The following is a 171,656-nucleotide window of genomic DNA, read 5'->3' on the forward strand; positions in this document are numbered from 1 at the left end:
GACCGACAAACCCAGACACCCGGCGGCCCTCCGCGACCACCGGGCACCCAGCCCTGCCCACACCCACCCTGACCAGGCCATATTTACGCGTCAGAAGGGGTTGACTCCTCTGGGAGTCAGCCCCTTCGTCGATACCGTGCTGGTTCGGTGCTGGATATGGGCCTCGGAAGCGACGTTTCCGCAGGCGGGAGCGCTGCATGGGACGTTCCGCTTCCCTGTGTAGGGCATGCAATAGCGTGAACGTGAATTCGGCGATTTAGCAAAACGGCAGGTCAGATGGGGTCGGTCCGGTTTCGGGTCGGCCCTGCTGGGGTGCCCGTGGCCGCACGGCGGCCGGCTGGCCTGACGTCACCTGTTGTCGTCTGTCGCTCTCTGCGGGCTGCACATCGACTGGATGTGGCGTGGCGGTTGCGGGGATTTTCCGTGTCCAAGCGCATTCCTTCCTCCTCGCTCCTTGGCGCCGCAGCCCTCGCCGGAGTGGCCGCAGGCGGGCTCGCCCGTCCCAGCGCAATGCCGTTCGCCGTTCGTCGGGATCGGAGTACTCCCGTGTCCCTGGGCACCTTCACCGAAGGGCTTTCAGGGCGCTCTCGGTGGCTGCGACGACCGTGTTCAGTTGGTGGGTCAGCTGGTGGTGCACGGGGATCCAGCGCACCTGGAGGGCCTTCTCGAAGTCCGTGCACCAGGTGGTGAGGAGCTCGTCCAGTTCGTCGTGGAGCCACGGGGCGGTGGGGGCGTCCGCCGTTTTCAGCAGCCGTAGCAGCAGACCCGCCGCGCGCAGCGGTTGTCGGCGGGCCACCACGTCCAGGGCGGACACCTGGGCTGTCGTCAGTCGTCGCGGATCGTCGTCGGGGGTCGTGGCCGCCTGCCGGGCGAGGGGTTCCCAGGAGTCGGCGACCACTTCGTAGAGGCCGTCGGCCATCCACTCCACCACCCGCCTGAGCGGGTCGTCCTGGGCCGGCGGCAGGAAGTCGCGGGCCCTGTCGAGGACGGCGGTCACCTGCCGTCCGCCGTCCCGCACCAGCCCGGCCAGGTCGCGCAGCGCGTGTGCGGCCGCCGGGTGCGGGGACAGGTCCGCGGCCATGTCCGTCGCCCACATGGGGACTTCGACGATCGCCGTGACGCCGCCGTACCGCGCCGGGGCGCACCAGGTGGACCGCCCTATGTTCTCCGACCCGGCGGCCAGCCGGTCGGTGCTGTCCGGCGGAGGCAGGACGTAGACCGCGGGGCTGGGATTCTCCCAGTACAGAGCGTCGTACGTGCCGTGCTGGAGGGGTATGCCGAGCAGGTCGGCGGACCGGTGGAACGGCGCGGCCAGCCCCGGGAGCGCGCGGGTCAACTGGACCCAGCTGCCGCCCACATCGGTGCTGTGCAGGGAGCACTGGAGAAAGGGCCGCAGTTCGTCGATCACCCGGAACAGCGCGCGGCTCTCCGGGGGCGGCGCTGAGACGATCGGCGCCCACTCCGGCTGTTCCGCCGCGATCGGGCGGTAGGCGGTGCGGTAGTAGTGCCTCAGGGTGTGGCCGGCCGCGGCGGTCGTCGCCCCCGCGGTGCCGACGTCGCTCAGTGCGGCGCCGTCCGGGTCGAGGCACAGGATGATGTCCCAGGTGACGACGGCGGGGTCGATCGCCGGGGACAGCCGGTCGCCGCGTGCCACCTGCTCGGCCAGCGCGAGCGCGGTCGCGCCGCCGACCGGTTCGTCGGGGTGGGGTCCGGCGACCACCAGGACGTGGCGCGGACCGTGCCCCACGGACAGCATCAGGATCGGCCGTCCCGCACGGGACGTCCCGATCCGGCGCAGCCTCCCGGCTCCGGGGAACCGGGAGACCAGCCGCTGTGCCGCCTCGGTGACGTCCGCGACCGTGGGGTAGCGGTCCATCGTTCGAATCGGTCAGGAGCCGCCGTTGCCACCGCTGTCGCCGGTGGTCTCCTTCTTGTCCAGCGGACGGATCTCGATCTTGTTCGCCATGCCCTGTCCTTCCGGTGGTGGCTGTGGCGTGCGCAGATTTGATGTGCTCTTGCCAGGCTTGGTGCAGGGCGTGACTGTTGTCAACGACCGTTGCCGCCGGAGGCACCGGTACTGACGAGATTGGCGCGAAGATGACGGTGCAAGCGATGCGACGGCCCCGGATCAAGCCCGAACACCGGGCCTACCGGACGGTGGACGGTCACATACGGATCGGCAGCGTCGTCTACGGCATCGGTTCCGAGGTCAAGGATCCCGACGGCTGGGTCTGGACGCTCGTCGAGGCCATGGACGGCACCCGGGACGCCGCGGAGATCGTCGTCGAGGTCTCCCGCCGCCACCGGAACCTGCGGTTACCAGCCCCGGACATCGTGCAGGCCATGACGGACCTGACCTCGGCCGGGTTCGTGGAGGACGCCGGCGCCGCGCCGCCCGCGGAACTGTCCGAGCACGAACGGGAGCGCTACAGCCGGGGCATGACGCTGATGCGCTGGATGGATCTCCAGCCACGGGAGAGTCCCTGGGAGCCGCAACTGCGGCTGCGTCGCGCCCGGGTGCTGCTGGTCGGCGTCGGCGGCACCGGCTCGGCCGCCGCACGGGACCTGGTGGCCTCCGGCGTGGGCCGGTTGCACTGCGTCGACCCGGATGTCGTCGAACTGTCCAACCTCAACCGGCAGACGCTCTTTCGCGAACAGGACCTCGGTACGCCCAAGGTCGACGCGGCGCTGTCGGCGTTGCGCGCGCTGAACTCGCAGGCGACCGTCACCGGTGAGCGCCGGGAGGTACGCGGACCGGCGGACCTCGCGGACCTGCTGACGGACGTCCCCGGCGGCTTCGGCGACGAACCGGGCTACGACGTGCTGCTGCTGGCCGCCGACCGCCCCGCCGTGATCCGCAGCTGGGCCAACCAGGTCTGCCTGGCCACCGGTACGTCATGGGCCGAGGCCGGCTACCGCGGCCCCCTGGTGAGTGTCGGGGTCTTCACACCCGGCCGGGGCGCGTGCTGGGAATGCCTGCGCGTCGCCGAGGCCGAGCGGCGCGATCTGCGACTCGGACCCGGTCAGGAGGAGGACGCCGCCTCGCCCCGGATGCCGTGGAATCCGGTCAACGCCATGACCGCGGGCCTGTCCGGCGGCCTGCTGGCCCAGGCGGCCCTCACGCTGCTGTGCGGCATCCCGCGGATCGACCCCGGATACCGGTTCGGCCTCAACCTCATGGTGCCCGGCGACGCGATCATGCAGCGCTCGGAGCGCCGCCCCGACTGCTCCGCCTGCCGGACGGATCCGGAATCGGATCCGGAACCGGAATCGGATCCGGAACTGGAATCGGATCCGGAACTGGAATCGGATCCGGAACTGGAACCGGCGGTGCGGCCGGGGCCCGGGGAACTCCCGGGACCGGGGAGCCCTTCGTGACCGAGGGGTCCTCCGGGACCGGGGAGCCCTTCGTGACCGAGGGGTCCTCCGGGGTTGGGGGACCTTCCGTGACCGGCGGACCTTCCATGACCCGGGGGCCGTCGGGGGCTGGGGGACTGTCGGGGGCTGGAGGACCTTCCATTGCCGAGGAGCCTCCCGCCACCGGTGCTCCGGCGTCGGATCCTCCCGCGACCGGCGCTCCGGCGTCGACCTCTCCCGTCTCTGACGCTCCGGCGCCGGACCCTCCCCGCGTCGAGCCATCGATCCGCGTCGAGCCGTCGATCCGCGTCGAGCAGTCGACCCACGTCGTGCTGCACGACCTGGCGGTGCGGCGGGACCGGGACGAGTGGATCGTGGGCCGCATGGCCACCCGGACCTTCGTCGCCCTGCCGCGGGCCGGGGCGCGGGCGGTGGAACTCCTGGGGGAGGGGCGGGACGTGGCCCGCACGGCGGCGATCCTGCGGGACGAGACCGGGGAGGAGTTCGAGGTCACGGACTTCGTCAGGGATCTGGCCGCCCTGGGGTTCGTGGCGCGGATCGGGGACCGCCCGGTCGCCGGGGGCGGGCCGGCTCGCGCGTCACTGCCGTGGCTCCGTCCCCGCCAGGCCCGGTTCGCCCTGCATCCCGCGCTCCCCGTGCTCGTCGCAGCACTGCTGACCGCTGCCGTCGTCGTACTGATCCGCCGTCCCGACCTGCTGCCGGAGTACCGGGATCTGCTCTGGAGCCCGCACGGCAGCCTGGTCCTGGTCACCGGGGCGGCGGCCGGCTGGACGCTGCTGCTGGCCCATGAACTCGGGCACCTGGTCACCGCCCGCGCCGCGGGCGTGCCGGGCCGGATGCGGCTGGGCACCCGGTTGCAGTTCCTCGTCATGCAGACCGACATCAGCGGTATCGAACTCGCACCCCGCCGCCACCGGCTGACCGCCTACCTGGCCGGCATCGCCCTCAACCTGTCCGTCGCCTCCGCCCTGCTCCTCGTCCTCGCCCTGACCGACACCGGGACCACCACCCACCGGCTGCTGTCCGCGGCCGTGCTGCTGGCCCTGCTGCCACTGCCGTTCCAGCTCATGGTGTTCACGCGTACGGACCTGTACTTCGTGCTCCAGGACCTCACCGGCTGCCGGAACCTGTACGGCGACGGCCTCGCCTACGCCCGGTACGTGGTCCGGCGGACGCTGCGCGGCCCGCGCCCCGGCGGGGCCACCGGGGACGGTGATCCGAGCACCCGGTTGCCTCCGCACGAACGGCGGGCCGTCCGGCTGTACAGCGTCGTCCTCGTGGTCGGTACGGTGGCCTGCCTGACGTTCATGGCCGCCGTCACCCTGCCCGTCGACGTCACCCTGCTGGTCCGCGCGGCGCGGGGACTGGGGCCGGAGCACGGTCTCGCGAAGAACGCCGACTCGGCCGCGGTGCTGGTCACCCTGGGCGGGGTCAACGTCCTGTGGGTGGTCACCCGGTGGCGTGGCCGCCGGTCCCGCAGGTCTGCGGGATCCGACTGAGAGCGGCACCACAGGGACGCTCACCGGCGGCTACCGGCGATCAGCAGCGGACTACCGGCGACTACTGGCGATCACCAGCGGCTACCGGCGGGCCATCGGCGTCACTGGCGCTCACTGGCACCGCTCACCGGGGTCACCCGCGCCCACCGGTGGTCGCGTCACCGAAGGCTTCCGCGGCGAAACGATCCGAGCTGCCCCGCCGGTCGACGCGTCCTCCCGTTGCGGGTCGGTACACGGCACCCGTTCGAGCGGTGAGCGGGCGTCCGGCGCCCGCCGGTGCGCGACTTCCATCCGATGTGGGCCCCGGCGGTCGCGAAGTTACTTGTGTGACACCGGAGTTGCCGTTCGTCAGCCGGGGTCAAACGTGCGGAGCCGTCCCTCGCCGGGGGACACCACGTCACCCACAGCGGTGCACCGCATCCGGGCGGCGCATACGCCACGACCGCCGGGAAATCCCTGACCCGGGCGGCGCTCCCGGCCGGTTGCGCGGGCCCGGTGCCGTCCGGTGCCGTCCCCTTCCTTCCAGAGTTCCGAGGTCCCGGCCCACCTGGCCCACCCGGGGCGCCCCGGGCCGTAGCGGGCTCGGCCCTGCCCGGCCTCAGCACCAACGACGTGTCCATGCGGGGGCCGACCCTGCCGCGAAGAGAGTCTCCATGCGAAAAATGATCACCGTTCTGGCCTTGCTGCTGACCTCGGTCCTGGCCTTCGGGAACCCGGCGACCGCCCGTCCACGCGGCGGCGGAGCGGCGACCCGTCTGCTGCAACTGACCAATGAGGCCCGGACGAACGCGGGCTGCCGTCCGCTCCGGCTCAGCCCGGCGGTCGGCCGTGCGGCCCGCCGCCACGCCCGCGACCTGGTCGGGCACGCCCGCTATTCGCACGTCGGCTCCGACGGCTCAAGTCCGGGCGACCGCATCCGCGCAGCCGGCTACCGCTGGCACCTGGCGGGCGAGAACATCTTCCTCGGCCCGCACGACGCCGACGAGGCCGTCCGGGGATGGCTGCGCAGCCCAGGACACCGGGCCAACATCCTCAACTGCGCCTTCCGGCACACCGGTATCGCCGTGCGCGGCCCGTCCTACCGCCGCATGTGGGTGCAGGACTTCGCCGCTCACTGACCGACCGTGGCCTCGGCGGTGTACCCGGCCACGATCACCACGACGTCCTCGTGGTGGTCCTCCATCAGCTTCAGCAGCGTGTCCACCGCCTCCCGGCCGAAGTCCGAGGGCGACCCGGGCGGGGTGAGGCGAACACCTCTTGGGTGAGCTGGGCGGTGTGTCCCACGAAGCGTCCGACGAGGTCGGCACGGGACCCTCGACCAACTGTCCGCGCGGCAGCACGTGGCCCTCGCGCCCTCCGCCACGGGTGCGCGCACGGTGCCGGCCGACGCGGGTTGCGGCGCCTCGGCGACAGGGAGGCGGGCACCGGGCGCGTCGCATGCGCCGGAGCGGCCCACGGGGGCCGGGTCGTCCGAGCGGCCGGAGAGACCCCGACTTCCCTTTGGGCAGGCCCCTTTTCACCGTTAAACGTGTTCACAGTGATACCAGAACGTGACGGGAAGATGAACGAATGCGGCGTGCGCATTAATGCTTGTGTGTCAAGGGGCGGCAACTGTTGCACAGTCAAATTGGTGTTCTTTACGCTTGGATCAGTAAGCAATGTGGTCGGGAATTGCGTCATGCGCTCCTCCGGATCTCCGTGTCGGTACCTGAACCAGCAAGCGCCACACCGCACGTCCGGCGAGCGCCGGTTCGACCGGCCGGGGAGTCGCCAGTGACGCCGTCGCGGAGCAGAGAGCTGGAACTGGATGACCTCCGTGGACGCCGGGCTCAGCGAACGGGTCGAGGCTGGCCTGCGTTCGGGTATCTCCACGGTCATGGGCCGGCTGGGGAACCCGAACACCAAGTTCTGCTCGCCGAACGGCTCAAGGGGGACGAACTCCCGGAACTGGGGCGGGGGCGGCGCGGCTCCGGCGGAAGGTCCGGACGCGTGAACACCTCCAGTGGTGACGGGAACGGGGCGAAGAACCGCGGCGCCGTCGGCGGTCCCGGGGGGAGGAGCGGCAGTTTCTCGTCCTCCGCGTCCACTCTGACGAGCGGTTCGACGATGCCCGGCCCCGGCCCCGGCGCCGGCTCCGGGGGCGGCGTCGGCCACAACAACGGCACCGCCAACGGCCGCCGGCCCACGGTCGGTGGCGAAATGCCCCGCATTAACGTTCCGACAACCTCCACCGGATCGCCCCAGGATCCACAGACCGACCAGGGGCCGGGCCAGGACGAGAGCCGGGGCAGGGGCCGGGCCAGCACATGAACCAGCACCAGAACCAGCACCAGAACCAGCACCAGCACCAGATTCGGGACCTGAGGCAGACTCCGAGCCCGGACGCGAACGTGTCCCCTTCGCCGGCCCCGGCCCCGGCCCCGGCCCCGGCCCCGGCCCCAACCCCGGCCCCGGCCCCGACACCGGCCCCTTCCCCGGCCCCGACTCTGACTCCGGCACCGGCCCCTTCCCCGGCCACCACGTCCTCCGGCCCCACCCGCGCGCCGGACGGGCCCGGCCGGCGTCCCCCGAACTCGCCCGTCAGCACGCCGGACGGCCAGAACAAGGGCAAGTCCCCCGTGCCGGAGGCCGACGAGCCCGTACCGGAGGCCGACGAGGCCGACGAGGCCGACCGCCTCCGGCACGACCTCGGTCTGCGTCCCCGCCTGCGTGGTGGCGCGCGCGGCTCTGACAGGATCATGCCCACTTCATCGTCGTCCGTTCCGGAGACGGAGACGGAGGCGGTGGAGCTGGTCGACCTTCCCGCGCCGATCCCCACCACCTCCACCTCCACCTCTGCCTCTACCTCCGCCTCCACGGACGCCACCCCGATTCCTGCACCGATTCCTACACCGGCTGCACCGGCTGCACCGATTCCTGCACCAGCTCCTGCACTGGCTCCTGCGCCGCCGGTCACCCGGTCCTCCGAGCCGCAGGTGCCGACGGTGGAGCAGAACGAGCCGCCGGTACAGGTACAGGTACAGGTACAGGTGCCGGTGCCGCCGGTACAGGAGTCCGTGGAGCCGGTACCGGCGCTCGTACCGCAGCCCGGCGGCTTGTCGGACGAGGCGCTGGCGGGGCTCTCGGACTTCAACGATCTCGTGCGGGAGCAGTTGGAGTACGCCGAGCTGAGCGACCCGGTTCGGGTTTACGGCACGCGGCTGGACGGTGAGACGGATCAGGCGTTCACCGACCCGGTGCCGCAGCGGACGGTGGAGTGGCTGCGGCAGCAGGTGTTCCGGGTGGTGGAGGGGGACAACGAGCCGGATGCGCAGTTCCACGCCGATGTGGAGAAGGTGCTCACGCAGCGTCTGCTGACGGACAAGCGTTCGCAGTTGGCCAGCCGGTCGGGTCTGCAGTTGAAGGTGGCGTACAAGGGGTCGTGGTATCCGGTTTCGCTGCGGCGGCGCCTGGCCGTGGTGGGCAAGGCGGATCCGGGGATGGATCTGATGCCGGACGGCGGTCCGCCGGTGACGGTGCAGCGCTGGGCTTTCGGGATCGCGGAGACGGACGACACCGCGGCGGAGAGCGGGCTGCGGTCGGGCTCGGTGGCCTATACCCACACCTTCAACACCCGGAAGGGCAAGCTGCGTCAGGTCGCCGCGGGTCCGCAGGCGAACATCGTCTACAACCAGGTGAGCACCCAGACGACAATGGGGCAGGTCGTCCAGCCCATGGTCATCGTGCGCAGCCGGGAGCGGACGTTCCCGTACGCGTACGAGATGGACTGGGAGCTGCGGCGGGGCGATGCCACCGCGGAACTGCTGGCGGGCCGGGTTCCGGAGGACGGCTGGGAGCCGGCGGAGGGGTCCGCGCCGGACCGGCTGGTGGTGTGGTTCCCGAAGCATGCGGCGGAGGCGACCGGTCTGCCGGTGCCGGACCCGGCGGACCCGGAGACCGTACCCGCGCCGATGGGACGGCTGCGGAACGAGGTCCCGCTGTGCGGGCCGATCGGCATTTCCGACGCCGATCAGCTGTTCGCGGACGTGATGGCCTCGTTCAAGGGCAGCCTGGGGGATCTGTCGGACAAGTCGAAGGAGGCGCTGCTGGAGTACTTCACCGAGGGCAACGACCGGGCGCAGCTGCCGATGGCGTGGACGGGTTCCGTGCCCGCGCCGGTGCTGAAGGATGCCTCGGGCTCGGTGATCGGCTATCTGAAGCTGAGCATGGACTTCGACGACGACGCCGAGGTGACGGGGCCGACGACGCAGAACGCGGTGGTGGAGTCGTATGTCCTGCGGTCGGTGAAGGTGCAGGGCAGTTCGTCGGTGACCAACTCGGCAGGGGTCAACTTGCCGATCCCGGGGCTGTCGTTCGTCTTCGGCGGTGATGCGGACCCGGAGACGGGGGTGGCGGGCCTGGGTGGCTCCTTGACCGCCCAGGCGGGCGTCCAGCACCAGTTCGTGCACACCCTGACGGGAGGCGGCAGCGCGCGGATCGTGCACTCGCTGCGCGCGGCCAAGCCGTTCTTCCAGGTGAGAGCGCGGGCGAAGCTGAGGGTCAGCCTGGTCCGTCCGGCGGGGGAGGAACTGGGTCCGGCGCGGGGTACGCCGCTGGCCGATCCCGACCGTCGGTACCCGGTGACGATGAAGGTGCCGTCGCTGGCGACGCTGGGGCACGAACCCACGGAGGCCGAACTCCGGTATCTGCCGTCGCACCTGTCGGAGCTGCGGTCGCTGGCGGTGTCGACGACGCCGTTGGAGGTCTCCGGTGCCGAGCCGCTGCTCGCCGATGCCGAGAAGTGGCTGCGGGACAACGGTTTCCTGCCCCCGCACTCGGCGGTGGCGGAGTGGCTGGATCCGTTGGTGGCGGACGAGGTACGGACGGCGCGACTGCTGAACCAGCAGAAGCTGGACCGGATCCGGGAGCAACTGGGGTCGCGTTCGGAGCTGGAGGAGGCGATCGAGGGCGGCGCGGACACCACGTTCGACCTGCCCACGACGGACGGCGGGCGGCGGATCACGCTCACCCATGTCGTCGAGCGCCGGTATCCCGGGCCGGACCCCCACGACGGTGTGGTGCACGAGCGGGTGCTGCCGGATGTGCAGACGCTGAACTACACGGGTGCGTCGGTCGCGGGGGAGGAGCAGTTCAGCTCGACTCCGGCGGCCATGAGCGCCGAGGTCGCCGGGGCGGTCAGCAACCCGCTCGACACGGCGCGTGCGAACCAGCCGTTGAACCAGGTGGGCGGCGGGTTCGCGTATCACCGGGCGAAGGCGAAGATCCACGGGGCGGCTTCCGGTACCGGGCACGAGAGTTATGCGCTGAGCCCCACCGAGGACGGCACCCAAGTTTTCCGGATTCCGGTGACGCACCGGTTGAAGATCGCCGACGTTGCTGGTGGGAGGCTGGCGGAGTCGGAGGCGGACGGTGCGGTGCGGATGGCGGTGCCGACGTACCGCACGCTGAAGGAGCGGCCCGCACCTGGTCAGGTTCCGCATCGGGTGACCGTGCGGGATCTGACGGAGGAGGACACCGCCGGGCTGGCGGGTCCTGAGGACGGGCACACGTATCAGAACGGTGTGCTGCGGCCGCCGGAGACGTGGTGGGCGGACCGGGTCGAGGGCAGCAAGGCGGTGAAGGCCGTCGTCCATGACAGCCTGGCCGGGCTGGACGAGGAAGTGGCCGAGCTGGAGCGCAGGGCTCGGGCGCAGGCGATGCCGCAGGTGCCCGGTGCCTTCCCCGAGGACGAGCCGGACACCGCGCAGGATGCGCCGGACACGCCGGACGCGTCGGACACCGCGCAGGATGCGCCGGACACCACGCCGCACGTGCTGGACCTTGAGCGGGACGCGCCGGGCGCCGATTCCGACCGGCCCGGCGCACCAGTCGATCCGAACGCCTGGTCGTGGAAGGGGAAGCTGGCCGATCTCGGCGGGCAGGTCGCCTGGGCCGGGGGGCGGTGGGTGGCCGAGTGGTCCGGGGCGGCGCCGACGTGGCGGTTCGTCAAGCGCCTCGCGGTGGGGGAGCCGGTCACGGACGCGGCGGCGCCGTCGGAGCAGGTGCACCGGTTGGCACTGTCCCCGCAGCACATGACGGCGAACTCGCTGCGCATCTTCCGGGACTCGTACGAGGTCGAGGGCGGCGGCACGCCCGGTGGTGCGGCCGGAACCGATGTGACCGTCACGGTGGAGGGCTATCTCACCGACCTCAAGCTGATGCCGCAGCCGCCGAAGATGGACTCCGAACGGTGGCTGCAGTCCACTGACAACTTCAGGACCACCGAGTCGGTCACCTCCGGGCACACGTTCACGAGCAGGGTGGGCGGCCGGTTCGGGAACACGCGCCGGTCGGCCAACCCGGTGGGCCGTCACCAGTACGACACGTCGACCACGGAAAGCGTGACGGTCAACGACAACACGGGCGCGTTCCGGGTCACCACCGAGGACACCACGCTGGTGCACCGGTTCACCGCGAAGGCGGTCTACGTCGTCACCGTCCGCCGTGGTCTGAACAACGTCTATGTCGGCACCCTGCGTCCCGGGCCGTACCTGGAGCGCAAGCGGGTGGTCGAGGTGCCCGACGCGGTGGAGTTCCTGCTCGTCGACAACGACCTGCGCAACCACCCCGATCTGCGGAACATCCCGGGCGTCCCGGCGGCGCCCGAGGAGGAGCGGCCGCTGGAGCGGAAACTGCCGTCCTGGTACATCGACGGCCGTGGCGCGATGGGCGGCGGCGCGGTCACCGAGATGCATGCGCGGGGCGGCCGGAAGGCGTTCCACAACGCCGTGCTCGCCGCGGTGGAGAAGGGGTCCCCCGGGATCACCGTGCCGGGCCACTCCGGCTACCTGCCCTACGTGCTGAGCAGGATCAGCGAGCACACCAGCACGCTGGGCATGCGTACCCTGCCGAACGCCGGGCCGGGACCCGAGGACGGTATCGCCTTCCACTTCGTGCACCGCTCCTGGGCGGGGCCGCGGCTGGTGGAGGTCGTGCTGCGGGCCAGGCCCGCGGACGGCACCGACCTGGACGCCCAGCTCGGCCGGATGGTCGACCCCAACTCGGGCGTGGACAACGTCTTCGGGCGTTCCAGCGGTGACGGCGCCGCGTTGAAGAAGCCCGGCGCGACCAGTGTGAGTACCGGCACCAGCCGCAGTCACACGCTGGCCTTCCAGCCGGCCGGGCAGGTCCGCGGCAACCAGGTCCTGCCCCAGCTGAGCCTGACCAGCGGCCGTTCCACCCTCGACACCCAGTCCTCCGCCCGCGAGCTGCGCACCTGGAAACGCACCGGCAACAGCGCCGAGTTCAACGGCGTCCCCTACGTCCTTGAATACGAGGTCACTTCCCGGCCGCTGGAAGAGGCGATGCTGGTCAAGCTGGTGGACAGGGCGGCGAGCGGGGTCGGGCAGGGTCTGCTGTGGATGGGGCGGGCCACCCGCATCCTGGATCTGCTCCCGGAGCTCGGGCAGCTCCCGAGTCCGGTCAGCCGGGACCGCGGCTCGGTCCTGGCGTCGGCGAGCCTGCGCTTCGACGCGAACGAGACCCCGGTCGACGGCGGCAAGCGGGCCCATTCCGTCCAGCCTGTCCTGTACGACTTCGACCCGACCCTGCGTCCGGGCCCGACACCGGACGGGAACGGACTCGCCCTCCAGATCGACGAGGACCAAGTCCCGTCCGATGTACGGGAGTTGATGGCGGGTCCGCAGTGGGTGCCGGCCCAGCCGTTCCACATCTTCGACTTCGGTGGGCCGAAGGGGCTTGCCATGGTGGCCAGGGCGCTCGGCGAGGTGGACCAGTCCCTGAAGGGGCCACGGGGTTTCGGTACGTCCCGGTCGGCGGAGGGCCGGCTGCTGCGGCTGACGGAGCTGGTCGCCTCGAACCGGCTGACCGTGCTCTCGTCCGCGCATGCCGGGCCGTTCCTCGGACGTCCGGGCGGCAACGGCACCCTGCTCAAGGTCAGCCTGTTCTCCCCGCGTCCGGAGACCACCGGCAAGGACGTGGCGATCGACCGGGTCGAGCTGTCCGTGGACGGTTTCGTCAGCCAGGCCGAGGGGAGTCTGGGCGCCTCGGTGACCTTCACGGGCTCGCCGGTGAACGCCGCCGGGACCGACCGGGGCACCGTGAACGTTCCGCTGCTGGGGAACAACCGGCGCCTGGGCGGGATTTCCAGCGTGTCCAGCCAGCGGCGTGAACTCAAGCGCATCGGCACGCCCAAGGAGGGCGCCGACGGCTCGGGGCTGACCGGCCACCGGGCCCGCGCCCTCGCCGTGATGGAGTTCCAGGGGCCGGACGGCCGTCGGCGCTGGCTCGTCGGCGACCTCCTCTTCCGCACCACCGAAGCCCTCCCGCCCGCCCCGGAGGTGACCCGCACCACCCGGCAGACCGACCTGCCGCCCCCGCCTCCGCCCGCGGTCACCGCACCGGTGCGGCCGGCGCCGAAGGTGCCGGTGCCGGTGCTTCCACAGACCGGACAGGCCACCGTGCCCGCACCGAAGGCGGGGCCCGCGCCGAAGAAGGACCCCGAGCCCGTGCCGGCGCTCAGCGGGACGGTGGCGAGTGAGGCCGTGCCGCCGGGCCCTCGGCGGGTACGGAGGGACGCCCTCGGCGCCCAGGACGAGACCGACGGCATCGGGCCCGCCGGCCCCGAGTCCAAGCCCGAGCCGGAGCCCAAGCCCAAGCCCGTTCGTGCGAAGGAGCCGCAGGAGACACGCCAGGGCCTCCGCTGGGACCCGGCCGTGCTGGCCCGGGTGAACACCCTGCTGCCCAGGATGCGGCCGGACCGCGACCCGGCGACCGCGGAAGAGGTCGCCGCGTACCACGACCGACTGTCCCCCTGGCAGCAGAGCCGGATCGCCCACGACCGGGGCGAGGCCATCGCGCACCTGATCGCCGGGTTGCAGCCGCCCCAGGGACGTGGCGGCGCCCCCGGCAACCCGGCTCCGCGGAGACCGGCCGCCGAGTTCGCCGAGTTCGCCGAGTTCGCCGAGTTCTCGGTCACGGCCGCCGTACCGATCCCGGCTCCGCCCCGGCCGTACATCGGCTTCGCCGACAAGAGCAAGGAACTCGACGACGACGCGCTGGGGCAGATCGACCTCCTCGCCAAGGGGTTCGTGGCCGACGGGCTGCGCGACCTGAACGCCCGGCTGCCCGTCGGCCGGCTCACCGTCACCGGCTACGGCAACGGCCCCCGGTTCGCGATCGGTTCCGGAGCCGTCCGGCAGGCGGAACGTACCGGTGAGCAGCGGGCGCAGGCCGTGGCCGACGCGCTGCGCGCCGCGATCGGCCGTGAACTGCGCGTCTCGGGTGCGGCGTTGGACTCGGCGCGGGCACGCCGGGCCGGTGACATCGATGTCGACGACTTCCCGATCGCCGTACGCAGCGGCGGCCGTGACCTTCCGGTGAGCGGCACGGCCACCGGGAGTGCCGCGCGGGTCGCGCGGCGCCGGGTGGTCGTCGACATCGAGCGGTCGCCCCTGTCGCCCGTGCTCGACAAGCTGGAGCAGTTGTTCCCGCGGCTCGACATCGCCGCCTCGACGCCCCGCTCCCAGAACCTCGACGACGTCGCGGACCTGCTGCTGCCCCGCCCGACGGCAGGCCCCGGCTCCGTGCGGAACCCCGCGCAGGCCGGCGCCCCCCGCCCGGGAACCTCTCCCGACGCGGACGCGGTGCCGGACCGGCTGCGCCCGCTGTACGAGCTGGTCGCGGACGCGATGGCCGCCGGGAAGGCCACCAGTCCGGCAGCCCTGACCGCTTTCCATCTGAGCAGGCAGGGCCTGTTCTCGGACGACACGCTGTACGTCGCGCCGGACGGGACGCCCCGGGGCCGCAACTGGAAGGGAGACCGGGTCAGGACCGTCGACACCAGCCGTTTTCACGTGGTGTCGCTCGACAGCCCGAACAGCCAGGACCACAAAGCCCCGTGGGCGGAGGACACCTATCTGGTCGGCACCTCGGGCGGTGACCATACGCGGGCGGAGCTGACCCTGCCCGACGGCAGGCAGTGGCAGCTCTCGGCCGAGGTGTTCGCCGAACTGCTCGCCATGGATCCCGTGCTGGCGGCTGCTGATCCCGCCGTCGACGTGGCGCTGATCTCGCCGATGGCGGCCGACATGGACCGTCAGCTGCCCGATCTGGCCGCGTTCCGTACGCGACGGGAGGTGTGGGCGCACACCGGCATGGCCGTGCTGGGCTCGGATCCGCTGACGCGCCGTCCCCGCATCAACGTGGTGGACAGCCGTGACGTGAAGCTGCCGCTGGGCACCTGGGTGAGGAACGACGGGGCCGGTCTCGACCAGCCGGGCGAGCTGGAGGAACAGCTCCTGGCAACCGACGGGACCAGGATCAACGCCTCCCACATCACGAGTGTCACCTTGGTCGGCGACGACTGGCGTCCGTCCGTACTGTTGGTGGACAACCTCACCCGTCAGTGGCGGAACGAGGGCGTAGACGCGCGCTTGCCGTCATTGACCGAGTGGTACGCCCTTGATCCGGCCACCGGGAGACCGGCCGGGGCTCCGCGTCCGGTGCCGTGGCGGGGGAGCAAGGGCTTCTTCGTACTGGTGCACGGATCACCTGGCCGCACCGGCGTGGACGTTGCCGACCTTGATCCCAAGACCCTGCGGGCCGAGGAGTTCGCGCGTTATCTCCAGCCTCGGCTGCGCGGGCTTCCGCCGGGCGTTCCGCTCGTGTTCCTGTCGTGCTGGGCGGACACTCCCGACGGTGGCGTGCCGGTCGCCGATGACAGCCCCCCTCCCTTCGTAGCCGATTCCCTCGACGCCCCGTCCGCTGTCCAGACGCTCGTCAACGAACTCAGGCTCACCCGCAAAGTTTTCGCTCCTGACCGGATATATGAGCAGGGCTGGAGCGGGTCACAGCACCGCCAAGGGATATACACGTCCGCCCTGGGGACTCTGGCCGACTTCCGGGAGGTGCGGCAGGAGCCGGATGCCGAGGGTCTGGACGCGGTCGCGCGGATGGCGAACCTGGACGACCCCTCGATCGGCACGCAGGCGCGGCGGGACGCCTCGCTGCGGCTGGTGCGTATGGCGCGTCAGGTCTTCGGGGTGTCGGTGGAGGACGACCGGGACGCCTACCGGGAGCTGATGAGCGGACTGGGTGCCGTCGAGGTACTGCGGCGGCAGGACCTGGACTACGCCGGCGGGGGCGTGTTCACGCCCCAGCTGCTGGAGCGGGTGGTGTGGGCGCACACCGGGCAGCGGCCCGAGGCCGGCAGCCCGCTGCCCCGGTCTCTGGACCCGGATGCCGTGCGGGCCACGGCTCGGGCGGCGCGCGCCGCGCTGGACGCCGACGGCGAGGCCGGACTGTCCGGGTTCGTTTCACTGCCCTCGGTGGACCGGGCACGGGACGTGCTGCTGGCGTCGGGTGACGTGGACGGGCGGGCGCGTGACGCGCTGGGCATCCCGGCGGATCAGAGCGTGACGCCGGCCGACCGCCGGGCGCTGCTGTGGGCCGTGGTGAAAGCCGTCGAGGCGGTGGACGGCCACCCCGACACGGACGCGTTGACGCGGCAGGTGCTGCATCTGCCCGCGGACGCGGACCCGAGCGATCCGGCACACCGGGAGGCACTGCTGTGGACGGCGGCCGGCGCGGCGGCGATCGGCCGGGACGTGCACAACCCGACCGCGCTCGCCGCCTTCGACCTGCAACGGCACGGCGCGTTCGCCGACAGCACCGTGGTCCCGTCGGCGAACGGCGGTGCCGTGGTGCGGAACTGGTCGCTGAACACGTACGGCGGTCCGCTCGACACCGAGCAGTTCGCGCTGGTGCCTCCGGCCGGTGACGGCGAGCCGTCGTACCGTCCGACGCCGTGGGCCGAGGAGTACGAGCCGGGCAAGCCGTATGTGCTGGTCCTGACTCCGGGCGCCGAACCGGGCAAGGTCGCGATGGCGGGTTCCGACGGGAGGGTCCGGTCCGCTGCGCATGCGGAGATCTCCGAACTGGTCCGCCACGATCCGCTGATGCGGAAGATGTGGCCGGTCAAGGCGGTGCGTGTCATCCCCGTGGGGCTCGGGCGGGATGCCCGGGGACTGCGTGACGCCCTGACGGACCGCAACGGCGCCGGCCGCGTGGTGACCTCGGCGCTCTATCCGCTGGGTCTCGGTCAGGACCCGGCGACGGGGAAGACCCGCCTTGAGATGACCGCCCTGCCGGACCGGGACCGCTACTGGGCCAACTCCAGCCCCAAGCGGTTCGCCCTGTCGGTCGACGAGCCCTTCTCCGGGGCCTACCGGTCCGCCCACTCCGGAACGCGGTCCGCGGCATCCCCGGCGAGTACCCGCACGTCCGCCCCACCGAGGAGGCCCGGCACCACGGCCGCGGCCCGTACGTCCCCCGGCCCCGCTCCCCGCGGACGCCGCCCCCGGCTCGTCTTGCCGCCTCCTACACACCTGGGCGGCACCCCGCTGACCACCGTGCCCGAGGACGCCCCGGCGCCCCCCGTCCCTCCCACGCCGCTGCCCGTGCCGGGCCGGGCGACCGTACGGCCCGGTGGCAGCCGGCCGCCCGCCTGGGTCGGCCACGACCTGGACCGGCGCAGGCCGCCGCGCATCGACCGGGACCTGCCGGCCGCACCCCTGGACGGCGGCGGACCGGTGCGGTTCACCGACGGGACCCGGCTGCCCGCCTACATGGGCGGCGTCGCCTCCCTGCTTCCCGGGCTGTCCCCCGACGTCCTGCGCCGCTCCTACACCCTCGGCCAGAGCGACCCCGAGCTGCGCGGCGGCGGCCAGGTCGCGGCGGAGATCGTCGGCCGGCTCGGGGGGAAGGTGGCGCCCGCCGCGCCCAAGAAACGGCGGGGTACCACCCCGCGGAGTCTCCAGGAGGACATAGAGCTGCGGGTGGCGCGCAATCCGCGTGGTTTCTTCGGCGACGGACAGCGGTTCACCTACCGCACCACGGGTGGCCGTACCCGGGTGGTCACGGTGCGGGCCCGGCCGTACGGGAACTGGAGCCGGTTCACGTTCGGTTACGCGAATCCGGTCAAGGTGGACACCATGCAGCGGTTCGCCAGCACCACCGGCCGGGCCGCCGTCAACAGCACCTCCACCTCGCTGCTGCCCTCCGTGCCGCTGGGGCCCGCCAAGGAGAAGTTCCATGTGTGGGGGCGGGTCCACTTCCGCAAGGCATGGGGCAAGCGGGCGCAGTACCACATGCAGAACCAGGTGGTGAACCAGATCGAGACCCGCACCACCGGCGGGTCCCACCCCCACCTGGGGGACGTCTGGTACGAGGCCACGGTCACCGACCGGCTGGGCCGACCGGTGGACGACACCGGCACGTACGTCCCGGCGGGCAGCAGCCGCGCGGTCGTCCTCGGCTTCGCCGTCCGGGACGGTGTGGGGGCCCGGCTCGCCGACAGCCTCACCCATGACACCGCGCTGCCCGAACCGCTCCCGGAGCGGATGAACCTCGGCGGCCGTCCCTCCTACCGCCTGGTCGGTACCGAGGCATACGGCCCGATGGCGCACATCCACGACTGGGCGTTGCAGCAGGCCGGGGTCAAGTCGGACAGTTTCGCCGGTTCGCAGCTGGGCGACTTCTTCTCCACGGACGGCTTCCACCGGATGAGCCGCACGCTGAACGCGGGCCGGACCACCACACCGCCCCTCTTCCGCGACTCGGCGGGCCAGTCGCCGCTCGGTGTCTTCTCGGTGGAGGTCCGCTCCGGCGAGGCGGTCCGGATCAGCGAGACCAAGGCCGCCGAACTGCGCGACATCATGCAGTCCACGGTCCGCAACGAGCGGGTGATCGGCCGCTCGAAGAACACCGACATCGGCGGCGCGCTCGGGCCCGCCTTCCACCTCTTCGGCCTGAGCCAGGGCAAGTTCGACCTGCGGGTGCTGCTCGGGATCAACACCCGGTACGGCAGTTCCCGCAGCCGTACCTCGACGACCGGCGGCACCGGCGCCCTCAAGTCCGCGGGACAGGCCAAGGGCGACCCCACCGGCGTGTACCTCGTCCAGAAGGTGATCACCGTCACCGCGCCGCCCGACACCAAGGCGCCGCTGCCCGAGCAGCGGGGCGACGGGCGGGGGCGGCGCGGCAAGCTGCGCAAGAACCCGCCGTCGACGTGGAGCCGACTGCCCGGCAGCCGGACCTTCGAGACCTGGGCCGTGGAACGGATGACCGCCACGGAGGCCCGGCGGCTGGCCGGCCTCGGCGACGGCCTGCTCCGTACCGCCGAGCCCGCCGCGCCGCCGTATCTCGCCGAGAACGACCCGACGACCCTGGGCATGGCCCGTGTGGAGGAGTTCACCTTCGCCGACGGCTCCGTCACCCGTACCGCCGGCGGCCGGGAGTTCACCTTCGCCGAACACGTCGCGGAGCGGACGCTGGACGAGGTCGCCCGGATCCACCCGGACCTGGTCGCGCCACTGGCCGAACTCAACCCGGACAACCCGCGCTGGCGCGACGCCGACCACTTCCAGATCGTGCTCTCCAACTCCCTTGAGGTACTCAACACGCTGACGCACCACGGCATGGCCGGCACCCTCGAAGCGATGGGGACCACCGGGCTGCGGATCGCGTTGGTCGACTCCGGCCGGGTCAGCCGGGGGCTGCGGTACGTGTGGATCGACGCCCGCCTGACCGGGCGGCGCTACGAGGGGTTCCAGAAGGACCTGCGGCTGCGGTTCAGCGCGCCGGGCAGCGAGAACCTGGGCGGGCAGCAGAGCGGCGGGCGCGGTGCGCACGTCGGCGTGGAGGGCCTGGTGTCGGTGCGCGACACCTCCACCGACAACATCGGCATGCCGATGCACGCGGGCACGGTGTCGATGGGCGGACGCTACGGCGTCCGGCGGGACTCCGACAACTCCTACGGCCCCAGTGTCACGCACGAGGCCATGTCCATCGGCACCAAGGGCTCGCACCTCTACCACTACGACCTCACCATAACGGCCCGGCAGGGCGGCTTCTGGCGGTTCCGCAGCCTGCTGCGCGGCACCCTCTTCCTGAACCTGCTGGGCACCCAGCCGTTCGTCTTCGCCGACCGGGAACGCCCGCTGATCGGGCCGGGCTCGGGCCGGGCGCCGGTGACCGGACGGGTGCTGGTGAGCATCCCGGCGGAGCACACCCCGAGCAGGCCCGTCCCCGCCCGTCCCCGGCCCGACCACTACGGCCGGCCGCTGAGCATGCCGTACCGGGTCGCCCACGATCTGGCGCTGGCGACCCCCGAACTGTTCCAGCAGGCGGCGCGGCGTCGTGTCCCGGCGTACCAGAAGCACCCGTACCTCACCCTGGCCGTCACCGCCGACCCGGGTCTGATCCAGGCCGCTCAGGAGACGCTGGAGGAGGCGTCCGGGAACTCGTGGCTGCTGTCGCAGGAGGGCGCTCCCTCGCACGACGCGGTGCTGCGGGCGTTCCAGAGCCAGTATCTGACGGCCAATTTCGACCAGACGTCGAGTCCGCTGGCGTGGCGGGTGGCGGGGCTGTGGGACAAGGCGCCGTATCTGAACCGGTCCTCGGTGGTCGCGCACCGCACGTGGGTCTTGCCCGGGAGTATCACCGCGTTGACCGGTGGGGTCCCGGTGGACACGGAGACCACGATCGGTGGTGTCACTCCGGTCGCCGGCCGTAACTCGCGTACCAGTTCCCTGTTCTTCGGCGGCCAGCTCGGTTATCTGCACTCCCATGACGCCGGGCCCGGCGTGTCCGGTACCTACGGTGTGGCCGTCAGTCCGTACCGGCTGGACCGTTCCCGGGTGTCCGTCGTCCTGCGCAACGCCATCGCGGAGATCAACCGGAAGGACTTCAACCGTCAGGTGCTGGTGACGGGCGATGTCCAGCACGAGATCGCGGCGGCCTCCTCGACGGTGGGTCAGCGGGCGCTCGGCTGGCGCCGCATGTGGCGGCGGCTGGCGGGGACCGCGGGGCGCCGGGTGCTGATCGACAACGGCTGGACGGCGCACATTCCGGAGAAGAGCGCCTACCGGCTGGGTCTGCTGACGGACCGCTGGAGCACGGGCCCCGACGGCCGGTTGCTTCCGGACGGCGGGGTGCCCCTGTACGACGGCCGCTCCGGCCGTCCGGGTCGCTCCTGGTCGCCGCAGCCCTGGCTGGCGGCCAATCCGTTCGGCAGTTTCCCGGTGAACTCGCTGAACACGGCGTCGGTGCTGGCTGACTTCGACCGTAAGCTGCGTCCGCTGGGGCTGTCGAAGGCGGACCGGGACACGGTCATGCGGCTGGTCTCGGACCGGGTGGTGCGGGGCATCGGCAAGGAGATGGTGGGTGCCGGTTCGTCGGTGGCGGCGGGGGTGGGCCGGTGGGGTTCGGGGACGGTGCAGTTCTGGATCGGTTCGCGGCGGGCCAGGGCGCGCGCGGAACTGATTCCCGTCCAGGTGCCCCGCGCCGAGGCCGAGGCGGAGGCGGGTGGTCCGGGGTTCGGGGGCCTGGGTCACAGTGTGGAGCTGGAGGAGCACCGGCACGCGGTGGAGACGGTCCAGGAGGGCCGTGACCGGGCCTCGGGCGCGAGTATCGGTACGGTCATCACGGAGGGCGCGCACACCGGTAACGAGACGGTGCTGGCGGCGGGCCCGACCTACTCGGAGATCGGTTCCACCCAGCAGAACGTGTCGCAGAACCGGGCCGAGGGCGGTGTGCGGATCGCCACGGCGACGACCACCCAGGCCCACGGCGAGTACGTCACCCGCTACCGGCTCCGGCTGAGCCTGGAGATCACGGACACGGGCGTCCCGGGCGACACGAGGAACACCGGCACCACGGCGACGACCGGCACCGCTTCGGCGGCCGGCACCACTTCAGCGACCGGTAACACGGCGACGACCGCCGGCGATACGGCTGCCACTGCCGGCAGCACGGCTTCCACCGGGGACCGTATCCGCGAGCGGGCCGCACGGTGGGTGCGGAAGGCCACCGGTCGGCGCCGGCTGTCCATCGTCTCCGAGGGCGAGGTGGGCGACCTGATCGAGCACTACCCGCTCAGCCTGATGCGCCCCGATCCGCCGGTCCGGGCCGACGGCGAAGCCCAGGAAGCCGACCCGCTGGCCCCGCCGGTCCTGGCCCCGCCCGGTACCCCCCGCAAGGTGGACGTGCCGCGCGCCATGGGTGCGGGCGGCTGGCACGACGTACGGCATCCGCGTGACGGCGGTACGAAGCCGTTCGCCCTGCCCGAGGACGGGTTCAAGGTCCGCCGGATCGTCGGCCTGGACCAGCTGCACAACGCCAACACCCTCGCGCTGGCGGGCGCGTACGACGCGTCGATCGAGCTGCCGCGCACCGGCCGTCCGAGTGACCGGCTGATGGCCAGGGCGCTGGACACTCCGCTGACCCGGGCGGGTACCGGTTCCGCGCAGAACCTGGAGGACGCCACCGGCAACGGGGCGCTGACCGCGTTCTACGACCAGACGCTGAACCCCGGTGGCTACCAGGTGCCGGGCCTGACCGACCGGGGCTTCTTCGGCGGCGCGGACGGCGACCTGACCCTGTACTCCAGGCCCGACTTCGGCGGGGCCCAGCTGCTCACCGTCACGGACGGCATGAAGCACGAGGCACCCAAGCGGCACACGCAGGCCGGCGGCATGTCCGCCGCCCGGGTCGGCACCACGGAGTCCGCGCTGGGCGGCGGTCCGCTCACGTCGACGCAGGAGACCGGCTCCAACCAGATGGGGACCTCCGGTCCCGGTGACTCCTCGACCGACTCCGACGCGTTCACCGCGGGCGGTGACCGGCTGGCCTCGGTGAACGTCAAGCCGAACGCGACGCGTTCGTTCCTCTTCGCCATCCCCACCACCTGGCTGAGCGTGGCCTCCGTCCACCACCATGTGAAGGACAGCGGTGCGGTGCGGGTGCTGCGCAGCCCGTTCGGCGACACCCGGCGGGTGCCGCAGGCGGTGGAGACGCGGACGGCCGTGCTGGCCTGGGTGCGTGAGGACGTCGCCCGCGACCTCGGTCTGATCGACGACACGGGTTTCCCGCCGAAGGTGGCCAAGGCGTGGGATGCGGTCACCAAGGCGGACAAGGCGTGGACGGCCGCCGACAGGGCTTACTGGGATCTGCGCCGCGGTGAGGGGGCGCGGCTGGAGACGGCGCTGGCGCAGGCCGAGCGGAACCTGGCCGCGCTCACCGTCCGCGACGCCGAGAACCTGCCGGGGATCGTCAACGCGCGCGCGGTGGTACGGCACCTCCAGGACGAGGTACGGTCCTCCGATCCCGCCCACGACGGCTGGGCCGAACTCCAGAGCAAGCAGCTGGAACAGGCCGAGAGCCGGCTGGCGGACCTGCGGCGGGCGGCAGCCGCCGAGGTGACCGCCGCCCAGGACGCACGGAACACCGTACGAACCGAGCTGAACGCGCTCACCACCCGGCTGGACACCGCGCGCACCACCGCCGAGACCCTGGCGAACGAGTACGCCGGGGTGCGCGAGGGCGCCGACCGGCTGACCCGCTGGCACCAGCTCAACGCCACCCCGGAGGGCCGCAGGCAGCTCGGCACCACCCCCGAACCGGCCGAGGTCACCTTCACCCCGCCGCCCGCGAACAGCGCCGACAGGACACCGGCCGCCAAGAAGGACGAGAAGAAGAAGGACGAGAGGAAGAAGGACAAGAAGAAGAACGGGAAGAACAGCGTCGACATCGGTCAGGGGGCTCGCCCGGCCTACACCCGCCCGCCCTGGCAGCCGGACCCGAAGGAACCCGGCGTACGCTTCGACGCCGCCACCGACCACCGCACCCTGACCGCCACCGCACCCGACGGCCGGACCCAGGTCTACGACCTGCACCGACCGGATGTGAACGGCAACGGCTTCTACGCCGCGGTCGCCCACGCCCTGCCCGGCCGCCCCGTGCACCACGTGCGGCTGGCCGAACGGGTCGCCCACAGCCCGGATCTGCCCGCCGACGCGGCCCTCGACCCGGACGCGGCGTTCCACACACGGGAGTTGGAAACCCGAATCCCGTTCCGCACCCTGCGCGACCCCGGTCTGCGCGCGGCCATCGAGGCCGACGGGGGACGCCTGACCGGCGCCGTACGCGATCAGCTCAGCCCCTTCCAGCGGCTGAGCCTGGTCCGGCTGCATGTGCAGCGGGCCCGCCGCTGGGACGACGCCACGTCGGAGCTGGCCGCCTCGGTCACCGCGCGTACGCTCGGCGTGAACCTGACGGTGGTCGAGGAGGACGGCACCGCACGGCGGTTCTCCGGCGCCGGGCCGAACGCCACCGAACCGCTCGGCGAGGCGACCGTGTACCGCCGGGGCGACTCCTACCTGTCCGCCCTGCCCCACCCGCTCACCCCCACGGGGGCGCCCCCCGCGCCCCTTGCGCCCCTCGCACCTCCCGCTCCGACGAATCCGCCTCCGCCACCGCCCCCGCTGATGGTGCCGTCTTCGGATCCGCCGACTGCTACGACCGCTACGACGGCGACGACTGCTACGACGGCTACGACGGCGGCGACGGCGGCGACGGCGACCGCTACGACGACGACCACCGCGACGACCGAGACGACGACCAGGACCGCGACTGCGGCTGCGGCTACGACGGCCGCGACGTCGATTGCAAGGTCGAACCATCCGTTCGTCGAGGGCCGCCGTACCGACGGCGGCGGGCGATCCTTCGACACCCCGGAGAACGACGCGCGGGACGGCCGGTACCCGGGACCGGACTCGCCGGCACGTTCCGTACCGGTCGTGGCCCTGGACGAGGCCCAACGCCGATGGATCGCCCAGCAGGTGACGGACCGCGACCTCCCCGCCGACCGTTCGGGACTGGGTATCCCCGGCCCCGAGGGCATCTACGACGCCGACGAGCCCGTCGACCAGCTCCGAAAGCTGATGCTGGAAACCGGCAGCTGGCCCCAGGAGGTGCACGCCGTCGCCGCCCGCGCGACCATCCGGATCTGGAACCAGGCGTACGCGGACTTCACGAACAGCGTGCTCGCGGCCGATCCGGACACCCCCCAGCGGGACATGGAGCGGCACTGGCACCGGGCCCTGCGGCTGATCCTGCCGGTGGACCCCGAGCCCGCCGTCGCGGACCCCCGGTACGCCGACGACCGGTTCCAGGCCGCCGTACGGCAGGTCGCCGACCTGCTGGCGGCGGAGGACGGGTCACGGCAGGCGGCCAGGGAACTCGCCCAGCGGCTCCGCGGCGGTCTAGGCGTACGGCGCCAGGGGCAGGGCGACACCCGTGGCACCGCCGCTGCCGCACAGGTCCCTCCGCCTTCGCGTCCTCCGATGCCCGTCCCCCCGGCGCGCGGGACCACCGGACCCCGGACGCCGACCGACCCTTCCGTCCCACCGGCCGAACCCGGACCGACCCCCGCCGCCGGGAACGCGGCGAACGCCTTCGCCGTGCTCGCCCCGGGCGCGGAGAACCACGCCACCGGCCCCGCACCACGCACCCCCGAGCCGGAGTCCCCCACACCCGTACACCTCACCCCTGTACACCCCACCCCCGTAAATCCCACCCCCGTAAATCCCACCCCGGTACACCCCACACCCGTACACCCCACACCCATACACCCAGCCCCCGGTGCCCTGTACCACCAGACAGTCGTCCGGACCTTCGGCAGCGGCCTCCCCGTGAACGGACTCTACCCGCAACTGCACGATGCGATGAGGCAGTTGGACGGAGTGCGGCAGTCGTCGGACGACCCCGCGCTGCGCACGGGCTCGCGGGTCCCCGGGCTGACAGTGCAGCAGATACCGGACAGTGGTGACTGGTTGCCCAGGGCGCTGGCGGACGCGCTGAAGGTCTACGCGCTCGGCCGCTTGCAGCGTCCGGGCCTGGGCGCCCTGCTCTCGCGGCCGGACGCCGTCGACGCGTTCCACCGGTGGGTCGAGTCCCGGCTCGCCGAACCCGACGCGGGGCAGTACGCCCCGCACCTCGCCTCCGACGGCTGGGCAGGTCCGGGCCGCGCACTGACCCTCGCCGAACTGAACGCCCTGGACGTGCGGGTGACGGACGAGCAGCGCGGCTACGCCGGGCTCGCCGGAGGGCTGTCCCCCGGGGAGGTCTCCCTCTCCCTAGCCCAGCGCTACCGGCTGCTGCGGCAGTGGGACGACAGCCGTGTCACCGTCACGGAGACCGCCGCCGCCCTGGCGGCGGCCGACCTCGGTATCCGGATCGCCATCAGCGGACCAGGCGGCGTCGTACGGCACTTCGACCCTGCCCCGCCGGTGGACCAGCGGCGGCCCGACAGCGACCCTCTGGCCACCCTCACACCATCAGGACGACCCCATGCAGTCTCCTCAGCCCGTGCCCTCACCACAGGACCCCGGCAACCCCGGTACCGCCGATGACTCCGCTCTCGGCAACCCCGGCGCGACCTTCCCGGGCGGCCTGCCCGAGCCGCCCGAGGAGGTGGTCAGGGCCGCCCGGCTCGCCCCGAACCACTGGATCAGCATGGTCGATCCCGGCTGGCGGGGCGAGGGCCTGCCGCCCGACCACGCGGTGGTCGGCCGGTGGCGTTCCGGGCTCGGCGGGGAGATCGAGGAGTGGCAGGACAACGACGCCTACCGGCCCTCCCCGCAGGCCCTGGACTGGCCGGAGCCCGCGGACGCCGTCGACGCCGCGCTCCAACTCGCCGTCACCGGTTACGGACCGCCCGAGGCCGTGGCCGACGCCCTGGCAGCCGCGGAACTCGCCGTGCTCACACTGCCCGACGGAGCACCGGTGACCGCCACGGCCGCGGACGGCACCCCCGTCGTCCCCGTTTTCAGCTCCCCCGTCTTCCTCGACGCCGTGGGAGGCTTCGCCTTCGCCCGGCGGACCACGGCCGAGCTGCTGTCCCGACTGCCGCCCGGACACCGGCTGTACGTCAATCCGCCCAGCCCGGCGGGGGCGGTTCTGGACCCCGGTCCGCTGGCGGAGACGATCGCGCGCGGCACCGGGGGCGGGACGGTTGCCGCGGGAGCACTGGACAACGACGGGGACAGGGACGGGGACAGGGACGGGGACAGGGACGGGGACAGGGATGGGGAGGGGGACGGGGACACGGACGAGCGAAAGTGATCCAATATCGACCGTCGTCCACCGGGTCCGAGTTCTTGAAGCAATAAATGTTGTCGCAAAGTAAGTTGAGAAACCTGCGGGCTTTGTGAGTACGTGGAACGGGTCTGTGACCAGTGGGGCCGGAACGAAGGTCATGTGCGTGGGGAGAGGGCGTACGGGTGGGTGAAGCGAGTACGCCGGGGGAGGCAGCCGGATGAGCCGCGGGAACGGTCGTCCGGCCCGGCGCCGTGCCGCCGCGGCGGCGACCCGCGCCGAGCGGGAGCGGTCCGCATCCGCAGGACCGGGACAGGCGCCGGGGCAGGGGCTGGCGCCCGGAGCGGGACCCCGGGTGCTGGTCGAGGACCACGACGGCCTGCTCCTGCTCCGCCGGCCCACGGACGAGACCCTGCTCCCGGCCGACATCGCCGACCTCGCCCGCGCGCTGCATGCGGCGGACGCCGGCACCGTCACGATCGTCGCCATGGCCGAGGGCGAGGCGGCCACGGCGCTCTGGCCCCGGCTGAGCGAGTCGCTCGACTCCCTGCGGGAGACGGGCACCCGGTCGGTACGGCTGGTGATGCCCGGCGCCGGACACGACCGTCCGGGCCGGCCCGCACTGGCCCGCCGGATCGCCGACTCCTGGGACCTGACGGTCGAGGCCCCCGACGGGCCGGTCCTCGTGGTGCCCGGCGGCTCGGTGTTCGTACCGCCCGGGAACGGCGGCTGGTGGCGGTTCGCCACGGGACGGGAACCCGAACTCCTCGGGCCGCGCGCCCCCGCCCCCGACTGGCAGGGCGCGGTACGCCGCGCGCCGGTCCGGACGGCGGACGGCTGTGTGGTGGACCAGATCCCGGCCGGCCTGCTGATCCGTCCGATCGAGGCCGCCGCGCCCCGGCCCGGCGACCTCTTCCACGCCGTACCCGTGGATCCCCGGCGACCCGCCGTGGTGGTCGGCGTGCCGTGGGGCGAGGACGTCGTCGCGAGCGACGTCGCCGAACTCCTCGGCGCGCTGCCGGCCGCGGTACGCCCCGGCGTACGGCTCGCTCCCGGCGGCCGGCGGGACCTGCTGCCGCTCGGGCAGTCGGTGGCCGCCCTGCTGGACGCCGAGGTCGAAGTCACCACGGGACTCCCGCTCTTCGCCGCCGACGGCCCGCTGGGGACGTACGGGGTACGGTCCGTGCTGGTCGGTCCGGACGGGGAGCCGCGCTGGCTGCCCTTCGTGGACGCGGTGATGTGCCTGCCCCCGCGGGAAACGGCACCGGAGCCCGCGTACGGTCCGGACGGCGGCCCGGTCACCGGCCCGCCCCCCGCCGCCCCCGCTCCCCGGCTGCTGCGCTGGTCCTCGCCGGTGCCGGACGCCGCGGGCCCGGAGGACGGTGCGGTGCTCCTGTCCGACGAGTGGCGGGCCGTGGTCACCAGGGCCGGGCTGTGGGTGGGCCGCCACGACGGCACCCCGCCGCCGAGGAGCGCCCGGCCGGTGAGCATCGACGGTCCGGTCATCGAGGTCGGACGCGTCGGCGAACGGCTCGACGCCTCCTGCTGGCCCGTCCTGTCCCGCTTCCTCGATCGGCTCGCCCCCGATCTGCGCGCCCGTACCACTCTCGACGTGCACGCCCTCGCGCCCGACGGCGGTCGCGCCCTGCGCGTCCTGGCCGCCGAACACGGCCTGCGCGTCATCCGCTTCGCACCGGCGGCGCAGACCGCGCGTCCGGTGCCGCGTGGCGGGCCGGTGGCGCTGCCGGGCGGGGCGCCGGGCGACCCCGTCCAAGGGGTCGGCCCACGTCCGGCACTGCCACCGGCGCCGGTGACCGAAACCGGCGCGGCCTCCGAGGCGGCCGGCGCCCCGGTCTCAGTTCCGGCGGCTGCGGCTGCGGCTGCGGAGGCGGCAGTCGGCACGGTGCCCGAGTCTGTCTCCGGCTCGGTGTCCGGGCCCGGCACCGGGCCGATGTCCGGTCCCGTCGCCGGTCCCGTCGCCGGTCCCGTCGCCGGTCCGGTCTCCGGGCCGGTCGTGGCCGTGCGACCGGACGCGGAGCCGGACGCGGAGCCGGACGCGGCACCGGTAGGGGAGTCGGTTCCGGCAGGTGAGCCCGTTTCGGTACGGGCGATGGCACCGGTTCCCGAGGCGGTCCCCGCTTCCGCCCAGGTCCCCGCTCCGGCAGGCGCGCCCGTCTCTCCCACTCGTACTCCCGCTCCCACCCCGGCCCCCACGGCCCCGCGCCGGACCAGGCCCGTCCTGGGGCGGCCGTTGCCCGCCCTACCGGTGCCGCCGCGGCACCGCAGCACCGACCCGGAGCGGGAGTCCTTCCGGAAGCTGGCCGAGGCCGTGTGGGAACGGCACAGCGCGGCGGTGACCCGGGCGCTGGCCGGTCTGCCCGCGCTGCGCGGTGAGGAACAGGAAGCGGCCCGGATCGACCTGATCGCGCTGCGCACGTATCTCCAGAACGGCGAAGTACCCCTGAACCACGCTGAGTTGACGCGCTCGCTGCGGGCCGGTGAGTGGCACCTCCTGTCGTACGCCGGCTGCCTGGCGTCCGGGCTCGGACGGCTGCCGTCGTACCGCGGGACCGTACTGCGCGGCCTCGGCGGCGCGGTCGGCCACGATCAGCTGCGGCCGGGCGACGTGCTGTGGGATCCCGCGCCGGTGAGCGGGCTGCCGCTCGACCCGGCCGGGAAGGACCGGATCGCGGGCGTGGGCTTCGCGATCTGGTCGATCACCGGCCGCCGGGTACGGCAACTGCTGGACGGCGGCGACGAGGTGGTGTTCGCGCCGGGCACCGCCTTCAAGGTGCTCGACGTACGCACCGGCGCGGCGGCGGCCCCCCTGGTGCTGCTGCGTCAACTCCCCGAGACCCACACCGTGTCCACCGTCCTGGAGGACGCGGACGAGACCGCGCTCGCGCGACTGGACCATGCCTTGACGGACCGTACGGCCCCTGGCGCGGACGACTGGCCGGATCGCTGTGCCGGACCCGTCGGGGCCGGTGGCACCGGCTACCACTGACGACATCGCATCGCCCACCCCCCATCGACAAGGAGCAGTGTTCATGCCACGTCAGCACGAACCACCGGGCGACGAGACGCCGCCCTCCGTCTCCGTGCGCCGTGCGGTAGCCGTGCCGCCGCCGGGCGCGGAACCCGACGCGGACCTCGGACCACGCACCCCCGACCGGGAGCATGCCGCCTCGGAGCCGATGCCTACCTTCGTCGAGCCCGTCGTCCGGATGCCTACCTTCGTCGAGCCCGTCGCCGGGATGCCTTCCTTCTCCGAGCCCGTCGTCCCGATACCTTCCTCCGCCGAGCCCGTCGTCCCGGCACCGCCGTCCGCCGAGTCCGCCCCCAGGCGGTTCACCGGATGGCGCGCCCGGTCCGGCGCCGCGGAACCGGTGTCCGTCGAGCCGGGGCAGCCATCGCAACAACTGCCGGGCGAGCAGCGGCAGTCGCAGGCGGCGGCGTCCGACGGGCCGGGGTCCGACGCCGCGGTCGGTGTGCACTTCGCCGGGAACGGCGACGGCCCGGACGACCCGGACGCGGCCACGGACGCGTCGGGCCGGCCGCGCGGCCCCATGCTGGCCGCGGCCGCCATCGCGGGCGCGGTGCTGATCTCCGTACCGTTCCTGGTGATCGGTCTGGTCCGGGACGACGCGGAACGCACCGTCAACACGGCATCCATCGGTGGTACGACGCTCGAACCGGGCACGTCCGACCGTGGCCCGGCCGCCGACTACCAGGCCGATTCCCCGTCGCCCTCGACGTCGCCGAGCCCCACCAGGTCCGCCTCCCCGTCGCCGACCAAGTCCGTTTCGTCGGGGTCGGGCGCGGCGGCCACCGAGGTGAGGGCCGCGCCCCAGGCGTACTCCCAGCCGAAGTCCACCCCGAAGGCGACCAAGAAGGCCGAGACGGCGGTGAAGAAGGCCGCCGCGCCGACCGGCCGGCAACTCGCCAACGCCCTCTCCCACCGGGCCAACGTGCTGATGGAGAACAAGGCGACCGGCAAGTGCGCCGACATCCCCGACTTCGGCAAGGGCACGAAGGACGGCCCGGTCAACCAGTACATCTGCCGGCCCACCACCGCGGACAACCAGCTCTGGGACATGAAGGTGACGGACTCGGACGGCGGGCCCGGCGGGGCGAGCCTGTTCGTCATCCAGAACCGTCAGGACGGGTTCTGCTTCGACCTGCCCTACTACGGCAGCGTCTCGCCCGGGACGAAGGTCACCGAGTACTACTGCGACGGCACGAACCGGGACAACCAGCAGTGGTGGCTGGACCCGCGGCCGGACGGCTACTGGATCCGCAACGTCGCCAGCAACCTGTGCCTGGACGTGACCGGTGGCAGCTCCGCCGGGGACGACGCCCACCTCCAGGTGAGCGTCTGCGGCGACACGCAGGGGAGCGCGCAGCGCTGGATGCCCAGCCAGGTCGTCACGTAGCGGGCGAAGTCCTCTGAACACCAGCAGCCGGCCGCTGTTCCCAGCGGCCGGCTGCGGCTTTCCCACTCTCTCGGTGATCGAGAAGCCGCCCGTCACCGCGTGGGTCGAGGTGGCACCGCCGCCCGGCGACACCGGTTGGACCGCTTGGGCCAAGGGCGCCTGGCAGGGACACCGAGGAACGCACTCGCGACGCGGTCCGCGACGAACCGCGCGGCTGACACTGCACGGCGCGACCCGGCCGTGTGGAACGTGTGAAATCGAGTGCATGTGTTCTTTCACGTTTTCGTCGAACGTTTTTCCGGTTGAATGGGGATCTGGCCTCCTTTTATGGGCCGCTTATTTGTCACAGCTGCGGTGACAATCCTGTGACACGTTTCGGCAGGGGAAAATGCCAGGTCAGAGCCTGTGTGTCGGATGATTTCGACGGTCATGGGATATGCACAGATTCCTGATCGGGGATCCATAGGATGCCCCGCCTATGGTTAATTCGCCCCCCACAGACGACGGGTTCGGACAATCCCTGTTCGGGTCGGATCCGCGACTGTAAGGAATTCGTGAGTTCAACATGTCAGGGATGAGTGAAATTGACACCCAAACTGGCGGCAGGAAGCTATGAAGATCTCGAACGTGACCGGAGTATGCCGCTGCTTACCCGTGAGCGGGCGGTCTACCGCTCCGCCCTCCCGGCGGCGCCGCGCACCCTGCTCGACGTCCTCGAACGGTCCGTCTCCGAAACGCCGGACGCCCTCGCCCTGGACGACGGCACCGTCACACTGACCTACCGCGGGCTCGCCGAGGACGTCGACCGCGTCCGGCGCGTGCTGCGAGCCGCGGGCGTCGGACAGGGCGACCGGGTCGGCGTCCGCATGACCTCCGGCAGCGCCCACCTGTACCTGGCGATCCTCGGCGTCCTCGCCGCGGGCGCGGCCTATGTCCCGGTCGACGCCGACGACCCCGACGAACGCGCCGAACTGGTCTGGAGCGAGTCGGGTGTCTGCGCCGTACTGGGCGATGGGTACGTGCTCCGCACCCGCCCGGGAGTCGTCCCGCTCGGCCGGGACGGCCGGCCCGGACCCGACGACGACGCGTGGATCATCTTCACCTCCGGCTCGACCGGCAAACCCAAAGGCGTGGCGATCAGCCACCGTTCGGCCGCCGCCTTCGTGGACGCGGAGGCCCGGCTGTTCCTGCGTCAGGCGCCGATCGGCCCCGGCGACCGGGTACTGGCCGGGCTGTCCGTCGCGTTCGACGCCTCCTGCGAGGAGATGTGGCTGGCCTGGGGACACGGCGCCTGCCTGGTGCCCGCACCCCGCGCCCTGGTCCGCACCGGCGCGGACCTCGGCCCGTGGCTCAAGGAGCGCCGGATCAGCGTCGTCTCCACCGTCCCGACCCTGGCCGCGCTGTGGTCACGGGACATGCTCGCCGCCGTGCGGCTGCTGATCGTCGGCGGCGAGGCGTGCCCGCCCGAGGTGGTCAGGCGCTTCGCCTGCCACGGCCGCGAGGTGTGGAACACCTACGGCCCGACCGAGGCGACCGTCGTCTCCTGCGCCACTCAACTCGTCGACGGCGAACCCGTACGCATCGGCCTGCCGCTGGACGGCTGGGAACTCGCCGTCGTCGACTCCGACGGCGCACCCGTCGCCTGGGGCGAGAGCGGCGAACTCGTCATCGCGGGCGTCGGCCTCGGCCGCTACCTCGATCCCGTCAAGGACGCGGAACGCTACACCGCCCTGCCGTCCCTGGACTGGGACCGCGCCTACCGCAGCGGCGACCTCGTCCGCGCCGACCCCCGCGGCCTGGAGTTCGTCGGCCGCGCCGACGACCAGGTCAAGATCGGCGGACGGCGCGTCGAACTCGGCGAGGTGGAGGCCGCGTTGCTCGACCTGCCCGCCGTGGCCGCTGCCGCCGCGATGGTCCGGCGCACGGCCGGCGGCCTCGACGTACTGGTCGGCTACCTCGTACCGTCCGACGGCGACCCGGCCGCGTTCGACCGGTCGGGCGCGATCCGGCGGCTGCGCGAACGGCTGCCCGCGGCCCTCGTGCCCAGGCTCGCCGTGCTCGCCGAGTTCCCGACCCGCGCCTCCGGCAAGGCCGACCGGGACGCGCTGCCCTGGCCGCTGCCGGCGGAGCCCGCGCCGCGACGGGCCGCGACCGGCCCGCAGGACGGCCCACCGGCCGACGGCCCGGCGGCGGACGCCGCCCGCGCGCGGACCCCCGCCCGCGGTACGGACCCGGCCGACCCCGAGACCAGGTGGCTGCTCGGCGTCTGGAGCGAGATGCTCGGCGCCGACGTGACGGCCGACGACGACTTCTTCGACCTCGGCGGCACCAGCCTCGCCGCGGCCCGGCTGGTCTCCGCGCTGCGCGAGCGCTTCCCCGAGGTGTCCGTCGCCGACCTGTACCGGAACCCCACCCCGGCCGCGCTGCGCACCCGCCTTGGGGCCGCACCCGGTGAGCCCGCTCCCGGCACACCGCCGCGCGTCCGCCCGGACCACGACGACCCGGACATCCGACGGGACGACAGGCCCGTACCGGGTACGCCCCGGTGGACCGGCTGGGTCCAGACCGCGCTGCAACCGCTGCTGCTCGGCGTCACCGGACTGCGCTGGGTGCTGTCCCTCGGACTCACCGGCAACGTGCTCGCCGCGGCCGGCTTCACGTCCTGGCTGCCGACCGTGTCCTGGTGGCTGCTCGGCCCCGCCTGGCTGGTGATGTTCACCTCGCCCACCCGGGCCCTGCTGGCGGCGGGCGGCGCACGCCTGCTGCGCGGCCGGATCAGGCCGGGCGGGTACCGGCGCGGCGGCCTGACCCATCTGCGGCTGTGGACGGCGGAGCGCTGGGTGGCCGCCGTCGGTCTCGCCGCAGTGCCCGGCACCCCGCTGGCGGCCTGGTACGCGCGGCTGCTGGGCTGCACCGTCGGCAAGGACGTCGACCTGCACGCCCTGCCGCCGGTCACCGGACTCGCGACACTCGGTGACGGCGCGTCCGTCGAACCCGAGGCGGACCTCGCCGGCTGGTGGATCGACGGCGACCGGCTGCGCGTCGGCACGGTGGAGATCGGCGCCGGGGCGAGCGTCGGCGCACGCGTCCGGCTACAGCCGGGCGCACGGATCGGCGCCGGTGCGGAGGTCCTCACCGGCAGCACCGTCACCGAGGGCACGAGCGTTCCGTCCGGTGCGTGCTGGGGCGGCTCGCCCGCCGAGCCGCAGCCGGCCGAGGCCGCCTGGCCCCGTACCCGCGCGCCCCGCTCCCGGGCCTGGGCGCTCGCGTACACCCTGACGCCCGCCGTGCGCGGCCTGCTGACGGCCGTCGCCACCGCCCCCGCGCTGCTGACGCTCGTCGCGGTGTCCGGCGCGGACGGCCTGTCCTGGTCCGACCGGCTGCTGTGGCTGGTGCCGCTGGTCCTCCTCGGCACCGTCTGCGAGGCCCTGCTCATCCTCGCCGGGGTCCGGTTCGCGGGCCGCGGTCTGAAACCCGGCACGCACCCGCTGCACAGCAGGGCCGGCTGGTCCGCGTGGCTGACCCACGACCTGATGGCCATGGCCCGCACCACCCTCTTCCCCCTGTACGCCGGTCTGTTCACGCCGGTCTGGCTGCGCCTGCTCGGTGCCCGCGTCGGCAGGAACGTCGAGGCGTCGACCGTCCTGGCCCTGCCGCGGCTGCTGCACATCGACGACCGGGCGTTCCTCGCGGACGACGTACTGGCCGCGCCGTACGAGGCACGCGGCGGCTGGGTGCGGCTCGGCCACTCCCGGATCGGTGACGGCGCCTTCGTCGGCAACTCCGCCGTCGTCGGACCCGACCGGTCCGTCGGCGACGGCGCGCTGATCGGCGTCCTGTCCGACACGCCCGCCGCCGTCCCGGACGGCTCGTCCTGGCTGGGCCGCCCGCCGATGCGGCTGCGCCGGGTGGTGGAACAGCACGACCAGGCCCGTACGTTCGCCCCGCCGCGTTCCCTGCGAACCGCCCGTACCGCGGTGGAACTGTGCCGCGTGGTGCCGCTGCTGCTCGGCGCACTGCTCCAACTCACCCTGACCTACGCCCTGCTGTACCTGTGGGACGTCTACGGCGCCTGGGGCGCGGTGGCCGCGGCCGGCCTGCTGATGTGCGCCGCCGGGGTGGTCGCCGGGCTGGTCACCACGGCCGCGAAGTGGGCGCTGATGGGGCGCTTCACCGCCGAACGGCACCCGCTGTGGAGCGCGTTCGTGTGGCGCAACGAGCTGTGGGACGTCTTCGTGGAGATGCTGGCCGTTCCGTGGCTGGTCACCCCCGCGACCGGCACCCCGGTGCTGAACTGGTGGCTGCGCAGCCTGGGCGCGAGGATCGGCCGGGGGGTGTGGTGCGAGACGCACTGGTTCCCGGAGCCGGACCTGATCAGCGTCGGGGGCGGCGCGGTCGTGAACCGCGGGTGCGTCCTGCAGACCCACCTGTTCCACGACCGGGTCATGCGGCTGGAACCGGTCGGCCTGGGCAGCCGGTCGGTGCTCGGCCCGCACAGCATCGTCCTGCCGGGCAGCGCGCTGGGCGACGCGGCACGGGTGGGCGCGGGCTCGCTGGTCATGGCGGCGGAACGGGTGCCCGCGGCCGGCCACTGGCAGGGCATCCCGATCATCCCGATCACCCGGGCCGACTGACCGCCCCTGGCCCCGGCCCGCGGCGCCGGCCGTCCCGCACCGTCGGGGCGGCCGGCGTCCGCCGTGCCCGCCGGAGACCGCCCGCGCGGGCTTACCGGTACTGGGCGATCTGGATCAGATTGCCGCAGGTGTCGTCCAGCACCGCAGTGATGACCGGCCCCATCTCCACCGGCTCCTGGGTGAAGCGCACCCCGAGTCCGCGCAGCCGCTCGAACTCGGCGTGCACGTCGTCCACGGCGAAGGAGGTGTGCGGAATGCCGTCCGCGACCAGGGCCGTCTGGTACGGCTTCACCGCGGGGTGCGCGTCGGGCTCCAGCACCAGCTCGGTGCCGTCGGGGTCCTCCGGCGAGACCACGGTCAGCCACCGGTGCTCGCCGAGCGGGACCTCGGTCTTCTTCACGAAGCCGAGGACGTCGGTGTAGAAACGCAGGGCTTTGTCCTGGTCGTCGACGAAAACGCTGGACAGGTGGATCTTCATGGAGTGCTCTCCGGCACATCGGGCCTGAGCCATCGGGTCGCGATGCGCTCAAGCGGTTCGGTGTTCAGGTCGTGGAATTTGTAGCGGCCCTCACGGCGCGTCCGGACCAGGTCCGCGGCTTCCAGCACGGCGAGGTGCTGGCTGATCGCCTGCCGGGACAGTCCCAGACCGTGCTTGGTCGCCAGCCGTCCGCAGATCTCGAACAGCGACTGGCCGTCGCGTTCCGCCAGCTCATCGAGGATGCGCCGACGGGTGGGATCGACCAGAGCCTTGAAGACGTCTTCCGCCACGACCCCACCATAGGCAAGTGGTGACTTGCCTGACAAGGGGGACCCGGGCCGGGCCGGCTTGCCGGTGCGAGCGGTCAGCGGGTCGCCCACGCCTCCACCGCGGTCGTCACCGGTGCCCCCGTACGCGCCGACTCCTCGGCCGCCAGCGCCAGCAGGTGGTCCTGGCAGCCCTCGGCCAGCGGATACGGCTCCGGTCCGGCGCCCCGCACCCACGCTCCCGTACGGCACAGCAGGTCCACCACGGCCAGGTCGTCCTCGGTGAGGCTCGCCCCCAGGTAGTCGTTGCGCCACACCACCCGCCCGTCGAACGAGATGTGGTGCACCTCGGCGCCCTCCAGGTTGAGGTCCGTACCCGTGCGGCGCCGCACCAGCGGGGACTCGACCGGCGTACGCGGATCCAGCATCCGCACCACGGTGTCGTCCACGATCTCGCCGAGGGAGCCGCGCACGACGATGCGGCGGGCGCGCAGCGGATTCCACCACTGGTTGTCCGTGAAGTCGTACAGAGCGGTGCGGGCGCCGCCGAAGTCCAGGAAGGCCAGCGTGGTGACGGCGTCCTTGGGCGTGAGGTCGTCCGACCAGCCGGCGGGGGAGAGGGGATCGGCGAGCGGGGCGGTGGAGGCGTGCGCCGTGACCGTCGCGGCGCCGTGGCCGACGCCCAGGGCGTGCCGGATCAGCGACATCGCGTGATACAGGTGCGTCGAGGACACCTGCACGGACGTGACCTCGCCGATCACCCCCTCGCGCAGCAGCGCGAGCCGGGCGGCGTGGCCGGGCATCAGCGTGTACTGCTCCGCGACCTGCACGAGCCCGCTGCCGTCGGCCCGCCGCGCGCCGCCCACCGCGGCCCACAACTCCCGCAGTCCCGGCGCGTCGGGTGCCGGTGGCGTCTCCGCCAGGACCGGCATCTCGTGCTCGACGAGTTCCCGCACGACCCGGGGCGACGCCTCCCACGGCACCGAAGCGATCACGAACTCCGGTCTGTCGGCGGACAGTTCACCGACGGACCGATGGGCGGGCACCCCCCACTCGGCCTCCACCTGCCGGGCACGTTCGGCGGAGCGCGTCACGACTCCGGCCACCGCGAGCCGTTCGGGCAGTGCCTGGGCCAGCCGCGCGTAGAACCGGGCCCGCCAGCCGGTGCCCACGATGGCGAAACGTATAGGTGCTGTACCCACTGTTCCGTTCCTCCTGATCCGTTCCAACTTCACCAGTTTCCCAGATCGCCCGTGAGTGGGGCGAAGCGGCGGTGCGACATCGGCCGGGCGCGGGTGAAGGTGGCAAAACACGGTCCGTTTCACCCTGGAGACGTCCTACAGCACCACGAACGCCCAGCAACAGGTGGCCATCGCCGAAATCGAGTTTCTCGGTCCGTCGCAGGCGGGGACTTTCAGCACGCCCGCGGCAGCACTTCACCGGGCCGAGCCACGAGACGTGAACTCAGTTCATCCGTTCGCCGAGGGCGGCGCGGAGCCAGTCCAGGGAGCCCGTCTCCAGTACTGCGTCGGCGAGTGCCTGCCCGCTTTTGGTGGTGATCCGTCCCCGGCTGTTGTCGATCCACCGCTGAGCGTTGCCATAGCCCTGATCGCGGTACTCGATTCCCTGGATCATGCACTCCAGTTTGTCCGCGTCCCGTGCGCACTGTGCTTCCGCGGTCTCCTTGGCCTCGTACTCGGCCACCAGTTCCCTGACCGCGTCGGCGACAATCGCGGGCATGCCGGAGACCTGGTCGGCGGTGACCGCCTCGGGTGCGGCCTGTTCGGCGTCGTACTTCTTGCCGAGGTGATTGACGTCGCCGGTGCGGGTTTCCTGGCTGTCGTGCCAGACGGCGAGGAACGTGGCACGTGCCGGATCGGCTCCTTCGAGTTTCGCGATGACCGTGGCGATCACGGCGGTACGCCACGAGTGGTCGGCGACCGACTCCGGGTCCTTGATGCCGGCCATCCACCACCCACTGCGCTTGGTCTGCTTCAAGGTTCCCGCCTCGTAGAGAAAGCGGGCCACCGCGGTCAGGTCGGTCAGGTCCTCGGACACCGTCGGGCTCCTCTCACGCCTCAGCGAGGCGGATCGCGTACCGGATACTCGCCAACTCCCGTCGCCTTCGCTTCGAGAGTTCCCCGCTATCCAACATGATCGGCAGTCGGTCGCGCAGGGCGCGAGTGGCTGCTCCCGATCGCAACAGGTCAGGTCGGACTTGGAGCAGTGACCACACGCTGTGGATGTTGAGTTCCACATAGCCGTGGACAGGCGTGAAGCCCTCGACGAGGTGTGCGAGAAGGCTGTCCCCGTGCCAGGACCCGAGAGAACCGTCGGCGATAAAGTCGTCCGAGAACTGCGGCACGTTCGTTTCGCCGATCCAGTATGCCCAGTAAGCCAGATTCGCGGCCTCGCCGGCATCGTCGTCCTGGAGTGCAGTGTCGATGAACCATGCCATGCGTTCGCGGTCCCCTTGCCGGGCCGCGACAGCAGCGATACTGCGGTTGTTGAGCCACGCCGTTAGCCAGCCGTCCGGCTGCTCGGCGCGATGCTGTTCCGTGAACCAGTCGGCTGCCTCGGCGTCACGGTCGTAGCCGGACAGATACAGGGCCTGGCGACGAAGGAGGAATTGCGCCGGGCCGCGTGCCTGCTCGGCTGTACGGCGCATCTGATTGAAGAAGGTCCGGCGCTCGGCTGCGGTCAGCTCCGGCCCCGATGGTGCCGGGCCGCGACGAGACAGAGGGGGCGTCGGCAGAGCGCGTACCGCGCCTGGCGGCACGCCGTTGAGCGGCCACACCAGGATCTCGGCAAGCTCACGCTGCATCACCATCGCGCCGAGCGGGGCATCGTTGATCGACGCCTTCTCGTCGAGAGTGGTCGCAAGGAGCACGTCCGCCTCCAATGCGCGCGCCCACGTCCGGAGCAGGTCGGGGGCGGCACCCATTTTGATCAGCCGGTGACCTAAAGTGAATATTTTTGCGACTGGTACGGCCGGTAGGGGGCGCCGTCCGGATTCCCACCCCGCGATCGTGTCCGGGGACACCTTGAGTAGTTCGGCGGCCCCCTCCTGTGTGCAGCCCTGTTGCTCGCGAATCACGCGCAGGACGTAACCGCTGAGCAGCCCTGTATGGGGCCGCGCAGCCTTACCCGTACTAGGGGTCGGGGTTCGTTGCGTATTTGGCCGCATGAGTCGTCCATTTCCGGTGGTTTCCAAGAAACCACCCGTACTCGCGGTCACTTCAAGGTCGAGTGCCAGCTTTCTACGGTGATTGATGTCCCTGAATCGACCCTATTGGGAGGTCGCGACACATGAGACGCATTCCGCATACTGACCACTCGACGGCGTGCCCTCCGACAGTGTCGGCACTCACCCGGAGGTCGCACGGGTGAATGTGACAGGTCCGGAAAACGTGGTCGACGCCGAACGGCGACCGGCCATCGAGCGCCGAGGCGTTGGAGATGAACCGGTCTTCGCGTCGGGCGATGTGTTTTTGGGCGACGGCCGAGCGGTGTCTCCTCCCGTCTCGCACCATCGCTGTCACACAGCGACCAGCGTCCCAAAGTCGGAGCCCCCGGCCTGTGAATCGGTGGGTACCAGCCTGGAGCGCCCGCGCCAGGCGTGGGACGAGGTCTTGCTCCTGACGCGTGACCTGCCGGAGAAGGTGCCGCCGCGCCGGCAACTGGTCCCGTGGGTCGCGGAGCTGCGCGGGTACGTCACGGATCTGGTCCAGGACGTCACGCGTGCCATCGCGGAGGAACCGGACTCCTACGACCGGCAGACGGCGCAGTGGCTCCTCGACCGCGTCCGGAAGGTGCTTGCGGCCGAACCGGCGCCCACCGATCGGGAAGCCGCTGAACGCGCCGAAGATCTGGCACTGTCCTGCCGGGCACTCGCCGGGATCCACGAGCGGCAGCGCCGCCACGGTGCGGGAGGAGCCCATGCCTGACACGTTCCCGTTGCGCGACGGTGAGCCGAGCCGCCGCGTCCTGGTGACCGAAGACGGGTCGCCGGTGGTGTCCGTCTGCCTGCCTCGTGAAGCCGCGTCGGTACCGCAGGCCCGCCGACTGGTCCGCCGGACCCTGACGGGCTGGGACTTGCCGGACCTGGTGGACCCGGCGGAGCTGATCGTCTCCGAGCTGGCCTCGAACGCCGTCCGGCACGCGCGGCACGGCACGTTCAGGCTGACGATCCGGCGTCGGGGGGCCGGGAGCGTACGGCTGGAGGTGATCGACAAGTGCCAGAGCCCGCCGGTACGGAAGACCGCAGGTGCCGACGACGACAACGGCCGGGGACTGGCACTCGTCGAAGCGCTGTCACGGCGCTGGGGAACGGAGCCACTGCCCTGGGGCAAACGGGTCTGGGCCGACGTGGACCCGGACGACGATGCCCCCTCCGATGCTGCTTTGGCCACCGCGCATCCGTTCGCCACCACGACGGTGCAGATCATCTACGTGCTCACCGTGCTGGCGCTCGGCGCCTGGCTCGGCGTGCTGATCGCACGTGGACCGTGGTGAGCCGCGTCTGAATGTCGGGCCGGGGCGGCGCAAAGCTGAGCAATCGGCCCGTGCGGGAAGGGGGAAGAGGCTCAGCGACACACCGCGTGGCGACCGTCGGGCCCGGTGCGGTCGGCACGTGAGGCGGACGTGAGTGGCCCCGCCGGGCCGGAGCCCGGCGGGGCCGAGCGGGGTATCCCCGCTGTCCCTGGCGGAGCCGAAGGTCAACGCCCGTCGCCGGCGCCCTTCACCCCCTGGTTGATCACGAACTGTGAGCCGGGTTCGACCAGGATGTCGCCCTGGGCCGAGTTCGTGACGGTGACGTCGGACAGGGTGGCGCTGCCGCGGGCGCCGCCCATGGCGAGGATGCCGGAGCCGTTGTTGGACTTGTCGATGGTGACGTTGCTGATCTGCGCGGTCACCGTGCCGCCGCCGGACTTGAACTGGATCCCGTCGTACGTCGAGTCATGGATCTCGGTGTCCCGGATCACGACCCCCGGAATGCCCTGGCCCTGGGCGAACAGGGTGATGGCCCCGAACTCCTGGGCCTCGCCCCAGAACGCGCCGCCGGTGCGGTACAGGGCGTTGTTGGCGATGAGGGTCTGCCCGGAGAACGGCAGCGGATCGTGGTCGGTCGCCAGCATGATGCCCGGGTAGTTCATGGTGTCGTAGACCAGGTTGTTCTCGATGGTGTTGCCGTAGCCGCCGTAGACCGCGATGCCGTTGGCCCGCCAGGGCAGCTGGATCGTGTTGTTGCGGAAGTGGTTGTCGTGGCCGATGTCGACCGACTGGTCCTTGACGTACTTGTTGGCCCACACGGCGAGGGCGTCGTCCCCGGTGTTGCGGAAGGACGAGTTCTCCACCGACGAGTTGCGGGTGCCGTTGGTGAAGTTGATGCCGTCCGCGTAGGTGTCGCGGATGCGCATCCCGGTGAACTGGAGGCCGTCGGCGGGTCCCCACAGCTCGGGGATGTTGTCGTAGTCGCGGCCCACCCAGACGCCCACGTTGGCGTGTTCGATCCACACGTTGCTGATCTTGGTGTTCTTGCCGAACCTGCCGTTGAGCCCGACTCCGCCCTCGGCGCCGCCGTCGCCGCCCCGGATGGTGCCCGAGCCGAAGATGGCGATGTCGGAGATGGTGGTGTTGCCGTCGATGTCGAAGCCGAAGTTGCCCTCGTGCGGGTGGTTGATGCCGCCCGCCTGCTGCGGCGGGGTGAGGGTGTAGAGCTGGGAGTGCCACATCCCGGCGCCCCGGATGGTGACGTTGCTGATGCCGACCTGGTTGTACTGGCCGCGGTTGAGCGGGTCGTCGGTGAGGATCTTCTGCTCCTGGCGCCACTGGCCGGCCGGGATCCACACGCAGTCGATCTGCCCGTTCTGGTCCGCGGTCACCGCGCGCTGGATGGCGTCGGTGTCGTCGAGCCCGTCGTTCGGGACGGCACCGTACTCGGTGATGGAGACACAGCCCGCGGGCTGCGCGGCGGGCGGGGCGACCTGTTCGAGATCGACCAGGTCGATGACGTAGTACGCGGCGGTGTCACCGGCGTCGCGCTGCAACCGGAAGACGGTGCCCGCCGGGTAGGTCTGGGTGAGCAGCGCGTTCGACTCGTCGAAGAGGCGGCGCGCGTCGGTCCCCGGGGTGTTGGTCAGGCCCTCGGGCGAGTCGGTGTTGCCGTACAGCCAGCTGTACTTGGAGGTCAGATTGATCTTGCGGACGAAGGTGCCGTTCGCGTAGAGGCTGATGGTGGCCTCCTGGCCGCCGCCGCCCGGGGCGTCCGGGATGGAGTTGCGGACCACCAGGGAGTTGGCCGGGCTGGTGGAGGTGAACTGCACGTACTGGCCGGTGGAGGCGAGCCGCACCGACTGCCGGCCGGAGGATTCGGTGGCGAAGTTGGTGTGGCCGAACGTGCGCTTCTGGTCGGTGGTCAGCAGGGTGCCGGTGTAGGTGCCCTGCTCGGCCTCGTACTCGACGTACGGCACGGCGGCGCCGCGGCCGACCACGATCGAACGGGAGAAGACGTTGTTGTTCTCGTTGGTCTCGGCGACGGTGTTGGTGGCGTCCGCGGTCGCCGCGAGCACGACGGCCCCGCTGGTCGCGGTCCAGGTGCCGCTGATCGCGACCTGCTGGGTGGCGCCCGCGGCGATCGCCCCGGCGGTGCCGTTCAGGGTCTGGCCGCCCGCCACCAGCCGGGTGACCGTACCGGCCGCGACGGCCGTGGTGCCCCGGTTGTGCACGGCGACCGTGAAGGAGACGGCGGTGCCGGCGGCCGGGCTGGACGGGTTGGTGGTGATGCCGGTGACCTCCAGGTCCGGGCCGGGGGCCTGGGCGACGGTCAGTTTGTTCGTGGCGGTGCGGCTGTTGTTGGTGTTGTCGAGTTCGGGCACGGTGTCCGTGGGGTCGACCACGGCGGAGACGGTGTAGCTGCCCGTGGCGCGTTTGCCGATGCCCACCGGGACGGTCGCGGTGGCACCGGCGGCGAGGGCGCCGACCGGGGCGCTGCCGGCGATGGTGCCGTCCACGCTGACGTTGACCGTGGAGGCCGGGGACGCGGCGGTGCCCGCGTTGCGCACGGTCGCCTGGACGGTGACGGTGTCCGTCTCGACGGGCGACGCCGGCGTCCACGTCAGGTCGTTCACCACCAGGTCGGGGTTGGGGGCGGCGGTCCCGATCACCTCGAACTCGGCGACCTGCGCGCCGTATCCGCTGGAGTTGGCGGTGAACTTGAGCTGTACGTCGGCAAAGCGCCCGGTCACCGGGATGGTGACGGTGTTGGTGTTCGCGCTCGGGCTGAAGCTGTAGACGGCGGCGGCCTTCACCGAGGTGAAGCCGGTCGCGGCCTGCTCACGGGCGAGGACCTCGACGGTCTGGGTCCTGGCCGCCCAGGCCGGATCGGGGTTCAGCTTGACCGTGACCCCGGTGACGTCGGCGTTCGCGCCGAGCCGGACGGTGAGGGTGGCGGGGTGGCCGCTGGACTCCCAGTAGCTGGTGACCTGGCCGTCGTTGGCGTTCGCCGCGTTGAAGTTCTGGGTGGTCGAGGACGCCTCGATCGGCTTGCCCCGGGCCAGGTTGGCGCCGTCCAGGGGCGGGGTCGTGGGGTCGCCGCCCCCGGTGCCGTAGACCTCCAGCTCGGAGAGCTGGGCGGCGTTCCAGCCGGTGTTGGCGCTCACCTGGACCCGGACGTAGCGCACGGTGCGGGCGGTGAGGTCGACGCTGACCGAGCCCGCGGCGGCCGGGTCGAAGCGGGTGGCGGCCGAGGCGGACAGCGTGCTGAAGGCCGAGCCGTCGGAGCTGCCCTCGACGGCGAGGGTCTGGCTCCGCGCCTCCCAGGAGGCGGGCAGCTTCAGTACGACCTGGTCCACCTCGACGGCGGAGCCCAGGTCGACCCGGACCCACTGCGGGAAGGACCCGGCGGGGCCCTCCCAGTAGCTCTGCTGGCTGCCGTCGGTGACGTTGGCGGCGGGATGGCTGCCGTTGGATCCGCCGGCCGTGGCGCTCTTGCCGAGCGCGAGGTTGGGCCCCGCGGGGGCTTCCGCGGCGGCCTCCGCGGCGGTCGCGACAGCGGGCTGGAGGCCCACGGTGATCAGGCCGGCCAGGAGCAGGCCGGTGATCGTCCGCAGGCCGAATCGTTTCCGTCTCATGGCGTCCTCGTTCCATGGCAGGGACGACTGGGGGTGGGAGCACACGGTGCTACGACGGTGATACGGAGGGGCTGCGCGTGGTGGTGCCGGTGGTGCGGGGCGACGCTGGTGGTGCGAAGGGGCGCGTGGGTGTGCCGGGCCGTGAGGTGACGCGGTCGTGCGGGACCGGGACGCGGGGCGACCCGGGCAGGCGGAACTGCCCGGCGGGTCGGCACCACTCAACAAAGTTGTGATTTTGCGTCAACTCATTGATATTTTGCGGCTCTTGGGTGACAGATTTCAGGTTTACCCGCTCTTTGTCAATGGCATGGACACGGCTTACATGGCCGGAGTGCGGCAGTCGGTCCGCGGGCGCCCGTCACCCCGTGGGCATGCCGATCCGGTCGCGTTCCAGCGCGGAGCGCAGCAGTGCGAAGGTCCGCGCGGCGGCTGCCGTCGCGGCTTCGTCCAGAGCGCCCCCGATCAGCTCGGCCAGTCGCTCCGTGAAGGTGCGGTCGGCCGCGTCGACCAGCCGCAGGCCCTCGTCGGTCAGCGCCAGCAGTGACGAGCGGCGGTCCGCCGGATTCCGCTGCCGGGCGACCCAGCCGTGCCGCTCCAGCCGGTCGACGCTCTTGCTGGTCGCCCCGATGCCGATCGCGAACTCCGCGGCGAGGTCCGCGACCCGCGCCCCGGGGTGGTCCCGGAGGCGGCGCAGCAACTCGAACTGCGAGGTGACAATGCCGTGCCGCTCGCGAAGGCGGTCGTTCAGCGCGTTGTACAGACGCGTCTCGCACCGTACGAGGTCGGAGAAGAAGGCCGGGAGGCCGGAGGTGTCGTCGCCAGATGTATATGCCACGGCATATAGTGTAGCGGCAGCTATGTGCGGCGGTGGGCCACTGACGCCTCCGGCCACCCATACGGCACCGGCTGCTCGCGGCACCGGCCGGGCTCACGTCAGCGGCCGGGCTCGCGGCACCGGACGCCCACGACGAGAGCGAGGAGCGGAACATGAGCAGGGAACAGCGCGCGATGATCGACGCGATGGTGCGGCAGCCCCGGCCGGCGGGCCCCGTACCGGTGGAGGAACTACGGGCCGGATTCCGGGAGATGATGGCCGAGACGAGGGTCCCGGACGGGATCCGCACCACGGCCACGACGCTCGGCCCGCGCCCCGCCCTGCTGGTCGAACCGGCCGGGACCCCGCGACCTGGGACCCTCCTGTACTTCCACGGCGGCGCCTTCGTGTTCGGGTCGCCCGAGACCGCGCTGTCGCTGACGGGCAACCTCGTCGCCCGGACCGGGATCAAGGCGCTCTCACTGGACTACCGGCTCGCCCCCGAGCACCCCTTCCCCGCCGCCGTCGAGGACACCCTGAGCGCCTACCGCGCCCTCCTCGACAGCGGCGAGGACCCGTCCGCCATCGTGTTCGCCGGGGACTCCGCCGGGGGCGGCCTCACCGTCACCACCTGCCTGGCCGCCCGCGACGCGGGCCTGCCCCTCCCCGCGGCGATCGTGGCGTTCTCCGCCGGACTCGACGCGGGCCGGACGGGCGAGAGCATGGTCACCAAGGAGGGCGTCGACCCGTTCTTCACCCGCGAGTCCCTGCGCCACACCGAGGTCATGTACCTCGCGGGGCAGGACCCGAACCAGCCCCTGCTCAGCCCGGCCGCCCTCGCCGACCTCACCGGCTTCCCGCCGATGCTCCTCCAGGTGGGCACCAACGAGGTGCTCCTGGACGACTCCACGCGGCTGGCCGCCCGCGCGACGGCCGCCGGGGTGGACGTCATCCTCGACGTCACCGCCGACGTACCTCATGTGTTCCAGTCGTTCGCCGGCGTCCTCGACGAGGCCGACGAGGCGCTGGACCGCGCGGCCTTCTTCCTGGGCCAGCACCTGCGCATTCCGGGCGCGGCGGACAGCCGGGCCCGGTGAGCCGGACGGTGTGTCCGTACTCCCCGCACGCGGTGAGCCGGACGGTGTGTCCGTACTCCCCGCACGCGGTGAGCCGGACGGTGTGTCCGCACTCCCCGCACGCGGTGCGCGGCGGGCCCCGGCCGGGCCCCGCCCGGCGGCCGGGCTCGTCCCGACCGCCGTTCACCCGCTGTGACGGGTTCGGCTCCGTTAGCACATCTTTGCAGGTCTATGCCCGTCTGCCGCAAACCCTTCATTCCGACATCACCCGCCGTCCACCGGGCCGGATCAGTGTCTGAGGGCTTCCGGTGTGTTCAACGAGCACCGATCACCGATCTTGCAGAGGGCAATATGTGTCTTGACGGACATTGCGAAAACAATGTCAACCCGCTCCCGGCCGATGCCGTGGGCGCCGGCGGCTCGGACGCCGGCCTCGGCCGGCGGCGGCTGCTGACCGTGGGGATGGCCGGCGCCGCCGCCCTCACCCTGGCCCCGGTGTCGTTCGCGCAGGCGGCCGACGGCTCCTCCGCCGGTGCCGCGCCCACCAGCGGTGACGTGACCCGCACCATCAGCGGGTTCCTGGAGACCGGGGTCGCGGACTTCGTCTACCTCCCGGTCGAGGTCCCCAAGGGCGTGCAGAAGATCGCGGTCTCGTACTCCTACGACAAGCCGTCCGTGCCCTCCGGCACCCCGGGCAACTCCTGCGACATCGGTGTGTTCGACGAGCGGGGCATCGCCCTCGGCGGCCGTGGCTTCCGCGGCTGGTCCGGTGGTTTCCGCACCTCGTTCGAGATCAGCAACAGCGACGCCACGCCGGGATACCTGCCCGGCCCGGTCAACGCCGGCACCTGGCACATCGTCCTCGGCCCCTACCAGGTGGCGCCGCAGGGCCTGAACTACCAGGTCCAGGTGACCCTGACATACGGCGAGCCCGGCCCCGCGTACGTGAAGAACTACCCGCCGCAGCGAGCCAAGGGCCGCGGCCGTGACTGGTACCGCGGCGACTGCCACCTGCACACCGTCTACTCCGACGGCAAGCGTCTGCCGAGCGAGGTCGCCGCCGGTGCGCGCGCCGCCGGCCTCGACTTCATGGTCTCCACCGACCACAACACCTCCTCCTCGCACGCGGTGTGGGGCGAGTACGCCGGCTCGGACCTGCTGATCATGACCGGTGAGGAGGTCACCACCCGCAACGGTCACTGGCTGGCCCTCGGCCTCCCGCCCGGTGAGTGGATCGACTGGCGCTACCGCTCGCGCGACGACGACTTCGGCCGCTTCGCGCGCCAGGTGCACCGCGGCGGCGGTCTCGTGGTCCCCGCGCACATGTACTGCGCCTACATAGCCAGCCAGTGGAAGTTCGGCTTCGACGACGCCGATGCCACCGAGGTGTGGACCGGCCCGTGGACCTACGACGACGAGCACGCGGTCAGCACCTGGGACCAGAAGCTCGGTGAGGCCGTCCGCACCGGCAAGCGCTGGCTCCCGGCCATGGGCAACAGCGACGCGCACAGCGTGCCGAACGTCATCGGCCTGCCGCACAACGTCGTCCAGGCGGACGACCTGGCCACCGACGCCGTCATGGCCGGTATCCGCGCGGGCCGGAGCTGGATCGCGGAGTCGTCCTCCGTCAAGCTGACCTTCACCGCCACCGGCAACGGCAAGCAGGCCGGCATCGGCGAGAAGCTGACCGTCCCCGCCGACGCGCCGGTGGACGTCCGCCTCGACGTCGAGGGCGTCCCGGGCGGCACCGTCCGCTTCATCACCGACGAGGGCCAGATGCACCAGGAGTCGGTGGGCGCCTCCGGTTCCGGCACCGTGGTGTGGCGGACGACCGCCTCGCTCGTGTCGTACGTACGCGCCGAGGTGCGCCACCCGATGGCGGACGGCAGCCCCGGCCAGGGCAACACCATGGGCGACGCCCTGATGTTCGGCCCGATGGCCGCCCTGACCAACCCGGTCTTCCTGGTGACGAAGGGCTAGGCGAACCGACGGACGTCGTGCCTCCTGGGCGCGGCGAGGCACACCGCCTCATCGCGCCCGTGCCGGTGGCGGAGCGGAGCCCACGCGGCGGCGGCCTCCCTCACGACTGACCCGTCCCGCCGGGTGGATCCCCTCACCCGGCAGGGGGCGCGCTCGCGTCGCGCCGCGGCACCGGACCGAGGTGCCGGCGCAGATGGTCCGCGTACTCCACGGCGTGCGGCCCGCACAGTACGACGGCCGGCCCGGCGGGGCTGCCGGGGCGTACCCGCACCGGTGCATCGTCCGACGGGTGTTCAGGCGTCGCGGACGCGGACAGGGGAGGCCCGCCCGGTACGTGGATCTCGATCCCGAGCCGTCCCGCGCCGCCGTGGGCGCCGGCCAGCGCCGCCCAGACGGCGAGGCGTTGCGGGTCCGGGCCGGCGGGCAGGACCACCCGGTGGCGTGCCGCCTCGTGCGGGCAGGCGGGGCACTCCGGCAGCGGGTGGTGCCGGCGCAGGTACGGGAGGAGACAGGCGGCGAGCCGGTCGAGGTCGGGTACGTGCCTCGGGGGGCCGGTCCGCGGGGTGACGAGGTAACCGGCGGCGCCCCACGGGGCGACCCCGACCCGGCCGCCCGCAGCCTCGGCGGCGGCCGCCGCCCGTCGCCGCCGGTCCGCGGGACGGTCGCCCGCCAGGACGACCTCCCAGGGCGGACGGACCGTACCGGTACCGCACGCGCCGCACATGGTTCCCCTTCCCCGGGGTGTTCAGGGCATCACGTCGCCGCTGTTGGGCCCGAGGACCTGCCCGACGTACAGGTTGCCCGAGGGGTCACCGGCGAGCAGTACGGCGGTCGGGGCCACCTCCGTCGGCACGCCGAAGCGGCCCAGGGGGAGTTCGGCGCGTTTCGCCTTCTTCCAGTCCTCGCTGATCCCGGCCACCATCGGGGTCTCGACGGGGCCGGGGGCGATGGCGTTCACCAGGACGCCGTGCGGGGCGAGTTCGCGGGCCAGGGCCTTGGTGAGGCCGATGACCCCGGCCTTGGCCGCGGAGTAGTGGACCAGGCTCTCGCCGCCCTTCAGCGCGAGCTGCGAGGAGACGTTGATGATGCGGCCCGTGCCCTGGCGGACCATGAGGGGCGCCGTCCAGCGGCAGCACAGGAACACGCTGCGCAGGTCCACGTCGATCATCTCGTCCCAGATGTGCACCGGCATGTCGACGAAGGGCACCTCGGTGAGCAGCCCGGCGCAGTTGACGAGGATGTCGATGCGCCCGAACTCCCGGTGCGCCGTGTCGATCATCGCGCGGGTGGCGTCCGCGTCGGTGAGGTCGACCCGGTGGGTGGTCGCCGTGGTGCCTGCCGCCCGGGTCCGGGCCGCGGTCGCCTCGGCGCCGTCGAGGTCGCGGTCGGCGAGGAAGAGGCGGGCGCCCTCGGCCGCGAAGGCGTCGGCGACGGCCGCGCCGATCCCGCTCGCGGCGCCGGTGACGACGGCGACGCGCTGTTTCAGTGACTGACTCATGGCGGTGTCGGTTTCCTTCAGCTCGGCCAGCGGACGGTGAGACCGCCGTCGACGATGAGGTGCTGCCCGGTCACGTAGGCGGCGTCGGCACCGGTGAGGAAGCGGATGGTGCGCGCCGCCTCGTCCGTGGAGCCCACCCGTCCCCAGGGGATGATCCGGCCGGCCTCGGCCAGACCCTCGGGGCCCAGCGAGTTGACCGGGTCGAGCGACTGCGGGCTCTCGATCAGGCCGGGGATGACGCAGTTGACGCGGATGCCCCGCGGGGCGAGTTCCACGGCCAGCGAGCGGCACAGCCCCAGCACGCCGGACTTCGCGGCGGCGTAGTGGGCGTGGTCGTCCCAGCCGTAGACCCCGCCGGCGATGGAGGAGACGGCGACCATGGCGCCCGGACCGGTCATCACGCCGGCCGCGGAGCGGAACAGGCGCAGGACGCCCGTGAGATCGACGGAGAGCATGTCGTCCCAGGCCCGGTCGCTGAGGTCGGCGAGCGGGGCGCGGCGCAGGATCCCGGCCGCGGCCACGGCGATGTCGAGCCGGCCGTAGTGGTCCACGGCCGCCTGTGCCAGGGCGTCGGACTGTTCGGGGTCGCGGATGTCGACGTCGACGGCCAGGGCCCGGCCGCCGGCGGCCTCGACCTCGCGGACCGTCTGCCGTACGTCGTGCGGGTCCTTCGGGTAGTGGCCGAGCACGCTGACGGCGCCGGCGCGCGCGTAGGCGACCGCCAGTGCCCTGCCGATGCCGCTCGCGCCCCCGGTGATGACGGCGACCTGACCGGTCAGGCCGTCGTCGCGGGCCGGAGCGGACTGCCCGGGGGCGGTCATGAGACGGCTCCTTCGGGGTGCAGGCGCGGCGCCGCGGTCCGTTCGCCCTGGTCCACGCGGTTGGTGCCGAGCATGACCACACCGGAGGCCAGCATGAAGGCGGACCCGGCGATCAGGGCCGCCACGACCATGGAGGTCCCGGCGCTGAGCAGGCCGGTCAGCAGCGCCGAGCCCACGATCGCGCCGACCGGGCCCATGGTGTGCGCCACGTTCGGGCCGAGACCGCGGACCTGGGCGGGGAAGGACTCGCCCATGTAGAACAGCAGGGCCGCGTACGGACCGGTCAGGAAGAACAGCGACAGCGCGTACAGGGGGATGACGAAGGCGCTGGAGTCGGGGCCGAGCAGCATCAGGGCGGTGAGGACGGCGCCGATGGTCCAGCCGACGATGATGGTGGACCGGCGGCCGACGCGGTCCCCGATCCAGCCGTGGAACAGGTAGCCGGCGAAGCCGACCGCGTTGGCGAGGACCAGGACCAGCAGGGCGTTGCTGAAGGAGACGTGCTTGCCCTGGGTGAGGACGGTGGTGCCGAGCACCGAGAACACCTGGATGGCCATCCAGTTGAACAGCCAGGCCAGCGACAGGCAGACGGTGTGGCGGCGCAGCCCCGGCGCGAACACGTCGCGCAGGGTCGCCTTGGCCTCGCCGGACACCGTCATACCCATGCGCCGGGAGAGGTCGTCGGCCGCGGCGGTGTCCCCGTCGGCCTTCAGCCGTCGTATCTCCTTGAGGGCCGCGAAGGCAGGCGACTCGGGCAGCCTGCAGGCGGCGAGGGCGACCAGGACGGAGGGGACCACGGCGACGACGAAGGACCAGCGCCAGCCCAGGGTGGGCAGCAGCGCGGCGGTCAGTCCCGCCGAGAGCAGCGCCCCCACCGGCCAACCGCTCTGCACGAAGCTGTACATGAAGCCGCGGCTGCGCGCCTTGCCGTACATCTCGTTGAGGTAGACGGTGTTGACCAGTTCCTCCGAGTAGCCGAACCCGGAGAAGGCGCGGATCACGACCAGGGAGACGGCGCCGGCGGCCAGGCCGGTGAACCCGGAGCTGAGCGCCGCGCCGAGGATGGCGATGACCAGGGCGCGCTTGCGGCCGACGCGGTCCAGCAGCGGGCCGACGGTGAGCGCGATGACGAAGGTGCCGACGGTCACCCAGGTGGCGACGTTGGTGGCGTGCGCCGTTGACCAGCCGAAACTGTCGGCGATCTTGGGCAGCAGGGTGCCGAAGAGGGTGTAGTCGTAGACCGACACCACCCAGGCGAGGAAACACACGGCGGATATGCGCATCAGCGACCGGGACGTCACGGGACGTTCCCAGACGGGCACGCCCGCGGTCTGCGCGGAGGTGGAGGAGGACATGGCTCAGACCTCCCGGGGACGGCGTCGGGCGAAGTCGTCGGCGATGGTGTCGAAGGTGCTCCAGCGGACACCCTCGTGGGAGCCGATGTGCTCGATCAGCCGTTCGAGGGCGAGGAGTACCTGGGGTCGGCCGGAGACATCGGGGTGGATGGTCATGGTGAACGCCGCGTAGTCGCTCTCGCGGTGGACCCAGTCGAACTGGTCGCGCCACATCGACTCGATGTCGCGGGGGTTGACGAAGCCGTGGCTGTTGGGGCTGGCCTTGATGAACATCATCGGCGGCAGGTCGTCGAGGTACCAGTTGGCCGGGATCTCGATGAGGTCGGTCTCCCGGCCGCGTACGAGGGGCTTCATCCACGACTCGGCCGGCGCGTCGTAATCGATCTTGGTCCAGCTGTCGCCGACGCGGACGTAGTACGGCTCGAAGTCGCGGTGCATGAGGGAGTGGTCGTACTTGATGCCGCGCTCCAGCAGCAGTTCGTTGGTCACCGGGGAGAACTCCCACCAGGGCGCGACGTACCCGGTGGGCCGGCGGCCGGTGCGCGACTGGATGAGGCCGATGCAGTGGTCCAGGACCGTCGACTCCTGCTCGCGGCTCATCGCGATCGGGTTCTCGTGCGAGTAGCCGTGCACACCGATCTCGTGCCCGGCGGCGACACAGGCGTCGAACTGCTCGGGGAAGGTCTCGATCGAGTGCCCCGGCCAGAAGAAGGTCTGGGTGAGGCCGTGCCGGCGGAAGAGTTCGAGGACCCGCGGCACGCCGACCTCGGCGGCGAACATGCCGCGGGAGATGTCGTCGGGGGAGTCCTCTCCGCCGTACGAGCCGAGCCACCCGGCCACCGCGTCGATGTCCACACCGAAGGACACGAAGATCTCTTTGCTCATGATGCTCCTTGGTCTGATGTGCGGGCGCCGTCGGACATCCGCCGGACGTGGGCCCCGGCGGACGCCTCCTGTTGGAGCCACTGTCTGAGAACGGCTCCGGGATCTTCCGGTTTATGGGCAATTGATACGGAAAGTAGCAATCTGGCCTGCCAGGGGCTCAGATCACTCGCGAAAACGGCGCCGGCGCGTTCCAGATCCGCACCGCCGCCCCCGCCGTACATCGGGGCGACCGGGCCGCTGAACGCCCGGCTGCACACGGCCACCGGCACGCCCCGGTCGACCAGCCGGGCCACGGCGGCCGTCATCGCCGGGGACGCGTTGCCCGCGCCCAGCGCCTGCACCACGACGCCGCCGGCCCCGGCGGCGACCGCGGCCTGAAGCAGGGCTCCGTCGGCCCCGGCGTAGGCGGCGACGACGTCGACCCGGGGCAGTTCCCGTACGGCGTCCAGGTCGAAGGCGGACGGGCGGGACCGCGCGCCGAGCGGCAGTACGCGATCGTGCGTCACGCGCAGACAGGGGCCGCGCCCGGGTGCCCCGAAGGCGGCGGCGGCCAGGGTCTCCACCTTGCGCACGCCCCGGGCCTGCCAGGCCAGCCCGTCGAAGACCAGCAGCGGCCCGAGCGCCCGCGCCTGGGGGCTCGCCGCGACGGCGAACGCGGCCGCGAGGTTGGCCGGACCGTCGGGGGCCGGGCTGTCGAAGGGCCGCTGCGCGCCGGTGAGCACGACCGGCCGCGGGTCCGCGTGGAAGAGGTCCAGCAGGAACGCGGACTCCTCCATGGTGTCGGTCCCGTGGGTGACGACCACGCCGTCCACGCCCTGGGCCAGCGCGTCGTGGACGCGGCGCACGAGCGCGAGGAGGTCGTCCAGGGTGAAGGCGTAGCTGCCCTTGGTGGTGAAGTCGTCGACCTCCACCTCCAAAGCGCCCAGTTCGCTCGCCGCCAGGAGCTGCGCGCCGGTGGTCTCGGCCAGCAGGCCCCCTGCCGACCGCCGGCTCGCGATGGTGCCGCCGGTGGCGATCAGACGGAAACGGGTCACGGGTCCCTCCACGGCCGGTGGGCGCACAGGTGAGCAATCCTTTGCACAATCGTCCGCGAGAACGTTTGCGCGAACGATTGCGCGAACGATTGCGAGGACTCTATGCAATCCTTTGCGGGACGACAAGAGGTGATGCGGACCGCGGTTTCCCGGCCGCCGGGCCGATGCGATAGAAACGTCGTGTGACCGCCGCCCCGCCCCCCTCCGACAGCACCGTGACCCTGGCCGTCCTGGCCGCCCGCGCGGGGGTGCACGTCTCGACCGTGTCCCGGGCGCTGACTCCCGGGGCGCCCGGCATCGGCGCCGCCACCGCCGAACGCATCCGCGCGCTCGCCGCCGAGCTGGGCTACCAGCGCGACCCCGCGGCCACCGCCCTGCGCACCGGCCGCAGCCGGGTCTTCGGGGTCCTGGTCCCGCGGCTGACCGACTTCGTCCTGGCGCGCATCTACGAGGGCCTGGACGCGGAGGCCGCCGGGCACGGCTACAACACCTTCGTCGTCAACACCACCGACGACCCGGCCCTGCGGCGCGAGCGCCTCGAAGAACTCCTCGCCCGCCGCGTCGACGGCATCGTGCTGGGTGACGCCCGGCTCGACGGCGACGAACTGGTCCAGACGCTCGCCGACCGGAAAATCCCTTATGTCCTGGTCTCCCGCCGTCTGAAAGGCCATCTGTCCGTCACCACCGACGACCTGCTCGGCGGGCGCCTGGCCGCCGAGCACCTGCTGGAACTCGGCCACCGGCAGGTCGGGGTGGTGGCCGGGGAGCCCTACGCCAGCACCGGTGCGGAGCGCACCGCCGGTTTCGTCCGCCGCTACGAGAAGGCCGGCCTGCCGCTGCCCCCGGAGTACGTGCTCCACTCGCGCTTCGACAACTCCGGAGGGCACGCGGCGGGCGCCGAACTGCTGCGGCTGAATCCCCGCCCCACGGCCATCTTCGCCGTCAACGACACCGCCGCGATCGGCGTCATAGGGGCGCTGCGGGAACACGGGCTGCGGCCGGGCGCGGACGTGGCCGTCGTCGGGTACAACGACATCCCCGTCGTCGCCGAGATCCCGGTGCCGCTCACCACGATCCACTCGCCCATGTTCGACATGGGCCGCCAGGCCATGGGCCTGCTGCTGCGGCGGCTGCGCGAGGAAGACGTCCGCTCCCGGCGGCTGCGCCCGCATCTCGTCGCCCGCGCGTCGACGGTCCCGGAGGCGTAGCCGCAGGGCCGCCTCCCGGCGAACGGCTGCCTTCTGGCGAACGGCTGCCTTCTGGCGAACGGCTGCCTTCTGGCGAACGGCCGCCTTCCGGCGAACGGCCGCCGTCCGCTGACGCCCTGTCAGGGCCCGCAGGACCGGAAGGGCCCGCAGGACCGGCAGGGCCTTCGGGACCCGCAGGGCCTTCGGTACCCGCAGGATCGGCGGGACCCTGCCGGGCGGTCGGCCCGCGGCGTCACTCGCCCGCCGGTACCTACGTGCGGGCGGCGGCGGGCCGCGGAAGTTGACGGCCTCGATTATGCGGCGCGTCCCGTGGGGAAGGGTCCGGCGGTGCCGCGGGCGGCCTGCCGCAGGAGGGCGCCGGGACAGGGAGGCGGACGTGAGGGCCGGCTACGAGGGCGAGGTGGGGGCGATCCGGGTGCGCTACCGCGGGCCGCTGGCGATCGGCACCGGCTGCTACGTGCTCGCCGGTATCTGGGGGATGTTCCTGCTCGCGGACGACATCGGGCCCGTCGGCGAGATGCTCCTGTGGATCGGGCACGGGGTGGTGCTGATCGCGCTCCTCGCCGGGCTGGGCGCCTGGGAGTACAGCTTCTCCGCGGCCCTCTTCATCGTGTTCGCGTCCGCGATGTCCGCGTACATCGCCTCCGTGGTCCGCGACGACCTCACCCTCCAGCGGCGCGGCGAGGAGACCACCGTGACGGTGGTGAAGGAGTGGCGCGACCCGGCGCAGGGGCGGGGGCCCCGCGGCTACAACTACGAGGTGGAGCACCTGGACGGCACCGAGGTCCCCGGTCCCGCGCTGAAGGCCACGTCCGACCGGTTCGACGTCGGGCAGCGCATCCGGGTGATCGAGGACCCCGCTGGTGTACTCCGCCCCCAGACACCGGGCCAGGCGGACGCCACCGGCGACGTGGTCGGCGCGGGGCTGCTCGTCGTCGCCGCGCTCGCCGCCGTCGGCTGGATGGCCTGGCGCGGACCGGACACCACGCTGCGGGACCAGCACGACGCGCCGAAGACCTGCGCCGGGCCGCGGGAGACGTGCCCGGCCGCCGGCCGCGGCACCCCGGACGAGCAGGAGGAGCGGCTGCGCGAGGCACTGCGCACGTATCCCGCCGACCGCAGCGGCTACGTCCGGGTGCACCCGGCGGACTACCCGGACGTGTCGCACCGGCGGGCCGCCCGGATCGGCCGGGACATGGGGCTGCGCGCCGAGGCGTTCGGCAACCGGGGTTCCTGGCGCTTCGGGGAGAACGTCGTCGAGGAAGTCCCGTGTGACTGACGGCCCGTGCCCCTGCCGCGTGGGCGGCGGCGGTGGCGCCGGGCGGGCCGGGGCGTGACCCGGCCGGTCCCGGTACGGCGGACGGCTGCGGTACGGCGCTCGGACACGGCCCTCCGCGTTCCGCGGCCGGCCCGGGGCCGTGAGCGGGCCGGCCGCCGCGCACCGGCGCGGCAGGGCCGTCGCGCGGTGCGGCCGGATTCCGTCCCTGCCCGGACCGCGCTTACGATGCGCGAAGTCGTACGTCAGTTCGCGCCTTTGTCGTTCGAACCAGGAGCACGGTACCGGTGTCCATACCTCCGCCCCCCGGTCCTCAGCAGCCCGAAGGGCAGCACCCGCAGCCCGGTCCGTATCCGCCGGACGCGTATCCGCAGGATCCGTACGCGCACGGCCCGTATGCCCACGGCCCGTATGCCCAAGGCCCGTATGCCCAAGGCCCCTATCCCCAGGGCCCGTACGGGCAGCAGCCGTACCCGCCCGGTCCCCAGGGGCAGCCGCCGCACCCCGGGTGGGGACCGGGCCACGACCCCTACGGCCGGCCGGTGCCCGTGAACGGGCTGGCCATCTCCTCCCTCGTCCTCGGCGTCCTGTGCTGCCTGCCGGGCGTGGGGCTGGTCCTGGGGGTGATCGCCCTCCGGCAGATCAAGCGGCGCGGGGAGCGCGGCAAGGGCCTGGCGGTCGGCGGCTCCGTGCTGTCCGTGATCGGGCTCGTGCTGTGGGCGCTGGTGTTCGGCACCGGCGCGGCGGGCGATTTCTGGGAGGGGGTCAAGGAGGGCGCGCGCGACAGCGCGGTCTTCTCGCTGTCCAAGGGCGAGTGCTTCGACGCGCCGGGCGGTTCCCTCCGGGGCGAGACGTACGACCTCACCAAGGTCGCCTGCGCCGAGGCGCACGACGCCGAGGTGTTCGCCTCCTTCCACCTGCCGGACGGCCCGTACCCGGGCGAGGAGTCGATGGACGAGACCGCCGGCAGCCGCTGCTACGGACTCCAGGACAGCTACGCGATGGACACCTGGGCCGTCCCCGACGACGTGGACGTGTACTACCTGGTGCCCACCCGGCAGAGCTGGGAGGCCGACGACCGACTGGTGACCTGCCTGTTCGGCAACACGACCGAGGGCCAGAAGCTGACCGGCCCGCTGCGCAACGACGAGACCGTCCTCGACACCCACCAGATCGCCTATCTGAAGGCCGCGCACGTCCTGAACGCGGCCCTGGACACGGTGCCCGAGCAGTACGTCGAGGACGACCTGCCGGGACACCGGGCGTGGGCGCGCCGGGTCACCGCGGCGCTGGCCCAGCAGAGCGGGATGCTGCGCGGGCACGACTGGCCGCAGGACGTGAACGGGCCGGTGACGTCCCTCGCGGACGACCTCGACAAGGCCCGGACGGAGTGGTCGAAGGCGGCCGGGGCCGGTGACGCGGACACCTTCTACGCGCACTACGAGAAGGGCTTCCGGCTGCTCGAACCGGACCGGACGGTCACCGCACGCAAGGCTCTGGGGCTGACCACGACCCCGCCGTCGTACGAGGTGGGCGGCAGCGGGGCGGGCGGTGACTCGGGCGGTACCGGATTGGAGGTGTGATCGCGGCGGGAGCGGGGAGAAAATGCCTGGGCACGGCCCTCCCGGCGGGGGGTAATCACATCGAGTGATTCTCTGGCCTTTGCTTGCATGGCTCAACCCACGGTTGCCACTCTGTTGCTGTCTGTACAACCTGATGGGAGCGGCCAGTGACTTTCGGTGAACAGCCGGCGTACCTGCGGGTTGCGGGTGATCTCCGCCAGAAGATCGTCGACGGTTCACTGCCGCCCCACACCCGACTCCCCTCACAGGCCCGGATCCGCCAGGAGTACGGCGTCTCGGACACGGTCGCGCTGGAGGCGCGCAAGGTGCTGATGGCCGAGGGGCTGGTAGAGGGACGCTCCGGCTCGGGGACGTACGTGCGCGAGCGGCCGATGCCCCGGCGGGTGGCCCGTTCCGGGTTCCGGCCGGACGGCGGCGCCACACCGTTCCGGCAGGAGCAGGCCGACATCGCCGCCCGCGGCACCTGGGAGTCCCACACCGAGCAGACCGAGGCGAGCGGGGCCGTCGCCGACCGGCTCGGCATCCGGGCCGGCGACCGTGTGATGTGCACCAAGTACCTCTTCCGGGACGGCGGCGAGCCGATGATGCTCTCCACCTCCTGGGAGCCCCTGGCCGTCACCGGGCGCACGCCCGTGATGCTGCCCGAGGAGGGCCCGCTCGGCGGCATGGGCGTGGTCGAGCGCATGCGCGCCATCGACGTCATCGTGGACAACGTCACCGAGGAGGTCGGCGCCCGCCCCGGCCTCGCCGAGGAACTGCACGTGCTCGGCGGCGTTCCCGGACATGTCGTCCTGGTCCTCCAGCGCACGTACTACGCCTCGGGCCGGCCGGTCGAGACGGCCGACGTGGTCATTCCCGCCGACCGGTACCGGGTTTCGTACCACCTGCCTGTGAAGTAGCGCACGCCCCCGGGGCGTTCATCTCCCGGCCTCCCGGATCCGCCGGCCGGCGCGGGCCGTTGGGATCCGGACGTTCGCGCAGGTGACCCGCCCGGTCCGCGACATGCGGCGACCTCTCGCACCGGAACGCACGCAGGGCGCGTTCAGCAACGCGCGCCCCCGGCGTTCTGGCTGGTTGCGTACCTCTTTGTGAAAAGCCGTATTCGCTCAGTGAAGGTTAGGCGTACGCTCGGGCATATGCGGATTGCGGTTTCCTTAGAGGGCGGGGCGATGGGCAGCGGAGGGGCGCGATGAGCGACGACACGGTCACCCTGCCCTGGCTCGTCATACGGCAGGACGACAACGGCAATCGCTACCGCGTGGGCAGGTACGCGACCCGCGCCGAGGCCCAGAAGATAGCCGACAGTCTCGACGACCGGGGGCACAGACAGCTCTACTGGGTCGAGCGCGTCGGCCAGCACGGCGGCGCCGCCCGCAACTGACCCGCACGGCCCTCCCGTAGGCTCCGCCACATGACGGAACGGATCGTGGTGGTGGCGGCCGCCCTGCTCGACGACGGCCGGCTGCTCGCCGCGCGCCGCAGCGCACCCCCCGACCTCGCCGGACGCTGGGAACTGCCCGGTGGCAAGGTCGAACCCGGTGAGCGGCCCGAGGACGCCCTGGTGCGCGAACTGCGCGAGGAACTCGGCGTCGACGCCGAGGTCGTCGCGCGCGTCCCGGGGGAGTGGCCCCTGAAGGGCCCGTACGTGCTCCAGGTGTGGACCGCCCGGCTGCGGCCCGGCTCCGCCGCCCCCGCGCCCCTCCAGGACCACGACGCGCTGCGCCACCTCGCCCCCGGTGAGGTCTGGGAAGTGGACTGGCTCGACCAGGACGTCCCCGCGGTGCGCGAGGTGGTGGGCCTGCCGGCGCCGGACGCCCGCTGAGCGTCCCGTACGCCGTTTGTGCCACTGTGCACCTTCCCGGGCGGTACTGGGTCCCGGATATCGGGTATGTGCCCAATAGCCCCACGAAACCGGACATGGGTGGGTTCGCTGGCCTGGGATGTGATCGGCGTGATCGACACCGAAGGCGACTGCGCCGAATGGACCTTTCCGGCGCACCCCGGGGCCGTGCGCACCGCCCGCCGCGCGGTCCGCGAGCAACTGCGGGTCTGGGGCCTCGACAGCCTCGCCGATGTCGCGGCGCTCCTGGTGAGCGAGCTGGTGACCAACGCGCTGCGGCATGCGACGGGGCCCATCGGAGTCCGTCTGGTCCGTCGTGCGGCGCTCGGTACGGCCCTCGGTGCGGCGCTGCGGGTGGAGGTGTCCGACCCGCTGCCCGACCCGCCGCGCGAGCGGGTGGCGCGGCCCGACGACGAGAGTGGCCGCGGTCTCCAACTGGTCGCCAACTCGTCGCGTCGCTGGGGGACCAGGCCGGCGGACAAGGGGAAGACGGTGTGGTTCGAGCTGAGCGCTCCGCTTGAGGGGCGGTGACGGGTCCTGCCGGACGGGGGAAGGGGGGCCGGGGGGACGGGGGGCCGGGGGGCCGGTTGGGGGGTGTTGTTTTGGCTGGTCGCGCAGTTCCTCGCGCCCCTTGGTGGGTGGGGGTGGTGGGGTGTTGTTCGGCTTGGGGGGTGTGTCGTGGCTGGTTGCGCAGTTCCGCGCGCCCCTTTGGCTGGATGTGGGGGTTCTGGGGGTCCTCTGGGTGCGGGCCGTCCGGCGCCCTGTCGGCGCCCGGTTGGTGGCCGTCCGCCGTTCGGCGGGGATTCGTGCGGCGGTGCGCGTTGCCGTGCGCGTGTGCGCTGGTGTGCGCCGGTGCGGCGGGGAACCGGTATGTGGAATACGGAAGGTGCTGATGCGTGACGGGAGAGAAGCCGGTGTACATGCCCTGCCGGGCCGTCCACTCGCGGTGGCCGTCCGACGACGGTTACCGGAGGACGTGGTTCGACGGCGTGTTCCCTGGTTAGAAGACTGAAAGTGTTGTCGCGACCCGGTCCGGACACCGTCCGGACCAGGTTGTGATCGTGAACACCGTGCCGTGCGGCCCCGTAGTGCTGGATACTGCGGGCAGCCGCCCCTGGTGACCGGTACCGGGCGCGGTGAGCTGGAGGGGACGGTTCGCGTGAGCGAGATACCAGCGAAGGCCACGGAGTCGGAGGACCCGTCGGACGGCGCGAGGCTTCGGGGCGTGGCGGCTGCCGCGGCGCCCGGCGACGGCCTGTGGCAGAGCAGCCCGCCCGGCTCCCTCTACGACTACATCAACGTGGCGTCCTTCTCGATCGGCCCCGACGGGCTGGTCGACCAGTGGAGCCTGCGGGCCGAGCGGCTTTTCGGGATCCCCGCCGAGCGTGCCGTGGGCATGGACCCCATCGCGGCCTTCGTCGCCCCCGACCAGCGTGAGCGCGGCCTGCGGAAGATGGCCGAGATCCTCGACGGCCGGGAGTGGACCGGTGTGGTCCCCTTCCGGCTGCCCGACGAGCACGGCGGCGGCCCCGACGCGGAGGGCCTCGCCGAGGTGTTCGTCATGCCGACCAGGACCGCCGAGGGCGAACGGGCCGCCGTCTGCATCGTGGTGGACGTCCGCACCCTGCGGGGCATCGAGACCGACCTCGGTGCCTCACGGGCGATTTTCGGCCAAACCCCGTTCGGTTTCTTGTTGATCGACACCGACCTGCGGGTGCGGCGCGTCAACACACGGATCGCCGACCTCTTCGGCGGCAAACCCGCCGACCACCGCGGCCGCGGGGTCCACGACTACCTGTCGCGGGGCGAGGCGGAACGGGTCGCCGCCACCCTGCGCCGGGTCCTGGAGACCGGCGAGCCCATCACGGACATGCACGTCACGGGCTTCACCCGGGGCTCGGAGGAGCGCCGGCACTGGTCCGTCAACCTCTACCGGGTACAAAACGGCACCGGCCGCCCGCTCGGCATCGCCTGGCTCGGCACGGACGTCACGGCCCGCCGCGCCGCCGCCCGCGAGGCCGCCGCCGCCCGGCGGAATCTCGCCCTGCTCAACGAGGCGGGCGCCCGGATAGGGAACTCCCTCGACCTGGAGACCACCGCCCGCGAACTCCTCGACGTCGTGGTCCCCGGTTTCTGCGACCTCGCCAGCGTCGACCTCTACCAGGGGCTGCTGGCCGGTGACGAGACCCCGCCGGGCCTCGCCGACGGCAGCGCCGACCTGCGCCGGGTCGCCTTCGCCAGCGCGGTCTCCGGCGCGCCGTTCGTCGGCGGCGGCTCGCCCGTCGCGGTCGGCGCCGTCCACCACTACCCCTTCAACTCGCCCTGCGCGGACGCCCTGCGCGCCGCCCGACCGCAGTCCGTCCCCGCCGAGGAGGGCGGCCTCGTCCAGTCCACGCTGGCCGTGCCGATGGTGGCCCACGACACGGTCGTCGGCCTCGCGCAGTTCTCCCGTACGAAGGGCAGCGAACCGTTCGGCGACCGCGACCGGGACCTCGCGGTCGAACTGGCCGCACGGGCCGCGGTCTGTATCGACAACGCCCGCCTGTACCGCAGGGAGCACGAGCGGGCGCTGATACTGCAACGGTCCCTGCTGCCGCCCGGCGACCCGGAGGCGTCGGGCCTGGACATCGCCTGCCGCTATCTGCCCGGCAACGCGGCCACGGAGGTCGGCGGCGACTGGTTCGACGTCATCGAACTCCCCGGGCACCGCACGGCCCTGGTCGTCGGTGACGTGATGGGCCGCGGTCTGCGCGCGGCCGTGGCCATGGGCGAACTGCGCACGGCCGTACGCACCTTGGCGCTGCTCGACCTGGAGCCCGCCGAGGTGCTGTCCGCGCTGGACGAGATCGCCCGCGGCCTCGGCACGCCCGGCGGCATCCAGCAGGCCACCCGCACGGCCCGCCAGCCCCGGGACGCGGACCTCTCCGAGGTCTACCTGGCGACGTGCGTGTACGCCGTGTACGACTCGGTGACCAGACGCTGCACGTTCGCCAACGCGGGCCATCTGCCGCCGGTGCTGGTGGAGCCGGGCGAGGCGGCACTGATGCTGGACGTGCCGCCGGGCATGCCGCTCGGTGTGGGCGGCGAACCCTTCGAGGAGGTGGAGGTCGAACTGCCCGAGGGCGCGCTGCTCGCCCTCTACACGGACGGACTCGTCGAATCCCGCGACCATCCGCTGGACGAGGGGTTGCAGGCGTTCGTGGGCGCGCTGACCAACCCGGCCGGACTCGCCCCCGACCCCCGCTCCCCGGCGGCGGCGCCGCGCGCCGACGGCCGTCCCAACCTGGAGGACATCTGCGACCACGTCCTCAGCACCCTCGACACCCACCACGGCGAGGACGACATCGCGCTGCTGATGGCCCGGGTGCAGGGCCTGCCCGCCGAGTCGGTCGGCGACTGGACGCTGCCGCGTGAGCCGCGCAGCGTGGGCCGCGCCCGCGAGTACGCGCGCGGCCAACTGCTCAGCTGGGACCTGGAACCCCTGGTGGACACCACGGAGCTGCTGGTCAGCGAGCTGGTGACGAATGCGCTGCGCTACGGCGAGGGCGAGATCCGACTCCGGTTGCTGCTGGACCGCACCCTGGTCTGCGAGGTCTGGGACTCCGGTCTGGTCCAGCCGCGCCGCCGCCGGGCCCGGGACACCGACGAGGGCGGCCGGGGCCTGCAACTGGTCGGCCTGCTCAGCGCCGCGTGGGGTTCCCGGCGTACCCCGCGCGGCAAGACCGTCTGGTTCGAACTGCCGCTCCCCGACGGGGAGAACGCCCTGACGGACCCGGCGGAGGCGCTGCTCAGCCTGTTCTGAACCGGCCCCGGGTGAGCGGCCCGCCAAAGCTCGCCGGAGGGCCGCCGTCGGGTTCCTCGCCGAGCAGGACACCGCCGAGGACGGCACCGGCCAGTCCGAGATCGTGCCCGGCCGCACCGGCGTACGGGGTCCCGTGGACGCGCACGTCCCGCTCGGCGAGGGTCCGGGCCGCGCGGGCGAGTTCGTCGGCGGCCCGGGTGTCGCCCTGCGCGAGCTGCCGTACCGCCTCCGCCAGCAGCGTGCGGGCCTCGGCGCCCACCGCCGCCCGGTGGGTGGCCACGAAATCCTCGGCGGAAGCGGCGGCGCTGCGCGCGGCACGGAACCCGGCGAGCGCCACGACGCCCCGGCGGCCCGCGCCGACCGGCTCGACGGCCCGCGCGATCCGCCGCAGGGCGTCCAGCGGGTCGTACGGCCCGCCGGTCAGCTCCTGCCGTACGGCGGCCAGCACGGTGTCGGCGTGCGCCAGCCGGGCCCGCAGCTCGCCCACCGGGACGAGCTGCTTCGGCGGCGGGACCGGGGCGGGCGGTCGCCGGTCGGCGGTGGCGCCGTTGCGACGGGCGGTGGTGCTGTTGCGACCGGCCGCGGTGCTGTTGCGACCGGCCGCGGTGCCGTTGCGGCCGACCGCGGTGCCGTGGCGGCCGGGCGGTCGCCTCAGGGCCCGGCTTCGCTCGAACGGGGCGTCGTCCCCGTACCCCCGGGTCCCCGCGCCCCTCCGGGCGTCGGCCAGTGCCGCCTCGGCGCCGGTGAGTGCCGCCGGTACCAGCGCCGCGGCCTCGCGCAGGTCACGGGAGAGCCGCGCCACCCCGGTCACGAGGACGTCCGCCTGGGCTAGGGCGCCCTCGGCCGCGCGCAGCCCGCGGACCGCCCGCATCGTCTCGCCCGCACCGGTCGCCTGACGGGCCCGGTCGAGTTGCGCGGCGGCGAACACCAGCCGGTCCCGGGCCTGTACGGCGTACCCCTGGACGGGTTCGACGGCGGCCGGCCCATGCCGCTCGACCAGCCCGGCCGAGGTGGCCTCCGCGTCGGCCGCCCGCCCGGCCAGCTCCCGCCCCCGCCCCTCCGCGGCCTCCGTCGCCCCGCCCGCGTCGCGTTCCAGGGCCCTCGTCCGGTCGAACCCGGCCGCCTCCGCGTCCAGCCGCCGCCCGGCCTCCGCGCACCGCCCCAGCACCCCCACGAGCGCCTGCCGCCGGGCGCCCGCGTCGCCCGGCAGACCCTCCTCGTAGCGCCGGTGTATCGCGAACGCGGCCGACAGCTCGGTCTCGGCCGTCCGCAGCGCCCGAATGAACGGCTCGACGGCCGCGGCCCCCAACCGCGCGGCGGCCCAGGCCAGTTCCTCCCTGCTGGTGCGCACGGCGTCGTCCGCCGCGACCAGCGCGGCCCGAGCCTGCCGGTCGGACACGACGTGGGTACGCGCGGGCGGCTCCGCGGACGCGGGCGTCGTACGGGTCCGGGCCCGCCGGGTGCGCCGTACATATGCGTATCCCGCCAGGACTCCCGCCGTGCCCACGGCCACCAGCGGTACGACGAGATCGGCCGGGGACGTCCTGTGCTGTTCCGGCGCGGCGGCCTCGGCCACGGACACCGGTCCGGCCCGCACCGCGGGAACCGGATCTTGGGTGCCGATCGTCATCACCGGCAACACCAGCCACGCGACCGAGACGGAACCGCCCAGCACGGTGTGCGCCACCCGCACGGATATGTACGACGCGGCATGCCTGGGCCGGCCCCGGAACACGGATGACGTCACATTTCGGAGCGTATGGGCGGCTGCCCGGCTCCGCGAGCGGGATGGATACGCGCGGGGGACGAGGCGACGGCAGGGGACGACGGGACGGCGGGACGGCACGGGGACGACGAGACAGGGGGCGGCATGACCATGGAACCGGCAGCGGAACCCAGACCGGCACCGGAGCCCGGGTCGGCACCGGAGCCCGGGTCGGCACCGGAGTCGGAGTCGGCACCGGAGCCCGGGTCGGCACCGGAGTCGGAGTCGGCACCGGCATCGGAGTCGGCCACGGTTCGGGGGCCGCGGCGCAGGCGGTGGCTGCGCTGGGCGGCCGGCACCCTGGCCCTCGTCGTCCTGCTCCCTCTCCTTGCCGCGGGCATCGCGCTGCGGGTGAACTACGCGGGGGACCCGGCCGACGGCACCCACACCCGCGACCGGGACGCCCTCTGGCTCGGCCACGCCTGGGTGGACGGGCGCAAGGACGACGCCGACGTCGCGGCCCTCGCCCGGCAACTGGACGGCACCGGCATCCGGGACCTGTACGTGCACGCAGGCCCGCTGGAACACGACGGCACGCTCCCCGAGTCCGCCTACCCGAAGGCCGCCTGGCTGGTCGCCGCCGTGCACCGCGAACTCCCCGGTGTCCGCGTCCAGGCATGGCTGGGCGACGTCCTGGCCACCGAGACCCCCGACGGAATGCGCCTGGAACGCCCGCAGACCCGGACCGCCGTCGTCCGCTCCGCCCGGCAGGTCCTCGCGGCGGGGTTCGAAGGCGCCCACTTCGACCTGGAGCCGCTGCACTCCGGCGACCGCGACTACCTCACCCTCCTCGACGACCTGCGCCGCGTCACCCGCGAGCACGACGCCCTGCTCTCCGTCGCCGCCCACCAGATCGACCCGCTGCCCGCCCTCCACTCCGTCTTCGGCGCGGTCACCGGTCACCCCAAGTGGTGGTCGCAGGAGTTCTTCGGCCAGGTGGCCCGCCGCGTCGACCAGATCGCCGTGATGTCGTACGACACCATGCAGCCGCTGGAGAGCCTGTACGGCGGCTACGTCGCCCAGCAGACCTCACTGGCCCTGGAGGTCACCCCTGAGTCCACCGACCTCCTGATGGGCCTGCCCTTCTTCAGCGAGAACCGCTTCGGACACTGGGCGCACGCCGAGACCGTCCCGGCCGCCGTCCGCGGCGTCCGCCTGGGCCTGTCCCGCACGGCCGCCGACCGCACCCGCTTCGGCGTCGCCCTGTACGTGGACTTCGCGGCGACGGAGGAGAACTGGCGGGAGTATCGGGACGGGTGGGTGGGGTGAGCGTGACGTACGTACGGACGGCGTGAAACGTGCACCATGTCGTCTTTATCCGCTCCCCCGGTGGCGCCCCGGCGGGCAGGGGAGCCCACTACCGTGCGTGTGAGTAGACCCCGTTCGGCGCTCTGCCTGACGGGTTCCGTGCGAGTCGAGGGAGGGCCCGACGATGAAGGGACCGTTCGTGTGGAACGGGGGTGACGGGGACAGCGGTGACGCCGGGGACAACCTCCCCGGCGAGCCGTGGACGCCGCCCCCGCCGCCGCCCCCGGACAGTGGCAGCCCCGAAGGTGACGGGAAGCACCGCAAGTGACGCCCACCCCTGAGCAGGACGGCCGCGCCAGTGACGAGTGACGAGCCGGCGCGGTCCCTCCGTGACATCGGAGCCCTGACGCCCGAATGGGCCGAGACGTTCCGGGCCGTACCGCGCACGCTGTTCCTGCCGGATCTCGTCTGGTCCTACGACATGACCACCGGCCGCAGCGTCCCCGTCCATCGTGGCGACGACCCGGAAGCGTGGGAGCGGGCCGCGTATGCGGACGCCCCGATCGTCACCCAGTGGGACGACGGGCGGCACATCGGCACCGAGCCGGGCACGGTGGCGACCAGTTCCGCCAGCATGCCGTACGTCGTCGCCTCGATGCTCCGCGACCTGGACGTGAGCGACGGCATGCGGGTGCTCGAAGTCGGCACCGGCACCGGCTGGAACGCCGCCCTGCTGTCGCGCAGGTTGGGCAGTTCCCATGTGGCCAGCGTCGAGATCGACGCCGCGGTCGTGGAGCAGGCCCGCACCGCCTTGAAGCGGGCCGGACTCAGCCCCGAGGTGGTCCAGGGAGACGGCCGGGACGGATGGCCGGACGGGGCACCGTATGACCGCGTGATCGTCACGGCGGGCGTGCGGGCCGTCCCACCGGCGTGGTTGGAGCAGACGCGGCCGGGCGGGATCATCCTCGTCCCGTGGGGCACCCACTACAGCGACCAGGACGCGCTGGTCCGGCTGACCGTGCACGAGGACGGCCAGGCGTCCGGGCCGTTCCTGCGCATGGTCGAGTTCATGAAACTACGGGCTCAGCGTCTCGACTGGAACCGCTTCCGCGGTTACGTCCCCGCCTTCCCCGGCGACGCCGAAGTGTCCCGTACAGCGGTCACCCTGGCGGATCTGGGGGGTCGCAATCAGCCCGCCCGGTTCGTAGCGGGGCTCTGTGTGCCGGACTGCGCCCACGTCGTCAACCAGACGGACCAGGGGACCGCGAAGGCGTGGTTCTTCGACCTGACGAGCCGGTCATGGGCCGCCGTCGAGTTCCGCAGCGGCGAGCCGGTCGCCACGGTCCACCAGTCCGGGCCGCGCCGACTGTGGGACGAGGTAGAGCGAGCCCTGACCTGGTGGGCAGAGCGGGGCAGGCCCGACCTCGGCCGGTTCGGTCTCACGGTCGGCCCGGACGGGGCCACCCGCGCCTGGCTCGACCGCCCGGCGGACGTCCTGACGTTCGCGTGACACCCAGCGCGGCGGAGTTCACGCCGGAACGGCTGCTCCGCCGTGCCTTCGGGCACAGGGAGGTGTGGGGCAGGGCTTCTGCCGTCAGTGCAGGGAGGCGGGGAGGGTGGTTCGGGCCCGGTCGTAGAGGGCTCGCGCATGAGCATTGCGTGTATGCGGCTTGATCATCCTGACCATGGTCCGCATACGGTCGTCAGCACGGCCGGACTGCACCATGGGGTAATCGTCGAGTGCCTGGTGCCAGGTGGTGCAGGCGGCTTCGAGGTGGCCGATTTCGAATTGGCGCTCAGCCAGGTAGGTGCGCTGGCGTACCCGAGTCCGGCGGTAGATGTCATAGAGCAGCCGGTCCGACTGCTGAAGGGCTTCAACGGCCCCATGGGCGTCGCCAAGTTCGTAACGGACTTGGCTGATGTGATAGTTAAGCGCCGAAGGATCGTACGAGCCGAACACCTTGCCACGAGACTCGGCGCGGTCCATAGCAGCCTCCGCTTCGCGGATGTACCGCAGTGACCTGCTTCGGTCACCGATCTGTGCGGCGGCATGTGCCTGCTGGCCGGCAAGGAAAGCCTGCATCCGTGGCCCTGCCTTCGGAGACGCGGCGGCAGCGGCCTCCGCCAACTCCATGGCCCTCGCGCTGTGACCCAGGTCGACCGCTTGCACGCTCATACCGCGCAGAGTGGTGCAGTAAGTGAGGTGGTCATCAGCCGCCCCCGCAAGCTCCAGGGCCTTGACGTAATAGCGCTGCGCGAGCCCGTGCAGCCCTTCGTCCACCGCCATATAGCCCGTCAGATAGAGCAGGTCCGAGGCTGCAGAAAGCATCGCCTTGCGGACGTCTTCCGGTGCGTCCGCGCGTAGATAGCCGGCTACCGTGTTGACCATGAACGCGGCGGCCATGGGGCGTGCGTGACGCCCACCGAACTGATCGTCCAGTTCGGACACTTTGGTGGTCATGTCGATGACCGTCCGGACTTCCGGCATCCCTATGCGGGTCACCCGTCCGGTCCCGAACGCCTCCAGGCGCCCCACCACGTCCTGCCAACCGGGGATGGTGAGCGCCACGGAGAACAATCCGGCGCCGAGGACGCCGCGCCGTGACGGGTCCATGTCCTGCCTGCCCAGTTCGATCACCCCTTCCACCGTGTCGTCTGCGGTGGCCGGGTGGTCGCCCTTGGGGAGTGGAAAGCCCGCTTCGATGTAGGTGACGTGCCGGTTCAGTTTTCGCCGCAGGGCTTCAAGGATGCATCGCCGAGCGGCGTCCCGCGGAACCGTCCCGTTCAGCCAGTGGGTCACGGCCGACTCGTCGTAGCGGAACGGGGTGCCTGTCTCGGTGCCGACGGCGTTCGTCTGCCGTGCCAACTGCGCGTGCGTCCAACCGGCTTCGCTGATCAGCCGAGCCAATCCCGCGTTCGGTTCCCGCTTGCTCATCGCCCCGACTCCCCGTGCGAACTTTCAAGGCTTTCAAGTCCTGGTCCGGACTCCAAGCTACCCCGGAGCGTGGTCGTGCGGTTGCTTAGAGGTGAAGAGATCACCCTGTGAAAGCGAGGGGCCAGCCATGAGCAGCCAGACACCTCCCGACCAGGAATGGGCGGGAGCGACTGGACCCACGAACATCCCGGCGGCGCCCGCCGTGGGGACTCTGTTTCACGACGTGGGGCGGGGCATAGTGGGCGAGTTCCGCGGCGAGTGGTGCGGAGTGTGGTCTCTTCGGCCTGTCACCGGCGGTCAGGAATGGGACGCCGACCCCGCCTACGTGCAACCCGCGAGCCCCGAGCAGCGCCTACGCGCAGAGACCGCCCGTGCGAACGCACGAAGCCGGGGTGAGCTGCTGTGAACCCCCTGACCCGACGTCACTTCACGTTCTTCAATTGGACGTTACGGCCCGACCGTGACGACGACGCCCCACCGACCACGTACGTACTCCGATGTCTCATGCTCGACGGCGACGACTCCGCGTGCGCGGCGGAGTCGCCGTCGAGCGAGAACCCGGGCGAGCCGCAGAAATGGGCCTTTGACCACCTGCGTGAGCACCCCGAGCACACCAGTTACGCCGAGGTGATCGAACGTCCGTGGGTGATGTGGCGGGAGGGCCCGGCGTGAGCGGCGGACCGGGACCGGCGGGCTACCGGGCCGAGGTACGCGCGAAGGGACCGGTGTTCGGCACAGACCAGACGGTGGGCCACGTCCTGGGCACCTTCTGGACCATCTCCCCGGTGCTGGCGCTCCGCTGGCTCCAGAGTGAAGCCCTGCGGCTCGCGGACCGGCTCGACCCCGACCCCGCGCGGTCCGCGTGGGTACGGCCGAGCATGCGGAAGGCGGCCGTACCCCTGCCTGACTGCCCGGCCGAGCTACGGGTATGGGCCACCGATCCCGGAGAGTGGCGTGCCGCACGCGACCTCATCAGAGGCGGGCGCCCCCTGTCCGTCGCGATCCCGGACGCGGACTGCACGTACACCCTGTCCCTCCGGCCCGCCCGACTCCCCACCACCGGCAGACCCGACCCCTCGCCGCCCGAACAGCTGACCCTGACCCACCGCACCGGCGGTCTGCCGCACTCGCTGTACGAATCCGCCGAAGACCCGTGGAGGTAGGCCCGTGCGCCGTCCGACCCCAGCCGAGAAGGCAGCCGCGCGCGAAGCGGCCCGAGCGGACAAGGACACCATCATCGAGCGGTACCGGACCGGCGAGCCGGTGCGCAGGATCGCCGATGCGTACGGCGTCACCCCCAACTGGCTGACGCTCCGGCTCGACGACTGGGGCGTCCCGCGCCGCCAGCGCTACGAAGCGCACCTGCACCGCCGCCCGGCTCAACGCGTCTTCCGCGGACGCATGCCGCGACGGACGAGGGCCGAGGTGCGTGCCGCGCAGGCTGATTTCGTCGAGAGCCGTACGGAGGTGATCGTGCGTTACCGGAGCGGTGAGTCCGTCGCGTCCCTCGCACGGTCGTTCACCGTCGGTCACACGTGGGTTTCGGAACGGCTGAACGAGTGGGGCGCGTCCCGCCAGGCCGGTCCGCACCGGTAACCAGGCGGGACGGAAGTGCACAGAGGCGCCGGGAAGGTCCCGGTATCGGCAAAGTTGGAGGAAGAAAAGGGATGAAGGAGTTCGTACCGCCGCCCAGGATTGCCCGCCATTTCGAGAAGTTGTTCATCACCAAGGTGCAGCGGCGAGTGCAGTCACCCGCTGAGACACACGAGTACAAGAAGGTCTCGGGTTCGTCGGACGGCGCCAAGACGTACGACACCACCGCCACCTGAACCACAACGCCCGAGGGGCACAGAACCCCGTGCCCCTCGGGCTCACCCCGAAGGGAGAACAAGAGTGATCAAGTTACGCCTCACTCCGTATGCGAGCACGGTGTGGGCCTGGAACGGCCACAGGTACGCCACTGTCGACAGGACGAGCGAGATCGCTCCGTACGATCACCCCCTGGTGGAACACGTCGCTGTCACGGACGGCACCCGGACACTTCTCGTCGTACGTGAGCGCGTCGCAGGCCGGGAAGCGCACCATCCGGCGCTCCGCAAGGTCACACCCGGTGAGTTCGACGAGGCTCGCATTCTGGCGGAACAGTGGCCTGCGGACTACGTACTCGTAGAAACCGCCCCTGATGACCCGTGCCGTGTCACAGCAGGGCCGGGAGGTATCGCACCGCTCTACGTCGCGTACGACCGTACGAGCCTGCATGGGTCATGGGACATGGCTGACCTTGCCGGACACGCCACCGGTCTCAGCCCCCGTGAAGTCGCACGGCTGCTGATCTACCGTCCTCGGTACAGCACCGAGACGGTGTTCCAGGGCATTCACAGGGTGACCGAGCGTGCGACCGCCATCTACGGCGGTCACCTCTGCCTGCGTTACCCCGAACCGGTGTTGCACGGGGGGCCGCGCGAACTGGCTGCTGATGCTGACATTCTCGGGGCGTTCATGGAAGCGATGGACGATGCCCTCGACCTCCGGCCGATCGACCGTGTGGAGACGGTTGTGCACCTCACGGGCGGGTTCGACTCCGGCACCGTGGGAACCCGATTGGCTGAGCGCTACCCGGGCCGCTACCCGACTGCCGCACTGATGATCGCCGGCCCGGGGCGCGCTCACCAGTTCCGCCGGCGCTCGGAGATCATCAGGGCACTGCCGTTCGCGGATCAGGACCATCTGATCGACGCCTTGGAACACGCGCCGTTGTCGCCGGAGTGCGCCCGGGTCAGGGGCGAGAAGATCAGCCCGTACGAGGAGCCTCTTCACCGCCCGTTCACCAAGCTGACTGAGGACCTGGCCCATCACGGTGCTCGTGTGGTGGTGACCGGGCTGGGCGGAGACGAAATGGTGGCCCTGTCGCAGGCCGAGTATCCGCACAAATCCATGGGGGAGATCAGCGACGGCCTGCCCTGGATCGCAGACCGGGCCCGTGCCGCGCTGGAGTTCGCCGACGACGGTGTTGCCCCGCCCGCTGCCGTCAACTCCATGACCCTGCTGTCGCTGGAGACCACAGCCCCCGTACTCATGCGGGCGGGTATCTGGCCGGTGCACCCATTCGCCGACCCGGGTATGGTCCAACTCGGCGAATGGCTGCCACTTCACTGGCGTGAACTTAAAAAGCTCCAACGGCGCAGGCTTGCCGCCCTCGGGCTGAGCGCGGACGTCACTGAATCCCGAGAGCGGGAGTCGTTCGCGGAAGTCGTTCAGCACACGCTAACGACGATTGCGCGCTCCCTGTTCGCCAAGATGCTCCACGACGGCTCGCCGCTTTTCGATGAAAGGCTGGTGGACCCCGACGGCCTCCGGGTTGCTGTCCGTCGGCTGGCCGCAGGGCCGTATCGAGAGGACGGGGACGCACAACTGCTCGAAGTCTTGGACCTCCACTTCGCTGCCAGCGCCTTCCTGTAGTCCTTCCAATCATCAGGAGAAGACGTGTTCGCCATGCGTTCGGCCACAGCCGATGATATTCCTGCCGTTGAAGACATGATCCTTGCCCGCTCCTGCTGGTTGGAAGAACGCGGGCTTCCGAGTTGGCGGGAGAGTGCGGCCGAACTCGCGCGGCAGGCAAAGAATCCCGATGGCGATGTGTGGGTTCTCGCAGAGGACAAGGGGCGAATCATCGGGTGCACCACCGTTCAGGAACACACACCCCCGTGGGGCTGGACGGAAGACGAACTGCGGGAGTCGGCTCACTACCTGTACTCGACAGTCACCGATCCCGCTTATCGGAACAAGAAGCCGGGAACCGTGATGGGGCTGTGGGCGGTGGACCGGGCAGCACAGGAAGGGCGCGCCTGGGTTCGGCGTGGCTGCCATTTCCCCGAACTGGTGAGGTACAACGAGACTCAAGGCTTCAAAGTGGTGCACGAGGTGCAGCGCACGCACACCAAGGTGTTTCTCATGGGCCGCCGAGCCGAACGCGTCACGGCTATGGAAGAGATGTTCCGGGCGCTATAGAGGCCGCAGGCACAGGCAAGCGGCCGGGCGCCCTATGCAAGAAGGTGGGACCCCAAGACCCCGGCTCGCTGACGCGGCATGCCGGTCTCCCGCCCAGCATTCGGCGGGTGCTGCACGACTCCCTCCGCAAAAGCGGTGTGGGAGTGGGAAGTCGATTGATCCACGGAGGTAATCAAGATGCGCGCATGGTGGCTCACGACGGCTGACGGCGGGAACCCGCAGGACGACAGCGACAGCGGCAACAAGCACGGCGGGGGCGGCTCGGACGAGGGCGGCAACACCAACGACGGCCAGGGCCCGGCGGACGGCCGCTGAACGTGACTGCGCACAGCGAAGAGGAGACGGGTCCCCAGGGGCTCGTCTCCGCGCTCCTGGAAAAGGGCGCGCTCACCACTGAGTGGCTGCCCGCCTGCAACGCCGTACCCCGGCATCTGTTCGTCCCCGAGGTGATCTGGCCCGGTCGCGCCGGTATGAACCGGCAGGACGACCGGGTGATCCGAGACGAGGAGCCCGAGATGTGGTGGGCGGCCGTCCACCGGGACGCGCCGATCACGACCCAGTGGGACGACGGCGCGTACACCGGGCCCGGCAGAGGCGGGATCCCGTCAAGCTCCAACTCCATGCCGAGCATGGTCTTCTCGATGCTCGATGCGCTCGCCGTCGAGGAGGGTCACCGGGTACTGGAGATCGGCACCGGGACAGGATGGAACGCGGCGCTGCTCTCTCACCGGCTCGGCTCCCGGAACGTGTTCACCGTCGAAGTGGACGGGGACACTGCGCGGGAAGCGCACAGGCGACTGAACGACGCCGGATTCGATCCGGTGTCCGTCATCGGCGACGGAGCCGAGGGATACGCCGAGGGCGCCCCGTACGACCGCGTGATCGCCACAGCGTCCATCGGCCGTGTTCCCCGGCAGTGGATCGAGCAGACGAAACCGGGCGGCATCATCGTCGCCCCGTGGGGACCGACGTACGGCGGGGAAGCCGTGGTCCGGCTGACCGTGGCCGGTGACGGGAGCGCGTCCGGCTGTTTCGTCGGATCGTCGGCCTTCATGCGGCTGAGGGCTCAGCGAGTCCGGCGGACCCACGTCCGGGAGTACCTCGGGGGTAGGAAATGGCCGGCGAACGGTACCCGGAGTGTGACGACGCTTTCTCCGGACGCGGTGGGGGACTGGCCGGTCATGTTCGCCGTCGGAGTGCAGGTTCCCGGGGCCTTCCCGTGGATGGAGTCGTACGACGACGGCACATACACGCTGTGGCTGCGGGACACGGCCGTCACTTCGTGGGCGACGGCGGACTACGAGAGGGACCGCGAGGAGTTCGAGGTCTACCAGTTCGGTCCCCGAAGGCTGTGGGACGAGATCGAAACCGCCTACCGCTGGTGGGAGGAGCAGGGGAAACCGGGGTTCGAGCGGTTCGGGCTCGCCGTGGACGCCGACGGCGAGCGGGTGTGGCTCGATCATCCGGGCCACCTTGTGCAGCCGGTCCGGCAGGGGTGATCCGGAAAGCCTGCCGGCGGTCCCGTCCGTGCGCGCCCGGCGCGTTCGGTGTGCGCACTCGTCCCACCGCACCGTTCGCGGCAAGCCGGTCCGCCTGCCAGGTTGCAGAAGCGGTCGTGGCGCGGCGATGGCTCCTCTCTTGAACCACGCGGACAGCTGTGACGTTGTCGTGCACAGGGAGTACGTCTTCTGCCTGTGGAGGAACCATGCCATTGAGTGGCAACCAGCCCACCGGGGCCGAGAAGCTTACTGAGCGTCAACGGGCGCTACTGAAAGACGATCAGCTGCGTGATGTGTGGAATGTGGCCGTGGAGGTCGGCATAACCTATCAAAAGCGTTATGGAACGAATATTGTCAAAGACCACGCTGACCAACGCAAGGAACGTCTGGGTGGAGACTGGAATGAACATCATAAATCAGTGCTCGAAGTTTACGAGGAGGGGGTTACTTTTGGTCGACTTTCACGGATTTCCGGAGATCCTATGCTGAAGGCGCGGCTGGACAACCTTCCTCGAATCGATTCAGCCTCGTCTATTTCAACGTGGCGGGCCGAAATTCCTGAAGGTGCCGACCCCGCGCTACCCCCGGACCCTCGAAGTGATGTGCAGCCGGCTAACCACGAAATATCACGGTACGCAAATGCAGGTCTGCCCCCCACGGATGGACGAAGGTCTGCGCCTTCTCCTCTTGATGCTCATTCTTCCCGGATGGGCATTAAAGTCAAGAATATCCGTAACTGGCTCAGCCGGGGCGGTAGGTAGTGAGTGATTGAGTTCACTCGTGGAGTGCGTTTTATGCTTGTGGAGGAACTATGCCGTTGACAAACTACCTGTCCACCGATGTCACGCAGCTTACTTCGGGGCAGCGGGCGGTACTTGAGGAGACCGATGACTGGAGACTCCTGTCGACCGTCTCGCCGGTGAGCCTGCGAGGAAACGATAGTCACCTGGGTGGGGTGTGGAGAAAGGCCGTGGAGACCGGCATGGGCGGTGGAAACGTTGACTGGGATTATGTCAACGACCATGCTAGGCGGCGCTTGGACAATCTGGGTGGAGACGGGCTGGAACAGTATTACTTGGTGCAGGGAGTGTATAAAGCAGGGTTTGATTTTGGTGAACTCTTGCGGACTCATGAGTCTTACGATGCTGCTCTGCAGGAACGGCTGAACATCGTTCACAGCGACGCCGCCGCGTACACGCAAGAGGATTCATTCGCGGACGGACAAGTGCCGGAATATGCGCAGGTAGACCCGCGACTGGTTTCACAGTACGCAAGGTTGGGAGTCGGGCCCAGCACAGTCGCACGAAGGGACGCGCCTCCTTCGCAGCGGCCTTCTGCTCACTCTTCTCGGGGGACCGATCCAAACTCGCAAGGTCGCAGTGGACGCCGACAGGGTCGCAGTGGACGCTGAGCCGGTGGGTCGTCAGGGTCGAGCCACTCGGTGACAATCCCGTCGGACGGGTAGCGGTCATTTCTCCTCGACCAGCGGGTCCAGCATCTTGTGCAGTTGGCCGTCGTCGGTGCCGCCGAATATTCTGGCCGCTATCTTTCCGTTCCGGTCCAGGGCGATGGTCACCGGAAGGCCCTGAAGACTCACCGTGCCCTTGGGGAATCCGGACAGGATCAGTTTCCCGGTCGGGTCGTAGAGACTCGGGTACGACATGTCGAAGTCGTCCTCGAACGCCCTGGCCGGACGTCTGTCGCCGTCGCGGGTGTTGATTCCGACGAATTCGACACCCTGCGGTTTCATTTCCCTGGCGACCTTGTTGAGGTAGGGGGCCTCGGCCCTGCACGGCGGGCACCAGGAGCCCCAGACATTGATCACGACGACCTTGCCGCGGAAGGCGGCGACGTCGAGGTGCGCGCCTTGTAGGCTCTCGCCCTTGAGGGGGCCGGCCGGGTTCCGCTCTCCTTCGGCGACCGTCGCGATGCCGTCCGCGCCCATGACGTAGTCCGTCCGGCCGTTGCCCCCGGACGTGCCGTTTCCGCAGGCGGACAGCGAGAGCGAGCCGAGAGCGACGAGCGCGGCAAGTGCGACCGTACGGGAGAGGGATCCGGAAAACATGCGCCGAGTTTCCCATGAGCCCTGAAGAGAGAGTCGTCGTCCTCGTTGTCCTCCGAGGACAGGGGGCCGATCGCGAACACCCTCGCCGAACCCGCCCTTTCGGACCCGCCAGGCAAGGGTCACGCCCGTCGCGAGGACCCCGCCCGTCCGGGACCCCGTCCGGCTACGACCGTCGCCTGATCTTCGCCCCCAGCCACACCAGCGGGTCGTACTTCCGGTCGACCGCCCGTTCCTTCATCGGGATCAGTGCGTTGTCCGTGATCTTGATGCCCTCGGGGCACACCTCGGTGCAGCACTTGGTGATGTTGCAGTAGCCGAGGCCGTGTTCGTCCTGGGCCGTGGTGCGGCGGTCCAGGCCGGTCTCGGCGGCCGAGTCCAGCGGATGCATGTCGAGTTCGGCGACGCGCATCAGGAAACGCGGGCCCGCGAACGCCTTCTTGTTCTCCTCGTGGTCCCGTACGACATGACAGGTGTCCTGGCACAGGAAGCACTCGATGCACTTGCGGAACTCCTGCGAGCGGTCCACGTCCTCCTGCATCATGCGGTACTCGCCCGGACCGAGGTCCGCGGGCGGTACGAACGACGGAACCTCCCTGGCCTTCTGGTAGTTGAAGCCGACGTCCGTCACCAGGTCGCGGATCACCGGGAAGGTGCGCAGCGGGGTGATGGTGACCGTCTCGTCGCGGTCGAAGACCGACATGCGGGTCATGCACAGCAGCCGGGGCCGCCCGTTGATCTCGGCGGAGCACGAACCGCACTTGCCCGCCTTGCAGTTCCAGCGCACCGCCAGGTCGGGTGCCTGGGTGGCCTGGAGGCGGTGCACGATGTCCAGGACCACCTCGCCGTCGTTGACCTCGACCCGGAAGTCCTTCAGGCCGCCGCCCTCGGCATCGCCCCGCCACACCTGGAAACGGGCCTCGTAGCTGCTCATTCGTACAGCTCCTCTTCGGCGAGGTACTTGACCAGCTCCTCCTTGTCGAACAGGGCGAGCAGGTCGGGGCGGATGGGCTCGGTGGTCTCGCGGGTGAGGGCGATCCGGTCGCGAGCGGGGTCCCCGGCCAGGAGTACGTCGCCGGGGGCGGCGAGCGCGCACAGCAGATTGATGGTGCGCCACGCGCGTTCCATCGTCGGGTGGTCCTCGCGGGTGTGGCCGCCGCGGGACTCCGTGCGCTCCAGCGCCGCGCGGGCCACGCACTCGCTGACCAGCAGCATGTTCCGCAGGTCGAGGGCGAGGTGCCAGCCCGGGTTGAACTGGCGGTGCCCCTCGACACCGGCCCGGCGGGCGCGTACCCGCAACCCGGCCAGTTTCTCCAGCGCCTGCTCCATCTCGCCCTCGCGGCGGATGATGCCGACCAGGTCGTTCATGGTCTGCTGGAGTTCCTGGTGGAGGGTGTACGGGTTCTCGGGCGGGCCCGCTGCCGCCGTGCCGTCGCCGGCCGCCGCGGTGTCCTCGGCCGCGGAGAACGGGCGCAACGCCTCCGCCGCCGCCTCCTCGACCTGCTCGTCGGTGATCCGGGGACGGTCGTCGCCCGCCGCCGCCGCGTGCTCGGCCGCGTGCAGTCCGGCGCGGCGTCCGAACACCAGCAGGTCGGAGAGCGAGTTGCCGCCGAGCCGGTTGGAGCCGTGCATGCCGCCGGCGACCTCACCGGCCGCGTACAGTCCGGGCACGCCGCGGGCCGCCGCCGTGTCGGAGTCGACCGCGACACCGCCCATCACGTAGTGGCAGGTCGGCCCGACCTCCATGGCCTCCGCGGTGATGTCGACGTCCGCCAGCTCCTTGAACTGGTGGTACATGGACGGCAGCCGGCGCCGGATCACCTCGGCGGGCATCCGGGTCGACACGTCCAGGAACACCCCGCCGTGCGGGGAGCCGCGGCCCGCCTTGACCTCGGCGTTGATGGCGCGGGCCACCTCGTCGCGGGGGAGCAGTTCGGGGGGACGCCGGTTGTGGTCCGGGTCCTCGTACCAGCGGTCGCCCTCCTCCTCGGACTCCGCGTACTTCTCCTTGAAGACGTCGGGGATGTAGTCGAACATGAACCGCTTGCCGTCGGAGTTGCGCAGCACCCCGCCGTCGCCGCGGACCGACTCGGTGACGAGGATGCCCTTCACGGACGGCGGCCAGACCATGCCCGTCGGGTGGAACTGCACGAACTCCATGTTGAGCAGGGGCGCCCCGGCGAGCAGCGCCAGGGCGTGCCCGTCGCCGGTGTACTCCCACGAGTTCGACGTGACCTTGAAGGACTTGCCGATGCCGCCGGTGGCGATCACCACGGAGGGCGCCCTGAGGACGAAGAAGCGGCCCGTCTCGCGTTCGTAGGCGAAGACGCCCGAGACGCGGCGGCCGTCCTTGAGGATCCGGGTGACCGTGCACTCCTGGAAGACCTTCAGCCGGGACTCGTAGTCCCCACTCTCGCGGTGGTCCTCCTGCTGGAGGGCGACGATCTTCTGCTGGAGGGTGCGGATCAGCTCCAGACCGGTGCGGTCGCCGACGTGTGCGAGACGCGGGTACTCGTGGCCGCCGAAGTTGCGCTGCGAGATCTTCCCGTCCTTCGTACGGTCGAACAGCGCACCCCAGGTCTCCAGCTCCCACACCCGGTCCGGGGCCTCCCGCGCGTGCAGCTCGGCCATCCGCCACTGGTTGAGGAACTTGCCGCCGCGCATGGTGTCGCGGAAGTGCACCTGCCAGGTGTCGTGCTCGTTCACGTTGGCCATGGCCGCCGCGATGCCGCCCTCGGCCATCACGGTGTGCGCCTTGCCGAACAGCGACTTGCAGATCACCGCCGTACGGGCGCCCCGTTCCCGCGCCTCGATCGCGGCGCGCAGTCCGGCGCCGCCGGCGCCGACCACGACGACGTCCCACTCCTGTCGGTCGACCACGGACATCAGCAGTTCCTACCCCAATCTGGAAGAAGCGCTAGAAGAAGCGCGGGTCGTCGAAGGCGCCGGAGGCGAGCAGGAACACGTAGAAGTCGGCGAGCGCCACGCTCACCAGCGACGCCCAGGCCAGCTGCATGTGACGGGCGTTGAGCCGGCCGACGAACTGCCATGCCCGGTAGCGCACCGGGTGCCTGGAGAAGTGCTTGAGCTTGCCGCCGACGATGTGCCGGCAGGAGTGACAGGACAGGGTGTACGCCCAGATCAGCACGATGTTGGCGAGGAAGACGAGGGTGCCGAGGCCCATGTGGCCCCAGCGGTAGTGCTGGTCGCGGAAGGACAGCACGGTGTCGTAGGTGAGGACCCCGGCGACCAGCAGCGCGGCGTAGAAGAAGTACCGGTGGACGTTCTGCAGGATCAGCGGGAAGCGGGTCTCGCCGGTGTACTTCTGGTGCGGCTCGGCGACCGCGCAGGCAGGCGGGGAGGCCCAGAAGCTGCGGTAGTACGCCTTGCGGTAGTAGTAGCAGGTCAGGCGGAAGCCGAGCGGGAAGATCAGGATGATGATCGCCGGGGAGATCCCCCACCAGCTGCCGAAGAGGTCGCCGTTCGGACCGCCGCGCATCGTCGCGCAGTTCTGGGCGAGGCAGGGCGAGTAGAAGGGCGAGACGTACGGCGCCGCGTAGTAGTCGGCGCTCGCGAAGGCCCGCCAGGTCGAGTAGACGACGAAGGCGAACAGACCGGCCGCGGTGACGGCGGGCGCCAGCCACCAGCGGTCGGTCCGCAGGTGCGGGGCGGCGATCGCGGCACGTGTGCGGGTGCGTACGCCGCCGGTGCTGGGGGGTTCCGTACCAGTGGCCAAGGGGTGACTCCGGTCGGGTCGGGGTGGCGGGCCTGCGGTGACTGCCTAGGGTGCGTGCCGGTCGCGGGCACCCAGACCTTCGTCGTCCGAGTCCGTCCACAGGCTCTTGTCGTACGGCGTGTCGGGGATGGTGACGAGATCGGGGCGGCGCGGCTCGGCGAGCCGGGGGGCCGCCTCGCGCAGCAGTGCCACGCTCTCGCGCAGGTGCTCGGCGTCGGCGCGGACACGCCGCATCTCCAGGCCACCGCTCCCGATCTGCTGCTCCAGGCGTCCGACGGCCCGGAACAGGTCGTCGGCGCAGCGCTGGACTGACGTCAGGTCGTCGTGCACGGACATGACGTGACCTCACTTTCCCGGACCTCATGGGTCCAAGGCGGCAACGTTCATGCGCCTGCGAGTGTTGCGCGTCACACCTGTAGATGTGAAGCCATGTGCAGCGATTGGCGGATCGTGCGCCACTGCCGCACGCCCGCACGCGCTCTGTCTGCGCCGGGCGCGTGTTGCGCCGCACGGGTGGGCTTGCGAGCCCCCGCCGCCGTGTCGCCCCCGGCCGGCGAACCCTTTCCTCTTCAGTGGGTGCGTAGATCTGATCAGCACCAAAATACCGCCAAACGTGATCAGAACCCACCTTTGTCACCGGGCTCCCCGGAGGTAGCAAGATGTCCCACGACGGCGTCGGACCGCGCGCGATCTCACGCTCGGCCGCTTTCCTCACCGCGGGTGCCCTCGCGGTGTCCGTCCTCGCCGGCTGCAGCTCCGACGACGAGGCGAGCCGTCCGCTGGCCGGACAGGACATCGCCGCCACCGCCCGTGACCAGGTCGCCGACGGAGGCACCCTGCACTGGGCCGTGGACGCGCTGCCGGAGACCCTGAACAGCTTCCAGGCGGACGCGGACACGGGCACCAACCGGATCGCGCAGGCCGTCCTGCCGTCGATGTTCCGCATCGACGCGAACGGCAGCCCGGTGCCCAACGCCGACTACCTGGAGTCCGCCAAGGTCATCGAGACCGAGCCGCGCCAGGTCGTCCTGTACAAACTGAACCAGCAGGCCGTGTGGAGCGACGGCCGGGAGATCGGCGCCGCCGACTTCGCCGCCCAGTGGCGCGCCCTGTCCGGCAAGGACACCGCCTACTGGACCGCCCGCAACGCCGGCTACGACCGCATCGAGAAGATCGAGCGCGGCGCGAACGACCTGGAGGTCCGGGTCACCTTCAACCGTCCGTACGCCGACTGGAAGGCGCTGTTCTCCCCGCTGTACCCGAAGGACATCATGGGCACCCCGGACGCCTTCAACGACGGCGCGCGCCGGGAGCTGCCGGTCACCGCCGGGCCGTTCCGCCTCGACAAGGTCGACACCAAGGCCAAGGACATCGTCCTCAACCGCAACCCGCGCTGGTGGGGGCAGCCCGCGAAACTGTCCGAGCTGGTGCTCCGGGCGGTGCCCCGCGACCAGCGGGCCACCGCGATGGCGAACGGCACCGTCGACCTCGCCGACATCGACCCCGCGGACGTCGAGCGGATCAACCTCGCCGCCCAGGGCAGCGGCGGCTCCCCCGTCCTCGGGGCGGGCCGCACCTCCGCGAAGCAGCTGCGTTCCTGGGCCCTGGCCCACGGCCTGCCGGCCAAGGAGCTGCCCGAGGGGACGACGAAGCTCCGCGAGAAGATCACGACGTATCTGCGCGAGCAGAACGCCCTGCGTGACATCGAGGTCCGCAAGTCCCTGGAACCCGGCTACACCCAGCTCGCCCTCAACGGCTCCGGCGGTCCCCTGGCCGACGAGCGGGTCCGCCGGGCCGTGGCCCGCGCCCTCGACCGCAAGGAGCTGGCCAAGGCGGTGCTCGGCCCGCTCGGCCTGCCCGCGGAGCCGGTCGGCAGCCATCTCGCCCTCTCCGGCCAGCCCGCCTACACCGACGGCAGCGGCTCCCTGGGCACCCAGGACACCACGGAGGCGCAGGCGCTGCTCGGGGACGCCGGGTGGGTGCGCGGCGGTCCCGTCAAGGAGCAGAAGCCGGACAAGGCGGCCGGCTCGCAGGCGGAGTCCGAGGGCGGCCAGGACGGCGCCTACGTCGTCGGCGAGGACGACGACAAGGCGCCGCGCACGGACGACGGCGTGGACGGCGAGGCGGCGGCGCAGGACGACGAGGAGGGTGGCGCGGCCGACCGGCAGGACGACGGGGAGGACGCCAAGTCGCCGGTCAAGGGTGACGGGGAGGACTCCAAGGACCCCGGGGACCTCACGGAGCGGCAGGGCGCGGGGGAGACGGGCGGCGAGGGCACCAGACCCGTCGCGCAGGAGGGCGGCCGGCACACCGACAGACACCCGCCGCAGGGTGGTGCGCCCGGCGCGTACGCCCCGCGGGGCACCGCCGCCCCGGCCGCCGTGTCCGGCCCCTTCGCCAAGGACGGCAAGGCGCTCTCGCTCCGCTTCGTGGTCCCCTCGGGCGCCGGCTCGGAGTCCCTGCGGACCGTCGCGGACCGGATCGCGCAGATGCTGGACAAGGTCGGCATCGGCACGGAGATCAGCAAGGTCCCGGACGAGGGCTACTTCAAGGACCACATCGCCTCGGGTCAGTTCGACCTCGCCCTGTACTCCTGGCCGTCCTCCCCCTTCCCCGCCACCGACGCCCGCCCGATCTACGCCAAGCCGCTCCCGGCCGCCGACGGCTCGGTGAACGTCGAGCAGAACTACACCCGCGTCGGCACCGACCAGGTCGATCAACTGTTCGACCAGGCCGTCGCCACCCTCGACGAGGACGAGTCCCGCTCCCTGATCCGCAAGGCCGACTCCCGCATCTGGGCCGCGGCCGGTTCCCTCCCCCTCTACCAGCGCCCGCAGCTCACCGCCGTACGGAAGAACCTGGTCAACGCGGGATCCTTCGGTTTCCAGACACCCGTCTACGAGGACCTGGGCTTCCTGAAGAAGGGGGCGCAGGCGCCGCCGAGACCGTCCGCGAGCTGAGACGCCGGGCCTGCGGCGGACGCTTGTCGCGGCGCCACGTAACATGGGGTGAGGCCGTGGCGTGTCAAGCCCGGCAGGGCCCGCGTCACACCTACCGACGCGCAGGGCCTTCCTCACACCCCGGGAGTACGCCGCACTATGGCTGTGACCACTACGCGTCACGACATCCGCAACGTCGCCATCGTCGCCCACGTCGACCACGGCAAGACGACCATCGTCGACGCCATGCTCAAGCAGGCCGGTGCCTTCGCCGCCCATCAGCTCGAACAGGTCGACGACCGCGTCATGGACTCGAACGACCTGGAGCGTGAGAAGGGCATCACGATCCTCGCCAAGAACACGGCGGTGAAGTACCACCCCAAGGACGGCGGGGACCCGATCACCATCAACATCATCGACACCCCCGGCCACGCCGACTTCGGCGGCGAGGTCGAGCGCGGGCTGTCGATGGTCGACGGTGTCGTGCTCCTCGTGGACGCCTCCGAGGGCCCGCTGCCGCAGACCCGCTTCGTGCTGCGCAAGGCGCTCCAGGCCCGGCTGCCCGTCATCCTCTGCATCAACAAGACGGACCGTCCCGACGCCCGTATCGACGAGGTCGTCAACGAGACCTACGACCTGTTCCTCGACCTGGACGCCGACGAGGAGCAGATCGAGTTCCCGATCGTGTACGCGTGCGGTCGCGACGGCATCGCCTCGCTGACCAAGCCGGACAACGGCACCGTGCCGACCGACTCCACCAGCCTGGAGCCGTTCTTCTCCACGATCCTGGAGCACATCCCGGCCCCCGTCTACGACGAGGAAGCCCCGCTCCAGGCCCATGTCACCAACCTGGACGCCGACAACTTCCTCGGCCGGATCGCGCTGCTGAGGGTCGAGCAGGGCGAGCTGCGCAAGGGGCAGACGGTCGCCTGGATCAAGCGTGACGGCTCCATCAGCAACGTTCGCATCAGCGAGCTGATGATGACCGAGGCGCTCACCCGCAAGCCCGCCGAGAAGGCCGGGCCCGGTGACATCTGCGCCGTCGCCGGCATCCCGGACATCATGATCGGCGAGACCCTGGCCGACCCCGAGAACCCGATCGCCCTCCCGCTGATCACGGTCGACGAGCCCGCGATCTCCATGGTCATCGGCACCAACACCTCGCCGCTGGTCGGCCGCGGCGGCACCGGCAAGGGCGCCGACAACAAGGCGGCCGTCAAGGACCGCAAGGTCACCGCCCGCCAGGTCAAGGACCGCCTCGACCGCGAGCTGATCGGCAACGTCTCGCTGCGCGTCCTGGACACCGAGCGCCCGGACGCCTGGGAGGTGCAGGGCCGCGGCGAGCTGGCGCTGGCCATCCTGGTCGAGACGATGCGCCGGGAGGGCTACGAGCTGACGGTGGGCAAGCCCCGGGTCGTCACCAAGGACGTCGACGGCAAGGTCCACGAGCCGGTCGAGCGCATGACGGTCGACGTGCCCGAGGAGCACATGGGCGCGGTCACCCAGCTCATGGGCGTCCGCAAGGGCCGCATGGACAACATGTCCAACCACGGCTCGGGCTGGGTCCGCATGGAGTTCGTGGTGCCCTCGCGCGGCCTGATCGGCTTCCGTACGGAGTTCCTCACCCAGACCCGCGGCACCGGCATCGGCCACTCCATCCACGAGGGCCACGAGCCGTGGTTCGGCCCGCTCCAGACCCGCAACAACGGCTCGCTGGTCGCCGACCGGTCCGGTTCCGTCACCGCGTTCGCCATGACGAACCTCCAGGAGCGCGGCGTGCTGTTCGTGGACCCGGGCACCGAGGTGTACGAGGGCATGATCGTCGGCGAGAACTCGCGCTCCGACGACATGGACGTGAACATCACCAAGGAGAAGAAGCTCACCAACATGCGCTCGTCGACGGCCGACGTGACCGAGTCGATCGTGCCGCCGCGCAAGCTGTCGCTGGAGCAGTCGCTGGAGTTCTGCCGCGACGACGAGTGCGTCGAGGTGACCCCGGAGGCGGTTCGCATCCGCAAGGTGAACCTGGACGCCCGCGAGCGTGCCCGCGCCGCGAGCCGCGCCAAGCACGGCTGACCCGAACACGGCTGACCCGGACACGGTTGGCCGAAACCCTCCCAGGGCCCGGCCCGGGCGTTCCCCACTATGGGGACGCCCGGGTTTTTTTCAACTCCTTTTTCGGGCTCCGATGTCCGGCATGCGGAGATCCCTGCCCGATAGCCATGTAACACGTCCGTTTCGTGGCCTTCTTAGGGCAGACAGTTTGTCCAGATTTTGGAAGGTCTAGGTACGAGCCGTGACTGAATTGAGATTTAAGAACAGTGGTCCGTCCTCTTACCCATGGCAGATAGTTAGCCGCGTAGCGCTCGGGTCAATGGGTCTCGCGCTGTGGGGACAGCGCTCGACTCGCGAGCACCAGGGGGTGCCTGACCCTCCGTCAGGGGTGTCGGAGGCCAGTCGGAAACCCCCTCCTGTTGGTGAACACGTGAAGTCATAGGAGGAACACCCATGCGCGGTGTCACGAGCACCAGGTGGGTCACGTTCGCACGGTCTGTCCGTCGCAGCTCCGAGCGCCTGTCCGGCGACCACATCTGAGGCATCCTCCGATCGTTCAGTGCGGCGGTTCGACTACGCGCGTCCGGCTGCGGTTTCGCGCTTGTCGCAGTACCCCGGCTTCACTGGACACCCATATCTGTGAAACGGACGAACAGTGACAAGTCCTATCGACATTGAGGGCAGCGGGACTTCGGTCGTCGACGGCGAACCTGGGCCGAAGACCAAGTCCGGCAACGGCGAGCTCGTGGGCCGCTCTCCCGGCCAGCTGATGTGGCTCCGCTTCAGGCGGGACCGCACGGGTGTCATCACCGCCGTGGTGGTGATCGCCTACTTCGCCATCGCCCTGCTCGCGCCCCTGCTGGTGAAGCTCTCCGGCACCGACCCGTACACGCTGTACGGCCAGGACCCGACGTACGCCGACACACCCGTGCTCGACGACTTCGGACTGCCGCTCGGCTACCTCGGCGGCGTCTCCGGCAGCCACTGGTTCGGCGTCGAACCGCAGTACGGCCGCGACCTGTTCGCGATGCTGGTCTACGGCATGCGCACCTCGCTGTTCATGTCCCTCGGCATCACCGTCCTGGTGATGACCACGGGCGTGATCATCGGCCTGATCGGCGGCTACTTCGGCGGTCGCACCGACTACTGGATCGGCCGGGTCACCGACTTCTTCCTCTCCTTCCCGTCGCAGCTGTTCTTCATCGCCTTCATGCCCGTGGTGACGTCGTTCTTCGTGGACCCGCGCGAGGAGACGCCCACCTACTTCCGCGCGCTGGCCATGCTGATCGTGCTGTGGCTGCTCGGCTGGATGGGCATGGCCCGCCTCGTGCGGTCCACCGTCCTCTCGCTGCGCGAGCGGGAGTTCGTCGAGGCCGCGCGGGTCTCCGGCGCCTCTCCCTGGCGGATCGTGCGCAAGGAGATCCTGCCCAACGTCGTGACGCCCATCCTGGTGCAGTTCACGTACCAGTTGCCCAGCACCATCCTCACCATCGCCTTCCTGTCCTTCGCGGGTGTCGGCTTCGTCGAGCCCACCCCGGACTGGGGACGCCTGTTCGCCGTCGGCGCCCGGTACGCCGAGCAGGACCCGGCGTTCATGTTCTTCCCCGGCCTGGCGTTGGTGATCTTCATTCTCTGCTTCAACCTCCTCGGAGACTCCGTACGGGACGCCTTCGACCCCAAGTCCGGGCGATAGCACGTCCATTGGTGGGGGGTGACTGCCGCCCCCGCTCGGCCCGCCGGCCAGCGCCTGGCAGTACTCATGGATCACAATCGACAGGTAGGTGGATTAGCCACATGATGTCTCACAGCTCACGCACGGCACGCGCCGTCGTGGTCGCCCTGGCGGCGGGCTCCCTCGTTCTCACGGCCTGCTCCAAGAACGAGGGCGGCAAGTCCGGCACGGACTCGAAGAAGGACCAGAAGGAGGCGTCGGTCCAGTCGAAGGCGGTCACCTACGCCGACTCGGCCGCCTCGACCGGTCCCGCCGAGGAGGTGCCCGGCGCCAAGAGCGGCGGCACGATCACCGTCTACCAGGAGGCGGGCCTCTCCCACCTGGACCCGGGCCAGATCTACGTCAGCGACGCCGGCCAGGTCGCCAACCTGCTGTTCCGTCGGCTGACCCAGTTCCAGGAGGACGACAAGGGCAACGTCTCGGTCGTCGGCGACCTCGCCACCGACTCCGGCAAGTCCTCGGACGGCGGCAAGACCTGGACCTTCACCCTCAAGGACGGCGTCAAGGACGAGAAGGGCAACCCGATCACCTCGGCCGACGTCCGGCACACCGTCGAGCGCACCTACGCGAAGTTCATCTTCGACGGCCCGACCTACCTCCAGACCTGGCTGAGCGGCGCGGACTACCGCAAGGCGCTGCCCGACGGCGGCTTCGGCTCCAAGCACCTGCCGGCCTCGGTCCTGGACACCCCGGACGACAAGACGGTCGTCTTCCACTTCGACACCGCGCGCCCCGACCTGCCGCAGACGCTGGCCATGGCCGGTTACGGGATCGTGCCGGAGAAGACCGACACCAAGGAGAAGTACGACAAGGCCCCGGTCTCCACGGGCCCGTACAAGATTGCCGAGAACAAGATCGGCAAGTCCATGACGCTGGTGAAGAACACCAACTGGGACCCGAAGACGGACTCGGTGCGCCACCAGTACGTGAACGGCTTCAACATCCAGTTCGGTGTCACCGAGTCGACCCAGACCAAGCGTCTGATCGCCGACCAGGGCGACAACAAGAACGCCATCCAGCTCACCAACGGCGTCGAGGCCACCCAGATCCAGGACGTCATCGGCGCCCCGGAGGTCAACAAGCGCACGGTCAAGGGCTACCAGCCCTTCGTCATGCAGCTCAGCTTCAACCTGGACCGGGTCAAGGACAAGAAGGTCCGTGAGGCCGTCACCTACGCCGTCAACTCCAAGTCCCTCATCGCGGGCGAGGGCGGTGCCTACGGCGGTGACGTGGCCCCGAACTACTTCGCCCCGACGCTGCCGGGCTACGAGCCGGCCTACGACCCCTACGGCCGGCTGAAGACCCCGCAGGGCAACATCGCCAAGGCCGAGGAGATCCTGAAGGACGTCCCGGACTCGGAGAAGACCCTCGTCTTCGCCTACGCCAACAGCGAGGCCGGGCAGAAGCGCAAGGTGGCGATAGAGGACGCCCTGACCAAGGTCGGCCTGAAGATCGTCTCCAAGGAGGTCGACTCCGCCAGCTACTACGAGCAGATCGGCAAGCTCGACAACCCGTACGACATGTACATCTCCGGCTGGGGCCAGGACTGGCCGTCCCCCGGCACGGTCGTCACGCCGATCTTCGACGGCACCCAGGTCACCGACGGCAGCCCGAACTACTCGCACGTCAAGGACCCGAAGGTCGACGCCCTCATCAAGAAGGCGCTGACCCAGGAGCCCACCGAGGCGGCGGCGACCTGGAAGGAAGCCGAGCACTACCTGCTGGAGAACGTCATCCCGGCGGCTCCGCTGTGGTACACGAAGCAGTTCCAGCTGTCCGGCTCCAACGTCGGCGGTGCGCGGTACGGCTCGGTGTCGAGCCTCCTCGACATCAACCGCGTGTACCTGAAGTCGTAACGCTCCCCGGTCGGTCGCGGGGGCCCGCACCAGGCGGAGCGGGCCCCCGCCCCGGGGTGAAACACCTCTTCCCACTGTCACCGCAGAGAGCAGTCAGCCCGCCATGCTTCAGTTCATCCTCCGGCGCGCGGTCGGTGCCGTCGTCACGCTGTTCCTCATCGGAGCGGCCACGTTCTTCCTGTTCGTCGCCGCGCCCTCCGACTACGCCTCCCTGGCCTGCGGCAAGGACTGCTCGCCCCAGCGACTGGCGGACATCCGGGACGCGCTGGGCCTCAACCTGCCGTTGGCCCAGCAGTTCTGGGACTTCATGTCCGGCATTGTGACGGGTCGCGACTACCCCACCGGCCACTGTTCGGCGCCCTGCCTGGGCGTGTCGTTCTACTCGGGCGACATGGTCTGGAGCACGATCATGGACCGCTTCCCGCTGACCCTGACGCTGACCGTCGGCGGAGCGATCGTCTTCCTCGTCGTCGGTGTCGGCGCGGGCATGCTCGCCGCCTACCGGCGGGCCACTCTCGTGGACAAGATCGCCACGGGCGCCTCCATGGTGCTCAGCTCCTTCCAGATCTACTTCCTCGGCCCGATCGTCCTGACCGTCCTCGTCTACAGCACGGGCTGGATGGAAGACCCCAAGTACGTACCGATCACCCAGGATCCGGTCGGCTGGTTCGTCGGCATGTCCATCCCGGTGTGCGTGATGGCGACCATCTTCACCGCGCAGTACACCCGTATGGCCCGCTCGTCGATGATCGAGCAGCTCGCCGAGGACCACGTCCGCACCGCTCGGGCCAAGGGCATGTCGAACAAGTACGTCTTCTTCCGCTACGCCTGGCGCGGCTCGATGATCCCGATCGTGACCGTCCTCGGCATCGACGTCAGCTCCATGCTCGGCGGCGCCGTGGTCACCGAACTGACCTTCTCGCTCCAGGGCATCGGCCAGCTCGCGGTGGAGGGCGCGACCACCAAGGACCTGCCGCTCACGATGGGCGTCATGCTGTTCGGTGCCTTCTTCATCCTGATGATCAACATCTTCACCGACATCGCCTACGCCTTCATCGACCCGCGCGTCCGGCTCTCCTAGGAAGAACCCACCACCGTGAGCACACTGACCAAGACCGAGGGCGCACCGGTCCCGGCATCGGAGGAGACCTTCCTCTCGGTCCGCGATCTACAGGTGACGTTCTCCACCGAGGACGGTCCCGTGAAGGCGGTCGACGGCCTCTCCTTCGACGTCCAGCGCGGTCGGACCCTGGGCATCGTCGGTGAGTCCGGCTCGGGCAAGTCGGTCACCAACCTGACCGTCCTCGGCCTGCACAACCCGCTGAGCACCACCATCGACGGCGAGATCCTGCTGGACGGCAAGGAGCTGATCACCGCCTCGCAGAAGGAACTGGAGAAGCTCCGCGGCAACCGGATGGCGATGATCTTCCAGGATCCGCTGACCGCGCTGTCGCCGTTCTACACCGTGGGCCGGCAGATCGCCGAACCGTTCATGAAGCACACCGGCGCGTCGAAGAGGGCCGCGTGGGAGCGTGCGGTGGAGATGCTGGCCAAGGTCGGCATCCCCAACCCCAAGGAGCGGGCGAAGGACTACCCGCACCAGTTCTCCGGCGGTATGCGGCAGCGCGCGATGATCGCGATGGCGCTGGTCTGCGACCCCGACCTGCTCATCGCCGACGAGCCGACCACCGCGCTCGACGTGACGGTCCAGGCGCAGATCCTCGACCTGCTCAAGGACCTCCAGCAGGAGTTCGGTTCCGCGATCGTCTTCATCACCCACGACCTCGGTGTCATCGCCGACATGGCCGACGACATCATGGTGATGTACGCGGGCCGGGCGGTGGAGCGCGGCACCGTCGACGACGTGCTCCGCGCGCCGCAGCACCCGTACACCTGGGGCCTGCTGAACTCGATGCCGCGCCTCGACTCGGACATCGACACGCCGCTCACGCCGATCCCCGGCTCGCCCCCGTCGCTGCTGACCCCGCCGTCCGGCTGCCGCTTCCACCCCCGGTGCACCTTCCAGGACCGGGTCGGCGGCACCCGCTGCGTCGACGAGAACCCGCCGCTGGGACCGGACCGCGCCGCCGCCTGCCATCTGACGGCGGAGCAGAAGCGGACCATCTTCATCGAAGAGATCAAGCCCCGTCTGGGCTAGGAGGACATCGTCATGACAGAGGACCTCGTCCTTCCCGCCCCTCGCGAGGGCGCCGCGGCCCCGGCGGGGGAGCCGCTGCTGACCGTGGCGGGACTGAAGAAGTACTTCCCGGTCAAGGGTGGTTTCCCGATCCGCCGGACGGTCGGGCACGTCCAGGCCGTCGACGGCCTCGACTTCCAGGTCGCCGAGGGCGAGAGCCTGGGCCTGGTCGGCGAGTCCGGCTGCGGCAAGTCGACCACCGGCCGCCTCATCACCCGGCTCCTGGAGCCGACCGCCGGCACGATCTCCTACCGCGGCCAGGACATCACCCACGCCGGCCGCAGGCAGCTCGCACCCGTACGCTCCGAGATCCAGATGATCTTCCAGGACCCGTACTCCTCGCTCAACCCGAGGCAGACGGTCGGCACGATCATCTCCGGGCCGATGGAGATCAACGGGATCAACCCGCCCGGTGGCCGGGAGAAGCGCGTCCGGGAACTCCTGGAGATCGTCGGTCTCAACCCGGAGCACTTCAACCGGTTCCCGCACGAGTTCTCCGGCGGCCAGCGCCAGCGCATCGGTGTCGCCCGCGCGCTCGCCCTGGAACCGAAGCTGATCGTCGCCGACGAACCGGTCTCCGCCCTGGACGTCTCCATCCAGGCCCAGGTCGTCAACCTGCTGCGGCAGGTGCAGCAGGAACTCGGCATCGCCTTCCTGTTCATCGCCCACGACCTGGCGGTGGTACGGCACTTCTCGCAGCGCGTGGCGGTCATGTACCTCGGCAAGATCATCGAGGTCGGCGACCGCGACGACATCTACTCCCGCCCCCGCCACCCCTACACCCACGCCCTCCTCTCGGCCGTCCCCGAGGTGAACCTCACGGAGACCGAGACCGCCGGGCGCGAGCGGATCCGGCTGGCCGGCGACGTACCGTCCCCGATCAACCCGCCCTCCGGCTGCCGCTTCCGCACCCGCTGCTGGAAGGCGACGGAGAAGTGCGCCACCGAGGAGCCACCGCTGCTCCAGCTCTCCGGCAACCGGGCCGGCCACCTGACGGCCTGCCACTTCCCGGAGGACCCGACGATCGAGGCCCGGGAGGAGGACATCGTCCTGGACCCGGCACTGGCGGCCCTGGAGGACAAGGACGACCCGAACCCCGCGTAGCGCACCGACACACGGACGGGAACAGGCGCAGCTCCCCGAGCACTTCAAGGGGCGCGGGGAACTGCGCGACCGGCCCCGACGTTCCTGCACGGGAAGTCCGCCCGGTTGGGGCGAGTGCAGCGGAGCGCAGCCGTTCGATCCGGCCCGACTGAAACGCCCCTTTGAAGGGGCGCGGGGAACTGCGCGATCGGCCCCGACGCTCCCGCACGGGAAAACCGACCCGTTACCGCACACCCAGCGGAGCGGAAATCGTGATGATCTCCGGGCCACCGGCCCCCACCGGCCCCCGCCCCCAGTCCCCGTACTGCTCCACCACTTCCAGCCCCGCCTCCGCGAGGAACCCGCCCAGCCGTTCGTTGTCCAGGAACCGCAACGTGCCCCGGCTGACCCGGGTCAGGGCCGGGGCCCGGTCCCGGCCCCCGCTCCCACCCTCGAAGGTCTCCGTGAAGGCGACCCGGTCCCCACCGGGACCGCCCCGCACCTCGCGCACCTCGCGCCACACCCGTACGGCCGTACCGTCGGGCCCGGTGACCTCGCGCACCCGGTCGGGGCCCCAGGTCTCCCACGCACGCGCAGCGGGATCACGTGTCTCGAAGACGAACCGCCCGCCCTCGGCGAGCGCCGCCCGGACGGCCCGCAGACCGGCCCGCAGCTCCTCGTCCCCGACGAGCGTCTGGAAGGTGTACCCGGCCATCACGACCAGCTCGAACTCGCCGTCCCACAGCCGGGTCAGCAGATCGCCGAGCGCCCATTCCCCGTCGGGGGCGGCCCGTCGCGCCTGTACCAGCATCGCCGCGGCGGGGTCGAGCCCCAGCAGCCGACCCCGGTGACCCCGCGCGCGGGCCCGGCGCAGCAACCGCCCGGTCCCGCAGCCGACGTCGAGCACAGAGCCCGCGGCCATCACCAGGTCCAGGTAGAAGTCGTCCCCGGGCCCCCACGGGTTGAGTCCGTCGTACAGCGCGGCGAGCGAGAGATCGGCGAACGAATGATCGACCACCGGCGCAGTGTGCCACACCTGACTGAGCCGCACCCAGGGGACCCGTACGCATTTTGTTCATTGCTGAACCACGAGTGGCGGCGGGGCGGCGCGTGGCCGCCCCCCAACCACCACTACCTGTACCGAGCCCCAAGCCGTACCGAGCCGTTACGGGAAAACGATCCTCCTACGGCAAAGGCCCGCGCCGGGGGAGGCGCGGGCCTTCGTCCCCTGGAAGCGGACGCTCATGGGCTCGGGTCAATGGGCCGGTGAATGTCCGTTCCGCGGGAGACGGCTGACGAAAAGGGGTGTGTCAGGCCGCTTCCCGGGGGTTCTTGGCGTGGCGCGGAGCCGGAACGGTCTCCTGCGCCTCAGGGTAGTGGCACGCGGTCAGGTGACCGGGCCTGTTGCCCTCGACCTGGACCAGCGGCGGGGCTTCGGTGGCGCACTTCTCCGTCGCCTTCCAGCAGCGGGTGCGGAAGCGGCAGCCGGAGGGCGGGTTGATCGGGGACGGTACGTCGCCGACGAGCCGGATGCGCTCACGGGCCGGCCCCTCGTCGTCCACCGTGGCCTCGGGGACCGCGGACAGCAGGGCCCGGGTGTAGGGGTGGCGCGGGTTGTCGTACAGGTCGGCGCGGTCGGCGATCTCCACGATCTTGCCGAGGTACATCACGGCCACGCGCTGCGAGAAGTGCCGCACGATCGCCAGGTCGTGGGCGATGAACAGGAAGGCGATGCCGAGTTCCTGCTGGACCTGCTGGAGCAGGTTGACGACCTGGGCCTGGATGGAGACGTCCAGGGCGGAGACCGGTTCGTCGGCGACGATCAGTTTCGGTTCCAGGGCGAGCGCGCGGGCGACACCGATGCGCTGGCGCTGGCCGCCGGAGAACTCGTGCGGGAACCGGTTGAAGTGCTCCGGGTTGAGACCGACGATCTCCAGGAGTTCCCGGACGCGCTTCTCCCGGCCACCGGGCGGGTTGATCCCGTTGATCTCCATCGGCCCGGAGATGATCTTTCCGACGGTCTGGCGCGGGTTCAGGGACGCGTACGGGTCCTGGAAGATCATCTGGATCTCGGAGCGTACCGGGGCCAGCTGCCTGCGGCCGGCGTGGGTGATGTCCTGGCCGCGGTAGGAGATCGTGCCGGCGGTCGGTTCCAGGAGCCGGGTGATGAGGCGGCCGGTGGTCGACTTGCCGCAGCCGGACTCGCCGACCAGGCCCAGGCTCTCGCCCTCGGCGACCTGGAAGTCGAGGCCGTCGACGGCCTGGACGTGCCCGACCGTCCGGCGGATCGGGAAACCACCCTTGACCGGGAAGTGCTTGGTCAGCCCGGTGACGTTCAGGAGGGGGCTGGTGTTGCTCATGATCGTGAAGTCCCGTCTCGTGTCCGTCAGTGGTGCCGGGATGCGGCGAGGTCGGCGAAGAGGTCGGCGCGCTGCTCCAACGTGAGGTGGCAGGCCGAGCCCCGGCCGTCGACCAGTTCGAGCTGCGGCCGCTCGCTGGAGCACCGTCCGCCGGCGACCTTGTCCGCGAAGGCGCAGCGCGGGTGGAACCGGCAGCCGGTGGGCGGGTTCAGCAGCGAGGGCGGCGAGCCGGGGATCGGCGTGAGCGGAACGTCGACGGCGCCGTCGAGGCTCGGCATGGAGTTCAGCAGACCGAGGGTGTAGGGGTGCTGCGGGGCGCCCAGCACCTCGCGCTTCGAGCCCCGCTCCACGCACCGGCCGCCGTACATCACCAGGACGTCGTCCGCGATGTCGGCGATGACACCGAGGTCGTGGGTGATGAAGATGATCGCGGTGCCGAACTCCTGCTGGAGGTCCTTCAGCAGGTCCATGATCTGTGCCTGCACGGTCACGTCCAGGGCCGTCGTCGGCTCGTCGGCGATCAGCAGCTCGGGGTCGCAGACCAGCGCCATCGCGATCATCGCGCGCTGGCGCATACCGCCGGAGAACTGGTGCGGGTAGTCGTCGACCCGCACGTCCGGCTGCGGGATCCCGACCCGGCGCAGCATCTCGACGGCGCGCGCCCGAGCCTCCTTCTTGGAGGCGCCGGTGTGCTTGCTGTACACCTCGCCGATCTGGGTGCCCACGGTGTGGAACGGCGACAGCGAGGCAAGGGCGTCCTGGAAGATCATGGACATCTTGTTGCCGCGCAGCCGCTCCAGCTCGCGCTCACGGGCGGTCAGCAGTTCCTTGCCGTCGAGCAGGATCTCGCCGCTGATCGTGGTGTGTTCGCGGTTGTGCAGGCCGAGGATGGTCAGGTTGGTGACCGACTTGCCGGAACCCGATTCGCCGACGATGCCGAGAGTCCGGCCCTTGGCGAGGTCGAAGCTGAGCCCGTCGACGGCCTTGACGATGCCGTCCTCGGTGGAGAAGTGGACCTTCAGGTCCTTGACGGAGAGGAACGGCTGCTGATCGGTGCTCGTCACGGGGGACGCTCCTGGGGGGTGATGCGGGGGTCGCCGGGTAGGCGGTGAGAGGGACGGGACCGGGGCGGAGGTCAGGCGAGCCGGATCCGCGGGTCGATGAAGGCGTAGACGGCGTCGACGATGATGTTGAAGAACACGATCGCCCCGGCCGCCAGCACGGTGACGCCGAGCAGCATGGGCAGGTCGCTCTTGTCCACGGAGTCCACCGCGAGCCGGCCGACGCCCTGGAGGCTGAAGGTGTTCTCGGTGATGATCGCGCCGCCGATGAGGGTGGCCATGTCGATGCCGAAGATGGTGACGATCGGACCCATCGCGCCGCGCCAGGCGAACCGGAAGAAGACGCTGCGCCGGGACAGGCCCTTGGCGCGGGCCGTGCGGACGTAGTCCTCGGTGAGCGTCTCGACCAGCTGGGACCGGGTCATACGGGTGTAGTTGGCGGTCCAGATCAGCGCCAGCACCAGCCAGGGGAGCAGCAGGCCCCAGGCCCAGGAGGCCGGGTTCTGGGTGAGCGGGGTGTACGACGGGTTGTCCAGCCAGCCGAGCTTCGCGACCAAGAGGTACATCGCGAGGTAGCCGACGAAGTAGATCTGCAGCGAGGAGGCGACCAGCGACGCCGAGCTGGCGGCCTTGTCCTGCCACTTGCCCTGCTTGACGGCGGCCAGCATGCCCGCGCCGATGCCGAGGACGAGGAAGACGACGGCGGAGCCGAAGGCGAGCGAGAGGGTCAGCGGCAGCCGGTCCATGATCGTGCCGAGGACGGGCTCGCGGTTGGCGAACGAGTAGCCGAGGCAGGGCGCGTCGCAGTGCCCGAAGCCCGTGTACTCACGCCCGACGAAGATGCCCTTGAGCCAGTCCCAGTACTGCACCGGGATCGGGTGGTCGATGCCCAGGTTGTGCCGGATCTGCGCGAGCATGTCGGGCGTGCAGTTCTTGCCGCAGGACATCTGGGCGGGGTCACGTGGCACGGCGTAGAAAAGCCAGAACGTGACGGCGCTGATGATCAACAGGATGACCAGCGCGCCGAACACGCGGCGTACGAGGAAGCGGAACATGGGGCGTGACTTTCCGGACGGGGCGCCGTCGCCGGGGCTAGGGGGGTGGGCCGCAGGGGGCGGCCGGACAGTCGGCCGCCCCCGTGGAAGGTGCTCGCTTACTTAGCCACGTAGAGCTTGCAGAGCGCGATGCAGGTGCTGCCGGCGTCGTAGATGACGTTGCCGATCTTCGATCCGTACATCCAGTTGCGGATGGCGTGGTAGTCGGGAACCGTCGCCGCCAGCTCCATGATCTGCCGGTCGACGGCGCCCCAGGCCTTGTTGGCGGCCGTGGCGTCGCTGATCTTGGCCGCCGCGTCGATCGCCTTGTTCACGCTCGGGTCGTTGAGCTGGGCGTAGTTGCTGCGGCCGTCGCCGACGTTCTTGCCGCTCCAGCAGGGGAAGAAGACCGAGTAGCCGTTCGGCCAGTCCGGGCTCCAGCCGGCCGCCATCAGGTCGAAGCCGTTGTCGATCTTGCCGATCTGGGTGTAGAAGGTCGACTTGTCGATCTGCTGGTTGACGACCTGGAAGCCGGCCGCCTCCAGCGCGTTCTTGATCGCGACGGCCTGCTTCACCGAGTTGTCGGACTGCTGGTAGGCGATGACCAGCTTCTGGCCGACCTTGCCGGCCTCCTTCAGCAGGGCCTTGGCCTTGGCCGGGTCGCCGGCGGGCTTCGTGTCGGCCTCGTAGAGGTCGAAGTTCGAGTAGCCGGGAGTGACCGGGCTGAGGATCGTGCTGGCGATCTCCGACGTGGCCCGGCCGCCGCGGATGGTCTGCAACTGCTGGTGCGGCCAGGCGTAGTTGATGGCCTGGCGGACCTTGACGTCGGTGATCCGGGTCGTGTTGATCGGCCAGTAGTAGGTGACCGGGTCGACCTGGGTGAGGACGCGCTTCTTCAGGGTCGCGTTGGTGAGGACCTGCGCGGTGCGCTCGGGCGCGACCTCGTTGAAGATCGAAATCGCGTACTGGTCATTGCCCTTGTCGGCGACGTACCGGTCGGTGGAGGCGATGTTCTGGAACCCGAACTGGAAGAGGAACTTGTCCGGGTAGGCGTTGCGGATCGGGTCGGTCTTCGGGTCCCAGTGCTCGTTGCGCACGTAGGTCATCGACTTGCCGACGCTGCGGCTCTCGATCCGGTACGGGCCGCAGGAGAACGGCTGCTTGTCGTACTTCTCCTGGGTGTCCTGCTTCTTCGGCACCAGGGAGTAGCCGCGCATCGCCAGCGTGTAGTTGAAGTCGGCGCGGGCCTCGTTGAGGTGGAAGGTGATGGTCTTGCCGGAGACCTCGATCGAGCTGAGGGTCTTGCCGCTGTAGGGGCCCTTGTACTTGTCGCCGCCGACCAGCCACTGCTGCACGTAGCGCGGACCCTCGGTGATGAAGCTGGCGAACAGCCGCTCGAAGGTGTGGCGGACGTCGTCCATGGAGAGGTCGGAACCGTCCTCCCACTTGATGCCGTCCTTGATGGTGAACGACCAGGTCTTGCCGCCGTTCTTCATCGTGCCGGGGTCGGTCGCGGCGTCGCCGACGAGCGTGCAGCCGCCCTTCTCGTCGATCTTGTAGCCGGTGAGACCGCGCATGATCGGGACGGTGATGGCGCCCTCGGTCGAGACGTAGATCTGGGCCGGGTCCAGGTGGTCCATGTCGAACTGGTCGAGCCCGTAGACCGTCCCGCCCTTGACCGCGCCCGTGACCTCCGGCGCCGGGCCGACGGAGTCGGCCTTGGTGCCGACCGGGATGTTCTGGGTCTTGGCCTTGGCGACCGACGGGACGTCGTTCGACGAGCCGCTTCCGGAATCGCTGCTGCCACAGGCGCTCAGCACGGTGGTGGACGCCGTGACCACACCGGTGGCGATCAGGAAGTTTCTGCGGGAAAAGGACATGCTGAGCCTGCCTATACGGATCAGATCTGGATGGACGGCAGCCGGACGTCGTTGGGCCGGGCCGGGGGCGTGGGGGGGGCGCTACCGCCTGGACTTCGGGTCGAGCGCGTCGCGAATCGAGTCACCGAACAGGTTGAAGGCGACGACGAAGATCACCATGGACAGGCCCGGGAAGAGCATGTACGTGAAGTCCTCGTTGTAGAACTGGGCACCACGCTGGATCATCACGCCCCAGTCCGGGGTGGGGTCGATGATGCCGACGCCGAGGAACGCGAGGCCCGCTTCCGTGGTCACGAGGGTCGGGACCAGCAGCGTCGCCTGGATGATGATCGGCGTCCACAGGTTGGGCAGCAGTTCCTTGAACACGATGCGCATCGGCGACGCGCCCGTGATCTTGGCCGCTTCCACGAACTCCCGCTCGCGCATGGCGAGGACCTGTCCGCGCAGCAGACGGGCGATGGTGGCCCAGCCGAAGGCGGAGAGGACCACGATCAGCGCGACCACGCGCAGCCAGGTCGGGATGTTCTCGTCGGGGGCGACGAAGAGGCCGTAGACGACCGGCATGAACGCGATGAAGAACAGGGTCGACGGGAACGACAGGAGGATGTCGATGATCCGTCCGACGAAATAGTCCGTCTTGCCGCCCAGATAGCCCGCGGTGATGCCGACGATGACGCCGACCACCATGGTGAGCAGGGCGGTGGCGATGGCGATGCCCAGTGACGTGCGGATGCCGTAGAGCAGGAAGGTGAAGACGTCCCGGCCGAGCTGGGGCTCGATGCCGAACCAGAACGACGAGCTCATGCCACCGTTGGGCCCTGCGGGGTAGGAGAAGGCATCGAGCAGGTTCGGATCCTGGCTGGCGTAGGTCGTGTACGGGTTCTTCCCGTACAGCTTCGCGATGAGCGGTGCCGCTACCGCGATCACGAAGAAGAAGATCACGACACATGCCGATATAACGCCCGTGCGGTCACGCTTGAAGCGTCTCCAGGCCAGCTGTCCCGGAGATCGGCTCTCGTTGCCCTGAGGGGTGGAGGGCGAGGCCGACCGTTCGGCGGTCTCGTCGGTCACCTCTAGCGGGACAGCCGAAGATGGAGTTGGGGGGGTCATGGTGCTCCTGGCCCAGGGGAGGTTCTGATGACTCCGCAGGGCACGCTCCCCTACGGGCTACGCCGGACTTTTTCAACGCAATTCGCGCAAGGTCAATAAAATCCCGGGCGCCTTGGCTTTCTCTTTACCTTTTTTGCTTGGGCTTGACCTTTCCTTAGCTACGCGGGTAGCACCCCGTAATCAATCCGTGCTTCACATCGGACCAACAGGGCGAAACGGGCAACGAGTTCGATATGCGGACGCCCGTGTGTCGAAATCCGTACACCGGCGGGACGTAATCCAACGGTTCGGTATCGGAGTGTGAAGATCCATTGCGCCCTCCGTTCACGGTCTCCGCGGCGTGCTCCCGGTGTCTCGCGCATCCGGATGACCCCGCCCCCCGAAAGCCCCTCTCCTATACGGAATGCCAGCAATACATGTGATTTGGTCTGGTATTGACCGGTAAGGGAGTGGCGCTCACGGAGGAGGCACGCCATGCGCTCAGCCACGCAGGCGAAATGGGCCACCGGCGCGATGGCGGTGGCGCTCGCCGCGGCGGCCTGCGGCGGCGGTGCCGACGGCGCGTCCCCGCCCGGCGTGCTCGGCGCCTCCTGGGGCGATCCGCAGAACCCGCTGGAGCCCGCGAACACCAACGAGGTCCAGGGCGGCAAGGTCCTCGACATGATCTTCCGCGGGCTGAAGAAGTACGACTCGACGACCGGCCGGGCCACCGACATGCTGGCGCGGCGGATCGACACCTCGGACTCGCGGAACTTCAGGATCACGCTGAGGGACGGCTGGACCTTCTCCAACGGCGAGAAGGTGACCGCGAAGTCCTTCGTCGACGCCTGGAACTACGGCGCGAGCCTGCGCAACAACCAGCGGAACGCCTACTTCTTCCGCTACATCGAGGGCTACGACAAGGTCCACCCGGCCAGTGGCGCCCAGCACGCCGACACCCTCTCCGGGCTCACGGCCGTCGACGACCGCACCTTCACGGTCCGGCTGAACCAGACGTTCTCCAGCTTCCCGGACACCCTCGGCTACGCGGCCTACGCCCCGCTGCCACGGGCGTTCTTCACCGACCACGCGGCCTGGCTGAAAAAGCCCGTCGGCAACGGCCCGTACACCATCGACTCCTACACCCGCGGCTTCCAGATGTCCCTGCGGAAGTGGGACCGCTACCCCGGCGCGGACAAGGCCCGCAACGCCGGCGTGGACCTCAAGGTCTACACCGACAGCAACACCGCCTACACGGATCTGCTGGCCGGCAACCTCGACCTGGTCGACGACATCCCGGCCGCCCAGCTCAGGAACGTCCGCAGCGACCTCGGCGACCGCTACATCAACACCCCGGCCGGCATCATCCAGACCCTCGCCTTCCCCTACTACGACAAGGACTGGAACAAGCCAGGCGCCGAGAAGGTCCGCACCGGACTGTCCATGGCGATCGACCGCAGGCAGATCACCGACACGATCTTCCGCGGCACCCGCACCCCGGCCACCGACTGGACCTCACCGGTCCTCGGCACCGCCGGCGGCTTCCAGGCCGGGCTGTGCGGCAGGGCCTGCGACCACGACCCCGCCGAGGCCAGGAGACTGGTCGAGGAGGGCGGCGGGATCCCCGGCGGACAGGTCAGGATCACCTACAACGCGGACACCGGTTCGCACCGGGACTGGGTGGACGCCGTGTGCAACTCCATCAACAACGCGCTCGGCGACGACCGGGCCTGCGTCGGCAACCCGGTGGGCACCTTCGCCGACTTCCGCAACCAGATCGCCCGGCGCCGGATGACCGGCCCGTTCCGGGCCGGCTGGCAGATGGACTACCCGCTCATCCAGAACTTCCTCCAGCCGCTCTACTACACCGACGCCTCCTCCAACGACGGCAAGTGGTCCGACGCGGACTTCGACCGGCTCGTCGACCGGGCCAACGCCGAGACCGACAGGGGCGCGGCCATCGTCGGCTTCCAGCAGGCCGAGAGGGTCGTCCGGGACCACATGGCCGCCATCCCGCTCTGGTACCAGAACGGCAGCGCTGGGTACTCGCGGCGGCTGTCCGCCGTGACGCTCAATCCGTTCAGCGTCCCGGTCTACGACCAGATCAGGGTCGGCTGAGCCGCCATGGGACGCTACGTCGTCCGGCGGCTGCTCCAGATGGTCCCGGTGTTCGTCGGGGCCACGCTGCTGATCTTCCTGATGGTGAACGTGATGGGCGACCCGATCGCGGGCCTGTGCGGCGAGCGGCAGTGCGATCCGGCGACCGCCGCCCAGCTCAGAAGGGAGTTCGGACTCGACCGACCGGTGTGGCGGCAGTACCTGACGTACATGGGGAACGTCTTCACCGGCGACTTCGGCACGGCGTTCAACGGCCAGCCGGTCACCGAGCTGATGGCCACGGCGTTCCCCGTCACCGTCCGGCTGACGATCGTGGCCGTCCTCTTCGAGATCGTCATCGGCATCGCCCTTGGCGTGGTGACCGGGCTGCGCCGCGGGCGGCCCGTCGACACCGGCGTGCTGCTGGCCACCCTGGTCGTCATCTCCGTACCGACCTTCGTCACCGGTCTGCTGCTGCAACTGCTGCTCGGCGTCGAGTGGGGCTGGATCAGACCGTCCGTCTCGCCGGAGGCCGCCGTCGGCGAACTGATCGTGCCGGGCCTCGTCCTGGCCTCCGTCTCGCTCGCCTACGTCACCCGGCTGACCCGCACCTCCCTCGCGGAGAACCGGCGCGCCGACTACGTCCGCACGGCGATCGCCAAGGGCCTGCCCCGCCGCCGGATCATCACCCGGCACCTGCTGCGCAACTCCCTCATCCCCGTGGTCACCTTCATCGGGGCCGACATCGGCGCCCTGATGGGCGGTGCGATCGTCACCGAGCGGATCTTCAACATCCACGGCGTCGGCTACCAGCTCTACCAGGGCATCCTGCGGCAGAACACGCAGACCGTCGTCGGCTTCGTCACCGTCCTCGTGCTGATCTTCCTGATCGCCAACCTGCTCGTCGACCTGCTGTACGCCGTACTCGATCCGAGGATCCGCTATGCCTGAGCAGTACGACTCCGAGGGCGCCGTCTCCCCGGCGGGCATGGGCGCCGCGATGGACCTCGCGGCGGGCGAGGCGGCCACGCTTCAGCGGACGCCCGGCGGACCCGCGGGCACCGGCCCCCGGGGCAGACCGCGCAGCCTGTGGTCCGACGCCTGGCGCGACCTGTGCCGCAACCCGGTCTTCCTCGCCTCCGGCCTGGTCATCGTCTTCCTCGTGGTGATCGCCCTGTGGCCATCGCTGATCACCTCCGGCAACCCCCTCAAGTGCGACCTCGTCATGGCCCAGGAGGGCTCCCGGCCCGGCCACCCCTTCGGCTTCGACGGCCAGGGCTGCGACGTCTACACGCGGACCGTGTACGGCGCCCGCGCCTCCGTCACGGTCGGCGTCTGCGCCACCCTCGGGGTGGCCGTCCTCGGCTCGGTCCTCGGCGGACTCGCCGGATTCTTCGGCGGCGTGTGGGACTCGGTCCTGTCCCGGGTCACCGACGTGTTCTTCGCGATCCCGGTCGTGCTCGGCGGTCTGGTGCTGCTCTCCGTGGTGCCCGGCACCACGGTCTGGCCGGTCGTCGGGTTCATGGTGCTGCTCGGCTGGCCGCAGATCGCCCGCATCGCGCGCGGCGCGGTCATCACCGCCCGGCAGCACGACTATGTGCAGGCCGCCCGGGTGCTCGGCGCCTCGCCCGCCCGCATCCTGCTGAGACACATCGCGCCCAACGCCGTCGCGCCGGTGATCGTGGTGGCGACCATCGCGCTCGGCACCTACATCGCGCTGGAGGCGACCCTGTCGTACCTCGGCGTCGGTCTCAGACCGCCCAGCGTCTCCTGGGGGATCGACATCTCCGCCGCCTCCCCGTTCATCCGCAACGCCCCGCACGTGCTGCTGTGGCCCGCCGGGGCGCTGGCACTGACCGTGCTCGCGTTCATCATGCTCGGCGACGCGGTGCGCGACGCCCTCGACCCGAAGCTGAGGTGAGCCGGCGTGCTGCTCGACGTGCGTGACCTGCGCGTGGAGTTCCGGATGCGGGACGGCGTCGCCCGTGCCGTGGACGGCGTCTCGTACCGGGTGGACGCCGGCCGGACCCTCGCCGTGCTCGGCGAGTCCGGCTCCGGCAAGTCGGTGACCGCGCAGGCCGTCCTCGGCATCCTGGACGTGCCGCCCGCGCGGATCACCGGCGGCGAGATCCTCTTCCAGGGCCGGGACCTGCTGAAACTGAAGGAGGAGGAGCGGCGGAGGATCCGCGGCGCCGAACTGGCCATGGTCTTCCAGGACGCGCTGTCCGCCCTGAACCCGGTGCTCACCGTGGGTGACCAGCTCGGCGAGATGTTCGTCGTGCACCGCGGCCTGTCGAGGAAGGACGCCCGGGTGCGGGCGGTCGAGCTGATGGACCGGGTGCGCATCCCGGGCGCCGCGCAGCGCGTACGCGACTATCCGCACCAGTTCTCCGGCGGCATGCGCCAACGCATCATGATCGCCATGGCGCTGGCGCTGGAACCGGCCCTGGTGATCGCCGACGAACCCACCACCGCCCTCGACGTGACCGTCCAGGCCCAGGTGATGGACCTGCTCGCCGAGTTGCAGCGGGAGTCCACCACGGGGCTCGTCCTGATCACCCACGACCTGGGTGTGGTCGCGGACGTCGCCGACACCATCGCCGTGATGTACGCGGGCCGGATCGTCGAATCGGCCCCGGTGCACGACCTCTACAAGGCGCCCGCGCACCCCTACACCCGGGGGCTGCTGGACTCCGTCCCGCGCCTCGGCCAGAAGGGCCGGGAGCTGTACGCGATCAAGGGCCAGCCGCCGAACCTGCTGCACGTCCCGTCGGGCTGTGCCTTCCACCCCCGCTGTCCGATGGCGCGGGACGTGTGCCGGACGGACGAGCCCCCGCCGTACACCGCGGGCGAGGACCGCACGAGCGCCTGCCACTTCTGGCGGGAGTGCCTGCATGGCTGAGCCGATCCTGGAGGCCGACGGCCTCGTCAAGCACTACCCGCTCACCCGGGGCGTCCTCTTCAAGAAGCAGATCGGCGCGGTGAAGGCGGTCGACGGCGTCGACTTCGCGCTGGCCAGGGGCGAAACCCTGGGCCTGGTGGGCGAGTCGGGCTGCGGCAAGTCGACGCTCGCCCGGCTGCTGTGCAGCCTGGAACGGCCGACGGCCGGTTCGATCCGGTTCAAGGGCGAGGACATCACCCGGCTGACCGGCCGGGCCCTGAAGGCCGTACGGCGCAACATCCAGATGGTCTTCCAGGACCCGTACACCTCCCTCAACCCGCGGATGACGGTGGGCGACATCGTCGGGGAGCCGTTCGAGATCCACCCGGAGGCCGCCCCCAAGGGCGAGCGGCGCGGCCGGGTGCGGGAACTGCTGGACGTGGTCGGCCTCGACCCGGAGTACGCGGGCCGCTATCCGCACCAGTTCTCCGGGGGCCAGCGGCAGCGCATCGGCATCGCGCGGGCGCTGGCGCTGCGCCCCGAGGTCATCGTCGCCGACGAGCCGGTGTCGGCGCTGGACGTGTCGGTCCAGGCACAGGTGATCAATCTGCTGGCGCGGCTCCAGGCGGAGTTCGGCCTCTCCTACGTCTTCATCGCGCACGACCTGTCGATCGTGCGGCACATCTCGGACCGGGTCGGGGTGATGTACCTCGGGCGGATCGTGGAGACGGGCAGCGACAGCGAGATCTACGACCATCCGACGCACCCCTACACCCAGGCGCTGCTCTCCGCGGTGCCGGTGCCCGACCCGGCGGCCCGGGAGCACCGCGAGCGGATCATCCTGACGGGCGACGTGCCGTCCCCGACGGACATCCCCTCCGGCTGCCGGTTCCGCACCCGCTGCTGGAAGGCACAGGAGCGGTGCGCCCTGGAGGTGCCGGCGCTCGCGGTCCCGGAGGCGTTCCGCCGTACGTCCGCACCGGCGGCCCACGCCTCGGCCTGCCTGTTCGCCGAGGAGAAACAGGTGGTGCCGGTGGAGGAGGGGCACGGCAACGGGCCGGGGTGACGCACGGCGGCCTCGGACGGTGCAGGACGACGGCCCATGACGGCGCAGGACAACGGCCCGGACGGCGCACGGCAACGGGCCGGGGTGACATGGCGCACCCCGGCCCGTTTCACGGCACCCGCACGGCCGTACGCTGTTCAGCTTCCCGGGTCCGTATATCGGTGCCGCTTCCGTGAAGTTGCCTGAGTGTTAAAGCGTTTTGCCGCTGTTCGCCCCGTTATGCCAGGCCCAGGGAGCGCTTGAGGAAGTCCACCTGGAGCAGGAGCAGATTCTCGGCGACCTGTTCCTGCGGCGTCATGTGCGTGACGCCGGACAGCGGCAGCACCTCGTGCGGGCGGCCCGCGGCCAGCAGCGCGGAGGACAGCCGGAGGGAGTGCGCGACCACCACGTTGTCGTCGGCCAGCCCGTGCACGATCATCAGCGGGCGGTGCGGCTCGGCCGGGGCCGACAGGCCGTCGTCGGTGACGAGGGAGCTGTGGGCGTACGCCTCGGGCTCCTCGGCCGGGTCGCCGAGGTAGCGCTCGGTGTAGTGGGTGTCGTACAGCCGGAAGTCGGTGACCGGGGCGCCCGCGACGCCCGCGTGGAAGACGTCCGGGCGGCGCAGCACGGCGAGGGCGGCCAGGTAGCCGCCGTAGGACCAGCCGCGGATCGCCACCCGGTCCAGGTCCAGCGGGTGGTTCCTGGCGAGGTCCTGGAGCGCCTCGATCTGGTCGTCGAGGGTGACGGTGAAGTCGTGGTGGACCGCCTTCTCCCAGGCCGGCGAGCGGCCGGGGGTGCCGCGGCCGTCGGCGACGACCACCGCGAAACCCTGGTCGGCGAACCACTGCGAGGTCAGATGGGCGTTGTGCGCGGCGACCACCCGGGGGCCGTGCGGTCCGCCATAAGGGTCGAGGAGCACGGGCAGGGGAGTGTCGGAGTGGTAGTCCCGTGGCATAAGCACGGCGCACGGAATTCGGCGTGCGCCCCCCTCTGTCAGCGTCACGCGCGGGGACAAACCAGGGTCTTCGGCATATGACAGGACAGTCACCGTCGGTTTTCCGTCACGCAGCACCTGGTACCGCGCGCCCGGCCGGTCGAGCGTCGTCGAGACCAGCACCAGCACGCCCCCGGCGCGCACCGCCGTGTGTACCCCGGGCTCCCGCGACAGGCGCTCCACGCCCAGCTCGTTCACCCGGTACACATGCACCTCGCCGATCTCGGCGGACTGGCGCGCGGGATCCGCCTCCGCCCCGGCGGAGGCCGCCACCAGCACGTCCTCGGCACCCACGTCGAGCACCGCGCGAATGTGCAACTGCGCCCCGGTCAACGGGCGTTCACCCACCGCGAGGACCCGTGCGCCGCCCTCGTCCGCGATCCGCACGAGCTGTCCCGACGGGCTCCAGCACGGCACCCCGGGGAAAAGATCAAGCCAAGTTGGATCTTCATCGGCGTGCACCATCCGGGTCGCCCCCGAGTCCGGGTCGACGGCCAGGTACAGCTGGCTGCGCTGGTTGCGCGCCTGCACCAGGAGCAGCGGCGCACCCGCCTCTGACCAGTGCACACGTGCCAGATACGGATAGCGCGCGCGATCCCAGACGACCTCCGTGCGCGACCCGTCCAGACCGATCACGAACAGCTGCACGTCCGCGTTCGCGGTGCCCGCCGCCGGGTAGGCGACGTGGTGTGGCTCACGCTCCGGACGGGCGGGGTCGGCGATCCACCAGCGCTGCACCGGCGTGTCGTCCGCGCGCGCCACGAGCAGCCGGTCCGACTCCGGCGCCCACCAGAACCCCCGCGCCCGCCCCATCTCCTCGGCCGCGACGAACTCGGCGAGACCGTAGGTCACCCCGTCCGACTCCGGCTCCGCCAGCGCCCGGTCGTGCTCGCCCGCCGCGTCCACCACCCGCAGGGCACCCTGCGCGACATAGGCGACCTGCCGTCCGTCGGGGGCCGGGCGAGGGTCGATCACCGGCCCGGGAACCGGGAGTTCACGCGCCGTGCCGGCCCGCAGCTCCGCCGTGAAAAGCCGCCCCGACAACGCGAAAGCGGCCAACTCCAGGGCCGCGTCGGCGGCGTAGCCGACGATGCCGGCCCCGCCCTCGCGGCTGCGCTCGCGGCGTGCCCGCTCCTCGGGCGAGAGACGCTCGGCAGCGCCGCCGAGCAGGACGTACGGGTCGGCAGCGAGGCGCTCCCGGCCGTCCGCCGGGTCGAGCACCCACAGCGAGTTCGCCCGTTCCGTACCGGAATTCGAGCGCAGGAACGCGACGCGGGATCCGTCGGGTGCCACGGTGAACGCGCGCGGCGCGCCGAGGGTGAACCGCTGGGTCCGTGCGTGTCGGCGGGGGAAGGATTCAGGGTCGGTCGTCATGCCTTGACCATATTGGCCATGCGCCCCCTTGTGCGGCCGTGCGCCGACCGATGCGCGAGTACGGATAGTTATGATCACTACCGCTGAGTGGGTATGAACCTGCTGGCTCCTGTATGGATTTGCTGTTCCGCACGACAACTGATCCACATACCCCATAGTCCGACCCCCCCGTGTCCCTGGGATCTTTGGAGGTGAGCCGCCGTGGCACTCTCGATTTCGGCGGTGGTGCTGCTGGCGATCATCGTCTTCCTGCTGATCAAGAAGTCAGGGCTGAAGGGCGGCCACGCGGCCGTCTGCATGCTGCTCGGCTTCTATCTCGCCTCCTCCACCATCGCGCCCACGATCAGCGAACTGACGACGAACGTCGCCAGCATGATCGGCGGCATCAAGTTCTGATCCGCCGCGTGGGTGGGCTCCGCCGGCGCAGCGCGCCCGGAGCCCAGCCGCACCCGACCCGTGTGCCGACGGCTGGTTGAGCCTTCGGACGCGCAGGCGAGGAAGCCGGCCCTGCCCCCGGTGGGAACCGGAGGCCAGGGCCGGCTTCGGCGTGCCCGGGGTCGCGGGCCGGCCGCCGCCGGGTTCGCCGGCCGTCCCGACGCCGTACATGCCGCGCCGCCCTTGCCCGTACGGCCGCTCCCGGCAGCCGGGGCACCACCGGACGGGCTCCGGCCGCTCACCGCCCGCACCGCCGTCGTCCCTCTTCACCGTCGGGGGGTCCCGCCCTCGTAGGGTGGGACGCATGACGGAACAGTCCTCTTCCGGTCTCCGGCCCGGGGAACCCCCGGCCCGGCGTCTGCTGCTGGTGCACGCCCACCCCGACGACGAGTCGATCAACAACGGCGCCACCATGGCCCGGTACGCGGCCCAGGGCGCCCAGGTGACGCTGGTCACCTGCACCCTGGGCGAGCGGGGCGAGGTCATTCCGCCTCAGCTGCGGCACCTGACCGGGCCGTCCCTCGGCGCGCACCGGCTGACCGAACTGCGGGCCGCCCTGCGCGAGGTGGGCGTCGAGGACGTCCGGCTGCTCGGCGGGGCCGGCCGCTACGGCGACTCCGGAATGATGGGACTGCCCGACAACGACGACCCCGGCTGCTTCTGGCAGGCCGACCCCGACACCGCCGCCGGGCTGCTCGCCGAGGTCGTCCGTGAGGTGCGCCCCCAGGTCCTGGTCACCTACGACGACAACGGCGGATACGGGCACCCGGACCACATCCAGGCCCACCGCGTCGCCATGCGCGCCGTCGAGCTGGCCGCCGACACCGGCTGGAGCGTCCCCAAGGTCTACTGGAACCGCGTCCCGCGCTCCGTCGCCGAGTCCGCCTTCGCCCGGCTGCGGGACGCACTGCCCGCACTGCCCTTCGCCGAGAGCGCCGACGTCGACGACCTGCCCGGCGTGGTGGACGACGACCGGATCACCACCGCGGTCGACGGCACCGAGCACGCCGCCGCCAAGGCCGCCGCGATGCGCGCCCACGCCACCCAGATCGCCGTCGCCGAACCCTGGTTCGCGCTCTCCAACGAACGGGCGCAACCACTGTTCACCACCGAGTACTACGAGTTGGTGCGCGGGCCGCGGCCCACCGCACCGGAGACCGACCTGTTCGCCGGGGTCGGCCCCGAGGAGACGTCATGAGCGGAGCCGGACCCCACCGACCCCAGCAGCCCCAACAGCGCGGACCGATGATGGCCCAGCCGCTGCAGCGCCCCTCCGCCGGGCGGGTCGCGGCCTACGCCGGGCTGTTCGTGTGCGGCGCCGTGGTGGCACTCGCCGGGACGCTGGTGCAGAGCGGCTGGTTCCCGGGCGGCCTGCTGCTCGCGCTGGCCGGTGCCGCCGGGCTGTTCCTCGGCGCGGCCCGCGCCCTCGCCTCGCGCGCCGGGGCGGTCGCGTCCGTGGCCGGCTGGATCGTCGCCGTCATGCTGCTCACCGCCAGCCGACCCGAAGGTGACTTCCTGTTCGGCGCCGGCGGCGGCTCGTACCTCTTCCTGCTCGGCGGGATGGCCGTCGCTGTGATCTGTGCCACCCTCGGCCCGGGGCGGCCACGCGGCGGCGGCTGAGTCCGACTTGCCAAGTGACGTACCACTTCGCCGGGCGGCGCACGTGCGAGTCCGGTGTGGGTTTCCCCAGCGGTCCGGGGATACGGGCCCGACGTGGCCAGTATGGTGGTGCGCGCCGCCGTGCCTCCCCCGAGCGCTCGACCGCGCGCGAGCCGGGGGGACCCCCACAGAGGTCGTCATGGGCGGCGGAGCCAACCGGGAGAACCTGCCTTGAGTCGTGAAACTGACACTCCGTCCTCCGGGCCCAACGGGCACGGCGGCGCCGCATACCCCTCGGGCACACCGCCGTACGGGACCCCCATGGCAGCCGACGGCGGCACGGAAGCGGGCCGTTCGGCCCCGCAGCCGGAGGAACGCAAGACCGAGACCACGCTGACGACCCGGATCCGGATCAACATCCCGGGATCGCGGCCCATCCCGCCGGTCGTCGTGCGCACGCCCGTCGCGGAGACCGAAGGCCCCGGCCCCGACCGCGACCCGCAGCCGGCCTCCGCCCCGCCGCCCCCGAGCCCCGCCGAGGTTCCGGCCGAGCCCGCCGCCGCGGCCCAGGAGAAGACCAGCGACTGGTTCGCCCCCCGCAAGTCCGGTCCGGCCAAGGGCGGTCCGGGCGGCGGCAGCGGCAACGCGGCCCAGGCGCCCGGCGGTTCGGCAGCGGGCGGCGCGCCCGCCACGGGCCCGGCCCCCGGGGCGCCCGGTGCGGCCCGGCCGGGTGGCGGCGGCCGGCCCGGCGGAGTCGTCGGCGCGATGGGCGCGCCCGGCGCCACCCGGCCGAGCGGCGGCGCGGGCAAGGGCGCGGGGCTGCCCGGTGCCACCGGCGGACCCGTCGCCCCCGGACACGGCGGCGGCACCGGCTCCTTCGACGTGACCGAGGCGCTGGCCGCGGGCCCGCTGGGCGGCGGCGCGCGGCCCGGCCAGGACGGACCCGGCGAGCCGCGCCGCGACGACCTGCCGTACTTCGCGGAGAACGGGACCGGCGGCGCCGAGCGCAACGGGTTCGACGGCCCCCACGGGCAGGGCGGGCCCGGCGGCCCCGGAGGTTTCACCGGGCCCCGCGGACCGGCCGGCCCGACCAGCGGACCGGTCACCGGGGACGGACCGCTGGTGCCGCCCGCCGTCGGCGGCCCCAGCGACCAGGGCGACCACGGCCTGGCGCCGGGCGAGCCCTTCGGCGGCCCGGACACCGGCCGGCCCGCAGCCCCCGACGCCCTCGCCGGACCGGGCGGACCCGGGGTGCGTCCCGGCGCCGGAGTCGGCGCGCACCGCGGCCTCGGCCCCGGCGGCGGACTGAGCGACGACACCGCCATCCTCACCCCGCAGAAGCAGGTCCCGGAACCGCCCGCCTCCGGCTACGGCACTCCCCTCGACAACGTCTCCGGACACACCGTCACCAGCGGCATCCCGGTCGTCCCGCCGGGCCCGAACACCCCGTTCGCGCCGGGCGGCTCCGCCGAGGGACCGGTGCCGCACACCGCCCCCAAGCTGCCCGAGCCGGTCGCGCAGAACGTGCCGCAGGCCAAGCCCAAGAAGAAGGGCCGCAGCAAACTGGTGCTGCTCGGCGGTGTCGTGGTCGTCGCCGGCGCCGGTGTCTACGGCGCCGGGCTGCTGATGAACCACTCCGACGTGCCCAAGGGCACCACCGTGCTCGGCGTCGACATCGGCGGCGGCACCCGGGACAACGCCGTCAACAAGCTCGACGACACCTTCGCCGCCCGGGTCGGCAAACCGCTCAAGCTGTCGGTGGGCGGCAGGACCGTCTCACTGGACCCGGACAACGCGGGCCTCCAGTTCGACTACCAGGCCACGGTGAGCGCGGCGGCGCACAGCGACTACAACCCGGTGTCCGTGATCGGCACCCTGTTCGGCCAGAAGCGCGAGATCCAGCCGGTCATGCCGGTCGACGAGGAAAAACTCCAGGCCGCCCTGAAGGACCTCGGCGGCGAGTCCGGCTCGGTCACCGACGGCACGATCAGGTTCGAGTCCGGCAAGGCCGTCGCCGTGTACGGCAAGGCCGGCAAGGGCATCGACGCGGGCCAGTCCGCCCAGTCGGTCGAGCAGGCGTACCGCACGCTGGTGGAGACCGGTACGGCGTCCCCGGTGACCGTGCCCACCACCACCCAGCAGCCGACGGTCTCCAACGCCGAGGTCGACCGGGAGATGAAGGAGTTCGCCGAGCCCGCCATGTCGCAGACCGTCACCGTGCAGACGGACCCGGCGCACTCGGTCTCGCTGAGCCCGCAGAACTCCCTGTGGAAGTTCCTCAGGGTCACGGCCGTCAACGGCAAGCTGGTCGACAAGCCCGACCTGACCGCCCTGCAGAACCTCTACGGCCAGACCTTCGACGGCGTGCTCATCACCCGGGCCAACGGCGCGAAGACCCCCGTCACCCCGCAGGACGTCTACGGCGCCCTGCGCACCGCGCTGACCAGCAAGACCAGCCGGATCTCCGTCATCGACACCGACCCGAAGTGAGCGCCCCGCCGGCCAGGACCCCGACGGCCGGTCCTGGCCCGGCCGCGTAAGGACGCCCGGCGCACGCCGGGCGGCCCCACGCGCGGCCCATGTGCCGCGCATGACATCTGTCATCCGGCAGCCAGGACCCCTGGCACTGCCGCGCGTCCGGCCCCGCCGCCAACATGGACGCCATGACGACGACAGCGCCACCCGCCACCCCCTCGGTGGTCGGGTTCGATCAGGTGAGCAAGGTGTACGGGAACGTACGGGCCGTGGACGGGCTGTCGCTCGCGCTGCGTCCGGGGGAGACCGTCGCCCTGCTCGGACCCAACGGGGCGGGCAAGTCGACCACCCTCGACCTGCTGCTCGGCCTCAAACGCCCGGACAGCGGCACCGTCCGCGTCTTCGGCACCGGGCCGCGCGAGGCGATCGTGGCCGGCCGGGTCGGCGCCATGTTGCAGTCCGGCGGGCTGATGGACGAGGTCACCGTCGCCGAACTGGTCCGGCTCGGCTGCGCGCTGCACCCGCGGCCGTACCCCGTCGCCGACGTGCTCGCCCGCGCCGGGATCTCCCAGATCGCCGGGCGCAAGGTCGACAAACTCTCCGGCGGCCAGGCCCAGCGCGTCCGCTTCGCCCTCGCCACCGTCGGCGACAGCGACCTGATCGTCCTCGACGAACCGACCACCGGGATGGACGTCTCCGCCCGCCAGGCGTTCTGGGCCACCATGCGCGAGCAGGCCGACCGGGGCCGTACGGTGCTGTTCGCCACCCACTACCTCGAAGAGGCCGACGCCATCGCCGACCGGGTGCTCGTCCTGCACCGCGGCAGGCTCCTCGCCGACGGCACCGCCGCCGAGATCAAGGCGAAGGCGGGCGCCCGCAGGATCTCCTTCGACCTGACGGGCGACATCGACCGGGCCGCCCTCGAAACCCTGCCGTTCCTGACGTCCCTCGACGTCAGCGGCCGGACCGTACGCATCCGCTCCACCGACGCCGACGCCACCGTGCACGCCCTGTACGGGCTGGGCGCCTACCCCCGCAACCTCGAAGTCACCGGGCTCGGCCTTGAGCAGGCATTCGTCGCCCTCACCGAGGCCGAGGAGGCCAAGCAGTCGTGAACAGCCTGATCAAGCTGGAACTCACCCGCGCCCTGCGCAACCGCAAGTTCCTGTTCTTCTCGGTGGTCTACCCCTCGGTCCTGTTCCTGCTCATCGCGGGCAGCGCCGGCTCCACCGACAAGATCGACGGCACCGGCCTGACCCTGCCGACGTACATGATGGTCTCCATGGCGTCCTTCGGCGCCCTGACCGCCGTCCTGATGGGCAACAGCGAGCGCATCGCCAAGGAACGGGAGAGCGGCTGGGTACGGCAACTGCGGCTGACCACCCTGCCGGGCCGCGGCTACGTCCTCGCCAAGACCGCGAGCGCGGCCGTCGTCGGCCTGCCGTCGATCGTCGTCGTCTTCGTCGTCGCCGCGGCCGTGAAGGACGTCCGCCTGGCCGCCTGGCAGTGGCTCGCCCTGACCGGCGCGATCTGGGCCGGAAGCCTGGTCTTCGCCGCGCTCGGCGTCGCCATCGGCTACCTGGCGGCCGGGGACGCCGTCCGCCCGATCACGATGATCGTCTACTTCGGCCTGTCCATCCTGGGCGGCCTGTGGATGCCGGCCACGACCTTCCCCCAGTGGCTCCAGGACATCGCCGAGTGGCTGCCCACCCACGCGTACGCTGCTCTGGGACAGGCGATCGAGCAGAGCCAGGCCCCGCACGCCCGGGACATCGCCGTCCTCGTCGCCTTCTTCGCACTGTTCGCCGGCGGCGCCGCCTGGCTGTACCGGAAGGACACGCTGAAGGCGTGAGTACGACGACAGGGGAGCCGGCGGACCCGACGGACCCGGCATCCGGACGGACCGTGCCGCAGACCGTGCCGCAGGAGCCGTGGGCCCGCTTCGGGCAGCCGGTCACCAGCCGCCGTGCGCTGCTGGTGAAGCTGCTGTGGGCCGGAGTGTGGCTGGTCTTCCTCGGCGCCCCGGTCGCCGACCTGCTGCACGGCGGCCACACCACCGGGGCCACGCTGGCCGGGGCGACGGGCCTCGCCGCCTTCGTCGGCGTCTATGTGCCGCTGATCTTCCGGGAAATGAGCCGGCCCTGCTCCGGCCCGGTCGTCGCCCTGCTGGTCACGGTCCTCGGTGCGCTCGCCGCCGTCCTGGCGCTCACCCTCGGCGCCTCCTGGCTGTGCCTGTTCGTCTACGTCTCGGTCGCCTGCGGTACGACGCTGCCGGTGCCCCGCGCGTACGGGGCCGTCCTCGCGTCGGGCGCCGTGATGTACCTCGTCGGGCTGCGGGTCGGCGAGCACACGGCACGCGATCTGATCTTCCTCCAACTGCTCATCGGGTTCGCGATGACCGGCGTCGGGATGTTGGTCCGTACGACGGTCGAGCTGAGCAAGGCGCGGGCCACCGTCGCCCAGCTCGCCGCCAACGAGGAACGGCTGCGGCTCGCCCGTGACCTGCACGACCTGCTCGGCCACTCCCTCTCGCTGATCACGCTCAAGAGCGAACTCGCGGGCCGGATGCTCCCCGACCGCCCCGACCGGGCGGCCCGGCAGGTCGCCGACATCGAGCGGGTCAGCAGACAGGCCCTGGTCGACGTGCGCGAGGCGGTCACCGGTTACCGGCGCCCCCGCCTCACCGCCGAACTCGCCGGCGCCCAGGCCGCCCTGACCGCCGCGGGGGTCACCGCCCAGGTGCCCGCCGAACCGGACCTCGCCGGGGTGCCGGAGCCCGCCGAGTCCGCGCTCGCCTGGGCGCTGCGCGAGGCGGTCACCAATGTCGTACGGCACAGCGGCGCCCAGCGGTGCGCGGTGGAGGTACTGCGCCGCCAGACCCTGGACGGCCCGGTCCTCGAACTCTCCGTCGAGGACAACGGCTCGGGCGGCTCCGGCACCGGCCCGGGAAACGGCCTGACCGGCCTGACCGAACGCCTGGCCAAGGCCGGCGGCACCCTGGAGGCGGGCCGGGCCCGGCACGGCTTCCGCCTCGTGGCCCGGGTGCCCCTGACCACCGGCCCGGCCCTAGGATCCCCGGCATGAGCAGCACGATCAGGGTCCTCCTCGCCGAGGACCAGTCGATGGTCCGCGAGGCGCTGGCCGCCCTGCTCGGCATGGAGGACGACATCGAGGTCGTCGCCCAGGTCGCCCGCGGGGACCAGGTGCTGGCCGCGGTGCGCGAGCAGGCCGTGGACGTCGCCCTGCTCGACATCGAGATGCCCGGCTGCACCGGCATCGAAGCGGCGGCCCAGGTGCACCGCGAGCTGCCCGGGGTGAAGCTCGTCGTCCTCACCACCTTCGGCCGCCCCGGCTATCTGCGCAGCGCGATGGAGGCGGGCGCGGACGCGTTCCTGGTCAAGGACGCCCCCGCCGCCCAGCTTGCCGAGGCGGTGCGCAAGGTGCTGGCCGGCGAACGCGTCATCGACCCGACGCTGGCCGCCGCGGCCCTCGCCGACGGCGCCAACCCGCTCACCGACCGCGAACGCGAGATCCTGCGCACCGCCGCCGACGGCTCCACCAACGCGGAACTGGCCGCGACCCTCCACCTCTCCCCGGGCACGGTCCGCAACTACCTCTCCACAGCCATCCAGAAAATGGCAGCCCGCAACAGAGCAGAAGCAGTACGAATAGCCCGGGAAAAGGGCTGGCTGTAGCCCCCCGGACCGGAGACGGGGAACCCTCGACGCAGACCAGGTGCGCGGGGAACTGCGCACCCAGCCACACCCAACCCGCACCCGAAGGCCGGGAACGCCCCGCTACTCAGGGGCGCGGGGAACTGCGCAAACCCCACGACGCACCTGCACCTGACGGATGGGAACGGCCCGCTACTCAGGGGCACGGGGAACTGCGCAAACCCCACGACGCACCTGCACCTGACGGATGGGAACGGCCCGCTACTCAGGGGCGCGGGGAACTGCGCAAACCCCACGACGCACCTGCACCTGAGGGATGGGAACGGCCCGCGGGTCAGGGGCGCGGGGAACTGCGCAAACCCCACGACGCACCTGCACCCGACGGACGACGACGCCCCGCTACTCAGGGGCGCGGGGAACTGCGCACAACAAACACCCCCCGCTAGTTCAACAACGCCCGCGCCGCATCCGCCTGCCACCGCACCCGCCCCGCCCCCGCCTCATCCGCCGCCTCCAACACCTCCGCATACGCATCCAGCTCCGCCGCCCCGGCACAGAACTCCCCCCGCTGAACAAGCAACTGCGCCCGCTCGTACCGCAGCCGCGCCGGATGCGACGGCAGCAACAGCCCCAGCTCCACCGCCCACAGCGCCACATCCGACCGTTCCGGCCGGGCCGCCGCCCACGCCCGGACGTTGTTCAGGATCCGCACGACGACGTCGAGCGGCGCCGCCGGCCCCAGCATGGACGGTTCCAGCGGCGCCCCCGTCGCACCGGCGACCAGCAGCTCCGTGTCCGTACCGGTGAGCACCCGACCGCCGTCGAAGGGATCGGCCAGCACCTGTTCCCCGGCCGGGCCGAACCCCACGACGAAGTGACCGGGCAACGCCACCCCGTACACATGGGCCCCCGCCCGCCGGGCCACCTCCAGCCAGACCACCGAGAGCAGGATCGGCAGCCCGCGCCGCCGCCTGAGCACCGCATGCAGCAGCGACGACTCCAGCCGCCGGTAGTCCGCGGCGGAGCCGTGGAACCCGTGGCGCTCCCCGAGCAGCCGGCGCAGCGCCTCGGCCCAGGCGGAGGGGCCGCCCGGCCGGTACGGCAGCTGTCCCGCGAGCCGGTCCAGTTCCAGCTGCGCCGCGTCCAGGCCGGCCTCGTCCAGCGCGCCGTCCGCCTCCGCGCCGAGCAGCAGGCACAGCATCGACAGATCGGGCCGTTCGGACCGCGCCTCGGCCGCGAACCGCCGCCGTACCTCGGCCGAGCGCTCCGGGGACGGCGGGTGCGGGGGAGGCATGGCGGGCCGGCGCCCGGTCACGACGGTCCGTTCCGCGATCCGGTGCCCGAGCCGCCCGGCTCCCGGTAGTGGTGGTAGGAGTGGTGCGCGGCGAAGCCGAGACCCTCGTACAGCGCCCGCGCCCCCGCGTTGTCCGCCTCGACCTGGAGCCAGCCCGCCGAGGCGCCCTCGTCGAGAGCCCGCCGGGCCAGCGCCGCCATCACCGTGGTGGCCAGCCCCCGCCTGCGCCGGCCCGGATCCACCTCGACGGCGGCGAACCCGGCCCACCTTCCGTCCACGACGCACCGGCCGATCGCGGCCGGGCCGTCGCCGTCCGCGCCGGGCACGGTCGCGAACCACACCGAGGGCCCACTGCCCAGTACTCGCAGGGCCACGTCGCTCACCCCCTTGCGCTGGTACCTGCTCAGCCAGGTCCCGTCCACCGTCCGGGACAGGACCACTCCGGTGCCCTCGGCCCGGTCCGCGACCGGCCCGAGCGCCCCGGTCCACAGTTCGGCGGTCACCTCGCGCACCCAGCCTCGCCGCTCCAGCTCCGCGCACAGCGGTTCCTGCGTGCCCGCGGCGCCGGTCGCGGTCTGCACGTACGCGGGCAGTCCGCGCTCGCCGTACCAGCGTCGTACGGCCTCCAGTGCCGCGTCGAGCGGAAGCCCCGGGTCGCCGAGCGGCAGGACGCTGTTGGCCCGCCGGGTGAAGCCCGCCCGGCGGGCGGGAGAGGCCGTACCGGGCGCCGGGCGCGGCACCTCCTGGGCCGCCGCCCGCAGCTGCCACTCGCCGAGCCGTTCGCTCTCCACCGGCTGCCAGGCCCGCGCGGTGACGAGCGCGAGTTCCTGGTACGTGGCGGCGGGGCCCCGGCGTCGCGCCGGTACGGCCGGTACGGTCTTGCCCGCGACCAGCGCGGCTTCCTGGACCTGGACGACCTGCCCGTCCTTCCGTGTGATCAGCAGCACACCGTCGTTCCAGGATGTGAGAAAACCCACCGTGTCGGTGAACTTACGGGTGGAGCTCCCCGGTTCGATCAAGCGTCGTATGGAGACCCGTTTACCCACGTCAGCAGGGGTGATATTGACCTTGAGGCGTCCGCCGGCAGAGATTTCCACTGGTAGGTTCACCCCTCCTGTTCGGATCATGCCCAAGAACGGAGATACTAGGGGCTGGGCATCGACGACGCCGCGCTCCCGCGCGCCAGGCGGCGGAGCCTGAGGAGGCCCGCCGGCGCCCAATCGAGGAGGAACGACAGCGTGACCTACGTCATCGCGCAGCCTTGTGTCGACGTCAAGGACAAGGCGTGCATCGAGGAGTGCCCGGTCGACTGCATCTACGAGGGCCAGCGGTCCTTGTACATCCACCCGGACGAATGCGTCGACTGTGGTGCCTGTGAGCCGGTCTGCCCGGTCGAGGCGATCTTCTATGAAGACGACACTCCGGAGGAGTGGAAGGACTACTACAAGGCGAACGTCGAGTTCTTCGACGAGCTGGGTTCCCCCGGCGGCGCCAGCAAGCTGGGGCTGATCGAGCGCGACCACCCCTTCATCGCCGCGCTGCCGCCGCAGGCCGAGTAACCCAGCACCACGACGGCCCGCGGCCCCCGGCTCCGCGCGAACCGGGGGATCCTCACCGCCGCCTCGGTCCCGTACGGCCTGATCGCCGCCGTACGGGGCCGAGGCGTTTGCCGTACCGACGAAAGTGAGCCCGTAACCGTGTCCGCACCGTCCGACCCCGCGCCCGTCGCCCGTGCCCGCTCCTTCGGAGAGGGAACGCTCCGCGACCGGCTTCCCGCATTCCCCTGGGACAGCCTTGAGCCGTACAAGAAGACGGCCGCCGCGCACCCCGACGGCATCGTCGACCTGTCCATCGGCACCCCGGTCGACCCGGTCCCCGAGCTGATCCAGAAGGCGCTGACCGCCGCTGCCGACTCGCCGGGCTATCCGACCGTCTGGGGCACCGCCGAACTGCGTGACGCGATCACCGGCTGGCTGGGGCGCCGTCTCGGCGCCCGGGACGTCACCCACCGCCACGTGCTGCCCGTGGTCGGTTCCAAGGAACTCGTCGCCTGGCTCCCCACCCAGCTGGGCCTCGGCCCCGGCGACAAGGTGGCCCATCCCCGTCTGGCCTACCCGACGTACGAGGTCGGCGCCCGCCTGGCCGGCGCCCGGCACGAGACCTACGACGACCCGACGGAGCTGGACCCCACGGACCTGCGGCTGCTGTGGCTGAACTCCCCGTCCAACCCGACGGGCCGGGTGCTGCCCAAGGAGGAGCTGACCCGGATCGTCGCCTGGGCCCGCGAGCACGGCGTCCTGGTCGTCGCCGACGAGTGCTACCTCGAACTGGGCTGGGAGGCCGATCCGGTCTCGGTGCTCCACCCGGACGTCAACGGCGGTTCGTACGACGGCGTCGTCGCCGTCCACTCCCTCTCCAAGCGGTCGAACCTGGCCGGCTACCGGGCCGCCTTCCTGGCCGGTGACCCGGCCGTGCTGGCCCCGCTGCTGGAGATCCGCAAGCACGGCGGCATGATGACCCCGGCGCCGACCCAGGCGGCGGTGGTCGCGGCCCTGGGCGACGACGCGCACGTGCACGAGCAGCGTGAGCGCTACGCCGCCCGCCGCACGGCGCTGCGCGAGGCGCTGCTCGGCCACGGCTTCCGGATCGAGCACAGCGAGGCGGGTCTCTACCTCTGGGCCACCCGCGGCGAGTCCTGCTGGGACACGGTCGCGTACCTCGCCGACCGGGGCATCCTGGTCGCGCCGGGCGACTTCTACGGCGCGGCGGGCGGGACGTTCGTACGGGTTGCGCTGACGGCTACGGATGAGCGGGTGGCTGCGGCGGTGGGGCGGTTGTCCACCTGATTCGCTGCGCGGGCCGGGGGGATGCGGGGGCCGGGCCGGGGGCGTCTGTCGTTGTCCGGGTACGTGCGACGGCGTCGTGGCTGGTCGCGCAGTTCCCCGCGCCCCTTGGGGGCGTGGTCGGTGTGCCGTGTTGTTCGGCTGCGGCGCCGTCGTGGTTGTTCGCGCAGTTCCCCGCGCCCCTAAGAGTTGCTGCGGCGGCGTCGTGGCTGGTCGCGCGGTTCGCCGCGCCCCTGAGGGGTGCTGTGGCTACGGCGACGGGGTCCAGGACGTGTCCTGGACCCCGTTCACCGTTCGGGCGAGCGGTGTGGCATCAGTTGCCCAGCGGCAGGCCCTGCACCGGCAGCTGGGAGGTCGGCAGCCCGCCCTTGGTGAGGGAGTCCGTCGGCAGTCCGCCCTTGGTGGCCGCCTGGGCCGTCTCGCCGAGGATGGTCCCGGCGGAGCCGGCCGCGTCGCCCGCCGCCTTCTGCGCCACCGGTGCCGTCTTCTTCACGGCCTGGCCGCCGGTCTTGCCCGCGGCCGGAACCGTCTTCTGGACCGCCTTGCCGCCCGTGTCGCCGACGACCCCGGTGATGTGCTGGGTCGCGCCGTCGACGGTGTTGCCGACGCTCGCCCCGTCCAGGGCGGTCAGCCCGCCGAGGTTCGGGGTGGCCGGGAGGCTCGGCGCCGCGCTGGCGGAGCCGGCCGCACCGACCCCGGCTGCCGCTCCCGCTGCGACGAGCAGCGCGGCACGGGCGATCCGACGGGTCAGGGGGAGGGACATGATGCTCCATTCGACGGAAGGATGGTGAAGTATCCGACCGCGCCCGGGAGTTGATCGACCGGTTCGGCCGTCGTCCGGGCTCGGACGCAGTGATTACCGCTCGAAACCCGTGAAGGTTGCGGAGGCGTCGGGTAAAGAATTGATAACGCATCGCATTATCGGTTGTGGATAAAAACGGGCAAAGGGCGTCCCGTCGGAGCGTGTGCAGGATCCTTACAGCACCGCATTTCCAAGGGCTTTCCGGTTCGCGGGGACGGTCGCGCGCAAACCTGCCCGCCCGACTGTCCCGACCCGCACGCCATGACCCCGGAGGGTGAGGCTCCGCACTACTGTCCGGTCACGATCCGGACCGACCCCGTGGTCCGCTCCGCGCCCGGCGCGCTCGCCGGGGCGATCGGCCGCCACTGGCTGTCGGTGCTCCCGGCCGACCACTGCCGCCCCGCGTACGACACCTGCCGGATGTGCAGCGCCGAGGCGTTGGCCACCGCCCACTGCGCCAGCTGCCAGCCCCGCTCCAGCTCGCTGCGTCCGGCCGCGTCGGTCTTCGTGCCGCCCGGCACCGGCAGGGTGATCATCCGGCCCCGCGCCCGCGCGGTCACCGTGGGCGACGGCTTCGGCGACGGCCGGGCCGCCCCGCCGACCTGGGCGCCGGCCTCCTGGAGGTTCTCCGACGGGCCGAAGTCCCGGACCAGCGCGGCCCGCAGCGCGTCGACGGCCGTGCCCGCGTCGATGCCCGTGCCGGTGCCGGTACCCATGGCCGTGGTCCGCGCGTCGGCCGCGGGCAGCCCCTGGCAGGTGAGCGACGCCGCCGTCTGCCCGGTCAGGGCCGCGGCCAGCAGCGCGGCGTCCTGCTCGTGCTTGGCGTACGCCTCCGGGAAACCGCTGCGCTGCACGCGCTGCGCGGCCACCGTGACCGGAAGCCGGGCGTAGTCGGGCACCTTGGCCAGGTGCTCGAAGAAGACACCCGCCGCGTACGCCGGGTCCATGATCTGCTTCTCGGTGCCCCAGCCCTGCGAGGGCCGCTGCTGGAACAGGCCGACCGAGTCCCGGTCGCCGTGCGCCAGATTGCGCAGCCCGGACTCCTGGAGCGCGGTCGCGAGCGCGACCGCCACGGCCCGCTCGGGCATGCCCTGCCCGGTGCCCACGGCGGCGATGGTCGCCGCGTTCACCGCCTGCTCGGGCGTGAACCGGTACGCCGCGGGAGCGTTGCCGACGGCGACCACTTTGCAGGCCCGTGCGGTACCGCCGGTGACGTACTGCACGACGAGATAGCCCGCGAGCGCGCACAGGACCGCGACGGCCGCGGCGAAGCGGACGAGGCGGCGGCGTCGCCTGACGGGGCGAGGGGTCGGCTCTGACACGCGTACAAGGTACTGGAGCACCCTGTGACCAGGTGACTCCACAGGGCGACCGGCGTGGGCCGTCCACCGCGTGGCGGCGCGTTAGGGTCGGTGCCATGGCCGACACCTCGCTCGATCTCACGCTGGACGCCGCCGCGCTCACCGCACAACTCGTCGACTTCCCCTCGGCGAGCGGCACGGAGAAACCGCTCGCCGACGCGATCGAGGCCGCCCTGCGCGCCCTGCCGCACCTGACGGTGGACCGGTACGGCAACAACGTGATCGCGAGGACGGACCTGGGCCGTCCCGAGCGGGTGATCCTGGCCGGCCACATCGACACGGTCCCGATCGCCGACAACGTCCCCTCCCGGCTCGACGCCGACGGCGTCCTGTGGGGGTGCGGCACCTGTGACATGAAGTCGGGCGTCGCCGTGCAGCTGCGCATCGCGGCCACGGTCCCCTCCCCCAACCGCGACCTGACCTTCATCTTCTACGACAACGAAGAGGTCCAGGCCGATCTGAACGGGCTGAAGCACCTGGCCGAGGCGCATCCGGAGTGGCTGCGGGGCGACTTCGCGGTGCTGCTCGAACCCTCGGACGGCGAGGTCGAGGGCGGCTGCCAGGGCACCCTGCGCGTCCTGTTGCGCACGGCGGGCGAGCGGGCGCATTCGGCGCGCGCCTGGATGGGCGCCAACGCCGTCCACGCGGCGGCCCCGATCCTGGCCCGGCTGGCGGCGTACGAGCCGCGGCACCCGGTGATCGACGGCCTGGAGTACCGCGAGGGACTGAACGCGGTGGGCATCAGTGGCGGCGTGGCCGGCAACGTCATCCCGGACGAATGCACGGTCACCGTCAATTTCCGCTACGCGCCCGACCGGACCGAGGAGGAGGCGATCGCCCACGTCCGGGAGGTCTTCGCGGACTGCGGGGTGGCGGAGTTCGTGGTGGACGACCACGGCAGGGCCGCGCGGCCGGGACTGTCCCACCCCGCGGCGGCGGCCTTCGTCAAGGCGGTCGGCGGCGAGGTGCGGCCGAAGTACGGCTGGACGGACGTGTCCCGGTTCTCGGCGCTGGGCATCCCGGCGGTCAACTACGGCCCGGGAAACCCGCACTTGGCGCACAAGCGGGACGAGCGGGTGGAAATCGGAAAGGTCCTGGCGGGTGAGGCCCGCCTGCGGGCGTGGCTGACGGAATGACCGAGGCGGACGGCAGGAGACGCGCGGGCGGCACGGCGCTTCATGGCGGACATGCCGAGGTCCCCCGCGCGTAACCCGCGCCGATCTACGCTGAGGTGAAAAGACGGCAATCGGAGGGAGCGCATATGGCCACTGGGAGCCCGGAGGGCAGGACGAGGCCGCCGGAGGAGCAGCGCCTGGGGCCGGTTCTCCGGCGTCGCGGCCAGGTCACGGAGAGCACCACGGACCAGCGGCTGCTGGACGCGGGTGGCCCCTCGGACTGGGTGCACACGGATCCCTGGCGGGTGCTGCGCATCCAGTCGGAGTTCATCGAGGGCTTCGGCACCCTGGCCGAACTCCCGCCCGCGATCAGCGTGTTCGGCTCGGCGCGGACGGCGGTGGACTCGCCCGAGTACGACGCGGGCGTGCGGCTCGGCCGCGGCCTCGTGGAAGCGGGCTGGGCGGTGATCACGGGCGGCGGCCCCGGTGCCATGGAGGCGGCCAACAAGGGTGCCTGCGAGGCGGGCGGCATCTCGGTGGGCCTCGGCATCGAGCTGCCCTTCGAGCAGGGGCTGAACCCCTACGTCGACATCGGCCTCAACTTCCGCTACTTCTTCGTCCGCAAGATGATGTTCGTCAAGTACGCCCAGGGCTTCGTGGTCCTGCCCGGCGGCCTCGGCACCCTCGACGAACTCTTCGAGGCCCTCACCCTCGTCCAGACGCAGAAGGTCACCCGCTTCCCCATCGTGCTGTTCGGCAGCGAGTACTGGGGCGGCCTGGTCTCCTGGCTGGAGAACACCCTGGTCGCCCAGGGCAAGGCCGCGGAGAAGGACCTGCTCCTGTTCCACGTCACGGACGACGTGGCGGAGGCGGTCGAGCTGGTCTCGAAGGAGGCGGCACGCTAGGGCTGGGGATGGATCTGGGGCCGGCTCAGATTCTGAAGTGTCATCCAGGTGTACAGTAGATCCATGTCCGCTACGTATCCCATTGCCGAGGCGAGGGGCAGGCTCGGTGAACTCGCACGCCGCGCCGCTCAGCACGAGCACATCACTCTGACGGACCGTGGTACTCCGACCGCTGTCCTCATCTCGCCGGCGGAACTCGAAGACCTTGAGGACGCGCTGGCGCTGGCCCGCCTTGAGCGTGACCGTGCACTCGGGCGCACGCAGGCCGCGGTGCCCCACGCCGAGGCGCGGCGGATACTCCTCGAAGCCGCCGGGAGGAGCACGGAGTGATGTGGGAGGTCCAGTGGGAGCCGGTGGCACTCGACGAGGCCACGGGCTTCCTCAAGGACGATCCCCCCGGAGTGGACGCCCTGCTCAGGGCGACCGACCAACTGGCCGAGAACCCCAGGCCCGAAGGATCCCGAGCCTGGGGTGTCGACCGCCGTCGGCTCCGGCACGGCCCCTGGCGGGTCTTGTACCGCATGGACCCGGAGGCTCGGATCCTGCACATCGAGCACATCGGGCGCGCCCTTGAGTGAGCGGCGCGCTGCCGGAGGGGCGCCTGGTTACGCCAGCCCCCTCCGGGCCACCGCCGGCGGACGCCGGCCCGCGATCGTCGCCACCATGTCGAGCACCTGCCGGGTCTCGGCCACCTCGTGGACCCGGTACACCCGCGCCCCCAGCCACGCCGAGACCGCGGTCGTCGCCAACGTGCCCACGACCCGCTCCTTCACCGGCCGGTCCAGCGTCTCCCCGACGAAGTCCTTGTTGGACAGGGACACCAGCACCGGCCATCCGGTGGCCACCATCTCGTCCAGCCGCCGGGTCGCCTCCAGACTGTGCCGGGTGTTCTTCCCGAAGTCGTGACCGGGATCGATCAGCACCGACTCCCGCGGCACCCCGAGCGCCACCGCACGCTCGGCCAGCCCCACGGTCACCCGGAGGATGTCGGCCATCACATCGTCGTACGTCACCCGGTGCGGCCGGGTCCGTGGCTGCGCGCCGCCGGCGTGCGTGCACACCAGGCCCACGCGGTGCCGTGCGGCGACCTCCGCGAGAGCGGGGTCCACCCCGCCCCACGCGTCGTTCAGCAGGTCCGCGCCCGCCGCGCACACAGCCTCGCCGACCTCGGCCCGCCAGGTGTCCACGCTGATGACCACGTCCGGGAACCGGCGCCGCACCTCCGCCACGAACCCGACGGTCCGCCGCACCTCCTCCGCGGGGGTGACCTCGTCCCCTGGCCCGGCCTTGACCCCGCCGACGTCGATGATCGCCGCGCCCTCCGCCACCGCCTGCTCCACGCGCGCCAGCGCCGGCTCGTCGCGGAAGGTGGCCCCCTGGTCGTAGAAGGAGTCCGGGGTCCGGTTCACGATCGCCATGATCACCTGCTCGTGCGGCCCGAATTCCCGCCTGCCCAGCCTGAGCATCCCCTGTGACCTCTCCTCGTACATCCCGGTACCACCCCGCACACATTCCGCACACATTCCGGACGCATCCCGGATACGTCCTGCTGCGGAGCCGCCTGTGACCCTAACTGTCAGACTCGCATGGCACGATCGGACCCTGAAACTTTCGACACCGAGCACATCGGGTGCACCGAGCACACCGAGCCTGGGGAGCCGGCGATGGTTATGTTCTTGTTCCTGGTCATCGCGCTCGCCGTGGTGGTCGCCGCGGTGACGCTGGCCGTGGTGGGCGGCGGCGAGGGCAGCCCGCTGCCGGAGGCGGCACCGCAGCGGCTGCACGACCCGCTGCCCGCCGACCGCCCCGTGGGCCACGCGGACGTGGAGTCGCTGCGCTTCCCGGTCGCCGTCCGCGGCTACCGCATGGCGGACGTGGACGACGCCCTGGGCCGCGTCGCCGCCGAACTCGCGGAGCGGGACGCCCGCATCGCCGACCTGGAGTCCGCCCTGGCCGGTGCCCAGATCTCCGGGCACGTCAGGCTGGACAAGCCCGCGCACCCGGGGGAGCAGTCGTGACCGACGGCACCGCCCTGGCCGGGCCGGACGGCGCGCTGCGCTGCCCCTGGGCGCTGTCCACCGAGGACTACGTGGCCTACCACGACGAGGAGTGGGGCCGCCCGGTCCACGGCGACGACGCCCTGTTCGAGCGGCTCAGCCTGGAGGCGTTCCAGTCGGGCCTGTCCTGGATCACCATCCTGCGCCGCCGGCCGGGTTTCCGGGCCGCGTTCGCCGAGTTCAGGATCCAGAAGGTCGCGGCCTTCACCGAAGAGGACCGCGAACGGCTCCTCGCCGACCCCGGCATCATCCGCAACCGCGCCAAGATCGACGCGACCGTCGGCAACGCGCGCGTGCTCGCCGACTGGTCCCCGGGCGAACTGGACACCCTGATCTGGTCGTACGCGCCGGACCCGGCGACCCGTCCGGCCCCGAAGACCGTCTCCGACGTCCCGCCGGTCACCCCGGAGTCGACCGCCCTGTCGAAGGACCTGAAGAAACGGGGCCTGCGCTTCGTCGGCCCGACCACGGCGTACGCGCTGATGCAGGCATGCGGCCTGGTCGACGATCACCTGGAGGCATGCGTCAGCCGCACCGCCCCGGCCGGCAGCCACCGGCCCACCGGACAGCCGGGCGATCGGGCCTGAAGCCGGCGCGGGACAGCCGGTCGACAGTCGCTCGACGGATACTGAGCGCCCCGTCCCGTCAGTCCGTCAGTCCGTCCGCCCGTCCGTCTGTCCGCCCGTCCGCCCGCCCGGCCGCGGAGCGCTCAGCGGCCCAGGTACTTGGGCTTCTCCTTGTTCACGAACGCCTGCACCGCGATCGCGTGGTCCTCGGAGCGGCCCGCCCTGGTCTGTAGCGCGTCCTCCTTGTCCAGCGTCTCGTCGAGGGAGTGCGTCAGCCCGTACGCCACGGCTTCCTTGATCGCCGCGTACGCCACCGTCGGCCCCTCGGCGAGGGCGCGGGCGACCTTCTCGGCCTCGGGCCGCACCTGGTCCGCGGGCACCACCCGGCTCGCGATGCCCCACTCGTACGCCTCCTGCGCCGTGATGCTGCGCGGGAAGAGCAGCAGGTCGGCGGCGCGGCCGGGGCCGACCACCCGGGGCAGCGTCCAGGAGATGCCGGAGTCGGCGGTCAGCGCGACACCCGCGAACGACGTGTTGAACGAGGCGGTCTCGGCCACCACCCGGTAGTCCGCCGCGAGGGCGAAGCCGAACCCGGCCCCGGCCGCGACCCCGTTCACCGCCGCGACGACCGGCTTGGGCGCGTCGGCCAGCGCCCGCACGATCGGGTTGTAGTGCTCCCGCACGGTGCTCATCGTCTGCCCCGACCCGGTCTCCCGGTCGCTGGTCAGCAGCCCGATGTGCTCCTTGAGGTCCTGGCCCACGCAGAACGCCCGGTCCCCGGCCGCGGTCAGCAGCACGGCCCGTACCGCGGCGTCGTCGGCCGCGGCCCGCGCCGCGTCCCGGAGGGCGACCTTGGTCGCGACGTTCAGCGCGTTCATCGCCTCGGGGCGGTTCAACGTGATCGTCGCGAGCCCGTCGCTCACCTCGTAGAGCACGGTGTCGGCCATGGGACATCCCCTCCGGTGTCGCCGCCCTGACGTACCGCTCAGTACGTCCTGTCTGGGGACAGCATGGCGGAGATCTCCGCGCCGGGGGCGGACCCGACGTGTGACCTGCGTCAAGCAATTTCCGGCGGGATCGCGCCAGGGGCGTCGGTGCGGTGGCGCAGTATCGCAGTCACATCGCCGAATTGAGTGGTTTTGCTCGCGCGCGTTGTCCAAGCGATGCCGACTGATGTTGGTCATCGGGTCCTGGGATGCGGGATAATGGCTTGGAAGCAATGTGTTCGATGCCGGTGCCGCGGGTCTCTTGCTGAGCACGCGTGCCCCTTCCGGGGCCGTCGGCAGACGATGAGCTGGTTTCAGGAAGGGGTACGAGCATGGCGGCCATGAAGCCGCGGACGGGCGATGGCCCGCTCGAGGTGACCAAGGAGGGGCGGGGCATCGTCATGCGCGTTCCGCTCGAAGGCGGCGGTCGGCTCGTCGTCGAGCTGACCCCTGACGAGGCCGAGGCACTGGGCGACGCCCTCAAGAAGGTCGTCGTCTGACGCGGAAGCGACCATACCCTTTCGGTTGCCCCGGCACCTACGTGGTGCCGGGGCAGCCGCGTTCCCGGTCACCGCTTGACGGCGCAGAGCAGCCCGTCGCCCACCGGCAGCAGTGACGGCACCAGCTCCGGCATCTCGCGCAGCGTGCGCAGCAACTCCCGCAGTCGCAGCACCTCGGTGGGCTGCGGCCCCGAATCCACCGTCCGGCCGTTGGCGAAGACGCCCTCGAAGGCCACCAGGCCGCCGGGCCGCAGCAGACGCAACGATTCATCTAGATAGTCGGGGTACTCCAGGCGGTCGCCGTCGCAGAAGACGAGGTCGTACCCCGCGTCGGCCAGCCGGGGCAGCACGTCCAGGGCGCGGCCCGGGATGAAACGGGCCCGGTTGCTGGCGAAGCCGCAGGCGCGGAACGCCTGCCGGGCGAACTGCTGGTGCTCCGGCTCCGGGTCCACGGTGGTCAGCACGCCGTCCGGCCGCATACCGTGCAGCAGATGCATGCCGGAGACCCCGCAGCCGGTGCCGATCTCCGCGACCGCCTTGGCGTCCACGGTGGCGGCGAGCATCCGCAGCGCGGCGCCCGTGCTGGGCGTCACCGAGCGCAGCCCTGCCTCGCGGGCCCGGTCCCGGGCCCAGCGCAGCGCGTCGTCCTCGGCGACAAAGGCGTCGGCGAACGCCCAGCTCGTCTGCCGGTTGCCGGTAATGGCCCTCTCCTGTCCCCGTGATTGCCTGGGCGTGACTGTATCCGTTGGCCCGGGAACCCGCTGATGGGACCGCGCGTTTAACGGGGGAGAGCGAAAGCGGCGGGGAACACCGGGGGGTAGGAGTGGACAGGGACGACGAGGAAGCGCTGACGCAGCCGCATGAGCCGTATCAGCACAGATCAAATTCTCGTAAAACCGCTTATCCGGAGCTAACGGGCGAGGTGGCTATGGTAGGGGCTCCACTGGACACCACCAGAGCCGACAGGGGAGGTGCGGCTGCGCCCGAGGATCGGGGAGGAGTGCTGCGGCGCTTCCTCGGGTCTGCGGGCAAGCCGAAATCCGTGAACGACACCGCTGCTGACCACAGCCACGCCGCCCAATCCGCTGCGGGCGGCACCCAGACCGCGACCTTCGCCACCGAAGCGGACGGGCAGGCGTGGACTCCGCCCACGTGGGAGGAGATCGTCAGCATGCACAGCGGCCGGGTCTACCGCCTCGCGTACCGGCTCACGGGCAACCAGCACGACGCCGAGGACCTCACGCAGGAGGTCTTCGTCCGGGTCTTCCGTTCCCTGTCGACGTACACGCCGGGCACCTTCGAGGGCTGGCTGCACCGCATCACCACGAACCTCTTCCTCGACATGGTCCGGCGCAAGCAGCGCATCCGCTTCGACGCACTCGGCGACGACGCGGCCGAGCGCCTGCCCAGCCGCGAGCCCACGCCCCACCAGGTCTTCAGCGACGCGCACTTCGACGCGGACGTCCAGCAGGCCCTCGACACCCTCGCGCCCGAGTTCCGCGCCGCGGTGGTGCTGTGCGACATCGAGGGACTGTCGTACGAGGAGATCGCCGCGACCCTCGGCGTGAAGCTCGGGACGGTCCGCTCCCGTATCCACCGTGGCCGGTCGCAGCTGCGCAAGGCCCTCGCCCACCGCTCCCCGCAAGCCAGGGCCGCCGAGCGCCGCTCCTTCGTGCCCCGTATTCCGGCGCTGGGAGGAGGGGGCGCGACCGCGTGAGTGGATCACGACCGAAACCTGCGGAGGGACACCTCGCAGAGGAGCATCTGGGAGACCGGCTCTCCGCCCTGGTGGACGGGGAGCTAGGTCATGATTCACGCGAGCGCGTCCTCGCCCACCTGGCCACCTGCGCCCGGTGCAAGGCCGAGGCGGACGCCCAGCGGCGGCTGAAGCACGTCTTCGCGGAGACGGCACCGCCGCCGCCCTCGGAGAGCTTCCTGGCGCGCCTTCAGGGGCTTCCCGCCAGCGGCGGCGGCACGGACGGCGGCTCACCGCTGGACGGCGCGTTCTCCGGCGGCTCCGTGCCGGGAGTCTTCGACGTCGGCCGGGAGGACCGGTTCGAGTTCAGCTACGTCCCGGTGAGCCCGCTCTCCCCGCGCACGGACGAGGACCGCGGCTTCCGCATCCACCCCGTCGGCCGCCCCGGCACCGTGGACCGGTCCGCCTCGCGCGGCAAGCGGTTCGCGTTCGCCGCCGCCGGGGCGGTATCGCTGGCCGCGGTCGCCCTCGGCGGTGTCACCGCCGGTCTTCCCGGTGACACGGCGGCGGACGCCCGCGGGGGCGCCGGCAGCGTGACACCGGCGCGCACGGCGGGTACGGGGGCGTCCGCGGCCTCCGAGACCCAGCGCCGTCGCTCGGCCGTTCCGTTGTTCATGCAGGGTGCCCGGGTGGGGGAGACGGCGCTCGTGCCGACCTCGATGTCCGCGCCGCTGCTGCCCGGCGTGCCCGCCCCGGAGCCGCCCCCGGTGGAAGCCGACGCGGCCCCCATGTCGCCGCTGATACGTCCGTTCGGGACCACGCCGATCTCCCTGGTCGCGTGGTCCACCGCCCCCGGGCTGACCCCGCCCGGCCTGCTCGCCGCACCCGTCCCCGACACGACGTCCGTCCCCTCCCCGTCTTCTTCCACGTCCTCCCCCTCCGCCGCTTCGTCCCCTGCCGCTCCCCCCGCGCGCCCGGCTCGCTGACCGGCGACTGCGCGGCCGCCCGCGAACCTGGTTGAATCCTGTGAGGCCGTGCCCGCGGCGCCGTCCCGGGTACGGAGGTCGACTATGCGCGGCGGGCCGCCGGACCGCCCGGCCGCGGCAGCTGTGGGGAGAGCATGGACGAGCGGAAGCCGGCCCCGCCCGGGGACGCGGCGGCGGAGCACACACCGAGACCGGCCGCCGGACCGGACGGCGACTTCGCACTGGCCCGGCCGACCGCCGGGACCGGCGCGGGGAACGTTGCTGCCCAGAGCGTCGGTGCCGAGAGCACGGGCGCCGAGCGCGTTGGCGCCGAGCCTGCCCGTGCGGTGGAGTCGGAGGCGCCCGTCGGCCGGGACAAGCCCCTGCACGACCCCGATCCCTACGGCACCCCGCCCTACGGCGAACCCGGCCCCTGGGCGCCCGCGCCACCGGTCCCGCACCCCGCGACGACCCCGGCACATGCCACGCCCCTCTTGGCCCCGGCCCCGGGCGCTGACCCAGGCTCGGGCTCAGGTCCTGGTGCGGTGATTCCGGCCCCGGCCCCGGCCCCGGCTTCGGGTCCCGCTCCGGCCCCGGCTTCGGCGACCGAGGAGGCGCCGACCCCTGGCTCGGCCGTTCCCGCCCCGGTCCCGGTACCGGCCCCCGAGGCCACGCCCGCTCACGGCACGCCGATCCCGGTGCCGTCCGGTGGGGCGCACGGCGTGCAGGCGCCGTCCGGCGGGCCGCATGAGCCGTCGGTCTCCTCCGGTGGGACGTACGAGGACCAAGCGCCGTCCGGCGGGCCGCATGACGTGTCGGCTTCCTCCGGTGGGGCGCACGGCGAACCGGCTGCGTCGGCCGTGCCGCAGCAGAGCCCGTACCCGCCGCCGGGCCCGGTTCCGCACCCGGCGCCGCAGGCGAGTCGGTACGCCCTGCCGGATCCGGTTCCGCACCCGAGTCCGTACCTCCCACCGGACCAGGACCAGACCCACAACCAGACCCACAACCAGACCCACAACCAGACCCACAACCAGACCCACAGCCAGAGCCAGGACCCGGCCCCGCAGCCCGGTCCCTGGCACCGCTACGACCCCTGGGCGGTCCCGGCGCCTGCCCCGTTCCAGCAGAGCGGTGCCGTCGTGCTCACCGAGGGGCAGCGTCGCCGCCGGGTGCGGCGGGCGCTGGTCGGTGGTGCCCTGGCGCTGGCCCTGGTCTGCGGCGGCGCGGGCGGCCTCGTAGGGGCTTATCTGGAGCGCAACGGCGGGGTGTCGGAGGTCCATCTGCCACAGGCCGGCGCGGAACCCACCGACCGGCCCGCCGGCAGCGTGGCCGGGATCGCCGCGAGGGCCCTGCCGAGCGTCGTCACGCTCCATGTGACCGGTGGCGGCGAACAGGGCACCGGCACCGGCTTCGTCCTCGACACGAGCGGCCACATCCTGACCAACAACCATGTCGTCGAGCCCGCCGGGTCGAGCGGCGACATAACGGTGACGTTCAGCGGCGGCGAGAGCGCCAAGGCCCGGGTGGTCGGCCGGGACAGCGGCTACGACCTGGCCGTCGTCCAGGTCAAGGGCGTACACGGGCTCGCACCCCTGCCGCTCGGCAACTCCGACAACGTCCAGGTCGGTGACCCCGTGGTCGCCATCGGCGCTCCCTTCGACCTCGCGGGCACCGTCACCTCGGGCATCATCAGCGCCAAGGGGCGGCCCATCACGGCGGGCGGCGAGAGCGGCGCCGGCGGTGAGGTGTCGTACGTCGACGCGTTGCAGACCGACGCGCCCATCAACCCGGGCAATTCCGGCGGCCCGCTCCTTGACGCGCAGGCCAGGGTCATCGGCAGCATCAACTCCGCCATCCGCTCCGCCGACAGCGGTTCCGACACGCTGGGAGGTCAGGCCGGTTCCATCGGGCTGGGCTTCGCCATACCGGTCAACCAGGCCAAACGGGTCGCCGAGGAACTGATCAACGACGGCCGGGCGACCCACCCCGTGATCGGGGTCACGCTCGACATGGCCTACACCGGCGACGGCGCCCGGATCGGCACCCAGGGCAGTGGCGGCCCCGCCGTCACCACGGGCGGCCCCGGGGACCTGGCCGGACTCCGGGCGGGTGACGTCATCACCGAGGTCGACGGGCAGCGCGTCCACTCGGGTCAGGAACTCATCGTCAAGATCCGTGCCCACCGTCCCGGCGACCACCTCGGCCTGATCCTGGAACGCGGCGGAGAGGAGAAACGGGCGTCGCTGGTGCTCGGCTCCTCAGATCACAACTGACAGAAACCTCACCTTGGGACAGTACCGGTCGGACGGGAACGCCGGGTACCGTGGACCCGGCCCGGACCAAACACCCGCACGGACACCCGAGGGCCGAGGACCGAGGACATCGCAAGGAGCTTCAGGTGTTCAATGACATAGGACCGCTAGAGCTGGTGACGATCGTCGTGCTGGCTGTGCTCGTCTTCGGTCCGGACAAGCTCCCCAAGGTCATCCAGGACGTCATGCGGACGATCCGCAAGATCCGGGAGTTCTCCGAGAGCGCCAAGGAAGACATCCGCAACGAACTGGGTCCCGAGTTCAAGGACTTCGAGTTCGAGGATCTCAACCCCAAGACGTTCATCCGCAAGCAGCTGGACAACGACGATCTGGGACTGAAAGAGATCCGCAACGGTTTCGACCTGAAGAAGGAGATGGCCGAGGTCACCGACGCGGTCAACGGCCGCGACGGCGACAGCTCCGCGTCTTCGGGTTCGGCTTCGGGTTCGGGTTCGGGTTCGGCGGGTTCTTCAGGGTCTTCGGGGAACTCCGGAGGCCGGGTCGACATGACCAAGAAGCCCGAGGGTCCGGGCAAGGACGACCGCCCGCCCTTCGACGCGGACGCCACCTGACCGACCGTACGGCCGTACCAGCGGCACATCCGCACGCCCCACGTCCCGATGCGACTGTGCATCGGGACGTGACGTGTTTCATACGGTGCCCGCTGTGCGCGTGACCTGAACCCGCCGTCCGCGCGACCCACGCACCGGGTGATTTCCCAGCTGCCCGGATCGGTGTGGATATGCTGCCGAGTTGTTGTGCGGACCGGACGAGTACGCCCGAAGGGGGGCGGGCCGCCCCGGCCCGACGAGAGCGAGGAGGCGTCCGGCACATGGAGACGACAAGTGGGGCAGTCGCGCAGGCGTCGGCCGCGGAGGGCCGACGACAGCTCTCCGCCACACGGCGCGCGGTCGACAGTTACCTGCTGGCGCCCTTCCCCTGGTACGGCCTCGACGAGGCGTTCACGGGGCCGCGCTGGCTGATGCAGGTCGGTACGGCGGCGGACGGCGCGGTCGAGCACGGGTCGATCGGGCACGGCGACGAACCCTCCGTGAAGAACGAGTACGCGGTCGGCTCAGCGGGCGAGCCCCGGGAGAAGTTCGCGGTCGTGGTGACCGTCGCCGCGAACCCGTCCCGGCGCAGTGCCGACGGCACCGGGCTGCTGGAGGCCACGTCGGTCTCCTCCGCGGCGTGGCTGGCCGGGGTGGGGCTGCTGTCGTTCACCTGGCCGGGCCAGATGGACCACACCCTGCGGGACGAGTGGCTGGAGCAGCAGACGGAGACCGCCTGGGCGCTCGCCGACGACCTGTCCGGTCCGGTGTGGTCGACGCTGTCGCTGCCCGTGGACGGTGCGCCGGTGTCCTTCCACTACCGGGAGTCCGAGTTCGGCTGGGTGCTGGCCGGTTCCACCCGGGAGGGCGTGCATCTGGGGGCGTACGGGCGGGGGATGAGCGCGTACGGGCTCGGGTTCGCGATGATCAAGGACATCCGCAGGTACGCCTGAGCGGCTGGGCTTGGCGGGGTTGGGGGCGCCGTATTCGGGTGGGGTTCGGCGCTCCACCGCCAGCGGGATTTCGCCCGGCGGTGGTGGTTGGTCGTGGTGGTTGGTGGCTGGTGGTTCGTGGGGTGGTGCGGCGGGGCGTGCGGTTTCCGCGCAGTTCCCCGCGCCCCTGGGGGTGGGTGGGGTCGGCTGGTGGGGTGGTGCGGGGCGGGTGTGGCTGAGCGCGCAGTTCCCCCCGCGCCCCTGTCGGGGCCCGGGAGCCTGCGTCCCTTCCCGCGCCCCAGGACCCCGCCTCCGGTTCAGGTGCGGGTCCCGGGGACTCCGGCTCCGCGGGGTCAGAACTTGTTGCGTGGGGTGATGCCCAGGGACAGGCCCGCCAGGCCGCGCTGCCTGCCGCCCAGCTTGCCGGCGATTGCGTGCAGGGACGCGCCGGCCGGGGAGTCCGGGTCGGTCAGGACCACCGGCCTGCCGTCGTCGCCGCCCTCGCGGAGGCGGATGTCGATGGGGATGCTGCCGAGGACCGGGACCGTCGTGCCGGTCGTACGGGACAGGCCGTCGGCGACCAGCTGGCCGCCGCCCGTGCCGAAGACGTCGACCATCTCGCCGCAGTGCGGGCAGGGCAGGCCCGACATGTTCTCGACCACGCCGACGATCTTCTGGTGGGTCTGGACGGCGATGGAACCCGCGCGCTCGGCGACCTCGGCCGCGGCCTGCTGCGGCGTCGTCACGACCAGGATCTCCGCGTTCGGGATCAGCTGGGCGACGGAGATGGCGATGTCGCCCGTGCCCGGCGGCAGGTCGAGCAGGAGGACGTCCAGGTCGCCCCAGTACACGTCCGCCAGGAACTGCTGGAGCGCACGGTGCAGCATCGGGCCGCGCCAGACGACCGGGGTGTTGCCCGGGGTGAACATGCCGATGGAGATGACCTTCACGCCGTTCGCGGACGGCGGCATGATCATGTTCTCGACCTGGGTGGGCCGCCCGTCGGCGCCCAGCATGCGCGGCACGCTGTGGCCGTAGATGTCGGCGTCGACGACACCGACCTTCAGGCCGTCGGCTGCCATCGCCGCCGCCAGGTTCACCGTGACCGAGGACTTGCCGACGCCGCCCTTGCCGGACGCGACCGCGTACACCCGGGTGAGGTTGCCCGGCTTGGCAAAGGGGACCTCGCGCTCGGTCTGGCCGCCGCGCAGGGCCGTCGTCAGCTCCCTGCGCTGCTCGTCGCTCATCACGTCGAGGGTGACGGCGACGCCGGTGACACCGTCGACCCGGGAGACCGCCTCCGTCACGCGCTGAGTGATCGTCTCGCGCATCGGGCAGCCGGAGACCGTCAGGTACACGGTGACCGCGACCGCTCCGTCCGCACCGATCTGTACCGATTTGACCATCCCTAGTTCGGTGATGGGCCGGTTGATCTCGGGGTCGTTCACCGTCGCCAGTGCCTGGCGTACCGCGTCTTCCGTAGCCATAAGGACGATGTTACGGCGCCCGGCCGGGCCCCGGAACGCTCGTCAGCGGTCCTCCGTGTCGCGACCGGACGGCGTCTGCGGCCCTTCCGCGGGGGAGACGACCTGCCCGTCGCTGCGGCGCGGCGATTCCAGGTCCCTCGCGAGGTCCTGTAGTTCGGAGCGGATCCAGTCCCGGGTCGCCACCTCGCCCAGTCCCATCCGCAGCGACGCGATCTCCCGGGTCAGGTACTCGGTGTCCGCGATGGACCGTTCGTTCTGTCTGCGGTCCTGCTCCAGGTTGACCCGGTCGCGGTCGTCCTGCCGGTTCTGCGCCAGCAGGATCAGCGGGGCGGCGTAGGACGCCTGGAGGGACAGCACCAGCGTCAGGAAGATGAACGGGTACGGGTCGAAGCGCAGGAAGAACGGCGCGGTGATGTTCCACACCAGCCACACCACGATGACGACCGTCATCCAGAGGATGAAGCGCCAGGTGCCGAGGAAACGCGCGATCTTCTCCGACAGCCGTCCGAACGTCTCCGGGTCCCACTCGGGGGTGATCCGGCGCCGGCGCGGGCGCGGCTGGTCGAGGCGGTAGAGGCGGGGCGTACGGGACCGGCCGGCGGCCGTGGCGCCCGCGGGGATGCGTTCGCGGGCGCCGTCGCGCTCAGGTGCCATGCGCGGCCGTCCCCTCGTCCAGGTGGAACTCCGTCTCCCGCCAGTCGTCGGGCAGCATGTGGTCCAGGACGTCGTCCACGGTCACCGCGCCGAGCAGCGAACCGGCCTCGTCGACCACCGGCGCCGCGACCATGTCGTACGTCGCGAAGAACCCGGCGATCACCGGCAGCGACGCGTCCGGCGCGAGGACCTGTAGATCGTCGTCGACGAGCGAGCTGCACAGCGTGTACGGCGGATCGCGCAGCAGGCGCTGGAAGTGGACGGTGCCCAGGTACTTGCCGGTCGGGGTCTCGTCCGGCGGCCGGCACACGTAGACCTGGGCGGCCAGGGCCGGGGACAGGTCGGGGTTGCGGACGCGGGCGAGGGCGTCGGCGACGGTGGCGTCCGGTCGCAGCACGATCGGCTCGGTGGTCATGAGCCCGCCGGCCGTGTGCTCCTCGTAGGACATCAGACGCCGCATGTCCGCCGCGTCGGCGGGCTCCATCAGGCTCAGCAGCCGCTCCTTGTCGTCCTCGGGCAGCTCGCCGAGCAGGTCGGCCGCGTCGTCCGGGTCCATGGCCTCCAGGATGTCGGCGGCCCGTTCCTCCTGGAGCTTGCCGAGGATCTCGATCTGGTCGTCCTCCGGAAGTTCCTCCAGGACGTCGGCCAGGCGGTCGTCGTCCAGGGCGGCGGCGACCTCGGCCCGCCGTTTGGCGGACAGGTGGTGCAGCACATTGGCCAGGTCGGCGGGGCGCAGCTGCTCGAAGGTGGCGAGCAGGTTCTCGGCGCCCTGCCCGTTCTCCTCCAGGGAGAACCCGTCGACGGCCGACCACTCCACGGTCAGCGTCTCGCCGCCGCGCCTGCGGAAGGCGCGGCCCTTGCGGCCCTTGCGCACGAAGACGCGGTCGACCTCCCAGTCCCGGCGGGCCGGCAGGTGCTGCACCGCCAGGTCCAGGACGGTGACCTCCTCGCCGCTCTCGGCGAGCGTGACGCGGCGGTCCAGCAGTTCCCCGAAGACGAGCCGTTCCGTGGGCCGCTGTTCGAAGCGCCGGACGTTGAGTACCCCGGTGGTGATGACCTGGCCGGACTCGATGCTGGTCACCCGGGTCATGGGCAGGAAGATGCGGCGCCGCGTGGACAGTTCGACGACCAGGCCGAGCAGGCGCGGGGGACGACGTCCGACGCGCAGCATGACGACGAGGTCCCGCACACGGCCCACCTGGTCGCCGTTCGGGTCGAAGACGGGGACCCCGGCGAGGTGCGAGACGAAGATCCGGGGGGCGCCGGCTGCCATGACTCTGCTTCCTCGGCTTCCTTGGCTTCCTTGGCTTCCTAGGCTTCCTAGGCTTCCTTGGCGTGCGACGACATGACGGCGTGCGATCACCTGCCGACGTGCGACGACATGACCGCGTACGGCGTCGACGGCGTGGTGCCGTGGCGTGCGGGGGCTGTCGGCCGCGTGCGCGATGTTGCTGTTCGCGCCTTTCCTCGTCCCCTTTCCGAATTGCCCGCTCGGTGGGGTTCAGGCTAGCCCGTACCCATCGGATACGCCCTGGTGAGCGGTCCGGACGGACGGGCTCCGGCGCATGGCGACGGCCCCGGGTACGCTGCCGTACGCCGTTCAGGATCCAGCAGAGAGGCAGCCCTGCCTGTGACCGTGATTCCGCCGGGCCGTGTTCGCCGGGCCGTGTTGGTGACCGCGATGTGCGCACTGGCCGTGACCGGGGCGACAGGGGTCACGGGGTGCAGTGAGGATCCGGACGCGGGCACCAACGGGGTGGGCAGACTGTCCGCCGGCCAGATCGAGTCCCGGACCCGGTCGGCGGCCGACTCGGCCGAGGCGGTACGTCTGTCGGGGACCGTGGTGACCAGCGGGAACACCTACCGGCTCGACATGCGGCTGAAGGCCGGCGGGGGCTCCGGTTCGGTCACCTCCAAGGGGGCGACCTTCCAGTTGCTGCGGATCGGCGAGCAGTTGTACCTGAAGGCCGACGCGGACTTCTGGCGTCACGCGGACGGCGCTGACGCGAAGGGCGGGGAGGCGGCGAGCGCGGACAAGCTGGACGGCAAGTACGTGAAGGTGCCGCAGGGCGACCCCGCGTACAAGAAGTTCAGCGGTTTCACCGACAAGGACCTGCTCCTCGACGGGCTGCTGACGCTGCACGGTGACCTGACGACCGACGGCCACCACGAGCAGTCCGGGGTCCGTACCATCCGCATCACCGGCGACAAGGGCGCCGGCGGCACCCTCGACGTCTCCCTGGAGGGCGAGCCGTACCCGCTCAACCTGGCTCGGGCCGGCGACGCGGGGACGCTCAGCTTCTCCGACTGGGACAAGGGCTTCACCCTCGACGAGCCGTCGAAGGGCGACACCGTGGACTACGGCAAACAGCTCCCGGCGTCCTAGCTGGCCGCGCGGCCCCCCGGCGCTCCGGCCCCCCGGTGCTCCGGCCGCGCGGCACTCCGTCCGTGCCCGACCGTGGCCGGGCTGGATCGCCACCGTCCGTGCCCGACCGTGGCCCGGCTGGATCGCCGCCGTCCGCGCCGCGCCCGTTCCCCGGCGGCCGGTTCGGTTGCTTCCCCGGCGGACCGCTACGTGCGCTTCAGCGGTGCCTTACTTGCGCCTGCCGCGCTTGCCGCGCCTGGCCAGCAGCCGTGGCAGGCCCGCGGGGGCCGGTCGGCGGGTCGTCGCCGGGGTCGGCAGCGGGGGCTCGGCCAGCGGCCCCTCCGGGAGCGGGGCCGTCGTCCCGGTCGGCGTCAGGCGGAGCACTCGGCACTCGCGGGCCCAGCGGTCCGTCATGGCCTCGCCGTCGGGCGCGTTGAGCCGCTTGCCCTTCAGTTCGGCCACGGCCGTCTCCCACCGCTCGGATGCCGCGGGGAGTTCGGCCACCGTCGCCGTCCAGGTGACCAGTCGGCCGCCCTTGTCCTTGCTGCGTACGGTCACCTCGGCGGTGCCGCCGGCCACGAGGCCGGGCAGCGGCTGTTCCCCGGGCCCGTCGCCGACCAGGCACACCGCTCCGTCGTGCCACACGTGCCACAGCGCGCGCGCCGCGGGCGCCCCGGCGCCGCGGACCCAGACGAGGCCGGACTTCTTCGTGGCCTCCTCGACGAGGGCCCGGTCGAGCAGCTCGGTTGTCATGCGTCCAGCCTAGCCAGCCGCCCCGCGGCCGGGGTCACGGCCGCCGTCGCCGTCGGTCCGCCGGCCCGCGGCCGGGGTCACGGCCGTCGTCGGGCCGCCCACCCGCGGGTGCTCGTCGCCGTCACAGCCAGCCGTTGCGCTTGAGCGTGCGGTGGATGGTCAGACACAGGGCGACCGTGATGCCCATGATCAGCGGGTAGCCGTACCTCCAGTGGAGCTCGGGCATGTGCTTGAAGTTCATGCCGTACACCCCGCACACCATCGTCGGCACGGCGATGATCGCGGCCCAGGCCGTGATCTTCCGCATGTCCTCGTTCTGCGCGACCGACGCCTGCGCCAGGTTGGCCTGGAGGATGGAGTTGAGCAGTTCGTCGAAGCCCACGACCTGCTCCTGCACCCGGGCGACATGGTCGGCGACGTCCCGGAAATACTTCTGGATCTCGGGGTCGACCAGCCGCATCGGCCGCTCGCTCAGCAGTTGCATGGGCCGCAGCAGGGGCGAGACGGCGCGCTTGAACTCCAGGACCTCCCGCTTGAGCTGGTAGATCCGCGCGGAGTCCACACCGCGCGACACACCGCCCTTGCGGCCGGGCGAGAAGACCTCGGTCTCCACCTCGTCGATGTCGATCTGCACCGCGTCCGCGACGGCGAGGTACCCGTCGACGACGTGGTCGGCGATCGCGTGCAGCACCGCCGAGGGTCCCTTGGCGAGCAACTGCGGGTCGTCCTGCAACCGGTGCCGCAGCGCCCGCAGCGACCCCTGCCCGCCGTGCCGGACGGTGATGAAGAAGTTCCGGCCGGTGAAGCACATGACCTCGCCGGTCTCCACGACCTCGCTGGTGGCGGTGAGCTGGTCGTGCTCGACGTAGTGCACGGTCTTGAAGACGGTGAACAGCGAGTCGTCGTACCGCTCCAGCTTGGGCCGCTGGTGCGCCTGCACCGCGTCCTCCACGGCCAGCGGGTGCAGCCCGAACTCGCCCGCGATACCGGCGAATTCGGCCTCGGTCGGCTCGTGCAGGCCGATCCACACGAAACCGCCGTCGCGCCGCACCTGGCGCATCGCCTCGTGCGGGCTCAGTGGTTTCGCGCTCTCGACGCGGGCGCCGTCACGGTAGACGGCGCAGTCGACGATGGCGGAGGGGGTCGCGGGATCGCGCGTGGTGTCGTAGGCCAGGGCGTCACGGCGCGGCGCGGCCTTGCGCAGCGAGGGACGGGAAGGACGGACCACGGCACGCAGGTCGCGGATCATCGACATGGCGGACTCTCCTTCGCGGTGAGCGGCGAAGCGCGAGAGTGCCGTTGTGACGGCTGGAACTGCCCGGAATATGGACGTCCTCGGTGCGCATGTTTGGCACGTCCACAAAGCGGGGAGCACCGCACCGTCGCGGTGGCGAGCTTCGCTGCTGATTCAGATCAGACAGATCAGGCAGAACAGAACGACGTGCTCTTCCGAGGGCACGGACGACGGCGCGAGCGCGAGAGGTGGTAGCGGACCGGATCAGGAACGGCTACGTCAACGGTCGGAAGAGCGAGTGGTACTGCACGGTCGACTTCGATCCATGACAGCCCCACCTCCTCCAGCCAGTCCCTCGTAAGGGACGGTCCATTCCCCGTCGGGGAGTCTCACAGGTGTCGGGACTCGATGCGACGCTTCTGCGTGCTGCCCGAACCACCGGCCAAGAGTATCAGCCGACCACAGTGTCAAGGCGCCGCTTTGCCCGGGGCTGACGAGTTCTATATTCACCGCATGGCTGATGTTCTTCCTCTGGTCGAGGCCCGGTTGACGACCGCGCTGGGCGAGCCGGACGCGCGCGCGGCCGTCACCTTCGTCGGCACGGACCGCGTCGAGGTGCTCCGCTTCCACGACCGCGGCCCCGAGGGTGACATCGTCCGCTACGCCACGCTCGGCATGTCCGCCCACCCCATGACGGATCCCGCGGCGCTGCTCGCCGATCCCGTCGAAGGCCCGCGTGCCGAACTGGTGCTGTCCGTCCGCGCCGGGCGCGCCGACACCGACAAGGTGCTCCGCCCGCTCGCCGTACTGGCCGCTTCACCGCAGGTCGAAGGTGTGATCGTGGCCCCCGGCGGCTCCCTGGACGTAGGCGGGCCGCTGTGGCCGGGCGCGCCCTTCAGCTCCGTCCTGGTCGCCGAGCCGGGCGGCCTGGTCGAGGATCTGGTGCTGGACGCGCCGAGGGATCCCGTACGGTTCCTGCCGCTGCTGCCGATGACCGCGAACGAGGCCGCCTGGAAGCGGGTGCACGGCGCGCAGGCCCTCCAGGAGCGCTGGCTGGCGAGCGGGACGGATCTGCGGGACCCCGCCCGCGGGACCGTCCCGCTCGGCTGACCGGGCCCGGTCGGGAGCCCGGCCCCCGAGTGACGGATCTCACCGAATCCTGGCTGGAACGGGTCAGTTGGCGAAGACGCCGACTCCGTCCTCGGCGGCGTGCCGGCTCTCCAGCTCCGTGGCTCCGGCGGACAGCGCCTTGCGCCGTACGAGGACCACGACCGCGCCGAGCGGCGCGGTGACCGCCGCCACCACGAACGGGACGTGGTGCGAGGCGCTGAGCACTTTCAGCGAACCGAACCGCTGCTGCGTCCGCGGGGCGACGAGCACCGAGAAGACGCGGATTCCGCCCGGACGGGTGATCGTCCTTGACGTGGGGGAGTGCGGGTAGGACCGTGGGGCCCTATGAGGGGCGAACCCAGTTGCCCGAAGTGCGGGGGCCGGGTCAGGGCTCCCGGACTCTTCGCCGACTCCTGGCAGTGCGATGTGCACGGGACGGTCTATCCGCTGCAGCCCGTGATCCCGCCCAGCGTCGAGGCGCTCGGCGTCGTGGTCCAGCGAACGCAGGTACCGGTCTGGATGCCCTGGCCGCTGCCGGTCGGCTGGCTGTTCACCGGCGTGGCCTGTGCGGGTGACGACCGCAGCGGCGGCCGGGCGACCGCGGTGGCCTGCTCGGGACCCGGCCCACTGGGGGGCATGGGCGAGCTGATCCTGGTCGCCGAGGAACTGGGCGTCGGCCTGGGCGCGCGGTACGCCGGCATCGCCGGTCCGGATCCGGGGCCGTACCTGAGCGTCGAGAAACCGCCCCAGGCCAAGGTTCTCGCGGTCGGCCGGCCGACCCCCCTGTGGCAGGTCACCGGCACCCCCGACGATCGTGCCGTCTTCGCGGGCGAGGCATGCGGGCTGTGGCTGTGGGCGGTGGTGTGGCCCGAGCAGACGGGGCTGATCATGTACGACGAACTGGTGCTGACCGACCTGCGGGACGCGGGCGCCGAGCTGGACCTGGTGCCCTGTGGTGCGCTGTCCCCGAGGCTGCTGGAGCCCTGAGCGCCGCCGTTATGCTTTAGCTGATCCCCTGGTCCCGTCCCCGCCTGGAGCCTGCTTCGTGCGTATCGACCTGCACTGCCACTCCACGGCCTCCGACGGCACGGACACCCCGGCCGAACTGGTGCGCCACGCCGCCGCGGCCGGTCTGGACGTCGTCGCCCTGACCGATCACGACAGCACCCGCGGTCACGCCGAGGCCGTCGCCGCGCTCCCGGCGGGGCTCACCCTCGTCACGGGCGCCGAGCTGTCCTGCCGTGTCGACGGCATCTCCATGCACATGCTGGCCTACCTCTTCGACCCCGAACAGCCCGCCCTGCTCGCCGAGCGCGAACTGGTCAGGGACGACCGGGTGCCGCGGGCCCAGGGCATGATCGCCAAGCTGACCGGGCTGGGCGTCCCGATCACCTGGGAGCAGGTGAAGCGGATCGCCGGCGACGGTTCCGTCGGGCGGCCGCACGTCGCCTCCGCACTCGTCGAGCTGGGTGTCGTACCGACCGTGAGCGACGCGTTCACCGAGGAGTGGCTGGCCGACGGCGGCCGGGCCTTCGTGGAGAAGCACGAGACCGACCCGTTCGAGGCCATCCGGCTGGTCAAGGCCGCCGGCGGCGTCACCGTCTTCGCCCATCCGGCCGCCGCCAAGCGCGGGCGTACGGTGCCGGAGTCCGTCATCGCCCAGATGGCCGCAGCCGGGCTCGACGGCATCGAGGTCGATCACATGGACCACGACGCCGCCGCCCGCGACCGGCTGCGCGGCCTGGCGACGGATCTGGGGCTGCTGGTCACGGGCTCGTCGGACTACCACGGCAGCCGGAAGGCCGTGGCGCTCGGCGAGTACACCACCGACCCCGAGGTGTACGCCGAGATCGTCCGGCGGGCGACCGGGGCCGCTCCCGTGACCGGGACCGTAGCCGGGACCGGGACGGGAACCGGGACCGTGACCGGGACAGTGACCGGGACCGGGACCGGGACCGGCGGAGCCTGACACCCGCCCCGAACGCGCGGAGCCCCCGTCCGGCAGTGCTGCCGTCAGGGGGCTCCGAAGCTCTACGGCCACGGTGGCCGTCGTCGTCGACCGTTACGAGGTCTGGCTCTCGGCGGGCCGGATCCACAGCCGCTGTCCGATGGCGGCGGCCTGCTGGACGATCCGGTTGACGGAGGCGGCATCCACGACGGTGCTGTCCACGGGCGTTCCGTCGACCTCGTCGAGTCGCATGATCTCGAAGCGCATGGCCTCTCCCTTCGTCTCGTTGTTCCGTCTGAGTCAACGGGATGCGTGTTACAAACATTCCCTACGCTAAAGAAAATTTTCGAACAGCTAATTACTGATAGGTAAGAGGTGATTGCGAGACTGACCGGGACCGGTTGTGTTCGCTGCGTGACCGCCGGGACAATGGGGGTGATGAATGACGACCTCACCGGCATCCAGGCCCGTATCGACCGCACGAACGAACTGCTCCAGCGCATGCTCGCCGAAGTGGCGAAGACGCCTTCCACCCACGCGATCTTCGTCGACGCCGGATACCTCTACGCGGCCGCGGGACGCCTGGTGGCCGGGACGGAGGACCGCCGCGCCTTCGACCTCGACGCGGAAGGGATGATCGAGGCGCTCATCGACCGCGCCCGCACGATCTTCGCGGACAGCAGACTGCTCCGGGTCTACTGGTACGACGGCGCCCGGCGCCGCATCCACACCGCCGAGCAGCAGTCCATCGCGGAACTCCCCGACGTCAAGGTCCGCCTCGGCAATCTGAACGCCAACAACCAGCAGAAGGGCGTCGACTCACTCATCCGCACCGACCTGGAGTCCCTGGCCCGGCACCGCGCCATCAGCGACGCGGCGCTCATCGGCGGCGACGAGGACCTGGTCTCGGCGGTGGAGGCGGCCCAGGGCTACGGCGCCCGGGTCCACCTCTGGGGCATCGAGGCGCCCGAGGGCCGCAACCAGGCCGAGCCCCTGCTCTGGGAGGTCGACAGCCAGCGCACCTTCGACCTGGACTTCTTCAAGCCGTACGTCTCCCGGCGCACCGCCCCCGCCTACGAGGGCACCGGGAACCGGCCCGCGCGCGAGGACGTACGCTTCGTCGGCGCCCAGATCGCGGCGAAGTGGCTGTCCGCCCGGGGCCGGGAGAGCCTGCTGGAACTGCTGCCCGGCCACCCCTATCTGCCCGGCTCGGTCGACCAGGATCTGCTGGTCGACGCCGAGGCGCTGCTCCAGTACTCGCTGCGCGGCCAGGCGGACCTGCGGCGCGCGCTGCGGGACGGCTTCTGGGAGCACCTGCGGACGCAGTACTGACCCGGTGACGGCGTACGGACGGTGGACGGACGATGGACGGACGGCGGTCGGCGGCGAGCTGCGGGTCCCCCAGTCCGAGTGAAGCCGAGAACGCCGAGAACGCCGAGATCGCTGAGATCGCCGAGATCGCTGAGAACTTGGGGGAGCCGGCAGCCACGACGGTGCCGCACGTATACGACGGCCCCTCGCGGCACTTCCAGCGGAGCGCTCAGTCCGCCGCGTCCGCCCCGTCCCAGAAGTCCGCGAGGGCGCGGGCCGTGGTCAGCGGCTGGTCGGTGTTGGGGGAGTGCTCAGCGCCCGCGATGACGGTCCTGCGGGCCCCGAGGCGTACGGCCATGTCGTCGAGGAGCGGCACCGGCCAGGTGTCGTCGGACGCGCCGGACAGCACGTGGAACGGCAGTGCCACGGCGGCGAGTTCGCCGACGCGGTCCGGTTCGGTGCACAACTGGCGGCCGGTGGCGAGCAGTTGGGCCGGCTTGTTGCCGAGCCAGCGCCGCCGCAGCTCCGCCCGGTCGGCCGGGCCGCCGTCGACCTCGGTCTCCTCGGGCGGCTCCATGGCCTGCATGGCCTCCCACACCTGGGCCATCGACAGCACGGCGAGGGCGTCCCGCAGCAGTTTCACGCGCTGCTGCTGGGAGACGGAGATCTGCGCCGGACCGGAGGCCATGAGGGTGAGCGAGCGGAACGGAACGGCGTCGAGGAGCACCGCCGCGCGCGCGATCTGCCCACCCAGGGAGTGGCCCAGCAGATGCACCGGGGTGTCCAGCGCCGCCGCCTGTGCCAGCACGTCCTGTGCCAGCTCCGCCTGCGCGTAGGCGGATTCGTCGTCCTGCGGGCCGTCCGACTCGTACTGCCCGCGTCCGTCGACGGCCACCGCCCGGTAGCCGCGCCGCGCGAACTGCACGAGCAGCGGGTTGAAGTCCTCCTTGCTCCCGGTGAACCCGGGCAGCAGCAGCGCCACTCCGCGCGGCTCCACACCGTCGGCCACGGGGGAGTCGACCACGGCGAACTCGCCGCGCGCGGTGCGCAGCGGGTAGGCGCGGGCGCCGGGTGGCGGGACGAAGGAAGGCGGCCTGCTCATGCCCCAGAGGCTAGCGGGCACGGGCGGCCGGGAGGAGGGCGGGCAGGAGCAGTACGGAGGTGAATCCCGCCACGTCAACGGCCCGCCAGTCAACGGACGGCCCGCCATCTCCACGACCCGCCACCTCCACGGCCCGGTCCCACGGGGGTGCGACCCGCCACCTCCACGGCCCGGTCCCACGGGGGTGCGGGCCGCCACGCCGACGGCCCGGTCCGCGGGGAGCGGGCCGGGCCGTCGGGGGGTCGACTCGGCTGTGGTGCCGGGTCAGGTGGTCAGGACTCCGGGGTCTCCGCCGCCGCGGTGGCCTTCCGGGTCCTGCGGACCCTGGGCTTCGCCTCGGCGACGCCGACGGTGTCGGCGGTGGTCGCGGAGGCGACCGGCTCCGCCTCGGCCGTGGCCTTGCGTGTACGGCGCCTCGGCTTGACCTCCGGCTCCTCGGTGGCCTGCGCCGGGATGCCGGCGCTCACCGGTTCGGCGGCGGCCTTTCGGGTCCGGCGGACCTTCGGCGCCGTCTCCTCACCGTCCACGGCAGCGGCGGCCGTCTTGCGCGTGCGCTTCGGCTTGGCCTCCGCGGCAGCGGCGGCAGCGGCGGCGTCCGCGGGGGCCGCGGCCGTCTTCCGGGTGCGCTTCGGCTTCGCCTCCGTGCCCTCGGCGGTGTCCACTGCCGCCTCCGCCGCGGCCGTGGCCGCCGTCTTGCGGGTGCGGCGCGGCTTGGCCTCGGCGGTCGCCTCCGACGCCTCCGACGCGTCCGTGACGGTCGCGGCGGCCTCGGCGGTCGCGGTCTTGCGGGTGCGCTTCGGCTTGGCCGCCACGCCCTCGGCGGTGTCCACGGCGGCCTCGGCCGTGGCCGTGGCCTTGCGGGTGCGCTTCGGCTTCGGCTCGGCTTCGACGGTCTCCGCCGGTGCCTCGGCGGGGGCAGCGGCGGCGGTCGCCTTCCGGGTGCGCTTCGGCTTCGCCTCCGCGGCCTCGGCGGTGTCCACCGCGGTCTCGGCGGCCACTGTCGTCTTGCGGGTACGGCGGCGCGGCTCGGCGGCGTCGGTGGCGGCCGCGGCCTCCACGGACTCGGCCGTACCGTTCCCGGTCCCGTCCGCGGCGGCGACCGGAGCGGCGGCGGTCTTGCGCGTACGCCGGGCCTTGGGCTTCGCCTCCGCGGCCTCGGCGGTGTCCACCGCCGTCTCGGCCGCGGTCGCCGCCGTCCTGCGCGTGCGGCGACGAGGCTTCGCCTCCGCCTCCGCGCCGGCCTCTGCGTCCGGCGTCACCACGGCTGCCGCGGGCACGGGCTCGACGGCCGCTTCGGGCCGGACGATCGCGGTGGGCGCGACGACCTCGACGACGGCCGCAGCGGCGGCGACCGTGTCGGTGCCGCTCGCCTCGGCCGGTGCCGCCGGCCGTTCCGCCGTCTTGCGTGTGCGGCGGCGGCGCGGCTGGCGCTCGGGAGTCTCGACCGCCGCCGGACCCTCCGCCGCCGTCAGCGCGGCCTCGGCGGCCGGTGCCGCCTCCACCGCTGCCTCCACCGCGGCGGCCTGCGGCTGCTCCACGGCGCTGACCGCCGTCGGCTCCGCGGGTGCCCCGCCGCGCATCCGGCGACGGCGGCGCGGCGTACGGGTCGCCGTCGCCTCCTGAGCCGGGCCGGCCTCGGCGCTGTCCGGTGTCACGGAGTCGCCCGGTGCCGTACCGGACCCGGCCGGTGCGGAGTCGAGCGGTGTGCCGCCGCGCGTACGGCGGCGACGGCGCGGGGCGCGGGCCGGCCGTTCGCGCTCGGCGGGCCGGGACTCGCTCCGGTCGCCGCTGCGCCCGCCGCGACCGCGCGCACCACGGCCGCCGGTCTCGCCCAGGTCCTCCAGCTCCTCCGCCTCCAGACCCGCGCGCGTGCGCTCGGAGCGCGGCAGGACACCCTTGGTGCCCTCGGGGATGCCGAGGTCGGCGAAGAGGTGCGGGGAGGTCGAGTACGTCTCCACCGGGTCGTTGAAGTCCAGCTCCAGCGCCTTGTTGATCAGCTGCCAGCGCGGGATGTCGTCCCAGTCGACGAACGTGATCGCCGTACCCTTGGCGCCCGCCCGGCCGGTCCGGCCGACGCGGTGCAGATAGGTCTTCTCGTCCTCGGGGGACTGGTAGTTGATGACGTGGGTCACGCCCTCGACGTCGATGCCGCGCGCGGCGACGTCGGTACAGACGAGGACGTCGACCTTGCCGTTGCGGAAGGCGCGCAGCGCCTGCTCGCGGGCGCCCTGGCCCAGGTCGCCGTGGACCGCGCCGGAGGCGAAACCGCGCCGCTGGAGCTGCTCGGCGATGTCCGCCGCCGTCCGCTTCGTACGGCAGAAGATCATCGCAAGGCCGCGGCCGTCGGCCTGGAGGATGCGCGCGATCATCTCCGGCTTGTCCATGGAGTGGCCGCGGTAGACGAACTGCTTGATGTTGGCGACCGTCGCGCCCTCGTCGTCCGGCGCAGTGGCGCGGATGTGCGTGGGCCGGGACATGTAGCGGCGCGCGAGGCCGATCACAGCGCCCGGCATGGTCGCCGAGAACAGCATGGTCTGCCGCTTGGCCGGGAGCATGTCGATGATCTTCTCGACGTCGGGCAGGAAGCCCAGGTCGAGCATCTCGTCGGCCTCGTCCAGGACCAGGCACTTGACGTGCTTCAGGTTCAGCTTCTTCTGCCCGGCGAGGTCGAGCAGGCGGCCCGGTGTGCCGACGACCACGTCGACGCCCAGCTTGAGGGCTTCCACCTGGGGTTCGTAGGCCCGGCCGCCGTAGATCGCGGTCACTCGCACGTTGCGTACCTTGCCCGCGGTCAGCAGGTCGTTGGTGACCTGCGTGCACAGCTCGCGGGTGGGCACGACGACGAGCGCCTGCGGTGCCTCGGTGAGTGCCTCGGGCGCCGCCCGGCCCGCCTCGACGTCGGCGGGTACGGTCACGCGCTCCAGGAGCGGGAGGCCGAAGCCCAGCGTCTTGCCGGTGCCGGTCTTGGCCTGGCCGATGACGTCCGTCCCGGAGAGGGCGACGGGAAGCGTCATCTCCTGGATCGGGAAGGGCGTGATGATGCCGACGGCTTCCAGGGCCTCGGCGGTCTCGGGGAGGATTCCGAGTTCTCGAAACGTCGTAGTCAGGGTGCTGCCTCTTCTGTGTACGCGGCGCGAGGCGAGCGCGGGGGTCGTGTCGGACCGTGCCAGGGACATCGGCCGCCTCCCGGGCGAACCGCGGGGGCAAGCCGTGTGACACGGGACCTCTGCCGACGCTCTAGCGCTCTCGCCGCTGAGGGTCTCTCCGATCGTCGTACGCAATGTGCCGTACGGCCGTGGAGAACTGTCGGGTCGGAGCCGATCGGGCCACCGACCGGGCATCCTCATGCGTGCGGCCTGACCGGAAACGGCGTCGCGCTACGACGGAGTACCCAGCAGGCGCACTATCACCATACCCCGGAATCGCGCATATGCGATGGCCGATTTGGTCACGTAGTCGTCATCACAGTGATTGAGCAGGTACTTCCGCGATCCGGCGAGCGGGCTATTGTGCGCTTCATGACGAGCTCTGACAAGGCTGACCACGCCCCCGAGGACGCCCCGGCCGAGGCCGCCACCGGGGTCGCGGCCCAGGACTGGGCCACGGCCTCCGCCGAACCGCAGTACCGCGCCGCGGTCGTGGACCTGCTCGGCGCGCTCGCGTACGGCGAGCTGGCGGCGTTCGAGCGCCTCGCGGAGGACGCCAAGCTGGCGCCGACGCTGGCCGACAAGGCGGAGCTGGCGAAGATGGCGTCGGCCGAGTTCCACCACTTCGAGCAGTTGCGGGACCGGCTCCGGGAGATCGGCGAGGAGCCGACCGGCGCGATGGAGCCGTTCGTCGCGGCGCTCGACGGCTTCCACCGCCAGACGGCGCCGTCGGACTGGCTGGAGGGCCTGGTCAAGGCGTACGTCGGCGACTCGATCGCCAGCGACTTCTACCGGGAGGTCGCGGTCCGGCTGGACGCCGAAACCCGGGGGCTCGTCCTGGCCGTCCTCGACGACACCGGGCACGCCAGCTTCGCCGTCGAGAAGGTGCGCGCGGCGATCGACGCGGAGCCGCGGGTCGGCGGCCGGCTCGCGCTGTGGGCGCGGCGGCTGATGGGCGAGGCGCTGTCGCAGTCCCAGCGGGTCGTGGCCGACCGGGACGCGCTGTCCACGATGCTCGTCGGCGGCGTGGCGGACGGGTTCGACCTCGCGGAGGTGGGCCGGATGTTCTCCCGGATCACCGAGGCGCACACCAAGCGCATGGCCGCCCTGGGGCTGGCCGCCTGACCGGTCCGCGCGTTCGCCGTCGGCGGTGACGCCGCCGCGTGCCGTGCGGTCGCGCCGGCGGCCGGGCGGTCAGGCCGGGGCGGAGTGGCGGCTCAGCCCTCCGGCCGGGCGGAGCAGCAGCGACAGTGAGGCCGCGGAGACGACCGCCGCGCCGAGCAGGCTGAGCAGGACCGGGCCGGGGCCCAGCGCCGTGTGCGTGACGAAGTCGCCGAACAGGGCCCCGGCGACACCCGTGCAGAAGACCAGGAGGCGGGCGGGCAGCCGGTGGGACAACCGGTGCACCGCGGCGGCGGCCAGGGCCAGACCGACCAGGGCGGAGCCGAGAGCTTCCAGGATCATGACGGGTCCTTCCACAGGGCCGGCCGGCGCTTCGAGGTCGTAGCCCGTCTTACCCGTGACCTGCGGAACGCAACCCTCCCCTGTGCGGGAGTTGTGCCTTCTGTGTGCGGCGCCTTCGCGGGCCGCACACATGCGAGGGGCCCGGCGGCAAGCTGCCACCGGGCCCCTCGTCCGGGCCTGCGGCGGGCGCGCCCGGGGCCGGGCGGCGTCCCGCGTACGGACTACAGCGCGCTGAAGCCCACCTTGCGGGTGGCAGGCTCGCCCAGCTCGACATAGGCCAGCCGGTCCGCGGGGACCAGAATCTTCCGGCCGCGCTCGTCCTCAAGGCTCAGCAGCTGCGACTTGCCGGACAGCGCCTCGGCCACCACGCGCTCGATCTCCTCCGCGCTCAGACCGCTCTCCAGAACGATCTCGCGGGGCGCGTGCTGCACGCCGATCTTGACCTCCACGGCTATGTCCCTCCGACGGTCAGTGAAGTGCGCGACCCAGCGCGCCGTACCCAGCACACATTAGCCCGGTGAGGGGACGCACACGCAGCACGCGAGAACGCCAGGAGCGAACAGCGGACGGGAACAAGCGCGGGACCGCACGGATCGTGCGGGGCCGGTGGATCGCGTGGAATCACGCGGATCATGCGGAACCGGGCGGATCGCGTGGGGCCGGGCGGATCAGAGGTGCTGGTCGGTGCCGTGCAGCGGGAAACCGGCGATGCCCCGCCAGGCCAGCGAGGCCAGCAACTGCACCGCCTGGTCGCGCGGCACGCTCCGGTCGCTGTGCAGCCACGAGCGCGCGACCACCTGGGCGAGCCCGCCGAGACCCGAGGCCAGCAGCATCGACTCCGCGCGCGAGAGGCCCGTGTCCTCGGCGATGACCTCGCAGATCGCCTCGGCGCAGTCGTTGGTGACCTTGTCGACGCGCTCGCGCACCGCGGGCTCGTTCGTCAGATCGGACTCGAAGACCAGCCGGAAGGCCCCGCCGTCGTCCTCGACGTACGCGAAATAGGCGTCCATGGTCGCCCGGACCCGCTGCTTGTTGTCGGTCGTCGAGCCGAGCGCACCGCGCACCGCCTGGATCAGCGACTCGCAGTGCTGGTCCAGCAGGGCGAGATAGAGGTCGAGCTTGCCCGGGAAGTGCTGGTAGAGCACCGGTTTGCTGACACCGGCCCGCTCGGCGATGTCGTCCATCGCCGCCGCGTGGTAGCCCTGCGCCACGAACACCTCCTGAGCGGCGCCCAGGAGCTGATTGCGTCGGGCACGGCGCGGCAGGCGCGTGCCCCGCGGGCGTGCCGCCTCTGTCTGCTCGATGGCTGTCACGCCGCCTCCCAAGTTCGTCCTCGTGCGGTGTGCGCCGCGCGGCCATCGTACTTTTCGGTAACCGTGGTGTGCGCGGTGCGAGCGCAGAATTTCACGGACGGGACGGCGGTGGAAGCCGATCAAGGCGCCGCAAAAGGGGCAGGTCACTCCCTGTGTCCAGCCCCGCGTCCATCCCTGGCGTCTCTGCGTCTGTCTCTGCGTCTGTCTCCGTGCCTGTCTTCGTGCCTGTGTGTCCCCGGGCCTGTGTCTGTCCCCGGGCCCGCGCGCGGGTCTCAGCGATAGTCATCCTCGTCCAAGGAGACGACACGCGCCTGTTCGATGAGGTCGGCCTCGTTCGCGCGGTCCCGGTCCGCGTCGGTCAGCGGAGTGTCGTGCTCCGGCGTGACGTCCGCGAACTGCTCCGCCGCGTCACCCTCGGGGGCCTCGACGTCGATCTCCGGAACGCCGCGGGCCGCCTCCAGATCCTCGACCACGTCGGGATCGGTGGGGTCGTAGACCATGGTGGGCTCCCTTCCAACGAACGTCCCCGGAAGAAGCGGGGGCCACATTCGGGTGCCCTCGGTACGAGCGTAGGAGACACCCGATATGGACGCTATGCCATGGATCGCCAGGAAGGACAGGGTTCGCTCCCGGCGACACGTCCGAGCCCTACCCGCGCCTGTGACGGCGAACACATGAGCCACAGCGTGATCGTCTCGTAACATTGCCGCATGCCTCCGACCGAGCTGCCGTCCGTGCCGGCCACCAGCGTGCTTCCGAGGGTGGCGCTCGCCAGGGTCGAGGACGGTGAGCGGCTCACGTCGTGCGAGCTGCCGGGGGTGACCCTCGCGATCCGGTCGCGGCCGCCCGCGCGCGAGGACGCACCGCCCGCGTTGTACGTGCACGGCCTCGGCGGCTCTTCGCAGAACTGGTCGGCACTGATGGCCGAACTGGACGGCGCCGTCGACAGCGAGGCGGTGGACCTGCCGGGCTTCGGCGACTCGCCGCCGCCGGACGACGGTGACTACTCCGTCACGGGGCACGCGCGCGCGGTGATCCGGTATCTCGACGCGGCGGGGCGCGGCCCGGTCCACCTCTTCGGGAACTCCCTGGGCGGCGCGGTCGTCACCCGGGTCGCCGCGGTCCGTCCGGATCTCGTGCGGACCCTCACACTGGTCTCTCCCGCCCTTCCGGAGCTGCGGGTGCAGCGCACCGCCGTGCCGACGGCCCTGCTGGGCGTGCCCGGGGTGACCCCGCTGTTCACCCGGATCACCCGCGAGTGGTCGGCCGAACAGCGGGTCCGCGGCGTCATGGGGCTCTGCTACGGCGATCCGGGGCGGGTCACCCCGGAGGCGTTCCGGTACGCCGTGGAGGAACTGGAGCGGCGGCAGCGGCTGCCGTACTTCTGGGACGCGATGGCGCGCTCCGCGCGCGGGCTGGTGAACGCGTACACGCTGGGCGGCCAGCACGGGCTGTGGCGCCAGGCCGAGCGCGTGCTCGCCCCGACGCTGCTGGTCTACGGCGGACGCGACCGGCTCGTCGGCTACCGCATGTCCCAGAAGGCGGCCCGCTCCTTCCACGGCTCCCGGTTGCTCTCGCTGCCGGAGGCCGGGCACGTGGCGATGATGGAATACCCTGAGGCGGTGGCCGAGGCGTTCCGGGAACTCCTGCGGGAACCGCGGGAGTTGGCCGGGGAGGACGGGTACGGCGACAGGGCCGGCGGGAGTCCGGCCCCGGCGCGGCGGCGATCCGTCGGCGCGATCCCCGTCGGCGCGGCCGAGTGGGCCGCCCGCGCCGTCAAGGACGACAGGGACAACAGGGACGACCGAGGGGCCGACACGAACGGCGAAGACGACACGGACGCGGGGAGCTGAGGGGCGAAGGTGGGACGTCACAGCCGCCGCGGATCCGCCTCCAGGGGCGACGCCGACATAACCGCAGGAGACACGGCACCGGGCCCGGAGGCATCGCCAGGAGCCCCGGGCGTGGCCCCGGACACGGACCGCGTACCGGCGCAGGCGCCCCGGCGCGGCCCCGCACAGGGACCGCTTCCCGGCGCCGCGCAGGGACCGCTCCCCGGCCAACGGCGGCCGTCGGCCGACGGCCCGTCCGGGCACGGATTTCCCCGGCCGAACGGCGGAAGTCCCGCGCGGGGGGTTCCGCGCCCGCCCGACGGCCCGCCCGCGCACGGCTTTCCCCGCCTGTCCGACGGCACGCCCGCGCACGGCGTCCCGCGGATGCCCGACGGAACGCCGACGCATGGTTCCCCGCGAGTGCCCGAGGGCACTCCGGCCCGGGGTGTCCCGCGGATGCCCGACGGCACTCCCGCCCACGGTGTCCCGCCCGTTCGTGGTGGGCATCCCGAGCAGCGTGAACCGGGCGGCGGCTGGGGCGAGTTCGCAGGACGGCACGGCGCGGTCCCCGGAGGCACCCCGGAGCAGGCCGCTGCGGGCCCCGGCGCCACCCTGCCGCGGCAGCGGTCCGGGAGGCCGGGCGGGCCCCGGCAGGAGTACCTCGACGCCTTCGACGCCGCCCCCGACGCCGCCCATGACGCCGCCCATGACACCGACGACACCGACGACGAGGTGTTCGGACCTCGTACCAAGCCCGGTGTGCGGCAGGCCGAACCGAACGGCGTCGCCGTCCTCGCGGCGGACGGGATCGGCGCGGGCCACACGGACGACGCGGACGACGAGCCCCCGACCGGTCCGCCCGCACCCGCCAAGGGCGCGATGGGCCGCGCGTTCACCGGGATCGCGGCCGCCGCCGTCACCACCGTGCTCGCGGTGATCGTGGCCGGACAGGTCGCCGACCACCAGGACGACGCCCAGGTCCAGCCGCAGTCCGCCACCGACCAGGCGCGTGACGCCCGCGAGCCGGCCTCGCGCGCCGACGGCCGGACGACCCCGTCCACGTCACCCCGCGTAGCCACGCCGACGTACGCGCAGAAGATGGGCACGAAGTACCCGCTCAGCGCCACGCTCAAGGCGTCGGGCAAGTTCGACGCGGTCCCCGGCTTCGCCAGGGCGCCGGGCACGGGCCGGAAGTACACCTACCGCGTGGACGTCGAGCAGGGGCTCGGCCTCGACGGCGAACTCTTCGCCCAGGCGGTGCAGAAGACGCTCAACGACCGCCGCAGCTGGGCGCACGGCGGCGGGCGCACCTTCGAGCGTGTCTCCTCCGGCGAGCCCGACTTCGTCATCACCCTGGCCAGCCCCGGCACCACCGCCGAATGGTGCGCCAAGTCCGGCCTGGACACCACCGAGGACAACGTTTCCTGCGACTCGGCCGCCACCCAGCGCGTGATGATCAACGCCTATCGATGGGCGCAGGGCAGCAGGACCTACGGGGACGAGATCTACGCCTACCGGCAGATGCTGATCAACCACGAAGTGGGCCACCGGCTCGGCTACAACCACGTCTCCTGCGAGAAGAGCGGGGAGCTGGCCCCGGTCATGCAGCAGCAGACCAAGTTCCTCGACCACGACGGGATCCACTGCCTGGCCAACCCCTGGCCCTACCCCGGGAGTTGACCGGCGCCCCTGTCGTCACATTGACATGTGCAAGAAGTTCGTTCATATTTCTGCGCATGTGGTCCTGTCACGCCGCCGTCACCCGCGCCGCCATCGAGCTGGCGCTGATCGGCGTGACCGCGCTCTGCGTAGCCGACATCCACTGTCGCTGACGCCCGCTCCTGGCGTTCGCGTCGCGACCTGATTCACCGCTCATGCGGCCCGTGCCGAGCGCACGGAGCCTTTCGACGACCCGGCGCCGGGGTGGACGTCTGTTCAGTTGCGTCTCACCCCTTGTCCACATGTCTCGCTATTCGGGCAGTCGTGGCAGTCCCGTCCTCGTGGCGCGGGCAGTCCCGTCCGTCGAGAGAACCTCGACAACAACCGAGAGGTCGTCATTCCGATGCGTCATCCGTCCCTCACCGCGCGCCGTGTGGCAGCGGCAGCCGTCAGCCTGGTCGTGGCAGCGGGCGCCGCCGCCTGCGGGCCGGAGGACAGCGATGCCAAAGGTCCGAACGCGGACTCCGCGCCCCACAAGGGCGGCACGCTCACGGTCCTGAACTCCACCCCCCAGCAGAACTTCGATCCCGCGCGGCTCTACACCTCCGGCGGCGGCAACGTCCCGTCCCTGGTCTTCCGTACGCTCACCACCCGCAACCGTGCGAACGGCGCCGAAGGTTCCCAGGTCGTCCCCGACCTCGCCACCGACACCGGGCGCCCGAACCAGGACGCGACCGTGTGGACGTACACCCTGAAGCAGGGCCTCACGTACGAGGACGGCACCCCGATCACCTCGGCCGACATCAAGTACGGCATCGAGCGGTCCTTCGCCCCCGAACTCTCCGGCGGCGCCCCGTACCTGCGGGACTGGCTGGTGGGAGCGGCCGACTACCAGGGGCCGTACAAGGACGGGAAGGGGCTGTCGTCGATCGGGACGCCGGACGACCGGACGATCGTCTTCCATCTGAACAAGCCCGAGGGCGAGTTCCCCTACCTGGCCACGCAGACGCAGTTCGCGCCCGTCCCCAAGAGCAAGGACACGGGCGCCAAGTACGAGGAGCACCCGGTCTCGTCCGGCCCCTACAAGGTCGTCAAGAACGAGAACGACGGCGAGCACCTGATCCTGGAGCGCAACGCCCACTGGTCGGCCGCCACCGACGCCGAGCGCAAGGCGTACCCGGACACCATCGACGTACAGTCCGGGCTCGACTCCTCGGTGATCAACCAGCGGCTGTCGGCGTCCCAGGGCACGGACGCGGCCGCGGTCACCACGGACACCAACCTCGGACCTGCCGAACTCGCCAAGGTCACCGGTGACAAGGACCTGGCCGCGCGGGTCGGTACCGGCCACTTCGGTTACACGAACTACCTCGCCTTCAATCCGACGGTCAAGCCGTTCGACGACCCCAAGGTGCGGCAGGCGATCTCGTACGCCATCGACCGCTCGTCGGTGATCAACGCGGCGGGCGGATCGGCCCTCGCCGAGCCCGCGACCACCTTCCTGCCGAACCAGAAGTCCTTCGGCTACACGCCCTACGACCTCTTCCCGGCAGGCGCGACCGGCGATGCGGCCAAGGCCAAGGAACTGCTGAAGGAGGCGGGTCACCCGAACGGGCTGACCATCACCCTGACCCATTCGAACAGCAAGGACTTCGAGACCAGCCCGGAGATCGCGACCGCCGTCCAGGACGCCCTCAAGAAGGCCGGCATCACCGTCAAGCTCCAGGGACTGGAGGACAACGACTACTCGGACAAGATCCACGGCGTCACGACGGAGCCGGGCCTCTTCCTCGCCCACTGGGGTGCCGACTGGCCCTCCGGCGGCCCCTTCCTCGCCCCGATCTTCGACGGCCGCCAGATCGTCAAGGACGGCACGAACTTCAACAGCGGCCTGCTCAACGACAAGTCCGTCAATGACGAGATTGACGCGATCAACAAGTTGACCGACCTTGACGCGGCCGCCCAGCGGTGGGGTGCACTGGACCAGAAGATCGCCGAACAGGCCCTGGTCGTACCGCTGTTCCACCCCGTCTACAAGCGGCTGTACGGCAAGGACGTCAAGAACATCGTGATCAGCGACTGGACCGGCGTCCTCGACATCTCCCAGGTCGCGGTCAAGTAGGACGAGCGGGTCGACACAGCCATGAACGAAACACAGTCATGAGCGAGGCCGCACCGGCCGCCGGGACCGCCGGGACGGACATCACCGTCCCGGCGGTCTCCGGGGCCCGCCCGTTCTGGCGGCGGCTGCGGACGCAGCGCGCCGCCCTCGTCGCGGCGGTCGTCGTCGCGCTGCTCGTCCTGGTCGCGCTCGGCGCGCCGCTGCTCACCGCCATCGAGGGCCAGGACCCCACCACCTACCATCCGTCCCTGGTCGACTCCGCGCGCGGCGGCGTGCCCGTCGGCGCGTTCGGCGGGATCAGCGGCGACCACTGGCTGGGCGTCGAACCGCAGACCGGACGCGACCTGTTCGCGCGGCTGGTCTACGGGGCGCGCGTCTCCCTGGGCGTCGCGCTGACCGCGACCCTGCTCCAGATCCTGCTCGGAGTCGCCGTGGGCGTCGCGTCCGCGCTCGGCAACCGATGGGTTGATCAACTGTTGAGCCGGGCCACCGACATCATCGTGGCCATGCCGTTGATGATCATGGCGCTGGCGCTGCTCGCGATCGTGCCGTCGACCTTCCCGCGGCCCGTCCTGGTCACCCTGGTCATCGGCCTGATCGCCTGGGGCAGCATCGCCAAGATCGTGCGCGCCCAGACGCTCACGCTCAAAGGGCTCGACCACGTGGCCGCCGCACGGCTCAGCGGCTGGGGCGCCTGGCACGTCGCCCGCCGCGAACTGCTGCCCGGACTCGCCGCACCTGTCATCACGTACGCCGCACTGCTCGTGCCCACCAACATCACCGTCGAGGCGGCCCTCTCCTTCCTCGGTGTCGGCGTGAAGCCGCCGACGCCGTCCTGGGGACAGATGCTCACCTCGGCCGACGTCTGGTACGAGGCCGCGCCCCAGTACCTGCTGCTCCCGGCCGGCGCCCTGTTCGTGACCGTCCTCGCGCTGACGGTCCTCGGCGACGGCGTGCGCACCGCCCTCGACCCGCGCGCCGCCTCCCGCCTGCGGGTCGGCACGGGCCGCGGACGCGGCTCCCGCAAGAAGGCGAGCGGGCTCGCCGGCGAAGCGAGTGGGTTCGCCGGGGACGCGAGTGGGTCCCGCGGGGACGCGAGCGGGTTCCGCGTGAAGGCGCAGACGGACGCGCAGGCGAAGACGGACGTGAAGGCGGAGAAGGACGCGCAGGCGAAGAAGGAGGAGACCGCATGAGCGGCTTCGGTGGTTTCGTCCTGCGCCGTACGGTCGGCACGGCCGTCACCCTGCTCGCCATCTCGGTGATCGTCTACGTCGTCTTCTACGCCACCCCGGGCAACGTCGCCCAGATCACCTGCGGCCCGCGCTGCTCGCCGGAACAGGTGCACCAGGTCGCCCAGCAACTGCGGCTCGACGACCCGCTGTACCTCCGCTACGGCCACTTCCTACAGGGCCTCTTCACCGGCCAGGACTACTCGACCGGGGTGTCCGTCGAGCACTGCTCGGCCCCCTGTCTGGGACTGTCGTACCAGACGGGCCAGCAGGTCCTGGCCATCATCCTGAACAAGCTGCCCGTCAGCCTGTCGCTGGTGCTCGGCGCGATGGTGCTGTGGCTCCTGCTCGGCGTCGGCACCGGCGTGCTGTCCGCCTGGCGGCGCGGCCGGATCTCCGAGCGCCTGCTGACCGCCGTCACGCTCGCGGGCACGGCGACCCCCGTCTTCGTCATCGGTCTCGTGCTGATGATCGTCGTCTGCGGCGAACTGCACCTGCTGCCCTTCCCGCAGTACGTGAACTTCACCGACGACCCCGAACAGTGGGCGTGGAACCTGCTGCTGCCGTGGCTGTCGCTGGCCCTGATCGAGGCGGCGGCGTTCGCCCGGCTGACCCGGGCGGCGATGCTGGAGACGCTGGCGGAGGACCACATCCGCACCTTCCGTGCCTACGGCGTCGGCGAACGGTCCGTCGTCGGACGGCACGCGCTGCGCGGCGCCCTCGCCCCCGTCATAGCGCTGAACGCCAACAACGTCGGCAGCGCGATCGGCGGTGCCGTGCTCACCGAGACCCTCTTCGGCCTGCCCGGCATCGGCCAGGAACTGGTGCACGCGGTCGACGTCGTCGACCTTCCGGTGATCGTCGGCATGGTCCTGGTCATCGGCTTCTTCGTAGTCATCGCCAACGCCGTGGCGGACGTGCTGTACGCGGTGGCCGACCGACGGGTGGTGCTCGCATGAGCCTGGTGGAAGTCACCGACCTCACGGTCGAGTTCGGGTCCGTACGGGCCGTCGCCGGGCTGTCCTTCCGGCTGGCGCACGGGGGCGCGCTCGCCCTGGTCGGCGAGTCCGGCTCCGGCAAGTCCACGGTCGCGGGCGCCCTGTTGGGCCTGCACCGCGACACCGGGGCCCGGGTCGGCGGCTCCGTCCTGGTCGCCGGGACCGATGTGCAGCGGGCCTCCGACGAGGAACTGCGGCGGCTGCGCGGCGGGACGGCCGCCATGGTCTTCCAGGACCCGCTCTCCTCGCTCGACCCGTACTACGCGATCGGCGACCAGATCGCCGAGGTGCACCGCCTGCACGCGCGCGTGTCGCGGCGGGCCGCACGCGCGCGTGCCGTCGAAGTGCTCGACCGGGTGGGGATTCCCGACGCCCGGCGCAGGGCACGCTCCCGCCCGCACGAGTTCAGCGGCGGCATGCGCCAACGCGCGCTCATCGCCATGGCGCTGGCCTGCGCACCGCAACTGCTGATCGCGGACGAGCCGACCACCGCGCTGGACGTGACCGTCCAGGCGCAGATCCTCGACCTGCTGCACACGCTGCGCGAGGAGACCGGGATGGGCCTGCTGCTCGTCACCCACGACGTGGGTGTCGCCGCCGAGAGCGTCGACGAGGTCCTGGTCATGCGGCACGGCGAGGCCGTCGAACACGGCCCGGTCGGCACGGTCCTCGGGGCGCCCGCACAGGAGTACACCCGCGAACTGCTCGCCGCGGTCCCGCGCGTGGACGCGGCGCGTGGCCAGTCCCCGGGCACGCCGGAGACACGGACACGGGCGACAGCCCTGGGCGCGGGTCCGGGTCCGGGCACGGGTACGGGTCCGGATAGAGGCACTGATCCGGACGTGTCGCCCACAGGCGTGGCTACGGCGACAGGCGTGGCTACGGCGACAGGCGTGGCTACGGCGACCGGTGGGGGGACGAAAGCGCCGGGGTCGGAGGCGCCGGGGTCGGAGGCGGACGCGGAGAGGGATCCGGGTGCGGACTCCTCGGGCGCCGGTACGCGGGGGGTCGTCCCAAGTGCCGCGGGTGAGGACGCCGTACCGCGGGCCTCCGGCATGGAGATCATTTCCCCGGCATCCGTCGCGCGGACCCGGTCCCGGGCCGTCGGTGTGGAGGGCGTGTCCCGGGCCGCCGGTGTGGAGACCGGATCCCGGGCCGTCGGCGAGGAGGACGCGGAGCAGGCGTCCGGCGAGGTGGTCCTGGAGGCGGTCGGACTCCGGCAGGTCTTCGGGCGGGGCAAGCGGGCCGTCAGCGCCGTGGACGGCGTCTCCCTCACGGTCCGCCGGGGCGAGACCCTCGGCATCGTGGGGGAGAGCGGCAGCGGCAAGACCACCCTGGGCCGCATGCTGGTCGGCCTGCTGGAGCCGACGGCGGGCGAGATCCACTACGCGGGCCGACCGCACACCGGGGTGAACCCGGCCGTGCAGATGGTCTTCCAGGACCCCGTCTCCTCCCTCAACCCCCGCCGCAGCGTGGGCGAGTCCATAGCCGACCCGCTGCGCGCGCGTGGCCGAGCGGCCAGGAGGGACGAGGCGCGCATCCGGGGGCGGGTGCGCGACCTGCTGGAGCGCGTGGGACTCGAAGCGGCGCACTACGAGCGCTACCCGCACGAGTTCAGCGGCGGCCAGCGCCAGCGCGTGGGCATCGCGCGAGCGCTCGCCGCCGACCCCCGCGTCATCGTCTGCGACGAGCCGGTCTCCGCGCTGGACGTCACCACTCAGGCCCAGGTGGTCGCCCTGCTCGGCGAGTTGCAGCGGGAACTCGGTATCGCGCTGGTCTTCGTCGCGCACGACCTCGCCGTCGTCCGCCGGGTCAGCCATCGGGTCGCGGTGATGCGCGGGGGCCGCGTGGTCGAGTCCGGGCTTGCTGAGGCGGTGTACGACTCCCCGCAGGACCCGTACACCAAGCAGCTCCTGGCCGCGGTACCCGCCCTCGACCCCGAGGCCGCGGCCCGCCGCCGTGCCGCCCGGCGGGAACCGGTCGCCCTATGACGGTTCGTATCCGCTCGATCCCTTAGCGCGACGGAACGCCACCCGCACGCGAAAGTTACGACCGTTCACCCCTTTTGGTGGCGCGACGGACAACCGTCCGTCGCGCCACCGCCTTGTCCGCATACGTTCGTCCCGCTGCGAGCCGCCGGGCAACGGTGGCTCCCCAAACGGGAGATCGGGGGTGCACACGTGCGCATCGGACTGCTTACGGAGGGTGGCTATCCGTATGTCGGCGGTGACGCGGGACTCTGGTGCGACCGGCTCGTGCGCGGGCTCGGGCAGCACGAGTTCGACGTCTACGCGCTCAGCCGTAGCAGGCAGCAGGAGGACGAGGGCTGGCTCCCGCTCCCACCGCAGGTCAGCCGGGTGCGCACGGCACCGGTGTGGACGGCCGAGCGTGACGGGTCCCGCCACGGACGGCGCGCGCGCCGGCGCTTCGCCGAGTGCTACGAGGATCTGGCGCGGGCCGTCTGCCTGGGCTCGGACGATCAGGCGGACCGTTTCGCCGGCGCCCTCTACGGGCTCGCGGAGCTGGCCCGCGACGAGGGCGGACTCGTCGGCGCACTCCGGTCCGAGACCGCCGTGCGCGCGCTGGAGCGAGCCTGCCGCGCGCCCGGTGCGTCGCACACGGCGCGCGAGGCAGGCGTCCCCGACCTCCTCACCGTCGCGGCCCACCTCGAACGCGCCCTGCGCCCCCTCTCCCTCGACTGGTACGAGGACGACGGCCTCGGCTCGGTCGACCTGTGCCACGCGACCTCCGGCGGCCCCGCCGCCCTGCCCGGACTGCTCGCCCACCACTTCTTCGGCGTGCCGCTCCTGGTGACCGAGTACGGCGTGCGACTGCGCTCGCACTACCTGACCGCGGGCTCCGGCACCGAGGCCCCCGCCGTACGGGCGCTGCTCGCCGCCTTCCAGCGCCGGCTCGCCGCCGAGACCTACGCACGGGCCACCCTCCTCACGCCCGGAAACACGCACGCCCGTCGCTGGCAGGAGCGCTGCGGCGCGGACCGGGCCAAGATCCGTACGGTCTACCCGGGCATGGACGCCGCCCGTTTCGCCGAGGCCGGTGAGTCCCAGGAACGCGCCGACGCGGACACCCTGGTGTGGGTCGGCCGGGTGGAGCCCGCCAAGGACCTGATCTCGCTGCTGCACGCCTTCGCGGACGTGCGCGCGGCGCGGCCCGCGGCCCGGCTGCGGATCGTGGGCCCGGCCGCGGATCCGGAGGACCGGGCCTACCTGGGCCATTGCCGGGCTCTCGCGGCGCAGCTCTTCCCGGACGAGGCGGACGGCGCGCACGCGGTCGGCGACAACCCCGTCTCCTTCGACGACATCGACGACATCGGCGGCTCGGAGACCCCGACCCTCGCCGACGTGTACGCCTCCGGCTCCGTGGTCGTCCTGTCCAGCGTCGTAGAAGGCTTCCCCGTCGGCCTGGTCGAGGCCATGTTCTGCGGGCGGGCGACGGTGTCCACGGACGTCGGCGCGGTGGTCGAGGTCATCGGCGGCACGGGCCTCGTCGTACCCCCGCGCAATCCGCGGGCGTTCGCGGAGGCGTGCGTGGCACTGCTGCGTGACCCGGAGCGCCGTGCACGCCTGGGCGCTGCGGCCCGTGCCCGCGCGCTCGAACTGTTCACCGTCGAGCAGAACATCGCGGCATTTCACGGCATTTACCTGGAGATCGTCTCACGTTGCCCGGTGCGGCGCGTGGTGCTTGACGACGCCGGCGACCCCCTGCCGTTCGCCGACCCGGCCGAGGCGCACATCCCCGGCCGCTGGACCGGCCAGGCGGGCCGGGTCCTCGTCCGTGGCGGACCTGGCTGGGCCGGCAGGGGGACCACAGCGGTACCGGCCGCCCCGGCACCCGCCGTCCCGCTGGCCACCACGGAGGGCACCCGATGACCGGCCTGGGCGAACTGGACCGCCCCGGAACTCCGGCCAGCCCCGGCGCCTGGAACGCCGACTCGCGGGGCTGGCTCCTCGGCGAACGGGACGATCCGGATGTCACGAGCGGCCCGGACGCTCTGCACGAACCGGACGCCATGAGCAGCCGGGATGCCCTGAGCGAACCGGACGCGACGAGCGAACCGCCGGCGCGGGCCGAGCCGGAAGCGGGGGCCGAACCGGACGCGCATACCGAACCGGACGAGCAGGCTGAACCGGACGAGCAGGTCGAACTGGACGCGCCGGACGCCGAGGAAGGGCGCGCGCCCGATGAACCGGACGTCGCGTCCCGGTTGGGCGCGCCGGGCGGGATCGGTGGGACGGATGTGGCATCCGGCCCGGCCTCAGGCTCGGTGTCAGGGCTGGAATCCGGCACGGCACCCGGTTGGAATTCCGGACCGCTGCCCGGAGCCGTGTCCAATGAGGCACCCAATGAGGTGTCCAAAGACGCGCCCGAAGAGGTGTCCGAGGCGTCCGAGATGTTCGAAGGGGCGGCCGGTGTCTTGACCGGTGAACGGTCGCTCGGCGGAGGCGGAGGCGGAGGCGGACGCGGCGGCGACATCGACGCGGGCCGGGCGGGTACGGCCGTGAAACGCCGGTCGGCCGCCCGACGGGGGCCCGCGGACCCCGTGAAGACACTGCTGCACCGCCACCGCGACCTGTGCGAACGCGCCGTCGACCCGCTGGAGATCGCCGCGGGCCTGGAGGCACACGGCGTCACCGACCGCACCGCGGCCCGCTTCCGCCACCGCGACGTCTTCTCGCTCGCCGAGGAGATGTACGTACGCGTCCCCCGCGACAGCGATGCGCCCCCGCCACCCGCCCGGCCCGTCCCGGGCGGCCTGGCCGCCCCGGCCGACCGGGTACGTGCCGACTGGGCCCTGCGCACCCTCCTGCCAGGCGTCCTGTGCGGGCTCGCGCTGGCGGGTCTCCACCTCGCCCACGGCCGCGCGCGCCTCCCGGTGGCCGCCGTCGGCGTCCTCGCCGTGGCGTTCGGTGTCCGGGTGGCACTCCGCCGCGGCCCGCTGAGCACGCCGCCCAGCCCGCACGCCGGGCGCCCCGCCGGCCGCACCCGCATGTCGACCTGGTGGCTGTTCGGTTACTCCCTCCTCGGCGACGGACTGCTCGGCGCCGTCCTCTCCGGCGGCCCCGACGCTCTGCCGAACGGCACCGCGGACGGCCCCTGGCCCCTGACCGCCGCGCCCGTCCTGGCCCTCACCCTGGCCTGCTCCCCGGCGGCCTGGAGCGCCCACCTCTTCGCCACGCACGCGCGCCGCAGACTCGCCGACAGCCGCGGTCTGGAGGAGTTCGCCGCTGCCGTACGGCCGCTGCTGTTCGGCGCGTTCGCCCTGTTCCTGTGCGTGCTCACCGCGCTGGCCGCCCTGTCCGGCGCGGTCCTGCACGAGCCCGCGGCCCACCCCGGGACACTCGCCCTCGGCGCCCTCCTCCTGCTGTCCCGACTCCTCACCGTCCACCACCTCCCGCATCCCGCGGCCCTTGCGCTCGCCGCCGCGGCAGCGACCGAGACACTGGCGCCGGCCCTGGTCCTCATCGGCCGCCTACCGGGCTGCGCCTTCCTGGCCACCCCCGTCGAAGCCCTGGTGGACGCCTGGGGTACGGGCAGTGTCCCGGCCCTCGCCTGCGCGGCAGCCGCCGTGGCGCTGCTGATTCACGCGAGCCGCGCCCTGACCCGGGCCTCGGCCCACGCCCCGACCGGGGAGCAGACGTGAACCCACTCGCAGGCACCCGGCCCCACCGCCGGAGGCGACCGCATCACCTCTTCGGACCACAACACCCCCGTGAAGGAGAAGACCAGATGACCACCTCCCGACCCGGAGCATCCGGAGCCACCGGAGCAGCCGGAGCACACACCCCGGGAGCCGAACGATGAGGGTCCTGCTGATCGGAGCCAACGGCTACCTCGGCCGCTTCGTCGCCGACCGCCTGCTGGCCGACCCGGCCGTCCAGCTCACCGCGCTCGGCCGGGGCGACGACGCCGACGTCCGCTTCGACCTCGCGACCGGCAGCCCGGGGGCCCTCACCCGCTTCCTGGACGCGGTCCACCCCGGTGTCGTCGTCAACTGCGCGGGCGCCACCCGCGGCGGTGCCCGCGAACTGACCCGGCACAACACCGTGGCCGTCGCCACGATCTGTGAGGCACTGCGCCGCAGCGGCTGCGGCGCCCGCCTGGTGCAGATCGGCTGCAGTTCGGAGTACGGCCCCAGCCAGCCCGGCTCCTCCACGGCCGAGGACGCCGTGCCCCGCCCCGGAGGCCCGTACGGGGTGAGCAAGCTCGCCGCCACCGAACTGGTCCTCGGGTCGGGTCTGGACGCCGTCGTGCTCCGGGTGTTCTCGCCCGCCGGACCCGGCACCCCGGCGGGTTCGCCGCTCGGCCGGCTCGCCGAGGCCATGCGCCGCGCCATGCAGGCAGGCGACGGCGAACTGAAGCTCGGCGGGCTGGGCAACCAGCGCGACTTCGTCGACGTGCGCGACGTGGCCCGCGCCGTGCACGCGGCGTCGCTCTCCGCCGCACAGGGCGTCATCAACATCGGCTCCGGCCGTGCCGTCCGGCTCCGGGACGCCGCCGCCGTCCTCGCCCGCGTCGCCGGATACGGCGGTGCCCTGCACGAACTCGACGGACCTCCCGGCCCCCCGCGCGCGGCCATCGGACACCCCCGCACCGATCCCGACCACGCGGCGCCCATGGCGTACCCGTATCCGGACGGCTGCGGCAGTTGGCAGCAGGCCGATGTGCGCACGGCCCGCGACCGGCTGGGCTGGCGGCCCCGCATCAACCTCGAAGAATCCCTCGCCGACATCTGGATGGAGGCCGCATGCCGTATCTGACCCACACCCCTCCGGCCCCCGGGAGGACGCCTCGGGACGGTGGGGTGCTCCCGGATGGTGCGCGCACCGGTGTGCACGTGCCCGGCCACTGGGACGACATCGTCTCGCACACCGGAACGGGTGTCTCGGAATGAAAAAAGCCGTGGCAGTGTTGTTGGCGGAACAACTGTAGTGATTGACCGATCAACGGAGTCCCCGTGTCGCTGCCACCCCTGGTTGAGCCAGCCTCTGAGCTCACCGTAGACGAGGTCCGCAGGTACTCCCGCCACCTGATCATCCCCGACGTCGGGATGGACGGGCAGAAGCGGCTGAAGAACGCGAAGGTGCTCTGTGTGGGCGCCGGCGGCCTGGGCTCGCCGGCTCTGATGTACCTGGCCGCGGCGGGTGTCGGCACGCTCGGCATCGTGGAGTTCGACGAGGTCGACGAGTCGAACCTGCAGCGTCAGATCATCCACAGCCAGGCCGACATCGGCCGCTCCAAGGCCGAGTCCGCGCGCGACAGCGTCAAGGGCATCAACCCGTACGTGAACGTGATCCTTCACGAGGAGCGGCTTGAGGCCGACAACGTGATGGACATCTTCAGCCAGTACGACCTGATCGTCGACGGCACGGACAACTTCGCGACCCGCTACCTGGTCAACGACGCGTGCGTGCTGCTCAACAAGCCGTACGTGTGGGGTTCGATCTACCGCTTCGACGGCCAGGCTTCGGTGTTCTGGTCCGAGCACGGTCCCTGCTACCGCTGCCTCTACCCGGAGCCCCCGCCGCCCGGCATGGTTCCGTCCTGCGCCGAGGGCGGCGTCCTCGGCGTGCTGTGCGCGTCGATCGGCTCCATCCAGGTCACCGAGGCGATCAAGGTTCTCACCGGCACGGGCGAGCCGCTGGTCGGCCGTCTGATGATCTACGACGCGCTGGAGATGCAGTACCGCCAGGTGAAGGTCCGCAAGGACCCGAACTGCGCGGTCTGCGGCGAGAACCCCACCGTCACCGAACTCATCGACTACGAGGCGTTCTGCGGCGTCGTCTCCGAGGAGGCCCAGGCGGCCGCCGCCGACTCGACGATCACTCCCAAGCAGCTCAAGGAGTGGATCGACGACGGTGAGAACATCGAGATCATCGACGTCCGTGAGCCGAACGAGTACGAGATCGTCTCCATCCCGGGCGCCAAGCTGATCCCGAAGAACGAGTTCCTGATGGGCACCGCCCTGGAGAGCCTTCCGCAGGACAAGAAGATCGTCCTGCACTGCAAGACGGGTGTGCGCAGCGCCGAGGTACTCGCGGTGCTGAAGTCCGCCGGTTTCGCCGACGCCGTGCATGTCGGCGGCGGTGTGATCGGCTGGGTCAACCAGATCGAGCCGGACAAGCCGGTCTACTAGGCCAACGCCTACCCCGGTCCCGCAGGGGCTCGGCACCGCGCGTGCCGGGCCCCTTGCCACTACCCGCGGCCCGCCGTGAGCCGACACTCCCGGCGACGCTACGAGCAGACCTTGCCGTCCTTGGGCACCTTCCCGTCCAGCAGGTAGGCGTCGACCGTCGTATCGACGCAGTCGCTCCCGCTGCCGTACGCCACGTGTCCCTCGCCCTTCCAGGTCAGCTCCACGCCGACACCCTTGCCCAGTTCGTCCGCCATCCTGCGGGCGCCCTCGTACGGCGTCGCGGGGTCCCCGGTGTTGCCGACCAGCAGGATCGGGGCCGCACCCGGCGCACTGACCTGCGGGGTGTCGAACTGTCCGGCCACCGGCCAGTCGTAGCACCAGCCGGCCGTGTCCCAACCCAGGAACTCCCCGAAGACCGGCGAGATCCTGTCGAACTCCGGCAGCCGCTTCTTCGCCTCCTCCGGCGTGGGCCGCCGCTTGTCGTCCAAGCACGATATGACCCGTTGTGACTGGGACGACGTGCCGTACCGCCCCGAGGAGTCACGCTCGTCGTACTCGTCGGCCAGGGACAGCAGCGCCGAGCCGTCGCCGCGCGCCGCCGCTTGCAGGGCGTCGGTCAACTCGGGCCAGCGGGACTCGCTGTACAGCGGCAGGACGATGCCGGTGAGCGCGAGCGACTGATTGAGTCCACGCCCGGACGAGGTCGGCAGGGGCTTGGCGTCGAGCCTGTCCAACAGGCTCACGATCTTCTGCGAGCCCTTTCGGGGGTCCTCCTCGATGGACTTCAGATAGTCGTCCAGGGCCCGTTGGAATCCGCGCGCCTGGTTCTCGGACTGCCCCACCGAGTCCGCGGTGGGGTCGACGACTCCGTCCAGGATCATCCGGCCCACGTTCTTGGGGAACAGATGGGCGTAGACACCGCCGAGTTCGGTGCCGTAGGACATGCCGAAGTAGTGCAGCCGGGTGTCGCCGAGGACCAGGCGCATCAGGTCCATGTCGCGCGCGGAGTCGGTCGTCGAGACATGGGCCAGCAGTGTCCCGGCGGCCCGTGCGCAGCTCCTGCCGAAGTCGGCGGCGTCCTTGAAGTACGCCTTCTCCTCGGCCGGGGTGTCCGGGGTGTTGTCCACCGTCTCGGCGGCCTGGACGTCACGGTCACTGCGGCAGCGGACACCCTCGCTGGCTCCGACCCCCCGCGGGTCCCAGCTCACCAGGTCGTACCGCGCGCGCAGCTTGGGGGTGGTGGCGGCGAAGTACGGCATCGACGAGACGCCCGAGGCACCCGGACCGCCGAAGTTGAACAGCAGCGACCCGATGCGGTCGTCGCCGGTGGCCCGCGCCCGGATGAGGGCGATGCCGATTGTCTTCCCGTCCGGTTCTGACCAGTCCAGGGGTGTCTTGAGCGTGGCGCACTGCCAGTCGGCGCTCGGCGCCGCGGAGTCCGCGGTGGCTTTGCAGTGACCCCAGTCCAGCTTCTGCGCGGTGAGCGAAGAAGGCAGGACCGAAGCGGACGCATCGCTCTGGGCCGGCGTCGACGGTCCCGACCGGTCCTTCCCGTCGCTTCCGTCGCCCCCGCCGTCGGACGGTCCGCCACTGCATCCGGCCATCAGCACCGCAGCCGCCACCGCGGCCGTCCACCGTACGAAACGCACCCTGTGCACCCCCTCGCAAGCCCTCCGCACGTCGGTCGCGGAGGGCAGTCAGGCCATAGTATGCGGATCGAGAAAAGCCCGTTTCGGCCTGTGGATAACTGTCTGACGCGTAAATATGGCCTGGTCAGGGTGGGTGTGGGCAGGGCTGGGTGCCCGGTGGTCGCGGAGGGCCGCCGGGTGTCTGGGTTTGTCGGTC

Annotated in this window: 133 protein-coding genes and 2 pseudogenes; 84 read left to right on the top strand and 51 right to left on the bottom strand. The window is 71.6% G+C overall.

From position 1 onward, the window contains the following. Positions 1–562 precede the first annotated feature (562 nt). Positions 563–1,876 (bottom strand): M14 family zinc carboxypeptidase, encoded by a 1,314-nt coding sequence (locus tag ACFC09_RS19150; RefSeq protein WP_376529590.1) that lies wholly within the window; start codon positions 1,874–1,876, stop codon positions 563–565. Positions 1,877–1,888: 12 nt separating this feature from the next. Then, positions 1,889–2,050 carry a hypothetical protein gene (locus ACFC09_RS19155; protein ID WP_376529592.1) on the bottom strand — a complete coding sequence of 54 codons (162 nt, stop codon included), beginning with the start codon at positions 2,048–2,050 and terminating at the stop codon, positions 1,889–1,891. A 47-nt stretch (positions 2,051–2,097) separates the two neighbouring features. Here ACFC09_RS19155 and ACFC09_RS19160 point away from each other — a divergent pair, with 47 nt between their 5' ends. The 3 genes from ACFC09_RS19160 to ACFC09_RS19170 all read left to right on the top strand — a co-directional run bounded on the left by ACFC09_RS19160 (position 2,098) and on the right by ACFC09_RS19170 (position 5,995). Then, positions 2,098–3,378, top strand: a complete 1,281-nt coding sequence (locus ACFC09_RS19160; protein WP_376529594.1) for a ThiF family adenylyltransferase — start codon at positions 2,098–2,100, stop codon at positions 3,376–3,378. Between the two features lie 308 nt (positions 3,379–3,686). Continuing rightward, positions 3,687–4,877, top strand: a complete 1,191-nt coding sequence (locus tag ACFC09_RS19165; RefSeq protein ID WP_376529596.1) for a hypothetical protein — start codon at positions 3,687–3,689, stop codon at positions 4,875–4,877. 662 nt (positions 4,878–5,539) lie between these two features. Further along, the gene (locus tag ACFC09_RS19170; RefSeq protein WP_376529598.1) at positions 5,540–5,995 is read left to right on the top strand and encodes a CAP domain-containing protein; all 456 of its coding nucleotides are present in this window, start codon (positions 5,540–5,542) and stop codon (positions 5,993–5,995) included. 11 nt (positions 5,996–6,006) lie between these two features. Here the strand turns inward: ACFC09_RS19170 and ACFC09_RS19175 are convergent. Further along, a pseudogene (locus ACFC09_RS19175) lies at positions 6,007–6,217 on the bottom strand (hypothetical protein); the annotation flags it as partial. 467 nt (positions 6,218–6,684) lie between these two features. On the opposite strand from ACFC09_RS19175, the gene ACFC09_RS19180 reads away from it, so the two are divergent. From ACFC09_RS19180 to ACFC09_RS19205, 6 genes are all read left to right on the top strand, one after another. Further along, a complete protein-coding gene (locus ACFC09_RS19180; RefSeq protein WP_376529600.1) occupies positions 6,685–6,870 on the top strand; it encodes a hypothetical protein in 186 nt (61 codons plus the stop codon). A gap of 991 nt (positions 6,871–7,861) precedes the next feature. Further along, entirely contained in the window at positions 7,862–26,128 is an 18,267-nt protein-coding gene (locus ACFC09_RS19185; protein WP_376529602.1) for a lonely Cys domain-containing protein, read from the top strand. Beyond that, a complete protein-coding gene (locus ACFC09_RS19190; protein ID WP_376529604.1) occupies positions 26,085–26,840 on the top strand; it encodes a type VII secretion system-associated protein in 756 nt (251 codons plus the stop codon). The genes ACFC09_RS19185 and ACFC09_RS19190 overlap by 44 nt, the downstream gene beginning before the upstream one ends. A gap of 193 nt (positions 26,841–27,033) precedes the next feature. Then, entirely contained in the window at positions 27,034–29,820 is a 2,787-nt protein-coding gene (locus ACFC09_RS19195) for a hypothetical protein (RefSeq protein ID WP_376529606.1), read from the top strand. A gap of 43 nt (positions 29,821–29,863) precedes the next feature. Then, positions 29,864–31,249 (top strand): RICIN domain-containing protein, encoded by a 1,386-nt coding sequence (locus ACFC09_RS19200; RefSeq protein ID WP_376529608.1) that lies wholly within the window; start codon positions 29,864–29,866, stop codon positions 31,247–31,249. A 638-nt stretch (positions 31,250–31,887) separates the two neighbouring features. Continuing rightward, entirely contained in the window at positions 31,888–35,883 is a 3,996-nt protein-coding gene (locus tag ACFC09_RS19205) for a Pls/PosA family non-ribosomal peptide synthetase (protein WP_376529611.1), read from the top strand. Positions 35,884–35,974: 91 nt separating this feature from the next. Here ACFC09_RS19205 and ACFC09_RS19210 read toward each other — a convergent pair whose 3' ends face one another. The 5 genes from ACFC09_RS19210 to ACFC09_RS19230 form a co-directional block, all read right to left on the bottom strand. Next, on the bottom strand, positions 35,975–36,361 hold the full coding sequence (locus ACFC09_RS19210) for a VOC family protein (protein WP_376529613.1): 387 nt from the start codon (positions 36,359–36,361) through the stop codon (positions 35,975–35,977). Beyond that, entirely contained in the window at positions 36,358–36,651 is a 294-nt protein-coding gene (locus tag ACFC09_RS19215; protein ID WP_376529615.1) for an ArsR/SmtB family transcription factor, read from the bottom strand. Before ACFC09_RS19215 ends, ACFC09_RS19210 begins: the two co-directional genes overlap by 4 nt. A 74-nt stretch (positions 36,652–36,725) precedes the next feature. Next, on the bottom strand, positions 36,726–37,829 hold the full coding sequence (locus ACFC09_RS19220) for a Gfo/Idh/MocA family protein (protein ID WP_376529618.1): 1,104 nt from the start codon (positions 37,827–37,829) through the stop codon (positions 36,726–36,728). A gap of 262 nt (positions 37,830–38,091) precedes the next feature. After that, entirely contained in the window at positions 38,092–38,685 is a 594-nt protein-coding gene (locus ACFC09_RS19225) for an HD family hydrolase (RefSeq protein ID WP_376529621.1), read from the bottom strand. A 13-nt stretch (positions 38,686–38,698) separates the two neighbouring features. After that, complete coding sequence (locus tag ACFC09_RS19230; RefSeq protein ID WP_376529856.1) at positions 38,699–39,814, bottom strand: helix-turn-helix domain-containing protein; 1,116 nt, start codon at positions 39,812–39,814, stop codon at positions 38,699–38,701. 400 nt (positions 39,815–40,214) lie between these two features. Between ACFC09_RS19230 and ACFC09_RS19235 the strand changes: the two genes are divergently transcribed. Further along, positions 40,215–40,574, top strand: coding sequence for a DUF6415 family natural product biosynthesis protein (locus ACFC09_RS19235; protein WP_376529624.1), 360 nt, complete (start codon positions 40,215–40,217; stop codon positions 40,572–40,574). Continuing rightward, positions 40,567–41,142: an ATP-binding protein gene (locus ACFC09_RS19240; protein WP_376529627.1), complete on the top strand. Its 576-nt coding sequence runs from the start codon at positions 40,567–40,569 to the stop codon at positions 41,140–41,142. Before ACFC09_RS19235 ends, ACFC09_RS19240 begins: the two co-directional genes overlap by 8 nt. 203 nt (positions 41,143–41,345) lie before the next feature. On the opposite strand, the gene ACFC09_RS19245 is transcribed toward ACFC09_RS19240, so the two are convergent. Then, entirely contained in the window at positions 41,346–44,759 is a 3,414-nt protein-coding gene (locus tag ACFC09_RS19245; RefSeq protein ID WP_376529629.1) for a CARDB domain-containing protein, read from the bottom strand. A 358-nt stretch (positions 44,760–45,117) separates the two neighbouring features. Then, on the bottom strand, positions 45,118–45,594 hold the full coding sequence (locus tag ACFC09_RS19250; RefSeq protein ID WP_376529632.1) for a MarR family winged helix-turn-helix transcriptional regulator: 477 nt from the start codon (positions 45,592–45,594) through the stop codon (positions 45,118–45,120). Between the two features lie 152 nt (positions 45,595–45,746). Here ACFC09_RS19250 and ACFC09_RS19255 point away from each other — a divergent pair, with 152 nt between their 5' ends. Continuing rightward, complete coding sequence (locus ACFC09_RS19255; RefSeq protein ID WP_376529634.1) at positions 45,747–46,670, top strand: alpha/beta hydrolase; 924 nt, start codon at positions 45,747–45,749, stop codon at positions 46,668–46,670. 441 nt (positions 46,671–47,111) lie between these two features. Beyond that, entirely contained in the window at positions 47,112–48,629 is a 1,518-nt protein-coding gene (locus tag ACFC09_RS19260) for a CehA/McbA family metallohydrolase (protein WP_376529858.1), read from the top strand. A 133-nt stretch (positions 48,630–48,762) separates the two neighbouring features. Here ACFC09_RS19260 and ACFC09_RS19265 read toward each other — a convergent pair whose 3' ends face one another. Genes ACFC09_RS19265 through ACFC09_RS19290 form a run of 6 tightly spaced genes read right to left on the bottom strand, consistent with a single transcriptional unit; the run spans position 48,763 to position 54,222 of the window. Next, on the bottom strand, positions 48,763–49,353 hold the full coding sequence (locus ACFC09_RS19265) for a hypothetical protein (RefSeq protein ID WP_376529636.1): 591 nt from the start codon (positions 49,351–49,353) through the stop codon (positions 48,763–48,765). Between the two features lie 21 nt (positions 49,354–49,374). Continuing rightward, positions 49,375–50,127 (bottom strand): SDR family NAD(P)-dependent oxidoreductase, encoded by a 753-nt coding sequence (locus ACFC09_RS19270; RefSeq protein ID WP_376529638.1) that lies wholly within the window; start codon positions 50,125–50,127, stop codon positions 49,375–49,377. A gap of 17 nt (positions 50,128–50,144) precedes the next feature. Further along, a complete protein-coding gene (locus ACFC09_RS19275; protein WP_376529640.1) occupies positions 50,145–50,948 on the bottom strand; it encodes an SDR family NAD(P)-dependent oxidoreductase in 804 nt (267 codons plus the stop codon). After that, complete coding sequence (locus ACFC09_RS19280; RefSeq protein WP_376529642.1) at positions 50,945–52,303, bottom strand: MFS transporter; 1,359 nt, start codon at positions 52,301–52,303, stop codon at positions 50,945–50,947. The genes ACFC09_RS19275 and ACFC09_RS19280 overlap by 4 nt, the downstream gene beginning before the upstream one ends. Before the next feature lie 3 nt (positions 52,304–52,306). Further along, entirely contained in the window at positions 52,307–53,188 is an 882-nt protein-coding gene (locus tag ACFC09_RS19285) for a polysaccharide deacetylase (protein ID WP_376529644.1), read from the bottom strand. Next, positions 53,185–54,222, bottom strand: coding sequence for an asparaginase (locus tag ACFC09_RS19290; protein ID WP_376529646.1), 1,038 nt, complete (start codon positions 54,220–54,222; stop codon positions 53,185–53,187). Before ACFC09_RS19290 ends, ACFC09_RS19285 begins: the two co-directional genes overlap by 4 nt. Before the next feature lie 182 nt (positions 54,223–54,404). On the opposite strand from ACFC09_RS19290, the gene ACFC09_RS19295 reads away from it, so the two are divergent. The 8 genes from ACFC09_RS19295 (at position 54,405) to ACFC09_RS19330 (ending at position 63,931) form a co-directional block, all read left to right on the top strand. Next, the gene (locus ACFC09_RS19295; RefSeq protein WP_376529648.1) at positions 54,405–55,430 is read left to right on the top strand and encodes a LacI family DNA-binding transcriptional regulator; all 1,026 of its coding nucleotides are present in this window, start codon (positions 54,405–54,407) and stop codon (positions 55,428–55,430) included. A gap of 376 nt (positions 55,431–55,806) precedes the next feature. After that, positions 55,807–56,709 (top strand): hypothetical protein, encoded by a 903-nt coding sequence (locus ACFC09_RS19300; protein WP_376529650.1) that lies wholly within the window; start codon positions 55,807–55,809, stop codon positions 56,707–56,709. A 284-nt stretch (positions 56,710–56,993) separates the two neighbouring features. After that, positions 56,994–58,289 carry a DUF4190 domain-containing protein gene (locus tag ACFC09_RS19305; RefSeq protein ID WP_376529652.1) on the top strand — a complete coding sequence of 432 codons (1,296 nt, stop codon included), beginning with the start codon at positions 56,994–56,996 and terminating at the stop codon, positions 58,287–58,289. Positions 58,290–58,435: 146 nt separating this feature from the next. After that, positions 58,436–59,188: a GntR family transcriptional regulator gene (locus tag ACFC09_RS19310; RefSeq protein ID WP_376529654.1), complete on the top strand. Its 753-nt coding sequence runs from the start codon at positions 58,436–58,438 to the stop codon at positions 59,186–59,188. A 290-nt stretch (positions 59,189–59,478) separates the two neighbouring features. Next, the gene (locus ACFC09_RS19315) at positions 59,479–59,670 is read left to right on the top strand and encodes an SPOR domain-containing protein (RefSeq protein ID WP_376529657.1); all 192 of its coding nucleotides are present in this window, start codon (positions 59,479–59,481) and stop codon (positions 59,668–59,670) included. 30 nt (positions 59,671–59,700) lie between these two features. After that, positions 59,701–60,111, top strand: coding sequence for a (deoxy)nucleoside triphosphate pyrophosphohydrolase (locus ACFC09_RS19320; protein WP_376529660.1), 411 nt, complete (start codon positions 59,701–59,703; stop codon positions 60,109–60,111). Positions 60,112–60,210: 99 nt separating this feature from the next. Then, positions 60,211–60,660 carry an ATP-binding protein gene (locus ACFC09_RS19325; RefSeq protein ID WP_376529663.1) on the top strand — a complete coding sequence of 150 codons (450 nt, stop codon included), beginning with the start codon at positions 60,211–60,213 and terminating at the stop codon, positions 60,658–60,660. Positions 60,661–61,288: 628 nt separating this feature from the next. Continuing rightward, a complete protein-coding gene (locus ACFC09_RS19330) occupies positions 61,289–63,931 on the top strand; it encodes a SpoIIE family protein phosphatase (RefSeq protein WP_376529665.1) in 2,643 nt (880 codons plus the stop codon). Here the strand turns inward: ACFC09_RS19330 and ACFC09_RS19335 are convergent. Further along, a complete protein-coding gene (locus ACFC09_RS19335) occupies positions 63,918–65,678 on the bottom strand; it encodes a hypothetical protein (RefSeq protein ID WP_376529667.1) in 1,761 nt (586 codons plus the stop codon). The genes ACFC09_RS19330 and ACFC09_RS19335 overlap by 14 nt on opposite strands. 123 nt (positions 65,679–65,801) lie before the next feature. Here ACFC09_RS19335 and ACFC09_RS19340 point away from each other — a divergent pair, with 123 nt between their 5' ends. The 3 genes from ACFC09_RS19340 to ACFC09_RS19350 all read left to right on the top strand — a co-directional run bounded on the left by ACFC09_RS19340 (position 65,802) and on the right by ACFC09_RS19350 (position 68,454). Then, complete coding sequence (locus tag ACFC09_RS19340) at positions 65,802–66,965, top strand: hypothetical protein (RefSeq protein WP_376529669.1); 1,164 nt, start codon at positions 65,802–65,804, stop codon at positions 66,963–66,965. A 163-nt stretch (positions 66,966–67,128) separates the two neighbouring features. Next, positions 67,129–67,272 carry a hypothetical protein gene (locus ACFC09_RS19345; RefSeq protein WP_376529671.1) on the top strand — a complete coding sequence of 48 codons (144 nt, stop codon included), beginning with the start codon at positions 67,129–67,131 and terminating at the stop codon, positions 67,270–67,272. A 30-nt stretch (positions 67,273–67,302) separates the two neighbouring features. Beyond that, on the top strand, positions 67,303–68,454 hold the full coding sequence (locus ACFC09_RS19350; protein WP_376529673.1) for a methyltransferase domain-containing protein: 1,152 nt from the start codon (positions 67,303–67,305) through the stop codon (positions 68,452–68,454). 84 nt (positions 68,455–68,538) lie between these two features. Here the strand turns inward: ACFC09_RS19350 and ACFC09_RS19355 are convergent, their stop codons facing one another. Next, entirely contained in the window at positions 68,539–69,879 is a 1,341-nt protein-coding gene (locus ACFC09_RS19355; RefSeq protein WP_376529675.1) for a tetratricopeptide repeat protein, read from the bottom strand. 504 nt (positions 69,880–70,383) lie between these two features. On the opposite strand from ACFC09_RS19355, the gene ACFC09_RS19360 reads away from it, so the two are divergent. The 9 genes from ACFC09_RS19360 (at position 70,384) to ACFC09_RS19400 (ending at position 76,147) form a co-directional block, all read left to right on the top strand. Beyond that, positions 70,384–70,551 carry a hypothetical protein gene (locus ACFC09_RS19360; protein WP_376529677.1) on the top strand — a complete coding sequence of 56 codons (168 nt, stop codon included), beginning with the start codon at positions 70,384–70,386 and terminating at the stop codon, positions 70,549–70,551. Beyond that, positions 70,548–71,042: a hypothetical protein gene (locus ACFC09_RS19365; RefSeq protein WP_376529679.1), complete on the top strand. Its 495-nt coding sequence runs from the start codon at positions 70,548–70,550 to the stop codon at positions 71,040–71,042. The genes ACFC09_RS19360 and ACFC09_RS19365 overlap by 4 nt, the downstream gene beginning before the upstream one ends. A gap of 4 nt (positions 71,043–71,046) precedes the next feature. After that, positions 71,047–71,475, top strand: a complete 429-nt coding sequence (locus ACFC09_RS19370) for a hypothetical protein (protein ID WP_376529681.1) — start codon at positions 71,047–71,049, stop codon at positions 71,473–71,475. A gap of 71 nt (positions 71,476–71,546) precedes the next feature. Beyond that, positions 71,547–71,708 carry a hypothetical protein gene (locus ACFC09_RS19375; RefSeq protein WP_376529682.1) on the top strand — a complete coding sequence of 54 codons (162 nt, stop codon included), beginning with the start codon at positions 71,547–71,549 and terminating at the stop codon, positions 71,706–71,708. A gap of 64 nt (positions 71,709–71,772) precedes the next feature. After that, complete coding sequence (locus ACFC09_RS19380; protein ID WP_376529683.1) at positions 71,773–73,338, top strand: asparagine synthase-related protein; 1,566 nt, start codon at positions 71,773–71,775, stop codon at positions 73,336–73,338. 33 nt (positions 73,339–73,371) lie between these two features. After that, on the top strand, positions 73,372–73,887 hold the full coding sequence (locus ACFC09_RS19385) for a GNAT family N-acetyltransferase (protein WP_376529861.1): 516 nt from the start codon (positions 73,372–73,374) through the stop codon (positions 73,885–73,887). A gap of 177 nt (positions 73,888–74,064) precedes the next feature. Continuing rightward, on the top strand, positions 74,065–74,202 hold the full coding sequence (locus ACFC09_RS19390; RefSeq protein ID WP_376529684.1) for a hypothetical protein: 138 nt from the start codon (positions 74,065–74,067) through the stop codon (positions 74,200–74,202). Positions 74,203–74,204: 2 nt separating this feature from the next. Then, positions 74,205–75,386, top strand: coding sequence for a methyltransferase domain-containing protein (locus ACFC09_RS19395; RefSeq protein ID WP_376529686.1), 1,182 nt, complete (start codon positions 74,205–74,207; stop codon positions 75,384–75,386). Between the two features lie 212 nt (positions 75,387–75,598). After that, the gene (locus tag ACFC09_RS19400; RefSeq protein WP_376529688.1) at positions 75,599–76,147 is read left to right on the top strand and encodes a hypothetical protein; all 549 of its coding nucleotides are present in this window, start codon (positions 75,599–75,601) and stop codon (positions 76,145–76,147) included. Positions 76,148–76,854: 707 nt separating this feature from the next. Here the strand turns inward: ACFC09_RS19400 and ACFC09_RS19405 are convergent. The 5 genes from ACFC09_RS19405 to ACFC09_RS19425 all read right to left on the bottom strand — a co-directional run bounded on the left by ACFC09_RS19405 (position 76,855) and on the right by ACFC09_RS19425 (position 81,520). Then, positions 76,855–77,451, bottom strand: coding sequence for a TlpA family protein disulfide reductase (locus ACFC09_RS19405; protein WP_376529690.1), 597 nt, complete (start codon positions 77,449–77,451; stop codon positions 76,855–76,857). Positions 77,452–77,614: 163 nt separating this feature from the next. Beyond that, a complete protein-coding gene (locus ACFC09_RS19410; RefSeq protein ID WP_376529693.1) occupies positions 77,615–78,382 on the bottom strand; it encodes a succinate dehydrogenase/fumarate reductase iron-sulfur subunit in 768 nt (255 codons plus the stop codon). Beyond that, complete coding sequence (locus ACFC09_RS19415; RefSeq protein WP_376529696.1) at positions 78,379–80,334, bottom strand: fumarate reductase/succinate dehydrogenase flavoprotein subunit; 1,956 nt, start codon at positions 80,332–80,334, stop codon at positions 78,379–78,381. Before ACFC09_RS19415 ends, ACFC09_RS19410 begins: the two co-directional genes overlap by 4 nt. A gap of 31 nt (positions 80,335–80,365) precedes the next feature. Further along, entirely contained in the window at positions 80,366–81,184 is an 819-nt protein-coding gene (locus tag ACFC09_RS19420) for a hypothetical protein (protein WP_376529699.1), read from the bottom strand. 45 nt (positions 81,185–81,229) lie between these two features. Further along, positions 81,230–81,520, bottom strand: a complete 291-nt coding sequence (locus ACFC09_RS19425) for a hypothetical protein (RefSeq protein ID WP_376529701.1) — start codon at positions 81,518–81,520, stop codon at positions 81,230–81,232. A 323-nt stretch (positions 81,521–81,843) separates the two neighbouring features. Here ACFC09_RS19425 and ACFC09_RS19430 point away from each other — a divergent pair, with 323 nt between their 5' ends. From ACFC09_RS19430 to ACFC09_RS19460, 7 genes are all read left to right on the top strand, one after another. Beyond that, a complete protein-coding gene (locus ACFC09_RS19430; RefSeq protein WP_376529703.1) occupies positions 81,844–84,144 on the top strand; it encodes an ABC transporter substrate-binding protein in 2,301 nt (766 codons plus the stop codon). A 138-nt stretch (positions 84,145–84,282) separates the two neighbouring features. Further along, on the top strand, positions 84,283–86,199 hold the full coding sequence (typA, locus tag ACFC09_RS19435) for a translational GTPase TypA (RefSeq protein WP_376529705.1): 1,917 nt from the start codon (positions 84,283–84,285) through the stop codon (positions 86,197–86,199). Between the two features lie 634 nt (positions 86,200–86,833). Then, positions 86,834–87,871 (top strand): ABC transporter permease, encoded by a 1,038-nt coding sequence (locus ACFC09_RS19440; protein ID WP_376529707.1) that lies wholly within the window; start codon positions 86,834–86,836, stop codon positions 87,869–87,871. A 101-nt stretch (positions 87,872–87,972) separates the two neighbouring features. Next, positions 87,973–89,766 (top strand): ABC transporter substrate-binding protein, encoded by a 1,794-nt coding sequence (locus ACFC09_RS19445; RefSeq protein ID WP_376529709.1) that lies wholly within the window; start codon positions 87,973–87,975, stop codon positions 89,764–89,766. A 103-nt stretch (positions 89,767–89,869) separates the two neighbouring features. Next, entirely contained in the window at positions 89,870–90,847 is a 978-nt protein-coding gene (locus ACFC09_RS19450) for an ABC transporter permease (protein ID WP_376529711.1), read from the top strand. A 15-nt stretch (positions 90,848–90,862) separates the two neighbouring features. Then, a complete protein-coding gene (locus tag ACFC09_RS19455) occupies positions 90,863–91,924 on the top strand; it encodes an ABC transporter ATP-binding protein (protein ID WP_376529714.1) in 1,062 nt (353 codons plus the stop codon). A 12-nt stretch (positions 91,925–91,936) separates the two neighbouring features. Then, complete coding sequence (locus ACFC09_RS19460) at positions 91,937–93,067, top strand: ABC transporter ATP-binding protein (RefSeq protein WP_376529716.1); 1,131 nt, start codon at positions 91,937–91,939, stop codon at positions 93,065–93,067. Positions 93,068–93,290: 223 nt separating this feature from the next. On the opposite strand, the gene ACFC09_RS19465 is transcribed toward ACFC09_RS19460, so the two are convergent. The 6 genes from ACFC09_RS19465 to ACFC09_RS19490 form a co-directional block, all read right to left on the bottom strand. Continuing rightward, complete coding sequence (locus ACFC09_RS19465; protein ID WP_376529719.1) at positions 93,291–94,064, bottom strand: class I SAM-dependent methyltransferase; 774 nt, start codon at positions 94,062–94,064, stop codon at positions 93,291–93,293. A 292-nt stretch (positions 94,065–94,356) separates the two neighbouring features. Further along, positions 94,357–95,406 (bottom strand): ABC transporter ATP-binding protein, encoded by a 1,050-nt coding sequence (locus ACFC09_RS19470; protein ID WP_376529722.1) that lies wholly within the window; start codon positions 95,404–95,406, stop codon positions 94,357–94,359. Between the two features lie 26 nt (positions 95,407–95,432). Further along, the gene (locus tag ACFC09_RS19475) at positions 95,433–96,470 is read right to left on the bottom strand and encodes an ABC transporter ATP-binding protein (protein ID WP_376529725.1); all 1,038 of its coding nucleotides are present in this window, start codon (positions 96,468–96,470) and stop codon (positions 95,433–95,435) included. 71 nt (positions 96,471–96,541) lie between these two features. After that, positions 96,542–97,522 (bottom strand): ABC transporter permease, encoded by a 981-nt coding sequence (locus ACFC09_RS19480; protein WP_376529728.1) that lies wholly within the window; start codon positions 97,520–97,522, stop codon positions 96,542–96,544. Positions 97,523–97,620: 98 nt separating this feature from the next. Continuing rightward, on the bottom strand, positions 97,621–99,381 hold the full coding sequence (locus ACFC09_RS19485) for an ABC transporter substrate-binding protein (protein ID WP_376529730.1): 1,761 nt from the start codon (positions 99,379–99,381) through the stop codon (positions 97,621–97,623). Between the two features lie 81 nt (positions 99,382–99,462). Next, positions 99,463–100,491 carry an ABC transporter permease gene (locus tag ACFC09_RS19490; RefSeq protein WP_376529732.1) on the bottom strand — a complete coding sequence of 343 codons (1,029 nt, stop codon included), beginning with the start codon at positions 100,489–100,491 and terminating at the stop codon, positions 99,463–99,465. Between the two features lie 474 nt (positions 100,492–100,965). Here ACFC09_RS19490 and ACFC09_RS19495 point away from each other — a divergent pair, with 474 nt between their 5' ends. Genes ACFC09_RS19495 through ACFC09_RS19515 form a run of 5 tightly spaced genes read left to right on the top strand, consistent with a single transcriptional unit; the run spans position 100,966 to position 106,514 of the window. Further along, positions 100,966–102,588, top strand: a complete 1,623-nt coding sequence (locus tag ACFC09_RS19495; RefSeq protein ID WP_376529735.1) for an ABC transporter substrate-binding protein — start codon at positions 100,966–100,968, stop codon at positions 102,586–102,588. A 6-nt stretch (positions 102,589–102,594) separates the two neighbouring features. Further along, complete coding sequence (locus tag ACFC09_RS19500) at positions 102,595–103,518, top strand: ABC transporter permease (protein WP_376529737.1); 924 nt, start codon at positions 102,595–102,597, stop codon at positions 103,516–103,518. Next, positions 103,511–104,488 carry an ABC transporter permease gene (locus ACFC09_RS19505; protein WP_376529739.1) on the top strand — a complete coding sequence of 326 codons (978 nt, stop codon included), beginning with the start codon at positions 103,511–103,513 and terminating at the stop codon, positions 104,486–104,488. The genes ACFC09_RS19500 and ACFC09_RS19505 overlap by 8 nt, the downstream gene beginning before the upstream one ends. Positions 104,489–104,494: 6 nt before the next feature. After that, positions 104,495–105,469 (top strand): ABC transporter ATP-binding protein, encoded by a 975-nt coding sequence (locus ACFC09_RS19510; protein ID WP_376529741.1) that lies wholly within the window; start codon positions 104,495–104,497, stop codon positions 105,467–105,469. After that, positions 105,462–106,514, top strand: a complete 1,053-nt coding sequence (locus tag ACFC09_RS19515) for an ABC transporter ATP-binding protein (protein ID WP_376529743.1) — start codon at positions 105,462–105,464, stop codon at positions 106,512–106,514. Before ACFC09_RS19510 ends, ACFC09_RS19515 begins: the two co-directional genes overlap by 8 nt. Before the next feature lie 217 nt (positions 106,515–106,731). Here the strand turns inward: ACFC09_RS19515 and ACFC09_RS19520 are convergent, their stop codons facing one another. Beyond that, the gene (locus tag ACFC09_RS19520; protein ID WP_376529745.1) at positions 106,732–108,861 is read right to left on the bottom strand and encodes a prolyl oligopeptidase family serine peptidase; all 2,130 of its coding nucleotides are present in this window, start codon (positions 108,859–108,861) and stop codon (positions 106,732–106,734) included. 201 nt (positions 108,862–109,062) lie between these two features. On the opposite strand from ACFC09_RS19520, the gene ACFC09_RS19525 reads away from it, so the two are divergent. The 8 genes from ACFC09_RS19525 (at position 109,063) to ACFC09_RS19560 (ending at position 117,065) form a co-directional block, all read left to right on the top strand. Continuing rightward, positions 109,063–109,257 carry a hypothetical protein gene (locus ACFC09_RS19525; protein ID WP_376529747.1) on the top strand — a complete coding sequence of 65 codons (195 nt, stop codon included), beginning with the start codon at positions 109,063–109,065 and terminating at the stop codon, positions 109,255–109,257. Between the two features lie 343 nt (positions 109,258–109,600). Further along, positions 109,601–110,494: an N-acetyl-1-D-myo-inositol-2-amino-2-deoxy-alpha-D-glucopyranoside deacetylase gene (gene mshB / locus ACFC09_RS19530; RefSeq protein WP_376529749.1), complete on the top strand. Its 894-nt coding sequence runs from the start codon at positions 109,601–109,603 to the stop codon at positions 110,492–110,494. Continuing rightward, positions 110,491–110,916, top strand: coding sequence for a DUF6113 family protein (locus ACFC09_RS19535; RefSeq protein WP_376529751.1), 426 nt, complete (start codon positions 110,491–110,493; stop codon positions 110,914–110,916). The genes mshB and ACFC09_RS19535 overlap by 4 nt, the downstream gene beginning before the upstream one ends. A gap of 210 nt (positions 110,917–111,126) precedes the next feature. After that, a complete protein-coding gene (locus ACFC09_RS19540; protein ID WP_376529753.1) occupies positions 111,127–113,385 on the top strand; it encodes a hypothetical protein in 2,259 nt (752 codons plus the stop codon). Positions 113,386–113,558: 173 nt separating this feature from the next. Beyond that, the gene (locus ACFC09_RS19545) at positions 113,559–114,485 is read left to right on the top strand and encodes an ABC transporter ATP-binding protein (protein ID WP_376529755.1); all 927 of its coding nucleotides are present in this window, start codon (positions 113,559–113,561) and stop codon (positions 114,483–114,485) included. Continuing rightward, entirely contained in the window at positions 114,482–115,222 is a 741-nt protein-coding gene (locus ACFC09_RS19550) for an ABC transporter permease (protein WP_376529757.1), read from the top strand. The genes ACFC09_RS19545 and ACFC09_RS19550 overlap by 4 nt, the downstream gene beginning before the upstream one ends. A 53-nt stretch (positions 115,223–115,275) precedes the next feature. Continuing rightward, on the top strand, positions 115,276–116,454 hold the full coding sequence (locus ACFC09_RS19555) for a sensor histidine kinase (RefSeq protein ID WP_376529863.1): 1,179 nt from the start codon (positions 115,276–115,278) through the stop codon (positions 116,452–116,454). Then, on the top strand, positions 116,451–117,065 hold the full coding sequence (locus ACFC09_RS19560) for a response regulator transcription factor (RefSeq protein ID WP_376529759.1): 615 nt from the start codon (positions 116,451–116,453) through the stop codon (positions 117,063–117,065). Before ACFC09_RS19555 ends, ACFC09_RS19560 begins: the two co-directional genes overlap by 4 nt. A 421-nt stretch (positions 117,066–117,486) precedes the next feature. On the opposite strand, the gene ACFC09_RS19565 is transcribed toward ACFC09_RS19560, so the two are convergent. After that, positions 117,487–118,338: a tetratricopeptide repeat protein gene (locus ACFC09_RS19565; RefSeq protein ID WP_376529761.1), complete on the bottom strand. Its 852-nt coding sequence runs from the start codon at positions 118,336–118,338 to the stop codon at positions 117,487–117,489. 17 nt (positions 118,339–118,355) lie between these two features. Beyond that, the gene (locus tag ACFC09_RS19570) at positions 118,356–119,435 is read right to left on the bottom strand and encodes a GNAT family N-acetyltransferase (protein ID WP_376529763.1); all 1,080 of its coding nucleotides are present in this window, start codon (positions 119,433–119,435) and stop codon (positions 118,356–118,358) included. A gap of 141 nt (positions 119,436–119,576) precedes the next feature. Here ACFC09_RS19570 and fdxA point away from each other — a divergent pair, with 141 nt between their 5' ends. Together fdxA and ACFC09_RS19580 are read left to right on the top strand one after the other, a co-directional pair. After that, positions 119,577–119,897, top strand: a complete 321-nt coding sequence (gene fdxA / locus ACFC09_RS19575; RefSeq protein WP_030929316.1) for a ferredoxin — start codon at positions 119,577–119,579, stop codon at positions 119,895–119,897. Between the two features lie 138 nt (positions 119,898–120,035). Next, complete coding sequence (locus ACFC09_RS19580) at positions 120,036–121,184, top strand: bifunctional succinyldiaminopimelate transaminase/glutamate-prephenate aminotransferase (protein ID WP_376529766.1); 1,149 nt, start codon at positions 120,036–120,038, stop codon at positions 121,182–121,184. A gap of 310 nt (positions 121,185–121,494) precedes the next feature. Here the strand turns inward: ACFC09_RS19580 and ACFC09_RS19585 are convergent, their stop codons facing one another. Both ACFC09_RS19585 and ACFC09_RS19590 read right to left on the bottom strand, forming a co-directional pair. Beyond that, entirely contained in the window at positions 121,495–121,944 is a 450-nt protein-coding gene (locus tag ACFC09_RS19585; RefSeq protein ID WP_376529768.1) for an ATP-binding protein, read from the bottom strand. A 326-nt stretch (positions 121,945–122,270) separates the two neighbouring features. Further along, on the bottom strand, positions 122,271–123,305 hold the full coding sequence (locus ACFC09_RS19590; protein ID WP_376529770.1) for a heavy metal transporter: 1,035 nt from the start codon (positions 123,303–123,305) through the stop codon (positions 122,271–122,273). 95 nt (positions 123,306–123,400) lie between these two features. On the opposite strand from ACFC09_RS19590, the gene dapE reads away from it, so the two are divergent. The 4 genes from dapE to ACFC09_RS19610 all read left to right on the top strand — a co-directional run bounded on the left by dapE (position 123,401) and on the right by ACFC09_RS19610 (position 125,942). After that, positions 123,401–124,480, top strand: a complete 1,080-nt coding sequence (gene dapE, locus ACFC09_RS19595) for a succinyl-diaminopimelate desuccinylase (protein WP_376529772.1) — start codon at positions 123,401–123,403, stop codon at positions 124,478–124,480. 125 nt (positions 124,481–124,605) lie between these two features. Continuing rightward, positions 124,606–125,364, top strand: coding sequence for a TIGR00730 family Rossman fold protein (locus ACFC09_RS19600; RefSeq protein WP_376529774.1), 759 nt, complete (start codon positions 124,606–124,608; stop codon positions 125,362–125,364). 63 nt (positions 125,365–125,427) lie between these two features. Further along, positions 125,428–125,694 (top strand): type II toxin-antitoxin system prevent-host-death family antitoxin, encoded by a 267-nt coding sequence (locus tag ACFC09_RS19605; protein ID WP_376529777.1) that lies wholly within the window; start codon positions 125,428–125,430, stop codon positions 125,692–125,694. After that, on the top strand, positions 125,694–125,942 hold the full coding sequence (locus ACFC09_RS19610) for a type II toxin-antitoxin system RelE/ParE family toxin (RefSeq protein WP_376529779.1): 249 nt from the start codon (positions 125,694–125,696) through the stop codon (positions 125,940–125,942). The genes ACFC09_RS19605 and ACFC09_RS19610 overlap by 1 nt, the downstream gene beginning before the upstream one ends. 27 nt (positions 125,943–125,969) lie before the next feature. On the opposite strand, the gene folP is transcribed toward ACFC09_RS19610, so the two are convergent. Continuing rightward, complete coding sequence (gene folP, locus ACFC09_RS19615) at positions 125,970–126,830, bottom strand: dihydropteroate synthase (protein ID WP_376529781.1); 861 nt, start codon at positions 126,828–126,830, stop codon at positions 125,970–125,972. A 198-nt stretch (positions 126,831–127,028) separates the two neighbouring features. Between folP and ACFC09_RS19620 the strand changes: the two genes are divergently transcribed. Further along, a complete protein-coding gene (locus ACFC09_RS19620) occupies positions 127,029–127,382 on the top strand; it encodes a DivIVA domain-containing protein (protein ID WP_376529783.1) in 354 nt (117 codons plus the stop codon). Next, entirely contained in the window at positions 127,379–128,008 is a 630-nt protein-coding gene (locus ACFC09_RS19625) for a DNA-3-methyladenine glycosylase I (RefSeq protein WP_376529785.1), read from the top strand. Before ACFC09_RS19620 ends, ACFC09_RS19625 begins: the two co-directional genes overlap by 4 nt. A gap of 122 nt (positions 128,009–128,130) precedes the next feature. Here the strand turns inward: ACFC09_RS19625 and ACFC09_RS19630 are convergent, their stop codons facing one another. Further along, positions 128,131–128,934 carry an enoyl-CoA hydratase/isomerase family protein gene (locus ACFC09_RS19630; RefSeq protein WP_376529787.1) on the bottom strand — a complete coding sequence of 268 codons (804 nt, stop codon included), beginning with the start codon at positions 128,932–128,934 and terminating at the stop codon, positions 128,131–128,133. Positions 128,935–129,305: 371 nt separating this feature from the next. On the opposite strand from ACFC09_RS19630, the gene ACFC09_RS19635 reads away from it, so the two are divergent. Continuing rightward, positions 129,306–129,473 carry a DUF3117 domain-containing protein gene (locus ACFC09_RS19635; RefSeq protein WP_018544333.1) on the top strand — a complete coding sequence of 56 codons (168 nt, stop codon included), beginning with the start codon at positions 129,306–129,308 and terminating at the stop codon, positions 129,471–129,473. A gap of 68 nt (positions 129,474–129,541) precedes the next feature. Here ACFC09_RS19635 and ACFC09_RS19640 read toward each other — a convergent pair whose 3' ends face one another. Then, positions 129,542–130,174: an O-methyltransferase gene (locus tag ACFC09_RS19640; protein WP_376529865.1), complete on the bottom strand. Its 633-nt coding sequence runs from the start codon at positions 130,172–130,174 to the stop codon at positions 129,542–129,544. A 299-nt stretch (positions 130,175–130,473) separates the two neighbouring features. On the opposite strand from ACFC09_RS19640, the gene sigE reads away from it, so the two are divergent. The 5 genes from sigE (at position 130,474) to ACFC09_RS19665 (ending at position 135,950) form a co-directional block, all read left to right on the top strand. Next, positions 130,474–131,190 (top strand): RNA polymerase sigma factor SigE, encoded by a 717-nt coding sequence (gene sigE, locus ACFC09_RS19645; RefSeq protein ID WP_376529790.1) that lies wholly within the window; start codon positions 130,474–130,476, stop codon positions 131,188–131,190. Continuing rightward, positions 131,187–132,155: an anti-sigma factor family protein gene (locus tag ACFC09_RS19650; protein ID WP_376529792.1), complete on the top strand. Its 969-nt coding sequence runs from the start codon at positions 131,187–131,189 to the stop codon at positions 132,153–132,155. Before sigE ends, ACFC09_RS19650 begins: the two co-directional genes overlap by 4 nt. Before the next feature lie 134 nt (positions 132,156–132,289). After that, positions 132,290–134,407: a trypsin-like peptidase domain-containing protein gene (locus ACFC09_RS19655; protein ID WP_376529794.1), complete on the top strand. Its 2,118-nt coding sequence runs from the start codon at positions 132,290–132,292 to the stop codon at positions 134,405–134,407. Between the two features lie 125 nt (positions 134,408–134,532). Continuing rightward, positions 134,533–135,018, top strand: coding sequence for a sec-independent translocase (locus ACFC09_RS19660; RefSeq protein WP_376529796.1), 486 nt, complete (start codon positions 134,533–134,535; stop codon positions 135,016–135,018). 260 nt (positions 135,019–135,278) lie between these two features. Further along, the gene (locus ACFC09_RS19665; protein ID WP_376529798.1) at positions 135,279–135,950 is read left to right on the top strand and encodes a hypothetical protein; all 672 of its coding nucleotides are present in this window, start codon (positions 135,279–135,281) and stop codon (positions 135,948–135,950) included. Between the two features lie 332 nt (positions 135,951–136,282). On the opposite strand, the gene ACFC09_RS19670 is transcribed toward ACFC09_RS19665, so the two are convergent. The 3 genes from ACFC09_RS19670 to ACFC09_RS19680 are packed head-to-tail and all read right to left on the bottom strand — an operon-like array spanning position 136,283 to position 139,343. Then, the gene (locus tag ACFC09_RS19670) at positions 136,283–137,416 is read right to left on the bottom strand and encodes an Mrp/NBP35 family ATP-binding protein (protein ID WP_376529800.1); all 1,134 of its coding nucleotides are present in this window, start codon (positions 137,414–137,416) and stop codon (positions 136,283–136,285) included. 42 nt (positions 137,417–137,458) lie between these two features. Next, positions 137,459–138,070, bottom strand: a complete 612-nt coding sequence (locus ACFC09_RS19675; RefSeq protein WP_376529802.1) for a DUF1003 domain-containing protein — start codon at positions 138,068–138,070, stop codon at positions 137,459–137,461. After that, positions 138,060–139,343 carry a magnesium transporter MgtE N-terminal domain-containing protein gene (locus ACFC09_RS19680; RefSeq protein ID WP_376529804.1) on the bottom strand — a complete coding sequence of 428 codons (1,284 nt, stop codon included), beginning with the start codon at positions 139,341–139,343 and terminating at the stop codon, positions 138,060–138,062. Before ACFC09_RS19680 ends, ACFC09_RS19675 begins: the two co-directional genes overlap by 11 nt. Before the next feature lie 408 nt (positions 139,344–139,751). Between ACFC09_RS19680 and ACFC09_RS19685 the strand changes: the two genes are divergently transcribed. Next, positions 139,752–140,456, top strand: coding sequence for a hypothetical protein (locus tag ACFC09_RS19685; protein ID WP_376529806.1), 705 nt, complete (start codon positions 139,752–139,754; stop codon positions 140,454–140,456). A gap of 207 nt (positions 140,457–140,663) precedes the next feature. Here the strand turns inward: ACFC09_RS19685 and ACFC09_RS19690 are convergent, their stop codons facing one another. Both ACFC09_RS19690 and ACFC09_RS19695 read right to left on the bottom strand, forming a co-directional pair. Then, positions 140,664–141,188 carry a hypothetical protein gene (locus ACFC09_RS19690; RefSeq protein WP_376529808.1) on the bottom strand — a complete coding sequence of 175 codons (525 nt, stop codon included), beginning with the start codon at positions 141,186–141,188 and terminating at the stop codon, positions 140,664–140,666. 121 nt (positions 141,189–141,309) lie between these two features. Beyond that, positions 141,310–142,443 carry a magnesium and cobalt transport protein CorA gene (locus ACFC09_RS19695; protein ID WP_376529810.1) on the bottom strand — a complete coding sequence of 378 codons (1,134 nt, stop codon included), beginning with the start codon at positions 142,441–142,443 and terminating at the stop codon, positions 141,310–141,312. Between the two features lie 492 nt (positions 142,444–142,935). On the opposite strand from ACFC09_RS19695, the gene ACFC09_RS19700 reads away from it, so the two are divergent. Continuing rightward, a complete protein-coding gene (locus tag ACFC09_RS19700; protein ID WP_376529812.1) occupies positions 142,936–143,532 on the top strand; it encodes a suppressor of fused domain protein in 597 nt (198 codons plus the stop codon). Positions 143,533–143,595: 63 nt separating this feature from the next. Here ACFC09_RS19700 and ACFC09_RS19705 read toward each other — a convergent pair. After that, a pseudogene (locus tag ACFC09_RS19705) lies at positions 143,596–143,739 on the bottom strand (MFS transporter); the annotation flags it as partial. 138 nt (positions 143,740–143,877) lie between these two features. Here ACFC09_RS19705 and ACFC09_RS19710 point away from each other — a divergent pair. Together ACFC09_RS19710 and ACFC09_RS19715 are read left to right on the top strand one after the other, a co-directional pair. After that, on the top strand, positions 143,878–144,519 hold the full coding sequence (locus tag ACFC09_RS19710) for a DUF6758 family protein (protein WP_376529815.1): 642 nt from the start codon (positions 143,878–143,880) through the stop codon (positions 144,517–144,519). A 58-nt stretch (positions 144,520–144,577) separates the two neighbouring features. After that, positions 144,578–145,501, top strand: a complete 924-nt coding sequence (locus ACFC09_RS19715; protein WP_376529817.1) for a PHP domain-containing protein — start codon at positions 144,578–144,580, stop codon at positions 145,499–145,501. A gap of 93 nt (positions 145,502–145,594) precedes the next feature. Here ACFC09_RS19715 and ACFC09_RS19720 read toward each other — a convergent pair whose 3' ends face one another. Next, positions 145,595–145,747, bottom strand: coding sequence for a hypothetical protein (locus ACFC09_RS19720; RefSeq protein ID WP_376529819.1), 153 nt, complete (start codon positions 145,745–145,747; stop codon positions 145,595–145,597). Positions 145,748–145,918: 171 nt separating this feature from the next. On the opposite strand from ACFC09_RS19720, the gene ACFC09_RS19725 reads away from it, so the two are divergent. Continuing rightward, positions 145,919–146,812 carry an NYN domain-containing protein gene (locus ACFC09_RS19725; RefSeq protein ID WP_376529821.1) on the top strand — a complete coding sequence of 298 codons (894 nt, stop codon included), beginning with the start codon at positions 145,919–145,921 and terminating at the stop codon, positions 146,810–146,812. Positions 146,813–147,020: 208 nt separating this feature from the next. On the opposite strand, the gene ACFC09_RS19730 is transcribed toward ACFC09_RS19725, so the two are convergent. Both ACFC09_RS19730 and ACFC09_RS19735 read right to left on the bottom strand, forming a co-directional pair. Then, on the bottom strand, positions 147,021–147,893 hold the full coding sequence (locus tag ACFC09_RS19730; protein WP_376529823.1) for an alpha/beta fold hydrolase: 873 nt from the start codon (positions 147,891–147,893) through the stop codon (positions 147,021–147,023). Between the two features lie 272 nt (positions 147,894–148,165). Then, positions 148,166–150,907: a DEAD/DEAH box helicase gene (locus ACFC09_RS19735; protein ID WP_376529867.1), complete on the bottom strand. Its 2,742-nt coding sequence runs from the start codon at positions 150,905–150,907 to the stop codon at positions 148,166–148,168. 495 nt (positions 150,908–151,402) lie between these two features. Between ACFC09_RS19735 and ACFC09_RS19740 the strand changes: the two genes are divergently transcribed. Next, positions 151,403–152,164, top strand: coding sequence for a ferritin-like fold-containing protein (locus ACFC09_RS19740; protein ID WP_376529825.1), 762 nt, complete (start codon positions 151,403–151,405; stop codon positions 152,162–152,164). A gap of 69 nt (positions 152,165–152,233) precedes the next feature. Here the strand turns inward: ACFC09_RS19740 and ACFC09_RS19745 are convergent, their stop codons facing one another. From ACFC09_RS19745 to ACFC09_RS19760, 4 genes are all read right to left on the bottom strand, one after another. Further along, on the bottom strand, positions 152,234–152,503 hold the full coding sequence (locus tag ACFC09_RS19745; RefSeq protein WP_376529827.1) for a hypothetical protein: 270 nt from the start codon (positions 152,501–152,503) through the stop codon (positions 152,234–152,236). A 221-nt stretch (positions 152,504–152,724) separates the two neighbouring features. Then, complete coding sequence (locus ACFC09_RS19750; protein WP_376529829.1) at positions 152,725–152,952, bottom strand: DUF3107 domain-containing protein; 228 nt, start codon at positions 152,950–152,952, stop codon at positions 152,725–152,727. A gap of 219 nt (positions 152,953–153,171) precedes the next feature. Next, complete coding sequence (locus ACFC09_RS19755) at positions 153,172–153,816, bottom strand: TetR/AcrR family transcriptional regulator (RefSeq protein ID WP_376529831.1); 645 nt, start codon at positions 153,814–153,816, stop codon at positions 153,172–153,174. Positions 153,817–154,088: 272 nt separating this feature from the next. Then, positions 154,089–154,316, bottom strand: coding sequence for a hypothetical protein (locus tag ACFC09_RS19760; protein WP_376529833.1), 228 nt, complete (start codon positions 154,314–154,316; stop codon positions 154,089–154,091). A gap of 210 nt (positions 154,317–154,526) precedes the next feature. Here ACFC09_RS19760 and ACFC09_RS19765 point away from each other — a divergent pair, with 210 nt between their 5' ends. The 11 genes from ACFC09_RS19765 to moeZ all read left to right on the top strand — a co-directional run bounded on the left by ACFC09_RS19765 (position 154,527) and on the right by moeZ (position 169,811). Continuing rightward, positions 154,527–155,669, top strand: a complete 1,143-nt coding sequence (locus ACFC09_RS19765; RefSeq protein WP_376529835.1) for an alpha/beta fold hydrolase — start codon at positions 154,527–154,529, stop codon at positions 155,667–155,669. Between the two features lie 9 nt (positions 155,670–155,678). Then, positions 155,679–157,328 carry a DUF3152 domain-containing protein gene (locus ACFC09_RS19770; RefSeq protein WP_376529837.1) on the top strand — a complete coding sequence of 550 codons (1,650 nt, stop codon included), beginning with the start codon at positions 155,679–155,681 and terminating at the stop codon, positions 157,326–157,328. A 56-nt stretch (positions 157,329–157,384) separates the two neighbouring features. Next, a complete protein-coding gene (locus tag ACFC09_RS19775) occupies positions 157,385–157,480 on the top strand; it encodes an Ms4533A family Cys-rich leader peptide (protein ID WP_376529839.1) in 96 nt (31 codons plus the stop codon). 230 nt (positions 157,481–157,710) lie between these two features. Further along, the gene (locus ACFC09_RS19780) at positions 157,711–159,429 is read left to right on the top strand and encodes an ABC transporter substrate-binding protein (RefSeq protein ID WP_376529841.1); all 1,719 of its coding nucleotides are present in this window, start codon (positions 157,711–157,713) and stop codon (positions 159,427–159,429) included. Between the two features lie 38 nt (positions 159,430–159,467). Continuing rightward, a complete protein-coding gene (locus tag ACFC09_RS19785) occupies positions 159,468–160,622 on the top strand; it encodes an ABC transporter permease (RefSeq protein ID WP_376529843.1) in 1,155 nt (384 codons plus the stop codon). Next, a complete protein-coding gene (locus tag ACFC09_RS19790) occupies positions 160,619–161,617 on the top strand; it encodes an ABC transporter permease (RefSeq protein ID WP_376529846.1) in 999 nt (332 codons plus the stop codon). The genes ACFC09_RS19785 and ACFC09_RS19790 overlap by 4 nt, the downstream gene beginning before the upstream one ends. Beyond that, positions 161,614–163,647, top strand: a complete 2,034-nt coding sequence (locus ACFC09_RS19795; protein ID WP_376529848.1) for a dipeptide ABC transporter ATP-binding protein — start codon at positions 161,614–161,616, stop codon at positions 163,645–163,647. Before ACFC09_RS19790 ends, ACFC09_RS19795 begins: the two co-directional genes overlap by 4 nt. A 189-nt stretch (positions 163,648–163,836) precedes the next feature. Further along, positions 163,837–165,546, top strand: coding sequence for a GT4 family glycosyltransferase PelF (pelF, locus tag ACFC09_RS19800; RefSeq protein ID WP_376529850.1), 1,710 nt, complete (start codon positions 163,837–163,839; stop codon positions 165,544–165,546). A 521-nt stretch (positions 165,547–166,067) separates the two neighbouring features. Continuing rightward, entirely contained in the window at positions 166,068–167,318 is a 1,251-nt protein-coding gene (locus ACFC09_RS19805) for a hypothetical protein (RefSeq protein ID WP_376529869.1), read from the top strand. Positions 167,319–167,475: 157 nt separating this feature from the next. Further along, positions 167,476–168,435, top strand: coding sequence for an NAD-dependent epimerase/dehydratase family protein (locus tag ACFC09_RS19810; protein ID WP_376529852.1), 960 nt, complete (start codon positions 167,476–167,478; stop codon positions 168,433–168,435). Positions 168,436–168,632: 197 nt separating this feature from the next. Further along, the gene (gene moeZ / locus ACFC09_RS19815; protein WP_376529854.1) at positions 168,633–169,811 is read left to right on the top strand and encodes an adenylyltransferase/sulfurtransferase MoeZ; all 1,179 of its coding nucleotides are present in this window, start codon (positions 168,633–168,635) and stop codon (positions 169,809–169,811) included. A 98-nt stretch (positions 169,812–169,909) separates the two neighbouring features. Here the strand turns inward: moeZ and ACFC09_RS19820 are convergent, their stop codons facing one another. Continuing rightward, the gene (locus ACFC09_RS19820) at positions 169,910–171,415 is read right to left on the bottom strand and encodes an alpha/beta hydrolase (RefSeq protein ID WP_376529871.1); all 1,506 of its coding nucleotides are present in this window, start codon (positions 171,413–171,415) and stop codon (positions 169,910–169,912) included. Between the last annotated feature and the right edge of the window lie 241 nt (positions 171,416–171,656).

It is taken from the genome of Streptomyces sp. NPDC056161 (assembly GCF_042268025.1).
GTDB lineage: Bacteria > Actinomycetota > Actinomycetes > Streptomycetales > Streptomycetaceae > Streptomyces.

Bases quoted from the DNA above. Each gene is read 5' to 3' on its own strand.
- ACFC09_RS19680 (WP_376529804.1), bottom strand. From the start codon at position 139,343: ATGGCAGCCGGCGCCCCCCGGATCTTCGTCTCGCACCTCGCCGGGGTC.
- ACFC09_RS19675 (WP_376529802.1), bottom strand. From the start codon at position 138,070: ATGGCACCTGAGCGCGACGGCGCCCGCGAACGCATCCCCGCGGGCGCC.
- ACFC09_RS19785 (WP_376529843.1), top strand. From the start codon at position 159,468: ATGAGCGAGGCCGCACCGGCCGCCGGGACCGCCGGGACGGACATCACC.
- ACFC09_RS19315 (WP_376529657.1), top strand. From the start codon at position 59,479: ATGAGCGACGACACGGTCACCCTGCCCTGGCTCGTCATACGGCAGGAC.
- ACFC09_RS19795 (WP_376529848.1), top strand. From the start codon at position 161,614: ATGAGCCTGGTGGAAGTCACCGACCTCACGGTCGAGTTCGGGTCCGTA.
- ACFC09_RS19425 (WP_376529701.1), bottom strand. From the start codon at position 81,520: ATGTCCGTGCACGACGACCTGACGTCAGTCCAGCGCTGCGCCGACGAC.
- ACFC09_RS19170 (WP_376529598.1), top strand. From the start codon at position 5,540: ATGATCACCGTTCTGGCCTTGCTGCTGACCTCGGTCCTGGCCTTCGGG.
- ACFC09_RS19695 (WP_376529810.1), bottom strand. From the start codon at position 142,443: ATGTCGATGATCCGCGACCTGCGTGCCGTGGTCCGTCCTTCCCGTCCC.
- ACFC09_RS19265 (WP_376529636.1), bottom strand. From the start codon at position 49,353: ATGTGCGGCGCGTGCGGTACCGGTACGGTCCGTCCGCCCTGGGAGGTC.
- ACFC09_RS19160 (WP_376529594.1), top strand. From the start codon at position 2,098: ATGACGGTGCAAGCGATGCGACGGCCCCGGATCAAGCCCGAACACCGG.
- ACFC09_RS19345 (WP_376529671.1), top strand. From the start codon at position 67,129: ATGAAGGGACCGTTCGTGTGGAACGGGGGTGACGGGGACAGCGGTGAC.
- ACFC09_RS19320 (WP_376529660.1), top strand. From the start codon at position 59,701: ATGACGGAACGGATCGTGGTGGTGGCGGCCGCCCTGCTCGACGACGGC.
- ACFC09_RS19780 (WP_376529841.1), top strand. From the start codon at position 157,711: ATGCGTCATCCGTCCCTCACCGCGCGCCGTGTGGCAGCGGCAGCCGTC.
- ACFC09_RS19210 (WP_376529613.1), bottom strand. From the start codon at position 36,361: ATGAAGATCCACCTGTCCAGCGTTTTCGTCGACGACCAGGACAAAGCC.
- ACFC09_RS19495 (WP_376529735.1), top strand. From the start codon at position 100,966: ATGCGCTCAGCCACGCAGGCGAAATGGGCCACCGGCGCGATGGCGGTG.
- ACFC09_RS19765 (WP_376529835.1), top strand. From the start codon at position 154,527: ATGCCTCCGACCGAGCTGCCGTCCGTGCCGGCCACCAGCGTGCTTCCG.
- ACFC09_RS19635 (WP_018544333.1), top strand. From the start codon at position 129,306: ATGGCGGCCATGAAGCCGCGGACGGGCGATGGCCCGCTCGAGGTGACC.
- ACFC09_RS19195 (WP_376529606.1), top strand. From the start codon at position 27,034: ATGAGCCGCGGGAACGGTCGTCCGGCCCGGCGCCGTGCCGCCGCGGCG.
- ACFC09_RS19670 (WP_376529800.1), bottom strand. From the start codon at position 137,416: ATGGCTACGGAAGACGCGGTACGCCAGGCACTGGCGACGGTGAACGAC.
- ACFC09_RS19490 (WP_376529732.1), bottom strand. From the start codon at position 100,491: ATGACCCCCCCAACTCCATCTTCGGCTGTCCCGCTAGAGGTGACCGAC.
- ACFC09_RS19790 (WP_376529846.1), top strand. From the start codon at position 160,619: ATGAGCGGCTTCGGTGGTTTCGTCCTGCGCCGTACGGTCGGCACGGCC.
- folP (WP_376529781.1), bottom strand. From the start codon at position 126,830: ATGCTCAGGCTGGGCAGGCGGGAATTCGGGCCGCACGAGCAGGTGATC.
- ACFC09_RS19605 (WP_376529777.1), top strand. From the start codon at position 125,428: ATGTCCGCTACGTATCCCATTGCCGAGGCGAGGGGCAGGCTCGGTGAA.
- ACFC09_RS19560 (WP_376529759.1), top strand. From the start codon at position 116,451: ATGAGCAGCACGATCAGGGTCCTCCTCGCCGAGGACCAGTCGATGGTC.
- ACFC09_RS19665 (WP_376529798.1), top strand. From the start codon at position 135,279: ATGGAGACGACAAGTGGGGCAGTCGCGCAGGCGTCGGCCGCGGAGGGC.
- typA (WP_376529705.1), top strand. From the start codon at position 84,283: ATGGCTGTGACCACTACGCGTCACGACATCCGCAACGTCGCCATCGTC.
- ACFC09_RS19730 (WP_376529823.1), bottom strand. From the start codon at position 147,893: ATGAGCAGGCCGCCTTCCTTCGTCCCGCCACCCGGCGCCCGCGCCTAC.
- ACFC09_RS19565 (WP_376529761.1), bottom strand. From the start codon at position 118,338: ATGCCTCCCCCGCACCCGCCGTCCCCGGAGCGCTCGGCCGAGGTACGG.
- ACFC09_RS19585 (WP_376529768.1), bottom strand. From the start codon at position 121,944: ATGTCCCTCCCCCTGACCCGTCGGATCGCCCGTGCCGCGCTGCTCGTC.
- ACFC09_RS19410 (WP_376529693.1), bottom strand. From the start codon at position 78,382: ATGAGCAGCTACGAGGCCCGTTTCCAGGTGTGGCGGGGCGATGCCGAG.
- ACFC09_RS19340 (WP_376529669.1), top strand. From the start codon at position 65,802: ATGACCATGGAACCGGCAGCGGAACCCAGACCGGCACCGGAGCCCGGG.
- ACFC09_RS19760 (WP_376529833.1), bottom strand. From the start codon at position 154,316: ATGGTCTACGACCCCACCGATCCCGACGTGGTCGAGGATCTGGAGGCG.
- ACFC09_RS19390 (WP_376529684.1), top strand. From the start codon at position 74,065: ATGCGCGCATGGTGGCTCACGACGGCTGACGGCGGGAACCCGCAGGAC.
- ACFC09_RS19360 (WP_376529677.1), top strand. From the start codon at position 70,384: ATGCTCGACGGCGACGACTCCGCGTGCGCGGCGGAGTCGCCGTCGAGC.
- ACFC09_RS19375 (WP_376529682.1), top strand. From the start codon at position 71,547: ATGAAGGAGTTCGTACCGCCGCCCAGGATTGCCCGCCATTTCGAGAAG.
- ACFC09_RS19280 (WP_376529642.1), bottom strand. From the start codon at position 52,303: ATGTCCTCCTCCACCTCCGCGCAGACCGCGGGCGTGCCCGTCTGGGAA.
- ACFC09_RS19775 (WP_376529839.1), top strand. From the start codon at position 157,385: ATGTGGTCCTGTCACGCCGCCGTCACCCGCGCCGCCATCGAGCTGGCG.
- ACFC09_RS19545 (WP_376529755.1), top strand. From the start codon at position 113,559: ATGACGACGACAGCGCCACCCGCCACCCCCTCGGTGGTCGGGTTCGAT.
- ACFC09_RS19270 (WP_376529638.1), bottom strand. From the start codon at position 50,127: ATGAGTCAGTCACTGAAACAGCGCGTCGCCGTCGTCACCGGCGCCGCG.
- ACFC09_RS19460 (WP_376529716.1), top strand. From the start codon at position 91,937: ATGACAGAGGACCTCGTCCTTCCCGCCCCTCGCGAGGGCGCCGCGGCC.
- ACFC09_RS19450 (WP_376529711.1), top strand. From the start codon at position 89,870: ATGCTTCAGTTCATCCTCCGGCGCGCGGTCGGTGCCGTCGTCACGCTG.
- ACFC09_RS19515 (WP_376529743.1), top strand. From the start codon at position 105,462: ATGGCTGAGCCGATCCTGGAGGCCGACGGCCTCGTCAAGCACTACCCG.
- ACFC09_RS19655 (WP_376529794.1), top strand. From the start codon at position 132,290: ATGGACGAGCGGAAGCCGGCCCCGCCCGGGGACGCGGCGGCGGAGCAC.
- ACFC09_RS19385 (WP_376529861.1), top strand. From the start codon at position 73,372: ATGCGTTCGGCCACAGCCGATGATATTCCTGCCGTTGAAGACATGATC.
- ACFC09_RS19700 (WP_376529812.1), top strand. From the start codon at position 142,936: ATGGCTGATGTTCTTCCTCTGGTCGAGGCCCGGTTGACGACCGCGCTG.
- ACFC09_RS19735 (WP_376529867.1), bottom strand. From the start codon at position 150,907: ATGACGCTTCCCGTCGCCCTCTCCGGGACGGACGTCATCGGCCAGGCC.
- ACFC09_RS19485 (WP_376529730.1), bottom strand. From the start codon at position 99,381: ATGTCCTTTTCCCGCAGAAACTTCCTGATCGCCACCGGTGTGGTCACG.
- ACFC09_RS19690 (WP_376529808.1), bottom strand. From the start codon at position 141,188: ATGACAACCGAGCTGCTCGACCGGGCCCTCGTCGAGGAGGCCACGAAG.
- ACFC09_RS19205 (WP_376529611.1), top strand. From the start codon at position 31,888: ATGCCGCTGCTTACCCGTGAGCGGGCGGTCTACCGCTCCGCCCTCCCG.
- mshB (WP_376529749.1), top strand. From the start codon at position 109,601: ATGACGGAACAGTCCTCTTCCGGTCTCCGGCCCGGGGAACCCCCGGCC.
- ACFC09_RS19275 (WP_376529640.1), bottom strand. From the start codon at position 50,948: ATGACCGCCCCCGGGCAGTCCGCTCCGGCCCGCGACGACGGCCTGACC.
- ACFC09_RS19805 (WP_376529869.1), top strand. From the start codon at position 166,068: ATGTTCGAAGGGGCGGCCGGTGTCTTGACCGGTGAACGGTCGCTCGGC.
- ACFC09_RS19285 (WP_376529644.1), bottom strand. From the start codon at position 53,188: ATGAGCAAAGAGATCTTCGTGTCCTTCGGTGTGGACATCGACGCGGTG.
- ACFC09_RS19415 (WP_376529696.1), bottom strand. From the start codon at position 80,334: ATGTCCGTGGTCGACCGACAGGAGTGGGACGTCGTCGTGGTCGGCGCC.
- ACFC09_RS19230 (WP_376529856.1), bottom strand. From the start codon at position 39,814: ATGCGGCCAAATACGCAACGAACCCCGACCCCTAGTACGGGTAAGGCT.
- ACFC09_RS19810 (WP_376529852.1), top strand. From the start codon at position 167,476: ATGAGGGTCCTGCTGATCGGAGCCAACGGCTACCTCGGCCGCTTCGTC.
- ACFC09_RS19405 (WP_376529690.1), bottom strand. From the start codon at position 77,451: ATGTTTTCCGGATCCCTCTCCCGTACGGTCGCACTTGCCGCGCTCGTC.
- ACFC09_RS19260 (WP_376529858.1), top strand. From the start codon at position 47,112: ATGGCCGGCGCCGCCGCCCTCACCCTGGCCCCGGTGTCGTTCGCGCAG.
- ACFC09_RS19445 (WP_376529709.1), top strand. From the start codon at position 87,973: ATGATGTCTCACAGCTCACGCACGGCACGCGCCGTCGTGGTCGCCCTG.
- ACFC09_RS19535 (WP_376529751.1), top strand. From the start codon at position 110,491: ATGAGCGGAGCCGGACCCCACCGACCCCAGCAGCCCCAACAGCGCGGA.
- ACFC09_RS19150 (WP_376529590.1), bottom strand. From the start codon at position 1,876: ATGGACCGCTACCCCACGGTCGCGGACGTCACCGAGGCGGCACAGCGG.
- ACFC09_RS19240 (WP_376529627.1), top strand. From the start codon at position 40,567: ATGCCTGACACGTTCCCGTTGCGCGACGGTGAGCCGAGCCGCCGCGTC.
- ACFC09_RS19630 (WP_376529787.1), bottom strand. From the start codon at position 128,934: ATGGCCGACACCGTGCTCTACGAGGTGAGCGACGGGCTCGCGACGATC.
- dapE (WP_376529772.1), top strand. From the start codon at position 123,401: ATGGCCGACACCTCGCTCGATCTCACGCTGGACGCCGCCGCGCTCACC.
- ACFC09_RS19725 (WP_376529821.1), top strand. From the start codon at position 145,919: ATGAATGACGACCTCACCGGCATCCAGGCCCGTATCGACCGCACGAAC.
- ACFC09_RS19480 (WP_376529728.1), bottom strand. From the start codon at position 97,522: ATGTTCCGCTTCCTCGTACGCCGCGTGTTCGGCGCGCTGGTCATCCTG.
- ACFC09_RS19255 (WP_376529634.1), top strand. From the start codon at position 45,747: ATGAGCAGGGAACAGCGCGCGATGATCGACGCGATGGTGCGGCAGCCC.
- ACFC09_RS19745 (WP_376529827.1), bottom strand. From the start codon at position 152,503: ATGATCCTGGAAGCTCTCGGCTCCGCCCTGGTCGGTCTGGCCCTGGCC.
- ACFC09_RS19500 (WP_376529737.1), top strand. From the start codon at position 102,595: ATGGGACGCTACGTCGTCCGGCGGCTGCTCCAGATGGTCCCGGTGTTC.
- ACFC09_RS19685 (WP_376529806.1), top strand. From the start codon at position 139,752: ATGTGCGCACTGGCCGTGACCGGGGCGACAGGGGTCACGGGGTGCAGT.
- ACFC09_RS19430 (WP_376529703.1), top strand. From the start codon at position 81,844: ATGTCCCACGACGGCGTCGGACCGCGCGCGATCTCACGCTCGGCCGCT.
- ACFC09_RS19820 (WP_376529871.1), bottom strand. From the start codon at position 171,415: ATGGCCGGATGCAGTGGCGGACCGTCCGACGGCGGGGGCGACGGAAGC.
- ACFC09_RS19610 (WP_376529779.1), top strand. From the start codon at position 125,694: ATGTGGGAGGTCCAGTGGGAGCCGGTGGCACTCGACGAGGCCACGGGC.
- ACFC09_RS19355 (WP_376529675.1), bottom strand. From the start codon at position 69,879: ATGAGCAAGCGGGAACCGAACGCGGGATTGGCTCGGCTGATCAGCGAA.
- ACFC09_RS19720 (WP_376529819.1), bottom strand. From the start codon at position 145,747: ATGCGCTTCGAGATCATGCGACTCGACGAGGTCGACGGAACGCCCGTG.
- ACFC09_RS19245 (WP_376529629.1), bottom strand. From the start codon at position 44,759: ATGAGACGGAAACGATTCGGCCTGCGGACGATCACCGGCCTGCTCCTG.
- ACFC09_RS19600 (WP_376529774.1), top strand. From the start codon at position 124,606: ATGGCCACTGGGAGCCCGGAGGGCAGGACGAGGCCGCCGGAGGAGCAG.
- ACFC09_RS19180 (WP_376529600.1), top strand. From the start codon at position 6,685: ATGACCTCCGTGGACGCCGGGCTCAGCGAACGGGTCGAGGCTGGCCTG.
- ACFC09_RS19470 (WP_376529722.1), bottom strand. From the start codon at position 95,406: ATGAGCAACACCAGCCCCCTCCTGAACGTCACCGGGCTGACCAAGCAC.
- ACFC09_RS19620 (WP_376529783.1), top strand. From the start codon at position 127,029: ATGGTTATGTTCTTGTTCCTGGTCATCGCGCTCGCCGTGGTGGTCGCC.
- ACFC09_RS19710 (WP_376529815.1), top strand. From the start codon at position 143,878: ATGAGGGGCGAACCCAGTTGCCCGAAGTGCGGGGGCCGGGTCAGGGCT.
- ACFC09_RS19200 (WP_376529608.1), top strand. From the start codon at position 29,864: ATGCCACGTCAGCACGAACCACCGGGCGACGAGACGCCGCCCTCCGTC.
- ACFC09_RS19505 (WP_376529739.1), top strand. From the start codon at position 103,511: ATGCCTGAGCAGTACGACTCCGAGGGCGCCGTCTCCCCGGCGGGCATG.
- ACFC09_RS19520 (WP_376529745.1), bottom strand. From the start codon at position 108,861: ATGACGACCGACCCTGAATCCTTCCCCCGCCGACACGCACGGACCCAG.